Origin of the sequence: Bradyrhizobium sp. HKCCYLS2038 (assembly GCF_051167655.1) — a bacterium.
In the GTDB taxonomy this organism is placed as follows: domain Bacteria; phylum Pseudomonadota; class Alphaproteobacteria; order Rhizobiales; family Xanthobacteraceae; genus Bradyrhizobium.
The window spans coordinates 343,437-566,379 of sequence record NZ_JBNPTM010000002.1 but is presented as its reverse complement, the minus strand read 5'-3'; the positions used below and the strand labels follow the sequence as shown (position 1 = coordinate 566,379).

Genomic DNA, 222,943 nt, shown 5'->3' with positions numbered 1-222,943 from the left:
ACTTTCTTCGAGACAGGGATGTCGTAGACCACGCCCCAAACGAAATGGGCTTCTTCACCCGTATAGGCGATGTCACACTTCGATGACTGATCCTTACTTCTTTTGCGGAAACGGAGTTGGTAACCTGCCAACTTTGCAATGCTGACGAATTCGCAGGGCACGCGATCGCGCAGTCTTCCGCTGCACATGTTCGAGCCGTAGGCGAAGTATTTGAATCTCAATGTTTCACCTCACTGCTCTAGTCGGCATCAGGATCAAAGTTGTGCTTTCTCAACTGCAAATCCGATTCTGCTCGCCGTTGCTCAGCTGCGATTGACCGATCAAGGCTTCGAATATACCGCTCTGCGAACTTGCGAACGCGAGGGCGCTTATCCTTTAGCCAAGGCTCCATCAATAAGCGCTTTCCCTGATAGGCCTCTACAAAGCCAAACTCTCCGCTCACCACTCCTGTAGATTCCAAAGCCCTTTCGATGCCGAGCAATTGTTCATCCTTCTCTGGGAGCAGATTAACAATGACCTTAAAGGTCTCGTGAAGCGCAGGTTCACCTTCGTAGTTCTGAAGAACTGACATTATGAAATCTATGGCAGCGGGGTCGCGTTTGACCAAAGTTTGAAGGGATTTCCCAAAAGCCTCTGAAAACGAAGGAAATATTAGAGCCAGCAGCCGTCCGCCCTTGTACTCGAACAACTTACTATCTGCCGCGTACCAAGCCTGAATCGTGTGAATTATAACCTTGGGATCCGTCCCGGCTAAAGCGGTGGGTAGCTCATGCAAAGAAAACGGAATCGCGTCATACGATGTTTCTCCCTCATCTTTATGTTCGCTTCTCTTCCTGAACATGTTGAGTAAGGCTAAGGGGTAGGTTTTGGCGATTGGCGTGAGGAAGGCCTCTTCATGGTAATCAATGCGCCGTACGCCGACAAAATCCTCAAGGAGTCGCTCCGCCTGTTCCAGTGTGAGGCCTTCAAGGAATTTCTGCTCTTCCCCGTGATAGATTTGCATGAGCCAATACCAGCGTCTGCTTTTTGCAAGTAGGTGAACCGCGGGTAGAAAGAACGTATCTGTGAGCGCAGCATCCAACCCCGCTGCCCGCCTCATAAAGCTAGGTATAAGCTCTTCAACAGCATCCAAATCTGCAGCCGCAAGTGCGGTGAGGAACAGCGAGGGGAGCCATTCGTCCGGAGAATCGCTTCCGTAGTGCACCACTCGCGCCAGAGGCGCCAAGTAGATGCCCTTGGCAATCCATGCCTCTCCGATTCTAATCGTGGCATCGCGTTCGCTGCTTTTGAGGGCTCCGAATAAAAGGGAGGCACGCAAATGGGTCGGCAAGGCCGCCTCCTGTAACCACTCCATTGCAATTGCAGCATGAACAGCGCCTATCTTATCCAAAAACGCGCCGAGGTGTTGGCTGGAGTCCGGTTCCTTGGAGAGTTCAAGGACCAACCTGAGCCAGTCCGCGGATGTCGCTTGAGTAACCTCTGTTAGATAGTGCGCCATGCGCGCCTCACGGAGATCATTCCTGCGGCGCCAATTGTGTTCCTCGTCTTCCAGGTCTTCTGCGAATACAGCGTCGAAGCCCACAAAGGTCTTATACTTATTGTAGATCTCGTGTTTGTTTATGGTTCTTCGAAACTCAGCAATCACGGGAAGAAGGTTGTCGTATGCGGATACGATTTTCTCATTCACAGGTTTGATATTCTTGGCTCCCTGCGCGTTCTGAAAGGCACGAAAGCAATGCTTTTCCATGTCTTGTAAGATGTCGTAGGGAGGCACTGGGCCCTGCTTCGTGAAGAATTCAAGAATCCGTTTGGTGTCTCGGATGACTAGTAGCCAGAGAGCGTCACCGTACTGCGCCGCGTTTGGCAGGTCCATCGCAGCTGACGCTGCATGATAATCCTGTCTCTTTTCCTTGAGGTTAGATGAATTGGCGTAGAGGCTTAAGAGAATGTCGAGCGACTTCTGCCTGATTTCCGCCAGCAACTCACTGCCGTTAATCGCCCCTGTGTGCAACGATACGGTATCGTAGGTTTCTGAAGAAACGCCTCGAACCTCTGACTTCAGCACATTTTCGCAAACACACCGGACGAGTGGCTCATACTGTTTACGCTCGGCCTCTGCCATCTTGACTATGTCAGCAATCAGGCCGGACTGAATTGCCGGACCGATCTGGCGTAATGCACCCAAGTGATACTCGGTCAGCTTTCTTACAGCTTCGAGAATGTGCTCGCGTTCGACATCGGAAATCGCGCCGCGAAAAAGAGCCTTAAGTACTGAGAATGTCGCAGGCACGTCGACAAAGCGGAGATCTGTAATGATCTTTAGCGCGGATTCGACGACATCCTCTGCAGATTTTCCAGGGAAATAACCGAAGCCAGAACCATACTCGATTGGCTTAGTTTCCGTCGTTCTAGAAAGCTCTACTACTTCGAGCAGAGCGTTTCGCAGGTCGCTCGCGATTGAAATCACGTCGTCGCATTGGGGAAGAACGTCCTTCCGAATACTTTCAATGACTTCACAACGCTCGATATTATCGGCGGCGCCTTGGATGACCTGAACTACCCCTCGATCAAAAAGGGACTTCCCTGACATAAGCCGCTGGAAATCGTGATGTACCTTTTCAAATTCATGTCCCGCAGGCACCAGGTGCTTCTGCATGATTTCCGCCATCCGTTTGTGGATGCGGTTGTACTGTCGGGTCCCGAAACCAGCTGCGCCATCAGGGCGATGGTAGAGGATATCGTGTGCAGTCTCCGACCATGCATGGTTCAGAATTGTTTGAATCTGAATTTCACAACGAAGTCCTGCAAACCGAGAATACTCTGGTAGCTTCAAGCGGTCGTCTTTGAGTGAGATGACGTAGTGAAGGCCGCGGTACTGCTCGTTTACATCCGCCGGCGTACCAACAGGGTGGTGAACCTTTGAAGCATCGTAGTCGACGTGAAAGTTGTCCTGTATAATCCGGGAGTTGAGGAAGCTGCGCTCATCCGAATTTGTGTAGAAGATCAAACGTGCTCCTGCGAGGTCCTTCAGTTCCTTCTCGATCGATCGACTTCGTTCTAAGGCACGCTCCTTGAGTTTACGTGCCAACGATGTGATGGACTTGGCTCTTGTTTGAATTTGTTGAGGTCTGACGACAGAAGGGTTGCTGTCAAGGACCACCTCAATGATCGTCTTGATTGTCGCAGCAAAAGCTTCGTATAGGCTGCGCTTTTCCTCGACGTATTGCTTGAAATTCATGTCGTGAGCTTCTTTAGAATGTGGTGCCGTCGCCCGGACTCGAACCGGGACAGACAATTGTCCTGTTTTTTCGGCTTTCGAGTCTCGTTGCGGTCTATCCTTTTCCCTAGTGGATCGAGCTAGGGGGGGGCGACCGCAGGCCTGCACGCACAAGATGCAAGACGGGCAGAGTCGTGCCAACGGTTTTGTCGCCAAGTTTCAGCGGTTGATGTGGAATTCTGCGCTTTTCAGGAGCACTCCACCTTAGAGGGAGTGCCTGAGGTGGAGGCATGCGTCCCCGCTAGATCATTGTTTTATCTAGTATTCGCCGCCACCAGGAGGGTGTCTGGAACTGCTTGAGCGATATAGCATAAAATGCTATAATGTGCTAAAGGAGTCGCCCCAATGGCCAGCAGCTACACCGTCGGCAAACACTACGAGGATTTCATCAAGGACTTAGTGGACAGCGGCCGCTATTCGACCGCCAGCGAGGTGATGCGCGAGGGCCTGCGGCTGATCGAAGAGAAGGAAGAGCGCCGCAAGGCCAAGCTCGAAGCCCTCCGGGCCTCCATCCAGGAAGGACTCGGCAGCGGCACCGCCGAAGCCTGGGATGTGGAAGAGCTGATCGCCGAGGCGAAGCGCCGGAAGGCGTCGCATGCAAAGTAGCCGCCTGCTTCGCCCGCAGGCACGGGAAGACGCGCTGGAGATCTGGCAATACATCGCAGCCGACAACGAGACGGCAGCCAACGCACTTCTCCACCGCTTCGACCGCGCAATCCGCACCCTTGCCGACAACCCGCTCGCCGGACGTGAACGCCCCGAACTCGGCCGCGACATCCGCAGCTTTCCGGTCGGCAACTACATCCTCTTCTACATTCCCACCACCAACGCCATCGAAGTCGTCCGCATCCTCCACGCGGCACGCGACATCACGACCGAAGAACTGGAGTAGGGCGCTTCCCCGAGGCGAAGCCTCCGGCGCCAATGCCGAGACCTCGGCATTGGCAATGGCCAGCCCCCTGCGCCGGGACCGACCCGCGTCAAGGGCGGCTCTGCCGCTCGTCTCGACCCTTGACGCGGGGCGGGCGCGGTGCACCCCTTCACCTCTAGGAAAAACGCACCCGCAGGAGCGCCAGCATAGCGGCGGCATAGCCGGGCGCGGGACCGAGTGCAGCCCTGAGGCCGATCTTATAGGGCGCCCGCAGGAGTCTCAGCATAGCGCCGCCGCCAGGCGGGAGACGGGACCGAGCGCCCCGGCCGAAGGGCTCCTTATGCCTACCGCGAGGGATTGTCACCAAATGGCCAAGACGCGCAGCGGCTTGGGAAGCACCGCGAGTAGAGCCCGTTAGCGCAACGTGTCATCATCTAGAAAAGAGGCTTCAGGCTCCTGTCGCTGACTGCTTCTTCGCTCCCCAAGTGAAACGCCACACCCTGTGCTATTGTGGTAGCGATCGGATGCAGAGAAAGTCCCATGTTCAAGAACAAGAAATTCGACGTCGAACACGCCCTCAACCTCTATGCGGACAGCTTTTCCTTGCTGCCCGCCCACGCAATCTATGACGAAGAAGCGCTCAAGCCGTTTATGCCGGTTATCGAGCGGTGCCACATCTACTTCGTCGGCCTGGTTCCAAAAGTACACCTGCTGGACGCCAAACAGACCGGTAGGACCTTGATCATTTCGATGGGGATGGCTGGCAAGACGTACGATCTTGACTGGGAACTGCCGGACGGTTTCGATCTGAAGACAGAAGGTGACATCTGGTATGTGCTGGGAGAGAACGGCACGCGAAGCTTCCCCGCCGACGAGGAGGTGTCACGGAGGCTCGCCCTCACGGACGCACCCATGCATTTTGATGTCCAGTACATCGGACAGGCTTACGGCTCCGAAGGTTCGCGCAACGCATTGGATCGTCTCCGCAAGCACGAGACTCTGCAAAAGATTTCGTTGCAGGGCGTGCCAGACGGTTATCGCCTTGAACTGCTCCTCTTCGAGGTGGTACCGGCGCACGCGCGTCATAACTTTCTTCAACCCGAGGGCTGAAGATAAAAGCCAAGGAGCCAAGCGCATCGAGGCTGGCCTTGATAAGCTGTTCGGTACGGATGAGAAAGAGCGCGTGAGCCTCTTCGAGGCGGCTTTCATCCGGTATTTCAGGCCGCCGTTTAATGACAGGTTCAAGGATAGCTTCCCTTCGACAAACATGAAGGTTTTGAAGGAAAGCTACGCTAAGGACTTCTCAGCTGTGATCGCCGAGATCAACTTCGATGAGTTGCCCTATCAACTGTTCTCGGACCACATTCCGGTCGCGCACAGCCACATTGCAAACCACAGCCTGCACACGGAAGAGGAGCGCAACGTCTTCTTTTCAGAAAGTAAGGGGGACGTACCGAAGAAGTAATTTAGCCGAACAGGCAAACCTGCATGTGGCCGCGAGTTGGATTACGTTGGTTTTTGCCAACTAGCCGCTACTTTCCGACCCAGTACTGCCGAATTGCACCGAGTCGCTTACTTCAGCGCCTGCTGCGATCTCCCGAATAGACTCGATCCCCATCGCGTACTTGCGGTACATGACAGAAAGCTGCAGCCAGAGCGGATGTTTGCGGGCTGCATAGATATCTTGGAACATAGCGGCGTTTTGCCGATAGCGGAGCAGAGTAGGCTCGAACGAAGCGGCCGTGGCCCGGATCCCATCAAGAGTAGTAGCGCGATGTTCTAAATTAGCACCACTTGCGCGAAGTCTCTCGACCGCCGATCGCATTTCTAGATGCGCGCCGACGGCCTGAGCAGTGCCCAAGTCGAAGTAGTCGTGCTCCTTGAGGACCGCCAATATCGTGTCCTCAATCCCGAAAGTTTCCTTCTGGTGAGCGAGCACCGCAAAAAGTCCGTAAAGGTCACCAGGCGGAAAAGGAATGTCGGGATTCTTGGGGTCTGTGAGTTTTCCGAGTTCACTGCTGACCGCTTCAAAGGCCGCCTGGGATGCGTGCATCTCCTGCTGCATCATGGTTGTTTTGTAGCCCTTATCGCGGTCCAGAGGCGCCGCGTTCTCCGGGTCCACCTCCTGCAGGGGCAAGTCAATAATCTTCAGTTTAGTGGAGTGTTCCAAAGCCGCCGGGGTTACCTGCTGAGCACTGAGCCCATCTACGATTGATATCCCGGCCTGCGCATAGGCTGCCGCGACAAGCTGAGAGCAGAACAGCTTCGTGGGATCGGGTGTTCGCCTCCCTCCGGCTTTGGTCTGGAGAGCACCCTTCAGGTCGTACTTCCTGTGAGACATATTCCGGGCGAAAGCAGCTGCCTTAGCGGCCGCATCGGGATCTTCGACTAGCCGCAGGAGCCGCCATCGATTAGGCTTGCGGATGACGACGCGTGCAAAGCTGATCACCCGGACACCATCGCCCACGGCCTCAATGAAATCCGTGTTTCCGAGCCAGAGCAGTGCATGGCTGTAATTCCCCCAATCTGCCCAGGCGATACCCTTACTGCGCCAGCCGCTTCCGCGTTCGAGTACGATGTCGCCAGGCAGCAGCCGACTCGGGTCAAAAGTCCACGCCTTCTTCCGCATGGCGTTCACACTCCAGATTCATATGTTTGCATTGCAAAATGCTAAGCCTTCCCGTCGCTTCTGACCAGGATGTCGGGAGAGCGAGGTAGATAGACTGACCAATCGAACACGGCACTTAGACCACGCACTCGGGTAGCAGTGCTTTAACGCACTACTAGGCGGCGTCGCTTAAGCCTTGGACCTCCGACCGATCGCCGTATTCTCCGGCTCTTTCCATTCGATCTGTCCGACCACGAGAAGTGTATCCGAGGACTCGCTGGCGGCTTTTTCAGCAGCTGTGATCGAGCGGTGAATCCGCCCATGGACGTATCGCTCGCCGTTCCCGTGGACGAAGACATTGCAAAAGCCGACATGTGTGATGAGTCTTCCCATAAGTGAACGTCCTCCAAAATCTCTTTAAATTATCAATCCGATATAATCGGCCCTGATGAGATTCGCCACGCTTAACCGTGGCAGTATCGACACAGGGGTGTCCGACAATCGGCTACTGCCAAGCTTGGCCAAACTGTACTGGCGGCTCACCCTCGCACGCATGAGGATGCTGTGGGGGCTCGTCAGATTGTTGTGGTTCGCAACGCGTCTTGCGGTGCGCGTTCTCGTATTCATCCTCGTCCTGCTGTACCGCGCAGTCAGATTACTGAGACGCTGGGGCGGCCTCAACCCCGGCGGTGCGCTCGGCTCCGCCCGGTTTGCCAACTGCTGGGAGATGTTCTGGTCGGGCGTACGACGCGGACAGGGACCAATCGTCGGCCGTATCGGCCGTTCTTTTTTGCGCTTCAACAGGGACGGGATGATCACCGTGTTCGCTCCTATGGGCGCGGGCAAGGGCGTCGGAGTGGTCATTCCCAACCTCCTCGATTATCGGGGTTCGGTGGTCTGCACCGACATTAAGGGGGAGAACAGCGCGATCACGCGACGGCGCCGCCTGTCGTTCGGCGCAGTCCGCATACTCAACACCAGCGACCCGTACGCCTCGGACCATTTCAACCCGCTCGACATGATCCGTGTTGGTGGGTTCGACGAGAAGGATGATGCCGAAGCACTTGCGCGGCTGATGGTCATCCCGGACGGCAAGGAGTCGCACTGGGACAGCAAGGCCGAAGGCCTGCTCGCCTGCCTCATCATGTACGTGGTGCGCCTGGAGCCTGAACTGCGGACCATGGCGCAACTCCGCACACTCTCAACCCTCCAGCCCGAGTCGCTCAAGGCGCTGTTGCACACCATTGCGGTGGAGGGCACCTCCGCCGCCTGCGAGCTGGCAGGCAGCTTCCTGGCGATGGAAGGCAGCGAGGAGTACCGCAGCGTCCTCTCGAACGTCGAGAAGGCGACCAGGGTCTGGTCAGCGGCCAGCCCGGCCGGAGAGATCAGCCGCACCTCCACGTTCCAGCTCTCGGAGTTGATCACCCAAGTGACCACCCTCTATCTCGTGGTCGACGAGGAAAAGCTCTCGGTCTATGCGAGCTTCCTGCGGGTCATGGTCGGCTGCGTCATCAATGCGCTGACCCGCGCCAAGAACCTGCCCAGACCCAAACGCAAGGTCCTGCTGCTCCTCGATGAAGCCGCCGCACTCGGCAGCCTCGAGCCGCTGGAACGCGGGGTAGGGTACCTGCGGGCCTACTGCACCCCCCTTCTCGTCTTCCAGGACATGAGCCAGCTGCGCGAACTCTACCGCCGCTGGGGCTCGTTCCTGGCCAATGCCACCTGCAAGGTGTTCTTCAACGTCGCCGACCTGGAGGCCGCAAGGTTTGTCTCCGAGCTGATCGGACAGGCGACCCTGTTCGCCCGCAACCAGGGCACCTCGCGCTCCAGCACCGACCCGCAGGAGCGTTACTCGATGGGTATGTCGGAGACCAGCCGCTGGCTGCTCGACCCGGCCGAGGTCCTGCGCCTGCCGGGCCGCTGTTCGTTGGTGATCTTTCGCAGCGATATCCTTAGGTTCCCGGTGCTGGCCTGCAAGGTCAACTACCGCGCCTGGCGTCACGTCCGCTGGTGGAATGCCTACGACACTTGGCCCGCAATGGCGTGACCGCTCACATGGTCCGCCCCAGCGACAACTCCCGCCGCTGGCGCCAGAAGTAGAGACGGTTGGCCCATAGCGTACAGCGTACCAACTGGCTCTCCCGCACACCCATCAACTGATAGAACAGGCGATCGAGCTCCGCGACCATCCGCTGGACCGTGGCCGCTCGCTTGCGGGCGTGCAGGGTACGCTCCCATGCGGATGCAGGGTCCTCGCCCCGATACTCAACCCGCTCGGACTCGCGGATACGCTTCGCGTAATAAATCTTTCGCTCTCTCAGCCGCGCAATCCGCAACTGGACAGCCTTGGCCGTCCGCTCCAGCCTGGCCGCATTCAGGCGCAGGCGTCCCGCGTTGAACTGCGCCCGGCTGCCCTGGTCAAAACGCGTGTAAAGGACGCTACGGCGCGCCTGAGACCCATATTCCTTGGGCCGTGTCGGCCCCACAAACTTGTCCCGACTGGCGGGAACACGCCCTTGAGCATTGCGAACCTTGGGTCCGACGTGCACCTCCGGCAAGCGATCGAGCGCATGGGCCCCGCGCCGGTCACCGCGGGCGAGGGCGGAGGCTTTCTGTCCGGCAAGGCTGCGGTGATCAACCCGCGCATTGTGCCCCCTTTCCCGCAGGGCATCGTTCTGCATGCGAGCCCAGGCCTCGCGCCACTTCAACAACATGGCGTCGCTGTTCCACTCCCGCGTCTTGACGCGCCGCAGCCCAAGCGCCGTCGCTTGGCGCAAGGTCAGGAGCAGGTGGGCATGAAAGTTACGGGGATCATCCCCCTTCTCCGGCACGGGTGCGTGGATGGCGAAATCCACGACCATTCCCAAGGACACAAACTGCTTCCGCGCGAACGACCGCACCAGCTCCAGGCGCTCCTCAGGCGCCAGCTCATGCGGCAACGCCACGTTGATCTCACGTGCCAACTGCGCGTCGTGGCGCTTCTCGATCGCTTCGACATGATTCCAGAGGGTCTCGCGATCCTTCAGCCACTCGGCAGCTGCCTCAGGCACGAGGATCTCCTCGTGAACCACGCCGCGTCGCCGACTATAGTCCGCCACGGTCCCACGCCGATGATCGTGCAACACCATCCCCGCACGATAAGCCGCCATTGCCACCACCGAGCGCCCCTCCGAGCGCTTTACCGGTTGAGCGGACAAATGATATGACGCCATGCCTTTCTTCTTCTCTTGGGGTGCAACGCACCCCTTCCGGCCGCTGTGGCGGCCGCGCACCTATGTTGCGCAGCAATGTATAAGTGCGCCATTCCAAGCATTCATAGTTCTATAAAAAGCCTGTTCTGAATTTGGTGCTATTCTTGCTACAGCGCAAAGGCCGATGAGCGGGCCCCGCGGATCATTCAGGCATGGCCGAACTATCGCCTTAGCTTCTTTTTTATTTTTGGCTTTTCGGGCTTCTGAGCGAGGGTGTCGTCCTCTGGGTTAAGGCTTACCGCTTGACGCAATTGTTGTCCTAAGTCGTTAGCGATGGCTTCGAGGCGCGCCAGCTTGATGGAGTCAGTGAGAATACTCTCGTCGGCATCCTTTTCCTTTAGCCGGAGGTACTCGTCCTCCTTAGGATCGACCCCGCGCTCTCTTATGAGCTGAAACCCTTCTTTCTGACGCTGGTAGAAATGAATTCGGTCGCGCAGGTCGTCTATTTCCAGTTGGACCTCTTCGAGCTTAATGTCGTATTCGGCGGCGTCGTCCACAACAGGACTCCTGTTCTAGTCAGCAAGCTTATTGATCTGCTTGAGTATCTCTTCCTTCTCGTCTCTGTGATTCAAGACACTCAGGCAAACTTCGATAGCTTCCTGTACCACGGCTTTGCCGCGCCTCGCGATGTCAAGGACCTGTGTTGCCTGAGGGTGCTTATTCGTTTCGCCGGGGTCGCTCAGTATTGCTTCCCATTCCTCAATTGCGGTTTCGAACTCTGTAAGCTGATCGCGTAGACGCCGCAACTTGGTCAGATCTACCCTGCGTTCGTACTGAAGGAGTTCAATACCATCCACTCAGGCAATCGTACGATGAACATGAGGGACAGCCAAGATTATTTCAACTTGCGCTTGCGCCCCAAGCCTTCATCACCGAAGGCTGGCCTTATCTACATTTTGGGCTTCTTAGGCTTTAGCCACGGCCGCAAATCCTGTTCAGATTCGATGTTCTTGAATTCGCTTTCGCCCCGCCGCATCAGGTAATCTTTTCGTCTCTGCGCAATATCCATCTTCAGATCGCACTGGCCGACGAGGTAACGGAGGCGTTCTATTTCAGCAGGTGGAGCTGTTGCGTCAATTTGGCGTAGCCGCGTGAGAAAACCTTTCTTCCTTTGCTCCGCATCCTTTAGCTCGAAACATACGTCTCGCAACTCACGATCGGTTTGGCTCAAATGGTCAACGGCTTCCTGCTTATCCATCGAAGTCTCCGTAATTAGTCTTCTAGAGCGGCGAGCTGTCTTTCTAGTTCTTTCCTGTCGTCGTGAAGTCCCAAGATCTCCATCTCAACGGCCACCAACTGCTGAAATGTTTCGAGGGCCTTGCGTGCGAGGCCCAATCGCCTTTGCGCATGATGATGGTGTTCTGCGAAGTCGGGGTCTTCCAACACTTGCTCCATGTCAGAAATCTCAACTTCTATGTGACGAAGTTTATCGAGATGACCGCGCAAGCGTAGCAGGTCTTGCTTACGCGTAAATTGAAAGCGGTCTTCGGCGTCTTGCACACCTGAATCGTACGACGATGCTCTTCAACAGCCAAGCTCATTCGATCTTGCGCTTGAACCCGCGCGCTTTGCCATCATCCAGGTCGGGCCGATGAATCCCCCGCAGAACCTCGATCTCTCGCGCTTGCCGGTCCGCGTCGATGGCAGCCCAGCGCGCCTCTTCGGTCTCATGCGCCAATTGAAGCCGCCGATTGTAGGCGGTCCGGCTCATACCCTTGTCGAGCTTGCGGTAGTCCACGACGCGGCTCTTGCTGCGCGACCTCGGCCGGTTGCGGTAGGACCGTCGCCGCGAATGCGGCGTTCGGCCCTCGCGGCTCATGCGCCGGGCCCGCACCCCCTCATGAATGGTCGGCTTGCGCTTGATACCCTGGGCTTCGAGCGTCCGCCTATCAACCCGCGCATCAAACCCTGCAGCTTCCAGCGCCAAGTTGGCGTGCTTCTCCCAAGCCTTTCGGAGCCGCTCAGTCGAGCCCACCTCGCTCATGCCAATGACCCGCTTATTGGTCTTCGGGCACCGATCTCGGATGACGAGATGGCAGTGGGGGTTCTTTGCGTCCTTCCCCTTGTCATGGAAGGCAGCCAGCCAGGGAGCCCGTCCCTCGGTCATGTCCTCGGCGAATGAGCGGACCAACGCCACCCGCTGCTCGGCATTCAACTCCTTTGGCAACGCCAACATCACCTTGTCGATGACGCGGGCGTTCTTACGGCTGGTGTCCTCGGCTTTACGCAGATACCCTATGGCCTCATCGGCCTGAGTCGGCATCCGTGCACCGTCGATGCGGCCCAAGGCGCGGGTCCGGGTAATGTAGCGGATGTGAGCAGCGGCGGTGTATGGCTCGTCCTGCGTGGACTTGCCTATCGAGCTGTGATGCAGGCTGTATATCGCCACGTGCACCTCAGTGAGTGCGCCGGGTTTCCAACGGAAACCCATAAGTGCGCACTACCGAAATTTTAGCCTCGGTGATTCGGATGGCAAGCGCCCCGAAGCTCCACGGACCGCGACATTTTCGCCGATGCCCCGGCCACACCATGGCCTGCCCAGACCGCCACACGGCGCTGCCACGCTCCTCGCCGGGGACACGATCGCGCGATGGCGTCACGTACAGAGGCCGGATAGGGTGCAAACATTGGGAAGCTGGCCGCTCGGGGTCTTGGGGGACCGGGTAAGCCATGCTGGCAGTGCATATTCAGGGGCTGATAAAATGGTGGGCAAGGCGCCTTTGACACTCGGCGTGTTCAAGGAGACTGGTCAGGAATACATCTTCGACGGTGCTGAGAGCCTCATCACCATTGCACGGCCGGGGCGCGGAAAGACCCAAGCCCATGTGGTCCGCAATCTCCTGTACCTGGAAGCGCCCGCCATCGTCCTGGACGTGAAGCCGGAGATAGCTGACCTTACCAGGGAGTGGCGCGACCAGAACGTCGGTCCGGTACAGGTCTTCATGCCCGGTGACGCAGCCAATACCGCGAATTTCAATCCACTCGATGCCGTACCGAATGACCCCATAGCCGCGTACACGGCTATCGGGCGCCTTTTGCCGCTACTCATGGTGCCGACTGACTCCCAGTCGGCAAAAGGCTTTTGGGAGGGGCGGGCGGCCCAGCTCCTCCAGGGCGCACTCTATGACATCTGTCTGCATGGGTATGGGGATCAGGGCCGCCGAGATATGTCGGCCGTCGTGGATTGGTTCTCGCCATCTCCGACGCAACTCAAGCTCCAAATTAAATTTCTTCAGAGTTGTGGGGTAAGAAGCCTGGTGCGCATTGGCAACCAACTTGAAAGTGCGGACGAGGAGACCCGGTCCAACCTCTACGAGACTGTGCTTCGGCACGTCGATGTGTGGGGATCCCCGCAATTGGAGCCGGTCGTAGCGGAGACGACCATCAACTTCGAAGACCTGCGGCGCAAGAATGGCACTCTCTATCTTTGTGTCACCCCCGAAGAATTGTTGATGTACCGGCCGCTGATCCGCACGCTCCTCGGTCAGATCTTCTATGCGATCCGCGATGCGCGGGATCAGTGGGATCTCGCACCCGTTACGTTCTTCCTCGATGAATTCCCGCAGCTCGGCTACATGCAAGAGATTGAGCAGATGCTTGCGCTCGGGCGGCAATCCGGATTGCGCCTGTGGCTCTTTGCGCAGGGGACATCACAATTGCAGAAGGCCTACGGGGATGCGGAGCGGATTCTGGAGTTGATGGCTGCGCGTTGTTACATGGAGCCAACCGCTACGACTGCGCAGGAACTGTCAAAGGAGCTCGGAAGCAGACGCGACCTGCTTAGCGGCACAATGAAGCCGCTGGCTACGGCACAACAACTCATGGGGCCGGAATACGTGGACAGAGTCATTGTCCTGGAAGGCGGGCGTCGTCCGGCGCGCCTGCAGGCCGTGAAGGCCTATGAAGATCCGCAACTTAAAGGGCGCCTCAAGGAAGAGCGCCAAAGCTCGGACACCGAATCCGAAAGTTAACGTGACGTCGCCCAGCCATTCTCGTCGTCTCGGTCTTCGACGAACCATCTCGCCAGTTCGCCGAGAAAGCTCTCTTCATCAATGTACGTTTGGAGGAAGTCGAGCTTGTCCAACCAGTACCTCTCCAGTTTCGTGTCCAAACCCGCGGTAGCCAACGGGAAGAGAGTGAAAGAGGTCTCGTCGGCGAACTCCTTACCGGCGTCACAGTTCAATAGCGCGAACATACAATTTTCCGGATACGATGAATGAGAGTATTTCGCATAATCACCCGAACGGCTTCTCCATAACTCCATCTTTATGCAAGCAAGTTGCTTTGCGCTCATGGATGCGATGGATCTTTCTCCACGAAAACCATCCTTGACCTGATCATGGTGCATGCGAACGCTTCGAGCCTCGGCAAATGCAGCCTGCATGCTTGCGAGTAAACGTTTGAACCCGTCCAGGTCTTCCATGGGCTCAAAGGGGCTAGGGCCTATGTAAAGACATCCGTCTTTAACGTGAAACTTGCATTGCTCTGTAGCTAGCTGATGCTGGATCTCTGCTCGTCGTGCCTCCTCGGCCGCGGCGACGCGTTCCTTCTCTGCCGCCTCCGCGGCCTGCTGTGCAACCTGATCTTTAGTTTTCTGCTGCGCCGCTAGCGCATTCTTCTTCCAGACCGGACGGTGGAGGATGTCAACGTAGTGGCAAACCGAAGGGGGATGCCTGCAATTTACAATGCGCCCCATGTTTTCGGACGCCTGCGCAAGACTGGCATCTGAAAGCCCGGAACAGTAATCGACAAGGGTCTTTAGCAGTTTTTCCCGAAATCCATCGTCGCCGAGATCCACCGGGTCGTATGTCGCCAAGTGGCGCCCCAGTGCTAACAGGAAGAGCCTGCAAAATTTTGCCAGCCAAAGACGTGTTGTGTCGTCGTCCACGCCTGGCAGAAGTTCGATCCGCAGCGCGTTGCCTTCCTTCGTATCGTCGACAAATCCCGTCCTTGACCATTGCTCCCGATCACTATCGATCGCAGCGACAACCTTTCTGAACGTCAGGCTTTCGTCCGCACTGAATTTCGTACGGAAGTAATGCATGGTTCTAAGGCGAGCATACCTCCGTCCCTCGGTAATCAGATAGGCCTGGAACGCTCGGTTGTTGAGTGCCGCTCGCTGTCGCGCGGGGTTCGTCGATTCCAAGTCGGCTATGAGCCCCTGGGGAATTCCAGCAATGTCAGAAAGCAGTCGCCCCTGAGGCTCTCCGGGAAACGGCTTCCTGGTCACCCAGCCTTCCAGCGCGTTCCGCCTGGCCACTTCGAGGGCCCGCTCCTCGTGTTTGGACAAACCCCCGGATAGATACGATAGGAAAGTACTCATTGCGGTGCCCCCCACCAGCTCTCGCCCCAGTTTCCAAGGCACCGAGACTACCGTCAAGCGCTGCAATGGGCAAAAAAGCGGCCTACCGCCTGCGGCGGTAGGCCGGGGACTCGCGGCAATAGCCCGCGAATAATCAAGCTTCTGCAAGCGGCATATTCAGTCGCAGGTCGGCGGTTTGGCAGTGTCTAATGTCTACCTCGATGCCGAGCGCCCCGCGCCCGGCAGAACGGGCTGCGACAAGGGTCGACCCGGACCCGCAGAACGGGTCAAGTACAGTCCCGCCATGAGGACAGAACGCTTCAATGAGCGGACGCAAGACATCGATAGATTTCTGCGTCGGATGCAGACGATTGCCGGTATAGGCCCAATTCCGAACGTCTGCGATGGGGGGCATCGGTCTCGCCGGGTGGCCCTTGGCAAGCAAATAGGCCTGCTCATGCTTGCTCAGCATGAACCGGGACGACGACGCATATTGCTTGGGAAAGACCAGGTGGCCCACCACTCGGAAGCCCGCCGCCTTCCAGGCGGCCATGAACGCGTCGACCGCGTGCCAGCCGTAGAAGCTTACGCAGAACGTGCCGGGCTTCATCAGCCGGTACATCTCGGCAAACGCGGGCGCCAGCCAATCATCCCGATCATCGTTGACGATGGTCTGCCCATCGCGGGACCGGTAACGGCACAGGTAGGGCGGGTCGGTGAGGATGAAATCCACCGAAGCGGACTCCATCCCGGCCATCACGTCGATACAGTCGCCGTGGACGACCGTATTGGTGAGGAGGGCGCTCATGACGGCACCTCCTCGTCAAGGCATCGTGCACGCCAGAGTGCGTCGCCGCGTTCAACCGTCGAGAACTCAGCCAATCCATTGAGGCTGTAAATGGCTTTGGCCTTCGCGATGGCCTCAGTTGCCGTGCTGGCGAACACCGTCGCTTCGTAAACCGTCCAGTCCTCGAACTGGACGGTGTACCGCCGCGTGGCGGCGGGGCTCATCGCCCCGCCTCCGCGTCGGCCTTGGGCTCGCGAATGACGAGGCGGCCATTCAGGGGCAGGCTGCTCAGCTGGATGTTGAAGCCTTTGCCGTCCTGGTGCGCCCAGGCTGCTCCGATCTTGGTCCAGAAGGCGTTGTCGCCTTCGCCTTCGACCACATAAACTCCGTGTGGCGTCTGGTTCTTCTGATTGCGTTTCATCTTGGATACTCCCGTTTGGTTTAACCGGCTGCGCCAATCGCGGCCGGACGGGAAATCTCAAGGGCACGAGGAGATAGCTGGCGGGCAACGGAGGGTCCGGCCGAGGGCTCCCTTCAGGGATACGGTTGGATGCCTTGCGCGACTGCGCCTCGGGTCCAGTTTCCCCGTCCTACTGGCCGTGCATTGGAGATAGACGCACCACGGGAGTATGCCGTGAGACCCAATAGGACCGCGCCAAATGCTTTTTTTGAAAGAGAAACGAAGGGGGGCAAGCACTCCGACTCAAAACGGGCCCGGACAGAGCCCGCAGCGATGCGGCGCCTACATCACGTGATGCAGACGACGGGCCTTGACGGACTGGCTCGGCTCGATGACGATCTGCGAACGAATGGCTGAGGGTGTGAAACTGGTACTGCTCAAGGATGCTCATACGAAAACCGCCACTCGACCCCCGATGTCGCCGATACGGCTCCCACCGACCCGGTTAACGCGGTTAGGCACCTCTGAAACAAGCCTGTTGCATTTCTACACCGCAACGCCATGATGAAGTATTCGTGCTGAAAGCGTTTTTACTTAACTTGATGGATACTGTTCTCAATGCAGCAGCCATTCAACAAACTGACATCTTTCCGTCTTCGCGAGTTGATGACTTTTGTGGTTGTCCTCTCATGGATAATTAGCGCTGCTACTGCAATGGCGCAGGGATCTGCGGCCGTCCCCCAATTCAAGCAATACCTGACGAACGAAGTATTCCGCGGCAAGGCAGTGACTGTGGTCCTCAACACACCGGAGAAGGTTGCCTTTCGCACGCGGCTGCGTGAAGCGGGACGGCAACAGGCTAATTTCGCCGGGCACTATGTTCTGACGACTTGGGGATGCGGTGATACGTGCCTCATGGGCGCCGCCGTCGACCGGCTTTCCGGTCAGGTTACATTCCTGCCAGCGACCACCTGCTGTTGGGGAGAACTGGACCCGAGATACAAGCCAGTGGAATTCCGCTTGGGAAGTCGGTTGCTGGTGTTGTCGGGCCAGCTCAACGAAAAAGGCGTTAAAGGCGATCACTTCTTCGAATTCAAGAACGGTGAATTCACACCCATATCGACCATACCAGATGCTCCGACCGCTCTCCCATCAGGAAACCCCAAAACGGTGGAAGTGCCTTTGAATGCTTTTCAGGTGCGTGACCTGGATGGAGCAACCGCGACCTATGTCCACACGCTCGCACTAAGCGATCAGGACGGTGAAGGCTTCTTGGGAAAATTCAGGAACCTTGTGGCGAACTCCTCATTCAGGGAAACAGACGCCCTCCCGAACGAAATCCTGCTAAGCGGACTAAAGGCGCTTGTGGCCTTGTCGGCCGTTGAGTTCATATCAGCAAGAGAGCATTTGCTGTACAATCCGCAGGCCCAGCTGTTCTTGCACGTCGAGATTTCGCCGGAAGGTCAAATGGCGGTGGACGTCTACTCGCTGGACCGTATCGTGAAGCTTCTAGGCCCCCTGAAGCCCGAATTTAAGTTCGACGACAATCCCCTGAAGAATTCAATCGGATTCGGCGGCCGATACCTCCTCCTGCTCTCGGAAGAATTCCGAAGCAACAGCGGGCGCGTACAAGAACTGCGTAAAGATAATCACACCGAAAACGGCCAGATTTCCGCGAACTTCGCTATTTTCTTGCACAGCCTCCTGTCTACGATTCAAAGATCAAAAGATAACTGTAGTTCAAATGTAAACGCCTTTCTCGCGGACCAACAGAAACTCTGGCGCGGCAAGGAAATACTAAGCGAACAGACGATTAGCTCGCTCAGTCTGACACAGATATTGGATGGCGATAGTGGCTACAGGATTTACACCTTCCTCGACGAAGCCGCTGCCCGCGTTTACGTGCAGATTGCGGTCCAGCTCACGGATACCGGCTCCTGTAAACTCTATGGTCACCCGATAGCATTTGCCGTTCCCGCAATAATAAAGAAATAGTCGTAGAGGCGAGCATGACGAAAAGAAAGATCATACGGCTGGTTGCATCTTTGGCTTTTCTATCTAATGGCACAGCGCAATCGCAGGAAAGTAGACTTGCCGGTGGCGTGCTCGCTCTGGCAGGAAAAGTGCTTAATAATCCTGCCGCGTCTGTAATGGGCGCAGTTACAAAGACGATGTACGATGCGCGCAAGTTCACGAAGGATGTGTCGCATCCTTACGAGTCTGGTCCTCTCACCCTCGGATCGGACGCATACAAGCTATATGGCGACCTAACCGCTCCAACGAAGGTTGGATTCACACAAGGTTTAGGAATGACGTACGAAGCGTTAAAGCTCGCTGGTACTGGATTCAGGCCCGATCCGCCACGACCGGCCGGTGGGGTACACAACGATTGTGTGTCGGCCACGCAACCTGATGGCTCTCGTCGCATTGGCGGCGGCGACAGCGTCACGTATATACCCTGCCCGACGGCGTCCTATCAACGTCCGCCCGAAGGGCTAAATTCTCGACCTGGCCGGCCCTGTCTGGATGAGAACGGAGCACAGGCCAGCTGTTCGGATGGAACGTATACTGCAAATGCAGATCGCGCTCCGGAGACATCATCGGTGCCAGATTTTTCCGGCTTCTTCCGCGGAGCTGGACAGGGACCGGCTTGGATGTCCATAGGCAACAACTAACTACGGATCCTTGGAAGTATAGTTGAGCGTCGTGGATGCAACGTTGACGAAGATTTCGTAGAAGCCACGATTTGCCTCGCCGACGAGACATTGCTCTCCTTCGTGCACCTTGCGCCAAGTTGCACGGTGAGAAACGCACAGGCGGCGGGCTTTACCGTCCCACACGCGTTTACGTCCTTCCTGCTCGGTGTAGATATAGAAATAACCCCTCGGGTAGTCACCGAACTCTTTGCAGCTGTTTGGCTCGACGGTGTACCAGCCGTCCAGAATCCAATTCTTCGACTGTGGGTCCTGAAGATGGAAGAACATGCTTTGGGTTTTTACCGACGTCTTGTTGCAAATAGTTATCTTGAAAACACTTTCTGGGGTCTGCGCAAAAGTGGGGAAACAAGGGCAAGAGCTCGCAAATAACATAGCCAGGAGCGTACCAAGCGGTCTTACGGAGAGCTGCACGATTAGCCCTTTCATCAGCTTCAATAAGGAGATTGCGGATTTCTTGGAGAAACGCGTGTGCTTGAATGGCCACCAGTTTCTATCACATAATCTCACAAGTCTAGGTTTTAGCCGTGGATGACGCAAATTCCTGTGCCTTAGAGGCGATTTCGCGCACGTACTGAATGGAAGACTGACATCATTGGTCCGACAAATCGGCCTGGGGCCAATGCCCGGACCCCGACCGCTGGTGGGACCGCTCATGAACGGACTATCTGCACCAGCGGCTGAGCGCTACAGCCGAAGTCGCTGCGGACAAGTTCGCCTGGTGCAGCCAGGCTGCGCCGATCCTGGTCCAGAAGGCGTTGTCGCCTTCGCCTTCGACCACATAAACTCCGTGTGGCGTCTGGTTCTTCTGATTGCGTTTCATCTTGGATACTCCCGTTTGGTTTAACCGGCTGCGCCATTCGCTGCCGGACGGGAATTCCTGAAGACACGAAGGATGAGCGGCGGGGCAAGGAGGCTCCGACCGAGGGACCCTCCGGGATACGGTTGGATGCCTTGCGCTGACGCGCTTCGGGTCCAGATTCCCAGTCCTGTAGGCAGCGGAGTGGATACAGCCTCCACACGGGAGCAGGCGTGAGACGTAATTGAACCCCGTCAGAATCAGTTTTGTGGTTAGGTTGGGAATGTATTGCTGACTAAGTATCGAGAGGCTCGCAAACCAGGACGGCCAAGTGCGTATATTTCCGCCGCTACCGACCAATAGAATCTACGAAAGCCATTGTGAACCGCGCACCGATAGGCGCCAGAAGCAGCGCGATGCACCTGGATAGCTGGGAGCACACATTCGGGCGTTTGGATTGCGGAGAGGACCGGCACCATCTTATACTTCTTCAGCATCGGTACGCCTGGCTCGACTTCTGTGATGGGCACCACTTCGATGTCGTTGCCAGAATTAAGGGTAGCTACCCCGGTTTTTGATTCTTTTGGAACACTGGATCTACGCTTCCTCCAGCTCAATTTCGTCATCGTCCTTACCTTCATCGGTCGGGCGCTTAGCTCGTGCGAGCAATTCCTTGTAGGACCTCTCAATATGCGTCAAATCGTCCTGGGAGAGGCCATACGCCTCCGCGACTGTCTTTTCGATCTGCGCCTTGCTGTTTCCTAGGGAGCGACTGTGTACCTCGCTTACGTGTTCGTCCAGAGATAGCCTCGCCTTGGTGGCTGCGTCGGCGACGTTGTGAGCTTCGCGAGCGAGTGATTTCCAAGCCGCCCTCCAATTGCTCGGCAAAGGAATGGTTTGAACCTTGAAGCCGCCGACCTCCATGAGAGGACCATACCTTTTGACAAACCACCAATTTGCAATATCCGAATTGAAGAGTGCGAGAACAGCCCACAACACCTCGGAATCCTGTCCCGGAAGGAGAACTAGGTTTGAGAGTGCATGGCGATTAACTAGGCCGGTTTCGTCGATTGCTCCAACGAGCTGACGTGGCAGCTTTTTTCTAAGTCTGTGGAACAAAATCTTCGGCTGTTCGAAAAATCTAGATTCACGCGCTCGGTTAAGCCACCGTCCATAGTGGATGTATGAGGTGGTTGGCGCAACGAAGTATGGTGCCACCTGCGACGCGGACTCGATGAGGGGCTTCCAGTCTAGAGTCTTTTTTGATGGCCCGATGTAGAGGTTCTTTTCCCCATCCGCCTTGGTCAGATAGGGGATCACTCCTTGCGAAAACTCCAGCACCTGTTCAAGCCGTTGCTTTGAGCTTTCCATCGCAAGCATGATGGTTAAGTCTCGCTCATCAGCGTACACGTTATAAATGCGCTCTGGATCAGCCAGCCAAGCACTTTGACTCAACGAAAATTCGTGCGAAATGACGCGGTCATAGCTGACTCGGCTGATATCAGTCTTGCTATCCCGCTTGGGGGCAACATTTTGGACGATCACGATGCAGGTATCGACAGTGGCTTTCTTGAAGACTTTTACAGGCTCTAAGTCCGATATCTCGCGTATTGAAGCGGTCTCAAGTAATTTAGTCCTCATTTGAAGGCCATAGAAGTTGGTCAGCCAAGCATTCGGAACAATGTAGCCAAGAACCCCGCCAGCCTTTAGTAGACTCAAGCCCTGCTCGATAAAGAATAGATACGTTTCAGGTTTGCCCTTCCTGTAAGCAAATTTGCCTTGAAAATACTCCTTCTCTGCATCTGAATAGTCGGCCCCGTAAGGAGGATTTCCGACGACAGCATCAAACTTGAAAGGCAGTTCTCGCTTCCAGTCGAATGCGTTGGTCTTAACCGGGTCAACTTCAGCGAATAACGTGGTTTGAGCCACTGTGAAAAAGTCGTGCTCGACAAGGCTGTTTCCGCATTTGATGTTGCCGCCCAGATCCGGCAAGGCGCGCAAATGGAAGAAGTTCATTTGCGCGGCAATGACGTCTGCCTTCTCGTTCTCAAGAACCTTCAGCAGCAAGGAGAGTTTCGTAACCTCAACCGCTTGAGGGTCAATGTCTACACCATAAATGTGCGCCAGAAGAATCCGTCGCTTTTCGGCTATCGTAAGGCGCCATTCGCCGTTGTCAGCCTTGTATAAAGTCGCGTTTTTCCCCTTGCCATGCTTTTCCGCTCCGTTCGCCACGTACCAATCGCGGTGCCAGTCGAGCAGATGCTGGTACACTTCAATGAGAAACGACCCAGAGCCACAAGCCGGGTCAAGTATTCTTAGCTGGCGATCGCTTTTGCCTGTTTTGCCGCCCGCCATCAGCATTGACGGGCTCTTTCCTTGCAGGAGAGGTGCGAGAACTTTGTCGATGATATGCCTGACGACGAAGGTCGGCGTGTAGAATACGCCACCCGCTTTCTTTACCTCAGGCTTCTCCTCGACAACGGCAGAGCGTCCGCGCAGCCGTATGACCTTACCGAGAAACTGTTCGTATACCTGCCCGAGGATGTCAGCTGGTAAAACGGAAAACTCATACGGACTTTCTGGATAATAGAGGCTGGCAAACACTTGCCGCAGCGGCTTATCTTCAATCTTCAGACCCAGCGTGAATTTGTCGAGCGGTTCCGTGGCTCCTGGCTCAGCTTTGAAGTGGAACAGGCCGGAGTTGTATCGGTCGTCAGCTTGGCGAAAGAGCTGGGTAAGTCGCTTATAGGCATCTGCCCCCTTGATGAGTTCACGCAACCTACCGTAGGGCTCGATCCCCCGATCCTCGGCTATACGCAGAAAGATGATGCGGTCAATCGTGCGTTGAACGGCTGTATTAAGATCGCGGACACTTAGGCCTGGATTGCGCAGCGCTATGTTTTTCGCGAGGATAGAGCGCCATTCCTCAATCTCTTGCAGAAAGGCCGTATCCACCTCAGCCGTGCCACGCTTTCGCGTCGTGTCGTCTGCATAGCGGTCAAACGATCCCTTAAGGACGGCCTCGCGGCCGAAAATGCCTTCAATCTCGGACCATCTGTCTTCATATTCGTCGAAGCGGATGAGATTTGTTCGAGCTACGCTCGCCTTGTCCGAAGGTGTCGGTCTAACTCGGCAATCGTAGACCGCAAATTCCTCAAAATCGGTCAGTACGGAAAGCGGGAGTTTTGCGCTCCATCCGTACCTTCGCAGCTGATAGGGCGGTTCGACATTCTGTTTTAGGTTTAATCCAGGTGCCTTTGTCTCCACGAAGAATTTGCGTGTGCCTCCGATCCGGAAAGCGTAGTCGGGCGCCTTGCTCGCCGTGCCGATTTTTATAGTGTCCTCGTGGATGACATCTTTATAGGCCTCGGCGTAGCCCGCCCTGTTGGATACGTCCCAGCCCAAAGCTTCAAATAGAGGATCTATGAACTCTCGGCGAAGCCTGAATTCTTTGTAGTTGTCGGAAATGTAATCAGACCGATTGTCCTTGTAGCGTTGAACGAGCTCGGAGACTATCGATGGGGCTGGCATGTTCTCGCGCTTCTCTAGTCCTGAATCTTCAGCGTTTGTCGGCTAAGTAGCAAGGTCCTTGCCTCCGAACTGGACAGCGTTAGCATGGCTGTCCTCTTCGCGCTAGTTTAGCGCTTCGACTAGGAATCACCGGCATAGTCGTTGCAGCCCAGCGAGATGTGTAGGGTCTACGGTCTCCATCATCGCGATCAAGGCCGCCGTGGCGGCCTTACTCTCCTCCAGCGTCATTGAGGAAAACCCGATTAGGTCATCAATGTTATCGGAGTGCGATTCGAGCTGCACGAGGCGCTCTAGCGCGGCTACGCGCTCGCCGTCGAGTGTGGCATGATCTTTTCGCAACTGGATCATCTTCGAGGCGAAGCCGGCACTTCCCGGGCACCGGAACGCTAAGAAAACGTCTAGCACTCGCCTAAGCACGTTCGGCATCATGTAGGCGTATTCGTAGTCCGGATCTGCGCTGGCATTGAACTTCAGCACGTGATCCACCAGGTAGTGGTATTCGGAATCATACTCACGGAGCAACTTCGACATCTCAACAATAGCTGTTGAGCGTCCGTCTAGCCCCTTCGGAATCTTAACATCTAAGAACAGAAGGCTTGCGGTAGGCGGAGTCGCTTCGTTGCGCGGTTTGTGGAAACCCTTCCAGGCTTTCTTGAACTCGTTCATGCAGTTTTGGTTGTGCGTCAAAACGAAGACCTGAGCTGCATTCGCAAGCCGACTCAAAAGAAGCGAACAAGCATAGTTCAAGGCTCTGCTGTCAAGGCTCGAAATCGGATCATCCACGACGACTATACGGTCCTTGATCGAACGCCCGTCAGCCTCAAGCGTGGAAAGGAAATAGCAGAGCGCGATCGCTGTTTTCTCTCCTTCGCTGGGGGTGCTGTCTATCGGCCTCCCGCGACGGTGAATTTCATAGCCGTTTTCTACGCTAGCAATAGAAAGTTCTTTGTGGCCAAGGTAGCTCTCGATCAAGCGATTGATTTTCTCCGCAGCCTGACCGTGCTCCTTGATTCGAGATCGCAAGTCGGTGGCTTGCTCTTGAAGTTGATTATAAATAAGCGTCTTTGCGTCAACGTCCGTTTTCGCTTCGCTCACCGCGTCGGACGCGTTCTCAAACTCTTTGGATTTGTCCGCCAAATGGTGGCGCCTCAGAGCAAGACGGGCTTCATCCTGCCGCTGGGTGAATTGTGCGAAGGTCTCGTTGTGTTGTTTGATAGCCCCATTGAGCATGCCCACCCACGCGTTTACCAAGCCTAACGCCGCGGGGATTATCTCGTCGTTGTTCCACGCCAGTTCCTCCCGTAGCGCAATTGTCGGTCGGGCCAACTTTGCATCGATGGCGGCAACCGCCGGGCTGAGAACTGTCTCGACCGCTTCTGTTAAGCTCTGCTTCAGCTTGGTCAAGGCATCGTCATACTTGTGGCGCAGGTCTGCGGAGACGTCCTTTGATGGGGCAAGGTCAAGTACGGTCTTTACGTAGCGCTCGCGCTCTGTGACTAGCGTCTCTCGCACCTCTTCCAGTTGAACGACAAACTGCTGGAAGCCCTCATCTAGAGCGCGTTCCAGCAGCCCCTTGCGTTCATTCGATAGCTCTCCACCGCAGAGGAGACACGTTTCTAGGCCGTGCTCTTGATGGTAGGAACTTCCTTCCTTCACCCAGAGCAGCATCTCCGGGTACTTTTGGAGCTCAGTGATGATGGTTAGGCTCGGTGTTTGCCGGAGCAGGGTCGCCGCGCTTTGCAGAGCGTCGGCCGCAGCACTAGTCTCGAACTTAAGCTCTTCCAATGACGGCATCGCCTCTTCAAGTCGGCACACCTCCCGTTCGGCAGCCAAAGCGTTATCATCTAGCCTCGCGCCAGGGCCAAGGTCGAGAGTGGCGTAATCCGATGTGAGCTGTGGCGCCTCATACTTGCGGTTTCCCTGCCGCAGCTCTGCCGAGACTGTACGAGCATGCGTACGCTTGAAGTTTGCTAGCTGTTGCTCCTTTGCGCGAAAGAGCGCTTCTGCGGCGATCTTGCGTTCGTTGGCAACCGGTAGCGCTGCCTCCTTCTTTGCAAGCTCGGCGGCCAACTCGGCCTGTTCTCGGCCAATGTAGAAGACGGGTTTGGCCCGACCAGCCGACCATTGCAGATTCAGGTCAATGAAATCTTCATTGAAGACTGCAAGGCGATTGCTCAAGCTATTGCCCGCACCCGCCTTCACCGTCGCTCCTTCGCTTGTAACAAACTCGAATTCGCAACCAGCGGGTAGGCGCGCCCGTGGCGGATCACTCTGCATGGCAGCGAGGCAACGTGAAAGCGTGCTCTTACCAGATCCGTTGAACCCGTAGATCAGATTGAACCGCTTGAAATCGATGCTGGGAGATTTTGCGTTTCGGTCCGCCAAAACACCGGCATTTCTCAGCTTGGAAATATTGGCAATAAGCATAGCAATCTAGAATCCCGATCAATGGGAGAAGCAATCATGGGAAGCGTGGGAACACAAGGAGTAATTGCATATTCTACGTGCGCAACCGTAGTCGGATCGGAGAATCAATTATTGGTGCGGGCGGCCGGACTCGAACCGGCACGGGCCTAAGGCCCTACGGATTTTCGTACCACTTCGGCTTTCGCCGCCGCCTCTCGGCGTTTGTGGTCTGGACTATCCCTTCACCCTGGCGATTCGCTTTAGGTGCTGCCCGTCTAGTCTCTACACCTTCCCCCTGGCGGGGGCTTGGCTCGGGATCGCCAGTTAAGGGTTCCCCGACTTTGAGCAGTTCTGCTCCCGGGGTTTCCCCCGGGGCACTCAATGGCTTAAGTCCGATGCGTCTACCAGTTTCGCCACGCCCGCATAGGCCCATCTATACGGCGCAAAACGCATAAGGCCAAGAGAATACAGCCGTTTTCGCACATGCTTTGGGCAGCTCAGCGAAGCGTAGCGAGCTCTCCACGGCGGATTTCCGCCACTTCCTTCTTCGGCGGCTTCTTCTTGCGGACGTTGATGGCGCTGGCGTCCAGCACGTCTTTGAGGTGGGCGGCATAGTACTTTTCGATCATCTCGACGCTGGTCCGACAGTTCTTGGCCAGCATGTAGATGTCGGCCCCCTCCATCAGGCGGAAGCAGATATAGGTGTGCCGCAGGCTGTAGAGTGTCCTCGGACGGCCCTCGCGGTCGAACTTCAACCCCAGCTCGGTCAGGATCGCGTTGAACATCGCATGGTGCGACTTGGGGAAGATCTTGTCGGTAGGCTGGGGCTTATTGCGCCGCTTCAACCGCTCGAACACCGGCACGGCGTTCTGGGTGCTCTTGCAGGGACCATAGCCGCGCTTTCCGCGCACCTCGATTTCCAGGATGGTCTCCTGGGTGCCTTCATCGAAGGCGACGGTCACGTCCCGATACTCCAGGCGAAGGGCCTCGTCCGGCCGTAGACCGGTGTTGCTCATGAACAGAATCAGATCATGGAGTTGCTCGCCCCACCACCGGTAGCGCTCGTTAAGCGGCTTGCGGGCACGCTTGCCGGTCGCGAGGTAGAGTTTCCGGTACTCCTCGCGGGAGAACCAGGCGCGGTGCGAGATCTTGCCGTTCTTGCGGTAGGGCTCGGACAGGTCGGGTAGGGCGGTGAGCCACTGGTAGCGCAGGGCGAGCTTGAGGATTTGCCGCAGGCAGACGATTTCCTGGTGCATCGTGGTCCGGGCCGGGGGCTTTCCCCACTTGGCCTTGGCCAGTTCGATCCGGTGCATACGGTACTCGTTCACGAGACCGCCGGTGATTTCCGAAAGGCCCTTCTTGCCGAAGAAGGGAATGAGGTACTTGCGGACGCGCCGCTCGTGACCCTTGATGTAGATCTCGTTGCGCTGACCTTCCGTCAGCACAGGAAACTCCTCCAGGAATTTCTCTGCGGCGGCCAGGAACGTCTTCTCTTTCTTTCTGGCGGTGACCTTTTCCAGGTCACCGCTCACCACCATCCCGCGTAACTTGAGATACCACTCCTCGGCCACGTTCTCGGCCTGCCGGAGGTCCTCCTTGTTTGTGGCGGCCCTGTATTGCTTCCCTTCAATCGTTGCGGAGCAATGATACTTGCCGCGCTTCCCGCGGCGGTACAGATGGACTTTGCCAGCAAGGATGATGTGGTTTGTCTGCTTTTCGCTCCTCTGCAGTGCATCGTCGCCCATGACGCATGTCTTTCGTTGGCCGACGGCTTCGCGGTCGCTGCCGCAGGCAATTGTGCTAAGTCTGTGCTAAAGAATGAACTCCGTCAATTTCACGTAACTTTTTGTTTTATAGCACGTTTTTCATTCTTCGTGTGCTATTTTACGGATTTTAAGTCCCTTGCGTCTACCGATTCCGCCACGTCCGCTTTTCGGATCAGAGACCTAGCCCAGCCTTCGTGCCCATGGAATGAGGCTGTTCGGTGCTCCGAAGCTCATCCCTTTGCTTAAGCCAACGCGGCCGCCTTGGTAAAGCCTCAATCCGGCCGTCTCCAGCTGGTTCAGATGGTACGTGAGCTGGCTCGAGCCGATCTCGACCGTTTCGCGGGATGGACGAGGCGGCTGTCGCAAGGCGCGGAGAGATCACAGGAAAACGTCTCGCTCCGGCTTTGCATAACGTTGCAAGCGGCCGCGGAATGAACGAAACCTGCGGCTGATGTCGCGAGCCGGCGGCTGGTCCGTCGGTGTGTCGCTGCGGATCGGCCCGGACGTCGGGCGAGACGATGTTTTAAGACGGCTGCTTTATCGAGGCTGCATGACGACTGACTGCCATCGCCCGGCTCATCTGCGCCTCGGGCTCGCTGCGGGACTGCTCGCGCTGGGATCGCTGTTGTCCGGCTGCGCCGGCATGAGCGACAACATGTCGACCGCCTTCGCGGACCCCGCCAAATACGAACTCTATGAGTGCAAGCAACTCGAAGACGAGCGCAAGGCGCTTGCGGCAAAATCCGCCGAGCTGCAGGGCCTTATGGCCAAGGCCGAAACCGGAGCCGGAGGCGCGGTCGTGGCCGAGCTCGCCTATCGCAACGATTATATTGCCGTGCGCGGCCAGTCCCAGTTCGCCGAGGAAGCCTGGCGCCGCAACAACTGCAAGGAGACGCCGCCGGCGCCTGCCATGGCCAAGAGCGGCAAGCCGGCCAAGCCGGGGCGCGCCACGCGTCCGATGGCTTCCAGCCGCGCCGGCGCTGCGTCGACCTCGCCGCGCGACGGTTCGGTTTATTGAGGCGCGCGACCGGCGCCTAGTACAAGCTTTTCTTAGAACGTGAGTCGCGAATTTACGTCACCTTCGTCGCTTATGACGACGTGTCACTTGTCTTTGATTCCGGGTACTACAGCCGCCAATCGTAGATCCAGCTCTGCCGCGCCGACAGCCGCTGCGGCCCCATTGCCTTGATGCTGACGTCGCGCGCCAGCGCCAGCGGGCCGGCCATGTGATAGACGCGGCCTTGATTGCGCGCCGTGCGCTGAACCTGGCCGACGCGGGGGCGGCGCAGTTTGGCGTAGCGCTTCAGCGCCCCCTCGATCGCGGCCGGACCGTCGGACCGCGCCTCGCTCAGCGTCTTCGCCAGCACGGCGGCGTCCTCGATCGCCATTCCGGCGCCCTGCGCGGCAAACGGCAGCATCGCATGCGCGGCATCGCCGAGCAGCGCGATGTTGCCCGCGGTCCATTCGATGCCCTCCGGCACGCCGAACAGCGCCCATTTGCGCCAGCTGTCGACGGCATTGAGCAGCAGCCGCGCGGTCGCCGGCCAGTGCGGCGGGGCGAACGCCGCCTTCAACTCGGACGGATCACCCTCGGTGCTCCAGCCGGGACGATTCCAGGTGCCCGGCACCACCGCCACCACGTTGACCTGGCGGCCCGCGGAGATCGGATAGGCCACCAGATGCGCATTGGCTCCCATCCAGAGCTGAACCCGGGCGCTGGTGTATTCGCGCGGCAATTGCCGCGCGTCCAAGGTGCCGCGCCAGGCAATCAGGCCGGAAAATTCGGCGCGCACCTGCGGGAACAGATGATGCCGGACCGCGGACCAGACGCCGTCGGCGCCGATCAGCGCCAGCACCACGTCCTGGCGGCGTTCGTCGCCGCGCCGATGTACCACGGTGAGGCCCTTGGCATGCGCGGCGACGTCCTCGAACTGGCAGCCGAGCCGCAACTCGACATCCGGATGCGCCATCGCTTCGGCCGCCAGCGCCGCCTGCAGGTCGGCGCGATGGATCACCCAATACGGTGCGCCAGCCGCTTCGCTTGCCGCGGCGCCGAGCGGCAGGCGGGCGATCTCGCCGCCGGCCCGCGCGCTCATGATGCTGATGGCCTCCGGCACCACGGCGCGCGCGGTCAGCCGCGGTCCGAGCCCGAGATCGTTGAGAATGCGGCTGGCATTGGGGGAGAGCTGCAGACCGGCGCCGACTTCCTCGAGCCGCTCGGCCTTTTCCAGCACGACGACGCGGAACCCTTTGGTTGCCAGCGCCAGTGCTGCCGTCAGCCCTCCGATCCCGGCCCCCGCGACGGTGATGGTACGCGACGCCACGACACGCCGATCAGGCGACGTCCTTCAGGACGCATTCCGGCGGCCGCGCTTCGCCTGCGGCGAGATCCGGCGCATGGCGGTACAGCGTCGAGCAGTACGGGCAGATGATTTCCTTGTCGTTGCCGAGATCGAGGAACACATGCGGATGATCGAACGGCGGGTTCGCGCCCACGCACATGAACTCATGCGAGCCGATCTCGATCACCGGGACACCGGCATCGTTGTGGAAATGCGGGACGACGTTATCGGCCATCGGTTTCACCTTGGGTCTCAAGAAGAGCAGAACGAATCAGCGCGGGAAACACGGCCGACAGGACAGGATCGCAGCGCCGACGTCGCGGAACGGCGGCGCACCATACTGAGCCAGTAGGCCAATTCCTAGGGGTTGGGAACCTGCGTTGGGTGTGACGCACGCCGTTATTTTCGCGCTTGTGGATTCGACACAAACCTGCCGCCTGCGAGAAGCCCTTCTTTCGTCGGGGCCGTTGTGTCGGCGGCCGGACATCCTATGTTTGACGTGCATTCCCGCGCGAAAACGTGATGGCAGCGTGATCTCGAAGCGAATCGGTCTGAGGTTCAGCCTGGCTCTGGCCGGCCTTGCAGTCAGCGCTGGCGTCGGCGCTGCGCTGTGGCCGCATGCCACTCGGGCAGGTGCCGTCATCGCTGCGCAGGACGATCCGGCGCGGCTGTCGGAGCTGCAGCTCGCGCCGTTGCTGCAGAACGAACCGGCGCGCATCGCACGCAGCATCGACGATGCGCTGGCCGCCGGTGATCCCGATCTCGCCGAGAGCTTCGTCGCCTTGGCCGGCGATCATCATATCGTGCTGGATCCGGCCTTGGTGCAGCGCGTGAGCGACGCCGTCGCGGCCGAGAAGGCGCCGACGAGTGTCGCCAAGCGATTTGCGACCGGTCTCGTCACCGGACAGGCCGACGATGTCGCGAGCCTGTCTGGCACGGTGGCCGGTGACCTGTTCGTGTTCGGCGACATCCGCGACGCGGTGCGCGAGGGCAAGCATCTGGTGATGGGCGAGGAGACCGACCGGCTGGTGCTCGGTCTCGCCACCGCCGGGCTTGCCGTGACCGCCGCAACATACGTCTCGGCCGGCGGCGCTGCGCCGGTGCGGGCAGGGCTGACCCTGGTGAAGGATGCGCGAAAAGTCGGCCGGCTCGGCGAAGGGCTGGCGGTCTGGGCCGGGCGCTCGGCGCGCGAGGTGGTCGATGCGCCGCTGTTGCAGCAGGCGGTCGCCTCAGGTTCGGTGCTGCGGCCCGGCGAGACGGCGACCGCGATCCGGGCGGCGTTTCGCGCCGAGAAGGCCGGCGCTTTGGTGCGGCTCGGCAAGGATGTCGGCCGCATCACCGAGAAGGCCGGCACCCGCGGCGCGCTGGATTCGCTCAAGCTCGCCGAGGGGCCGAAGGATATCGCGCGTGCCGCCCGCCTGGCCGAAACCAAGGGCGGCCAGACCCGCGCCATCCTTAAGCTGCTCGGCCGCGGCGCGCTGCTGCTGACGGCCGGCGCGTTCAATCTCGTGCTCTGGCTGTTCGGCGCCGCCATGACGCTGCTCGGCTTCGTCGCGTCGCTCAAGTCCATGACCGAGCGCGCCACGCAAGGGCTGATCGATCGCGGCAAGCGGCGGCGTCTGCGCCGGATGCAGGCCGCCACCGTGCGCACCGATCTGGCCGCGGCCGCGCCCTGCGGCTAGAGTTCGCCGAACCATCTCACTCCAGAGTCCCGGGACCTCAGACCGATGCCGAGTTTCTCCAACGGCGCCGTCGACATCGCCTTCATCGACGAGGGGGAGGGCGATCCGATCGTGCTCGTCCACGGCTTCGCCTCGACCAAGAACGTCAACTGGATCTATCCCGGCTGGATCACCGAGCTGCGCAAGGCCGGCCGCCGCGTCATCGCGCTCGACAATCGCGGCCACGGCGACTCCGCCAAACTCTACGATCCGGCGCAGTACGCGATCGCGGCGATGGCGAGCGACGTGACGGCGCTGATGGATCATCTCGACATCGCCAGCGCCGACGTCATGGGCTACTCGCTCGGCGGTCGCATCGCCGGCCACATCGCGCTGACCACGCCGGAGCGCCTGCGCTCGGTGATCTTCGGCGGCATCGGCATGGCGATGATCGACGGCGGCGGTCCCGGCGAGAATGTCGCCGCGGCGCTGGAGGCGCCGTCGCTCGACGACGTCACCGATCCGGTCGGGCGCACCTTCCGCGCCTTCGCCGACCAGACCCGCTCCGATCGCCTGGCGCTCGCCGCCTGCATGCGCGGCTCGCGCGGATTGATGTCGCGCGAGGAGGTCGGGCGGATCGCGGTGCCGGCGCTGGTGGCGGTCGGCACCACCGACGAGGTCTCGGGCTCAGGGCCGGCGCTCGGCGCGCTCATCCCGGGCGCTGAGGTGCTCGACATTCCCAACCGCGACCACATGCGCGCAGTCGGCGACAAGGTCTACAAGGCCGGCGTGGTGGATTTCCTGGCGCGTCGGTGACGTTCGCGTGCGGAACGACCCGTTGCTGTAGGGTGGGCAAAGGCGCGGCCGCGCTCTGTCCGCGCATGCGCTTTCGGTAGCGCCGTGCCCACCATCTCACAACACGATGCGCCGCCCGACGGTGGGCACGCTGCCGCCTGCGGCGGCCGCTTTGCCCACCCTACTGCTGAGCGGGCCGCTCGCTGCCGCTGAACCACCTCGCCGCCGCAATCAGCACCGTGAAGGTCGCTATCCAGACGATACGCGCGCCATAGCGATCGTGCGGTCCGGAGATGACGCCGCAGATCACCGCGTTGCCGAGCAGGGCCAGCGACACGGTCACCGCGAGTAGCGCAACGTCGTCGCGCCGCCGGCGCCACACCGCATGGACGGCGATCGCCGCGGCGATGAGCATCGACAGCAGGGCGACCGGCACGTGCAGCCAGTTCACGACTGCGAAGTTGATCTCCCAATGCTGCTGGTGTGCGGCGCGCATCTGCTTGATCTGAGAGGGGATGTAGCGCTCGATGATGCCATAGGTGTGCGGCACCCAGCCGCTGGTGCCTTCCCCGGTGGCGACATGCGTCAGCTGTTCGGCCGTTGCCACCGCCGCCGCCTTGGCCTGCCACAGCGGATAGGCGGCGAGCGCGCGCTTCACGATGAAGCCCATCTCGTCGTTCATGCCCTCGAAGCGGCCGAGCTTGTTGAACATGCTGTTGCCCCACAGGAAGTCATCGGCCGTGGGCGGCAGCTCGTTGCGGTACGGGCAGAGCTTCAGCTTCTCCTGCGCGCAATGATCCTTCAGATATTGCGTGACGATGCCATCCTGCAGCATGCGGCCGAAGGCGACGCCGGTGCCGCCGGGAGTCCAGGCCAGCTGGCCCGACAGCGCGAAATTGGCGGCGAGCAGCATGGCCGCGCCGGCGACGATCGTCATGCTGGCCTGGATCAGGCCGGATAGCGCGATCTGCCGGCGCATCCACGGATAGGCGATCCAGCCGGCGCAGCACAGGCCGAGCAGCACGCCCAGCGTGGCGCTGTGGGTCGCGGAGGAGAAGGCGACGAAGCCGAACAGCGCGCATTTCTCCAACGCCGAGGTCCGGCGCGTCTGGGTCACCAGGATGAACAGCGCGAGCACCGACAGGCCGGCGAAGATGTCGGTGAGCAGCAGGCTGGCAAGCCAGGGCAGGGCAGTGGTCAGGATCAGCAGCAGGCCGATCCATAACAGGCGCAGCGGCTGGGCCAGGCCGAGCACGCGCAAGGTCAGCTGCAGAATCCATAACGTCGCCAGCGCCTGGAGCCCGAGATTGAGCCAGAAGCTCGATCCCTCGCCCCAGTGCAGATAGAGGCCGAACACCGTCGAGCGGCTGGGCACCAGATAGCCCTCGTACCAGCGCGCGAGATATCCTCCGGTGTCCCATTGCAGCAGTGGGTAACCGTTCCACAACGCCGGCGCGACCAGGAAGAGCGGGAGGACAATGACGGGCAACCAGGCCGTACCGGCCTCGGTCGCGCGTTCGTCCAGGATCTGTGTGTTGCTGATGCCTCGTCCCCCCGTTAGGAGCACCATGGCCAGATATGGTCAGGGGCGATATTCAGCAATAGACGCAGAGGTCTGCACGGTAAAGCCGACCCCGTGATCCAGCGGGGGACGGCCGCCATTCTCGGCCGGACTGGTTCCTTTTTGCCTCACGGCCGGTATCCCGCGGCGCGGGAACTCGCCCTGCTGATGTGAAACAAAGCCCGGGTCGAGGCGGGAGCTCGACTTGAATTCCGGTTCCGGCTGACCAATTTGAGCCGACGCGCAGGGCCGGCCTCGGCCGGTGTCGGCGTCTGTAACGGAATTGTCTCAATCCTTGTGTTCTCTTCAACTTAGATGCGCTGCAAGGAATGAGTCACCTCGACCAGCTCGCGGAGGACACCATTTCATGCTCCGTGCTATAGATCCCGCCTACTGAACGTTGCGAGAAGCAGCCATGGCCATGCATCAGACTCACCACCAGGGCGGAAAGCTTGCTGCGCTTGATCCGATCTGGGACCGGATCCGCCACGAGGCCGAAGAGATCGTGCGGCGCGAGCCGGAACTCGCCACCTTCATCTATTCGACGGTGCTGCATCACAGTCGCCTCGAGGATGCGGTCGTGCATCGCGTGGCCGACCGGCTCGATCATTCAGCGCTGTCCGGCGACCTGATCCGTCAGACCTTCGACGACGCGCTGCGCGACGAGCCGGACCTCGGCCACGCCTTCCGCGCCGATCTCGTCGCCGTCTATGACCGTGATCCCGCGACCGCGCGCTTCATCGATCCCTTGCTCTACTTCAAGGGTTTTCACGCGCTGCAGACGCATCGTCTCGCGCATTGGCTGCATCGCAAGAGCCGCAAGGACTTCTCATTCTATCTGCAGAGCCGCTCGTCCGCGGTGTTTCAGACCGACATCAACCCGGCGGCGCGCATCGGCCGTGGCATCTTCCTCGATCACGCGACCGGCTTCGTGTGCGGCGAGACCGCCATCATCGAGGACAACGTGTCGATCCTGCATGGCGTGACGCTCGGCGGCACCGGCAAGGAGAACGAAGACCGTCATCCCAAGATCCGCCACGGCGTGCTGATCGGCGCCGGCGCCAAGGTGCTCGGCAACATCGAGGTCGGTCATTGCGCGCGCATCGCCGCCGGATCGGTCGTCGTCAAGCCGGTGCCGAACAACGTCACAGTGGCCGGCGTGCCGGCCAAGATCGTCGGCGAAGCCGGTTGCGCCGAGCCGTCGCGCACCATGGACCAGATGATCAACGCGATCGGGATCTGAACCCCGACCGCATGCTCTCAATCTCCGAGTCAAGAGCTTTTCAACCACGGGATTTCGTGCGAACACATCGCTGATCTGTGGATCTGACGATCCGCCATTGAAGCGGCGGACTGAATGTGAGATCCACGGCGTCCCTTTCAGGTCCGTGCGATGATGCTGGCATGAGTGCCGGGACGGACGGACTGAACTAACAAGCTTCGAGGACACGGACGAAACTGCTGTCTCGTTCTCAAGCGACGAACAACCCCGCTGCGATTGGAGATCACCCGTGGACGTACAGGAAGTCAGGAAGCTCGACGCGTATCTGAAGCGCGTGTTCGGCAATCCCAAGATCCGCGTCGTGCCGCGGCCGAAGAAGGAAGACTCCGCCGAGGTCTATATCGGCGAGGAGTTCATCGGCGTGCTGTTCGTGGACGACGAGGACGACGATCGCTCGTTCCAGTTCCAGATGGCCATCCTGGAAGACGATCTGGTGGAGTAAGAAGTAGGGTGGGCAAAGGCGCGTGTGAGCTCTCTCCGCCGTCGAGTTCGCGATGGCGCCGTGCCCACCATCTTGCCGCAGATTTCGATGATTGACGGTGGGCACGCGGCCGCCCTGCGGGCGACCTCTTTGCCCACCCTCCGCGATGACGTCGACGGCCAACGACTTCACCGCGTGCATCTGCCACGAGGCCAGAGTCCGGGCTTCGCCCTTCGAGACGCCCGCTTGCTGCGGGCTCCTCAGGGTGAGGGGTGAAGGTCGTTTCAAGACCTTTGCGAGAACCGCAACACGACGCGAAGCTCTCGACCCTCATGGTGAGGAGCCCGCCTCAAGGCGGGCGTCTCGAACCATGAGGCCGCCGGTTCGGCCCGCTACTTCACCGCGTGCATCTGCGCGGTCAGCCGCTCCATCGCGCTCGCGACGTCCTGCCATTGTGACAGCCAGCTGCGTGGGAATCGAAACACCATGTCGGCGCCGTCGACGCGGCGCTCGCTGAGGCACATGCCGGGCGTGGCGGCGTCGCGGGTGCAGCGCGCGGCGAGCGCGGGCTGCTCGGCCACGAACAGGTCCTCCACGTCATAGGGCGTGCCGGCGCGGAAGCCGCGCATCGTCAATCCGTCCTGCACCGAAACCGCCGCCGGATTGAGATAGCGCGGGTAGATCGTCTTCAACCGCGTCTCGGGAGACATCGCATCGTGATGCGCCGAGATCGACACGAAGATGCGGTCGATCGGATGCGGCGTCTGGTCGATCTGGTCGGCCGAGACGTGGTGCGGCGCCTCGGGCGGCGTCAGCGACGGATAGTCGAAGCCGAGATCGACACGCTCCTGCGGCCCGGTGTGACGCTGGATCTTCACCCGGATGGCCGCGGAAGGCACGTTGAACACGGTGCCGCCGATGCTGACCGGCAGGCGCTCGGGCCCCTTGAACTGACCGGCGCGCCACGTCGGCCACAACAGATAGGCAATGAGCGCGACTGCGGTCACGGCCAGCACGCCGCCGGCCAGGATCGGCACGGCATGGCCGTTCGCTGAGCGGGCACTGCGGACCGAAAACATCGACATGACGGGCAGGGGATCTCTGGATCGAATCACCGTCGACTATGCCACGCCGATGCGCATTTCTGCAGAATCTTACCGGCCGCCGGCCGTGCGCCCGACGCAGCCGGAATTAACCCTTCCTTAAGGATAATGTGGCGCGCGAGCGGGGATTTTGCCAAACCAGCATCGGGCAGTTCTGCAAGTGTGTGGGTGCGTTCGATGTCGGTGGAAGCGTTCAATTCGCTGTTCTCGCTCCTGATCGGTTTCGCCCTGGCCGGGGCCTTGGCCAGCGGCTTTCAGGCCTATGCCGAGCGTCCGCCGGGCTTCGAGCTGCTGCAGGAGGGGCTCACGCCGCGCCGCTTCGCCGCCGTGCCGTTCCTGGTGTTCGCCGCGCCCTTCATCATCATGCGCAACACGCTGCGCGGCGCCCGCATCGAGCGCCGCCGGTTCGAGTTCGTGATGCTGGCGACCGTGATCGCCGGCTTCTGGAGCATGATGTCCGGCACCTTTTTCGTGATGACGCTGCGCGCCGCCGGCGTGCTGACCTGAGTTCCGCAAGCCCGCCGCGTGGCGGTGCGGTTGCTTGAAATCGGCGTCGGGGCTGTGCCAAGGTCATCCGCGAACGGGAGACCTCGATGGCCATCTACGAACTCGACGGGCAGGCGCCCGAGCTGCCTGGAGACGGCAACTACTACATCGCCGAGAACGCGACCGTGATCGGCCGCGTCAAGCTCGCCAAGCAGGTCACCGTCTGGTTCGGCGCCGTCATTCGCGGCGACAATGACTGGATCGAGATCGGCGAAGCCTCCAACATCCAGGACAACGCCACCTGCCACGTTGATCCCGGCTTTCCGTTGCGCGTCGGCCGCAACGTCACGGTCGGCCACAACGTGATCCTGCACGGCTGCACGGTGGAGGACGACGCGCTGATCGGGATGGGCTCGATCGTCATGAATGGCGCCCACATCCGCCGCGGCAGCGTGGTCGGCGCCGGCGCCATCATCACCGAAGGCAAGGACTTTCCGGAATACTCGCTGATCATCGGCGCTCCGGCCCGTGTCGTGCGTACGCTCGAGCCGTCACAGGTCCAGCGGATGGGCATCGCGGCCCAGGCCTACGTCGCCAAGGGCCCGCGCTACACCAAGGGCCTGAAGAAAATCGGCTGAGGCCGGCGCCGAGCGGCGTCCCGGATCATCGCAAATCTCGTCGCTTCAGATTCCTTGGGACTCGCTAGCCTCGCGGGCGCTGGCGACGCGCTCATGGCCGCTCGCCCAGAGCGCATGCTGCTCGCTGCCGTCCTGATAGGGATTGGCCTCGGCCGGAATGTTCTCGCGGGCGGCGCGCTCGCCCTGTTCGAACGGATCGGGGTCGGTGCTCATGCTGCTGTCTTGCTCCTCTTCTTCGCCTTGCGTCCGGGCCGTTCGGCGCGGCCGCCGTCCTCTACCACGCTCCTGCGCAGCGCATCCTTCAGGTCGGCCGGCACGCCGTGCTTCTCGAGCAGATCCATGAAGGCCTCGTCCGCCAGATCCTGCAGGCTGAGCATCTGATCGCGGCCCAGCTGCTTCAGCTTGTCGAACATGTCCTCATCGAAAGCGATCAGCTTGCGCACGGCGCGTTGCTCTCCTCGTCGCATCAATCCCCTCCGATCCACATTCGTTCCGGAACGCGGTCTGCCCCGTCGGGTTGAAGTGTAAAGGGAGAGCGTCCCATGGCCAGGTTTTCATTAGCTACGTTGATCGTGATTGCAGGCCTCACCACGGCCACCGCGGTGTTCGCGCAGAGCAGCGGTGGTGGCGGAGCCGGCGGCTCCGGCGGGGGAGCAAGCGCCGGCGGCGCGGCGAGCGGCACCAGTCCGAGCGCGGCAGGCACGCCCAGTGCCGGAGCCGCCGGCGCCGGCAGCACCGGCGTGAGCGGCGTCCCGGTCGGCCCGGGAAATGCCGCCGGCCTCAACAATTCGCTGAATGATCCGAGCGGGCAGGGCAATGCCTCGCGGCTTTCGCAGCCCAACGCGCCCGGCACGAACAATCTGGGCACCGCGCAATCCTCAGGCTCAGGAGCGAGCGGCGCTGGCTCCGGCGCGGGCAATTCGGGTGTGACGACAGGGACCGGTCGCGGTGCCGTCGGCGGCACGGCGGCAACAGGGCCGAACCGGAGCGGCGATGCGACGGGCGACGCCGAGATCCTGCAGGAGAACAAGAAGGTCGATCAGAAGGTCAAGAGCATCTGCCGCGGCTGCTGATTGTTGCCGCAATCGCGGCTCTGGCGCGAAGTTGCGATGATCGCGCAGATGTGAGTGCGCTGCCCGCACACTGTTCCAAATCAGGTCTTAAGACACCCTCGTGCAATCATGTGATGATTGCATCAGGGGGGTAACGACGCGGTCGTTGCTGCTCAAGTGTGGCTGCCTGGATTGGAGACGGATCGATGCGCAAGACATGGGTGGGATTGCTGGCGTGCGGGGTGATCGCGTTGCTGATGGTCCCAGGCACGGCATCGGCGCGCGGCGGCTTTCATCATGGCGGCTTCTACCACGGCGGCTTTCACCACGGCTTCGGCCCAGGCTTCGCGATCGGATTCGGGTTCGGCTCCCCCTATTACTATGGCTCTCCGTACTACTACCCCTACACCTATGAGGACCTCGGCGGCTGCTATGTCGTCCGCCAGCGCGTACGCACAGCGCACGGCTGGCGCACACGGCCGGTCGAAGTTTGCGAGTGACCCGGTGAACCTTCAGGTGCCGTGACGCGTTGGCCAGTCACTTCGCCTTAACGATATCTCGTCACCATTTGTTGCCGCTGCGATTTACGGAGCGGCAATGGAGAAAGAGCTGGCGCAACGCTTGCATGGGATCCAGGTATGATGAACTCACTCACATCCCCTGAACTCACCTTTGTCTTCATGGGCGTCGTCATCAGTCTCGGAGCGGCGCTGGTCTGGATGGCCTGGGAGATCGAGCAAGGCGCTCGCCAGCCTGCCAAGGTCCGGCGCCGGCGCTGATCGGCAGGTCGCTCTTGTCGTTGAGAATGAGGGGCGCGCCAAACGCGCTCTTCTTCTGCATCTCCGCACGGGAGATTGCGGAACGCCGTGACTACCAAACCACTGATGAGTTCGTGGAGCGATGGTGGGCGCGCTGCCGCCTCGCGGCGGCTGCTTTGCCCCGTCCTACGTCATCGTGCCTTCAGCTCAGCACTCCGTACTTCTTGAACCAGGCCTGCATCTGCGCCCACGCATCCTCGGCGGCATCCTTGCGATAGCTTGGCCGGTAGTCGGCGTGGAAGCCGTGCGGCGCGCCGGGATAGATCTTGAACTCCGCGGTCTTCTTGTTCTCTGCGAGCGCGGCCTTCATGGCATCGACGCTGGCGACGGGAATGCCAGTGTCGGCTTCGCCGTAGAGGCCGAGCACGGGTGCCTTCATTTCGGGCGCGAGCTGCGTCGGACTTTTCGGCCAGACCGGATTGGGCGCATCGGTCAGCGGGCCGTAGAACGCGACGCCGGCCTTAAGTACGGCATTGTGGGCCGCATATTCCCACACCGTGCGGCCGCCCCGGCAGAAGCCGATGATGCCGAGCCGCGAGGTATCGCCGCCCTGTGACTTGGCCCAGGCGACGGTGGCGTCGAGATCCGACACAAGCTCCGCATCGGGCTTCGCATTCACGATCGGCAGCAGCTCCTTGATGTCGGTGATCTTGGTGAGGTCGGTGCCCTTGCGGAAGTAGTAGTCCGGGGCCACGGCGAGCGCGCCGAGCTTGGCGAGACGGCGCGTCACATCCTTGATGTATTCGTGCAGGCCGAAGATCTCCATCGCCACAACAACGACCGGCGGGTTGCTGGCGCTGGCGGGGCGCGCGAAGTAGGCAGGCATCTCGCCGTCGCCGACCTTGATCTTTGCGTCGCCCACATTCAGGCCGCTGGTGTCGGTCGTGATCACCTCCGCCCGGACCGGGCCTGCAGCCAGCGTATAGCCGGCGGTGACCGCCGCGGAGGCCGTCATGAAGCCGCGGCGCGAAAACGGCGCGACTTTGGTCAGTCCGATGACGTCGGGTGTCAGTGCGGTTTCGGCGGACATGGGGAGCTCCTCTGCGTCTTGGGTGCGCATTGAGCCGAGAAGTGCCGGTGAAAAGCAAGTCACCAGCCGGAGAGCCGCGTCCGTGGCGGCCCCTCCGGATTCCGCGCCGCAAAAAGCGAGGTGCTTAAAGAACAAGGCCGTCGGCGCAGTATGACGCCAACGACCTTGCCAGCCCCGGATATTGAAATTGGCCCTGTGCCATCCTGAAATTGGCTCGCCATCCGGTACGATGAAGATGGCCTGAATCGTGGCGGACATCTGTGAAGCACTTCACAAGGGCCCGGGAAATTTCGGCAGGAATTGTACAGCCTCGTGTCAGGACCGGCTGCGGCGATGCCGGTGGCCGCTGCGGCTGGCGTGGGCGCGGGCCCGTATGCTTCGGTTGCGCGGCGGGGCAGAGGCCTGGTCCGATGACTGCGTGCTGGCGAACGATTGGCGCAAGCCGTCGATGGAGTCGCGCAGCGTCGAGACCTGCTCTGACAGCCGCTTGGTGTCGGCCTGCTGCGTGGCGAGCAGCCGCCGCATCGTCTGCAACTCCTCCTGCATGAGCTGCAGCTGATCGATCGATTCCTGCTGCGTGGCTTCGAGACCCCTGGTCTTCTCGACGAGCTGCTCCGACGCCTGCACCGTGCGAGCCTGCAGCTGTCGCGTCACGGCGCCGCGTTCGACCTCCGGAGGCGAGCCGCCATTGGCGCGCCATAACAAAATACCGCCAATGCCGGCGACGAGCACCACGAAGGTGGCCGCCGCGAGCGCGATCGGCTGCGAGCTCCTGAGGGCGACGGGGCTGGACGTGTCGCCATACAGCCTGATGTCGCGGGTCACCGGATTCATCACGAAACCACCCTCAATCGAAAAAAGCTTCTCGATCGCTCCTCCCAAACGGAAGGCGCGGACAAATTCGAGCAAAGAACCTTATCCGCTCGAGGCGCAGGTCGTGCGTCTAGCGGACGAGCACGCCGTCAAGATTTGATTAGGAAATCCGACAAAAGAGAGGCCTGCAAGACTGAAAGGTGGCAGGGCTTTGCCGGGGATGGCGCGGTTCCACATTTCGGAACGCGGCAGACAGGGGCCGGCGCAGGCCGGTCTTTACTGGTTGGGGCCGCAGTTCCGGCAGATCGTGAGCTTCTGCTTCAGGCGGGCCTCGTCGGCAAGATCGGCCGCCTGCTCGTCCTCCCAGCTCATGCGGCCGCGCCCGGTCGATTGCGAGGACATTGCGTCGACCCGGGAATCGCGGCGCTTGCCGCCCTTGCGCGCGCCCCCGACGTCCGGCTCCATCACCATCTCGGTGTCGGTCTCGGAGGAGGCAACCCGGCCATCCCAGTCGGCTTCCGCCGCCACCGGCTGTGCCGTCACCACCTTCGGCGCAGCAGCCATGGCCGGTTCAGCCGCCGGCGCGCTGGCAGACGCCATCGGACCCGAGCAGCCGGTGCCGGACATGCAGCAGTTTGCCAGGGTCAGGGCTGCGGCCAGCAGCGTCGCGCATCGCAGGATGATCATGCCAGCAACCTAAACTGGACAGCCACGGGAAGACAAGCTCGGCCGGACGTGCCTGCCGCTCGGGGACGTACATGGCAAGCAAGGCCAAAACAAGTTTGTCGCGGCGCGCCGCGAGCAATGCCGCCTAGTTCGGCGGCTTTTCCGCGCTCGCCGCATCGTCCGCCGCGAGCAGTCGCGCAAGCACCGGCATGAAGCCGTTCCTGGCGGCGAACTCGGAGGCCCTGGGACGAAGGTGCTCCTTGTCGGAGACCACCAAGCCGGCTTCGAGATCATCGCCCACGAAGACCAGGCAGCCGTCGGCGTTGCAGAACTGGTCCATCATGGAAATGTAGTCGAACGGCTCGTGCGGCCCGATCGACGCGCTGAAGGCACGATCCGTCGCTGCAAACCATTCGGCGGTGAAGCCACGGATACGCTTGGGCACATCGGGCCAGAACCTGCGCATGACGATCTTGTAGAGATCGGCGACGAAGCGGGGCAGTGGCCCGACGACGACGACGTGTTTGACGCCGGATTCGCGCGCCAGCGCCGCCAATTGCCTGGCGACCTCGAGCGGAACCGGCGTCGAGGGGGCAATCAGCAGCACGTCGGGAGGTGTCTGCTTGATGTTCTGCAGGACGAACGAGTTGGTCCGGTCGCAATAGGGCTGCCGCGGACGCTGGGCATCGGGGACATAGACCGAGCAGCCGGATCCGAAGATCAGGAGCGGCGCCACGTCTTTCGGCAGTTCCGCCTGTAGCCCATGCAGATAGGCGGCCGCATGCGAGTCGCCCCACAGCAGAACGGACCGCGTGCCGGGAGGGGGCGTGTAGCAGGACGGCGCGATGCCGGGGCGCGGGACCAGGGTCGGAAAGCCTCCATTGGCGGCCGCGAAATCGTAGAAGTTACATTGGTTCTGGTCGCTTAGTCCGCGGTCCTCGGGAAATTTGGCAGGGTCGGTCGCCAACGCCGTGAAGTAGCTCGCGAAGTGCGAGTCGAACCGCGAGGTGAAGCCGTTGGCGGACAGCACGGTGGTGCCGCCGGTGATGGCGATCAGCACCAGCGCGGAGGCGACCGCGGCGCGATAGGGAATCGCGGAAAACCGGATCGGCGCCTCCACCAGCCGTGTGGTGATCCAGGCCAGCATCAGGCTCGATGCGACGAGCAGCAGCGCGATGCCGAGCGGCGGATGCTGGAAGGTCCAGATCCGGTAGAACGACAGCAGCGGCCAGTGCCAGAGATAAAAGGGGTAGCTCACGGACCCGATCCACCGCATGACGCCGTTGCCGAGAACGTTGCGGCCGATCCAGGTGTCCGGTCCGCTGGCAATGAGGAGGACGGTGCCGACGGTCGGCAGCAGCGGCTGCCAGCCCGGAAAACCGTCACCCGGCCGGGTGTTGACGATCGCGTAGATCAGCAGGATCAGCCCGCCCAGTGCTGCGGCGGGCGTCAGGCGTGCGCTCAGCCGGTGCCCGCGCTGCATGGCGAGGGCGAGCAGAGCGCCCAGCAACAGCTCCCAGGCGCGCGACAGCGGATTGTAGAAGGCGGCCGTCGGGTCGAGTGCGGTCAGATGCAGGCAGTAGGCGAACGAGGCGGCGAGGCAGAGGCCGGTGAACACGAGCGCGCTCAGGCGCAGCCGCCAGGTCGCCCACAGCAGCGCCGGCCACAGCACGTAATATTGCTCCTCGACGCCGAGCGACCAGAGATGCAGCAGCGGCTTGGTTTCCGCGACGACGTCGAAATAGCCGGCCTCGCTCCAGAACATCAGGTTGGCCGCGAAGGCGCCGCCGGCAATCACGTGCTTTCCGACCATCGCGTACTCGCTCGGAAACAGCGCAAACCAGCCGATGGCGAGGCAGAACAGCAGCACGATGCCGAGCGCGGGAAAGATCCGGCGGATGCGGCGCCGGTAGAAGTCCAGGAAGCTGAAGGTCGCGGTCGCGAGGCCTCCGACGATGATGCCGGTGATCAGATAGCCGGAGATGACGAAGAAGATGTCGACGCCCACGAACCCGCCGAGCGGTTTTCGCGGGATCGCGTGGAACAGGACGACGGACACCACCGCGATGGCCCGCAGGCCATCGATGTCCGGGCGATAGCTCTCGGCTTTCACGTCCGGCGTTCCGGCAGGCAAGCGATGACCAGGTCGTCAGCATCCGCCGCTGACCGGCTCCCGACGGATGGAGCGGCCGGATGGCTCGCACGGAGGCTGCGGCGCGAGGTCGGTGGCAGGGGCAGGTGTCCGGCGCGGCGCGCACGGGACGACGGACCTGCTGCGCGAAGCGGATCTCGGGAACGAACAAGGGCCAAGAGGTTCAAACTCTGAACGGGCGAAGCGGTGATCGGGTGCCGACCCAACCTTCGTGCCATTCAGAAGTCAACGCCCGATCTCGGAGCTTGCTTGCCGAATCCGGCAGTCAGCGGTCCTGCGTGGCCATTCAGGCATGTCGCTGTCGTTGCCCTGGCAAGGCGGCGGCCAAGGCCATCGCGCGGATTTCGTGCGCTCCAAAAAGGTGCGGCCAGGCCTTGGGGGAGGCCTGGCCGCGCGCGAACCGGTCTGGGACGGGGAGGGGTGGGGATGTGACCGGGTCGCGTAACTCGAATTCCTGTGTCGCCTCTGTTTCAGCGTTAGCGGGCGCTGGCGGTGGCCACCGCCGGGCGACCGTCGCCGAGCGAGACCCAGACGTTAGGGTCGCTCTGCGACTGCCGCTTGACGAAGCGGTAGCCGGTCTCGGTCCAGGCGACGACGCTCTCGCTCTGATTGTCGAGAACGTATTCGCCCTTGTCGGTCTTCACGGTGAGGATGGCATGTCCCTCACCCTTCTTGTCGCGCACCACCGTGATCAGCAGCGCCTCGCGGGGCCAGCCGGCATCGATCAGCAGCTTGCGCTTCAGCAGCACGTAGTCCTCGCAGTCGCCATAGCCATCGCTCGGCAGCGACCATTTCTCGACCACGCCCCAATGGTCCATGTCGGTGATCGGCTTGACGTTCTCGTTGACCCAACGATTGACCTTTATCAGGTCCCGCCACGCCGTCTGGGACAGCACGATGTCGCGGGGCTGCGACGTGCCGCCGCGGCATTCCTCGGGAGTGTCGGTGCAGAACTCGATCCAGCCGATCGGGGCCCGCGTGACGTCGCCAAGGCTCGCATAGAGCACCCGGTCATCACCGGCATGCGCCATTGCGCCCATCGCCATCAGCATGGCGCCCGCCGCCAGCGCTTTGATCTGTCCCGTCCGCCTGACCATTTTGGCCCCCGTTTTCGTTGGGACCATGTGTCTCACAAAGATTTTTCGCTGCCGCTAAATCGCCACGATGGATTTGACGCAAATCCAAGTAAAACAAAGGGATAATTCGCACTTCTCTTGAATCGAATTCGCTTAAAATTTGAATCAATCGGGTTTGATTCAAAGGCTGTGCATTAAGCCGGGAACCGCTGTGATTGCAGCGTTGGGCGCGCTCTTCAGGTCGATTGTTAACTGCACTGGACGAGCCGTGCGATCGTCGAACGGCACACGGCGCCCGCGGTGGCGGACGCCGTGTGCTCCGTGAAGTTGCGGGATTTGCGCGAGCTGCGGCTTTACCGCGCGGTAACGCTCTCTTCGAGCGTTTCGGCGAGTTGCGCGTGCAGGAACTCGATGGCGAAGCCGCCTTCGAGATTGCGGATCACGCGTGCCTGCACACGGCCGAGCATGACCTGCGATTTCAGCGGCGGCTTGTTCTCCGCCGCGATGGCCGCGCCCGACAGCGACATGTCGATGATGCGGCAGGTCATCTTGGTGCCGTCCTCGAGCGTCATCACCGCGATCGGGTTGCGCGGAATGATACGGTCGTGGCGGCGATCCTCCGGCAGATTGAGGATGTCGCGATTGGCGAGCCAGGTGAGCTGTGCCGCGAGCTTGTCGCGCTTGCGCGCGGTGGCACCGATGGTCATCGCAAAGCCGTTGTCGATGATGCGGGTGATCTTGCCCTCGACGCGGCCGATATGGTCGAGATAGGCGATCACGCGGTCGCCGACATTGCCGATGCCCGGCGCCAGCAACGCCAGCCCGCCCGGCGACATGTTGATCACCTGGCAGGGAAACTCACGCCGGTCCGGCAGCATGTACCGGCCGAGCAGGTGAACCTTGACGCGCTGGAAACGGCGGCGCTCCTCGGCGGCCGGAAGAGACAGTTTTTTGTTCGGCAACGCCATGTTTCGCCACTCAAAGCCGGCTCTTTACAGGACCGGATGATCCGGCAACGAAAGTAAATGCTGCACGGTTAATTCAGCGTTATCGCAGCACCGCCTCGTTGGCCGTGGCAACCACGTGGAGGTTGCCGGCGATGCTGCTACAACGGCTCCCGCGCGAAAGCGCCAATGACAGCTCAGGGAGGGTTCGATGCGGAGCATGGTGGGTGCGGTGCTGGCGATTGCCTGCGCCGCGTTTGGATCGTCGCCGGCGGTTTGCGCCGACCTCAAGGTCACGCTGCTCGGGACCGGGACGCCGACGCCGCGGCTGTCGAGCTTCAGCGCCGCGACGTTGATCGAGGCGGGGCCGGAGCGGCTGCTGTTCGATCTCGGCCGGGGCTCGACCATCCGCCTGTTCCAGAAGGGCATCCCGCTCGGCAGCATCACGGCGCATTTCATCACCCATCTGCACTCCGACCACGTCGTCGGCCTGCCTGACATGTGGCTCAGCGGCTGGATCGGCACGCCGTGGGCGTCGCGCAAGGGACCGATGGTGGTGTTCGGACCGAAGGGGACGGTCGCCATGACCGAGAACCTCACCAAGGCGTTCTCGGAGGACATCCGCATTCGCATCGCGGACGAGAACTATCCGCCGGAGGGCGTCGCCTTCGCCGCGACCGACGTCGGCCCGGGGATCGTCTACGACCGAAATGGCGTGAAGGTCAGTGCAATCGAGGTCAATCACGGCGAGAAGATCAAGCCGGCGCTCGGCTACATCGTCGAGTTCGACGGCAAGCGGGTGGTGTTGTCGGGCGACACCAAGCCGGATCCGCGGGTCGAGAAGGCGGCCGAAGGCGCCGACCTCCTGATCCACGAGGTCGCGGTGATCGAGCCGGATCTGGTCAAGACCTATCCGAGCTACCGGGCGATCGAGGATCACCACACCTCGCCCGAGGAGGCCGGCCAGATCTTCACCCGCGCGAAGCCGAAGCTCGCGGTCTACTCGCACATCGTGTTTGCCACGGCGAAGCCGGTGCAAGACGTGCCCGAGGCCGCGCTCATCGCGCGGACGCGAACGACCTATCAGGGACCGCTGGTGGTCGGACGCGATCTGACGTCCATCGTGGTGTCGGACCGCATCGCCGTGTTCGCGCCGGACGGCAGCCCGGTGACGCCGCTGACCGGCACGCCCTGACGCGTCCGGCTAGCGCAGGCCCTCATAGACCATCAGGCCGCGGGCGAGCGCGAGCTTGCGCAGCGTGCGAGGCACCATCGGCTCGGCCGGCGGATGGATGTAACGCCAGGAGACGATCTCCAGCGGGCCGAGCGCGCCCTGCGGCGTCTCGAACGGCGCGAGCAGGCCGGTCAGGCTGATCGGCTCATGCGCGCGCATGGCGAACGGCAGCAGCAGGAGCTCGAAATGCGCGATGCTGTGGTCCGGCGCTTCGGCTTTGATGCCGGCGATCGCCGGCAACACGTCCTCGGCGACCACCGTGGTGATTTCCTCGATCTCGCGGCGGCTCGAGGCGGTGAAATGCGCCGGGAAGCTCTTGTCCTTGACGTCGCCGCCGAGCAGGGCGCAGAGCCGCGTGCCGGCCATGCGGAACGGGAAGCCCAAGTCGGCGTCGCAGGACAGCACGAAGATGTCGCCGAGCAGCTCGCGCACCGCTGACGGCTCGAAGTCGCAGCGCTCCGGCGCCTTGCCATGGCCGCGCTTCGCGTTCCAATAGGCGAACAGCTCGCGATTGGACGGATGTTTCATGTGGTGACCCCTCGCGTCCTCGACGTCGCCGGGACATCGCTGTCCCGCTTTCGTCCAGGCGCCTCCCTGGTTTGTTTTCGCAGGAGGGGCTGTGCAGCGTCCATGCCGATGGTGCGATCCTGCCAGCCTTGTCAGCAGCTTCCGCGCGTTAAGGTTAAATTAACGATGTGCTTGGCAGCGCCCGGAGGATCGTTAAAGAACCGTTCATCAGGTCGCGGCGGACCATCAAAGCTTCGCCGGGACGCAGGTACACGAAGGCGGCGTCAAACAAGTCCGGTTGTCGCGACGGGGAGGGGTGGGGATCAATCCCGGGCTCCCTGCGGCGGAAAAGACCGGCGGATCTTGCGAGGGAGGGTTTTCTCAGAACCCTCCCTCTTTTTCTTTCTCCTGCGATCCCCGCGACGACCCCGCTCATCAACTCTGCATGTGTGCGCTTGCGCAGGCCGGCTGAAGCCGCCTATCTGACGGGTCTGTTCCTCCGTCGAAAGCGTATGTTCCCTTGGATTCCCCGTCCGACCTCACGCAAGATCCGCCGCTGGTCACGCCGCAGGAACCGATCCTGAACCTTCCTCGCGCGCTGACGGCCTATGTCGTCCTGATCGCGGTGATCCATCTGCGTGTCGTGCTGCCCGACGACTGGGACAATTGGATCGTCAACCTGTTCGCCTTCGTCCCGAAACGGTACGACTCCACCCTCATGGACGGCGCGTTTCCGGGCGGTACGCCGGCCAAGATCTGGACCTTCGTCAGCTACTCGCTGCTGCACGCCAACCTGATGCATATCGGCTTCAACGTGCTGTGGCTGTTGCCGTTCGGCAGCGCGCTGGCGCGCCGCTTCGGAGCTGTCAGGTTCTATCTGTTCATGGCAGTGACGGCGGCGGCCGGCGCGCTGGCGCACCTCGTCACCCATGAGCACGCGCTGGCGCCGATGATCGGCGCCTCGGCGTCGGTGTCGGGCGCGATGGCCGCGGCGATGCGGTTTGCCTTCGTCCGCGGCGGCTTCCTGTCGTTCAACCGCGGTGACGTTGAAGCCGCGGCGCGGGTGCCGGCGTTGTCACTGTCGCGTGCGCTGCGCAATTCGCGGGTGCTCGGCTTCCTCATTGTCTGGTTCGGCATCAACATCCTGTTCGGCGCCTTCGACCTGACGCCCGGCGCCGACGGTGCCAGCGTAGCGTGGCAGGCCCATATCGGCGGCTTCGTTGCCGGCTTGGTCCTGTTCGCGCTGTTCGATCCGATCCCGCATGTGCGTGATGATGTTGCACCTGCGTTGCCTTCCGAGCCGGTCGACAGTTAGTTGCTGCGATCCCGTGCTTGCGAGCGCGGGTGATTTCATTCATCATTTGCGTCCGATGCAACCGGAACACGATTCCGGACAAATAAGGCAGGTGGCCTCGGCCAGTTTCCGGGCGCCTGTCATGAGCACTGCAACCAGAACGTGATGGGTGCATTGCCACCTGATGACGACATCTGATGACGACACCTGATCAAGACTCGCTTGACTGAAGACTGCTGCAAGCATCGGCCGTCACGATGCCTCGATGAGAAGGGCGCACCGGCCTCTCAAGGAGACGAGCAATGACAGTACGTGCGATCCTCGACACCAAGGGCCACAAGGTCGAGAGCGTCGAGCCTCAGACCACACTCGCCGAAGCCGCCAAGCTGCTCGCCGAACGCAAGATCGGCGCGGTGCTGGTGATGTCGGGCTCGCGGATGGAGGGCATCCTCTCCGAGCGCGACATCGTGCGCTCGCTCGGCGAGCGCGGCGCCGGTGTCCTCACCGAGCCGGTGTCGGGCGTGATGACGCGCAGGGTCATCAGCTGCAAGCCGGCGGACACGGTTGCCGCGATCATGGAGATGATGACCAACGGCAAGTTCCGCCATCTGCCGGTGATCGAAGGCGGTCTCGTGGTCGGCCTGATCTCGATCGGCGACGTCGTGAAGTGGCGCGTCAACGAGTACGAGACCGAGCAGGAAGCGCTCCGTCAGTACATCAAGACGGCGTAGCTCCGCCGCCGGTCGGCGCGGCCGCTCCGGTCGTCTGGCCGATCGCTTCGTGGATCGAGTCCAGCGCGCGTTCGGCCGCCCTGGCGCCGAACGCTATGAGATCGGCCGCGCGATGAAAATCGAACCAGCCGATCTGGCCGACGCGCGGCGAGATCAGGAGGTCCGGCGGGTCGCCCGCGAGCCGGGCGCGAGTGATGCGGTCCTGCATGATGTTGAAGGCGTCGACCATCACCGAAGAGATGCCGGGCCGGCCGCCGCCGCCGAAGAACTGCCGCTTCACGGCGCGCTCGGGCGAGAACAGCTTGCCGAAGCGCCGCTTCGGCGGGGTGCTCTCGATCACCGTCTCCGGCACCTCGACGGGCTGGCCATGCGAGTAGATCGTCGTCGAATGCGTGAACACGTCGCTCGACAGATTGGCGGCGATGACGATCTCGGCGCCGAGCGCGCGTGCCGCCGACACCGGCACGGGATTGACCATGGCGCCGTCCACCAGCCAGCGGTCGCCGATCAGGACCGGCGCGAAGATGCCGGGCAGGGCGTAGGAGGCGCGCATCGCATCGACCAGGCTGCCATGGGTCAGCCAGATCTCGTGCCCGGTGCGGATCTCGGTCGCGACGGTCGCGACCTTCATGGGCAGGTCCTCGATGCCGACCCGGCCGAGCGACGCCTCGAGCTGGGCGGCGAGCTTCTCGCCGCCGATCAGGCCGGAACCGTTGAGGCGGATGTCGAGATAGCCGAGCACGTTGCGCATCTGCAGGCTGCGCGCCCATTCTTCCAGCGCATCGAGCTGGCCGGCCGCATAGGCGCCGCCGACCACGGCGCCGATCGAGGTGCCGACCACCACGTCGGGCACGATGCCATGCGCCTGCAGGGTTCTGATCACGCCGATATGGGCAAAGCCGCGCGCCGCGCCGCCGCCGAGCGCAAGTCCGATGACCGGCTTTCGGATTGTGCCGAGACCGACGGCGGAGGCATCGCCTCCGCTCTGGCGGCGTCCCATCAACATGTCCAGCACCGTCATCTCCACGCACTGCAACCAGGCCGGCACGCCGCTTACCGCGGCCGGGCCACCATTCCGCGGCAAGCCTACCAGAAGCATTCTTTATGCCGATTGACGTGGGCAGGCGATGCCGCCGATTTGATCTCTTGCGACCGGCCCGCACCATCGCCGGCCCCGCGGAGAACGCCGCAACGGCGGCCCAGGGCGTTGAATGTTCCCTTCGGACAGGACAGCAGAGGCTTGAATTTGCCCCGTTTTCGGTCAAAAGCAGGATGATGACGACAGGTCGCGGGTTCAGCAGATTCCGGCGCAGCGGGCCACTATGGCTCGTGCTGGCCTTGGCATGCTTGCCGCCCAGCCTCGTCACATCGCCGGCCGCGGCGCAGCTGTTCAGCGATCGTCCGCCGCCGATCCCGCCCGCTCCGGTACCCGATCCCGGGGCCGCCGTCAGCCTGGCACCGCCCTCCGGTCCTGGAGCCGGCCCCGTCGCCCCGCCGCCGGCCGTGCCGCAGGCGCTGCCCGGTCCGCCGATGGCCGCGATTCCGCCGGGGGCGCCGGTCGCGCCTCCAGCGGTCGCCGCGCCTCCCACCGCGGCGCCGAACCAGGGCGTTTTGTCGCTGTCGGCGCGTTACGGCAAGGATCTGCCGGGCATCAATGGCGGTCTGGTCTGGCGCGTCTTCGCCGACCGGCCGGACGAGACCGGCGCCTTCAAGATGCTGCGCGAGGATCGCGGCGCGACGCCGAACATCGTGCTGCCGCCCGGCAACTACGTCGTCCATGTCGCGCTCGGCCTCGTCAGCGCCGTGAGGACGGTGACCTTGAAGGCGGAGACCGACCGCGAATCCTTCCTGCTGCCGGCCGGCGGCCTGCGCCTCGAGGGCCGGGTCGGAACCAGCAAGATCCCGCAGAACCAGATCTCGTTCGCGATCTACAAGGGCAGCCAGTTCGACGGTCGCGAGCGCGCGCCGATCGTTCCCAACGTTGCGGCCGGCGACGTGCTGATGCTGCCGGAGGGGACCTACTACATCGTCTCGAACTATGGCGACGCCAACTCGGTGGTGCGCTCCGACATTCGCGTGCAGGCCAGCAAGCTCACCGACGTCACGGTGACGCATCGCGCCGCCGTCATCACCCTGAAGCTCGTCTCCGACAAGGGCGGCGAGGCGCTCGCCAACACCGCCTGGTCGGTCATCAACCCCGGCGGCGACGTGATCAAGGAATCGATCGGCGCCTTCCCCAAGGTCGTGCTGTCCGAAGGCGACTACCGCGCCATCGCCAAGAACGAAGGCAAGGTGTTCGAGCGCTCCTTCGCCGTCGTCAACGGCGTCGACGGCGAGGTCGAGGTGCTCGCGCGCTGAGCGTGCCGCTGCGCCTGTCGCGCGCGGTGCCGTAGGGTAGGCAAAGCAGCCGCCGCAAAGCGGCGGCTGCGTAGCCTACCGCCGATCAGCAAGCGCATTGGCAGCGGCCCAGTTTAAGCGCCCTTCTAGCTCGCCCGTGCCTATTGACGCGCAAGTCCTTCGTATTGGCTGACGCCGCTTTTCCATCGGCCAGTCTGCATGCATTGGGCGTAAGACGCCGCGCAATGCCCAGGACTTAAGGATTTTTCGCAGGCTATTCGAATGTTCGAGCAAGTGGGACTGTTCGTGAAATCCTTCATCAATTGTGCAGCGGATTTGTTTCGATCTGTTGGAGGCGATGGTCTGGTCGGTTCGGCGGATTTCTGCTCTTGGGGCTTCTGCTCCTTTGAAGCCGTGCGTTCGCACGTATTTTCCGGGGTCAATTGGAAGCCCTTGCTGCAGACGATCTTGGCGCAGCCGTCGGACTCGGCTCTGTAGCCCGGTGCGCAGCTCAACGGACAAGTATGGCGCGGGCGTTCTTTGACGAAATCCTCGGCTTCGACGCTTGCGAGCTTGACGTCCAATTGCGTACCGGCGTGTCGGTTGAACAATCCAAGCGCTTTTTGAGATGCGCTATCCCAATCGCCATTGACTGCGCCGGTATAACAGCCAACTCGTTTTAGTTGAGCTTGTAGAGAACGGGCGAGGTCGGTCGTGCTTCTGCTTGCTTGATCTGTCGCCTTGGCGACTGACGGATCTATGGCCGCACTCTTCATGCGGTCCGGCTCGGAAATTGCGTTGCCATCGACCTTTTGGTCTGCCGTGGAGCCGAGCGGCAATTTCTGGGACTCTGCCCTTTCGGGCAGCTGATTAGGGGCATCTGTCTTCGTGGGCGCGGCAGTGAGGGATGTCTTCTGGTCCGCCTCCTTCGCTCGTCCAGCCGATGCTGCCGTTCCTGACTGTTCAGCTAGTTTGTCGCGACGCTCCTTGGCAAGAACGGCGAAAAAGCCCGAAGGATACGTCTCCAGAAACGCGTCCCATGCTGCCTTGGTATTCACCTGAAGCGCATATTCGTAGAAGCGCTGCACCGCGGCTTCGGGAGGCGATGATGCGCTGCTGGCATCGGCCGGTGTAGCCGGAATCAGCGGCACGTCGTTTCCACCTAGAGATCCATAAACGTACGGCTCTTGTACATTCTTGGTCGCATTCAGGACGTCGTCCCGTACAAAGCCGAATGCCTTTCGCAGATCCAGGCCGGGCTTCGCGATATGCTGCACCAACGCAGCTGTGAATGGGCTGTGACCTGAGTCGCCGTCTGAGGCGGTCGATCCCGCCTTCGACGCAAAAGCGATCAGGGTGTTCGGACTGGCGGGCTCGACTTTGGCCAAGCCACGCCCGACCGCGCGCGACGCAACGGTCCGTTTCATCGACCGCGCAAACGGATTGTCGCGGCAGGCATCCAGGATCACCAGCCGAAGTTGTTTGGCCGGTTCGATCGCAGCCAGCCCGCGGTCCAGCGAAATGGTTTCGTCGTAGACGTCAGAGTCCTGCTCGAGAGTCGCGTCTGTCGGAATGAGATAGTTCGTGCCGTCGACCTCGATGCCGTGGCCGGCGAAGTAGAGGACGGCGACGTGCGCATCCCGTGAGTTGTTCGAGAAGTCCCGAAGCACGCGCCTCATGTCGGAGATGGTCAGATCGCGACGCAAATCGACCGAATCGAATCCAGCACGTTTCAGCGTGTCGGCTACTGCCGTTGCGTCGCTGATGGGGTTTGCAAGCCGTGGTACGTGTTGATAGCTGGAGTTGCCGATGATCAGCGCAATGCGCTTCTCAGCGCGCGCCTCTACGTTGAAGAGGCAGGACAGCAGAATGACGAGACAAAAAAGGGGTGGCAACGGAATATGCATCGGGAAAAGTCCGGATCGGAAAGACCGCAGAATAGCACAGCTGTCGAAAATACGATGGTCCAAACTCATCAACTGTGATGCTGGTCACAAGCTATTCAGCTGTTCACGCGACATCGACCCGGGGGAATATCGCTCGCGGTGGTGATCGGCGGTCCGAGCGCCGGTACGCCAGTGATGGGCGCCCATGCCCGCGGCGTCAAAGGAGGCCATGTGTTCATCGGGAAACCTGATTGCACGTCTCTGACATCATCCGCCGCGCCGTTGAAGTCGGCGGGCGCTAGGGCTGGATCACGTTCGATGAGCGGAACGAGATCTGTCCGGGCACCATGGGGGTCCCGAGGATATCGAGCGGCTCATGAACGCGCTCAGCGATGCCGGAATTCGTGTCGAGGAGGATTTGACGGCGCGGCGATGTCGGACGGACGCCCGACATATGCGGCTAGCCGATCCTTCTCGATCTCGGCTGCGTCGTTCCGCTTTCAATTTCGCCGTGTTGCTGGCAAACCTGCGGGCCATCGCGCTGACACCTGAGATGGCACCATGATGCGTCGACGTCTTCCATGTTGGCTCTGCCTCGTGCTGGCGCTCGGCCTGGTCTCGGCGGGCACGCCGCCCGCTATCGCCGGATGCTACGACCGCGACGACGCCGGCCAGCAGACTCGCTTTCGCGTTTCGGGAGGCGTGGTCGAGGATATCAAGACAGGACTGATCTGGCAGCGCTGCACCTTCGGAACGCAGTGGGACGACAAGGAGGGCTGCGTCGGAGAGGTCGCTACGGTCACCCTGGACCAGGCGCTCGCGGCGGAAGCCGATGGCTGGCGCGTACCGTCGGGCCCGCAACTCGAAACCATCGTGGATATCGATTGCGGCAGCCCTGTCGTCGATCGCGCAGTCTTTGACGACATCAGTCCTGATGAGGAGGGGCACGCGAAGTACTGGACGACCACGCCGATGGGCATGCTCGATCTGTATTGGAATTTCGACTTCACGGACGGGCAGGCGGACGCGAACTCGCGCGGCATCCAGCTGGCCGTGAGGTTCGTTCGCGCGAAACGCTAGAGTGGCATCCCGCGCGGCATTTGCCCGTCGGGTTACTTTGTCGCAGTTATTAGTCCTTGCCTCGTCGGGCAAATCAGATCGATCTTCTCGCACATCCCGTCCTGGGATGAGGGGCGTATCGCGGTCGTCACGGCACGCGGGGCGGGGAGCGGTGGGCGTGGTGGATTGCAGCGCGGGGGTGCTCGCGCCGACGAACAATTCGCTGCGCACGGTCAAGTCGCGCGGTCCTGACATCCCGACGCTGATGTCCCGTGCAGCGCGCGAAAGCGCGTTGTCGCGATATGGTGGCCAGAAAGCACGGCGCACCAGGGAGAACGCGAAGCAGCCGTTAAGCCATCGCGCAGGGAGGGCCGGGTTTCCGGCTGACCTGTGGTACCTGCCGCCTGCATTTTTTTCGCAGGCGGGCCACGGGCCTCAGTCGAGGTCCGGTCCTCCCTGCGCCCTCACGTTGTTCGAGGGCGCCGCATGATGCATCACCCGGGCGATTGTCCGTCGCGGGAACGTAGTTGCGCATCCTTGGCCTCGATCTGCGGAGGACGCGTTGTCGACTTGCGCAGCGATCGAAGGCCTGAATGTGGAGTCGTAGGGTGGGCAAAGGCGCGTGCACCATTGCTTCTTCGTGCAAGATCGCCGTGGCGCCGTGCCCACCATGGCGCAACGAATACGCCGCGCCACGGTGGGCACGCGCCGCCTTCGGCGTCGCTTTGCCCACCCTACTGCAGCGTCGTTGGTGGCGCTCAGAACCTTGTCACGATGTCCGCCAGCGCCGGGCGTGGCCGGTCTTCGCTTGGCTTGGTCGGCTTGCCGATGTGGATCAGCCCCGCAAGCTTCTCGTCGGCCTTCAGGCCGAGCCCGTCCATCACGTCGCGGTCGAACATGAACCAGCCGGACAGCCAGCAACCGCCATAGCCGAGCGCGGTGGCGGCGGTCAGGATGTTCATGGCGCTGGCGCCAGCGGACAGCTCCTGCTCATAGGCGGGCACCTTGGGATGCGGCCTGGTGAAGCTGACGAGGCCGATCACCAGCGGCGCCTCCATGAGGCGGTTCCTCTCGACCTCGAGTTCGGCGGCGCTGGCCTGCGGGTTCTTGCTGGCGAACACGGACGCGATCACCTCGCCGGCGCGGCGGCGGCCGTCGCCCTCGAACACGATGAAGCGCCAGGGCGCGAGCTTGCCGTGATCGGGCACCCGGGCGCCGATGGTCAGGATGGTGTCGAGCTCGGCGGGGGAGGGGCCGGCGCCGCTCATCTCGCGCGGCTTCACGGAGCGGCGGGTCTTCAGGAGTTCAATCGCGTCGGGCACGTGGCGGGATCTCTCAATGGTTATGGCGCGGAGATAGCATGCGCCTCCGCCCGCAACGAGGGTCCGGCACGGCGTTTTGATCGCTTCTATCGCCCGGCGGAGTGCGGGGGAGGGCAACTGCGGCCATCTGTCAGCGGCCGTGTTCTGGGTTGGCAATTGTGGAAATTTGGGCGGATCGGTAAAAAGATGACGATGAGAAGCCTGCCCGGGGGGCCCGGCCCAGACCTGATGGTGCAGGACCCGGTGTTGCAGGACTATGCCGTGGGAATGACAGCGCTGACACCCTCACCCGATGCCGTCGCACGGCTGCGCGGCCAGCCTGGGTTTGACCAGGCGATGCGCGTCTCGACCGCGGCCGCCGTTGCGCTCTATCGGGGCGACCGGATCCTCAATGCGCTGCTGAGCGACCGGGCGCGGGCGCTGTTTCCGCATGTCGCGCTGTACCTGCACTTTGCTCCGCATCGTGAGGGCGAACTCGGGCTCACCGTCGGCGCCATGAAAGAGATGTGCGCGCGGATTGGCCTGTGCAGCGGCGGCCGCTGCGAGGCGATGCTGGTCCTGATGCGCGCCACCGGGCTCGTCGCGTCCGCCTCCAATCTCGACCGGCGCCGGCGTCCGCTGGTGCCGACCGACAAGCTGATCGCGCTGCATCGTGAGCGCTGGGGCGTCCAGTTCGACGCCATGAGTGCGGTGCTTCCGGAAGCCGTGGCCTACCGGGCCGCGCTCAACGACCAAGCCTTTGTGAAGACCTTCGTGCTCGAGCTCGGTCGCCGCTTCATCGCCGGCACGCGCGTGCTCGACGGCGCGCCGGAGCTGGAGCCGTTTGCCGAGCGCACCGCCGGCATGGTGATCCTGTTTAGCCTGGCTCATGGCGGCGCGCCGGATCAGCCGTTCCCGCCCGAAGGGCCGGTGCCGCTCTCCATCAACGGCCTCGCGACGCGGTTCTCGGTGTCGCGCAAGCATGTGCTGACGCTGTTGCGCGATGCCGAGGAGAAGAATCTCCTGGCGCGCGGCGGCGCCGGCAACGACGCCATCACCATCCTGCCGCGCGGACGCGAGGCCATCGAGCAGATGCTCGCGACGATGTTTCTCTACATGGCTGGATGTGCGGAGGTGGCGCTGCAGGCGGCGGGCAGGGAGGGGAGGGGGACGGATGCCGTTGCAAGCTTATCGGCATAGCCGAGTGCGAAGAGTCAGTTCGATACTGGTTGGTGCGGTGGTGCTGCCGCTGTGCAGTCTCAGCCTGACTGACGTCAGACTGGCCGACGCGGCGGGCAGCGGCACGGTGCAGACGGTGGCCGTCCCGGACGCGGCGACAAAGGAGATGGACGTCGGCCGCTACTACTGGAGCAAGCGGGACTACACGGCTGCGATCAACCGGTTCAGGACGGTGGTCACGCAATATCAGGACGCGCCGAGCATTCCGGAAGCGCTGTTCCGCTTGACCGACTCCTATTTGAGCATCGGACTCAAGTTCCAAGCCCAGACGGCCGCCGCCGTTCTGGCCGGGCTCTATCCTGCCGTGCACTGGTCGAGCGACGCGCGCAATCTTTTGCAGGACGCAGGTCTGGAGCCTGTCGAGGATCCCAACTCTTGGCTGTCACGCAGGGTCAAGTAACAGCCGAACTGAAACGGCCCCGGCACGCCTGCCGAGGCCCTCGTCGAGATCGTCTCAGGTCGGCTTGGTCACGCCGCCTCGCGCTGCCTACGCCGCACGTCCGGCGGCGTCGCCTCGTCCACCAGAGCGGCGATCGCCTCCGCGGTCGGCAGCACCGTCTGGCCGTCGCGGCCGAGCCGGCGCACGGAGACCGAATGCGTCTCTGCCTCCTTCTTGCCGACCACGAGCAGCGCCGGGATCTTCTGCAGCGAATGCTCGCGGACCTTGTAGTTGATCTTCTCGTTGCGAAGATCGATCTCGGCCCGCAAGCCGGCCCGGCGCAGCGCCGCCAGCACCTGCTTGGCGTATTCGTCGCCTTCCGAGGTGATGGTGGTCACGACGACCTGGGTCGGCGCCAGCCACAGCGGGAAGCTGCCGGCATAGTGCTCGATCAGGATGCCGATGAAGCGCTCCATCGAGCCGCAGATGGCGCGGTGGACCATCACCGGCGCCTTCTTCGCACCGTCGGCGTCGATGTAGAACGCGCCAAAGCGCTCCGGCAGGTTGAAGTCGACCTGCGTGGTGCCGCACTGCCAGTCACGGCCGATGGCGTCGCGCAGGACGTATTCGAACTTTGGCCCGTAGAACGCGCCTTCGCCCGGATTGATCTCGGTGCGGATGTGGTTGCTCTGCGCCTTGATCTCGTTCAGCACGGTGGCCATCACGCGCTCGGCGTGATCCCACATCTCGTCGGTGCCCACGCGCTTCTCCGGCCGGGTCGACAGCTTGACCGTCAGTTCGCCCTCGAAGCCGAAATCCGAGTAGGTCGACAGGATGAGATCGTTGATCTTCAGGCACTCGTCGGCCAGCTGATCCTCGGTGCAGAACACGTGCGCATCGTCCTGCGTGAAGCCCCGCACGCGCATCAGGCCGTGCATGGCGCCGGAGGCCTCGTAGCGGTGGACGACGCCGAACTCGGCGAGCCGCAGCGGCAGGTCGCGGTAGCTCTTCAGGCCATGCTTGAAGATCTGCACGTGGCCGGGGCAGTTCATCGGCTTGAGCGCGAACCAGCGCTTGTCCTCGGCCTCGTCGCCGGCGGACTGCGCCGCGAACATGTTCTCGCGGTACCAGTTCCAGTGGCCCGAGGTCTCCCACAGCGACTTGTCGAGGATCTGCGGCGCATTGACCTCGTCATAGTCGCCGGTGAGGCGCCGGCGCATATAGGCGATCAGCGCCTGGAATATGCTCCAGCCTTTCGGATGCCAGAACACCACGCCCGGGCCTTCCTCCTGGAAGTGGAACAGGTCGAGCTCGCGGCCGAGCTTGCGGTGGTCGCGCTTTTCAGCCTCCTCGATCTGCTTCAGGTAGGCGTCGAGCTGCTCCTGCTTGGCGAAGGCGGTGCCGTAGATGCGGGTCAGCATCGGGTTGTTGGAATCGCCGCGCCAATATGCGCCCGCCACCTTCATCAGCTTGAAGGCGCTGCCGATCTTGCCGGTCGAGGTCATGTGCGGACCGCGGCACAGGTCGAACCAGTCGCCCTGGTAGTAGATCTTGATCGGCTCGCTGCCCGGAATGGCGTCGACGAGTTCGACCTTGAACGCCTCGCCCTTGTCGCGGAACACCTGCTTGGTCTTCTCGCGCTCCCACACCTCCTTGGTGAAGGGTTTGTCGCGGCCGATGATCTCGCGCATCTTCTTCTCGATTGCGGCGAAGTCCTCGGGCGTGAACGGCTCGTTGCGGAAGAAATCGTAGTAGAAGCCGTTTTCGATCACGGGTCCGATCGTGACCTGAGTGCCCGGCCACAGCGCCTGCACGGCTTCGGCGAGCACGTGCGCGCAATCGTGCCGGATCAGTTCCAGCGCGCGCGGATCATCGCGATCGACGAGCTCGAGTTTGGCGTCGTCATCGATGGGATCGTTGAGGTCGGCGAGGTCGCCATTCAGCGCCATGGCGACGGTTCGCTTGGCGAGCGAGGGCGAGATGCCCTTGGCGATGTCGAAGCCGGTGGTGCCTCTGGGATATTCGCGCTTGGCGCCGTCGGGGAAGCTGATGGTGATCTTCTCGACCGGAGCGGCTGGCTTCAGATTGCTGAGGCTGTACTGGAAGCCGGATTTCTGCTGGTCGGCGGCGGATTTCGAGTCGGGCGATTTGGAGTCGGGCATGGTTTCTCTCCTGGAGCTCACTCCTGCGAACGAGCGCAGGTAAGCGGGAGCAAGGGGTATAGCAGGGGATTTCCAGGCTGCAACCGGGAGAGGCACGGGAAAACTGGCCGTTTCGGATGGCGTGTTGCCATGCGGACATTGCCGGGGCGGGCCGGTATGATACAACTTCAAGTGTTCGGGGCGTGGGGACGCGTTGGCGATGGTGTCTGCAGGGGACACGCCGTTCTCGGTTTTTTTCAAGCGTGGGGCGACGCAGCTTGCGGCCGCGCTGATTGCGCTTGCCGTGACCGGCGCGCCGTCGGCTGCGGCCATTCCGGCTGCGGGCAAACCGGATGCGGCCAAACCGGATGCGGCCAGGCCTGCCGGGCAGCAGAGGCCTGTGCTGCAACCGAGGCCGATGCTGCAACAGAGGCCTGCGGTGCAGGCGAGGCCCGCAACGCCGGTCAAACCTGGGGCGGAGCTGAAGCCTGCGAGGCATCCGGCCAAATCACCGACTCCTGGTGCCGGCATCGCCCCGATCTCGTTCGCGCTCGTCAAGGGCACGCCCGATTCGTGTGGTCCAGGCTGCGACAGCTGGATCGCGGCCGAAGGCAAGATCGACGGCGGCGCCGCGGCGCGGCTGCGCAAGTTCATGAAGCAGATCGGCGACCGCAAGCTGCCGATCTACTTCAATTCTCCGGGCGGCAATCTCGAACAGGCGCTCGCGATGGGCAACTTCCTGCGCGAGAAGAAGGCTGCGGCCCGCGTCGGGCGCACCACTTTGCGCGATTGCGGCTTCGAGCCTCAGGAGGGCGAGGCCTGCACCAGACTGAAATCGTCCGGCCGCGAGCTGCACGGCGAGGTCTGGACCCGCGGCGCGATGTGCAATTCGGCCTGTCCCTACATCATCCTCGGTGCGCCCTCGCGCGAGCTTGCCCCGGACGTGACGCTCGCGGTGCATTCGCCGCGCGTGATCCTGAACTTCACCGGCGGCGTGCCGACCCGCGAAATGCGCGCGCAGGCGATGCAGCGGGCGATGGAGCGCTCCGACAAGATGGTGCTCGACTACATCACCAAGCTTGGCGCCGATCCGGGCCTGCTGACGGCAGCGCGGTCGGTGCCGTTCGAGGGCATGCGCGTGCTGACGCGCGAGGAGATTGCGCGCTTCGCCCTCGACCGCCGCGAGCGGGTCGAGACTCCCTGGATGTTCGAGGCGGCCAGCCGCGGCATCGGCTACAAGACCATCCTGACGCGCAAGGACGGCGAGGCCACGTTCCGCACCACGCGGCTGCAACTCGTCTGCTTCGATCAGGATCGCTTCGAGCTCGATGTCGAGCGCAAGGCCATGCCTTCGATCGGGGCCGCCGCCCTGTCGATTGCGGGCGGCGACGTCAGGCTCAACTTCCTGTCGCCACCGCGCCGCGTGGGCGAGCGCGAAAGCTGGGGCGTCCTGTTGAATGCCGGCCAGATGAAGACGCTGGCTGCGGCGTCGGGCATCGAGCTGAGCGATGCGCTGGCCACCGCCGCGCGTCCCGGCCTCATGGCGTTTCCGGTCGCCAGCGAAGGCCTGCAGAATGTCGTCAAGCGCCTGACGGAGACGTGCCCGCCGTCCAGGGTTGTCGTTCATCCGCCGGGAGCACCGGTTCCCTGGATTCAGATTCCATCGCCGCAGGCCTCGGCCCAGCCGGCCAACTGACGCGCCGACAGGACCGCCGCGACGAACAGAATGTCATGGACGGCATGAGGTATTTTCATGCAAATGCATGAAAAACTCTGCTAATCAGGCCGCATGACATCGGACCAGACTCCCGCTCGCTTCGCCCCGACCGCGCTGATGCTCGGCAACATCGTCACAGGCTGCTCGGTGATGGCCCCGGCCGGCATGCTGCCGGAGCTCGCTGCCGGCCTTGGCGTCGGCGTTCGCACTGCCGGGCTGCTGATCACATTCGGTGCAGTGGTGCTCTGCATCGGCTCGCCGCTGTCGGCGTGGCTGACCAGCCGCTTCGATCGCCGCGCGCTGCTGGCAATCACCTTGCTGGTGCTCACGCTCGGCAACCTCGTTTCCGCGCTGGCGCCGGACTATGCGAGCCTGCTCGCGATCCGGCTCATCATGCTCGCGGTCGGCGCGCTGTACACGCCGCAGGCGGCCGGAACCGCTGCCCTGATCAGTCCGGTGGAGAAGCGCGGCAGCACCATCGCCTACGTCTTCCTCGGCTGGTCGCTCGCCGCCGCGGTCGGACTGCCGCTGATCACCTTCGTCGCCAGCCGTTTTGGCTGGCAGTCGGCCTATGTCACGATCGGCGCCGCCGGGGCGGTCAGCTGCGCGCTGCTGACTTGGCGGCTGCCGTCGGGCTTGAAGGGCGCGGTGGTCGAGCTGCGCACCTGGATCGAACTCGGCCGCAACCGCATGGTGGTGCTGCTGCTCCTGGTGACGACGCTGCAAATGTCCGGGCAGTTCGTGATCTTCACTTTCATGGGGCCGCTGCTGAGGAAGCTGACCGGCGCGGATGCGAACCAGATCGGGCTGGTGTTCGCGCTCTACGGGGCGTGCGGTTTCCTCGGCGTGGTCGTCGCCACCCGGATCGTCGACGGCTGGGGTCCTTATCGCACCTCGCTGCTGTTCACCTGCCTGTTGTTCGCCGGGATCTCGATCTGGACGGTCGGGGCCGGGGTGTATGCCCTGATGGCGGTCGCCGTGGTGATCTGGGGATTGGGGTTTGCATCGACCAACTCGATGCAGCAGGTCCGCCTGGTCGCGGCAGCGCCGCCGCTGGCGTCGGCCTCGGTGTCGCTCAACACCTCCGTGCTCTATATCGGCCAAGCGATCGGTTCCGCGGTCGGCGGCGTGCTGTTCGAGCGCGAGCTGGTCGGCGCCACCGGGTACGTCGCGATGGTCTTCGTCGCCCTGGCACTGCTGGCGATCCTGGCCAGCCGGCCGCGTCTGCCGGTCGCGGCGATGGCCTGAGGTCCACCGCGAACAGCGGCTTGGCGCTTGGCAAAACCGGTCAGACCGGATTAAAGCCGCTGTGGTGGGAGGCTGCAGGGCGGAGATCGCGCCATGTGAGGCGCGTCGTCCCGGCGGGGGCGATCTCGCGCTTGCGGCCTGGATGAAAGAGACATGGCATGAAAAAGACGATACTGAGCCTTGCCGCAGCGCTGTTTTGCACCTCCGCGCTCGCCCAGAGCGCACCGATGGTCGGCGACCGTCCGCTGGTGCAGGTCAAGCCGAAAGCAAGCAAGGGGATGAAGACGGCAGCCGCGGCACCGGCCAAGCCGCAGTCGATGGCCGTCAAGCTGCAGGCCTGCCTGGATATCGACGACGGCACCAAGGAGCGGCTGGACTGCTATGACGCGGTCATCCCGCCGGCCGCCAAGCCGAAGGCCATGAAGGCGAAGGGCGTCGCCGACTGCAAGTACACCAAGGAACAGGACGAGCGGCTCGCCTGCTTCAACGGCTTTGTCGAGAACATGCCGAAGCTGCCGAAGAGCTGAGACCCGGTTGTCTCAGCGCGTCGACGTGCCGCTCGAGGCGGCCTGAGCACCGGCGGCGACCCGGATCGGCGGCTGCGCCGCCGCCATCCTGGCAAGGACGTCGCGGATCGGATGGCGGGTCCACGCCTGGGTGACGTAGTCGCGGTGGGTGATGCCCTCGTCGGTCTCGACGAACACGACGCTGCCGGGACGCAGCGGTCGCTCGATGTCCTCCGAGACCTCGATGCCGCGGTTGCGCAGCATGGTCATCAGCTCCTGGTCATGCCGCGCCGTGTAGCGGGTGTAGGAGCTGATGAAGAAGCCCGAGCGGTTGCGCTCGATCCAGCCGGCAAATTTGTCGAGCTGGCCATAGACAGCATCGAGCAGCACCACGCCGCGCACGCGCTCGCTGATGCCGCCGACGTCGAGGCTCCAGGCGGCGGGCAGGAAGCCGCCGCTGTAGCCGACGATCACGATCGGCATGTCCGCGAAGGTCCTGGCGCTCGCGGGATCGCCGGTCATTCGGGCGAGATTGATCGCTGCCTCGTCCATGAAGCGCTTGAAGCCGCCGGGCTGCCAGAACTTGCCGGCACTGGAATCGGCGGCGTCGACCGCCATCTGCGGCGCGAGCAGCACCGCGTTGACGCCCGATCCCGTGATCTGCTGCGGCACCAATTGGCGGTCGCGCACATCGCGTTCGAGCGTGGCGCCGTTGCCGTGGAAGAACACCACGATTACACCCGGCTTGCGCAGATCGAACTGCTGCGGAACGTGCACCAGAACCCGGCTGTCATTGTAGGTCTGGTCCTGCCAGTACACCCGGCCCGAAAAGCTGCGATGGCCGCGGCGCTCGCCGCTGGAGACGTTGAGAAAAGGAGCGTCGGAGGCCGGATTGTTGCCGAAATAGGGGAACGCCGACGACTTCATGCTGACGAGCGTCGTGAGATCCTCGCGCGGGCGCAGCGTCGGGCTCTGCGGCTCCAAGGACGCGAGCTGAACCGGCGGCGGCTTCGGCGCGAAGTCGGATGGCGCGTGCAGCTGCAGGCTTTCGCTTGCAGTCGGGAACCGGTCGCGAAACTCCGGCGCGGGAAAGCGGTCGTCGAAATTGAGCGCCGGCGCCACGTTGGCTGCCAGGGTTTCTGGCGCAGGCGCCTGATCGCATTGCGCGAGCGACAACGACAAGGCGGCCGCAGCCAGGGCGGAGGCCGTGCGGCGGGGTCTGCGGGATGGTCCGTGCGCCAGCGTCCGCAGCCGCACCCGGCCACGACGACAGCTCCACGATCTCGGACCGGTCCCGATCATAGCTCTCCAACACGGGCCTGAGCCGCCCTGCGGCTCACCACGGCCAACGGTCTTACCTCAAGTTGCGCCGACCATCTTGAGGTCGCGTTAAGGATGGTGGCGGCAGCAGGCGGTCACACCACGCGATCGTGTCGTGAGTGTGAGGCGCTCCGCCGCGCGCGGCAATGCTTCGGTCACCGCAAACGCATATTTCGGTTCTATATTACCGCGAATTCCGGCCATATTTATCCCGCGTTAACTATGATTGAATGCTTTGGCCGGAACATGGGTCTGAAGCAGGGAAGGGGCGTCGTTCGCCCCTGAACGAGATGGCTGCGTCCGAAGCGGATGGCGATCCATTGGCGGCCCGACCGGGCGGCGTCGCCATGCCGTCAGTGTCCTTGCCGGTCGCGATTGCCATCGTGATCGCCGACATGATCGGCGTTGGTGTGTTCACCAGCCTCGGATTTCAGGTCAAGGACCTCCCGTCTGGATTTTCCATCATGGCACTGTGGGCCGTGGGCGGCCTGGTCTCGATCTGCGGTGCGCTCTCCTATGCCGAGCTCGGCGCGATGTTTCCGCGCTCCAGCGGCGAGTACAACTTCCTGACACGGGCGTTTCACCCGGCGATCGGCTTCATGGCCGGCTGGGTCTCGTCCACCGTCGGCTTTGCTGCGCCGGTGGCGCTGGCGGCGATGGCGTTCGGCGAATATGGCCGCCTCGTCCTGCCCGGCGTTCCCCCGCTGCTGCTCGCCGTCGGCGCGGTGTGGCTGGTGACACTGGTGCAACTCGGCGGCATACGGCAATCCAGCCGCTTCCAGTTGCTGTCGACCCTGCTGAAGCTCGGCCTGATCGTCGCGTTCCTGATCGCCGGCGCCACCTTGAAGGTGACACAGCCGGTCTCGTTCCTGCCGGCCGCTGCCGATCTCGGCTACGTCACCAGCGCGGCATTTGCGACCGGTCTCGTGTTCGTGATGTACGCATTCTCCGGCTGGAACGCCGCCACTTACATCATCGGTGAGCTGCACGCGCCGGAGCGGACCTTGCCGCGCGCGTTGTTGGTGGGAACATTGATCGTGCTGGTGCTGTACATGGCGCTGAACGCAGTATTCCTGCTGTCCGCTCCGATGACCGAACTCGCAGGACAGTTGCAGGTCGCGAGCATCGCCGGAGCCCACATCTTTGGTGACGCCGGCGGACGCTTCGTCGCCGCCATGATCTGCGTCGGGCTGGTCCCCTCGATCGCGGCGATGATGTGGATCGGGCCGCGCGTGCTGATGACGATGGGCGAGGACATTCCGGCGTTGTCGCTGTTCGCGCGCCGCTTGCGCAACGGGGCGCCGGCACATGCGGTGCTGTTCCAGCTCACGGTGGCGACGTTGATGCTGTTCACGGAGAGCTTCGAGGCGGTGCTCGATCTCGTCCAGTTCTCCTTGTTGTGCTGCTCGTTTCTGACGGTCCTCGGCCTGTTCAAGCTGCGCATCACCCAGCCCGAGATCAAGCGGCCGTACCGCGCCTGGGGTTACCCGGTCACGCCCTTGATCTTCCTCAGCGTGACCGGCTTCATGATGTACTATCTGCTGACTGCGCGGCCCTGGCAGGCTGGGCTGGGCGCGACGGCGATGCTGTCGGGATTGCTGATCTATTGGTTCGCCCACGGGCGGTCGCGGACCGTCACGGCGGGCGCGACTGGTTCGGAGTGAGAATGCGCCTCCTGTCGAGACTGTCACTGGCGCTTGCCTGTCTCATCGTTGCGATGAGCTGGGGTGCTCGGGCCCAGACCGTCACGCCCGATGACACCGCGCGGGTGCTGGCAGGGATGACGCCGGCAGCCGGTTCGCCGCTGGCGCCACTGGCGCAGGATCCGGCATGGCGGCGGCACGCCGCGTTCCTCGACAATGCATTCAATCAGCTCGAGCAGCGTCAGCTGTCGAAAATCCGGACATGGGGCGACGCCAACCTCGCCGCGCCGCGACCTGCGATGTTCTATTTCTTCTCAGGGCCGGACTTTCTCTATGCCGACGCCTTCTACCCGAAGGCCACGACCTACGTCATGGCCGCTCTCGAGCCGACCGGGTCCATCCCCGACCTCACGAAACTGCCGCGCGGAAGCATCGGTCCCGCTCTGTCCTATGTCGAGCGGTCCTTGCAGTCGATCCTGAGCTTCTCGTTCTTCATCACCAAGGACATGAAGGTCGATCTGCGCGAAGGCGAGATCGAAGGGACATTGCCGATCCTGTATGTGTTCCTTGCGCGCACCGGCAAGACCATTCGCAGCACCAGCCTGATCTGGCTCGACGAGAGCGGCGCGCAGCACGCCGCGAGCGAGCCGCCGACGCGGAACGCGACCAAGGGTGCCCGGATCGTGTTTGCCGGGGCGGACGGCGTCGAAAAGACGCTCTATTATTTCTCGACCGACCTGTCGGATTCGGGCGTGAAGGCGAGCGGCTTCCTCAAATTCTGTGAGCCGCTTGCGCCGGGCAACAGTCTGTTGAAGAGCGCATCCTACCTGATGCATCAACACGGCTTCTCTCAGGTGCGCAGCTGGTTGTTGAAGAACAGCGCGACCATCGTCCAGGACGATTCCGGCATTCCGCTGGCGAGCTTCGATTCCCGCGCGTGGCGGTTCTTTCCGTTCGGACGCTATGCCGGGCCGATCGACAAATTCCCCGACATGTATCAGCCAAGTTACGCGAGGCTGTTCGAGCGCGCGCAGCCGCTGGAGTTCGGGATCGGATATCGCTGGCGTACGCGAGAGTCCAACGTGCTGCTGTCGGTCAGGGCACCCTCGGCGGACACGACAGTCTCGGCCGAGGCGACCGCACCGGCTGAGACGAGCTACCAGCCACAGCGAATCCGCCGCGTGCCGCGACCGCCCGAAGCGATCCCAGTCTATCCGCCGCCACGCCGTGATGACTTCCTGTTCTGGCCGCGCTGGTAGGCGAGGTTCGGCGTCACCAGTGGACGTGCTGGCTCGGCACGATGTAGGAGGTCGTGATCGGGGGCAGGGTGGTGCTGTCGTCCAGATAGCGCCAGGCACCGACGATGATGATCAGCAGCGCGAGAATGCAGAGCAGGTCCACCTGCCGCGGGTCATGACCTGTATCGCCGTGGTCCGATGTGTTGTCGGACCGGTCGGATCTGGGGCTGATTGTCCAGCGCATCGTTGTTCCTCCCAGAAGGAAGCGTCACATCAATGCAAGCTCAATCGGCGGAGTTCCTGTAGGCGCCGCCGTCTCATCTTATCAGCTAATCATAGCTCGGGGGAGCGCCAGAGCTGATTGCGGCAGATCAAGCCGTGAAGTGGGTTGCTGCACCGCAATCAGTTCGGTCCGTTGACGCCGCGCCAGCGCGCGTAGCGCCACGGCAGGTACCAGCGGGCGCGTGGGGGGATTACGCTTGGGACGTTGTCGATCCCCGAGGTGCCGAATGGCTGGCAGCGAAGCAGGCGCGCCAGCGTCATCCAACCGCCGGCCCAGAGCCCGTAGCGTTCGATGGCTTCATCCGCATACACCGAGCAGGTCGGCAGATGCCGGCAATTGTAGCCGACCAGTGGCGATAATGTGTGGCGATAGACCCAGATCAGAGCGTGGGCGCTGCGCCGCGGGATTCGCGACAGTGTGGCTGACCGATCGTGCGCAGAATGGTCGTGATGAGAGCATGAGTGCTTCATGAGCGCGATGCCAAAGCGGTGAGCGAACGTTTGACCGGTTCCCGGGCAAGGAACCGGTGATCGCGGGCATTTGTGGTGACGTGATGCAACAATGGCCGGTTTTCAGCGGCGCCGCAGTACGGCCCGGCTGGACGGTAGGGGGTTGCCCGGATACGTTTCCCGACAAGGATGTGACAGACTAATAACGGATTTGAGGCCAGTTTGTCAGGTCTTGCCGCGAAGGAAACGGGAAACTGCCTACCGAGCTTAACGAGGGGGACAGATTGGGCGTGAAATTGCTGCGGTCGCTTGAATTGCGCTGGATGCTTCTCGGTGTTGCAGCGCTTGGAACGGTGCTCGGTGGCGCCATCCCCACCATGTCCAACACGGCGCGTGCGGGCGCCGCTCTCGAAGAACGCAAGCTGCCGATGCGGTTCGAGTGGGTGGCCTGTGAGCCGAATTGCGGCTGGGTCAGCGCGGTCGGCATCGTCACCGGCGACAGTCCCAAGGACTTCGAGGAGTTCGCCCGGGGGCGCGATCTCAACGGCGCCACCATGGTGCTCGATTCCAGCGGCGGCTCGGTCAATGACGCGATCACGCTGGGACGACGGTTCCGCGGCTTGAAGCTGCGCACCACGGTGGGGACGACGCTGCGCGCCAGCCGCGCCAGCGATCGGCCGCGGGTCGCCTCGGAGGCCTATTGCGAGTCGATGTGCGTGTTCCTGCTGCTCGCCGGCTCGACCCGCTACGTGCCGGACGCAGCTCATGTGCGCGTCCACCAGATCTGGATGGGCGACCGCGCCGACGACGCCAAGGCGGCGAGCTATACCGCGCAGGACCTGATGATCGTGGAGCGCGATATCGGTCGCCTCGCCAAGTACACCTTCGACATGGGTGGGGCCGGCGATCTGCTCTCGCTGGCGCTGAATGTGCCGCCGTGGGAGGACCTCCACGAATTGTCCCGTACGGAGTTGCGGCTGACCAACCTCGTCACCACGGACATGGTCGCCGATGTCCTGCCGCCCGGAAAGGGGGCCGTTGCGGTGGCGATCGCGCCGCGAGGGCAGGACAAGAGCCAGGACCGTTTCTCGGCCGCATCGGCCGACCCCGACAAGGGCTCGCCGTCGCGCTCGACCCGGACGGCCGAGGCGTTGCCGCCGAACACGGTCGCGGCAACGCCGCAGCAGTAAACGCGGCATCTTCCTTCTCCACGGATCGTCCGCGGCGGTCCGTGGGTGTGCCGCCGCGGACTGGCCGATTATCCCTGCGCAGCCGCTGGGGCTTGGCCTGTCCCCGTCTGATCGCCGGCCTTGGGGCCTTGCGCCTTGGCCTCGATCTGGCCGATCGCGTCGACGACGGCGTCGAAGGTCAGCAGGGTCGAGGCGTGCCGGGCTTTGTAATCCCGCACCGGCTCGAGCAGGGCGATATCGGCCCATTTGCCCTCCGGCGGGGCTCCGTTCTCCTTCAGCATCTGCCGGACGGTGTCGCGCAGCTCCCGCAACTCGGAAGCGCTGGAACCGACCACGTGGCGGGCCATGATCGAGGATGAGGCCTGGCCCAGCGCGCAGGCCTTCACGTCATGGGCGAAGTCGGTCACGACCGGGCCGTCCATCTTGAGGTCGACCTTGACCGTCGAGCCGCACAGCTTGGAATGGGCGGTTGCGGTTGCATCCGGGTGATCCAGCCGTCCGAGGCGCGGAATGTTGCCGGCGAGCTCGATGATGCGCTTGTTGTAGATGTCGTTCAGCATGTGGCTTGCGTTCCGGAATTACCGGCGGCTCGGCCTTGGCGGCCGGGTTTCATCGCCCTATATTCAAGATTATATGGAAATGATTGGCAGGAATTCCAGCCACATCCACAGGCATCGGGCGCCGGGAGCGCCAAGCCTGCGGGTCCCACCTCTGCAGGTGACGCCGTCCAAGGTGACGCTCTGCCGGTGACACTCCAGTCGGTTCGCCGACTGGTCGAACGGAGTTGAGATGGACACTTTGATCAAGACGCTGCGCACGAACAAGCCCGAAGGCAAGCCGACCGAGACCAAGCTGGCCGCCGAGCGTTCGGCGGAGCTCGACCCGGCCGAATTCCTTGCTGCCGCGGTGCGCCCTGACCGGCCGCGCCCGTCGCGCGCCGAGGCCGAGGCTGCGGTCTATACGCTGTTGAATTACATCGGTGAGGATCCGACCCGCGAGGGCCTGATCGATACGCCGCGCCGGGTCGTCGAGGCGTATGACGAGCTGTTTCAGGGCTATCACCAGTGCCCGGCCGAGGTGCTCGACCGCACCTTTGGCGAGACCGCGGGCTACGACGATTTCGTGCTGATCCGCGACATCGAATTCACGTCGCAATGCGAGCATCACATGATGCCGTTCTACGGCAAGGCGCACATCGCCTACACGCCGGTCGAGCGGGTCGTGGGCCTCTCCAAGCTGGCTCGCCTGACCGACATCTTCGCCCGCCGGCTGCAGACCCAGGAGCATCTCACCGCCCAGATCGCCGCCGCGATCGACGAGGTGCTGAAGCCGCGCGGCGTGGCCGTGATGATCGAGGCCGAGCACACCTGCATGTCCGTGCGCGGCGTCGCCAAGCACGGCGCCATCACCTTCACCAGCCGCTTCACCGGCATGTTCAGGGACAATCCGGCCGAGCAGTCGCGCTTCCTGTCCATGGTCCGCTCGCCGCTCCGGTAAGCCTGCCCAGGTCCGAGATCCGTGTCGTCATCATCCGTAGAACGCGAGGAAGGCTCGGCCTTCCTGCCCAAATTCGACGCGGCCGGCCTCGTCACCTGCGTGACGACGGACGCCGCGAGCGGCGACGTGCTGATGGTCGCGCACATGAACGACGAGGCGCTGCGCAAGACGCTGGCGACCGGCGAGGCCTGGTATTTCAGCCGCTCGCGCAACGCGTTGTGGCGAAAGGGTGAGAGTTCGGGTCAGACCCAGCGCGTGATCGAGATGCGCACCGATTGCGACCAGGACGCCGTCTGGCTGCGTGTCGAGCAGACCGGAGCCGCCTGCCACACCGGCCGGCATTCCTGCTTCTATCGCAAGGTCGAGACGGCGGAGGATGGCGCCGCGAAGCTGGTGTTCGTCGACGCCGACCGGCTGTTCGATCCCGCCGCGGTCTATCGCAAGTAGGTCAGAGACCAAGTAGGTCAGAGACCCGCCTCCGCAACGATCCGGGGTCGTTCATTGGCCGGGTAGGGGCGGTGAATTAACCGGCCATTAACCATGCCAGCCGCATCTTGCCTGATGTTTCCGGCGCGTTCGTCTGCCAGTGCATCTGCAAACAGCGGGTCTTCTCATGTCGGTCGACGCATCCAACTCCTCGCCCTTGGGGATCCTCGATGGCGTTCGGGCGAAGGTGGCCGGCGCCATCAAGCAGGCGGCTGACAGCGTCGGCACCAGTTTCGAATATCTGCTGTCGACGGCCAAGATGGAGTCGGACTTCAACCCGACCGCCGGCGCGTCGACCTCGTCGGCCCGCGGCCTGTATCAGTTCATCGACCAGACCTGGCTCGGCACCGTGAAGCAGGCCGGCCCCGATCTCGGCTACGGCCAATATGCCGATGCGATCACCCGCAATTCGTCGGGGGACTATACGGTCAGCGATCCCGAGATGCGGCAGGCGATCATGAAGCTGCGCGACGATCCCAAGGCGTCGTCGGCGATGGCTGCGGCGCTGACGCAGTCGAACAGCTTCCAGCTGACCGGCATGATCGGCCGTCGGCCGACCGATGCCGAGCTCTACATGGCGCACTTCATGGGCGTCGGCGGCGCCGCCAAGCTGATCTCCAGCGCCCAGGATACGCCGAGTGCGTCGGCGGCGCGGATCTTTCCCAGCGCAGCGGCCGCCAACCGCTCGATCTTCTACGATCGCGACGGTCAGGCCCGCAGCGTCTCGCAGGTCTATTCGGTGTTGAACACGCGCTATGCCAGCGCAGCGAATTCGTCGGCGACGCGCGGCGCCCTGGCTCTCTATGGTGGATCGTCGCAGCCTGTCGCGGTCGCAAACGCGGCTGGCGGCGGTGCGCTGCCGACGACGGACACCGCGACTTTTCTCTCGATGTTCCCCGATGCGAGGGGCAGCGCGCAGCACACCGCAGCGACCACGGCTGACGCCTCGGCCGCGAGCCGGCCCGCCGATCCGATGTTCCGTTCGCTGTTCCAAGTTGACGGCCAATCGACCCAGGCGGTGTCGCCTGATGTTCGCGCCCTGTGGGGCCGTTCGGTCGCGAGCACCGCGTCCGCTGATCAAGGCGCAGACGATAATGGCCGTGGCCGGACTCAGCCTCGGCTCGACCTGTTCAGCGACCCCAACGGGACATTCTCGGGCTGACGGGGCGGCCACGGCTGGCCCGTTTCGTCCCTGAGTCATTGATAGGACGAAGCTATTTCGAGCGCATGAGGGTGTCTCTCTCGATTGCCGAGAGAGGCGCTTCATCCGTTGGAATACGGAATTTAAGGGTATTTCAATACTCTGTCGAAGATCGCTTAACAAAACATCAACGAAACCAGTCACTTATGGTGAACGCTTTGTTAAGCGTCGTGGTTTATTTTCGGTGCTGTTGAGGCCCTCGTGGCCTTGTTTGCAAGTTGCGTAAGCCGGAAAGACCATGATCGTTCGGCAGTTTCTCAGTTGGGTCAGAACCGCGCCCGCCGGTGAGCGGGCAGAGGCCACCAGGGCACTCGCGCGGGCCTGGTTGTTGTCGGATCTCAGCGACGAGGACCGTGGCGCCGCCGAAGGCGCGCTCCTCATGCTGCTGGACGATTCGTCGCCGCTGGTGCGGCAGGCGATGGCCGAGGTGTTCGCGAGGTCGGAGGAGGCGCCCGCCGCCATCGTCCAGGCGCTCGCCACCGACCAGGCCTCGGTCGCCGTCATCATCCTCGAACATTCGCCGCTGCTGATCGATGCCGATCTCGTCGATATCGTCGCGACCGGCAACTCCGAAACGCAATGCGCCATCGCGCGGCGGATCGGTGTGCCGGCGCCGGTCTGCGCCGCGATCGCCGAGGTCGGCAGCGCCGCAGCGGCGCTCGAACTGATCGAAAACGCCTACGCCGAATTGCCACCCTTCTCCTGGGACCGCATCGTCGAACGCCATGGCCATCTCGCAGCCATTCGCGAAGCCATGCTGGTGCTCGATGATCTGCCGGCAGCGACCCGCGCGGCCCTGGTCGGCAAGCTGTCCGAGACGCTGACGCAGTTCGTCGTTGCCCGGAATTGGCTCAGCGCCGATCGGGCGGAGCGCATCACCAGCGAGGCGCGCGACCGCTCGACCATCACGATCGCGGCCCGCTCGCGCGGCGAGGAGCTGCGGGGCCTGGTCCAGCATCTGCGAATGACGTCGCAACTCACCGCCGGCCTGATCCTGCGCGCGCTGCTCTCCGGCAATGTCGAACTGTTCGAGATCGCGCTCTCCGAACTCGCCGAGATGCCGCGGGCGCGGGTGTCAGCGCTGCTCAACGATCGCGGCCGCGCCAGCCTGCAGGGATTGTTGCGCAAGGCCGGCATTCCGGACACCACTTTCGATGCGTTCGCGATCGCGCTCGAGGTCTGCCGCGAGAACGGCTTTGCCGATACGCTGAGCGGCGCGGCGATCCTGCGCCGCAAGATGGTGGAGCGCGTGCTCACCCATTGCGCGACGGACCGCGATGCCGCCGAGCCGCTGCTGATCCTGTTGCGCCGTTTCGCCACCGAATCCGCCCGCGACGAAGCGCGCGAGTTCTGCGATGAGGTGATGGCGGAGGATTTCGTCGCGGGCTTGGAGTTCGGACTGATCGCGGCATAGGTCGACCTTACAGTCTGTCAGCAACTCCCCTGCGTAAGCTTAGCCATCTCTCTCCACGTCATTCCGGGGCATCGCGCAGCGATGAGCCCGGAATCCATACTCCCGAGCGGTCGGGTGGCGAAGACAAGCGCCGCCGCCATCTCGTGCCTCATTGCTTCCTGTGCGTATGGATTCCGGGCTCGCGCTTCGCGCGCCCCGGAATGACGAACGAGAGAGGCGCGTAAAGCTTCCTGCGCGTGAATTGCTCGAAGGCGCCTTGCCGCCGAGCTCGACCATCAGCAATTACGGCTGATCGCTCGGCACCAGGCTCGGCGCCAGGATCGCTTCGAGATGTTCCGGCCGATTGCGGTTGACCTGGACCAGGTAGTCGTCGGCGACGCGGCGCAGGCGCCGGCTCAGTTCGGCGGCGACCGTCGGGCTGTGGTACTTGGTGTGATCGTGCACGATCGCCTGAATGGCGTTGACGTGATGCTCGAACAGCTCGGCGGGCACCTTGTCGAGATCGGGGGCGTGCTCGATGATTCGGCACAGGCTGTCGGCGACCTCTGCGGCTGCGGGATAACCGAAGGTCGCGGCGTCGCCCTTGATGTCATGCGTGGCGCGGAACAACTCCTCGCAGGCGTCGTCGTCGAAGCCGGTCTTGACCACGGCCGCATAGGCCTTCGTCAGGCGCTCGGCCTCGGTGTCCATCCAGGACTTGAACTCGCCCGAGAGCCCGGCGAGCGCCGCTTCGGCACGCGCGATCGGATCGTCGAGATCCTTCTCGTCGGCGCGGCGCAGCACCTTCTTCAACGGATTGGGCTGGGTAATCACATGGTGCGAGGGGTAGCTCTTGACCTGGATTGCCGGGGCCTTGTCTTTCGCCATCTCGATATCCTCAGGTGATGCCGACCAACGCAACCATGTTGACGTGAAGATTCATAGCCGAGGAACCCGACCTGCTGTGCGGCCATTCCCGGACGGCGTTAACAGAGACTCACTGCTGCGCCGTCAAACTGCGGAGCGCGCTTTATCCAGAAGTGACGGCTGCTGGAAGATCTCAGCCTCGCCACCGATCCGGCGCTCGGGACCGATATAGGCGGTGTTGGTGTTGCGGCGGCGGTCCGGGCCGAAATAGGTCTTGGTCTTGATGAAGGGCCGGGGATTGGCGACCACGTTGAGAATACGCTGGTAGAGGCCCTTCGCCGAAATCGGCTTGGCCAGAAACTCCGTGACCCCGGCATCGCGCGCGACGGTGACGCGGCGCTTCTCCGAATGACCGGTCAGCATGATGATCGGCGCGTAGGGGTTTCCCTTGGCCTCCGGCTGGCGGATCATCTGCGCGAGCTCGAGTCCATCGAAGATCGGCATTGCCCAGTCGGTGATGACGATGTCCGGCGAGAAATGGGTGTACATTTCGAGCGCGGTGGCGCCGTCCTCGGCCTCGTTGACCTCGCGCGCGCCAAACGAGTGCAGCAGCGTCCGCAGGATGCGGCGCATGTGCGGGTTGTCGTCGCAGACGAGAAAACGCAGCTTGTTGAAGTCGATGCGGTACATTTTGGCCGGCCTGAAGGCATCACCAATGAAGGTGGTCAATGCGCATTAACCATACGGAGCACCGGGTTAACAAAGCGTTGCGGGTGGGGTGTTTCAGCGGCGTTTGGGTGGAAGACGCGTCGCTCTTTCGGCTGTCATTCCGGGGCGCGCGGAACGCGCGAGCCCGGAATCCATAGCCACGAAACCCGCTGACGCACACGGGTCGTGGGAATCGTTCAACAACGGCCGCCTGTGGCTATGGATTCCGGGCTCGTCGCTTCGCGCCGCCCCGGAATGACGGGAGGAGAGAGCGGGGGCTACGCTCTGCAGTCGCGTGTCAGTAGCCGAACTGCTCGCTCAGGATCCGCTCTTCGAGGCTGTGGCCGGCGTCGAACAGCATCCGCATCGAGATCGTCTTGTCGGAGAGCACCTCGACACGCTGGACGTTGCGGACCTCGTCATGGTCGGCGACGGCCGCGACCGGCCGCTTGTCGCCTTCGAGCACCTCGACGATCACATAGGCTGTGTTCGGGAGCAGCGCGCCGCGCCAGCGCCGCGGACGAAAGGCGCTGATCGGCGTCAGCGCCAGCAGCGCGGCGTTGATCGGCAGGATTGGGCCCTGCACCGAGAGATTATAGGCCGTCGAGCCAGCCGGCGTCGCCACCAGCACGCCGTCGGCGATCAGCTCGGGCATGCGCTCGCGCTCATCGATCAGGATGCGCAACCGCGCGGTCTGCGCGGTCTGGCGGAACAGATAGACCTCGTTGATGGCGTGATGGATGTGAACCACGCCGTTGGCGTCGGTCGCGCGCATCAGCAGCGGGTGGATCACCGATTCCTGTGCCGCCTCGAGTCGGCCGTGCAGGTCGATGGCCGAGAACTCGTTCATCAGGAAGCCGACCGTGCCGCGATGCATGCCGTAGATCGGCTTGCCGGAGCGCATATGGTCGTGCAGCGTCTGCAGCATCAGGCCGTCGCCGCCGAGCGCCACCACCACGTCGGCGAGGTCCGGATCGGAATTGCCGTACAGCGCCGAGAGCTGCGTCAGTGCGGCCTGGGCCTCGGCACTCGGGCTCGCGACGAAGGCGATCCGCTCATATCGCTTGGGCGTGGTCATGCGTCGCAAGGCTCGCTGGTCGGTTGCCGGATAAGGGCGCCGTGTCGTCTACCCGACCTTGGCCGTGCTTGTCCATCGTCGCCGGTATCATGGTTCAATAGGGCCGGGTTGAGGGCCGATGCCGCCCGGAATCGGGCGCATCGTCGCGCCATCATGTCCGATCATGTCTCTTGCAGACGGGCAGGGGACTTGTCATCGCGACGTCATTTTTCCTGCAGGCTGCGAACGGGGTCCCATGCGGTCGAGTCGTCCTGGAGCGCGGCGGTGGCGCGCTCGGCAAACAGCGCGCTCGGAGCGTCGTTCGCTGCTCGTGGTGCGAAGCAATCGCAGGCCCGTTGCAGCTCGCCTGCGCGCCAGTGCGCAAGCCCGGCCGCATAGCCGTCGAGCAGCGCGCGTTCCGGGGAAGACAGCTCGGCGGCGCGGCCGTGCAACTCGTAGATCTTCAGCGACTGCTCGCGACCCTTGACACGGATCGTGTCGAGCTCGCGCCATGCGAATTCATCGCCGGCGAGCGCCACCGTGCTGTCGGACGCGATGATCGTGGTGCCGTAGAACTTGTTGGCGCCTTCGAGCCGCGAGGCGACGTTCACCGCATCGCTCATGACGGAGTAGTTGAAGCGGCGTTCCGAGCCGAAATTGCCGACCAGCGCAGCACCGCTGTTGATGCCGATGCGCTGCGCCACCTTGATGCCCTGGAAGGCCGTCGAGGTGCGGTTGAGCTCGGCGAGCCGCGCCTTGCAGTCGAGCGCCGCGCGCGCGGCGCTCCTGGCATGATGGGGATCATCGAGCGGGGCGCCGAAGACCGCGACGACGGAGTCGCCGATGTATTTGTCGACGTAACCGTCATGGCTTTCGATGACGTCTGATATCGCCGAGAGATATTCGTTGGTCAGCGCCATCAGCTGCTCCGGCGTCATCTGCTCGGCGATGCGCGAGAAGCCCTCGATGTCGGAGAAGAACACGGTGACCTCGCGGGTCTCGCCACCGAGCTGCGGCAGCCGGTGCGAGGCTAGCATGCGGTCGATTTCGCGCGGCGCGAGATAATAGGCGAAGCTCTTCTGCAGCAGCCGGCGGTCCTTGTCGGTGACCATGAAGCGATAGGCGGTCGTCGCCGTCAGAGCGAGCAGACCGGCAGCGAGCGGCTCTGCGAGGGGCAGCGCATAGGCATGGTTGAAGAGCGTGGCGGCGAGCGCCGTGTAGAGAACGGAGAGTGCGGCGAGCAGCGCGGCCGCAGAGACCGGCCGCAGCAGCCGCGCCAGCAGCGCGCCAAAGAGGGCAAGAACCGCGGCAATGGCGAAGATCGCAGGGCGGCTCAGTTCGATCGTGGCGTCCTGCCGCACCAGATTGTTCACTGCGGTGGCGTGGATATACACGCCGGCGATGGTGCTGCGCGCAAAGGTCTCGGCCACCTTGCGTTCTTCCAGCACGCAACGCGGCCGGCGTGCGCCCTCGGCGCGGGTCGCGAACCGCTTCGACGTCACGCGCCGGTCCTCGATTCCGACGGTGCCGATCAGGACGACCTTGCCGGCGAACTCGCGACGGAAATACTCCTTGTCGCCCTTGAGCGCGCAGGCGCGCAGATCAGCAAAGGAGTAGGTCGGAATGTCCTGGGCGCCGCCGGCGAAATTCAATGTCATGGTGCCGGGCACGCTGCCGGGGACGCGGTAATCCCCGAGTGCCACGCCATCGGCCGATATGGCTGGCGCTGTGCCGATCGCGCGCGCCGCCAGTTCGAGCGCCATGCTCGGCACGGCCTTGCCGTCTGCGCTCAGCGTCAGCGGATGGCGGCGGACCACGTCGTCGCTGTCGGTGTAGGTGTTGAGCGGCCGCAGGTTCTGCTGCTGACGCACCGCAATGCGCTGCCCGGGAGCGGGGAGGATCGGCGGCTCGCCGAAGATCTCGCCCAGCACGACCTTGCTGCCGGCGGCTGCTGACGCGAGCGCGCGCAGAAACTCGCGATCGAAGCCGCGCGTCTTGTCGCCGAGCGTGGAGTCGCCGAGCGGAATCTCCGACTGTTCGATCGAGGTCTGGAACACCATGTCGAAGCCGGCCACCTTGGCGCCGCCCTCGATCACCGCCGACAGAACCCGGCCGATTTCGCCGGTCCAGGTTAGCAGCGGCGCGCCCTTGAACGGCGGCGCCTGATAGCTCTCCTCATCGATCGCGATCACGACCGCCGGGCTCGTCACGGCGTCCCAGCGATTGCCGAACAGCTCGAAGCGCAGCCAGGTCAGCGCATCCAGCGACAGGCCGCGGCCGCGCTCGAACGCCGGCGAGACGAACAGCCCGGCGCAGCTCAGCGCAATGGCGATCACGGCAAGCGCGTCGCGCGTCCGGCGTCCGATCGCCACCTCTCTCGGCTCTCAGTTTCAGTTGAGCCGGATCAGTCGACCGACCGCGGGGCCGGGCCCCGCCTTGGCCTGCGCGTCGACCTTGAACACCAGTCGCGCAGCGCCGAAGCTCGCAACATAGATCCCGCCTGGCGTCAGCGGATGGCTGGTGCCTGCAAAGTCGTAGAACCGGCCCTTGTACTGCCGGCCCGACAGTTCGATCTGCTGGCGCTCGCCAGGCTGATCGAGCCGCTCGACGACCAGGGTGCCGCTCCCCTTGGCCTCGACGATTGGCGAGGCGCCATAGATGACGGCTTGCGCCACCGGCGGGTTGTCCGACCCGAGGCTACGCACGATGGTCGCTGCCACCTCGCTGGTCTCGCGCGTCGTCGCCTGGGCATGGCTGGCGTCGCAATTGACGATGTCGCTCTTGAGCGTCGCGCCGTCGACCTTGCTCTCGGCCGGGCCCACCGTCACGTTGCCGGAGCCGCTGACCGTCTCGCGGCGGCATGATTTCAGGTAGCTCATGACCACAGCGCCGTCGGGCCCGAGCTTGATCACCTGGCCGGGCGCGACATAGTCCATCAGCTCGGCGCCGGCGACCTCGCCCTGGACGTCTTCGACCAGCGCGGCCGGAGGCCCGGCCCAGGCTGCCGTCGGCCCAAGGAGAGCCGGTGCGGCGAGCCCGGTGAGGGCCGCGACGATGAACGTCGGGTACTTCATGATGAACTCCGTGATCGCAACCGGCGGCGCGGCTGTTGTCCCAAGATTGGGACGTCGGACGGGACCGAGAGGTTCGAGCGCATATCACAACTGCAGGGAACAGGCACTCGCCCCGACGTGACCTGGATCACGGAAGAGTTGGTTGAGCTTAATCCGCAGCCGCGGTTCATGCGGCGGGAAAAGAGCGGTAGCTTTCGACCGCTTGTGTCGCACGCGGCCAGAGGAGTGGTTTGGATGAGCGGTTCGAAAGCTTGCTTGATGCGGAATGCCCTGCTGGCCGCGACAATGACTGCGTTTGTCGCCGTCCAGGCCGTGCGCGCCCAGGACGCTCCGCCGGCGGCTCCGGCTCATGCCGAGTCCAGCACCCCGCGCACCGGCTCGGCGGGGGATCGGTCGGCCAACGCGCCCGGGTCGTCAGCTGCCGCCGAGCAGCACAAGCTGCCAGCCGATTCGACCACCACGCACACTCTGGAACTGCGCGGCCGTACGCTGTCGTTTGCTGCCACCGCCGGCTCGATCCGCCTGTTCAACGAGAAGGGCGAGCCGCAGGCGGACATCGCCTACACCTCCTATCAGCTCGACGGCACCGACCGCGCCAGCCGTCCCGTCACCTTCTTTTTCAATGGCGGACCGGGGGCGTCGTCGGCCTATCTGCAGCTCGGCAATGCCGGCCCGTGGCGGATCGGGATCGATGCGGCCAGCGTGACGCCGTCCGCGAAGCCGGATCTCATGCCCAATGCCGAGACCTGGCTCGACTTCACCGATCTCGTTTTCGTCGATCCCGTCGGTACCGGTTACAGCCGCTTTGTGGCATCCGGCGAAGAGGTGCGCAGGCGCTTCTACTCGGTCGATGGTGACGTCCGCTCGCTGTCGCTGGTGGTGCGCCGCTGGCTGGAGAAGCACGACCGGCTGGCGTCGCCGAAGTTCATTGCGGCCGAGAGCTATGGCGGCATTCGCGGTCCGAAGATCGTCTATAACCTGCAACACGATCAGGGCGTCGGCGTGAGCGGTCTGATCCTGCTCTCGCCGCTGATGGACTTCCGCGACTATTCCGGCTCCAGTCTGATGCAATATGTCGCGAGCCTGCCGAGCTATGCGGCCGTCGCCAGGCAGATCAAGGGGCCGGTGAGCCGCGCCGATCTCGCAGATGTCGAGCGGTACGCCAGCGGTGACTTCCTGCTCGATCTCGTGAAGGGCGAGGCCGACGTCGAGGCGACCAACCGGCTCGCGGACAGGGTCGCGAGCCTGACCGGAATCGACCAGGCGGTCAGCCGGCGCCTGGCCGGCCGTTTCGACATCTCGGAGTTTCGCCGCGAGTTCGACCGCAAGAATGGGCGCATCACCGGCCGCTATGATGCCTCGGTGCTGGGCATCGACCCAAATCCGGATTCGAGCCGCTCGCGTAGCGGCGATCCCTCAGGTGACGTGCTCACCGCACCGCTCACCAGCGCTGCGGTCGAGCTGACCACGCACAAGCTCAACTGGCGGCCCGACGGGTCGTATGAGTTGCTGAACGGCGCCGTCAACAGCTCGTGGGATTTCGGCCGCGGCATCAGCCCGCCGGAATCGGCCGGCGACATCCGGCAGATCATGGCGCTCGATTCGAAGCTGAAGCTCCTGATCGGCCACGGCCTGTTCGACCTCGCCACGCCCTATTACGGCTCGAAGATCCTGCTCGACCAGTTGCCGGCCTTCGCCCGCCCGCCGCGGCTCAAGCTCGTGGTCTATCCAGGCGGCCACATGTTCTATTCCCGCGACGACGCGCGCAAGGCGTTCCGCGGCGAAGCCGAGGCGCTGATGAAGTAGGGCAGCGTCAGGCATCCTTCTTCCGGCGGCCCTTCGGGTATGTCCGCTCCATCTCCGCCCTGACCACGCGCTCGGGCCGCACCCGCGCGCCGGCGAGCCAGATCTCACTGACGCCGGTCTTGGTGCGCACGCGCCGGACTGGTTCGCCATGGCTCGCATAGCCGGCGGCCTGCACGATTCGCCCGGTGTCGCGGCCGGTCGGCTCGATTCGCGCGGCGTCGATGAACGGATTGATGAAGTTCGGATTGGCGACCATGACCTGGGTGCCGAAGGGGACAAGGTCGACCGCGCCCCACAGCGTCCACCAGCGCCCCGTCCAGTCCCGCGTCTTGCGCGAAGGCGCGCCATGCTGGGCAAAGGCCTGCAGGATGAACTTGGCGCCATTGGCCCATGCCGGCGCCCAGCCGTCGATGGCATTGGTCAGAACGGTGATCGCAAGTTCGCGGGCGGGGATGACCGACGTGCGCGAGATATAGCCCTGGAAGCCGCCGCCATGGCCGAACCAGTCGAAGCCTGCGGTGGTGCCGCTCATCAATGCAAGACCGTAATAGGCCTCCTCGATGTCCTGCGGGACGCGCCATTGCCGCCGGACCATCTCGCGCCGGCTCGCGACCGAGAGCAGGCTCTTCTTTGCGTTGGGCGCGAGCTGGGCAAAGAAGCGGGCGGTATCGGCTGCGGTCGCGACGACCCCGGCGGCCGCCATGATCGCGTTGGTCGGATTGTCGCCGGAAATCACCGCGCGCCGCCCGAGCGGCTGCTTGCGTGAATGGCCCCGCGCGAATGGCACGGACTTGCCGAGCAGCGCCATGTCCGGCGCGCTGTCGCGCAAGCCCAGTGGGGTCATGATTTCGCGCTGCAGCCAGACGGCGTAGGGCTCGCCGGTGATGGCCTCGATCACCAGCCCGAGCAGGCCGTAGCCATGGTTGGAGTATTTGAAGCGGCTGTTCGGCTCGATCGCCGGTGCGAGTCGCAGCTCGGCGAGCAGTTCGTCCTTGTCGAGATAAGGCCGCCCGTTGGTGAATTGGCTGGAATCCTTGCCGTCCCGGATCAGTCCCGCCGTGTGCGACAGCAGCTGGCTGAGCGTGGCGGTCGCGACGTCGGAATGCAGATCACCGACATGGTCGCCGACCGCATCGTCCAGCTTCAGCCGCTTCTGCTCGCGCAGGCGCATGATCCCGGCGGCGGTGAACGCCTTGGTGTGCGAGGCGATGCGGAAACGATGCCGCGGCGTCAGCTTCTCGCCGCTGTCGAGATTGGCGGACCCATAGGCTGCTTCCATGACGATCTCGCCGCGATGGGCGATCGCGAGGATGCAGCCGGGCTGTTCGGAGACCTCGACCTGAAAGGCCAGCCAGTCCTTGATGTAACCGAGTGCTGCGCCAAGCCAGGGCTCCACGAGGCAATCTCCCGTTCAAAAGGCATGATCAATATTCAAAGATGCAAGCTCTCATCCATAACGGACGAATGGCCGCGGACAAACGAAAATGGCGCAACCCTTTCGGGTTGCGCCACTGTCGTGACCGGGGCTGGAACGATCGCGTCTTAGTAGACGAGGCCGGTGCCCGGCTGCTTCTCGAGCGCGTCGGCCAGCGAGCGATATTCAGCGCTGTTGGTGCCGGCGAGCTGTGCCACCTTGTCGAGGTGATACTTGGCCTGTTCGCGGTTGCCCTGTTCGAGCTGCCACAGGCCGTAATACTGCCAGGTGCGCACGTGGTTCGGATCGTCCGCCAGGGCCTGCTCGTAATACTGCTTCGAAGCCTGGTAGTTGCCGAGCTTGCGGTAGGAGTAGCCGATCAGGTTGGCGACGTCGGCGACGTCCTCACGGTTCATCGCCTTGAGCTGCTGGATCGCGGTGGCGTAGTCGCCACGATCATAGATCGAGGTGTAGGCCGTGCGATAAGCCGCCAGGAACTTCGGATCTTCGATGCTCGAGCTCTTGTCCTTCTTCTTCTTGGACGAATCCGACGCCGGCGGCGGAGACGGGGTGTCGCTGCCAGCGGCATAGGCCTTCGACAGAAGCAGCGGCCCGGAGGCCACGGCCATCGAGAACAGCGCCAGCGTGGCAATCCTGATCGCAGACTTTTTCATTCGTATCTCCCGAGTTGTCGATCCAACAGGTGGTGACTGCATGCGGAGAAGAACTTCCGCAGCTGCGAAATATTCCCGGTCGTTTGCGCGGATTTTGCGCCGCGATCGGTTCATTATACTGGCCACATAATGACAGGCTAGTCATCTCGATGACTATCCCTTCATGTCCATGAACTGAATTCGTCGCTTTACTTCACGGCAGGTTCAGTGCCGGTTCCCTATCGTCGTTTCCATGATCACGAGCCCATCCAGACTGGATGGTGCCTCCAGATCTTCACATCACGGAGACGACCATGCTGAAGACAATGTCCGTTGCGCTGCTCGCCGCTTCGATCCTGGCTGCGCCTGCGTTCGCCGCTGGTCCTGCAAAAACCGATGCATCCGCGAAGTCCACGCAGACCACCGGAGCCGCCACCATCAAGACGGATGCGCCAAAGGCGGGCGCCAAGACTGATGTCAAATCCGATGCCAAGACCGATGCCAAGACCGGCTCCGTCACGCAGGCCGGCGACAAGGTCAACGAGACGAAGCCGACGGTCGACAAGCCCAAGGGCAAGCCGCATGCATCGCTGCTCCGCCACAAGCATCGTCACGTCGCGCATCTCCGCCATCACCACAACGTGAAGGTATCGCACGCTGCGGTGAAGACGTCGGCGGTCGCCAAGGCGGGCATCGACAAGACGGGCATTGAGACGGCCAGCCACAAGAAGGTGAGCTTCAAGCGCGTCACTCCGGCGACCCGCCGCGGCTGATCCCTGCGCATGCCGTGACGTCAATCAGTTTGTCGCCGGAGCGCCGAGAGGTGTTTCCGGCGACAGTCGTTTGACCAGCCGGGACGCGGCGCTGATTTCACTCGCCGCCGGCTTGGGCTAGAAGCTCGGGCGACGGGGATCGTTGAGAGTTGGACGCCGTGGCGATGGGGACGATGAACTGGTGGCCGGCGGCGATGCTGGCGCTGCTGCTGACGGGGTGTGCCAGCGGCGGGCCCGCGGCATTCGTCGCCGAGGACAATCGCGGCATCTCCTATACCGATGATCGCGGCGTCTCGAACCAGCCGTTTCCGGCCAACTACCGCAGCGAGTTGCTGGCGTACCTCAAGACCTACATCAACAATCCGGTGGGCGTGCGGGACGGGGCGCTGGCCGAGCCGGTGCAGCGGACGGTCGGTGGCCGGCTCCGATACGTGACCTGCCTGCGTTTCGCGGCCCGCAACTCCGATGGCAGCTATCCGCCGCCGCGAGAACGCGCAGCGGTCTATGTCGACGGCCGGTTCGATCGCCTGATCGAGGATGCCGCTGAGCTCTGCGGGGGCGCGACTTACACCTCGTTCCCGGAGCTGGCGGCTCTGACGCGGTAGCCGCCCTTTTTGCAGGTCTGGCACGTCGTCGCAGGGGCTTGTCGCAGCGCTGCGCCATCACAAGTACGAGACAGGTTCAAACGCTTTGCCGCCTCACCGCGACCAAATGTCGGGCGAGGCGTGCAGCTTCACGGAATCTTCGGGAAGCCTATGGAACAAAAGGCCTTTGTTGCTCCCTGGTGACACGCGCTGAGCAATCACAGCTGCGTCACCGCCATCGCGCAACCCAAATGCGGCCATGATGTTCGATAGATGTCGCAAACGAATAACGGGGACGTCCCATGAAACGGTTTTTTTTGAGTGCAGTGGCTTTGACTGCTTTGGCCGTGCCGGCCTTCGCCGCCGACATGCCCGCGCGGACCTACACCAAGGCGCCGGTCTACACGCCGCCGCAGGCGATCTATAACTGGACTGGCTTCTATATCGGCGGTCATCTCGGCGGCGCCTTCGCCGGCGCCAACAGCCTCGATGGTAACAACGGCCGCTTCCTTGGTGGTGTCCAAGGCGGTTTTGACTACCAGTTTGCCCCGAACTGGGTGCTGGGTATCGAAGCCCAGTACAGCTGGATGGACCGGAATACGACCAATTTCGGCTTCCCCGGCGCGACGCTCGTGACGGCCACCGGCGCGAACCAGCTCGGCTCCGTGACCGGCCGCCTCGGCTACACCTGGGGTCCGGCGCTGCTCTACGCCAAGGGCGGTTACGCTTGGCGTGACGGCAACGGCCTCGGCGTCAGCGTGGCGGGTGTGCCGGCCGGCTTCACCACCAGCGGTAACAGCAAGGATGGCTACACCGTCGGCGCCGGCCTGGAGTACATGTTTGCGCCCAACTGGTCGGCCAAAGCCGAGTATCAGTACTATAATTTCGGCAACACCACCTTTACGAGTGGTCCGGCCCCTGTCGTGGGCAGCCGGTTCAACAACGATGAGCACACCGTCAAGGTCGGGGTGAACTACCGCTTTGGCTGGGGCGGACCGGTCGCCAGCAAGTACTGATCGCATCGCCGGGACGGCGACCAATACGGCCAGATGAGGCAGCGCCCGCGTTTCGACGCGGGCGTTTGGCTGTCTGGGGGCCGGGAGGGTCGGGTTCTCGAAGGCGTTCACGCAGTGCAAAAAAAATTTCACACCTCCGTGAAACTTTCGTCACCAATTGCTATTATGAGTGCGCCGGTTTGATGGATCATCCCACATGCGTATCTTGGTGTCCCTGCTGTTGCTGTCGGCGGCTACTTTGCCGTGCTCCGCCCAAACCGTCCTGAAGTCCGAACCGTTGATGCTGGCCCCTTACGAGGTGGCGCTGGTGCAAGCCGCGTCGTGCCCGTCGGGGAAGGTGCTGAAGGTGACCGGTGCAATCCGCGGCGTCAGCCGCAAGCGCGCCTGCGTCGCCCTTCCATCCGAAACCGCATCTCTGGCTACGGCGACGCCGTAGAGCCGGATTTCATGGCGACCTCGCAGCGGGCAGCTCTGGCTGCCCGCTGATCGCGGCCTCGTCTGCCGCAAGCTTCCCTGAGACAAGTCTCTCCAAGACAAGCCAGCCCCGTAACGAGAGCGGTCGGCCCGCTCGTCCGGTCCTGCCGACGCCGCCCGGATCAGGACGCGAATGGGATGTTGAATTCCTGCTCCGCCTCGGCGCGGTTCCGCCAGGGATCTTCCTCCGGCTCGGCAGCGCAGGCCCTGATCTCGTAATCATTGTCGAGTTGTAGCTGGGCCGTCGACCGGCCGGCGCTGATCGTCACGTCCACCACAAGCCCGCTCTGCCGCGCCAGCCGCCACACGTCGGCCTCGGTCGGGTACGCCTTGCTCATCTGGGCGTCATTGCAGAACAGGGCATAGGGCATTCCAAGCAACTCCAGGTCGGTGGAGAATGAACCGAGGATGAACAGGGGTTGTAGCGACACCCGGGCATGTTTTGGGCCGGAAAACGGCCTTTTCGGTCCCGGCGAGTCGTAAACGAGTCCTAAATTTTTGGAAAAAGAATCCGTGGGACTCCGGGGCTAGAATCGCCGGATGGTTAAGCCATGGGAACCGATCTCCACATCTTCTGCGGGCGGATCCAGCTCACGCTCACCTTTGGGCTGCTGCTTGCCTGCGTCGCCAATCTGGCGCTTCTGTGCGCGTGGCTGTAGCGCCAGCGCGTCGGTTTCCGGCTTCATTCGAAGGGTTTTTTGCTCAGTGATGATAGGGCGAGGGCTCGCGTGGATCTCGATCCCCGGGGGAGATTCTTGTGGGTCTCAATCCTCAGGGATCACGGTCCCGGCGGCCGAGGCCTTCAGACGCGCCAAGGTTGTGCTGAAATACTCTTGCCGCTCTCGATTGAAGCGCTCCTGGTGGGCTCGAAACCGGGCCACGCGGGCGCGGATTTCCGTTTGCATGTCGCGCTGCAGATCCAGCTGCGAAGCGATGCTGGTGAAGTGCTCCGATGCCGGCTTGGCCGGGCGCATCGGGCTGGCTTGTCGCGCGCCGGCTTCGCCGCCGATGGTCCTGACGGGCTCGGATGGGGTCGCTCCGGACGACAAGGTGTCGGAACGCGCGGCCAAGGCTGCACCGGTGGGAGCCCGCTCTGCCACCGGCGGAGTGGTGCGCGCCAGCGCGGTCTGTTGCGGTGTCACCGGCGTGCCGACCGGCACGGACGGCAGTTCGAACTGCGCGAAATCGGCCGGCTTGCCGGTCACCGACTGCACGAACGCCATCGTCTGCGCGATCAAAGCGTCGCGCTCTTCCTTCCAGCTCATGACGCCCGTTCCCCCGTCGCTGCCACAATTGCAGCAAAGCATCGGTTGCAAATCAAGCTGGAACACCAGCAGCTTCTGGGGACAAGTGAGAGTCGTGCATGAGTTGTGACAACATTGTTGCCACAGTTGAGGCGCGCGATGCCCACGCGCACAGCCCGACAGGCTCAAGTCGGAGCGGACAAGGGTGGTACCTAACGGCGCTTGCCGTGCATTGGTCGCCAGCAAGAGGGCCATCGCCGGCCACGTTGCGTCGGATGGTGCCGGCTGAGGGGATTGAACCCCCGACCTTCGGTTTACAAAACCGCTGCTCTACCGCTGAGCTAAGCCGGCGAATGCGCCCGGAGACGTCGATATCGGGTGCAGTGGAGGTCTCGCAGGCCAAGCCTGACGACGGGCTCCGAAGCGCGGTGTTCGTACCAGAGTTGATGAAGCGAGGCTACTGCCATGGGCATGTCCCGCACTCTCGTCCTGGCACGCAAAAAGGGCGGCCGTTCGGCCGCCCCTGACGCTGCGCCGCTTGCGGCGTTACTGGCAAATGTGCATCGCGCCGTCGCTGCCTTTGAACAGCGTGCCGGGGCGGCAGACGAGGCCGTTGCGGGCGGCGTAGCTGTTCCAGTCGCCGTAATAGCCGTTCTGGCCGCGATCATAGCTCTGCTGACCGAAGCGGTACGGACCTGGATCGTAGGCGTAGGCATCGGCGGTACGGAAGGGCGCCGTGGCGACCGCGCCCGCGGTGCCGATGGCGGCGCCAGCCACGCCGGCGGCTGCGCCCACGGCGCCTGCGGCGACATCCGCCGGCCAGAAGCCGGTGCCGCGGCGATTCCAATCGTTATTCCAGCCATTATTCCAGCCGCCATCCGCGCGCTGCTGCATCATTGCGGCGTCATGGCGGGCCATGTGGCGGTGGTGCATGTCGCGCGCCATCGCCGGGCCGGCCAGCGCGGTCGCGAGAACAGCAGCCCCGAGAATTGCAGATCTGATCATGGAATACTCCGTCGTTGAGCCCCATCTCCTAAGTACGATCCGGCTGCGGTGTTCCGCCGCCGCCCTCAATGTTTTTGCATGAGCTACGCGCTTCTCCTGCCGTGTCGCGCCATGAGAGATCGGGAGGCTCGCTGCTGCGTGCCGCGCGCTCTTCGCCACCACGCTTTAACCCTGCCGAGCAAAGCATCCTGGGCTCATTAACCCGGACGAATGGCCGACGCGTTAGGCTTACCTGCAGATCGAGCCGCGCGCTTAACCCATGGCGGCGCGCGTTGCGGTATTGATAGTGCGGCAACCAGGGCGTGAATTCATGCGTTTTGCACCGGCTCTTGCGATTCTGATCGGCACGGCATCGCCCGTGCTCGCCAGCGAAGGCTTTGAGATCGTGATCCCGCAGCGGCCGGGCGTGCCCGTGGTCATCAACGGCGTCGATGCGTCCTATGCCGTTGTCGAAGGCCAGTTCGGCCTCGGCAAGGGTCATCACATCCAGCCGCGGGTCTATGGCGGCCGGCCGTACGATCCGGAGCCCTATGTCGGCCATTACTATCCGTCGCTCGGCTCGAAGCCGGGCTATGGCCGCATGGAGATCGAACCGCCGGCCGATCGCAAGCTGCCGAAGCCTGCGGAGAGCTATTCCCGCTCATGGGGCGCCGAATCGAGGATGCAGCCGGCCGAGCCGGAGGTGCCGATGTATCCGCCGCCCGTGATCCTGGCGCCGCGCGAGGGCCCGCGCGATGACGGCAATCGACCACCGGCCTATCTCCGCTGAGCCGGTCCGGAACAGTTCGAAGATCAAGAAAACAGATCAAGAGGAGAGAGTCATGCGTCCTACGATTTCTGCACTTGTCGGCTTTGCCGGCCTTGCCCTCGCCGGCAGCGCGCCCGCCATGGCCTGCGGCTATTCGTCATGTGCGCCCTGCGGCTATGCCAGCCCGTGTGCGCCGACCGTCAGCTATCAGCCGACCTACACCTATCATCACGATCACGGCTACGGCTCTTCTGCTTGCGGCAACTGCGGTGGGCAGTACGAGCGCCTGGCGGAGCCGACCCGGCAGTACTACTACGTGAACCAGGGCCCGACCTACAGCGGCCCAGGCGCGTTCGCGCCGTATCCGGCCTACCAGGAGAATGCGATCCCGGTCTACCGCTACCACCATCGCCACCATGCCTATGAGGTCACGCGGGTTGCGCCGGCGATGGTCTACGGCCATCCCCACACCGCCTATCGCTGGGGTGCCTCGTCTTATTATCACGGTCAGCGCGTGCTGCGCCGCTACTACTGACCAACACGATCGGCTCGATCACGCAACGCCCGTGCGCCTCACGCGCGCGGGCGTTTCTCATTTCGGCATCAGGCCGAGCCGGCTCGCGCCGACATAGAGCGCGAGCACCGCGGCATTGGAGACGTTGAGGCTCTTGATGGCGCCGGGCATGTCGAGCCGCGCCACCACGCTGCAGGTCTCGCGCGTCAGCTGGCGCAGGCCCTTGCCTTCGGCGCCGAGCACGAGCGCCAGCGGCTGGCGCAATTCCACCGCGGCGATGTCGATGCCGCCGGCGCTGTCGAGCCCGACCGTCTGGAAGCCGCGCTCGTTGAGCCGGGTCAGCGCGCGGGCGAGATTCTGCACCGTGATGATCGGCACCAGCTCGAGCGCGCCGGATGCGGACTTGGCCAGCACGCCGGTCGCCTCCGGGCTGTGCCGGGCGGTGGTGACGATCGCCCTGACGTCGAACGCCGCCGCCGAGCGGAGAATGGCGCCGACATTGTGCGGATCGGTGATCTGGTCGAGCACCAGGATCATGCCTTCGGGGGACAGCGTGTCGATGTCGGGTGAGGGCAGGGGATCGGCCTCGGCGAGCAGCCCCTGATGCACGGCATCCGGGCCGAGCCGCTGGTCGATCTGGCTCGGCCGCACGATCTCTGGCGTCACCCGCGTCTCGATCCGCTCGTCGGCCAGCCGGCGCGCCGCGTTCTCGGTCAGGTACAGCTTGCGAACCTTCCGCTTCGGATTGCCCAGCGCCAGGGTCACGGTGTGCCAGCCGTACAGGATCACCGGGCCGTCCGGGCCGGATTCGCGCTCCCGCCAGGCTTGCGGCCGCTCGAAACCGCGCGGTTTGCCGGGGAATTTGCCGCCCTGACGGCGGAAAGGGGGCTTTCGATCGCGTTCGCTCATGCCACGAGCTTCTGTCACGGCCCGCGGATTCTGGCAATTTGGCACCGCGCGCTTGGGAAAATTCGTCGTCCCTTGGTTGACTTTACGGCCCCGCTTCGATCATAAGGGCCCCGGCCGCGCAGCGCCCCTCATCCGGGCCCCGCGGTCTTACCGTCTCCATGGCGCTGATGGTCGCTCAACCGCTTGTTCCGCGGTCCGCCGTCAACTGCCGTCGATACGGGGGAGTGTCCCGAGTGGCAAAGGGAGCTGACTGTAAATCAGCCGCCTCATGGCTTCGCAGGTTCGAGTCCTGCCTCCCCCACCATCGGCTACTGATTGCGATGAAATCTTGATCCCTGTCGGTCGTGGTTGCGGCCGTGAATCTGATTCACCTGCTGGTGAAAATACCTCATTTGTCAAAATCCATCTGCGTGGTCAGAGCTAACGGGTTGGAGTCCGCAGCGCGCGCTGACGTCGATGCCTCGCCGCCGCCAACCACATCAAATGACCGAGGCTTGCCATGCTCGAAGACCATCACGATCGGCCGGCTGTCATTGATCTTCCGCCGGATAGCGCTGGCCGGAAGCGAATCTCGATCTATCAGCCGGAGACGGCGGGGCAGATTTTCCCGGAGATCCCGGAATTTGCGAACCATGCGGAAGAGCGGGCCTATCGCAAACAGCATCTCGTCGCGGCATGCCGCGCGTTCGCGATGCACGGCTTCGACTACGGTTTCGCCGGCCATTTGACCGTGCGTGATCCCGAGCGTCCGGAACTCTACTGGACCAACCCGATGTGCGTGCACTTTTCACAGGTGAAGGTGTCCAATCTCATCCTGGCAGATCACAAGGGCAACGTCATCGAAGGGCGTCACGCGATCAATCGCGCGGGCTTTGTCCTGCATGGTGCGGTCCATGAGGAATACCCGGAGGTGATGGCGATGTGCCATGCACACACGGTGTATGGCACCGCGTGGTGCGCGACCGGCCGGCCCTTGGACATGATCAGTCAGGATGCCGCCGCGTTCTATAAGAGCCATGCCGTCATCGGCGCATCTGCAGGCGCCGTTGCGGTCGAACAGAAAAGCGGCGTGTCGGTGGCCAAGGAGATCGGCCGCAATCGCGGCGTCCTGCATCAGAACCATGGGCTCCTGACGACCAGTCACCACAGCATCGACGACGCTGCGTTCTGGTTCATTGCCCTCGAACGCGCCTGCAAGCAGCAATTGCTGATCGAGGCTACCGGCATCAAGCCGAAGCTTCTGTCGGAGAAGACCGCAAAGTACAGCCGCGAGCACGTCGGCAGCGACTACATCGGTTGGCTGCACTTCCAGACCCTCTACGGTCAGATTGCCGAGACCCAGCCGGACATGTTCGAATAACGAATATGTTCGCGACGGGCGCCGGTCGCGCCTGAGGACGATCTTCAACTTCACACGAGATAACGTACGAAGAAAAGTCGAGATCATGGATACACGTGCGTTCGAAGCGTCACTCACGGCGGACGGCTACACGGAGATAGAAACAAAGACCCTTGCTCCCACCCCCGCAAATGGCGAGCATGTCCATCATTTCTCCGTTCGAGGTCTCGTGCTCGACGGAATCTTCACGGTCATTCGTGGTGGGGATGCCGTGTCTTACCGCACCGGGGAGGTCTTCGCCGTACCCGAAGGTTGTCTTCACTGCGAAGAGATCGGTCCCGCCGGCGCGCGTGTCGTTGTTGGCCGCAAGTATTAAGAAGGAAGGCGAGCTTGCCCTTCGTCATGAGCCTGTCCGGTGATTTCGGAGATCGACGTATAGCTCTTCATCTCGCGCCAGGCTGAAGTCCATGCCAGACTTGTTCTCACCGTACACACTCAAGAGTGTGACCGTGCGCAATCGCATCGCCATGTCGCCAATGACGATGTATCGATCCACCAACGGCCAGGTTTCAGACTTTCATCTGATGCTCCTGGGGTCGCGCGCCGCTGGCGGGTTCGGCCTCGTCTTTGCCGAGCAGATCGCAATTCAACCCGATGGCCGCACCAGCATGAGCTGCGCCGGCCTCTGGGACGATGCACAGATGGACGGCTTGTCGAGGATCGTGCGCCTCGTCAAGGACATGGGGGCGGTGCCGGCGATCCAGCTCGGTCATACGGGTCGCCGTGGCAGCGAGACAAAGCCATGGCAAGGCAGGACACAGCTGCCGCCGAGCGATCCGGACGGCTGGCAGGTCCGCGGTCCATCTCCGATACCGCATGGGCGGCGGTATACACTGCCGGTTCAGGAACTGAGCGTCGAAGACATTCGACACATCATGCGCGCCTATGCGGATGCAGCGCGCCGCGCAGCGGAGTGCGGTTTCGAGTGGCTCGAAATGCACTTTGCCCACGGTTATCTCGGCTCGAGCTTCTTTTCGCCACTCGGCAATCAGCGCACGGATCAATATGGCGGCTCGCGCGACAAGCGTCTGCGCTTCCACCGGGAGGCGCTCGACGCGGTACGCGAGGTCTGGCCTTCGCAGCTCCCGCTGACGGTGCGCCTGGGATCCGATGACTTCAACGAGAATGGGATCCGCTTCGATGACGCGATCTGGGCAATTGCGGAATTGAAGAAGCATGGTCTTGATTTCGCAGATATCAGCCTCGGCCTGAACACCGACGACATGAAGGATGTCCCGTTCGATCAGGTTGGCTTCATGGTGGAGCGCGCGGCGCGCGTGCGCCGCGAAGCCGCAGTCCCGGTGGGCGTCAGCTGGAATCTCGGCATTCCCGCTGCGGCCGATCGGGTCATTCGCGAGGAGCTGGCGGATATCGTGTTTCTCGGCCGGCCTGCTCTTGCCAACCCGCATTGGCCTTTTTGGGCGGCCCAAGAGCTTGCTCACAGCGATCCCGTTTCACTCCTGCCGGAGGACTGGAGCTGGTGGCTGCGAAACAGGCCCGGGCCTGAGGGCTCGATCGGCTGGCCGCCCGTCGCTTCGCGAACGGGGCGATGATGACCAGACCGTCGGAATTCCGCGTGCTCGGAGTTGCCGAGCAGGGCGCCGCCATCGCCCGCGGTTTGATTCAATTCGGCCACGCTGCCGCCAGCGCGCGGTCATCGGATGGATCCGATGACGTCATCGATGTTTCCCGCTGTTGCCACGGGTGTCTGCGCATCTCGTTCGCCTCGGACATCAGGCGGGATGAACCACGTTGGAACGCAGTCATCGTGCAGACATCGACGCGCTCAGGGCGGTCGCCGTCGTCATCGTCGTTCTCTTCCATCTGAAAATCGCTGGTTTCGAGGCCGGCTTCGCCGGTGTCGACATCTTCTTCGTCATCTCCGGCTATCTGATCATCGGCCAGATCCTGCGCGACGTCGCGGCGGGGCGTTTCTCGCTGTCGGACTTCTATCTGCGCCGGGCGCGGCGGCTGCTGCCCGCGCTGATTGCGACGATTGCTGCGTGCTTCGCCGTCGGCTGGCTGTTTCTGTCGCCCGATGCGCTGCGGCAGCTCGCCAAGGAGGCGACGCACGGACTGCTGTCGATCTCCAACGTCCAGTATTGGCGCGAGGCGAGCGCCTATTTCGCGCCGAGCGCCGATCAGCTGCCGCTCTTGCATCTGTGGTCGCTATCGCTCGAGGTGCAGTTCTATGCCCTGGCGCCGTTGCTGCTGATCTGGGCCGGCCGCAGCCGTTTTTTTCGCGTCATCGCTGCCATCGGCGCGCTGTCCTTCGTCGCGGCGGTGCTGTGGCTGCCGCAGGACGCGGACGCGGTGTTCTTCCTGACGCCGTTCCGGGTGTTCGAATTCGGGCTCGGCGCGCTCGCCATTCCGCTCGAGGCGCGGCTTTCGTCTTTGCCGCGCGCGCGAACGATCATGGCGGCGTGGGGAGACATCGTCCTGCTCGGCAGTCTCCTCCTGATCGGCCGCGCCCAGGCCTATGCGGGCGTCGCCGCGCTCGTGCCATGCGTCGCCGCCGCGATCATCATCGCCGCCAATGCGCCGACATCGCTGGTGATGGCGCGCCCGGTCCGGGCGGTCGGCGCCGCGTCCTATTCGCTCTATCTCGTGCATTGGCCGGTGATCTTCTTCGTCCGCTTCATCATTGGCGATGCGGCAGAGACGGTGGCCGGACTGGCCGTGCAGCTCGCGCTGATTGCGGCGCTGACGACGCTGCTCTACACGGGCGTCGAGCGCCCGATGCGTCGGCTCGCCTGGCCGCGCTGGGCGCAGGCGGCGAGCTTCGCCAGCGTCGTCGTGGTCTGCGCTGGGCTCGCGCACATGACCTTCCGCGCCAACGGCATCGTCTCGCGGCTGGCCGACGACCAGCTCGCGCTATCGGAGCTTCAAGGCTTCGGCCTCAACAAATGCGGCCGGACTCTCGGCCGCCTCTGTGCGTTCGGCGATCTCGACGGCACCCGCGGCGTCGAAATGCTCGGCGATTCCTATGTCCAGCAATATGTCGCGGTGCTCGATGCGTCCCTGAAGACGCGCGGCATGATCGGTCATGTCTCGACCCTCATGGACTGTCCGACGCTCGCAGGCCTGACCGCGCGAGGGCCGCGCGCACGCGTCTGCGCTGAAAACCGAGACAGCGAATTGCCGCGGATCCAGCAGTCGCAGGCCGATTTCGTCATCATCGGACAGGCGTGGCACAAATATCTCGATCTCAGCGGCGGCCCCGAGGCGGAGGCGCGCAACGCCGACGTGGCCGCGCATCTCGTCGAGACCGTCCGGCTGCTCGATCGTCCGGGCCGGCACTTCCTCGTCATCGGCGGCCAGGTCCGGCCGGTCAATTGCGGCTTCGATCAGTTGCGCATGCTGCCCGGGCCGCTGTGGCACGCTCCGGCAAAGCCGTGCGATGCGGTGCCTCGGAGCGAGGCGATCGCAGCGAACCGCACCATCGATGCGGTCCTGGCGCAGGCGATCGCGCCGCTGCCCAAGGTGGCGCTGTTGAAGCCCTCGGAAGTGTATTGTGACCAACGCTGTCCGGTGGTGCAGGATGGCGTCTGGCTGTTCCAGGATGCCGGCCATTTCACCGTGGCGGGGGCGCTGCGCATGGGCGAGCGTGCCGCTCCGATCTTTGCGGCGTTCCTGGCGGATGATTAGAGCATGATCCGGAAAAGTGGAATCCGGTTTTCCGACAAGATCATGCTCAAACAAAGAGATGAGATCATGTTGTGTTTCCAACGAAACGCAACATGATCTAGGACGGCTGGCGAGGCCGCTCAGTCGCTCCTGCGCGCGGCGGCGGACAAGACCTGAGAGGCCGCGACGATGCGCGCGGCCACGAGCTCGGATCCCTGCGCGGTGAAATGACCCTCGTCCCAGGCCAGCGGCGCGCCGTCTTCGGCCTGCAGCACGCAATGATTGCCGGGGCAGAGCAGCGTCAGAAGCGGAACGTAGTCGGTCTGCGACACGTCTTTTAGTAGCCCCCGCAGGAAGTCGTCGGTCTCGCGCGGTAACTCCACCATGTGTCCGTCCGCCCGAACGCCGAATCGCGCGGTCGCGATCAGCAGGCTCGGCAGCGGACGATCGAATTGCGGGCTCGGGCCAACCACCATCACACGGCTGCCTGCCGCGGTGAGCGCCCCGATCGTGGTGAGCAGGCCTGCCCGCGCGGCCGGTCCCATCACCGTGCGCGACCAATTGGCCGAGAGGATCACGATGTCGGGTGCGAGATCGCGCACCAGGCCGGGGAGGCGGCCGTTGAAGTCGGCGCACGCGGTCGACTGACCCGGTTCGACATAGGGGACGCATCCCGCCATCGTCGCGCGCAGCAGCGTCGATTGCGGCAGTGCCCGCATCAGCCCGTGCGCGAGGTGCGCGGCATGGCTGTCGCCCCACAGCAGGATGTTGCGGCGCGGACCCTTGGCCAGGCAGGCCGGCTGCAGCGCTGCGAATGTCTGGGGCGAACTGAGGAAGCAGGTGCCGTCCTCATAGACACGGCTGTGGTCATAGCGGATGTATTCCGCGATCGCCTGCTGCTGCGGCGACAGGCGCGCCGGAAAGCCGGACCAGACGATCATGACCGCGCTGGCCGCCAGCGCGACGGCGCCGGTCGCGGCCAGCGCCCGCGCCGTCACCGGCCATGCGGCGCGTCGCGCGGGCTGCTCGATGAGATAGAAGCTTGCAAGCGCTAGACTCGTGCAGGCGCCAAGCAGCGCAAGCTTGTCCATCGCCGAGCTTGGCGGCCCCCACACCGCCGTGGTCAGCGACACGACCGGCCAATGCCAGAGATAGAGCGAGTAGGACCACAGCCCGACCGCGATCATCGGCCGCGTCAGCGTCAGCACGGTCCTGTTCACGGCCGGATTGCCCCAGATCACCGCGGCCGTGCCGAGGCAGGGCAGCAAGGCGGCGATGCCGGGGTAGGGCGTGCGCGGCGAGTAGATGTTGGTGGAAATGCCGAGCGCGATCCATCCGAGCGTCGTTGCCGCGATCCGCAGCCGCTGATCCCGCAGCGCGGGCACCGCTTCAACCGCAAGCAGCGCGCCGAGCGCGAGCTGCCAGGCGCGTGCCGGCAGCAAATAGAACGCGGCCGCCGGCTGGGTCCGCGTCTGGATCACGCAGAGCAGGAACGAGACCGCACAGATCGCGCCGAGACTCGCGAGCATCAGCGCACGCCGCTGCCTGAAGACGGCGAGCGCCAGCGCCGGAAATAGCAGGTAATACTGCTCCTCGACGCCGAGCGACCAGGTGTGCAGCAGCGGCTTGGTGATCGCAGCCGCGTCGAAATAGCCCTGTTGCAGCCAGAACAGGATGTTGGAGGCGAAGGCCAGCACCGCCAGCGCCTGCTGCGCGACGGACACCGTCTCAGGCGGCAGCAGAATGATGCTCGCGCCGAGCAGCGTGGCGCACAGCATGGCGAAGGCCGCCGGCAGGATGCGTCTGGCGCGGCGCCGGTAGAAGGCGGCGAACGAGAACGTGCCGTCGCTGACCTCGTCGCGGATGATGCGCGTGATCAGGAAGCCGGAGATGACGAAGAACACATCGACACCGACATAGCCGCTGCGGAACGGCGGGATGTCGTAGTGGAACGCGATCACCGAGAGGACCGCGAAGGCGCGCAGGCAGTCGATGTCGGGACGGTAGTCAGATGAACTCAAGATGGCTGTCCGAAGGCTCGCTTGCGGTTGCCGCCACCTGCGAGGCGGTCAGCGCGCGCGGCGCGACCCTGGCACGCGCCGATTGCAATCGCAACGCAAGGCGCCGCGCTGGAGGTCGGGATCGTGCAGACATGACACAACGCCATCGAATTGACATCCCGCCGCGGCTTTGCGGCTTGCCTTCACAGACTTGCCTCAATGACGTGATGGCCTGCCGGCAGTCTGTGCGTCAAGCGAGCGTGTCATGCGTACATTGGGGCGGAAGACCGGCCATGCCGGTTTGTTGTGTGGAATTATTCTATTTGAGGTTGTTGCAGGCGTCGGTCTTGCGCACAGCGCAGAGCCGGGCGGATCGCCGGCGGGTGAGCAGGCCAAGGAGGTCGGCAAGGACAGCGGGCCGTTCGGTGGCTGCGAGCCGATCGGGCTCACGGCGTCGGGCGAACTGGTGTTCCCGCTCGAATGCAAGAAGATGATCAAGAAGCCGGCCGAATCGCCGGTTGCCGAGGACAAGCCGCCGGCCGATGAGACGACCGCCTCGACGGATGCAAAGCCGCCCGCCCAGGGCCAGGCTGTCGGCGCCGACAAGGCGGCCGCCGCGGCCAAGCCGCCTGCGGCCGACACCGCTACAGCTCCGCCGGTCGCCGCCGCGCCGAAACACGCGGCTGTTACCGGCAAGCCGTCTGCGGGCACCGCGTCCACGACCAAGCTCATGAGCAAGCCGGTCTCCAGCAAGTCGGCGTCCGGCAAGACGGTGGCGGCCAACCCGGCGGCAACCAGCGCCGCACCGGGCAGGACGCTCGCAAGCGCTGGGCCGGGCAAGCCGTCGGGCAGCAGGACCATGGTGGTTGTGGCGAAGGATGCCGGGCAGGCCGACCCGAAGGCGGTCACCAAGGAGGCCAGCAGGCCGAGCCCGATGGCGGCGATCAGATCGATGATCGTGATGGCGAAGCCCTCCGGAGCCGCGACGGCGGTGCCCGCCCGGTCGCAGATCGAGGAGAGGCCGCGGCTGCTGCGCACCGCCAGCATGCCGGCCTGCGTGCAGTTTCGCAGCTACAATCCGGCGACGCGGAGCTATCGCGGCTATGACGGCCACATCTATGCCTGCCGTTGACCGGTGGGCATGAGCCGGTAGACGCCGCGAGGTGCGAAACGACGGCGCCCGGCGCGCCGTCGCCAGATGGTCGGGCGCGGGCGCGCGGGACCTGCTATAGAGCGCGCGCAATCTTGCCCGTCTGGTCCCGTCCGTCCCCTGAAATGACCGAGCCCCAAACCGACCTGTTCGAGATGCGCCGGCTGGAATCGCTGTCCAACACCATCTTCGGTGTGGCGATGACGCTGCTGGCCTACGATCTGCCGAAGCCGAATTTTGCCCACATGCCGGGCTGGCCGGAGCTGCTCCACACCTATGCCGGCCACCTCGCGGGGCTCGTGCTGAGCTTCATCATCGCCGGCGTGTTCTGGATCAGCCATCACCGCCGGTTGGCACGCCAGCCGTTCGGCAGCCGTCCGGTCGTGCTGCTCAACCTGTTTTTCCTGCTGTCGATCGTGCTGCTGCCGGTCACCAACAATCTCTACGGCAGCTATCGCCTGAGCAGCGCCGTCGCCGTGCTCTATGGCGCGCATCTGGCGGTCATCGCCGCGCTGAACGCCGCTTTGTGGTGGCTGGTGTTCGGCGGCGGGCGCCATGCCGAAATCGCGGGCGCGATCTTTCCGGTCGTCGTGTTCGTGCCGGGAATCGCGCTGGCGGCATTGGCGCCGGAGTATGTGCAGTATTTCTGGATGCTCGGCTTCGGCGGCATGGTGGTGCGGCGTTTCGTGCGCGCGAAGCCGGCAAGCGCCACGGACGATCTCGCCTGACACAAAAAACGCGGCGGGCCGTCCGACCCGCCGCGCCTCCGATCTTGAACTCGCTGGTCCAGGGCTGAGAGCGCCCCGTTGCCGAGCCGCGATGGGCACGATCCGCTGACGAATCACGCGCTCATCGAACGTTGCTCACGAAGAGCCGCTCAGCGGGCGATCCCAGCGAGGTGACAGCGCTTGGTGAAAGACACTGGATCACCTCCTTTCGTTGTTGATGGAGATCTCAATATAGGGCTGTCCGAGCCCGAGGGGTAGGGGGGCCGAATACGGAACCTGATCGGCCGCGCCGTCTGCTGCGTTGCAGTCCGCGGCGCGCGGCGGCATCTGATTCGGGGCCTGCCCACCTCCAGCCCGCCCGCATCGGGATCTCGCCCGAAGAGGTTGAGACCGGCTCCGGACCATGTTAGGGAACGCGCGAGATGCGGGTGTAGCTCAATGGTAGAGCAGCAGCCTTCCAAGCTGAATACGAGGGTTCGATTCCCTTCACCCGCTCCATCCGCCTCAATGGCGGTCCGCTGCGTCGCTCCGTTCGCGCGGCGCTAATCGCAGTTGACGCGGTTGCCCAGTCGCCGGCACGTCCGCCCATCGCTGAAATGGGTGGTATTCCCGATCCTCTGCGATGACGTGCCATCGCTGAAATAAGTATGGTTGCCGACCTGCTGCGAGCTGGTGCCGTCGCTGTTGTAGGTGAAGCGGCCGACCTGCTGCGACGAGGAGCCGTCGCTCCAATACACGTTGTTGCCGATGCGCTGACCGGAAACGCCGTCGTGGCAGACGATCTGGCTGCCGATGAGTTGGCAGCTCTCCGCCCGGGCTGCGGTTGCCGCGCCCAGGACCAACGCGATCACGATGATCTTGCGCATGATGGCCTCTCGTCCTTCCTCACCCGGCTTCGAATGCGCGAGCTTAACACGAACGATCCGGCACGATCAGTGCCGTCAGCGGCCGCTGGCGCGCGCTCTGGGTGGGCGTTGCGCCGCTCCCGCCCGGAACGCCCGCATCTGGCCGCTCAGGAAGCGCAGCAGGTGGCCTGCCGCGTGCGGCAGCTCGCGGCCGCGCCGGGTGATCACGCAGGCTTCGCTCGTGGCGAGCAGGCGATTGTCGATCGGCAACGCGGCGAGCGAGCCGTCGGCGAGATCGGCGGTGATCGAGAAGGCCGGCAGCAGCGTCAGGCCGAGGCCGCTCTTGACGAAGTGCCGCAGCACGTTGATCGAGCTCGTCGTCAGCTTCGGCGACAATGGGACGCGCTCGGCCGCTTCGGCCATCGCCACGATCTGGCGCGTGCCGTAGCTCGGGTGCATCAGGCCGAGCGGATGATCGGCAAGCTCGCGCAGGCGCACCGGGCGGCCGAGACGCGCGAGCTCATGATCCGGCGGCACGATCGCGCACAGCGGCTGGCGGCTCGCGGTCGCGACGCGGATGCGCGGGTCGGCTGACGGGTTGAACACCAGGCCGATGTGATAGCGGTCCTCCGCCACGGCGTTGACGACGTCGTTGGTGCCGGCGAGATCGAACGACATGGTCAGGTCGGGGTGGCGCTGCCAGAAGCGGCCGAGCGGGCCCGTCATCAGGTCGCTGACGAAGCCCTCGCCGAGCACGATGTCGACATGGCCGCGCTTGAGGTCGGTGAGCTCGCGCAGCTTGGCGACGGTATCGGCCTGGTCCGCCTGCCAGTGCCGGAAGCGCTCGACCAGGAGCGCGCCGGCCTCGGTGGCGCGGATGCCGCGGCTCAGCCGTTCGACAAGCGTGAGGCCGAGCTCCTTCTCCAACAGCGCGATCTGCCGGCTGATCACCGAGGCGTTGATGTCGAGCGCCTCGGCGGCGGCGCGGACCGAGCCGAGCCGGATCGTCTCCTGCAGGTAGTGCAGGCGGTGGTGGTCGAGCAAGGCGGCCCTCGCGGCGGATTTCGACTGTTGACCAGAGGTCAACAGTAGCGGCAGGAGCCGCTGATGTCTGCCGCGAAATCGGGCGGCTAGGCTGCTTGCCGCAATCTTGGCAGGAGGCGTCGTGACCGCCGTCGGCATCATTGGACTCGGCAACATGGGACGCGGCATGGCGCTGACGCTCAAGGGCGCGGGCTTTGCCGTGACGGGCTACGATGCGCTCGCGGCGACGCGCGAGGCATTGGTGGCCGAGGGCATCGCGATCGCCGACGGCATTGGCACCGTCGTTGCTGCCGCTGATGTCGTCATCCTCTCGCTGCCCACCGCCGAGATCGTCGAGCGGGTCGTGGCCGGTCCCGGCGGCATCGTCGCCCATGCGCGGCCCGGCGTCGTCATCGTTGACACCTCGACGTCGCATCCGGAGACCTCGCGCCATCTGGCCGAACTCGTCAGGTCGCACGGCATGGGCTTCGTCGACGCGCCGGTCAGCGGCGGGCCGAAGGGCGCCGCGACGGGCACCATGACGATGGTCATCGGTGCTGAGGATGCCGATCTCGCCCGCGTGCTGCCGGTGCTGGAGCGCATGAGCGCCAAGCGTGTGCATGTCGGGGGCGTCGGCGCCGGCAACGTCGCCAAGATCGTCAACAATCTGCTCTGCGCCGCGCATCTGCTCACCGCCGCCGAGGCGCTGCGCATCGCTGCTGCTGCCGGCGTCGATGCCGGGCGGCTGCTCGAAGGTCTCAACGCCGGCTCCGGCCGCTCCGGCGTCACGCTGGTCAACGTGCCCACCTGGATCCTCAACGGCGCCTTCGATTCCGGCTTCACCATGCAGCTGATGCGCAAGGACGTGAGGCTCGCGGCGCAGTTCATCGGCGAGCTCGGCCTCGCGCTGCCGATGGCCGCGGACACCGCGCGCATCTGGGCGGACAGCGCCGGCAGCATCGCCGACACCGAGGATTTCAACCGCATCGTCGAGCTGCAGCTCGGCCCGATCGCGAAGGCATGAGAGCGCAGCCATGACCCACTTCATCGATCCGCGCCTGCGCGCGTCCATCAGGCCATTCTGGCCCGCGTTCGAGACCATCGGCTCGCACGTCGGCGGCGAGCAGATCGTCGGCAACGGCGCGACGGTGTCGATCAACGATCCCGCGACCGGCAAATTGCTGTTCAGCTATTCCGATGCCGGCACCGACGTCGCAGCCAAGGCAGCCGCGGCCGCGGTTGCCGGCCAGGCGGAATGGGCGCGAGCCACGGCGGCGGGCCGTGGCCGCGTGATGCAGGCGGTGGCGCGCGCGATCCTCGCCGCCGCCGAGCCGCTGGCGCATCTGGAATCGCTGTCCGCCGGCAAGCCGATCCGTGACACCAGGGGCGAGGTCGCCAAGGTCGCGGAGATGTTCGAGTACTATGCAGGCTGGGCCGACAAATTCCACGGCGACGTCATTCCTGTGCCGTCGAGCCATCTCAACTACACGCGCCGCGAGCCGATGGGCGTGGTGCTGCAGATCACGCCGTGGAATGCGCCGATCTTCACCGCGGGTTGGCAGATTGCGCCTGCGATCAGCATGGGCAATGCCGTGCTTCTCAAGCCGTCCGAGCTGACGCCGCTGACGTCATTGGCGCTCGCTGTCATCGCCGAGCGCGCCGGATTGCCGAAGGGCGTCGTCAACGTGCTCGCCGGCTTCGGCCACACCACCGGGCAGGCCGCGCTCGAACAGCCTGCCGTGAAGAAGGTCGTGTTCGTCGGCTCAGTGCCGACGGGACGGCTGATCGGCGAGGCCGCGGCGCGGCGGCTGCTGCCCGCGGTGCTCGAGCTCGGCGGCAAGTCGGCCAACATCGTATTCGCCGACGCCGATCTCGAACGCGCCGCGATCGGCGCGCAGGCCGCGATCTTCGGCGGCGCGGGGCAGAGCTGCGTCGCTGGCTCGCGGCTCCTGGTGCAGAGCGCGATCTACGACCGCTTCGTCGATCTGGTCGCGCAGGGCGCGGCGAAGATCCGATGCGGCGATCCGTTGTCGGCGGAGACGGAGATCGGGCCGATCAACAACGCCAGGCAATATGATCACGTGCTGTCCTTGATCCGCGCCGGCGCGGACGAGGGGGCCGAGATCGTGGCCGGCAGCAAGGGTGAGCGCGCGCCCAGCGGCTATTTCGTCAGCCCCACCGTGCTCAAGAACGTCACCAACGACATGGCCATTGCGCGCAAGGAGGTGTTCGGTCCCGTCGTCGCCGCGATCCGGTTCGACACCGAGGAGGAGGCGATCGCGATCGCCAATGACAGCGAGTTCGGACTTGCCGGTGCGGTGTGGACGAAGGACGTCGCGCGCGCGCATCGCGTTGCCGCGCAGGTGAAGGCCGGAACGTTCTGGATCAACGCCTACAAGACCATCAACGTCGCCTCGCCGTTCGGCGGCTACAACAACAGCGGCCATGGCCGCTCCTCCGGCGTCGAGGCGCTCTACGAATACACGCAGGTGAAGAGCGTGTGGGTCGAGACCGCGGCCGACCCGACCGTCTCCTTTGGCTACGCGCCGGGCTTGCGCGATTGAACCTGCATGGCATGATGAGTGCAGGAGCAGCGCACCCCGAGAACGAAACAGTTCCGGAATAAGGAACAGCATCATGTCGCGCTTCGTCAATGTCGCCATCGGCCAGCTCGGCCCCATCGCCAGGAGCGAGCAGCGCCCTGCGGTGGTCGCACGGCTGATGGCGCTGATGCGCCAGGCGCACGCCAATGGCTGCGACCTCATCGTCTATCCCGAGCTCGCGCTGACGACGTTCTTCCCGCGCTGGTACATGGCCGATCAGGCCGAGATCGACACGTTCTTCGAGCGCGAGATGCCGGGACCGGAGACGCAGCCGTTGTTTGCACTGGCGAAGGATCTGCGCATCGGCTTCTGCCTGGGGTATGCCGAACTCGCGGTCGAGGACGGCATCGTGCACCGCTACAACACCGCTGTTCTCGTCGACAAGCAGGGCAGCATCGTTTCGAAATACCGCAAGGTGCATCTGCCGGGGCATGCCGAGCACGAGCCGTGGCGCAAATTCCAGCATCTGGAAAAACGCTATTTCGAGCCGGGCAGGAGCTTCGGCGTCACCAACGCGTTCGGCGGCGTGATCGGCATGGCGATCTGCAACGATCGGCGCTGGCCCGAGACCTATCGTGTCATGGGGCTGCAGGGCGTCGAGATGGTGCTGATCGGCTACAACACGCCGGTGCATAATCCGCCCGCGCCCGAGCATGACGACCTCTCGCTGTTCCACAACCGCCTCGTGATGCAGTCCGGTGCCTATCAGAACGGCACCTGGGTGATCGGCGTCGCCAAGGGCGGCATCGAGGAGGGCGTCGACTCCATCGCGGGCAGCTGCATCATCGCACCCTCAGGCGAGATCGTGGCGGCGTGCGCCACCAAGGGCGACGAGATCGCGCTGGCGCGCTGCGACCTCGATCTGTGCAGCTCCTACAAGCAGACGATCTTCAATTTCGACGTCCATCGCCAGCCCGCGGCTTACGGCATGATCGTGGAGCGCAAGGGCGAGCGGCTGATGGCGGATGGTTCGCCGGTGCGGAAGCAATGATTGGCCCGCATCTCTCCTCTCGTCATTCCGGGGCATCGCGCAGCGATGAGCCACGATGCGCAATTGCGCATCGGGGAATCCATAGCCACAGGCGGACGTGCGAGGCACGCTGGTGGTGACATCTCGCTCTTCCGAGGCCCGCCTGTGGCTATGGATTCCGGGCTCGTACCGCTGCGCGGTACGCCCCGGAATGACGAGAGGAGAGAGGCGGGCCCTTGCGTCCCATGCCTCATTTGCGTTCAAATGAATGCACTCGACGTGCATGGCATGGGCCTTGCTTACAAAACTGGCAAATGAACTCAGGCAGATTGCATCAGGAGCAAACATGGATCGCAGAACGGTATTGAAGGGTTTGGCGGGCGCGGGTGGTCTGGCGCTGACGGGTCTTGCGGCGCCGGCGATCGCGCAGGGCGCTGCTGCGCGCACCTTGCGGTTCGTCCCGCAGGCCAATCTCGCCAATTTCGATCCGATCTGGGGCACGCAATACGTCGTGCGCAATGCGGCGGCGATGGTGTGGGACACGCTGTACGGCATCGACGATCAGTTCGTGCCGCAACGTCAGATGGTGGAATCAGAGGAAGTCTCGTCCGACGGCCTGACCTGGACCTTCAAGCTGCGTCCGGGCCTGAAATTCCATGACGGAACGCCGGTGCTCGCCAAGGACGTCGTCGCCAGCCTGACGCGCTGGTCGGCGCGCGACCCGATGGGCCTGATGCTCAAGGCGATCCAGAACGAGCTCACCGCGGTCGACGACAAGACTTTCAAGTGGGTGCTGAAGCAGCCCTATCCGAAGATGCTGTTCGCGCTCGGCAAGGGCAACGCGCCCTGCGCCTTCATCATGCCCGAGCGCATCGCGCAGACCGATCCGTTCAAGCAGATGTCGGAATACATCGGCTCCGGCCCGTTCAAGTTCGCCAAGGGCGAATGGGTGCCGGGCGCCAAGGCGGTGTTCGAGAAGTTCACCGACTACGTGCCGCGCGAGGAGAAGCCGGTGTGGCTCGCCGGCGGCAAGAAGGTGCTCGTCGATCGCGTCGAATGGGTGATCATGCCGGATCCGGCAACGGCCGCCGCGGCGCTGCAGAACGGTGAGGTCGACTGGTGGGAGAACCCGATCACCGATCTCGTGCCGGTCTTGAAAGGCAACAAGAACATCGGCGTCGACATCGGCGACCCGCTCGGCAATGTCGGCTCGTTCCGCATGAACCATCTGCATGCGCCGTTCAATAACGTGAAGGCGCGCCAGGCGATCCTGATGGCGCTGAGCCAGGAAGACTACATGCGCGCGCTGGTCGGCGACGAGAACGCGCTGTGGAAGCCGCTGCCCGGCTTCTTCACGCCGGACACGCCGCTCTACACCGAGGCCGGCGGCGAGATTCTGAAGGGCAAGCGCGACTTCGCGGCCGCCAAGAAGCTGCTCGAGGAAGCCGGCTACAAGGGCGAGCCGATCACCTGCGTGGTGGCGCAGGACCAGCCGATCACCAAGGCGTTCGGCGACGTCACCGCGGATCTTCTGAAGAAGCTCGGCATGACCGTCGACTTCGTCGCCACCGATTGGGGCACCGTCGGCGCCCGTCGCGCGCAGAAGACCCCGCCGTCGCAGGGCGGCTGGCACATGTTCCACACCTGGCACGCGGGCGCTGACTGTATCAACCCGGCCGCCTACACCGCGCTGCGCGCCAATGGCGACAAGGCCTGGTTCGGCTGGCCGACCAGCGAGAAGGTCGAGACGGAGATCACCAACTGGTTCGACGCCAAGTCGCTCGACGAGGAGAAGACGGTGGCGGCCCGCATCAACAAGGCGGCCCTGGATGACGTGGTGTTCGCACCGACCGGCTTCTTCCTCGGCTACACCGCCTGGCGCAAGAACGTCTCCGGCGTGACCAAGGGGCCGATTCCGCTGTTCTGGGGCGTGTCGAAGACCGCATGAGGCGCTGACATCTCATGCTCGCTTATGCGCTCCGACGCGTGCTGTCGACGCTTCCCGTGATGGCGATCGTCGCGCTGTTCGTCTTCAGCCTGCTGTACATCGCGCCGGGCGATCCGGCCGTTGTCATCGCCGGCGACCAGGCGAGCCCGGCGGACGTCGAGCGCATCAGAGCCAATCTCGGACTGGACCAGCCCTTCCTGGTCCAGTTCGGCAGTTGGGTGTGGCGTCTCCTGCACTTCGATCTGGGCACCTCGATCTTCACCAATCTTCCGGTGTCGGCGCTGATCGCCCAGCGCATCGAGCCGACCTTGTCGCTGATGATGGTGACGCTGTTCCTCACCATCCTCATTGCGGTGCCGCTCGGCGTCATCGCGGCGTGGAAGGCGGGCACCTGGATCGACCGCGTGATCATGGCCTTCGCCGTGTTCGGCTTCTCCGTGCCGGTGTTCGTGGTCGGCTACATCCTCGCTTACGTGTTCGCGCTGAAGTTCGATCTCTTGCCGGTGCAGGGCTATACGCCGCTGTCGCAGGGCGTGTGGCCGTGGCTGCAGAACCTCATTCTCCCGTCGGTCGCGCTCGGCTGCGTCTACATCGCGCTGATCGCGCGCATCACCCGCGCCGCGATGCTCGAAGTGCTGCAGCAGGACTACATCCGCACCGCGCGTGCAAAGGGGCTCGGGCAGGGCGGCATCCTGTTCATCCACGCGCTGAAGAACGCCGCGGTGCCGATCGTCACCGTGGTCGGCATCGGCATTGCGCTGCTGATCGGCGGCGCCGTCGTCACCGAGAGCGTGTTCGCGATTCCCGGCCTCGGCCGGCTGACAATCGATGCCATCCTGCGCCGTGACTATCCTGTCATCCAGGGCATCGTACTGTTGTTCAGCTTCGTCTACGTGCTCGTCAATCTCCTGATCGACATCACCTACACCCTGGTCGACCCGAGGATCCGCTATTGACCGCCACGACCACCACGTCTCCTCCCGCCGGGCTCGTCGTCGCGCCGCGTCTGCCCGACCTGATGGCGGCGCCAAAGATCCGGCGCGGCGCCATCGGCTTCCTGCGCAACCATCCGACGGTCGCGTTCGGCGGCGCGCTGCTGCTGCTGCTCGTGATCATCGGCGTGTTCGCGCCGTTCCTTTTCACTGTCGATCCCACTGCGATCGCGCCGGCCAAGCGGACGCGGCTGCCGTCGGCGGATTTCTGGTTCGGCACCGATGCGCTTGGCCGCGACATCTATTCGCGTGTGCTCTACGGCACCCGGGTGTCGCTGACCGTCGGCCTGTCGGTGGCGTTGGCGGCGTCACTGATCGGGCTCACGATCGGCCTCGTCGCCGGCTTCATTCGCTGGGCCGACGGCGTGCTGATGCGCTGCATGGACGGGCTGATGTCGATCCCGCCGATTTTGCTGGCGGTCGCGCTGATGGCGCTGACGCGCGGCAGCGTCGGCAACGTCATCCTCGCCATCACCATCGCCGAGATTCCGCGCGTCGCCCGCCTCATCCGCAGCGTCGTGCTGTCGTTGCGCGAGCAGCCTTACGTCGACGGCGCGGTCGCTTCGGGCACGCGCACGCCGATGGTGATCCTGCGCCACATCCTGCCCAACACCATGGCGCCGATGCTGGTGCAGGCGACCTACATCTGCGCCAGCGCCATGATCACCGAGGCCATCCTGTCCTTCATCGGCGCCGGCACGCCGCCGACCATTCCGTCGTGGGGCAACATCATGGCCGAGGGCCGCGCGCTGTGGCAGGTGAAGCCCTACATCGTGTTCTTCCCGGCGGCGTTCTTGTCGGTCACCGTGCTCGCCGTGAATCTGGTGGGCGACGGTCTCCGCGACGCGCTCGACCCGCGCATGGCGAAGAGCCCATGAGCGGGATGGTGGGAAGAATGTCAGTGCGCGCCATCGCAGAATCCGCGTCGCAACTTCCTATGATGCGCTCCATTCTCTCCGCCCGTCATTCCGGGGCAGCCCGCAGGGCTGAGCCCGGAATCCATAACCACAGGACGATGATGTGGAGCGAGATCCCACAACGGGTGTGCCTCACACACCTCCCTGTGGGTATGGGTTCCGGGCTCGCGCTGACGCGCGCCCCGGAACGACGTGGGGAGAGAGCGGGGCATGCCACTGACTCAACGAGACTGAGCGAGCTCATCTGCGACCACGAGTCCAACGTCCCGGAGCTCACCTGATGCCGCTGCTCGAGGTCGAGAATCTCCAGGTCCATTTCCGCACGCCGACCGGCATCAACCGTGCCGTCGACGGCGTATCGTTCCACGTCAATCCCGGCGAGACGCTGGCGATCGTCGGTGAATCCGGCTGCGGCAAGTCGGTCACCTCGATGTCGATGATGCGCCTGATCCCGGAGCCGCCCGGCAAGATCGCCGGCTCCATCAAGCTCGAGGGCAGGGAGCTGCTGAAGCTGTCCGATCGCGAGATGCGCGCGCTCCGCGGCAACGACATCTCGATGATCTTCCAGGAGCCGATGACGAGCCTCAATCCTGTGCTGACGGTCGGCCGTCAGATCGGCGAGACGCTGCGGCTGCATCAGGGCCTCGACCGCGACGCGGCCGAGAATCGCGCGGTCGAGATGCTCTCCCTCGTCGGCATTCCTGAGCCTGCGCGCCGCGTCCGCGAATATCCGCATCAGCTGTCCGGCGGCATGCGCCAGCGCGTGATGATCGCGATGGCGCTGGCCTGCAATCCAAAGCTCCTGATCGCCGACGAGCCGACCACCGCGCTCGACGTCACCATCCAGGCGCAGATCCTCAAGCTGATGCTCGAACTGAAGCAGCGCGTCGGCGCCGCGATCATCCTGATCACGCACGACCTTGGCGTCGTCGCCGAGGTCGCCGAGCGCGTGATGGTGATGTATGCCGGACGTAAGGTCGAGGAAGCGCCGGTGAAGGAGCTGTTCCGCTCGCCGCGGCATCCCTATACGCAGGGCCTGCTCGGCGCGCTGCCCAAGCTCGGCTCGTCGCTCTCGGGCGAAACCAAGCGCCTCGCCGAAATCCCCGGCCAGGTGCCTGACCTCAAGCAGCGCATTGACGGCTGCGTGTTCGCCGGCCGTTGCGCGCTGGCGACTGACCTCTGCCGGCAGTATGCACCGGGGCTGGAGCAGAAGGCCGCGCATCACATCGCCGCTTGTCATTTCGCCGCCAAGGAGCAGGCCGCCGCATGACCATGCCGCTGCTCCAGGTCAACGACCTCAAGAAGCATTTTCCGATTCGCAGCGGCCTGTTCGGGCGCAGCAAGAGCCGCGTCCACGCAGTCGACGGCGTGTCGTTCGAGATCGCGCGCGGCGAGACGCTGTCGTTGGTCGGCGAATCCGGCTGCGGCAAGTCGACCGTCGGCCGCGCCATTCTCAGGCTGTTCGACGTCACCGCCGGGCAGATCGTGCTCGACGGCCAGCGCATCGACGATCTCCCCCCGGGCTCCCTCCGCGAGATGCGCCGCCGCGTCCAGGTCGTGTTCCAGGACCCGTTCTCCAGCCTCAACCCGCGCATGCGGATCCGCGACATCCTCGCCGAGCCGATCCGAAATTTCGGTCTCGCCAAGGACAACGCCGAGCTCGACGCGCGCATCGGCGAGCTGATGGAGATCGTCCGCCTGCCGCGCGACGCCGTGAACCGCCGGCCGCACGAATTCTCTGGCGGCCAGCGCCAGCGCATCGGCATCGCGCGGGCGCTCGCCGCCAAGCCCGAGCTGATTGTCTGCGACGAGGCGGTGTCGGCGCTCGACGTTTCCGTCAAGGCGCAGATCGTCAATCTGCTGCAGGATTTGCAGCGCGAGTTCGGCCTCGCGCTACTGTTCATCAGCCACGACCTCGCCATCGTCGAGCACATGACGCACCGCGTCGCCGTGATGTATCTCGGCCGCATCGTCGAGATCGCCCCACGCCGCCAGATCTTCGCATCACCGGGGCACCCCTACACCAAGGCGCTACTCTCGGCCGTCCCGATCCCCGAGCCCGGCGCCGAACGCTCGCCGATCATTTTGAAGGGCGACGTGCCGAGCCCGGTGAACCCGCCGAAGGGCTGCCGCTTCCACACGCGATGCCCGCTCGCTTTCGATCGCTGCCGCAGCGAGGTGCCCGAGCTCAGGCTCAAGGGCGAGGAGCAGTGGGTGGCGTGTCATTTGGAGAATGCGTGAACTCCACGATGGAGCGCACCTAGATCATCCGCAACAATCCTCACATTCCAACGAGAGGATGCACGTATTGAACAATGAACGCTGCGCAAACATAACACACAGCAAACACGCAAACTGAGATCAACACTCGCATTCGAGCTCGGTTGCCCTCTTCGCTCCACAGCGACGGCAAAAACAAAATGAGTGGCCCGAGCATTGGCAACTGTCTTTTCGTCTCGGGCCGGGCACACCCCAGCATGAAGATAAAGCTGTAGACCATCACCAACGTCGATGCCACGCCGCCCAGGATGCAGATCAATCCTGAAATCTGAGTGAGCAGTTTCACTATTCGCTCCGATTGCCGAGGATCATTTGGCGAAGAAATTTCCGGTATGACCTACCGAAACGACTGTCGCCTGTCTCCTGGCTGGTCCTTCGAATTCTGCCGATCAGCCATGTATAGCGATGGGCATACCATCGCCCGGCCTACTCCGAGCGCCGTCATGTACACGCTATGAAGCGTCGCCGTGGTGCCGTTCCCATGGGCCATCTTCAGAGCCGCGTATAGACCTGAACCACCGGACAACCCAGCAGCTCCTCGAACTGCGCGAGTTCATCGCACGTCAACAGGCGCGCGAATGCTGTCCTGATCCGGCATCGGCCGAACCCGACGCTGCGTGCGGGACGCCACTCGGATTTCGGCTTCGCCTCGTCTCCGGCCAATGGAAAGCAGATCAGATCGAGGCTCGTTCGCCGCCCGCAGCAGGGGAGTACGATCGTCAGATCCGTAAAGCAGGACGTCTCAGCATCCCACAGTTCATCCAGCCGGCTGAAGACCCATTGCGTTTTGAAAGCATGCGTGCAGGACGGGCAGATCGCGGTTTGCACCGAGGACGCGCCGATTTCGAGCTGCGGCCCATCGAACACATTGATGGCAATCTCGGCATCACCGTAGTCGGGCAGCTGCTGCCAGTGTCGACGCGCCGCTTCGCAGCCATCGGCGTGGGGAACGTGCCAGGGGTCGATCGGCAAGAGCGCGATCTGGCTGGTGGACATGCTGGTTTCCCTGCGGCCTCGGCGATCAATCGGGCATGCGTGCCGTGAAAATGCGGACCTAAGTTGATCGATGACCGTGTTTCATTGGAGGTAGCAACCCTTGCGCTCTGTCAAGCAACGGCAGCGTCATTTTGAAGGCGAGATGGTCACCCCCGGCGTCATTGCGAGCGCAGCGAAGCAATCCAGGGCCAGGGATGCCGCCCTGGATTGCTTCGTCGCTTCGCTCCTCGCAATGACGGGGGAGAGAGCGGGCATGGTCTCGAAGAGCCTGACTGAGGATGCACGTGCGGAGCACTGAGGATGCATGTGCGGAGAGTGGTCGGCTGGACCTCAGTGCGCCCGCTACCCTCCGCCGTCTTCCCGGGCAAGCCGCGACGGCGCGAAGCAGCGGCGGGGCGCCGACCCGGGACCTATAATCCGTGACGGCCGTTGGCTTGCGCAAGTCCGGCGATCTCGCGTCACGACATCGTCCTGTGGTTATGGATCCCGGCGTTCGCCGGGATGACGGCGGGGGGGTGGAGGCAGCGAGTTTCTGCTGAGAAAGCTGCGTTCATGCCATGCGTCCTGCGACCCATCCGCCACACCGTCCCGGCCAATCGCCGGCGGCAGCCCGCCGTCCCCAGGGGGGTGCATTGTCAGCGCTCAACCCGGCGACTAGAAATTGATCTGGTTGAGGAATCTCCAATTCGCCGTGCTGGGACCCGTGCTCCGGCGCGGCCCCGTCCCGCGTTCGATGAGGCCGCCATGCATCTTGCCCATGATCCCACGGCACCCCCGGCGGACCCGATCAGCTTCGACCAGTTTCTCGCGGTCGACATCCGCGTCGGCACCATCGTCGCCGCCGAGCCGTATCCGGAGGCGCGCAAGCCGTCGCTGAAGCTGACGATTGATTTCGGCGAGGGGATCGGCACCCGGCGTTCCAGCGCGCAGATCGCCTCGCTGTATGACCCGGCCACCCTGGTCGGCCGCCAGGTCGCGGGTGTCGTCAACTTCCCGCCGCGCCAGATCGGCAAGTTCATGTCGGAGGTGCTGACGCTCGGCTTTCCCGATGAACAGGGCAATGTCGTGCTGTTCCAGCCCGACAAGCGCGTGCCGAACGGCGCGCGGCTGTTCTGAGCGGGGGGCGATACCGTGGATATGCTGCTGGAACCTGTTACGCTGCCGCCATTCCCCGAAGGATTGAGGATTTCGCTGCGGCAGATGCATCTTCTCCAGGCTCCCATGGGCGGCACCCTGGTGACCGGCGGCGCCACGTTCCGCGTGTTCGCGCCGCATGCCAAGGCGGTCTACGTCTCCGGTCCGTTCAACGACTGGGCGCAGGATGCGAGCTGCCGCCTGGCGCCGATCGGCAACGGCCATTGGGCGGTGTTCATCCCCGGCCTGAAGGACGGCGATGCCTACATGTATTTCGTCGAGGGCGAGGGCACCTCGGGCTACAAGCGCGATCCGCATGCGCGGCTGCTCACCGTCGACCCGCCGTTTCCCCAGGCGCACTCGGTGCTGCGCAATCCCGCTGCGTTTCCCTGGCATGATGCGGACTACACGCCGCCGCCCAACAACGAGCTGGTGATCTACCAGCTCCACGTCGGGACCTTCGACATGAAGGCGGGCAATCCCGACGGCTGCTTTTTCGATGTGATCGAACGCGTGCCGCATCTGGCAAAGCTCGGCATCAACGCCATCGAGCTGCTGCCGGTGCAGGAATTCCCGTCCATGTTCAGCATGGGCTACAACGGTACCGACCTGTTCAGCCCGGAGACCGACTACGGCGAGGCCGAAGCTGCACATCTTTCGGCCTACTTCGCGCGCACCAACGAGATCCTCGCGGCTGCTGGCGCCATGCCTTACGCCGATGTCGGCGTGGTCAGGCACTGCGACGACCAGCTGCGCGCGCTGATCGATGTCTGCCATGTCCATGGCATCGCCGTGCTGTTCGACGTCGTCTACAACCACGCCGGCGGCGGTTTCGACGAGAACAGCATCTGGTTCTTCGACCGCCAGGCCTATGGCGATCCCAACCGCAGCCTGTATTTCACCGACCAGGGCTGGGCCGGCGGCCAGGTGTTCGCCTATTGGAACGCCGACGTGCGGCAGTACCTCGTCGACAACGCCATCATGCTCTATCGCGAGTATCATGCCGACGGCCTGCGCTTCGACGAGGTCAGCGTGATGGACCGCTTCGGCGGCTGGGCGACCTGCCAGCAGCTCACCGAGGCGCTGCGCGCCGAGAAGCCGGACGCGATCCAGATCGCGGAATTCTGGCCGGTCAACCCATGGGTCGTTAAGGACATCGCCACGGGCGGCGCCGGCTTCGATGCCACCTGGAGCGACGGTCTGCGGCTCGCCGTGCGCGGCGCGATCGCCAGTGCGGCCGGCGGGGCGGGAGCGCTTGTGGCGATGCAGCCGATCGCCGCGGCGCTCGCCGATCTCAGCCTCAGCAATCGCTGGCGCGCGGTCAACTCGATCGAGAACCACGATATCGTCTATGCCGGTCGCGAGCCCCGCATCTCGCGTCTCGCCGATCCCATCGACAGCCGCTGCTGGTACGCGCGCAGCCGCTGCCGGGTCGCCACCGGCCTTCTGCTCACCGCGCCGGGCATCCCGATGCTGTTCATGGGCCAGGAGCTGTTCGAGGACCGGCCATGGAGCGACACGCCGAGTCTGGACACCACGATCCAATGGGCGCTGCTCGACGGCGACGACAAGATCACCGCCGATGCGATGCGCTTCACGTCGGAACTGATCGCGATTCGCCGCACCCATCCGGCGCTGACCGCCGAGGGCTGCGCCATCGTCCACGTCCATGACGCCAATCGCGTGCTCGCCTTCCACCGCTGGGACGGCCAGGGCGACGACGTCATGGTGATCGTCAGCCTGAACGAAACGCCCTGGCACGACTACGCGATCGGCTTTCCGGCCGGCGGCACGTGGCACGAGGTGTTCAACAGCGACGTCTACGACAATTGGGTCAATCCGGGCGTGGTGGGCAACAACGGCGCGGTGACCGCCGGCGGGCCGCCGCTGCACGGCCAGCCCAGCTCGGCGGCGGTGACGATCCCGGCGAATGGCGTGCTGGTGTTTGCGAGGAAATAATGGGTGCGCTGCGCTCTCTCGGCCCGTCATTCCGGGGCGCCCGAAGGGCGAGCCCGGAATCCATAGCCACGAAACGACATGTGGCGCGAGATGGTCGTGGCGTCTGTTATCGACAAACGACCGGTCGTGGTTATGGATTCCGGGCTCATCCGCGCTGCTTCAAAATGGCTTCGCCATTTTGCGCGCGAATGCCCCGGAATGACCGCTTGAAAAAACAGCCGTAGGGTGGGCAAAGGCGCAGCCGTGCCCACCATCTCGCCGACGCGCTCGCAGATCCACGGTGGGCACGCTGCCGCCTTCGGCGGCCGCTTTGCCCACCCTACGGCAGCGTCGTTGCGGGGCGAACGGCGCCCGGTCCGATGGCGAGGGTCTTCACAGGCTTACGATCGCTGGAGGTGTCACCGAACAAGCCATGGGCTGCCGTCCAGGACAGATCGGAAGCATCCGATCGACCCCCAGAATTTGAGGGGACGACGGTCAAGAGGCGTATGGTTGGCACCGGCTCGCCTTCGTGCTTCCAGGCCTTCGTCGGCCTGTCCACCGCAGGCCATATCAAGACGCCCCAAAGCGAAGCCAGCGCGAGCCCCGCCACCGCGAGAATGCCTCTGTGAGAAAGTGATGTCACGGCCGCGACTCCGCACTGAAATACTCGTGCTTCCTTCGAGCCTAGCAGACCAGGCTCGACAAGTCCCGCGCTGCGGGGTGGCGACCGTCTCTCCACCGTCATTGCGAGCGCAGCGAAGCAATCCAGGGTGGTGGGCGGGACTCTGGATTGCTTCGCTGCGCTCGCAATGACGCTGTGAGAGCATGGTGCGCCATGGGGGAAGCACCTGCAGGGAGGGACTATACGATCAATCGCCCCTGACGCTCCGCAATCCCAATCACGGCCTCCGTCCCCGCATTGAAATCGAGATTGTCCGCCTCGATGCCATCCGAGAAGATCAAACCGTTCTCGGGCATCAGCGAACGCAGCCGCAGCGTCTCGGCGCCGGCGAGGCCGCCGCAGACCAGCGAGACCTGCGACGTCCGGCTCGGGAACGGTTCGCGCACGGCGAAGCGCAAGGCGCGGGCGTCCCAGGGCAGGGCGGTGTAGTCGGCATCGCCATGGCTGCCATAGCTGCCGGCGATGGCGAGCGCGCCGGTGACGATGCTCTTGAACCAGGCGGTCGAGCCGAGGCCGGTTGCCACGATCAGTCCGCTGGAGGATTGCCGCTCATGGACGTCGCGCGTCGCGATCTCGTAGCGCGCCGACACATGCGTGCGCGCGCCGATGAAGAGGTCGTTGACGGCATGCAGCACCTGGCCGTCGGCGAGGCTCGCGCGCGCCATGGTCACCGCCTTCGCCGCGCGCTTGTCGGCGGCGACCTCGGGCAGGAGCGACGCAAGATCGGCCGGCGCGAACGGCAGCAGCACGCCGTCATGGCGCTGGGCATCCGGGTTGAGCCCGAGCAGCGGCTGACCGTCGAGATATTTCATGGTGTTGGCGACGAGGCCGTCGGGGCCGAGCGCGGCGACGATGTCGGCCGGGCCGAAGATGAAGTTCGGCAGGAAGCCGCGGTCGACGATCTGGTAGCGGCCCAAGCGCTCCAGCGTCTGCGTCGCCGTTGCGCGCGCGGCCCGGTAGGCCGCGTGCTCGCGTTCGTAGTCGGAGAAGTCGGCGCCGAGATGCTCGACATAGAAGCGGGCCTGGTCCGCGGTGAGGAATTTTGCGATCAACTCTTCCAGCCGCGTTCTCCTGACGACCAGCACCACCTTGCGGTCATTGCCGGACACGGGCGGCCTCCGCGGGCTTCTGCATCAGGCTGTTCAGCAGCTCCGGCGAGACGTTGAGCTGCCCGATCTTCTCGGCCTTTTCGGCGAGGCCGGAGAACGCCTGCGCGATCAACTGGCCCGGCTGCATGCCGGTCGCGGCCAGCGCCTGGATGACGCGGGTGTCGACGCCCTCGAAGATCTTCATCAGCGCGCCGACGCGATAGGCTTCCGCATCGGCGAGTGTGCGGGTGTTGGCTGCATTCAGCGCCACGAAATCCTTGCGCTTGGCCTCCAGCCCGATGTCGGCGACCATGCCGGCCTCGCGCAGCTCATTCTTTTTCGCCGCGACGCTGGCCTCCGCATCCATCTGCGTCTCGCGGATCGAACGCTTCTTCTGCTCGACCGCGATCTCGGTATCCAGTTCGCTCTCGCGGATGGCGCGCTCGCGCTCGACCGCAAAATTGCGCCGCGCGAAGATGGCCTCGTCAGCCGTCTTCAGGATCGCCTCGCGCGCTTCGGCCTCCAGCGCCTTGGCGGTCTCCGGCGTCGGCTTCACCGCGCGCACGGCGACGCCCAGGATCTCCAGGCCCAGCGCATCGATGTCGGCGCGGCGCTGCATTCCGGTCGCGATCGCCTCAGCAATGCGGTCGGAGGCGCGCAGCGCTTCCTTCAGCGTCATGTCCTTGACCGCCTGCTGCGCCAGCACCTCGACGGCGCCGAGCACGCGCTGCGGCAGCTCCTCCGGGTCATCGGATTCGTAGGTCTTGCCGTCTCGCTTGAGCGTGAAGTTCAGCATCGCCGCCGCCTTCTTCGGCTCGCCGATGCGGTAGGTGACCTGGCCCTGGATCGTCAGCGTCTGAAAGTCGCGGGCGATCTGCTGGAAGATGAAGCTGGCGTCGCGGCTGCCGATGGGGATCGCGACCAGCGAGGTGGCCGGCCCATAATAGAAGGTCGAGAGACCAGCGCCTTCCTCGACCACGCTGCCGGCGCGGTACTTCAACAGATAGGTGGTGGGCTGAGCCTTGATGAAGCGAATGCCGAACATGGCGGCCTCCTGTCGTTCTGGTCTATAAGTGTGTCACGCCAACTAAGTAAGTTGGACAGTACAACTAAGTGTGCTAGTGTCAAGGGGCAAAATCGGCAGGGACGGGGCAGAGGGCGGACGGTATGGCAGGACGGCAGGGACAGGGCGTCGGCGCGGGGGGCAGGGCCGCGTTGAAGCGGAGCGGGCTGGATTTCCCGCGGCCCCTGACAACGGTCGACATCGTCATCTTCACGATCCGGCAGGAGGCGTTGCACGTGCTGCTGGTGCGCCGGGGTCACGGCGAAGGCGAGCCGTTCCCGGACGCGTTCGCGCTCCCGGGCGGCTTCGTCGACGTCGACAAGGATGCCGATCTCGCAGCCTGCGCCCGCCGCAAGCTCGCCGAGAAGACCGGCGTGGTCAGTCCCTATCTCGAGCAGCTCGGCAGCTGGGGCAGTGCCACGCGCGATCCGCGTGGCTGGTCGGCGACGCATGCTTATTTCGCGCTGGTGTCAGCGTCAGGCGCTGACGCGTCGCTCGCGGCCGATGCGCAATGGTTTCCACTCGAAGGCCCCAGTGTGAAGCCGAAGCTTGCCTTCGACCATCAGGAGATCCTGCAGGCGGCCGTGCAGCGGCTGCGCAACAAGGTCGAGTACACCTCGCTGCCGGCCTATCTCATGCCCGCGGAGTTCACCTTGCCCGAGCTGCAGCGGACCTATGAGATCGTGCTCGATCGTCCGCTGGAGAAGAGCGCCTTCCGTACCCGCATGCTGTCGGCCGACCTGATCGAGCCAACCGACAGGATGCGCAAGGGCCCGAACCGGCCGGCGCAGCTCTATCGTCTCAAGCCGGCGGCGGCACCGGTGTATTTCGCCCGGACGTTCAACGCGCCGGAGTGAGAATGAGCGCCCGGCCGGGGGCTGGGAAGCATGCCGGCCGGACGCTTCGGTGCCGCGGCAGGGGACCACGGCACCAATTCAAGGACGTCAGGATCAGGCCGAGAAATCCACCACCAGCGACTTGCTGCTCGAGCTCGATGAGCTGCTGCCGCTGGCGCTGTAGGACGACGTCGTGCTGTTCGAGCTCTGCAGCGCCTCGAGCAGCTTCTTCAGCAACTCCTCCACTTGCGACGCGGAGGACGACGATGATGACGACGACGAGGTGCTCGAGGTGGTGTCGCTGCTCGAGTCGTCGCTCGGCGGCGGACCGGGCGGTGGACCGCCGGCGCCACCCGCGCCACCGGGGCCGCCGGAGAAGGCGTTGGCGAATACGTTCTTCAGCTCGCTCGCTTGGTCGGAGGTGAGCTTGCCGCTGTCGACCTCGCTCTGGATCAGATCGTCGATCTTCGACTGCATCTCCTTGGGCGAGGGCGGCGTGCTGGCGCTCGACGAAGACGACGAGCTGCTGCCGCCGCCCTTCAATGCTGAGTCGATGTCGTCGAGCGCCGATGACAGCGCGGTCTGGTCGGTCGCGCTGACCTTGCCGGCCGAGACTTCCTTGGTCAGTTCCTGCTTGAGCAGGTCGAGCGGCGAAAAGCCGCTCATGGAGGAGGCAGAGATCGACGTCATGGCATGCTCCGGTGTTGCGACATCAAACCTGCCTCCAGGTGCGATCGTGATGCTTAACGGCTGCTTGTTCCCTGTTTCCGGATGTGTCTGGAGTCCGGCCGCACACAAAACGAAGCAAGAAAGTCGGCGCTCATGCCGGCGGAACTGGCGGCCATCGCCGCCCGCCCCACCACCGCTGTCATTCCGGGGCGCGCGTAAGCGCGAGCCCGGAATCCATTGCTCCGCGCGTTCTGTCGCCCGATGGATTCCGGGCTCGTGCTGCGCACGCCCCGGAATGACGCCGTCATTTGGAGCGGCAGCCGCGTGCTCCGGCCTCCCGGGCCGCTACGGCAAGGCGGCATGCCGCCAGCGCAGTGCTCGAAGCCGCGAAATGGTGTACGCGGGTGACAGGCGGCGCCCTCGTTAGGCACAATCCGCCACAAGGAATAAGCCCCCGGAGGAACTCCATGTCGGCCCTGCCGCTGTCTGGCATCAAGATTCTCGACCTCACCCGCGTGCTGGCCGGACCGTTGTCCGCCCAGATGCTGGCCGATCTCGGCGCCGAGGTGATCAAGATCGAGCGCCCGGGCACCGGCGACGATGCGCGCGCCTTCGGGCCGCCCTACCTCAAGGACCCAGACGGCAAGGCCAACAACAACAATTCGTTCTACATCTGCGCCAACCGCAATAAGAAGTCGGTCACGGTCAACATCGCGAGCCCCGAAGGGCAGGAGATCATCCGCGCGCTGGCCAAGGACTGCGACGTCTTCATGGAGAACTACAAGGTCGGCGATCTCAAGCGCTATGGCCTGGATTACGAGGCCATCAAGGCGGTCAATCCGGATGTGATCTATTGCTCGGTCACCGGCTTCGGCCAGACCGGCCCGTATTCACCGCGCGCCGGCTATGACGCGATCTTCCAGGCGATGGGCGGCTTGATGAGCGTCACCGGCCACATGGACGGCGAGCCGGGGGCGGGGCCGATGAAGGTCGGCCCGTCGATCGTCGACTACATGACCGGCATGAACACCTCGATCGGCATCCTGTCGGCGCTGTATCACCGCGACGTCAATGGCGGCGGCGGCCAGCACGTCGACGTCTGCCTGTTCGATACCGTGATCGCCTCGCTGTCGCACTACGCCCAGATCTTCCTGGTCAACGGCAAGTCGCCGCCGCGCCGCGGCACCTGGGGCAATGGCGGCATGCCGGCCGGCGTGTTCCGCTGCACCGACGGCGAATTGATGCTGGTGGTCGGCAACGACGCGCAGTTCGCGCGCACCTGCGCCGTTTTAGGGGCGCCGGAGCTCGCCACCGATCCGAAGTTCCTCAAGAACAACGACCGCGTCGTCAACGGCAAGGAGATCATGGCTGTTTTCGCCGGCCTGTTCCTGAAGAACTCGGTCGCGCATTGGCTGGAGGAGCTGGAGAAGGCGGGCGTGCCTTGCGGCCCCGTCAACGATTTCGCCCATGTCTTCGCCGATCCGCACGTCCGCTCGCGCGGCATGGAGGTCAAGGTCGAGCACCCGTTCGAGCCGCAGCTGTCGGTGATCCGCAACGCGCTGACCTTCTCGGGCACGCCGATCACCGACTACCGCGCCCCGCCGCTGCTCGGCGAGCATACGCAGGACGTGCTGTCGGGGCTGGGCTATGACGCGGCGAAGATCGCGGCGCTGAAGCAGCAGGGCGTGGTGTAGCGCACCATCGGTTGCGACACTCTCCAGTGTCGTCCCGGCGAACGCCGGGACCCATAACCACCGGCCGCAGTATTGAGTCTCGATCTCTCCCCGCGTGCCTCAAGACGGATCACGCGGTATGGGTCCAGGCGTTCGCCGGGACGACTCGTGGAGAGAGTGTGCCTCTAGTTGTGGCGGCGATGGTGCCGCTTCGCTTTGGGGCGGTGATGCCGAGGCTCTGCCACCAACGGCGCAGGCGGCGGCGCCCCCAGTTGCTGCCGCGATTCCTGCAGGCGGCGCTGATAGCCGGGCGAGTTCATGATATTGGCGGCGGCGCCGCGCGCCAGCGCAGACTCGCTGGCCGTCAGCAGCGCGAGCGCTGCGGCGGCGAAGGCGAGGGCGAATTGCGGACGCTGCGTCATCTGCCGGCTCCGTCTCCGATGCGAAGGCTAGCGCGCCGCGCGCGCGCCGACCCTGGCCGGTGACTTTGCCGCCTGATCGCGCGTGGTCAAGCCGAGCACGGCCCCGCGCACCACGCGGTCGATCACATCCTCGACATCGTCGAGATCGCATTGGCCATCCGAGAGCTTGGTCAGCCGCTCGCTCTCGCGGATCGTGTGATGCGCCATCGCCAGCGCAAAATGCAGCCCCCAGAACAGGTCGACCTCCGAGCTGTCCGGCAATGCGCGCGCCATCGCCGCGGCGAATTTGCGCAGATGGTCGATCTCCTTGTTCTTGATGCGGCGGATCGGCGGCACCGATTCGATCGAGGCGCGGATCATGAACTGCGCCACCGGCGAGCGCTGGTTCTCCGGCCCGAGGCAGCCGCGCAGGATCGGCGCGACGAGCGCGCGCAGGATGGCGCCGATCTCGGCGCTGCCGCCGCCTTTATCCTCCGCCGCGCGCAGCGCGTGCAGCCGCTCGCGGTTCAGCGCGATCGAGCGCGTCACGAACAATTCGGCGATCAGCTCGTCCTTGGAGCCGAAATGGTAGTTGACCGCGGCGAGGTTGACGTTGGCCTCGGCCACGATGTCGCGCAGCGTGACATCGGAAAAGCCGCGCTCGGCGTAGAGCCGCTCGGCGGCGACGAGGATCGCAGTCCGGGTCTGATCGGTGGCCATGCCGTCCCCAGGGGAGTTGCGTTTCAAACAATTGTATGAAACTATTGTTTGAGACGGCCGGAATGTCAATCGTGGTGCTTCCGCGGGGCGACATTTCGGCGCTGCAGCGACGGGGCCCGCGAAATCGTGCCGCGCAAGATCACTCTTGCGCTGACGCGGCGGGTGGATCGACACTGCGGCCAAAACACGTTCGAGGAAACGCTCAAGGAGAGTCCCATGGACTTCACGATGTCGGCGAAGCAGCAGGAATGGCTGGAGCGCGTTCGCAGCTTCATGACCAAGCATGTCCGCCCGGCGGTGCCGATCTACAAGCAGCAGGACGCCGAGGGCGATCGCTGGAAGGTGATCCCGATCCTCGAGGACCTGAAGGCGAAGGCGAAGGCGGAAGGCCTTTGGAACATGTTCATGCCGCCGTCACCGCACGAGGACGACGAGTTCCGCGGCGCCGGCCTGAGCAATCTCGAATACGCGCTGCTGTCGGAGGAGATGGGCCGCATCTCCTGGGCCTCCGAAGTGTTCAACTGCTCGGCGCCGGATACCGGCAACATGGAGGTGTTCATCCGCTACGGCACCAAGGAGCAGAAGCGCAAATGGCTGCGCCCCTTGATGGACGGCGAGATCCGCTCGGCCTTCCTGATGACCGAGCCGGCTGTGGCCTCCTCCGACGCCACCAACATCGAGACCCGCATCGATCGCGACGGTGATCACTACGTCATCAACGGCCGCAAATGGTGGTCGTCGGGCGTCGGCGATCCCCGCTGCAAGATCGCGATCCTGATGGGCAAGACCGATTTCGCAGCCGCCAAGCATCAGCAGCAGTCGCAGATCCTGGTGCCGCTCGACACCCCCGGCATCAAGGTCGAGAAGATGCTGCCGGTGTTCGGCTTCGACGACGCGCCGCACGGCCACGCCCAGGTGCTGCTCGAGAACGTCCGCGTGCCGAAGGAGAACATCCTGCTCGGCGAGGGCCGCGGCTTCGAGATCGCGCAGGGCCGTCTCGGTCCGGGCCGTATCCATCACTGCATGCGCACCATCGGCAAGGCCGAGGAGTCGCTGGAGAAGATGGTGCGCCGGCTGATGACGCGCTCCGCCTTCGGCAAGAAGATCATCGAGCATTCGGTGTGGGAGCAGCGCATCGGAGAGGCCCGCACCAATATCGAGATGTGCCGGCTGCTGTGCCTCAAGGCCGCCGACATGATGGACAAGGTGGGCAACAAGACCGCGCAGGGCGAGATCGCCATGATCAAGGTCGCAGCGCCGAACATGGCGCTGAAGATCATCGACGACGCCATCCAGGCCTACGGCGGCGCCGGCGTGTCGGATGATGCGGGTCTTGCCAAGGACTACGCCGGCATACGCACGCTCAGGCTTGCCGACGGCCCGGACGAGGTGCACAACCGTGCCATCGCCCGGCTCGAGATGAAGAAATACGCCAACGAGCCGCGCCACTGAGCGTAGGTTCGTAGGGTGGGCAAAGCATCCGGCTGTGCGCGAAGCGCGCAGTCGGTTGCGTGCCCACCATTCTTGATCTCGCAGCAAGACGGTGGGCACGCTGCGCTTTGCCCACCCTACGCATTCAATACGACCAAAGGAGCCTCGTCGTGGCCGACGGCGTGAGAAAAGACGAAGACTTTTCCGGCACCAAGCCGGTCGAGGAGCGGCATCGCCTGGACGAGGCCAAGCTTGCCGCCTGGATGGCCGAGCATGTCGAGGGCTATGCCGGCCCGCTGACGGTGCTGCAGTTCAAGGGCGGCCAGTCCAACCCGACCTACCGGCTAAACACGCCATCGCGCTCCTATGTGCTCAGGCGAAAACCGTTCGGCAAGCTGCTGCCCTCGGCGCATGCGGTCGATCGCGAATTCCGCGTCATCGCCGCGCTCGGCAAGCAGGGCTTTCCGGTCGCCAAGGCTTACGCGCTGTGCACCGACGACGGCGTCATCGGCTCGGCTTTCTACATCATGTCGATGGAGGAGGGCCGGGTGTTCTGGGATCCGACCCTGCCAAATGTCGTAGCCCCCGAGCGCCGCGCCATCTTCACCAGCAAGATCGAGACGCTGGCGAAGCTGCACGCCTACGATCCCGCCGCCATTGGCCTTGCGGATTTCGGCAAGCCCGGCAACTACTTTGCCCGCCAGGTCGACCGCTGGACCAAGCAGTACCGCGCCTCGGAAACCGAGCACCTGCCGGAGATGGAAAAGCTGATCGAATGGCTGCCGCGCACCTTGCCGACGCAGCAGCGCGTCTCGATCGTGCATGGCGACTACCGGCTCGACAACATGATCTTCCATGCATCAGAGCCGCGCGTCATCGCGGTGCTCGACTGGGAGCTGTCGACGCTCGGCGATCCCATGGCCGATTTCACCTATCTCTTGATGCAGTGGATCATGCCCGGCCTCGACGGTGTCGACCTCAAGGCGCTGAACATTCCGACCCTCGACGAGGCCGCGGCGATCTACGGCGGCGTCACCGGCACTGACATGCCCGACCTCAACTGGTACTTCGCCTACAATCTGTTCCGCCTCGCCGGCATTCTCCAGGGCATCATCGGCCGCATCCGCGACGGCACCGCCGCCAACGACAAGGCGATCGAGTCGGTCAAGCGCATGGTGCCGATGACCAAGCAGGCCTGGGCCTACGCGCAGAAGGCGGGCGCGGTGTAGCCGCGCCGTCGCCGGCATGAGCGACTTGTGCGCCGGCGGAAACGACTTGCGGGGGCAGCCGTCCCGCCAGCGAAGAAGCCCGGATGTCGTTTGCGCCCATCCGGGCAAGTCGTGAGGCATTCCGCCACCGTCGTGGCTCAGCGGCCGCCGCCGCCACCACCGCCTCCACCGCCGCCGCCTCCACCCGCCATGGTCATCGCGCTGTTATAGCGCGGATCGCTCTGCTTCATGTAGGTGGGCGAGGTGTCCCGATGGCGACGCGCGACCTGTTGCGGCGTTTCGATCGTTCCGCACGCCCCCCACGACACGACCTCACAACGCCACAACTGCATCTCGCGCGCGCCGGCGCTGGTCACGGCCGCGGCGGTGGCTGCGGCTCCGACCAAGGCGAGCAGGGCCAGTTTCGATAGTCCTGACATGTCTTCCATCCTTCGTTTGGCGAAGCCGGAATGGTCCGCTTGCGAGGTTCGACGAGGCCTCGGAGCAGCTGGTTCGAAGAATGGCAGCCGAAAAATCCCGCTCCGCACGGACCGCACGCTTGAACCGGATCGTCGCCCGCTGCGACGTGCCGCGCCCCGTCGGCCGGCCGGGCACAGATCGGCGGTGGTTGTTGGGTGCGGAGCTCTTGAGCGAGGCGCTCTTCGGCGACGTTCGATGACGGCCGTCGATCAGCCGCCGATATTGCCGCGGGCTGGACCGAGCTGCAGATAAGCGATCGACAGGAAACTGGCCGCGAGCGGGACGATCAGCAGGTGAATGACGTTGGTGGCGCCCTGCAGCAGGAGGAGCGTCTGCATCGACGGCAACACGGGGACGGAGTCCTGGATGAGGATGGCGCGATAGATCATGGTCTGGACGTGGCCGAGCACCGTGTATGGCAGCAGCACGCAGGCTGCGATGCACAGCATGATGCGCAGGAGGGGGCCGCGGGTGGCTCGCCATGATGCCGTCAGGCCGAAGCCGTGGGCATTGATGGCGTTCATTGGCATCGCCAGACATAGGCGGCAGATCAGCGCAACGATCACCAGCCTGACCAGCAGGGCAGGTAGCGCGAACGTGATCCACTCTTCTCCTGTTAAAGAAACCGGGACGCGGGGCTCCGGGAGCAGAGCCGTCAGCAGCATGGGGAGCCACGCCAACAGGCCCATGAGCACGGCCGCCGCCGTGAAGCGCCAGAGATTGCTGCTGAGGACGTTGCCGACGCTCGCGGCCGCTGCCTGGTCCAGGATCAGATGGCGATGCCAGGCAACGGCGATGCTGAATCCCGCAAAAACCACCACGAGGTGCTCTGCGACAGTGACGGCAGTCGTGCCCGCCGGTCCGAACAGCCCGGCCATCCGCAACGCCATGGCCGGTGCCGGCAGCAGCGCGCACACCACGAGCCACGGCCAGGCGATCCGCAGGATCGCGCCGAAGCCGAACACATAGCTCGCATAGCTGCGGCGGATCGTGGGCCACAGCGGCAGGCGGGAAGTGGAATTCTGATCCGATGTCATCGTGTGAGTTCGGGCGGGGCGTCTCGTCACGATACGATGGCGGTGGCACCAGCGCCAGCAACCGCGAGACGTGGCTCAGAATGGGCATCGACGACTTGGCCATCTCTCGCGATGTTGCCCGACGCTGGCCAGGCTGGCGCTTCGCGATGGCCGCTTCGCGAAGTCGATGGCGCCCGTCGGGCAAATCGGTATGTCCTGGTGAATGCGTCGTCGTTGTCGCGTCGAGGGACCGCGATGCCTGAAAACCGTGGTCGCCAGGAAAAATCTTCGCCAGCGTGATCAATGGGATCATCCGATCCACCCCATGCGGACGGAAGATTTGTCTTTCGTTTTTTCGGCATTCATGATTTGCTTGCGCCATCCCGTCTCACCGAAGAGAGGCGTTGCGCGCGATCGTCACGACACGCGAGGCGGGGAGGCGGTGGCCGCGGATTGCCGCAGCATGCCCTTCGGGTGTGCGGACGAACGGCGATGCGTGGACGCGAAGTCGTGTGGTCCTGACCTCCCGGTGCCGAGGTCAAGTTGACGCGAGCGCTCCTGCGCTGTGTCGATGACGGGGGCAATCAAGCCGGTCCCCGGGGAGAGCGCGAAGTAAGCGTTAAGACCATCGCGCAGGGAAGGCCGGGCGTTTCTCGGCTGCACCTGTGGTACCTGCCGCCTGCATTTTCTTCGCAGGCGGGCCGCAGGCGTCAGCCGACGCCTGGCCTTCCCTGCGCTCTCTGATTGGAGAGAGCGGTGAATTCAGCAGCACTCGGACGTAGATGCGCCGCGGGAATGAATACGCATGTTTGGACTCCGTCATTTCGAGCGCTGCAGCTTGTCCACCATGGCCCGAAGGGCGACGGTGGAGGTAATCCAGGAAGAAGGCGACGACTCTGGATCGCGCCGCTGTGCTCGCGATGACGGTCACAACAAACACTGTCATCCCGGCCAAGCATCGACAGCGCGAACGCGCTGGCGGTGCGCAGAGCCGGGATCCATACGCCGCAGCAGATGTGTTGGGCAAAAAGCCAATTGTCAGCCTGCCTCAAACCGCTCCCTGGGGGTATGGATCCCGGCGTTCGCCGGGACGACACCGGAGGGGGTGGCGCGCAGTCGTGGTCAAGGAGCCGGAGTCGCGCGGCAACAACAGCTGTCGTCCCGGCGAACGCCGGGACCCATACCGCGTGATCTCGCGGGGGACGTTGCTGTCAGTTGCCTGCCTCTTTCCGGCCGGTGGTTATGGGTCCCGGCGTTCGCCGGGACGACACCGGTGTTTGGTGCGGCGGTCCGCCTAAATCGGCTTCCCCGCATACGGCATCGACGCCGTCAGGCCACCATCCACTGGAAACGCCTGGCCGTTGACGTAGGAGGCTTCGTCGCTGGCGAGGAACAGGGCCATGGCGGCGATCTCGTGCGGCTGGCCGGCGCGCTTCAGCGGGTTGAGCTGGCCGATCTTGCCTTCGGTGCCGCGCTCCTTGGCGCCGTCGAAGATCGGCTTGGTCATGCCGGTCTCGATCAGGCCGGGACAGACGGCGTTGATGCGCACGCCGGTGCCGGACAGCGAGTAGGCCGTCGTCTGCACCAGGCTGATCACGCCGGCCTTGCTGGCCGCATAGGGATGGCCCGAGGCGCCGGATTTCAGCCCGGCGACAGAGGCCGTGCAGACGATGGCGCCGCGCTGCTGCCGCACCATGTGCGGCATCGCGTGCTTCACCGCGAGGAACGGGCCGATCAGGTTGATGCGCAGGATCTCCTGCCAGTGCTCGACAGTCTGCTCGGCGATCGGCTTCAGCCCGCCGGAGATGCCGGCATTGGCCCAGATCACGTCGAGCTTGCCGTAGGTCGCGACCGCGCGATCGATGAAGCCCGAGACGTCGGCCTCGGAGCCGGCATCGGCGATGACCGCTTCGGCAATGCCGCCCTGCTGCTTCACCATCTCGACCGTCTCCTTGACGGCCTCGCTGCGATCGACTGCAATCAGTCGCGCGCCTTCTTTCGTGAACATCAAGGAAGCGGCGCGGCCGATGCCGCTGCCGGCGCCGGTGATGATGACGGATTTGCCTTCGAGGCGGCCCATGTTTCCTCCTGTTCGATTTGTGATCAGCTGCGTGCCGCGGAACGGAATTCAAACGTCGTTTCAAACGTGCTGAACGTGCGGAGCTGCTTGAGACGGGCTGGCTCCTCACGTACAGCGAGACAGCTGCGGAGGGAAGGGTTACGCGATGTCAGCTGATGCAACGAAGCCTCCGGTCGTCACCACGCGCTGGTGGTGGGTGCGCCATGCGCCGGTCCGCAACGACGGCGGCAACATCTACGGCCAGTCCGACATCGCCTGCGACACTGGGGATCGCGAGGTGTTCGAGGCGGTGGCCAAGATCCTGCCGCGCAGCGCGGTGTGGTATGCGAGCAGCCTGATGCGCACGCACCAGACCGCGGAGGCGATCTGGGAGGCCGGTTTCCCGCGCCCTGCTGACATGATCAAGGAGGCCGCCTTTGCCGAGCAGCATCTCGGGCAATGGCAGGGCATGAACCGTGCCGCGTTCCTGGCGAGCCGTCCCGCCGGCAGCAACTGGTTCGCCGACATCGACGTGCCGGCGCCGGGCGGCGAGAGCTACATGGATCTTTACACCCGCGTCACGGCGGCGATCGCGCGCATCACGATGGCGGAAGCCGGCCGCGACGTGATCGCGGTCGGCCATGGCGGCACCATCAAGGCCGCGGTTGGGCTCGCGCTCGGCGGCCTCGTCGAGAAGGGCCTGGCCTTCGACATCGACAATTGCTCGGTGACCCGGCTCGATCACATCGTGAGCGGAGATGTCAGCTCATGGCGCCTGCCGATGGTCAATCAGCAGCCCTGGATCGCCGACGCCGCCCACCAGGCGATGCATCAGCCGGCCGGGCCGGAGGTGACGACGAGCAAGCTGGCGTGAAAGTGGGGCGGGTTGGTCGATGTTCTCTAGACATGATCTGATGACATCTCGCCACACGGGCGGTGCACCCTCTCCCCTTGTGGGAGAGGGGGGTATGACCGCCCACAGCGCGGTCATACCGGGTGAGGGGTCTCTCTCCGCGAAGATGGTGCCTGTGGAGACATACCCCTCACCCAACCGGGTTTGCGGCGCTGTCCTGCATGCCCTCTCCCACAAGGGGAGAGGGCGCAAATATTGGCACCGTAGAGACGCGTCACCGACCTTGCCGTGCGAATTTCGAGTCAATGACAACTAATAGCTAGGAGGAACTCCCCATGACCCTGTTCGACATGACCGGCAAGGTGGCCGTCATCACCGGATCGACCCGCGGCATCGGGCTGGCCATTGCCGAGCGCATGGCCGAGCACGGCGCCAAGGTGGTGATCTCGTCGCGCAAGGCTGATGTCTGCGAGGCCGTTGCCAAGGAGATCAACGAGCGGTTCGGCAAGGGCACGGCGGCCGCCGTTGCGGCCAACATCTCCAGCAAGGAGAACCTGCAGAACCTCGTCGACGAGGCCAACCGCATCTACGGCCAGATCGACGTTCTCGTCTGCAACGCCGCGTCGAACCCGTATTACGGGCCGCTCGCCGGCATCTCTGACGATCAGTTCCGGAAAATCCTGGACAACAACATCGTCGCCAACAACTGGCTGATCAGCATGGTGGTGCCGCAGATGATCGCGCGCAAGGATGGCTCTGTTATCATCGTCTCGTCGATCGGCGGCCTGAAGGGCTCGACCATCCTCGGCGCCTACGCGATCTCCAAGGCCGCCGACATGCAGCTGGCGCGCAACCTCGCCTGTGAATACGGCCCGCACAATGTGCGCGTGAACTGCATCGCGCCCGGCCTGATCAAGACCGACTTTGCCAAGGCGCTGTGGGACAATCCGGACAACCTGAAAGCCTCGACCGCGCGCTCGCCGCTGCTGCGCATCGGCATCCCCGATGAGATCGCCGGCGCCGCGGTGTTCCTGGGGTCCGCCGCCGGCAACTTCATGACCGGCCAGACCATGGTGATCGACGGCGGCGCGACGATCAGTTGAGGTCGATGCCGTCTCCCAGTTCTCCGTCATGGCCGGGCTTGTCCCGGCCATCCACGTCGAGCGGCATATGCGGAACGACGTGGATGCCCGGGTCAAGCCCGGGCATGACGACGGAGAGAGTATGCGCCCTCACTCCACCGCCGCGTACACCACGTCACGCACCAAAGTGCGGAGGTAGTCGCGTTGCCCCGGGGCCTGGGCCATGAACACGCAGAACAGTTCCTCCTTCGGATCGATCCAGAAGAAGGTGCCGGCGATGCCGCTCCAGAAGAAGGTGCCGGGCGAGCCGGGGAAGGGGGCGATGCCGGCGTCGCGGCGCACGGCGAAGCCGAGGCCGAAGCCGTGGCCGGGCGACAGCAGCGTGCCCTGCGTCTTGACGTGAGGACCGAGATGGTCGGAGGCCATCAGCTCGAGCGTCTTGCGGCCGACCAGCCGGTTGCCATCGAGGCTGCCCTTGTTGAGCAGCATGGCGCAGAACCGGGCGTAATCCATCGTGGTCGCCACCAGGCCGCCGCCGCCGGATTCCATCACCGGCTGCTCGGTCATCTTGAACAGGTTGACCGCCTCGCCGGTCCACGGATCCTTGGCGAACGGCTCGGCGAGCCGACCGGCATTGGCCTCGCTGGTGAAGAAGGCGGTCTCGTTCATGCCGAGCGGCGACAGGATGCGCTCGGCGAGGAAGGCGCCGAGCGCCTGACCCGCGACGACCTCGATGATTCGCCCGAGGATGTCGGTCGAGCGGCTGTAGTTGAATTCGGCGCCGGGCTGGCAGATCAACGGCAGGCCGGCCACGATGGTCGCGTGCTCTGCGTTCGTGATCTTGCGGCTGCGCACCCGCGACTGCTGGTACAACTGGTGCACCGGCCCGGTGCCGGTGTGCTCATACGCAAGGCCCGAGGTGTGGCGCAGCAGGTCCTGCACCGTCATCGGCTGGACGACCGGGACGAGCTCGAGCTTGCCACCGTTGTCGACTCCGACCTTCTGGTCGGCGAATTCCGGGATGAACTTGGCGACCGGATCGGACAGCAGCAGGTCGCCGTCCTCGACCAGCATCATGATCCCGAGCGAGACGATCGGCTTGGTCATCGAGAAGATGCGGAAGATCGAATCGGGCCGCATCGGGGTGTCGGCATCGGGCGCCTGGCGGCCGATGGCGTCGAACCAGCCGATCCGGCCGCGCCGGCCGACCAGCAGGGTGGCGCCCGGGATCGTTCCCTTGTCGGCCTCGCGCTTGAAGGCGTCCGACGCCCGCTGCAGCCGCGACGCGGAAAGGCCGAGCGCTTCCGGCCGGTCGTCTGGCAACGGCGGGCTCAGGGAGCGGAGGGCGGCAAGCGGGGCGCTGGAGGCGGCGGTCGGCGGGGTCATGGGCTCTCCCTGAAGTCCTGTTGTCGGTTTGCATCAAGTCTGGCGCGGAAGTTGTGCCCTGACCAGTCGATTTGCCCCATTGCACCCTTGCAATGGAGGGGAGGTCTATGCTTGAAAGCGCCCGAACCGGCGACGCAGTCCCGGCTCGCTAGGAGTGTAGCTCAATTGGTAGAGCACCGGTCTCCAAAACCGGGGGTTGGGAGTTCGAGCCTCTCCACTCCTGCCAGCGAGATAGCTGCCAGCGAGATCAAGCACTTAAGCCACACATCGACGAAGACTGTTCAGCCGGGGCCCGCGACATGCGAGCCCCGAACGCGTTTTGACGGACCCTTACGGTTTCACCAGCGGACACCCGCCGTCCTTCAGCGGCCGGAACACCTGGTCGCCGGGGACCTCCGCCAGCACCTTGTAATAGTCCCACGCAGCCTTCGATTCCTCCGGCTTCTTGACCTCGAACAGGAACATCGAGTGCACCATGCGGCCGTCCTCGCGCAGCACGCCGTTGTCGGTAAAGGCGTCGCGCACCGGGGTCTCGCGCATCTTGGCGAGTACCGGCTTGGTGTCGCGCGTGCCGGCGGCTTTCACCGCGTTGAGATAGTGCAGGGTGGCGCTGTAGGTCGCCGCCTGGTTCATGGTCGGCATCCGCTTCATCTTGTCAAAGAAGCGCTTGCCGAAGGCGCGGGTGCGGTCGTTGAGGTCCCAGTAGTAGGCCTCGGTGATGATCAGGCCCTGCGCCAGCTTCAAGCCGAGGCTGTGGATGTCGGAGATGAACATCACGATGCCGGCGAGGTTCTGGCCGCCGGCGACGATGCCGAACTCGGCGGCCTGCTTGATGGTGGTGATGGTGTCGCCGCCGCCATTGGCCATGCCGATGATCTTGGCCTTGCTGGCCTGCGCCTGCAGCAGGAAGGACGAGAAGTCCTGGTTGTTGAGCGGATGCCTGGCGCTGCCGATCACCTTGCCGCCGGCCGCGCGCACGACGTCGCCGGTGTCGCGCTCGATCGAATGGCCGAACAGGTAGTCCGCGGTGATGAAGAACCAGGTGTCGCCGCCGTTCTTGACGATCGCCTGGCCGACGGTGTGCGCATTGCCGTAGGTGTCGTAGGTCCAGTGCACGGTGTAGGGCGAGCAGGACTTGCCGGTGATATCGGAGCTCGCGGCATCCGTCACGATCATCAGCTTCTCGAATTGCTTCGACATCTCCATGCCGGCCAGCGCGGTGGCCGAGGTCGGCATGTCGATGACCATGTCGACGGCCTCGTTCTCGTACCATTTGCGCACGATCGAGGCGGCGATGTCGGCCTTGTTCTGCGGATCGGCACTGATGACCTCGATCGGCTTGCCGAACATCGTGCCGCCGAACTCCTCGATCGCGAGCTTGGTCGCCTCGAGATTGCCCTGGCCGCCGATGTCCGAATAGACCGACGAGAAGTCGCTGAGCACGCCGATCTTGAGCGGCGCCTGGGCGCGGGCAGGGGCGGCGGTGAGGGCGGCAAGACTGAGAGCAGCAAGGCTGAGAGCAGCAAGGCTGACCGCGGCAGCGCGTGTCAGTCCCTTGCCCAGGGCAAAGGTCATGGGTTTCCTCCTGATTGTTCTTGTGAAGCCGAGAATGAGCGGCCGCCGCAGGCCCGGCAAGAGCAGGAACTCCCCCGTCACGGGCATTTCGTCGCGGCAAGTGCTCGACCTGCCGTAGTGCGGAAATGGCCTGCCGCGGCACGAAAATCCGGTGTGAGACAGGGCGGGCCCGGCGCTGCCAAGGGAATGACCGGGACACCCCGGCCTGCCCATATCTTGACCTTTGGCCGTTCGGACAGTAGATATCGACGACCTGCAGCCGGCCCGCGACATGCGGATATCCGGCGCGGCTTTTCACTCCCCGAACAAGCGAGGCCGTGGATTCGGCTCATCTCTCCGACAAGAGGATGGGCCAAGGTCGGCTGTTCGGTTTTCCCTGTAAACTCTTCAACCGTCTGATGACGGACGCGGACCCCTGACGATGGCCACAAGCCCGTTCAAATTCCTGCAGGAAGTGCGCTCGGAGACCACGAAGGTCACCTGGCCGACCCGTCGCGAGGTCACCATCACCACGATCATGGTGTTCGTGATGGTGGCGCTGGCCTCGATCTTCTTCTTCGCCGCCGATCAGATCATCCGTTATCTCATCACTCTCGTGCTGGGCATCCACTGATGGCAACCGCAACGCAAAGCTCCGATAAGCGCTGGTACATCGTCCACGCCTACTCGAACTTCGAGAAGAAGGTCGCCGAGTCGATCCGCGAGCAGGCCAAGCAGCGCAATCTCGAGGACCTGTTCGAGCAGGTGCTGGTGCCGATCGAGAAGGTCACCGAGGTGCGCCGCGGCCGCAAGATTGACGCCGAGCGCAAGTTCTTCCCCGGCTATGTGCTGGTGAAGATGAAGCTGACCGACGAGGCGTTTCACCTGATCAAGAACACGCCCAAGGTGACCGGCTTCCTCGGCGCCGAGAACAAGCCGATGCCGATCTCCGAAGGCGAGGCGATGCGCATCCTGAACCAGATGCAGGAGGGCGTGGAGCGGCCGAAATCGTCGGTGTCGTTCGAGATCGGCGAGAACGTCCGCGTCGCCGACGGCCCGTTCGCCTCGTTCTCCGGCGTGGTCGAGGAAATCGACGAGGGCCGTTCGCGCCTCAAGGTCGCGGTCTCGATCTTCGGCCGCGCCACCCCGGTCGAGCTGGAGTTCAACCAGGTCGAGAAGGTGGTCGGTTAAGGTCAAAGGCTCTCGCCGTCATTCCGGGGCAGCCCGCAGGGCTGAGCTCGGAATCCATAACCCCAGGCGCGAATGGGACGGCGAACTGCCAGCTCCAGCGTGCCCCACACGGCATCCTGTGGCTATGGATTCCGGGCTCGCCCTCGCGGGCGCCCCGGAATGACGGGGAGGAGGGAGCTCGGCTCTCAACTCTTTCCTTTTCGTCCGATCTCGTGTATCGGGCGCCCTTCGCTCCCCAATCGGGGGGCGATTTCGTTCGTGGGAGGCGCGACCGGCTTTGCCAGCCGGAGAAAGCGCGCCGGACCACGGTCCCAAACCTCGCCCGACGGGTTTTGTCGCCCAGAGGGCGGTGCGTTCGCATTAGGCAAAAGCGCGAACGCGTTGGAGAATCAGAATGGCAAAGAAAGTAACCGGTTACCTGAAGCTTCAGGTCCCGGCCGGCGCGGCGAACCCGTCGCCTCCGATCGGCCCCGCGCTCGGTCAGCGCGGTCTGAACATCATGGAGTTCTGCAAGGCGTTCAACGCGCAGACCCAGAAGGAAGAGAAGAACACCCCGATCCCGGTGGTCATCACCATTTACGCGGACCGGTCCTTCACCTTCGAGATGAAGACCCCGCCGATGTCCTTCTTCCTCAAGCAGGCCGCCAAGATCCAGTCGGGCTCCAAGGCCCCGGGTCGTGACAAGGCCGGCGCGGTGACCAAGGCGCAGGTGCGCGAGATCGCCGAGAAGAAGATGAAGGACCTGAATTGCGACTCGATCGAGTCGGCCATGAAGATGGTCGAGGGCTCCGCCCGCTCGATGGGTCTGGAAGTTGCGGGGTAAGCTGCCATGGCTATCGGAAAGCGTTTGAAGAAGGCCCGCGAGGGCGTCGACCGCACCAAGCTCTACCCGCTTGCTGATGCGATCAAGATGGTCAAGGAACGCGCCACCTCGAAGTTCGACGAGACCATCGAGGTCGCGATCAACCTCGGCGTCGATCCGCGTCACGCCGACCAGATGGTCCGTGGCGTTGTCATGCTGCCGAACGGCACCGGCCGTACGCTGCGCGTCGGCGTGTTCGCCCGCGGTGCCAAGGCCGACGAGGCCAAGGCCGCCGGAGCCGACGTGGTCGGCGCGGAGGACCTGGTCGAGAAGGTGCAGAACGGCAACATCGATTTCGACCGCTGTATCGCCACCCCCGACATGATGCCGCTGGTCGGCCGTCTCGGTAAGGTGCTCGGTCCGCGCGGCATGATGCCGAACCCGAAGATCGGCACCGTGACCATGGACGTCGCCGGCGCCGTGAAGGGTGCCAAGGGCGGCTCGGTCGAGTTCCGCGTCGAGAAGGCCGGCATCATCCAGGCCGGCGTCGGCAAGGCCTCGTTCGGCGAGGACAAGCTGGTCGAGAACATCAAGGCGCTGGCGGATGCGGTCGTGAAGGCCAAGCCGGCAGGCGCCAAGGGCACCTATGTCCAGCGCGTCGCCGTGTCGTCGACGATGGGCCCGGGCGTCAAGGTCGAGCCGGGCACCGTGCTCGCGTAAGCGGCCAAGCATGCGATAGAATTAGAAGGGCGGGATCGTTCATCGATCCCGCCCTTCGCATTTTGGAGTCCCCGCCGACATGCCCGACAAGGTCCTGATCTACTCCCGCCTGCCAAAATCCCTGACCCAGCGCTTTGCCGACCGCTTCGACCTGCTCGACACCGCCGGTAAGCCGGCGCACGAGGTGTTTCCGGCGGACGAGGTGGCGCAGGTGCGGGCGCTGATCACGGCGGGCGGCACGCCGCTCGGCGCGGCGGAGATGGATCAATTGCCGGCGCTGGGGGCGATCGTCTGCTATGGCACCGGCTATGACGGTGTCGACCTGAAGGCGGCAGCGGCGCGCAACATTGTGGTCGGCAATAGCCCGGGAGCGAACGCGGCTGCGGTCGCCGATGTCGCCGTCATGCTGATGCTGGCGAGCACGCGGCGGCTGATGGTGGCCGACGCTTACGTCCGCGATGGCGGCTGGGCCGGGGCCAAGCCGTCACCGCTGATGAAACCGCCGCCGAGCCTCGCCGGCTGCAAGGTCGGCGTCTACGGCATGGGCGAGATCGGCCGCAAGATCGCCGCGCGCGTCGCCGCGTTCGAGACCGAGGTCGGCTATTTCAACCGCACCCGCTACGACGAACTGCCTTATCAATACTTCCCAAGCCTCGATGCGCTCGCCGAATGGTGCACCGTGCTGATGATCGCCGTCCGCGCCAGCGCCGAGACCACGCATGTCGTCGATGCGGAGCTGCTCAAGAAGCTCGGTTCCGACGGCCATATCGTCAACATCTCGCGTGGCTCCGTGATCGACGAACAGGCGCTGCTGGCTGCGCTGAAGGAAGGCGTCATCGCAGGCGCCGGGCTCGACGTGTTCGAGACCGAACCTCATGTTCCGGATGAACTGACCGCGCTACCCAATGTGGTGGTGACGCCCCATATCGGGGGCAACACGCGGGAATCGCATGTCGCGATGCAGGCCTGCGTGGTGGCCAATCTCACGGCCTTCTTCGCGGGTGAGAAGCTGCCTTATGCGGTATCGGGGTCTCGGCAGACCTCATAAGCTACATTAAGGGCCTGCACCCGAGGCGCGGGCCACCTAATTGGTGCGAAAATTGCTCTCGGGGGTCTTGGCAAGTCGTCATCGACCCGTTAAAGAACCGGCTTCCGGGCGGGCTGGCTGTTGCTGGCGCGTCCGTGCGCGCATTCCGAAAGCCTAGGGAGCCAGCATTCCTTTTGAGGATATCCGTTTGGATTTCTCGGAAGGAAGAAGGATCTTTCTGCTCTCGAAAATGCCGCAGGGGAGGTCGGTCCGCCGATCCCTCGAATCCTGTCCGAGACTGCAGGCGCCGGCGCGGAAGTTCAACTTCCTCAATGGCTTAATCGTATGGCCTGCATAGACGGGTGAAAACCGGATTTCGGCATGTCCACTGCGCTGGCCGCACTGGCATGCAGGTTTGGTTCGAACCTCGACACTCCCCGGGCCGAGAGGCCTTGGGAAGGGCAGGCTATTCATCGTCGCGCTGCCTGACGTGTCCTCATGGGTTCTAGCGTCCAGAGGTCGGGTTTGGTGGGGCGGCGGGTTTAACCCGGCGGTCCCGCTTTCGGGCGAAGGCCGCCAACCGGAGAGAGCTTGCTGTGGAACGAGCGGCAAAGAAAGAGGCGGTCGAGGAACTGCACGAGGTCTTCAAGACCACGGGCGTCGCGGTCGTCGCTCACTATTCCGGCCTTACCGTGGCCCAGATGCAGAAGCTGCGCATGCAGATGAAGCAGGCTGGCGCGTCGGTGAAGGTCTCGAAGAACCGTCTCGCCAAAATTGCTCTTGAAGGCACGGACGTCGTCGGCATCGGCCCCCTGTTGAAGGGGCCGACCGTGATCGCAACTTCAAACGATCCTGTCGCGGCGCCCAAGGTTGCCATGGAATTCGCCAAGGCGAACGAGAAGTTCGTCATCCTCGGCGGCTCCATGGGTAAAACCGTCCTGAATGTCGACAGCGTCAAGGCGCTCGCCTCGCTGCCGTCGTTGGACGAACTGCGCGGCAAGCTCGTCGGCCTGATCCAGGCTCCGGCGACCAAGCTGGCCCAGCTCGCCAACGCACCCGCGGCCAAGGTCGCGCGCGTCATTCAGGCTCATGCCTCAAAGGGCGAAGCGGCCTGACGCCCTTCGCAAACACTCACAACCTGGTTTCGAACCGAACCACACTAAAGGACTACATCAATGGCTGACCTGCAGAAGATCGTCGACGACCTCTCGGCCCTCACCGTTCTCGAGGCCGCTGAGCTCGCCAAGCTCCTGGAAGAGAAGTGGGGCGTGTCCGCCGCTGCCGCCGTCGCGGTTGCTGGCCCTGCCGCTGCCGCTGCCGCTCCGGCGGAAGAGAAGACCGAGTTCACCGTTGTCCTGGCTTCGGCCGGCGACAAGAAGATCGAGGTCATCAAGGAAGTCCGCGCCATCACCGGCCTGGGCCTGAAGGAAGCCAAGGACCTGGTCGAGGGTGCTCCGAAGCCGGTCAAGGAAGGCGTCAACAAGGACGAGGCCGAGAAGATCAAGGCTCAGCTCGAGAAGGCTGGCGCCAAGATCGACCTCAAGTAATCGTTCCGATTACGTGCGGAGCCTCGGTCGGCCACCGGGCCGGCTGGGAGCTTTCGAGAGAGATCGGTGACCGGGCGGTAACATTGCCCGGTCATCATGCCGACAAGGAGTTTTGCAGGGGTAGCGGGCGGGCTCGCGAATGCTGCAAAAGGCGTGCAACAGGATCGCCCGTTGCGGGCCGAACACGGAAAAGTGTGGAGATTGTGGGGCTTGCCCCTCGAATCTCGGTTATCGTCGGCCCATATTGGGCCGGTAGCACGAAAAGCCGGTTATCGGTGGAGCACCATCTCCGTCGTGGACCGTTGGGAGACAGGCAATTTCGGGCTTTTGCAGTCCGTGACGAGATGGTTCTGACGAGCGGGTGCGCCCTCGCGCCTCGCGCGTCGTTTTGCGTTTTGGTGTTCTGAAGAACAGATCTGGGACGTTTCCGTTCCGCGTTCTGTGCCTCAGACCTTCGAAATGGATCGAAATTCAACCCGGGACGGTGGTGGCAGCCGCTGTTTCGGAAGGTTCGCCCCTCCGGCGACGACATGAGAGGCCACGATGGCGCAGCAGACATTCACCGGTCGCAAACGCGTTCGCAAGTTCTTTGGACACATCAAGGAAGTCGCGGAGATGCCGAACCTCATCGAGGTTCAGAAGGCGTCCTACGACCAGTTTTTGATGGTCGACGAGCCCACGGGCGGCCGGCCGGACGAGGGCCTGCAGGCGGTATTCCGCTCGGTGTTCCCGATCTCCGACTTCTCGGGCACCTCGATGCTGGAATTCGTCCGCTACGAGTTCGAGCCGCCGAAGTATGACGTCGACGAGTGCCGCCAGCGCGGCATGACCTTCGCTGCGCCGCTCAAGGTGACGCTCCGCCTCATCGTGTTCGATATCGACGAGGAAACCGGCGCCAAGTCGGTCAAGGACATCAAGGAGCAGGACGTGTACATGGGCGACATCCCGCTCATGACCATGAACGGCACCTTCATCGTCAACGGCACCGAGCGCGTAATCGTCTCGCAGATGCACCGTTCGCCGGGCGTGTTCTTCGACCACGACAAGGGCAAGACTCATTCGTCGGGCAAGCTGTTGTTCGCTGCTCGCGTCATCCCGTATCGCGGCTCCTGGCTCGACATCGAGTTCGACGCCAAGGACATCGTGTTCGCGCGCATCGACCGCCGCCGCAAGTTGCCGGTGACGTCGCTGATGTTCGCGCTCGGCCTCGACGGCGAGACCATCCTGTCGACCTTCTACAAGAAGCTGATCTACAAGCGCATCAAGGAAGGCTGGCGCGTTCCGTTCGACGCCAACCGCTTCCGCGGCTATTCGACCGTCAACGACCTGATCGACGCCGACACCGGCAAGGTCGTGCTCGAGGCCGGCAAGAAGCTCACCGTCCGTGCCGCCCGCCAGCTCCAGGAGAAGGGGCTGAAGGCGCTGCGCATGTCGGATGAGGAGCTGCTCGGCAACTACATCGCCGAGGATCTCGTCAACCCGAAGACCGGCGAGATCTACGCCGAGGCCGGCGAGGAGATCACCGACAAGCTGTTCAAGGTGCTGAACGAGCAGGGCTACAAGGACCTGCCGCTGCTCGACATCGACCACGTCAATGTCGGCCCCTACATCCGCAACACGCTGTCGGCCGACAAGAACATGACGCGTGAGGACGCGCTGTTCGACATCTACCGCGTGATGCGTCCGGGTGAGCCGCCGACGCTCGATTCCGCGCAGGCGATGTTCCAGTCGCTGTTCTTCGACGCCGAGCGTTACGACCTGTCCGCGGTCGGCCGCGTCAAGATGAACATGCGCCTCGAGCTTGATGCGCCGGACACACAGCGCACGCTGCGCAAGGAAGACATCCTGGCGGTCATCAAGACCCTGGTCGACCTGCGCGATGGCAAGGGCGAGATCGACGACATCGACCATCTCGGCAACCGCCGCGTCCGCTCGGTCGGCGAGCTGATGGAGAACCAGTACCGCATCGGTCTGCTCCGCATGGAGCGCGCCATCAAGGAGCGCATGTCGAGCGTCGACATCGACACCGTGATGCCGCAGGACCTGATCAACGCCAAGCCTGCAGCTGCTGCGGTGCGCGAGTTCTTCGGCTCGTCGCAGCTGTCGCAGTTCATGGACCAGACCAACCCGCTGTCGGAGATCACCCACAAGCGCCGCCTGTCGGCGCTTGGACCGGGCGGTCTGACCCGCGAGCGCGCCGGCTTCGAGGTGCGCGACGTGCATCCGACGCATTACGGCCGCATCTGCCCGATCGAGACGCCGGAAGGTCCGAACATCGGCCTGATCAACTCGCTGGCGACGTTCGCCCGCGTCAACAAGTATGGCTTCGTCGAGACGCCGTACCGCAAGGTCAAGGACGGCCGCGTCACCGACGAGGTGGTGTATCTGTCCGCGATGGAGGAAGGGCGCTACCGCGTCGCGCAGGCCAACGTGCCGCTCGATGCCAAGGGCCGCTTCACCGAGGACCTGGTGGTCTGCCGTCACGCCGGCGAAGTCGTGCCGATGACGCCGGACAAGGTCGACTACATGGACGTGTCGCCGAAGCAGCTCGTTTCGGTCGCAGCGGCCCTGATCCCGTTCCTCGAGAACGACGACGCCAACCGCGCGCTGATGGGCTCGAACATGCAGCGCCAGGCGGTGCCGCTGGTTCGCGCCGAGGCGCCGTTCGTCGGTACCGGCATGGAAGGCGTGGTCGCCCGTGACTCGGGCGCTGCGATCGCGGCGCGCCGCTCGGGTGTGATCGACCAGATCGACGCCACCCGCGTCGTCATCCGCGCCACCGAAGATCTCGATCCGACCAAGTCGGGCGTCGACATCTACCGGCTGATGAAGTTCCAGCGCTCCAACCAGTCGACCTGCATCAACCAGCGTCCGCTGGTGAAGGTCGGCGATATCGTCAAGAAGGGCGACATCATCGCCGACGGTCCGTCGACCGATCTCGGCGAGCTCGCGCTCGGCCGCAACGTGCTGGTCGCGTTCATGCCTTGGAATGGCTACAACTTCGAAGACTCGATCCTGCTCTCCGAGCGGATCGTGAAGGAAGATGTCTTCACCTCGATCCACATCGAGGAGTTCGAGGTGATGGCCCGCGATACCAAGCTGGGTCCGGAGGAAATCACGCGCGACATTCCGAACGTGTCGGAAGAGGCGCTGAAGAACCTCGACGAAGCCGGCATCGTCTACATCGGCGCGGAAGTGCGCGCCGGCGACATCCTGGTCGGCAAGATCACGCCGAAGGGCGAGAGCCCGATGACGCCGGAAGAGAAGCTGCTGCGCGCCATCTTCGGCGAGAAGGCCTCGGACGTGCGCGACACCTCGCTGCGGGTGCCGCCGGGCGTGCAGGGCACGATCGTCGAGGTCCGCGTGTTCAACCGCCACGGCGTCGACAAGGACGAGCGTGCGCTGGCGATCGAGCGGGAAGAGATCGAGCGTCTGGCCAAGGACCGCGACGACGAGCAGGCGATCCTGGACCGCAACGTCTACAGCCGTCTCGCCGACATGCTGGATGGCCGCCAGGGCATTTCCGGCCCGAAGGGCTTCAAGAAGGACACCAAGATCACCCGCGCGGTGCTCGACGAGTATCCGAAGTCGCAGTGGTGGCTGTTCGCCTCCGCCAACGACAAGCTGATGGCCGAGATCGAGGCCATGCGGAAGCAGTACGACGAGTCGAAGAAGGGCCTCGAGCAGCGCTTCCTCGACAAGGTCGAGAAGCTGCAGCGTGGCGACGAACTGCCGCCCGGCGTGATGAAGATGGTCAAGGTCTTCGTCGCGGTGAAGCGCAAGATTCAGCCGGGCGACAAGATGGCCGGCCGTCACGGCAACAAGGGCGTCGTCTCCAAGATCGTGCCGATCGAGGACATGCCGTTCCTCGAGGACGGTACCCATGCGGACATCGTGTTGAACCCGCTGGGCGTGCCGTCGCGCATGAACGTCGGTCAGATCCTCGAGACGCATCTCGGCTGGGCTTGCGCCGGCCTCGGCAGGCGCATCGCCCAGACGGTCGATGCCTATCTGTCGAAGCAGGACGTCAAGCCGCTGAAGGAGACCTTGAAGCGGATCTACGGCGAGGACGAGACCATCAAGTCGCTCAACGACAATGAGCTGCTGGAGCTGGGTCACAATCTGAGCCGCGGCGTGCCGATCGCCACCCCGGTGTTCGACGGCGCCAAGGAAGCCGACATCGAGGAGATGCTGAAGCTCGCTGGCATGGACGCGTCGGGCCAGTCGACCGTCTATGACGGCCGCACCGGCGATGCGTTCGACCGCAAGGTCACCGTCGGCTACATCTACATGCTCAAGCTGCACCATCTCGTCGACGACAAGATCCATGCCCGTTCGATCGGCCCGTACTCGCTGGTCACTCAGCAGCCGCTGGGCGGCAAGGCCCAGTTCGGCGGCCAGCGCTTCGGCGAAATGGAGGTGTGGGCGCTCGAGGCTTATGGCGCGGCCTACACGCTGCAGGAGATGCTGACGGTGAAGTCGGACGACGTCGCCGGCCGCACCAAGGTCTACGAGGCGATCGTGCGCGGCGACGACACGTTCGAGGCCGGTATTCCGGAATCGTTCAACGTGCTGGTCAAGGAAATGCGCTCGCTCGGCCTCAACGTCGACCTGCACAACTCCAAGCTCGGACCGGCGCCGACGTCGGAAGCCGCCGAGTAGTTCAAGAGATCCGGCCCGGCCGCTCGCGGCCGGGTGCCGGCGTCTTCCTCCCGCGGGTCGGGGCAGGGCGCCGTCTGCTGAGAGATTTTCGAATTTGCGGCTGACCCCCGATCGGTCCGCGAGGAGAATGCGATGAACCAAGAAATTATGAATCTCTTCAATCCGACGACGCCGGCTCAGGTCTTCGACCAGATCCGCATCTCGATCGCGTCGCCAGAGAAGATTCTGTCCTGGTCCTACGGCGAGATCAAGAAGCCGGAAACGATCAACTACCGCACCTTCAAGCCGGAGCGCGACGGCCTGTTCTGCGCCCGCATCTTCGGGCCGATCAAGGACTACGAGTGCTTGTGCGGCAAGTACAAGCGGATGAAGTACAAGGGCATCATCTGCGAAAAGTGCTCGGTCGAGGTGACCTTGTCGCGCGTCCGGCGCGAGCGCATGGGCCACATCGAGCTCGCCGCTCCCGTCGCGCACATCTGGTTCCTGAAGTCGCTGCCGTCGCGCATCGGCCTGCTGCTCGACATGACGCTGAAGGATCTCGAGCGGATCCTGTACTTCGAATACTACGTCGTCCTCGAGCCGGGTCTGACCGCGCTCAAGGATCGTCAGCTGCTGTCCGAGGACGAGTACCTCAAGGCGCAGGACGAGTACGGCCAGGACAGCTTCACCGCCATGATCGGCGCCGAGGCCATCCGTGAGCTCTTGCGCGGCCTCGAGCTCGAGAAGCTCGAGCAGACGCTGCGTGCCGAGATGCAGGAGACCGACTCCGACATCAAGCACAAGAAGCTCGCCAAGCGCCTGAAGATCGTCGAAGCGTTCCGCCACTCCGGCAACAAGCCGGAATGGATGATCATGACCGTGGTGCCGGTGATCCCGCCGGACCTGCGGCCGCTGGTGCCGCTCGATGGCGGCCGCTTCGCGACCTCCGACCTCAACGACCTCTACCGCCGCGTCATCAACCGCAACAACCGCTTGAAGCGGCTGATGGAGCTGCGCGCGCCCGACATCATCATCCGCAATGAGAAGCGCATGCTTCAGGAAGCGGTGGATGCGCTGTTCGACAACGGCCGCCGCGGCCGCGTCATCACCGGCGCCAACAAGCGTCCGTTGAAGTCGCTCGCCGACATGCTGAAGGGCAAGCAGGGCCGCTTCCGTCAGAACCTGCTCGGCAAGCGCGTTGACTACTCCGGCCGTTCGGTCATCGTCGTCGGTCCGGAGCTGCGCCTGCATCAGTGCGGCCTGCCGAAGAAGATGGCGCTCGAGCTGTTCAAGCCGTTCATCTACTCGCGGCTCGACGCCAAGGGCCTGTCGACGACCGTCAAGCAGGCCAAGAAGCTGGTCGAGAAGGAGCGTCCGGAGGTCTGGGACATCCTGGACGAGGTCATCCGCGAGCATCCGGTGCTGCTGAACCGCGCGCCGACCCTGCATCGTCTCGGCATTCAGGCGTTCGAGCCGGTGCTGATCGAGGGCAAGGCGATCCAGCTGCATCCGCTGGTCTGCTCGGCGTTCAACGCCGACTTCGACGGCGACCAGATGGCCGTGCACGTTCCGCTGTCGCTGGAAGCGCAGCTGGAAGCGCGCGTCCTGATGATGTCGACCAACAACATCCTGCATCCGGCCAATGGTCAGCCGATCATCGTGCCGTCGCAGGACATCGTGCTCGGCCTCTACTACGTCTCGATCATGCGCGAGGGCATGAACGGGCAGGGCATGACGTTCGGCAACATGGCCGAGCTGGAGCACGCGCTGCACGCCAAGGCGATCCATCTCCACACCAAGATCAAGTATCGCTGGGAGGGGATGAACGAGGACGGCAAGATCTCCAAGCGCTGGATCGAGACCACCGCGGGCCGCGTCATGCTCGGCAACCTGCTGCCGAAGCATCCGCGCGTGACCTTCGAGGTCATCAACAAGCTGATGACCAAGCGCGAGATCTCGGGCGTCATCGATCAGGTCTATCGTCACTGCGGCCAGAAGGAGACGGTGATCTTCTGCGACCGCATCATGGCGCTCGGCTTCTACAACGCCTTCAAGGCGGGCATCTCGTTCGGCAAGGACGACATGGTCGTGCCGGCGGGCAAGTGGAAGATCGTCGACACGACGCGTACGCTGGCGAAGGATTTCGAGCAGCAGTACAATGACGGCCTGATCACTCATGGCGAGAAGTACAACAAGGTCGTCGACGCCTGGTCGAAGGCCTCGGAAGAAATCGCCAAGGAGATGATGAAGGAGATCTCCGTCACCAAGAAGACGGCGACGGGCGCGGATGCCGACATCAACTCGATCTATATGATGTCGCACTCCGGTGCGCGTGGTTCGCCGGCCCAGATGCGTCAGCTCGCCGGCATGCGCGGCCTGATGGCCAAGCCGTCGGGTGAGATCATCGAGACGCCGATCATCTCGAACTTCAAGGAAGGTCTTTCGGTTCTCGAGTACTTCAACTCGACCCACGGCGCCCGCAAGGGTCTCGCGGACACCGCGTTGAAGACCGCGAACTCGGGCTACCTGACCCGTCGTCTGGTCGACGTCGCGCAGGACTGCATCATCACGCAGGACGATTGCGGCACCCATCTCGGCATCAAGATGCGCGCCATCGTCGACGCCGGCACGGTCGTGGCCTCGCTCGGCTCGCGCATCCTGGGCCGCGTGCCCTGCGATGACGTGCGTGATCCGGCCACCGGCAACGTGCTGATCAAGGCCGGCACGCTGATGGAGGAGAGCCATATCGACGCCATCCAGCAGGCCGGCGTGCAGGAGGTGAAGATCCGTTCGGCGCTCACCTGCGAGCTCGTCAACGGCATCTGCAAGATGTGCTACGGCCGCGACCTCGCGCGCGGTACGCCGGTCAACCACGGTGAAGCTGTCGGCGTCATCGCCGCTCAGTCGATCGGTGAGCCGGGCACCCAGCTGACGATGCGCACGTTCCACATCGGCGGCGCCGCGCAGCTCAACGAGCAGTCCTTCGTCGAATCGAACTTCGAAGGCAAGGTTGTGATCCGCAACAAGGCGATCGCCCGCAACAGCGAGGGTCACCTGGTCGCGATGGTCCGCAACATGGTCGTTGCGATCGTCGATGCCGACGGCTCGGAGCGTGCGACTCATCGTATCCAGTACGGTGCGCGCATGCACATCGACGAAGGCGACACGATCAAGCGCGGCCAGCGCATCGCCGAGTGGGATCCCTACACCCGCCCGATCCTCACGGAAGCCGAGGGCACGATCGGGTTCGAGGACCTCACCGAAGGCCTCTCGATCTCGGAAACGCTCGACGAGTCCACCGGTATCGCCAAGCGCGTGGTCATCGACTGGCGCGGAACGCGCGGTGGCGCGGACCTGCGTCCGGCCATCGTGATCAAGGGCAAGGACGGCAAGGTCCTCAAGCTCGCTCGTGGCGGTGATGCCCGCTACATGCTGTCGGTCGACGCGATTCTGTCGGTCGACGTCGGTGCGACGGTCAAGCCGGGCGACATCCTGGCGCGTATCTCGACCGAGAGCGCCAAGACGCGCGACATCACCGGCGGTCTGCCGCGGGTGGCGGAGCTGTTCGAAGCGCGCAAGCCGAAGGATGCCGCGATCATCGCCGAGATCGCCGGCACCATCCGGTTCGGGCGCGACTACAAGAACAAGCGTCGCATCTCGATCGAGCCTGTCGACAAGACCGAGGAAGCTCGCGAGTACCTGATCCCGAAGGGCAAGCACATCCATCTGCAGGATGGCGACATCGTCGAGAAGGGTGACTTCATCGTCGAAGGCAACCCGGCGCCGCACGACATCCTGGCGATCAAGGGCATCGAGGAACTCGCGGCCTATCTGGTCAACGAGATCCAGGAGGTCTACCGGCTGCAGGGCGTGCTCATCAACGACAAGCACATCGAGGTGATTGTCCGCCAGATGCTGCAGAAGATCGAGGTCACCGACCAGGGCGACACCGACATGATCTCGGGCGAACAGGTCGACAAGATCGAGTTCGACCTGCTCAACGCGAAGGCGGCGGAGGAGGGCAAGAAGCCCGCCACCGGCAACCCGGTTCTGCTCGGCATCACCAAGGCGAGCCTGCAGACCCGGTCGTTCTTCTCGGCGGCCTCGTTCCAGGAGACCACCCGCGTCCTCACCGAGGCGGCAGTCAACGGCAAGATCGATCCGCTCGAGGGTCTCAAGGAGAACGTCATCGTCGGCCGCCTGATTCCGGCCGGCACCGGCGCCTCCATGGCCCGCATCCGCGAAGTCGCTCTCAAGCGCGACAAGCTGATTCTCGACGAGCGCGAAAAGCAGGCGGCGATCGTGCCGTCGCAGCCCGAGCCGCAGCCGCTGGCGCTGCCGCCGGCCGAGTAACGAACGGCGCGGAAGACCCTGGCGGTGTCAGGGTCTTCCCTCGTTCATCAAGCGTAGAAAAGGCCGGCGTTTGCCGGCCTTTTTTTGACATGATCTTCTCCGGTTGCCATCGTCCGGGCGGGTTGTTCATCTTCCCTTCAGGCGAAAAGGCGCTTCTGAGAACATCTGATCCGCTGACGTGATTTCCGTCGACCGCGATGGCGATGCGCCGATTTGCTCGGGCGCAAATCCTGTGCGGACCGGTTACGCTATGGCTGATCGGGCCCCGAGGGTGGCAGGACCCGTGGTGATCTGGACGACCGGCGACGTCACCGACAGCCGGAGATGGCGGAACTTCGATGCTTGATCTTGCGATTGTGGGTGGCGGTCCGGGTGGCTTGATGAGCGCCTGGTACTTGAGGCGGAAGCTCGGCGATCTCTGCAAGGTGACGATCTTCGAGGCGTCCGACCGGCTCGGCGGCAAGATCGTCACGCGCAAGTTCGACACGGCGCCTGCGATGTACGAGGCGGGCGTCGCCGAGATCTACGATTACTCGATGACCGGCCCCGATCCGCTGCGCGAGCTGATCCAGCATTTCGGCCTGCAGACGATTCCGATGGACGCGATGCAGGTGCAGCTCGACGGCGAGCTGCTCGACGACGTGCCGGGCCTGCGCCGCAAATACGGACCGAAGACCGCCGCCGCCGTCGAGGCGTTTCGCAAGCGTTGTACCGACGTGATTTCGCCGGTCGAGTATTACGAAGGCGTCGGCGCCCACGACAACGAGCACCCGTGGGCCTACAAGACCTGCGAGCAGCTGCTCGACGAGGAGGTCGAGGACGCCACGGCCAAGCGCTTCTTCAAGGTGATGGCGCGCTCCGACCTCGCGACCGAGGCCCACAACACCAACGGCCTCAACGCGCTCAAGAATTTCGTGATGGATATCGACGACTACATCGGTCTGTACTCGATCCAGAACGGCAATGAGCAGCTGATCGAGTGCCTGCGCTCGGAGGTCGATGCCGACATCCAGCTCAACCATCGTGTGCTGCGCATCGGCAAGACCGAGCAGGGCCGCTACCGGCTCAACATGATGAACGGCAAAGGACCTGAGACGCGCGAGTTCGATCTCGTGCTGGTGTGCCTGCCGCACTCCTGGCTGTCGACGGTCGGCTGGGAGGGCGAGAAGCTGCGCCAGTCGATGGTCAAGCACGTCGCCTATTTCGACCGCCCCGCGCATTATCTGCGCGTCTCGATCCTGTTCGACGAGCCGTTCTGGGGCGACAGGATCCCGGGCTCCTGGTTCATGTCGGAGGCGTTCGGCGGCTGCTGCATCTACAACGAGGGCTCGCGCCACGACGTCGGCAAGCACGGCGTGCTCAACTGGCTGATCGCCGGCTCCGATGCGCTGGCCTTCGCCAATCTCTCTGACCAGGAGCTGATCGACGCCGCGTTGAAGTCGCTGCCGGCTGCGCTGGGCGATGCGCGGGCGCATTTCATGGAAGGCAAGATCCATCGCTGGCTGTCGTCGGTGAACGCGCTGCCCGGCGGCCTGCCGGTGCGCGACGTGATGACGAATCACCGCCCCGAGCCGAAGGAGCATCCGGGGATCGTGGTGGTCGGCGACTACCTGTTCGACTCGACCCTCAACGGTCTGCTCGATTCCTCCGATGCCGCGACCGACATCATCCTCACCGAGATGATGCGGCTGCGCCGGGTCAAGTCGCAGGCGGAGACGCCGCTGTCGGACAAGATCGACCGCGACTATTTTGACAATTACCGCGGGCAGGGGCCGTATGGCGAAGCCTGGTCGCACTTCACCGACCCCGACTATCTGCTCAGCCTGATCAAGATCGTCTGGAACAAGAGCAAGGGCAAAGGCTACAAGCTGCTCGTGGCCGGCTCGGCCAGCGGCGAGCTGGTCGGCGCGCTGCGCGATCGCGGCATCGATGCCTGGGGCATCGAGAACAACCGCTACATCCACGGCAAGACGCCGAAGGCGCTGAAGAAGTACAACAAGCTCGGCTCGATCGCGGACATGCCGTTCAAGTCTGGCGAGTTCGACTTCGTGTTCGAGACCAGCCTCTGCCATCTCGGCGACAAGCAGGTCGCGCGCGCGATTCGCGAGCTCAACCGCGTCGTCAAGACCGGGCTGGTGTTCGGCTCGATCACCTCGGACATGGCGCCGGCGCTCGTCGACCGCTACGACCTCCTGCGCGGCGTCAAGAAGCTCGGCACCTGGTGGGAGTGGTCGGAGCTGTTCTTCGGCAACGGCTTCGATCTCGCCATGCACCGCCGCGATTGCACCGACGAGGTGTGGGCCGCGACGCTCGCCGCCAACAAGGGGCCGGGCCAGTGGTATGCGGACGCGGACAGCCTGCGCTATTCGTTCTTCGACAAGGTCGATGACGAGGATTGAGGACGCTGGCCGCGGCGTCGTGCAGATGATAAAGGCCTGACGCGCAGGGCTGGCGCGTCGTCGGCCACGCTGCTTCGGTTGGTTGCATGGCGCCCAAGAAACCAGAGTCCACGTCAGGGTCGAAGCCGGCCTCCAAATCAGGCTCGAAGCGAGGTTCGAAATCCGGTTCGGCCGCGGCTGCGCCCGGTCAGACCGCAGACGATAGAATCGCCGGCAAACGAATTGCGGCAGCCGCCGGTGCCGCTGCCGAGATCGCAAAGCGGCTTTCTGGAGCCACCGCGCCGGGAGCGCCAACAACACCCGAATCGCCGCCGGTAACTCAAGCACCTGTAGCCGCCACCTCGCCGACGACGACCGAAGCGCCGCCGCCCCCCGAGCCGTTGCCGGCCTCCAAGCCGGAGGCAGCAAAGTCCGACCAGCCTCCCAAGCCGGCGCAGCCCTCGAAGCCGGCGCAGCCCTCCAAGCCGGCGCAGCCCGCAAAGCCGCCACAGGCCAGCAAGCCAGCGCCGCCGCCCTCCGACGAGGATGGCGACGAAGACGACGAGGACGAGGACAACGATCTCGACGACGATGATGATGACGAGGATCTCGTCGTCTATAGCGCGCGCGAGGCCGCCGGCGCGCTGGCGACGATCTACGGCTTCGTCAGGCCGCTGCTGTCCCAATACAAGAAGATGCTGGCCTTCGTGACGATCGGCGTTCTCATCGAGACGCTGTTCAACGTCATCATGCCGCTCAGCCTTAAGTTTCTGATCGACGACGCGCTCGGCGAGGAGGATTTCGAGGCGCTGTACCGGATCCTCGGCGTGCTCGCCGCCGCCGGAATCTTCACCTCGATCGTGGCCGTGCTCTACGAGCGCTGGGACGCGCGCCTCGCGGCAGGCATCATTTCCGATGTCCGCACCCGGCTGTTCGACCACGTGCAGAACCTGCCGGCGGCCTATTTCCAGCGCACCAAACGCGGCGAGATCCTGTCGCGTTTCTCGGTCGACATGTCGGCGTTCGAGGGGGTGGTCAAGACCTTCGTCAACAGCGCCGCGCTGCCGCTGCTCGAGCTCATCGCCGGCATCATCCTGATGCTGTTCCTCAACTGGCAGCTCGCCGCGATCGCGCTCCTGGTGTTCCCGATCACCTTGATAGGCCCGCGCATCCTGACGCCCAAGGCGGTGCAGGCCAATTACGAGCAGAAGCTCAACGAGGCGTCGCTGCTCGGCGTCATTCAGGAAAACATCGCGGCGCAGGCGGTGATCAAGGCCTTCAGCCTGCATCGCAAGGTGTTCGGCTGGTTTTCCTTCCGCAACGACGCCGCACGGCGGAAGATCGCGGACGCGATGTTCCTGTCGACGATGGTCGAGCGCACGGTGACCATCGCGGTGCTGCTGCTGCACCTGTTCGTGCTCGCCATCGGCGCCTATCTCGCCACCAAGGGCCAGATCACGATCGGCACCTTCGTCACCTTCGAGAGCGCGTTCTGGGAGGTGTCCTACAACATCGCCCATGTCATGCACTTCATCCCGGTGTCGATCTCCTCGGCGGCCGCGATCCGCCATATGCAGGAGCTCCTCGACGAGCCCACGCGCGGCGCCGACCGGCCGGGGGCGCCGGATCTGCCGCGCATCAGCCATGACATCACTTTCGAGCGCGTCGGCTTCCAGTACGAGGGCAGCCAGACGCCGGTGCTCGACAATCTCAGCCTCAAGCTCGACGTCGGCAAGCGCATCGCCATCGTCGGCCCGTCCGGCTCCGGCAAGAGCACGCTGCTCAACCTCATCCTGCGGCTCTATGTGCCCGATGAAGGCCGGGTCACCATCGACGGCGTCGACATCCGCAAGGTGACGCGCGACTCGCTGCGCGGCAGCATGGCGGTGGTGTTCCAGGAGAACATGCTGTTCAACATGTCGCTGCGCGAGAACATCCGCCTCGGCAAGGAGGGCGCGACCGACGAGGAGGTGGAGGAGGCGGCCAAGAAGGCCGAGATCCACCGCTACATCATGAGTCTGCCGCAGAAGTACGACACCCTGGTCGGCGAGCGCGGCGACACGCTGTCCGGCGGCCAGCGCCAGCGCATCGCCATCGCTCGCGCCATCATCCGCAATCCCTCCGTGCTGCTGCTCGACGAGGCGACCTCGGCGCTCGACCAGACCACTGAAGCCGCGATCAACCGCACCTTGCTCAAGGTTTCCAAGGGCCGCACCATGATCTGGTCGACCCACCGCCTCACCTCAGTGGTCGAGATGGACGAGATCATCGTGATCTCCGGCGGCCGCGCCATCGAGCGCGGCAGCCATGCCGAGCTGCTCGCCAAGAACGGCACCTATCGCAAGCTCTGGGACGACCAGGGCCATCAGCCGAGCCGGCTCGACCAGGCCCCCGACGACGATGATGAGGATGAAGACGACGACCTCGAGGATGACGAGGAATAGCCGAAGCACGCATCCGCGCAGCGAGATGCGGGACCGTACGACGGACCTCTCCTCCGTCATTGCGAGCGCAGCGAAGCAATCCAGAGTGGTGGGCGGGACCCTGGATTGCTTCGCTGCGCTCGCAATGACGCGGAGAGAGGCAGGGCCTAAGTGCAAATCCGACTTGCGGCGGCTTACGAGCTTTCGGTGAGACCCCGGATATCGCCGCGCTCATTCGGGCTAAGCGATCGCGTCGCCAGCAGGGGGCTAGCCAACCGGTGCCGCAGCCCGCGGCCCAGCGACACCGCAAATCTCGCCCAGCGCTGCGCCAGCCAATAGGGGCCGCGGCCGATCGAGACCTCGCGGAACTCCCAGGCCTTCTGCAGCGACCAGGCATCGCAGGCTCTCTTGACCGGATCGTCGTAGAACGCCGCGATCTTGCCGTCGCTCATGCCCTCGGTCGCCAGCCAGCGCGGGATGTGGACGTTGCAGAGACGCTCGACGTCGGTGAACACCTTGTCGGAGCCGGTGCCGGTGACCGGGCAGGTGGTGCAAAAAGCGTCGCCGACCAGGACGACGCCGGGCATGCGGGTGCCGCTGTTGACGATGAGGTCGGCCGGCCGGACCTTGACCTCGCCGCCGACCGTGTAGTCGCCGGTGATCCGCTTGAGGCCGGGCAGGGCGGCCTCCAGGGTCTCGGCCGGATGGTGCCGGACCGACCGCAGCCAGGGATCGTCGACCGCGCGGTAGGCGAACAGGTTGGCGCGCATGCGGTCGCCGATCGGAAACAGCGTGATGTAGGGAACGCGGCTGCTGGCGCGCTCCTGGAAATAGGTCATGGCCGGGAATGGGAAACCGGGGCGGCCGACAGGTACCAGATCGAAGCCGACCGAGATCGAATGCGCGGGGCTGGTGATCGTGCGGGTGATTCCCAGCATGTGCCGCAAGCCGACGTTCAGCCCATTGGCGAGCACGACCAGCCGCGCCGAGATCGTGTCGCCATTGGAGAGCACGACGGACTGGCGATCCTCGCTGGGGGTGATCGCCACCGCCTTGGCCAGGATCCGCTGCACGGAACCGGGAATCTCTTCCCGCACCGCCGCCACCAGCGCGTCGTACAGGATGCCGTATTGATGTACCGGCGCGTGATCGAGGACGTAACCGAATCGGGCGATCCAGTTCTCGGAGGCCAGGGTCGCGCGGCGCAGCGCCAGGTCTGCGACCCCCGTGCGCCGGAAACGCCCGATCTGCTCGGCGCCGGAAATTTTTTCGATTCGGAAGTCCGGCGGGTAGACCGCGTGCGGGTCGACCAGAATCGCAGCAACGCCGGCGCGTCCGAGCATGGCAGCCGCGGTCGCTCCGGCCAGCCCGCCGCCAATGATCGCGATGTCGGTATAGTGGGTCACCGGGCGCCTCGTCGAAGCGCCATCCTTGCCCGCCAAAGCCGAACAAAGCCTTAGCCGCGATGTTTCAGATTGTTGCGGAGGGTGAAGGGAATCGCGGCCGGCGGTGTGTAGGGTGGGCAAAGGCGCGGCCGTGCTGCATCTACGCAGGAGCTGGCAGTGGCGCCGTGCCCACCGTCGGACGGCATACTCCGCGGTGAGACGGTGGGCACGCTGCCGCCCCTTCGGGCCGGCTGCTTTGCCCACCCTACGGCACCCAATTTCGTAGCGGCATCAAGGACTTGAAGGCGCAGCCTGAATGAATAGGTAAGCTCCTCCGGTATCCGCTGACCGGCGCTGGCCCAGCGCGCCAGGCATCGACACGGAAACGACTGCTTTGCGCATCCTGCGGCGTCGTTTTGCTTGACTTGGGTATTTACCGCTTATAAAAGGCCGGCACTCAACGACAGGCGGTGAGCTTCGCCAGCGTCGGTACGGATCACCCGGACCGCCCCTAACAGGGCACGATGGGCACCAACCTCGACGAATGCCGCTCAAACGCTGTCGATCATAGCTAGGCAATGCCAGAACGATTTTAGATCTCTCGAGCTCGTTCTCTTGAGACCAATTTCGGATGCATGACCTCGGTAGGCCGCCGCCAGCGCAAGCGGGTAGGTGGTTATCGCGGTCCTCTGTGGCGTCAAGCGCTTTCCGTTCAGCGATGAACGGTTGGCGCGATTTCGTTTTGCGCGGATTTCGTCGCGCGAAGCGGCCGGGTGAGGCGGGGAACCTCAAACAGAATTTGCGGAAATCCATCGTGGTTTCCGTGCGAACGTTGAGAAGGGTGAAGGCCAAGATGCCGACGATCAACCAGCTGATCGCAAATCCGCGCGAAGTGCAGAAGTCGCGCAAGAAGGTGCCGGCGCTGCAGCAGTCGCCGCAGAAGCGTGGCGTTTGCACGCGCGTCTACACCACGACCCCGAAGAAGCCGAACTCGGCGCTTCGTAAGGTCGCCAAGGTGCGCCTGACCAACGGCTTCGAGGTGATCGGCTACATCCCGGGTGAGGGCCATAACCTGCAGGAGCACTCGGTGGTCATGATCCGCGGCGGCCGCGTCAAGGACTTGCCGGGCGTGCGCTACCACATCCTCCGCGGCGTGCTGGATACCCAGGGCGTCAAGAACCGTAAGCAGCGCCGGTCGAAGTACGGCGCGAAGCGTCCGAAGTAAGACGTTCGAGAAAAGCGGGAACAGATCAGATGTCGCGTCGCCATTCAGCCGAAAAGCGTGAAGTGCTTCCGGATCCGAAGTTCGGGAACATCATCGTCACCAAGTTCATGAATTCGGTGATGTACGCCGGCAAGAAGTCGGTTGCCGAAGGGATCGTCTATGGGGCGTTCGGCCTCATCGAATCCAAGACCAAGCAGAGCCCGCTGACGGTGTTCGAGCAGGCGCTCGAGAACGTCATGCCGACGATCGAAGTGCGCTCGCGCCGCGTCGGTGGTGCGACCTACCAGGTGCCGGTCGAGGTGCGCTCCACCCGCCGTCAGGCGCTGGGCATTCGCTGGCTGATCTCGGCTGCGCGTGACCGCAACGAGAAGACCATGACCGAGCGGCTTTCGGCGGAGCTGCTCGACGCCTCGAACAACCGGGGGAACGCCGTGAAGAAGCGTGAAGACGTGCACCGGATGGCGGAAGCCAACCGCGCCTTCTCGCACTATCGCTGGTAACGGCGACCCGAACGGAAATTAGGGAACACACCCATGCCCCGCCAACACGCCATCGAAGACTATCGTAACTTCGGTATCATGGCGCACATAGACGCCGGTAAGACCACGACCACCGAGCGCATCCTGTACTACACGGGCAAGAGCCACAAGATCGGCGAAGTGCACGAAGGTGCCGCGACGATGGACTGGATGGAGCAGGAGCAGGAGCGTGGCATCACGATTACCTCGGCTGCCACCACCGCGTTCTGGAACGGCAAGCGCCTGAACATCATCGACACCCCTGGCCACGTCGACTTCACCATCGAAGTCGAGCGCAGCTTGCGCGTGCTCGACGGCGCCGTGTGCGTGCTCGATTCCAACCAGGGCGTCGAGCCGCAGACCGAGACCGTCTGGCGCCAAGGCGACAAGTACAAGGTGCCGCGGATCGTCTTCGCCAACAAGATGGACAAGACCGGCGCCGACTTCTTCAAGTGCCTGGCCGACATCGTCGATCGCCTGGGCGCGAAGCCGGTTGCGATTCAGCTGCCGATCGGCTCTGAGAACAACTTCAAGGGCTGTATCGACCTCGTGACCATGAAGGCGATCGTCTGGAACGATGAATCGCTCGGCGCGAAGTTCGACTACGTCGAGATCCCGGACGATCTGGCCGACCAGGCTGCCGAATATCGTGAGAAGCTGGTCGAAGCCGCCGTCGAGCTCGACGATGACGCTCTCGCAGCCTTCTTGGACGGCAAGGAGCCGGACGAGGCGACCCTGAAGCGCCTGATCCGCAAGGCGGTGCTGACCGGTGCATTCTATCCGGTGCTGTGCGGCTCGGCCTTCAAGAACAAGGGCGTGCAGCCCTTGCTCGACGCCGTCGTCGACTATCTGCCGTCGCCGCTCGACGTGCCCGCGATCAAGGGCACCGACGACAAGGGCAACGAGGTTCTGCGCAAGGCGGACGACAAGGAGCCGCTGTCGCTGCTGGCGTTCAAGATCATGGACGACCCGTTCGTCGGCACGATCACGTTCTGCCGCATCTATTCGGGCATCCTGACCTCGGGCACCGGCGTCGTGAACTCGACCCGCGAGAAGAAGGAGCGCATCGGCCGCATGCTGCTGATGCACGCCAACAACCGCGAGGACATCAAGGAAGCCTATGCGGGCGACATCGTCGCTCTCGCCGGCCTCAAGGAAGCGCGCACCGGTGACACGCTGTGCGATTCGAACAACCAGGTGATCCTGGAAAAGATGGAATTCCCGGAGCCGGTCATCGAGATCGCGATCGAGCCGAAGTCGAAGGCCGACCAGGAGAAGCTGGGCATCGCGCTCGCGAAGCTCGCTGCCGAGGATCCGTCCTTCCGCGTGTCGACCGATCACGAGTCGGGCCAGACCATCCTCAAGGGCATGGGCGAGCTCCATCTCGACATCAAGGTCGACATCCTGAAGCGTACTTACAAGGTCGATGCGAATATTGGCGCGCCGCAGGTGGCGTTCCGTGAGCGCATCACCAAGCCGGCCAATGTGGACTACACCCACAAGAAGCAGACCGGTGGTACCGGCCAGTTCGCGGCCGTGAGCATCGTGGTCGAGCCGAACGAGCCGGGCGGCGGCTACGTGTTCGAGTCCAAGATCGTCGGTGGTGCGGTTCCGAAGGAATACATCCCCGGCGTCGAAAAGGGCATCGAAAGTGTGCTCGGCGCGGGCGTGGTCGCCGGCTTCCCGGTGGTCGACGTCAAGGTGTCGCTGGTCGACGGCAAGTATCACGACGTCGACTCGTCGGCCCTGGCCTTCGAAATCGCGTCGCGCGCGGCCTTCCGTGAGGCGCTGCAGAAGGGCAAGTCCGTTCTGCTCGAGCCGATCATGAAGGTCGAGGTCGTGACCCCGGAAGACTACACCGGTTCGGTCATCGGCGACCTGAACTCCCGTCGTGGCCAGATCCAGGGCCAGGACATGCGCGGCAACGCCAACGTCATCAACGCGATGGTGCCGCTCATGAACATGTTCGGTTACGTGAATAACCTGCGCTCGATGAGCCAGGGGCGCGCGACCTTCACGATGCAGTTCTCGCACTACGCTGAAGCGCCGGCCAACGTGTCGGCTGAAGTCCAGAAGAAGTTTGCCTGATTGTCGTTAGCTCAAGTTAGCGACTGAACGGAGAGTCAAATGGCCAAAGCTAAGTTTGAACGTAACAAGCCCCACTGCAACATCGGCACCATCGGTCACGTCGACCACGGCAAGACCTCGCTGACCGCTGCAATCACCAAGATCCTGGCCGAGACGGGCGGTGCGACGTTCACTGCCTACGACCAGATCGACAAGGCGCCGGAAGAGAAGGCCCGCGGCATCACCATCTCGACCGCGCACGTCGAGTACGAGACCAAGAACCGCCACTACGCGCACGTCGACTGCCCCGGCCACGCCGACTACGTGAAGAACATGATCACCGGCGCCGCCCAGATGGACGGTGCGATCCTGGTCGTGTCGGCTGCTGACGGCCCGATGCCGCAGACCCGCGAGCACATCCTGCTCGCCCGCCAGGTCGGCGTTCCCGCGCTGGTCGTGTTCCTCAACAAGTGCGACATGGTCGACGATCCGGAGCTGCTCGAACTGGTCGAGCTCGAGGTTCGTGAGCTGCTCTCGAAGTACGAATTCCCGGGCGACAAGATCCCGATCATTAAGGGCTCGGCGCTGGCCGCTCTCGAAGATTCGGACAAGAAGCTCGGCCACGACGCCATCCTCGAGCTGATGCGCAATGTCGACGAGTACATTCCGCAGCCGGAGCGTCCGATCGACCAGCCCTTCCTGATGCCGGTCGAAGACGTGTTCTCGATCTCGGGCCGCGGCACCGTCGTGACCGGCCGTGTCGAGCGCGGCATCATCAAGGTCGGTGAGGAAATCGAGATCGTCGGCATCCGTCCGACCCAGAAGACCACCGTCACCGGCGTCGAAATGTTCCGCAAGCTGCTCGATCAGGGCCAGGCCGGCGACAACATCGGTGCGCTGCTCCGCGGCACCAAGCGCGAAGACGTCGAGCGCGGCCAGGTTCTCTGCAAGCCGGGTTCGGTCAAGCCGCACACCAAGTTCAAGGCTGAGGCGTACATCCTCACCAAGGAAGAGGGCGGTCGTCACACTCCGTTCTTCACCAACTATCGTCCGCAGTTCTACTTCCGCACGACCGACGTGACCGGCGTCGTTCACCTGCCGGAAGGCACCGAGATGGTGATGCCGGGCGACAACATCGCGATGGAAGTGCACCTGATCGTGCCGATCGCGATGGAAGAGAAGCTGCGCTTCGCCATCCGTGAAGGCGGCCGCACCGTCGGCGCCGGCGTCGTCGCCTCGATCATCGAGTAACAACACGAATAGGGAATGGCGGGTGGCGAATGGAGATCCATTCGCCGTTCGCTACTCGCCACTCACTACTCAAAGAAAGATACGGCAATGAACGGCCAAAATATCCGCATCCGTCTCAAGGCGTTTGACCATCGTATCCTCGATACGTCGACGCGCGAGATCGTCAACACGGCGAAACGGACCGGCGCGCAGGTTCGCGGACCCATTCCGCTGCCGACCCGCATCGAGAAGTTCACCGTCAACCGTTCGCCGCACGTCGACAAGAAGAGCCGCGAGCAGTTCGAGATGCGCACCCACAAGCGCCTCCTCGACATCGTCGATCCGACCCCCCAGACCGTCGATGCTCTCATGAAGCTCGACCTGGCTGCCGGCGTCGACGTCGAGATCAAGCTCTAAGTTTTTGGATTCACGTTCGCCCCATCGCGGACATAGAGAAGAACAGGAAGCACGCCGATGCGCTCCGGAGTGATCGCACAAAAGGTCGGGATGACGCGGGTCTTCACGGAGACCGGCGAACATATCCCCGTGACCGTGCTGAAGCTCGGCAATTGCCAGGTGGTCGGTCACCGCACCACCGAGAAGAACGGCTACGTCGCGCTGCAGCTCGGCAGCGGCAGCCGCAAGACGGTCTACATGCCGAAGGCGGAGCGCGGCCAGTTCGCGGTCGCCAAGGTCGAGCCGAAGCGCAAGCTCGCCGAATTCCGTGTCAGCGAGGACTCGCTGATTCCGGTCGGCGCCGAGATCCAGGCCGACCATTTCGTCGTCGGCCAGTTCGTCGACGTCACCGGCACCTCGGTCGGTAAGGGCTTCGCGGGCGGCATGAAGCGCTGGAACTTCGGCGGTCTGCGCGCCACGCACGGTGTGTCGGTCTCGCACCGTTCGATCGGTTCGACCGGTGGCCGTCAGGACCCCGGCAAGACCTGGAAGAACAAGAAGATGCCCGGTCACATGGGTGTCGATCGCATCACCACGCTGAACCTGCGTGTGGTGCAGACGGATGTCGAGCGCGGCCTGATCCTGGTGGAAGGCGCGGTGCCCGGCTCCAAGGGGGGCTGGATCTCGGTGCGCGACGCCGTCAAGAAGCCGCTGCCGAAGGAAGCGCCGAAGCCCGGCAAGTTCAAGGTCGCGGGTGAGCAGGCTGCCGAAGCGCCGGCCGTGCAGGAGGGCGCATAAATGGAACTGAAAGTCACCACGCTCGAGGGCAAGGAAGCCGGCTCCGTCCAGCTGTCCGACGCCATCTTCGGCCTGGAGCCGCGCGCCGACATCATTCAGCGTTGCGTCCAGTGGCAGCTGAACAAGCGCCAGGCCGGCACTCACAAGGCCAAGGGCCGCGCCGAGATCTGGCGCACCGGCAAGAAGATGTACAAGCAGAAGGGCACCGGCGGTGCTCGTCACGGCTCGGCCCGCGTGCCGCAGTTCCGTGGCGGTGGCCGCGCCTTCGGTCCGGTCGTTCGCTCGCATGCGACCGACTTGCCGAAGAAGGTCCGCGCGATGGCGCTGAAGCATGCGCTGTCGGCCAAGGCCAAGGACGGTGATCTGGTCGTGTTGGAGAACGCCACCCTCGAGGCGGCGAAGACCAAGGCGCTGATCGGACACTTCTCCGGTCTCGGCCTGACCAATGCGCTGATCATCGACGGCGCCGAGCTGCACACCGGCTTCGCCAACGCCGCCCGCAACATCCCGAACATGGACGTGCTGCCGATCCAGGGCATCAACGTCTATGACATCCTGCGCCGTCAGAAGCTCGTGCTGACCAAGGCGGCGATCGATGCGCTGGAGGCGCGCTTCAAATGAAGACCATCGATCCGCGCCACTACGACATCATCATCGCGCCGGTCGTGACCGAGAAGGCGACGTTTGCCTCCGAGCAGAACAAGGTTCTGTTCAAGGTGGCCGCCAAGGCGACCAAGCCGCAGATCAAGGAAGCGATCGAGAAGCTGTTCGACGTCAAGGTCAAGAGCGTGAACACGCTCGTCCGCAAGGGCAAGACCAAGGTGTTCCGCGGCAATTTCGGTTCGCAATCGGACAGCAAGCGCGCGATCGTGACCCTCGAAGAGGGCCACCGTATCGACGTGACCACCGGACTGTAAGGCTGAGCTGCCATGGCACTGAAGACATTCAATCCCACGACGCCGGGCCAGCGCCAGCTGGTGATGGTCGATCGTTCGGCCCTGTACAAGGGCAAGCCGGTCAAGGCTCTGACCGAGGGCAAGCAGTCGAGCGGCGGCCGCAACAACACCGGCCGCATCACGGTTCGCTTCCTCGGCGGTGGCCACAAGCAGTCGTACCGCACGGTCGACTTCAAGCGTGACAAGGTCGACGTTCCCGCGACCGTCGAGCGCCTGGAGTACGATCCGAACCGCACGGCCTTCATCGCCCTGATCAAGTATCAGGACGGCGAGCTCGCCTACATCCTGGCGCCGCAGCGCCTGGCGGTTGGCGACACCATCGTCGCCGGCAACTATGTCGACGTGAAGCCGGGCAACGTCATGCCGCTCGGCAACATGCCGGTCGGCACGATCGTGCACAACATCGAGGTCAAGATCGGGAAGGGCGGCCAGCTCGCGCGTTCGGCCGGCACCTACGCCCAGATCGTCGGCCGCGACCAGGACTACGTGATCGTCCGCCTGAACTCGGGCGAGCAGCGCCTGGTGCATGGCCGTTGCCGCGGCACCATCGGTGCGGTGTCGAACCCGGACCACATGAACACCTCGATCGGCAAGGCCGGCCGCAAGCGTTGGATGGGCCGCCGCCCGCACAACCGCGGTGTCGCGATGAACCCGATCGACCATCCGCACGGCGGCGGCGAAGGCCGTACCTCGGGCGGTCGTCACCCGGTCACTCCATGGGGCAAGCCCACCAAGGGCAAGAAGACCCGCACCAACAAGTCGACCGACAAATTCATTCTCTTGAGCCGCCACAAGCGGAAGAAGTAAGGAACGACGGACATGGTTCGTTCAGTCTGGAAAGGCCCGTTCGTCGAGGCGTCGCTGCTCAAGAAGGCAGATGCGGCGCGCGCGTCCGGCCGGCACGACGTCATCAAGATCTGGAGCCGCCGCTCGACCATCCTGCCGCAGTTCGTCGGCCTGACGTTCGGCGTCTACAACGGCCAGAAGCACGTGCCGGTGGCCATCAACGAAGAGATGGTCGGCCACAAGTTCGGCGAGTTCTCGCCGACCCGCACCTTCCACGGCCATTCGGGCGATAAGAAAGCCAAGAAGGCTTGAGGATTAAGCGATGAGCAAACCAAAGCGCGAACGGAGCCTCCCCGACAACGAGGCCAAGGCTGTGGCCCGGATGCTTCGGGTGAGCCCGCAGAAGCTGAACCTGGTGGCGCAGATGATCCGCGGCCGCAAGGCGTCGGCAGCCCTCGCCGACCTGCAGTTCTCGCGCAAGCGGATTGCGGTCGACGTAAAGAAGTGCCTGGAATCGGCGATCGCCAATGCCGAGAACAATCACGAGCTCGAAGTCGACGATCTCGTCGTCTCGCAGGCTTTCGTCGGCAAGGGAATCGTGATGAAGCGTTTCTCTCCGCGCGGCCGTGGCCGTTCGGGCCGAGTTTTCAAACCTTTTTCGCAGCTGACGATCATTGTTCGTCAGGTCGAGGCGAGCGCTTAAAGCAGGCGCTGGGAGAATACGATGGGTCAAAAGATCAATCCGATCGGTCTGCGTCTCGGCATCAACCGGACCTGGGATTCGCGCTGGTTCGCCGGCAAGGCCGAGTACGGCAAGCTGCTGCATGAAGACGTCAAGATCCGCGAGATCCTGCACAAGGAGCTCAAGCAGGCGGCCGTCGCCCGCATCGTGATCGAGCGTCCGCACAAGAAGTGCCGCGTCACGATCCACTCGGCCCGTCCGGGCGTCGTGATCGGCAAGAAGGGCGCCGACATCGACAAGCTGCGCAAGCGCGTCGCCGACATCACCTCGTCGGACGTCGTCATCAACATCGTCGAGATCCGCAAGCCGGAGCTCGATGCTACGCTGGTCGCCGAATCGATCGCGCAGCAGCTCGAGCGCCGCGTTGCTTTCCGCCGCGCCATGAAGCGCGCCGTTCAGTCGGCGATGCGTCTGGGCGCCGAGGGCATCCGCATCAACTGCTCGGGTCGTCTGGGCGGTGCGGAAATCGCCCGCATGGAGTGGTATCGTGAGGGCCGGGTGCCGCTGCACACGCTGCGCGCCGACATCGACTACGGTGTGGCCACCGCGTTCACCACCTTCGGCACCTGCGGCGTGAAGGTCTGGATCTTCAAGGGCGAGATCCTCGAGCACGATCCGATGGCACAGGACAAGCGGATGAACGAAGGCGGCGGCGAGAGCTCGCAGCCGCGCTCGCGCCGCGACGCGGCCTGATCGATCAGCCGCGACAAGACAGGTTTGAGGGCTCAAAGCCATGATGCAACCAAAGAAGACCAAGTTCCGAAAGGCGCATAAGGGCCGTATCCACGGCGTTGCGTCCTCGGGCGCGACTCTGGCCTTCGGCCAGTTCGGGCTGAAGGCGATGGAGCCGGATCGTATCACGGCACGCCAGATCGAGGCCGCTCGTCGTGCACTGACCCGTCACATGAAGCGCGCCGGCCGCGTCTGGATCCGCGTGTTCCCGGACCTGCCGGTGTCGAAGAAGCCGGCCGAAGTCCGCATGGGCTCCGGCAAGGGCTCGCCGGAATTGTGGGTGGCCCGCGTCAAGCCGGGCCGGGTGATGTTCGAGATCGACGGCGTGAGCAACCAGATCGCGCGCGAGGCGCTGCTGCTGGCGGCCGCCAAGCTGCCGATCAAGACGCGCTTCGTCGAACGCATTGCGGAGTAATGGTCATGGCCGAGATGAAGATTGCCGACATTCGCGCGATGAGCCCCGACCAGATGGACGATGCGATCGTCAATCTGAAGAAGGAGCGCTTCAACCTGCGCTTCCAGCGTGCCACCGGGCAGCTGGAGAACACCGCCCGCCTGCGTGAGGCGCGCCGCGACATCGCCCGTATCAAGACCATCGCCGCGCAGCAGCGCGCCAAGACGAAGTAAGAGGCTCGACATGCCGAAACGGACCCTCCAGGGCGTTGTCGTCAGCGACAAGCAGGCCAAGACGGTGGTCGTGCGCGTCGACCGGCGCTTCACCCACCCGATCTACAAGAAGACGATCCGCCGCTCGAAGAACTACCACGCCCACGACGAGAACAACGAGTTCAAGCCGGGCGACATGGTGTGGATCGAGGAGAGCAAGCCGATCTCGAAGCTGAAGCGCTGGACCGTGGTCCGGGGCGAGCACAAGAAAACCGCCTGAGGCGCGTGACGCGGCCCTGATCGAAGGGGCCGGTTTCGCTTTCGGGATCAAACAAGGCGCAGCTTTCCTGCGCAGCAGATGAAGAGGACGAGGTGCATCAATGATTCAGATGCAGACCAACCTCGACGTGGCCGATAATTCCGGCGCACGCCGTGTTATGTGTATCAAGGTGCTGGGCGGCTCGAAGCGTCGCTATGCCACCGTCGGCGACATCATCGTGGTGTCGATCAAGGAAGCCATTCCGCGTGGCAAGGTGAAGAAGGGCGACGTCATGAAGGCCGTCGTGGTGCGCGTCCGCAAGGACATCCGCCGCGCCGACGGTTCGGTGATCCGCTTCGACCGCAACGCCGCCGTCCTGATCAACAACCAGTCGGAGCCGGTCGGCACCCGTATCTTCGGGCCGGTGCCGCGCGAGCTGCGCGCCAAGAACCACATGAAGATCATTTCGCTCGCGCCGGAGGTGCTGTGATGGCTGCCAAGATCCGCAAGGGCGACAAGGTGATCGTCCTGACCGGTCGCGACAAGGGGCGCACCGGCGAGGTATTCGAGGTGCGTCCGGACGCCGGCACGGCGCTGGTGCGCGGCATCAACCTGGTGAAGCGTCACCAGAAGCAGACGCAGAACCAGGAGGGCGGCATCATCACCAAGGAAGCCCCCATCAACCTGTCGAACGTCGCTTACGTCGGCAAGGACGGCAAGCCGACGCGCATCGGATTCAAGATTCAGGCGGACGGCAAGAAGGTCCGCGTTGCCAAGAGCTCGGGAGTTGAGATCGATGGCTGAGACCGCTTACACCCCGCGCCTCCGCACGGAATACGACAGCAAGATCAAGAGCGCGCTGACCGAGAAGTTCGGCTACGCCAACGTCATGCAGGTGCCGCGGCTCGACAAGGTCGTGCTGAACATGGGCATCGGCGAGGCGGTCAACGACCGCAAGAAAGCGGAGACGGCTGCGGCCGACCTGTCGCTGATCGCCGGTCAGAAGGCCGTCGTGACGTATTCGCGCGTCGCCATCGCGACCTTCAAGCTGCGCGAAAACCAGCCGATCGGCTGCAAGGTCACGCTGCGCAAGACGAAGATGTACGAGTTCATCGACCGCCTGATCAACGTCGCGCTGCCGCGCGTCCGCGACTTCCGCGGCCTGAACCCGAAGAGCTTCGACGGCCGCGGCAACTACTCGCTCGGCATCAAGGAGCACATCATTTTCCCGGAGATCGATTTCGACAAGGCCGGGGAGAGCTGGGGCATGGACATCACGGTGTGCACCACCGCGACGACCGACGACGAGGCCCGTGCGCTTTTGACCGCATTCAATTTCCCGTTCCGGCAGTGAGCAGCTGAGTTCAAGCTTCTCAAACGCGGATACCCAGGAGCCAAGCATGGCAAAGAAGAGTTCAGTCGAGAAGAACAACCGGCGCAAGCGGATGGCGAAGAACGCCGCCCCGAAGCGTGCCCGGTTGAAGGCGATCATCGCCGACAAGGAAAAGCCGATGGAGGAGCGCTTCGCCGCGACCCTGAAGCTTGCCGAAATGCCGCGCAACTCGTCGACCACCCGCATCCGCAACCGGTGCGAGCTGACGGGCCGTCCGCGGTCGAACTACCGCAAGAACAAGCTGAGCCGCATCGCGCTGCGCGAGCTCGGATCCAAGGGCCTGGTTCCGGGCCTGGTGAAGTCGAGCTGGTAAGGAGGGTCGAACATGTCAACGCACGATCCCATCAGCGATCTGATCACCCGCATCCGCAACGCGCAGATGCGCTCGAAGTCGAAGGTCTCGACCCCCGGCTCGAAGATGCGCGCCAGTGTGCTCGAGGTGCTGAAGTCCGAGGGCTACATCCGCGGCTATGCCACGGTGGAGCATCCCTCCGGCCGCAGCGAGCTCGAGATCGAGCTGAAGTATTTCGACGGCGAGCCCGTGATCCGCGAGATCGAGCGCGTCTCCAAGCCCGGCCGGCGCGTCTACACCTCGGTGAAGAACCTGCCGCGCGTGAACAACGGGCTCGGAATTTCTGTTTTGTCGACGCCGAAGGGAATCATGGCCGACCATAGCGCGCGTGACGCGAATGTCGGCGGTGAAGTTCTCTTCACGGTGTTCTAAGAAGGATTGAGCCATGTCACGTATTGGCAAGAAGCCTGTGACGGTCCCGTCCGGTGTGACCGCCACCGTCGACGGTCAGACCGTCAAGATGAAGGGCCCGAAGGGCCAGCTTCAGTTCCTCGTCCATGATGACGTCGAGGTGAAGTTCGAGAACGGCCAGGTCAAGGTTGCCCCGCGCAGCGAGACCAAGCGCGCCCGCTCGCTCTACGGCACCGCTCGCGCCCAGATCGCCAATCTGGTCGAAGGCGTCACCAAGGGCTTCGAGAAGAAGCTCGAGATCACCGGCGTCGGCTACCGCGCCGCGATGCAGGGTAAGAACCTGCAGCTCGCGCTCGGCTACAGCCATGACGTCGTCTACCAGATCCCGGAAGGCATCACGATCGCGGTGCCGAAGCCGACCGAGATCACGGTCACGGGCATCGACCCGCAGCGCGTCGGCCAGGTGGCCGCCGAAATCCGCGCCTACCGGCCGCCGGAGCCCTACAAGGGCAAGGGTGTGAAGTACGCGGGTGAATTCATCTTCCGCAAGGAAGGCAAGAAGAAGTAACGGAGCCGGACATGTCGAGAGCAAAGGTTACGAATGCCCGGCGCAAGCAGCGCGTGAGGCTGTCGCTGCGCCGCTCCGCCGGCGGCCGGCCGCGTCTGTCGGTGTTCCGTTCGTCGAAGCACATCTACGCCCAGGTCATCGACGATCAGAAGGGCGAGACGCTCGCCTCTGCGTCGTCGATGGAGAAGGAGATGCGTTCGGCCGGCAACACCGGCGCCGACATCGACGCGGCCAAGGCGGTGGGCAAGCTGCTCGCCGAGCGCGCGGTGAAGGCAGGCATCAAGGAAGTCGTGTTCGATCGCGGCGGCTATCTCTATCACGGGCGCGTCAAGGCGCTGGCCGACGCGGCGCGCGAGAGCGGGCTGAGCTTCTAACATCAATGGATATGGGCGCGAGAGCCCCTCAGAAGATTGGATAGCACCATGGCAGGTGAACGGGAACGAGGCGGTCGCGATCGCAAGGAGCGCGAGGAGCGCGACAGCGAGTTCGTCGACAAGCTCGTCCACATCAACCGAGTCGCGAAGGTCGTGAAGGGCGGTAAGCGCTTCGGCTTTGCGGCGCTCGTCGTGATCGGCGATCAGAAGGGCCGGGTCGGTTTCGGCCACGGCAAGGCGCGCGAAGTGCCGGAGGCGATCCGCAAGGCGACCGACTCCGCCAAGCGCAACCTGACCCGCGTCGCGCTGCGCGAGGGCCGCACCCTGCACCACGACATCTTCGGTCGTCACGGTGCGGGCCGCGTCTATCTGCGTGCCGCTCCGGCCGGTACCGGCATCATCGCCGGCGGCCCGATGCGCGCCGTGTTCGAGACGCTGGGCATCCAGGACGTGGTGGCGAAGTCGATCGGCTCGTCCAACCCGTACAACATGGTGCGCGCGACCTTCAACGCGCTGAAGCACCAGGATAGCCCGCGCTCGGTTGCCGCGCGCCGCAACATCAAGGTGTCGACCCTGCAGGCCCGCCGCGTCGGTGGCGATGCCGAGGCAGCCGCCGACTAACGAACGCGCGCCGCCTTTCGGCCGGCGCATCTCGGAGTGAGGACAATGGCTAGCGCCAAGACGATCAAGATCGAGCAGATCGGCAGCCCGATCCGCCGGCATCACTCGCAGCGCGAGACGCTGATCGGGTTGAAGCTGAACAAGATCGGCCGCGTGACCGAGCTGCCGGATACCCCGGCGGTCCGCGGCATGATCACCAAGGTTCATCATCTCGTCCGCATCGTCGACGAGAAGTAAGGAGAAGGGCGATGAAGCTCAGCGATATCGCCGACAACGCCGGCGCGCGCAAGAAGCGCATGCGCGTCGGCCGCGGCATCGGCTCCGGCAAGGGCAAGACATCCGGCCGTGGCGGCAAGGGCCAGACCGCGCGCTCCGGCGTGCGCATCAAGGGCTTCGAAGGCGGTCAGATGCCGATGCATCGCCGTCTGCCGAAGCGCGGCTTCAACAACATCTTCGCGCTCGATTTCGTCGAGATCAATCTCGACCGGATCCAGCAGGCGATCGATGCCAAGAAGCTCGACGCTGGCAGCGTCATCAACGCCGAGGCGCTGGTGAAGTCGGGCGCGCTGCGCCGCTCCAAGGACGGCGTGCGTCTGCTCGGCCGCGGCGAGCTCAAGGCCAAGATCAACATCGAGGTGTATGGCGCCTCGAAGTCGGCCGTCGCGGCGGTCGAGAAGGCCGGCGGCACGGTCAAGATCCTGGCGCCCGCCAAGGACGAAGGCGAAGCGGCGTAACTTCTGCGTCATCGCCCCGCCACAGGCTCAGGCTTGGTGGGGCAGGGCGATGGACAGAATGCGTCTGCGCACCAGATAATATCCGACGTCTGCCCAAGCCCCGCGAGCCCTCGCGGGGCTGATGCGGTCAAGAACGGGCGGCGGGAGAAAGCTAGATATGGCCTCAGCAGCGGAACAACTTGCGGCAAACCTCAATTTCGGCGCGCTTGCAAAAGCCGATGAGCTGAAGAAGCGCATCTGGTTCACCCTTGGCGCGCTGCTGGTCTACCGCCTCGGCACCTACATCCCGCTGCCGGGCATCGATCCCAACATCTGGGAGCAGGTGTTCCGCACCCAGGCCGGGGGCATCCTCGGCATGTTCAACATGTTCGCCGGCGGCGGCATCCACCGCATGGCGATCTTCGCGTTGAACATCATGCCGTACATCTCGGCATCGATCATCATTCAGCTCCTGACCACCGTCTCGCCGCAGCTCGAGGCCCTCAAGAAAGAGGGCGAGTCCGGCCGCAAGATGCTGAACCAGTACACCCGCTATCTGACGGTGATCCTGGCCGCCGTACAGTCCTACGGCATCGCCGTCGGCCTCGAGGGCGCCGGCAACGTCGTGGCGGAGCCCGGCCTGTTCTTCCGCCTGTCGACCGCGATCACGCTGACCGGCGGCACCATGTTCCTGATGTGGCTGGGCGAGCAGATCACCTCGCGCGGCATCGGCAACGGCATCTCGCTGATCATCCTGTCCGGTATCGTCGCGGAGCTGCCGTCGGCGCTCGCCAACATGCTTGAACTGGGCCGTCAGGGCGCGCTGTCGACCGGCCTGATCCTGATCGTCATCGTGATGGCGGTCGCCGTGATCGCCTTCATCGTGTTCATGGAGCGCGCCCAGCGCCGGCTGCTGATCCAGTATCCGAAGCGCCAGGTCGGCAACAAGATGTTCGAGGGCCAGTCCTCGCATCTGCCGCTGAAGCTGAACACCTCGGGCGTCATCCCGCCGATCTTCGCCTCGTCGCTGCTGCTGTTGCCGACCACGGTCGCGAACTTCAACGCGGGCAAGGGCCCGGAGTGGTTCCAGTGGATCACAACCCAGCTCGGCCACGGCCGGCCCCTGTTCCTGGTGATGTATCTGGCGCTGATCCTGTTCTTCGCCTTCTTCTACACCGCGATCGTGTTCAACCCGACCGAGACCGCCGACAACCTGAAGAAGCATGGCGGCTTCATCCCGGGCATCCGGCCGGGCGAGCGCACCGCGGAATATATCGATTACGTGCTGTCGCGCATCACCGTGCTCGGCGCCATCTACCTGGCGATCGTGTGTCTGATCCCGGAAATTCTGATTTCCTACGCTTCCGTCCCATTCTACTTTGGTGGCACTTCGCTTCTGATCGTGGTCAGCGTTACGATGGATACCGTGGCGCAGGTTCAGGGTTATCTGCTCGCCCATCAGTATGAGGGGCTGATCAGGAAGTCGAAGCTGCGGGGTCGCCGCCGCTAATCAGCGGCGGATCGCGGCCCGGGAACCAAAAAGCCAAAAACAAGGTGTGCGGGAGGGTCGCTCACCGTGTGCCGGGGGGCGAAATTCGTATGAGACTCATTCTTCTGGGACCGCCCGGCTCGGGCAAGGGAACGCAGGCGCAGCGTCTGGTGCAGCGTCACGGCATCGTCCAGCTCTCGACCGGTGACATGCTGCGCGCCGCCGTTGCGGCGCAAACTCCGATCGGGCTGCGGGCCAAGGACATCATGGCCGCCGGCGGGCTGGTCCCGGACGAGGTCGTGGTGGGCATCATCGCCGACCGGATCGAGCAGCCGGACGCCGCCAACGGCTTCATCCTCGACGGCTTCCCGCGGACTGTGCCGCAGGCCGAGGCGCTGGATGCGCTGCTCAAGCAGAAGCAGATGAAGCTCGATGCCGTCATCGAGCTCCGGGTCAACGAGGGCGTGCTGCTGGAGCGGGTCGAGCGCCGGGCCGCCGAGACGCGGGCGCGCGGCGAGGCCGTGCGGGCTGACGACACTCCCGAGGTGCTGACCAAGCGCCTCGCCAGCTACCGCGACCAGACCGAGCCGCTGATCCACTATTATTCCGACCACCGGATGCTCGCGACCGTCGACGGCATGATGCCGATCGAGGAGGTGACCGAGGAGATCGGCCGGATCCTGGCTGCGGTCGGCAAGAGCGGCGGCAGCCGCGCGGCCAAGACGGCGAGCCCGGCCAAGCGGAGCAAGAAGGCGGCGGTCAAGGCCGCAGCGAAGACCCCCGCCAAGGCGCCGAAAGCGGCCAAGAAGGCCGCGAAGAAGGCCGCCAAGCCGGCTGCACCAGCCAAAAAGGCCGGCAAGACCGCCAAGAAGGCTGCCAAGACGGCCAAAACTGCGAAAAAGCCCGCCAAGGCCGCCAAGAAGGCGCCGAAGAAGGCCTCCAAGGCCGCCGTCAAGGCGGCCAAGGGAACCCGGAAAACCTCTGCAAAATCTGCAAAAAAGCACGCCAAGAGGTGACCGAATCCGCTAGGAGCGGTTGACGACCGCTCCATGAATCCATTAATAAGCCCGCATCCAAGTCGGATAGTTTTCGAAAGATGCCGGGCCCCGTGAATCGAGGGGTTGGCGTCTTGTTCGCGTTTGCGGACACCTGCCCGAGATAGCGACAGAGAAGACCGGTCCGACCTCGGATCGGTGACAGGAGAGAAGTCCGTGGCCCGTATTGCCGGTGTCAACATCCCGACCAACAAGCGCGTCCTGATCGCGCTCCAGTATATCCATGGCATCGGCCCGAAGATCGCGGGCGAGATCGTCGAAAAGGTGAAGATCGCCGAGGATCGCCGCGTCAATCAGCTGAGCGACCAGGAAGTCCTGCAGATCCGCGAAATCATCGACCGCGACTACGTCGTCGAGGGTGACCTTCGCCGTGAGACCGGTATCAACATCAAGCGGCTGATGGACCTCGGCTGCTATCGCGGCCTGCGTCATCGCCGCGGCCTGCCGGTGCGCGGCCAGCGCACCCACACCAATGCGCGCACGCGCAAGGGTCCGGCCAAGGCGATCGCCGGCAAGAAGAAGTAATTGGCGAATTGCAAATGAGCGGGTAGCGGGTAGGGGAAGCCCTTCTCGCTATTCGCCATTTACCATTCGCTTGTTTGGTGTAGCCGCTGGCATTACGGCGGCGTTGAGATCTCGAGAAAGGTACTTATATGGCCAAGGAAGCCGCACGTGTCCGCCGTCGTGAGCGCAAGAACATCGCCTCCGGCGTCGCGCATGTGAATTCGTCGTTCAACAACACCACCATCACCATCACCGACGCGCAGGGCAACACCATTGCCTGGTCGTCGGCCGGCACGATGGGTTTCAAGGGATCGCGCAAGTCGACCCCGTATGCTGCGCAGGTGGCGGCGGAGGACGTGTCCAAGAAGGCCCAGGAACACGGCATGCGCACCCTCGAGGTCGAGGTCGCCGGCCCTGGTTCTGGCCGTGAATCGGCGCTTCGCGCGCTGCAGGCTGCGGGCTTCACCGTCACCTCGATCCGCGACGTGACGACGATCCCGCACAATGGTTGCCGTCCGCGCAAGCGCCGGCGCGTCTGATGTGAAGGAGGCGGACAGCATGTCCGCCTCGTCTTGCTTTTGAACCATTTCGATTGCCGCGATCTGATGCGCGGTTCTCCAACGCCAGTCAGTCGTCCCCCAGACGGACTGGCCCATGGGTGAAACAGTGACGATCCAGAAGAATTGGCAAGAATTGATTCGGCCGAACAAGCTCCAGGTCACGCCGGGCTCCGACGCGACCCGTTTCGCCACCGTGGTCGCCGAGCCGCTGGAGCGCGGCTTCGGCCAGACGCTGGGCAATGCGCTGCGCCGCATCCTGCTGTCGTCGCTGCAGGGCGCCGCCGTGCAGTCGGTGCACATCGACGGCGTGCTGCACGAGTTCTCCTCGATTGCCGGTGTCCGCGAGGACGTCACCGACATCGTGCTGAACATCAAGGACATCGCGATCAAGATGCAGGGCGAAGGCCCGAAGCGCATGGTCGTGAAGAAGCAGGGCCCGGGCGCGGTGGTGGCTGGCGACATCCAGACCGTCGGCGACATCGTCGTGCTCAACCCCGACCTGCCGCTCTGCACCCTGGACGAGGGCGCCGAGATCCGCATGGAGTTCACGGTCGCGACCGGCAAGGGCTACGTCGCCGCCGATCGCAACCGGCCCGAGGACGCGCCGATCGGCCTGATCCCGGTCGACAGCCTGTTCTCCCCGGTCCGCAAGGTCTCCTACAAGGTCGAGAACACCCGCGAGGGCCAGATCCTCGACTACGACAAGCTGACCATGACGATCGAGACCAACGGCGCGATCTCGCCGGAGGACGCGGTGGCCTACGCCGCCCGTATCCTGCAGGATCAGCTCAACGTGTTCGTCAACTTCGAAGAGCCGCGCAAGGAAGTCGCCCAGGAGATCATCCCGGACCTCGCCTTCAACCCGGCCTTCCTCAAGAAGGTGGACGAGCTCGAGCTGTCGGTGCGTTCGGCGAACTGCCTGAAGAACGACAACATCGTCTACATCGGCGACCTCGTGCAGAAGTCGGAAGCGGAGATGCTGCGCACCCCGAACTTCGGCCGCAAGTCGCTGAACGAGATCAAGGAAGTGCTGGCCCAGATGGGTCTGCATCTCGGCATGGAAGTGCCCGGCTGGCCGCCGGAGAACATCGACGAGCTGGCCAAGCGCTTCGAGGATCACTACTGAGCGGATAGGGAGTGGCGAATAGCGAATAGGGGGTGGCGAACTATTCGCTACTCGCCATTCGCTACTCGCTTCTCTGGGCGAACGCAGGCAGCCCACCTGAGCAACATGTCCGACGAACCGTCGCGGCAGATTGAAATGAAGGACTAACACAATGCGTCACGGCAAGGTTCATCGGAAGCTCAACCGCACCGCCGAGCATCGCAAGGCGATGTTCGCCAACATGTGCGCCGCGCTGATCAAGCACGAGCAGATCGTCACCACGCTGCCGAAGGCCAAGGAGCTGCGGCCGATCGTCGAGAAGCTGGTCACCCTCGGCAAGAAGGGCGGCCTCGCCCTGCGCCGCCAGGCCATCTCCGAGATGCGCGACGTCGACCAGGTCAAGAAGCTGTTCGACGTGCTCGCCCCCCGCTACAAGGACCGCAACGGCGGCTACACCCGCATCATCAAGGCCGGCTTCCGCTACGGCGACAACGCCGCGATGGCCGTGATCGAGTTCGTCGATCGCGACGTCGATGCCAAGGGCTTGGATTCCGGCCCGGTGCAGGAGACCTCGGAAGCCGCGTAAGCAGCGATCCGATCTTTGGTTTTGCAAAACGGCGCCTTCGGGCGCCGTTTTCGTTTCGAGTTGCCCGGAGAACCGCCATGACCACGGCCGAGTTGCACATCGCCTACGAGCCGGACGAGGATCGCACCGGCAAGATCATCGCGACCGCCAGGGCTGGCGCGTTTGCCGGGCGCGGCGAGGCGTGGTTCGGCAGCCACCTGGATGACTTCGTGAAGGATCTGGGCTGCTATCCGCTGTCGCGGGACAAGCCGCCGATGATCGAAGGCGGATACTTCGATGGAAAGGGAGCGCTTGAGCAATGCTTCGTCCGGATCGTCGTCAAGCCGCATGATTTTCGCGGGCATCTGTTGGTGCAGGCGGATTTGGCCACGCTCGTTCAGAGCACACAGGATGCCGACGTGCAGAACAGCGCCTCGATCCGCTTCCTGACCGAATACGCGATCCTCGAGCGCTTTGCCGTGGAGCTTGGGGACATGCTGAAAGGGCGGCGCCAGGTCGCAATCCTGATGGGCACCACAGGCTAGGTCGGCCCCGCTCGCCCGCGGAGAAGGATCGGCTCATCATCGTCGAGTTCCCGTCGATGGTGCGGCTGCGCGAATGGTATGCGTCGCCCTAATAGGCCGAAGCCCTCTGCGAGCGCTGGCAGGCGCTGGACCGCCGGCTGATTTTCGTCAAGGATGCTGCACCTGCGTAAAGACCGGACCGGCGACGACCGATGCTTAAGATGACTCCCCGCCGCAAGCGCTGGCTGAAGCTGACCTCGGCACGCTGGCAGCGGCGGGTGCTGTTCGTGGCCGGCGGCCTCGTGGTCGGCGCCGCCGCCGTGGTGCTGGCGGAGCTCGCCGACCGGGCCCAACTCGCCTTCAACTGGCTGCTGGCGCAATCGCGCTATGCTTCGTTGATCGTGACGCCCGCAGGCTTCGCGCTCTCGGTCTATCTGACCCAGCGCTACTTTCCGAATGCGCAGGGCAGCGGCATCCCGCAGGCGATCGCCGCGCGGCACCTGACGGACACGCGGGCGCGCAGCCCGCTGGTGTCGATCCGCATCGCCCTCGGCAAGATCGTGCTGACGCTGCTCGGATTGCTGTGCGGCGGCTCGGTCGGACGTGAGGGACCCACCGTGCAGGTCGGCGCCTCCATCATGTTCGCGTTCGGCCGTCTATCGCCGCGTCGTCAGCCCGGCTTGATCCTTGCCGGCGCCGCAGCTGGGGTCGCCGCCGCGTTCAACACGCCGCTCGCCGGCATCGTGTTCGGCATCGAGGAGATGAGCCGCGCCTTCGAGACGCGCACCTCCAGCCTCGTCATCGCCACCGTGATCGCGGCCGGCCTGACCTCGCTGGCGCTGATGGGCAACTACGCCTATTTCGGCACCACGCCGATCGCGCTGGCGAAGGGCATCGACTGGCTGGCGGTGCCGATCTGCGGCGTCGTGGGCGGCGCGGCCGGCGGCCTGTTCAGCCGCATCCTGATCACCATGGCACGCGGCCTGCCCGGCGCGGTCGGACGGTTCATCAAGGGCCGGCCGCTGCTGTTCGCACTCGGCTGCGGCTTTGCTGTCGCGATCTGCGGGCTGGCCTCGGGCGATACGATCTACGGCACCGGCTACGCGCAGGTGAAGAGCGCGCTGGAGACCGGCACGCCGTTGCCGCACGATTTCGGCGTGTTGAAATTCCTCGCCACGACTTTTGCGGCGATCAGCGGCATGCCCGGCGGCATCTTCGCGCCGTCGCTCGCGGTCGGCGCCGGCATCGGCGCCAACGTCGCGAGCCTGTTCCAGCAGGCGCCGCTGGCGCCGATCATGCTGCTCGGCATGGTGGCCTATTTCGCCGGCGTGGTGCAGGCGCCGATCACCGCCTTCGTCATCGTCACCGAGATGACCGACAACCACGCCATGGTGGTGCCGCTGATGATGGCCTCGCTGATCGCCTACGGCACCTCCAAGCTGGTCTGCGAGGAGGGCCTCTATCACGCGCTTGCGAAGGGTTTTGTGGCGAAGGCGGAGACGAGTTCCGCAGCGTAGCGCTGCGCTCGTCCGGGGCTACGCACCCGTTGGCACCGCGCGCGCGATGATGCCGCGCTCATGGGCAGGCTGATGCCCGATTGAGCGCGTGCGCTGCGTGCGCGGCCGCATCATCACAAATTCCGCTGTCCGTTCAACATCAGACCTTTGGCACACGGTTTGCGTAGTTAGGCTCAGCGCAGAGCTTCGCTCTCTCGGGTTGGCGTGCCCATCGTCGGGATCCCGTGGGATCGGTGGGACGATGCAGGTCGCGCCCACCGTCGGTGGAGCCTTACGGCTCGTCGCCACCATGGGGTCCATCCCGTCGTCTGGATGGAGACTCGCATGTGCGATCGTGACGGAACCTTCTATCGCAGCTTCTCTCGCCGCAACTTCCTCAAGTCCACGGTGGCCGCCACAGCCGCCACCGTCGCCATTCCCGCTCATCTCGCCACGCTGCTGGCGCCGACGCCGGCGATGGCCGCAGGGACTGTCATCAAGGCCACCCATGGCTCCGGCTTCTGCAACATGGGCATCTTCCTCGCCAAGGAGCGTAACCTCACGGTTGCCGACGGCGTCGAGCTCGAATTCGTGGTGACGCCGTCGAACACCGAGATCACCACGATGTTCGGCGCCGGCCTCGTCGACATCTCGATGATCCCGTACTCCAACTTCATGACGCTCTACGACGCCGGCGCGCCGGTGAAGATCGTCGCCGGCGGCGGTGTGCAGGGCTGCATCATCGTCGCCAAGGAGGGCATCAAGTCCGCCGCCGACCTCAAGGGCAAGACCTTCGGCACGTTCCAGGCCGATACGCTGGAAGTGCTGCCCTACGACTACCTCAAGAAGGCGGGGCTGTCGTTCAAGGACGTCGACATCAAATATCTCGACACCTCGCCGGAGCTGGCGCAAGCCTTCATGGCCGGCGCGCTCGACGCGATCTGCCACATCGAGCCCTATGCAACGCAATGCGTGCAGCAGCGCAAGGGCGCGACCGTGCTGTCCGACGGCACCGACCTCTACGGCAAGGGATATTCGGACTGCGTGCTGGCGGCGCGTACGCCCTTGATCGAGAAGAACCCGGCGGCGGTGAAGGCCGTCATCAAGGCCTTGATGGTGGCGCAGAGCCAGGCCGAGGCCGACAAGGCCGCCGCGCTGAAGGACACCGTCGGCAAGTACTACAAGACCTCGATGGAGGCGGCGACCGATGCGTCGTCCAAGCAGCCGATCGTGGTCGATCAGCGCAGCCAGACCCAGTTCATCATCGACCGCGGCGTGTCGATGAAGGAGCTCGGCTACGTCAAGAAGCTGCCCGACCAGGGCGCCTTCGACTGGTCGCTGCTGGAGTCCGTCATCGCCGACAACAAGGCGCTGTATGACGGGCTGAAGCTGAAATCGGCTTAGGTGCTTGTGGCCATCCTTCGAGACGCCGGCCTTCGGGCCGGCTCCTCAGGATGAGGGCTGCCACGCGGCGCAACTGCCGATCCTCATGGTGAGGAGCGTCGCCCTTGCGACGCGTCTCGAACCATGAGGCCCGTCACTCCCCCGACATCGTGGATCACACGCATGCGAACTGAATCCGTCGCCGTTGCCGCGCCTGCCGTGGAGGTGCCGGCTCCCGCCGTTCCCTCGCGCAACTGGCGCAAGGCCCAGCGCCGCATCGCTGCGCTCGCCTGGGCCGCGCTGTCGATCGGCCTGTTCGCCGCGATCTGGGAGGCGCTGTGGTACTTCGAAAAGCTCAATCCGCTGCTGCTGCCGCCGCCGCATCTGTTCCTGCAGGACATCCCGGGCACGCTGAAATTCTTCGACCGCTCCAACCGCGTCGGCTCGGTCGCCTCCGGCGGTGGCGTCGGCGCGCTGGCGATCACGATGGTCTGGACGACGTTCCGCGTCTTCACCGGATTGGCGCTCGGCTTTGTCAGCGGCGTCGCCGTCGGCGCCACGCTGCATTACGTGCGCTGGCTGCGCAATCTCTTGATGCCGACCGTGCTGCTGCTGGCGCCGATCTCGCCGGTGGCGTGGCTGCCGGTGGCGATCTTCGTGTTCGGCATCGGCGACGTGCCGGCGATCTTCCTGGTCTTCATCACCGTGTTCTTCACCATCGTGCTGTCGACGTCGGCGCAGATCGAAAGCGTGCCGGTCAACTACATCCATGTCGCCCGCATCATGGGGGCGACGCAGACGCAATTGTTCTGGCGCGTCATCCTGCCGTCGATCCTGCCGAGCCTGTTCATGACCTTGCGGCTCAACCTGTTCGGCGCCTGGATGGTGGTCCTGATCGCCGAAACCGTCGGCGTCGGCACCGGGCTCGGCCAGATCATCTCGATGGCGCGCGCGACCTTCAATGCCAAGCTGGTGTTCTTCACCATGGCCGTGATCGGCGCGCTCGGCTTCCTCAGCGACTGGGGCCTGCGCCAGATCCAGCGCCGCATGCTGTGGTGGGTGGCGCCTAACCGGGGAGGGGTGTGATGGTGCAACCGGCCGTCTCCATTCGCAACGTCGGCAAGACCTGGGACGTCGAGGGGCGCCCGCCGCTGCGCGCGATCGATGATCTGTCCTTCGATGTCGCGCCCGGCGAATTCGTCGTGCTGCTCGGCCCCTCCGGCTGCGGCAAGTCCTCGCTGCTCTACATGATCGCGGGCCTCGAGAGCGTCAGCAACGGCGTCATCGAGGACGATGGCCTGGCGATATCAGGCACATCCCCGGAGCGTGGCCTGATCTTCCAGGAAGCCTCACTGTTTCCCTGGCTCACGATCCTGGACAACGTCGCCTTCGGCCTCGCCATCCGCGCCGAGCTGCCGGAGCGCCGCAAGGAGAAGGCGCGTGAGATCCTGCGCCGGGTCGGGCTCGGCGATGCGCTCGACAAGAAGCCGGACGAACTGTCCGGCGGCATGCGCCAGCGCGCCGCGTTCGCGCGCGCTTTGGTGATGCAGCCGCGCGTGCTGATGATGGACGAGCCGTTCGCCGCGCTCGATGTCCAGACCCGCGCCAAGCTGCAGGATTTCCTGCTGCAGATCTGGCAGGACAGCGGCGCCTCGGTGCTGCTCGTGACGCATTCGATCGACGAGGCGATCAGCCTCGCCGACCGCGTGATCGTGTTCACGGCGCGGCCGGGCCGGGTGAAGGAGATCGTGCCGATCGACCTGCCACGGCCGCGCCCGACGCGCTCGCCGCGCTACCACGAATACCGTGACTATTTCACCGAGCTGCTCGCCGCCGAGGTCGACAAGGCTTTTGCGGAGCAGTCGGGCCTGTAATCCGAACAACCGGGAGGAAGAACGAGATGGCTGACATATTGGTCGGGGCGAAGTGGGTCGTCTCCGGAATCCAGGATCGGCACACGCCCGTCGTGATCGAGAACGGCGCCGTGCTTGCCCGCGATGGCGTGATCGTTGCGGTGGGACCGCTCGCCGAGCTCGAAAAGCTCGCGCCGCAGGCCACCGTGACGCGCCATCCGAACCACGTGATGCTGCCGGGCTTCGTCAACAGCCATCATCATGTCGGCTTGACGCCGCTGCAGCTCGGCTCGCCGGATCATGCGCTGGAGTTGTGGTTCGCCAGCCGCCTGCCGGCGCGCCGCATCGATCTCTATCTCGACACGCTGTATTCAGCCTTCGAGATGATCGCCTCCGGCGTCACCACCGTGCAGCACATTCATGGCTGGATGGCCGGCGGCTTCGACGCCATCCATGGCGCCGCCACCAAGGTGCTGCAGGCCTATCGCGCCATCGGCATGCGCGCCTCCTATTGCTACGCGGTGCGCGAGCAGAACCGGCTGGTCTATGAGGCCGACGAAGAATTCTGCGCCCGGCTGCCCGCGCCCTGGAACGAGCGGCTGTCCGCGCACCTCAAGGCGCAGCAGGTGCCGTTTGACGATTACATGAAGCTGTTCGACGTGCTCACGGCCGAGAACGCCGGCCAGAGCCTGACCCGCATCCAGCTCGCGCCGGCCAATCTGCACTGGTGCACCGATGATGGCCTCGTCGCGCTGCACGAGAAGTCGCGCGCCGCCAAGGTGCCGATGCACATGCACCTGCTCGAGACCGCCTATCAGAAGGAATATGCGCGGCGGCGCACCGGCAAGACCGCCGTGCGTCATCTGCACGATCTCGGCGTGCTCGGCCCGCACATGACGCTCGGCCACGGCGTCTGGCTGACCGAGGAGGACATCGACATCGTCGCCCACACCGGCACCTGCATCTGCCACAACTGCTCGTCGAACTTCCGGCTGCGCTCGGGGCTCGCGCCGCTCAACGTCTGGGAGAAGAAGGGCATCACCATCGGCATGGGTCTCGACGAAGCCGGGATCAACGAAGACCGCGACATGCTGCAGGAATTGAAGCTGGCGCTGCGCGTCCACCGGACGCCCGGCATGGACGACGAGGTGCCGACGTCGCCGCAGATCGTGCGCATGGCAACCGAGGGCGGCGCCAAGACGACCGCGTTCGGCGAGAGCATCGGCAAACTGGAGCAGGGGCGGCTGTTCGATGCCGTGCTGATCGACTGGAACGCCGCGACCTATCCGTTCCAGGATCCCGACATTCCGATGCTGGATGCCCTGGTGCAACGCGCCAAGTCGCAGCACGTGTCCGCCGTGTATGTCGGCGGCGACATCGTCTACGCCGACGGCCGCTTCACCCGTGTCAACCGCGACGAGGTGCTGGCCGAGATCGCCGACATCCTCGCCAAGCCGCGCAGCGAGGACGAGGTCGCCCGCCGCGAACTCGGCCTCGCGGTGTTCCCGCACGTCAAGCAGTTCTACGACGGCTATTTCGACGGCACCGAACACACGCCGTTCTATCGGACCTCGACGCGGACGTAATGAGTTGATCCGTAGGGTGGGCAAAGCGGCCGCCGAAGGTGGCTGCGTGCCCACCGTCGATCGGCATACTCACGAGCCAGATGGTGGGCACGGCGCCACCCAGATGTCGTTGTGACGAGCTAGTCTAGCGCGACCTCGCCTTTGCCCAGCCCACGATCTCTCTCCACACGTCATTCCGGGGCATCGCGCAGCGATGAGCCCGGAATCCATAACCACAGGCCGATGTGAGGGAGCGAGACGCAACGAGCTGCGTGCCTCACAACGGATTCCGGGAGTATGGATTCCGGGCTCGTGCTGCGCACGCCCCGGAATGACGACGTTGCGGCATGGTGTGCTCACCATGCTGTTCGGCATAGGGTGAGCATGGCACTTCTGCTTCCCTACTTCCGGAACGGATCGGGCCGCATCAGCAGCTTGCCGGAGATCGAGTTTGGCACCTCGTAGGGCGAACCGACCGACAGCACGTGGCTCAGTGCGATCAGCCGGTTCGGCAGCTTCGCCGGCGGCGGGTCCTGGAACGAATAGGACGTCGGGTTGTGGCACAGGAAGCAGTTCAGCACGTTCTTGATCGGCGTGTTGTCGGCCTGCTGCACGAAGGTCTCGGCGGTGGCGTTGGCGAGGTTGACGGAGCCGACCGCGCTGGTCTGGTCGCTTTTCAGATTGTACGAGTTCGGCAGCATCCAGACGGTGCCGTCGAGGCTGTAGCTCGCAAACGTCGATTGCGGGCTCTTCAGCTTGGTCAGGAAGCCTTGCGCCTGCGCCGTGATGGCGAAGATGTTGCCGACGCCGTTCGGCTGGTTCTCGCCGCCGGTCTGGTTCTCCAGCACGACATTGGTCACCGGCGTCAGCTTCTGGGTCGCGGGATCGAGCCGCAACTGCGGACGGTTGGCTCCGGGGACAGCCGCGACGTTGACCTGGGAGAACGGCGTGCCGCCCTTGTAGAGCGTGGAGGTCTTCGGGTCGGAGCGGCTCGCCGACGGCACGAACGTGTTGTCCGGTGTCTGCGGTGAATTGTTCTTCAGCTCGAACGTGCCCCACAGGAATTCCGGATGGTTCTCGGTGTAGCCGACCACGTGCAGGCCGATCAGCGCCACGGTCACGGTGACGAACTTGCCGTCGACCGGCTGGATCGCGATCTGGCCGGGCGTGATCTTGTTCTCCAGCACCGGCACCTGCGCCTGCGTCGTGTAGGCGCCGGCCGGCGGTGATTGTCCCTGATCGAGCCGCAGCCAGGTCGCCTTGAATACGGCGTCGCCCACCGCGAACGACGAGTCCGCCGGCTGGCTCTGGTAGCCGCCCGTCACGATCAGGTTCTTGCGCGCCGTGTTGAAGTAGGTCTGGTTCATGTGCACCGAGGCGTAGACCGGGTAGCCGTTCTGGGCCACCAGCATGTGGCCGTCGGCCTGGACGATCGCGCCTGCGCCTTCGGTGAAGCCGGGCATGCCGTGGAAGACCTGCGCACGCGCCGCGAGCGTCAGCGGGCGCAGTTTTGGCGCGCCGGCATTCTCGGCGTTGCCGAGCAGCTCGTCGGGCGTCGCCAAGGTCATGAAGCGCGGCACGATGGTGCCTGACCCTTGGTCTTTCACCAGCGCGGTCGCCCAGACGAAGGCCTCCCAGGACCATTGATGGAAGGCGCAGTCCGGCGTCGGGATGGTCCTGGTGTCCGAGGTCGGGAAGGCGGCGTCCGGCTTCAGATATTGGCCCAGCCCCTCCGACCACCCGAAGGCCGGGCAGTTCTTCGCAGGCGGCGGCGGTGCTGCGCGGCTGGCGGTGACTGCCCCGGCAACGACGGTGGCGGTGATCGTCGTCGCAACTGTCATCATGAGCCAATGATTTGTCTTCATGGCCAATCTCCACTTTATGTGTGCGCCGGGCGGACTGACCTGCGACCGCGATGCGCAGCAAATGATGTTAAATATGATTCATTCAAAGGTAGTGAGCCGAGAACATGCACCCAAAGGTGAGATTTGCAAGACCGGCATCTCACGGTCGCGGGATTTTTTTCACGAGCTCGACCACGCCATCGATCAGATCAGCGTGAGCTGCGGCACAGTCGGCTCCCGGCAATGTGTGCAGGCTGCGGTCGTTCGCTGGACGAGTGCGGACAATGACGTCTTCACACCAGTGGACATCAGCCACAGGAGAGTGAAATGAAATCCATCATTGCCGGTGCCATCGTGCTGGTCTTCACGTCCGGAGCGAGCTTCGCGGGCACGCCGCTGATCGATGCCCGGCAGAGCGTCCAGTCGCATCGCATCTATAACGGCGTCGCGTCGGGACGGCTGACCTACCCGGAGACGCAGCAGCTCGTACGTGGCCAGATCCACGTGCAGAAGCTGAAGAACCAGGCCAACGCCGACGGCGTGGTGACGCCGTACGAGCGCGCCCGCATCAACGTCGCGCAATCCGTGCAGGGCGCGCGCATCTTCTGGAAGAAGCATAACTAGGCGCGCAAGCGGCAGGGTGGGCACGGCGCTGTCGTCCGGGCCCACCATGTCGCAAGCGACGTGTCCAACCCGCCGGACGCGAGTCCATCCTGCGCCAGCGCGATGAACTGGTTTGTGGTCATCGCCTGCAGCGCGTCATAGCCGGCAAATTCGGGATGAAAACCGAAGAGGAGCCTGTTCAGGAGATCGCTGCTGTCGCCATCATGGACGCTGACCTCGACTGCGCTCCCCCATGAACGGTCGCGTATCATTCATGGGCATGGCAGCGAAGCAAGGGTTCGATCCCTCGCACTTTGGATGCAGCGGCCTGAAAAGCAAAGCGCGCATTGCAGACGGTGTATGGAGCAGGCACTCGCCAATTCCGCGCAATCGATCGATCGCCACGAAGGCATTTGCATTTCCCACATGGTGGGCTACGGTTTCATTCGGATGTCGTGGAGATGCGCTTGTTCCCTGATCCCTCCATCAGATGGAGGCCTTATGCCTCGATGATCGATGGCATCGAGCGACCGCCATGGACCTTGGTTCAGGGTCTTTGGCTCGGCGTGCTCTACCTGATCGTTCTCGCCCCGCCGCCGGGTCGTCGTGCTTACGGCATCGAAATCAGTTGCGAGATTTTCGCCGGGTTCGAAGAGATGATCTACTCGGTCTCGGATCAGGGAAATGCAACGTCAGCATACGATGGCGGTGTTTATGTGAAGGAGGCGGAGGCTTCCGCGTTGTTGACTAACTACGCCGCGAACGATCCCGTTGGACGGATGCCGCGACATTTCCTGTTTGTCGGAAGCGACTACTGCTACGAGGTGCTCGGCTTCTCGGAACCGATCATCCGGAGCTTTGAAAACGCCGGCGAGGCGTACGGCTGGGGGCCGCCGAGAGCGGGCTAGACACCCAGCGCCACGTGTCGCCAATTCCGTGGGCTCGGACATCGTCGGGATCGCCTCGTGCTCATTTGCCTGAACGGTGGTCGTGCGGCACGGCTGCCGCACCGTCTGGCCACCGTGTGTGGCTGATCGGACACGTCGGGCAAATCAGTGCCATGCGTTGCAGCTTGGCGAGTGCAAGCAGAGTGCTCGCGGGCTCGTTGGACGCCGCACGGCCGCTGAATTTTCTCAGTGCTTTCAATCGCCTCTCACATCCTGCTCGTCAGGGTGAATTTTCATGTTTCGTTTTTTCAAAAATCATGCTTCACTCCGCGCATCCCGCCTCATGCAGAGGGGCGTACGCGTCGTCACGATACGTGGAGTGTGGGATGCGGTGGCCGGGGTGGCAGCGTGCGCATTCGTGCGTGGACGAGCGCTGTATCCCGGACGTGAAGTCGCGTGGTCCTGGCGCCCCGAAGCTGGCGTCAAGTTCGCATGTGCTTTTGACGAAGCGCGCGGGCGACGGTGGCTAACAAGCCGGACACCGGGGAGATCGCGAAGTAAGCGTGAAAACCATCGCGCAGGGAAGGCCGGGATGTCTCGGCTGCACCTGTGGTTCCTGCCGCCTGCATTCTTTTCGCAGGCGGGCCATGGGGGCGGCGAGCTCCCGGCCTTCCCTGCGCCCTCTCGTATTCGAGACGGGCGAGACTGCCGCATCACTCGGGCGCATCGCGCCGCGAGGGGAGAGAGGCATGTCTGTAAAAGGCTGTTTGAATACGTGGAACTGACGAGATGAGCCGCAGGCGCGGTGCCCGTGACTGCGCCCTCTCCCCTTGTGGGAGAGGGCATGTAGGAAGGTGCGGCGAACTCGGTTGGGTGAGGGGTATGCTTCCACGAGCGTTGTCTGCGGAGAGATACCCCTCACCCAATCGTCTTTGTGGATGGGCCGGCGATGCCCTCTCCCACAAGGGGAGAGGGCACTGCATCGCGCAGCCGCTGGGCACTACAAATGCTGTAGCTTAGCCCCACCCCTCCAGCACGATCTTGCCGCGCGAGGTGTTGCTCTCGATCAGGGCGTGGGCGCGCTTGAGGTTGGCCGCGTTGATGGTGCCGTAGTTGTCGCCGAGGGTGGTGCGGATGACGCCTTTGTCGATCAGGTCGGAGACGTCGTTGAGCAGATTGTGCTGGGCGATGATATCAGGCGTTGTGAACGAGGAGCGCGTGAACATCGATTCCCAGTGGATCGAGATCGCCTTGCCCTTGAACGCGGCGAGCGAGAACTCGGCGGGATCGTCGATCAGGCCGAACTTGCCCTGCGGCGCGAGGAATTCGGCGATCGACTTGTAGTGCTGCTCGGTATGGGTGAGGCTGGCGACGAGGCCGACCGGCGGCAGCTTCAGCGCATCGATCTGCGCCTGCATCGGCTTGGCGTGATCGATCACGGCATGGGCGCCGAGCGACAGGCACCAGTCGCGCGACTCCGGCCGCGTCGCGGTGGCAAGTACGGTGAGCCCGGTGAGCCGGCGCGCGAGCTGGATCAGGATCGAGCCGACGCCGCCGGCAGCACCTGTGATCAGCAAAGTGCGATCGTCGAGGCTCTTGCCGGGAACGGCGCCGAGCCGGTCGAACAGCAATTCCCAGGCGGTGATCGAGGTCAGGGGCAGGGCGGCGGCCTGTGCGAACGACAGGCTCTTGGGCTTGGCCCCGACGATGCGCTCGTCGACGAGATGGAATTCGGCGTTGGTGCCCTGGCGCAGGATCGAGCCGGCGTAGAACACCTCGTCGCCTGCCTTGAACAGCGTCACATCGGGGCCTACCGCCTCGACCACGCCGGCGGCGTCGTAGCCGAGGATCTTGGTCTCGCCGGCCGGCGGGGCGGCCCGCTTGCGGACCTTGGTGTCGACCGGATTGACCGACACCGCCTTCACCGCGACGCGGATGTCACGTCCCCTGGGCTCGGGCTTGTCCGCCTCGAAATCGAACAGCGCGCGCTCCTCGGTGATGGGGAGCGACTGCTGGTAGCCGACGGCCTTCATGACAACCTCCTGGTTGGCCTTCCAATGGGGCCTGTTTGTCCTGCTGGCGTCATTTCGACAAGTACTGTAAAAATGGGGAACTAGTCCCCGTTTGGATACTATTGGGCGAAGACACGATGAAACGGAAGAATTTCACCCGCCGGCCGGGTTGCGCGGTTGAAGCCACGCTCGATCTGATCGACGGCAAGTGGAAGGGCGTCATTCTCTACCACCTGCAGGGCGGCAGTCAGCGCTTCGGCGAGCTCAGGCGACTGATGCCGGGCATCACCCAGCGCATGCTGACCAAGCAGTTGCGGGCGCTGGAGGACGACGGGCTCGTCGTTCGCAAGGTCTACGCCGAGGTGCCGCCGCGGGTCGATTATACCCTGTCCGAGGTCGGCGAGAGCCTGCGGCCTGTGATCGATGTCCTGAGGAACTGGGGCGAGCGGCACCAGGAACGGCTGTCCTGCGGCCCCGTTGCAGACACCATCAAAACGCCGCATCAGACCGCCTGAGCTTGGCCGCACCGGCCGTTCCGCCTATATCGAAGCCGTCAATTTCCCAGGATTGTTCGCATGACGTTGATTCGCACCACCGTGATCCTGCTGCTGTCCCTGCTGGCCGCCACTCCGCTCGCGGCGCAGGAGCGGCGCGTGCCACAATCCGGGGCCGAGTTGCGGCTGTCCTATGCGCCGATCGTGCAGCGCGTGCAGCCGGCGGTCGTCAACGTCTACGCCGCCAAGATGGTGCAGAACCGCAATCCCTTCCTCGACGATCCGGTGTTCCGCCGCTTCTTCGGCCTGCAGGGCGGCCCGCAGGAGCAGATGCAGCGCTCGCTCGGCTCCGGCGTGATGATCGATGCGTCGGGCCTCGTCGTCACCAACGTGCACGTCATCGAGGGCGCCGACGAGGTGAAGGTGTCGCTGTCCGACAAGCGCGAGTTCGAGGCCGAGATCGTGCTGAAGGACAGCCGCACTGATCTCGCCGTGCTCAAGCTGAAGGGCACGCGCGAGCAGTTTCCGACGCTCGAGCTCGCCAACTCCGACGATCTGCTGGTCGGTGACGTCGTGCTGGCGATCGGCAACCCGTTTGGCGTCGGCCAGACCGTGACCCACGGCATCGTCTCGGCGCTGGCGCGCACCCAGGTCGGCATCACCGACTATCAGTTCTTCATCCAGACCGACGCCGCCATCAACCCCGGCAATTCCGGCGGCGCGCTGGTCGACATGACCGGACGGCTCGCCGGCATCAACACCGCGATCTACTCGAAGTCCGGCGGCTCGCAGGGCATCGGCTTTGCGATCCCCGCCAACATGGTCCGCGTCGTCGTCGCCTCGGCCAAGAGCGGCGGCAAGGCGGTGAAGCGTCCCTGGCTCGGCGCGCGGCTGCAGGCGGTGACGCCGGAGATCGCCGAGAGCCTGGGCCTGCGCTCGCCGACCGGAGCCCTGGTCGCCAGCGTCACGCCGAACAGCCCGGCGGCACGCGCCGGCATCAAGTCATCTGACCTGATCGTCTCGATCGATGGCCAGACCGTCGATGATCCGAACGCCTTCGACTATCGCTTTGCCACGCGGCCGCTCGGCGGCAGCGCGCAGATCGAGGTGCAACGCGGCGGCAAGCCGGTGAAGGTCGCGGTCGCGCTGGAACTGGCGCCGGACACCGGTCGCAACGAGATGGTCATCAACGGCCGCTCGCCGTTCCAGGGCGCCAAGGTCGCCAACATCTCGCCGGCGGTGGCCGACGAGCTGCATCTCGACGCCGACACCGAGGGCGTGGTCGTGCTCGAACCGGGCGACGGCACCACCGCCGCCAATGTCGGCTTCCAGAAGGGCGACATCATCATGGCCGTCAACAACCAGAAGATCGCCAAGACCGCCGATCTCGACAAGGCCGCGCGTGAGACCGCCCGCGTCTGGCGCATCACCGTGCTGCGCGGCGGCCAGCAGATCAACGTTACGCTCGGCGGATGAGTCCGAAACGTCCCCAGCAGGGAGGCCCAAGCCTCTTCGCCGCGGCGGGGATGGAGCACGACGCGCCACGGCCGCTGCCGGAGCGGTTGCGCCCGCACAAGCTGTCGGATGTGGTCGGACAGGATCACATCTTAGGCCCCGACGGTGCGCTGACGCGCATGCTTGAGACGCGCACGCTGGGCTCCTTGATCTTCTGGGGCCCGCCGGGCACCGGCAAGACCACGGTGGCCCGCCTTTTGGCAGACGCCACCGAGCTGCATTTCGAGCAGATCTCGGCGGTGTTCTCCGGCGTCGCCGACCTGAAGAAGGTGTTCGACGCCGCGCGTGCGCGCCGCGAGACCGGGCAGGGCACGCTGCTGTTCGTCGACGAGGTGCACAGGTTCAATCGCGCGCAGCAGGATTCCTTCCTGCCCGTGATGGAGGACGGCACCGTCGTGCTGGTCGGCGCGACCACGGAGAACCCGTCCTTCGAGCTCAACGCCGCTCTGCTGTCACGCTCGCGCGTGCTGGTGTTCCACTCGCTCGATGCCGCCGCAATCGAGAAGCTCTACAGCCACGCCGAGGCGATCGAGGGCCGCAAGCTGCCGCTCGACGAGGACGCGCGCAACGTCCTGATCCGCATGGCCGACGGCGACGGCAGGGCGTCGCTGACGCTGGCTGAGGAAGTCTGGCGCTCGGCGCGCAAGGGCGAGATCTTCAACGCGGTGCAGCTGCAGGAGATCCTGCAGCGTCGCGCGCCGATCTACGACAAGTCGGCCGACGGCCACTACAACCTGATCTCGGCCATGCACAAATCGGTGCGTGGCTCCGATCCCGATGCCGCGCTGTACTACTTCGCCCGCATGCTCGACGCCGGCGAGGACCCGCTGTTCCTCGCCCGCCGCATCGTGCGCATGGCCGTGGAGGACATCGGCCTCGCCGACCCGCAAGCGCTGGTCATCGCCAACGCCGCCAAGGACGCCTATGATTTCCTCGGATCGCCCGAAGGCGAGCTGGCGATCGCACAAGCCGTGATCTACGTTGCGACCGCGCCGAAATCCAACGCCGCCTACAAGGCCTTCGGCGCCGCCAAGCGCGTCGCGAAAGAGGGCGGCTCGCTGCTGCCGCCGAAGCACATCCTCAATGCCCCGACCAAGCTGATGCAGAGCGAAGGCTACGGCTCGGGCTATCAATACGACCACGACGCGCCCGACGCGTTTTCAGGCCAGGACTACTTCCCCGAAGCCCTGGGCCGCCAGCAGTTCTATGATCCCCCAGAACGCGGCTTCGAACGCGAGATCCGGAAGCGCCTGGACTACTGGGCCAAGCTGCGGAAGGAGCGGGGCGGGTAGCCGGCCATGTCACCGGGAGCGGACACCGGAAGGATTGCATCAGGCGTTGAACGTGACGCGGGTCCCGGTGTTGATCCGAATGAGCTTGCCCGGCATGTCCCTTTCGACAAGCCTTCCGAACAGATCACCAGTGCAATGCATCGGCAGGACGAAGTCGGGATTGAGTTCCTTGAGCGCTGCGACGGTGTCTTGAACGTAGCCGTCCTTCTCCGGGGCAAGATGAAAGCCGCCCATGACGGCATGAATCTTGTCGATGCCGCTGACGGCCATGGCTTGTTTCAGCGTGTTCACTATTCCGCGGTGGCCACAGCCGGTAAATACAATGAGGCCATGCCCGCGCAGGTTTGCGCAAGGCGCGATCTCATGGCTGAAGTCGTCCGGAATCGACTGGGCGCTCCGCTTGGCCTCCGGCATCTGCTGCGGAAAGCAACCGTAGCCGTCGGTCACGCCAACGCTCATGCGCGTCGGCGCGGTCACATGCTCGAAGCTGCGTCGGCCGATAGCGCCCGTCGTGATCAGCTGGCCGGCAACCAGTGTTGGCTGATCGGCGAACACGACCTTCACGCCGGCGCTCTCGAGCGAGCTCCGGTCAAGTGCGCCGAAATTGTACGATTGCGGCGGCGATGTTGGCACAACGATCTCTCGGGTACAGAATGCCTCCTCGCCGCCGAGATAGAGCGAAAGACCCGGCTTGAAGCGGCCTTTGCTGGCGCCGAGAAATCCGGCCATCCCTCCAAAATGGTCGTAGTGACCATGCGTCAGAACCATGGCGTCGAGCATGTCCGGTTGAACCCGGAGAAAGGCCATGTTGTTCATCAAGGTCTCGGGCGTGTAGCCGAAATCCACCAGGACAGATCGACGCTCGGTTCCGGACTGCGTCTGCATCAGGGCGGAAACGCCCCACTCGCTCTCCAGGACATGGCGCGGAGGCTTGTCCGTGAGCCCCAGCGAAAACGGCTGCACCTCGACATTCGCCAAGCGCATCGGCGGCGCGAACACCTGCTGGAAACTGTCCGTGATCACTTGAATGGTGAGCGAGTCGACTTCCGGCATCGGTACGGAGAGCTTCTGCGCACGGGCGGGCGCTGCGCTCCCCAGCAATCCGCCGATGGTGGTCCACAGAGCCGCGGCGCCGATGCCGCAGAGCGCATGTCGCCGGTCGACACTGCTGCTGGAGCGGTTCGGGAGGGAAGCGTCATCGGCACGGAACTGTCCGTGTGGAGACAACAATTCAGGGCCAAGACTACAAGTGCAGCTGCGGAAGAGCATGTCACCCTCCTTGCAAGAAGGCTGTCGCTACCCACGTCCGAACTCAGGATATGGCTCAACCTCGACGAGAACTTTGACTTGCATCAAGCGGGCAAGATTTGCCACGATGCGTCACGCAGAATTGGTCTGCGCGACTCCGATCATCTCGCGGTCGTAGAGATCTGCGTCGGCGCGCCAGGTGACTGCGAGCTACTTCCCCGTCTGCACGAACTCCGCGATCTCCCGCGTCAACCGGTCGTCGTCGGTGTTGATCGCATACACCTCCGACATGTGACTGTGTTGCGGCAGCATCACCGCGCGAGCGCAGCCGGAGGGGCGCTTGCAGGCGGCCTGCTTCAGCAGGTCGAACTGCTCGACGAAGCGCGGCGGGTCGAGTTCGGCGGAGGCGATCATGAGCGGAAGGGCAGAGGACTGCAGGCCGGCCAGCGCGGAGCGCTCCTTGAAGCGGGAGGGGTCGGTGCCGAAATAGGCCATCTCCTGGTCGCCGAGCGGCGTTGCCGTGAGGTCGTAGACGCCGGAGGCCATGATCGCGCCGGCAAGCCCGCCGCCGCCGACCTTGTGGAATTCCGGATGCGACACGTAGGTCGCGACGTGCACGGCGCCGGCCGAATGTCCCATCAAGAAGATGCGGGCGGGATCGCCGCCGTTCTCGGCGGCGTGGGCGGCGACCCATTGCACGGCGCTGGCGACATCCTCGACGCCGGCTGGCCAGGGGAATTTCGGTGCCAGGCGGTAGGTGATGTTGACGCCGACGAAGCCGCTCCTAGCCGCCCACAGCATGATGTTGTCGTAGAACGGGCTGTCCGGCGTGGTGCGCTTGTTGCCGCCGATGAAGGCGCCGCCATGCACGAAGATCAGGACCGGGCGTGGGGCAGCCGCGCTGTCCGGCGTGAACACGTCGAGCAGGTTACGCTCGGCCGTGCCATAGCGGACGTCGCGCTGCACCTTGACGCCGGCATAGGGTTCCCTGGCCTGCAACGGCGCGTAGATCGCGGCGGTCTTCGGTGGATCGATCGTCCGGCCGATCTCGACCAGCTTCCAGGCAATGTCGTCGGACATCGGGCTCTGCTGCGCATGCGCGGAGTTCAGCGCCAGCATGGCTGCAAGGATCGTCAAAGCCAGTCTCGTCAGCTTCATCAGGTCAGCTCCGATCACATCCGATTCGCGGGGGCGGGGCCTCGCGCGGCCGATTTATCGCGATTTCGCCGTGACTGGCAGGGCCTTTTACGATAGGCACCTGCGCATGAGCCGCCGCATCAAGCGAACCCAGACCCGATCCGATCGTCCCGCCGACCGCCGCAAGAGCGAGCGGCCGAAGGCCGAGGCTGCGCGCAGCGCAGGCGCGCCCCCCAAGCGCGAAGCAACAAAGCGAGCGGCGGAGCGGGATGGCGAGCGTCCGCGGCGCGAACGTTTTGCCGGTGAGCGCGAGACGGCGCCGCGAAGCGAGTTCGGGCGCGGCAAAGGCGATCGTGGCAAGGCTGATCGCGTTCGTGCCCCGCGCGCCGAGCGCGAGGAGCGCCGCGACACGTTCGAGCCGCGTGAGCGGCCGCCGGCCAAGCGCGCCAGTGCTGGCAAGCCCGTGCGCTTCGGCGCCGAGCGCAAGCCGGCCGCCGAGCCGCCGCCGAAGAAGCCGGAGCCTGAGGCGGTGCTGCTGCCCACCAAGGTGCAGACCGTGGTGGTCACCGCCGACGAGAACAACATGCGCGTCGACCGTTTCCTGGAGGCGCGCTTTCCAGGCCTGTCGTTCTCCCACATCCAGCGCATCGTCCGCAAAGGCGAGCTGCGCGTGAACGGCAAGCGCGCCGACTCCAAGGACCGCCTTGAGGAAGGCCAGACCGTCCGCATTCCGCCGCTCAAGCTCGATGCGCCGAAGGTGTCGGGCGTGCTGTCTGACGCCGAGCAGAAGACGCTCGATAGCCTGAAGGCGATGACGCTGTACGAGGACGACGATGTGCTCGTCCTCAACAAGCCGGCCGGCCTCGCAGTGCAGGGCGGCTCCGGCATGACGCGGCACATCGACCAGATGCTGGAGGTGATGCGCGATGCCAAGGGGCAGAAGCCGCGGCTCGTGCACCGCATCGACCGCGAGACCTCCGGCTGTCTGCTGATCGCCAAGACGCGCTTCGCGGCGACGCATCTGACCGGCGCCTTCCGCAGCCGCTCGGCGCGCAAGATCTACTGGGCGCTGGTGGCCGGCGTGCCGAAGCCGAAGCAGGGCCGCATCTCGACTTATCTCGCGAAGGAGGAGAGCGAGGACGACACCATCATGCGCGTCGCCGCGCACGGCGACGAGGGTGCCAGCCACGCGGTGACCTATTATGCCGTCGTCGAGGCCTCGGCGAACAAGCTCGCCTGGGTGTCGCTGAAGCCGGTGACGGGGCGCACCCATCAGCTGCGCGCGCACATGGCGCATATCGGCCATCCCATCGTCGGCGATCCCAAATATTTCAACATCGAGAACTGGGCGCTGCCCGGCGGTCTGCAGAACCGGCTGCATCTTCTCGCGCGCCGCATCGTCATCCCGCATCCCCGCGGTGGCTTCATCGATGCGACGGCGCCGCTGCCCGCGCATATGCTGCAGTCCTGGAACCTGCTTGGCCTCGAGCACGACCGCTTCGACCCGATCGAGAACGCGCCGGAGGAGTAGCCTCGCTCAGTTGCGAAACTGCTCCAGGAATAGCGTGAGCGAATCGTGCGGCGTCTCGACGTCGAGGATGACCCAGCCGTCCGGGCCCTTGACGACGATGAAGTTGAGAGTCACGCGGCGGCCCTGGTTGTCGAAGCTGGCGGCGACATAGGTCTTGTCGAACTGCTTGCGCAGGATCGAGATCGCCACCGGGCCGAGCTTCCAGCGCGGGCTCTGCACCAGGAAGTCGTAGGGCTCGTGCCGCGGCGCCGTCCAGGCTTTCGCCAGGCTCGGGTCGAAGAACTGCCGCGCCGCCTCCGGCGTCCGCGGCAGCCCGGTGGAGAGCTCCGGCGCGCCCTGGCCGTAATGCGCATAGACGTTGCGCACCAGCGATTCCGGCGAGCCGAACCCGGCGGCCGCCTCGACAGCGCTGCCGAGCAGGATGAGGACGGAGAGCAGGGGACGCATAGGCGGCTCGCATTTCGGTCGATCACGCCTTATCTACCGCGCAAACAACCAATCCAGTGTGATCATCCCGCGAGAGGGCCGGAATTCTGATGCGTGAATTGTTCGACGAGGTGGTCGGCCAGTCGCCGCTCGATCCGCAGGAATCGGCGCGCCAGGCGATGCGCGCGCCGCTGCGCAAGCGCTTCTACAAGGCGGCCGGCACGGCGGAGGCCGAGGGCGGTTTCCAGGTCACGCTCGACGGCCGGCCGATCCGCACGCCGTCCGGGCGCGTCGTCGTCGTTCCGGTCAGGGAGCTTGCCGAGGCGGTCGCTGGAGAGTGGCAGGCCCAGGGCGAGAGCATCGATCCCACCAGGATGCCGCTGACGCGGTTCACCAACAGCGTGGTGCAGTCGGTGGTCGACCGCGTCGATGCTGTCCGCGAGGACATCGCCAAATACCTCCAGTCCGATCTGCTGTTCTACCGCGCCGGCCATCCCGAGGGGCTGGTCGCGGCCGAGGCCGTGCATTGGGACCCGGTGCTGGACTGGGCGCGCGACGGTCTCGGCGCGCATTTCATCCTGTCCGAGGGCATCATGCACGTGGCCCAGCCTGAGGCCGCGGTGCAGGCGGCGCGGGATGCGCTGCCGGCCGGCCCATGGGCGGTCGCGGCTGCGCATGTGGTGACCACCATCACCGGCTCGGCGCTGCTGGCCCTGGCGCTGGTGCACGGCGTGCGCGATGCCGACCAGGTCTGGGCGGCGGCGCATGTCGACGAGGACTGGAACGCCGCGCAATGGGGCGCCGACGAGGAGGCGATGAGCCGCCGCGCCGCCAAGCAGGTCGACTACCAGGCCGCCGTGCGCATCCTGCAGGCGGTCGGGTCCGCCAGCTGAGGCCGGTTAACGCCGGGTTTAGGGCGAACGTCTACGCTGTGCGCGTAACCCGAGTACGCGCATGGTCCAGAGTGTCACCCCGCCATCGTCCGTGAGCGCCACCCGAGCGGTTGGCAGCTCGTCGACTGGAACCACGGCGGCGGCCGCCACGACTCTGCAGGCCGGTGCGCTGCTCAGTGCGAGGGTGCAGCAGGTGCTCGCCGAAAATCTGGTCCAGGTCGCGATCGGAAACCTGTCGATGGAGCTCGCCAGCGAGCTGCCGTTGCAGGCCGGCCAGACCGTGCAGGTCGCGGTGTCGCAGACCTCGCAGGGGCTTCAGCTCGCCATCGTCGGACAGGGCGGCGCCGGAGCGGCCGGTACCGGCGCAACCGCAACTCCCGCCGCGACGGTCGTCGACGTCACCGGCCGGCTGGCGCCGACACTGGCGCCGCAGCCCGATCCGCTGACCGGGCTGGAGCGGCTCGCGATCTCCGTTGCCAGCGAGGAGGCGGTGACCCGGCAGGGCAGCCAGGGGCAGCTGTTCGCCGATCTGCAGGTGGTCGCCGACTCGCCGAACCTGCCGCCTGCCTTGCGTGCCGCCGTCGCCCAGGTGCTGGCGCAGCAGACGCCGCTATCGCCGGCTCTGACCGCCGATGACGTTCAGAGTGCCGCCAAGAGCTCCGGCTTGTTCCTGGAAGCCTCGCTCGCCAATGGCAGCGCTAGTGCAGGCACGCCTGACCTCAAGGCCGCCCTGATCGTGCTGCGCCAGACGCTGGCATCGGTGCTGCAGACCGTCGATTCCGGCACCACCGCGTCAACCCAGCCTCTGTCCGGCGCGTCCTATGCGTCGGTGCTGTCGGAGGCCGGCCGCAGCGCTGCTGCGCAACAGCAAAGTGCCGCACCTCCACTGGTGCCCGACCTCGAGATCGAGCTGCCGCCGCAGCCCTGGGGCATCGGCCCGGCACGGCCGGACGTCGCATCCACCGGCTTCACCGCCTCGGCGCTGATCGAGACCTTGAGCCAGGCCAAGGGCCAGTCGCTAACTCCCGGCGCGGTGCTTGCCGTGCTGCAGGAGGCTCAGCAGCAGATCCCCCGCGCCGCCGGCCTCGTGCCCGGCCGCAACGCCAACGGCCGCGGCGACGTCGTCGTCCGCACCAACACGCCGCCACCACCGTTCCGTGGTGCCGCGCCGATGCCGCAGGCCGTGGCGACGCCGACGCTCCGGCCGGATACGCCGCTGCCGGCAATCGCGCATCGCCTGCTCGACGAGACCGATCAGGCGCTGTCGCGGCAGACCCTGCTGCAGGTTGCCTCGCTGCCCGATCGTCCCGATGCGTCGGGCGTCCGCAACGATCCGACTCAGCCGCGCTGGAATTTCGAGATCCCGTTCGCCACGCCGCAGGGCACCGCGATGGCCCAGTTCGAGATCTCGCGCGACGGCGGCACGCAGGGAGCCGACGCCGCCAAGCGCGTCTGGCGGGCGCGCTTCACACTCGACGTCGAGCCGGCCGGTCCCGTGCACGCGCTGGTGGCCTTCAGCGGCGAGAAAACCTCGGTGCGGATGTGGGCCGAGCGTCCGGTGACGGCCGCCCGGCTGCGCGCCGGCCTCGCCGATCTCAGCCAGGCGCTCAGCCGCGCCGAACTGTCGCCCGGCGATCTCGTGGTGCAGGACGGCGCACCGCCGGCCGCGATGCCGCCCAAGGCCGGCCATTTCCTGGATCGCGCGCTATGAGCATCGACGTGAAGGCCGCCAGCAAGACCCAGCTCGCCGTCGCCCTGCATTACGACAAGGGGCAGGGCGCGCCGCGTGTCGTCGCCAAGGGCAAGGGTACGATCGGCGCCAAGATCATCGAGGTCGCCAAGGCGCACGATATCCCGATCGAGGAGAACGAGGTGCTGGCCGGCGCGCTCTCCAATGTCGAGATCGGCGACGAGATCCCCGAGGAGCTCTACAAGGCCGTCGCCGAGGTTCTGGTGTTCGTGCTCAACCTGTCGCGGCCGGTGCGCTGAGCGCGCCGTTTTGTGATCTCCGTCATGCGCCGGTTGCGATCGCCCTGTGATACGAGGGCGGACATACTGACGGAGAGAGTTGCAATGACGATAATGAGCCGCCGCCACGCGCTGGCCCTGATGGCCGGCGCCAGCCTGTTGCCCGCGCGCGCGCTGGCCCATGTCGCGCCGCCCCGCAACGAGATCCGCAGCGCGCTCGCTCAGCGCTTCACCGACCTCGGCACCAAGGGCACGTTCCTCGCCTACAAGCCCGAGGAGTATCTGATCATTGCGAGCGACAGCGATCGCTCCAATGAGGCGCGGCTGCCGGCGTCGACGTTCAAGATCGCCAATTCACTGATCGCGCTGGACACCGGCGTGGTCGAGGATCCCGACAAGGACGTGTTCAAGTGGGACGGTGTGACCAGGTCGATCGAGGCCTGGAACAAGGATCACACCTTGCGCAGCGCGATCGCGGTCTCGGCCGTGCCGGTCTATCAGGAAATCGCGCGCCGCATCGGGCCTGAGCGCATGCAGAAATATCTCGAGGAGCTCGACTACGGCAATCACGACATCGGCGGCGGGATCGACCAGTTCTGGCTGACCGGCGCGCTTCGCATCGATCCAGTGGAGCAGGTCGATTTCATCGATCGCCTCAGGCGCGGCGCGCTGTCGGTGTCGAAGCGCAGCCAGGATCTGACGCGCGACATCATCCCGGTGACCAAGGTTGGCGATGCCGTCATTCACTTCAAGTCGGGGCTGCTCGGCAAGGAGCAGGGCTCGCTCGGCTGGATGGTCGGCTGGGTCGACAAATCAGATCAGCCGACCGTGTTCGCGCTCAACATGGACTGCCCCGAGCCGCGCCACGTCGAGGCGCGGATGACGCTGACGCAGGCGTGCCTCAAGGAGATCGGTGCGCTGTAAGTGCGTCGCTACGCGAAGCAACCATAGCGTGGCGACATTGCGTGGCTCACCGGCGCGCCAGCTCCAGATCGACGCCCCTGATCTCCGTCCCCGCCGGCCGGATCGAGACCGTCTGCCGCTTCCCGCTGGTCGTCAGCGCCAGGCCGGCAGAGAACGTCTGGCCGCGTGCTTGCGCCTCGATGCGGTTGCCGACGGCGCGGCCCTCGATCGTGCCGGAGGCGTTGTGGCTCGACTCGGTCCACTCGCCGGAGATCTCGCCGCCGCGATAGGCAATGTCGCTGGAGAGATCGATGTTGTAGCTGTCGCTGGCGCAACGGATGTTCAGCCGCAACTGCTCACCGGCGCCGCCGACATCGTAAGCGGCGCGGCAGCGCAACCGCTCCTGGTTGCCGTCGGACATGTTGATCACGCCGCCACCGCTCCAGGAGCCCGCCAGCGCCCGGAAGGGCGAAGCGGGCGCCGCATGGGCCGCGCCGCCCAGCGCGACCGCGGTCAGCAGAACAGGAATCGCAAGGCGAGAGGCGCGCATCATCGGGCTCCGTTTCATCGTCGAAAGCGAGCGACAACGCAGCAGAGCCCGATCCGTTCGATCCGTCACTTCAAAAATTGATCCGGATCGTTCTATTTTTGCTCACGACAACTTGAGCAGCGCGCGCAGGAAGTCCGTGACCGCCTGGCGCGCGGCCTCGGCCGTGGCCGGATTACCGCCGACATGCGGGTCGAGCTCGACGCAGGGATCCTGATAGGTGAAGGGCTGCTGCGTCTCGGCGTTGACCAGCATGCCGCCGTCGGTCTCCTTGATGCGGCAGTTGCGCACGGTCTGCGCCTTGGCCGCCACCGCAACCATGTTGGCGCCGAGCAGGCCGATGTCGAAGCCGTGCGGCGAGTCCGGATATTCGGTCAGCTCGACATCGCGTCCCGCCGTCTTCAGCCGCTCGACGAAGGCCTTGCAGGTGCGCACCGGATTGTAGTCGTCCGGGCCGCCGTGGAAGATCCGGATTGGGCGCGCCACCACGTCGGTGTCGCCGACATAGGTCGTGGCGCAGTCCGGATAGAATGGAATGTAGGCGGCGAACTGCAGCCCGGACGTGTTCCAGCGCTTGTGGAAGCGCTCCAGGCTCGCATACAGCGCCGCCTGTCCGCCGCGCGAGAAGCCCATCAGCACGATGCGGTCGGGATCGACCCGCGGATGCTTCGCCAGCACGTCGAGCGAATGGTAGATGTCCATGATCAGGTTGAGACGGCCGAGCTGCGCCTGATTAGTGCTGGTCGCGGTGATACCGCGCCCCGTGAAACCGTCGATCACGAAGGTCGAGATGCCCATGCCGTTGAAGGTGCGCGTCCAGGCCGGAATGTTGGCGCCGACGCCGCCGGAGCCGTGCATCAAAACCACCACCGGCATCCGGCCGCTGCCCTGCGCCACGCGCAGCTCGCCGACGACCGTCACCGGCTTGCCATTGTCGTCGCCGGCCAGGAACTGCCGGTCGGACAGCGTGAGCGAGGGGATCGGGTACATCTCGATGCGCGCCGGCGCGTCCTTCGGGATGCCTTGCGCCTGCGCGCTGCCGAGGCCGAGCACGGTCAGCAGCATCGTCGCTGCCGCTGCTGCCATCGCACGCCGCGGCCGTCGAGCGGCCCGCGGGGCAGTGATCGGACTGAAACTCTTGTGACTGAAATCAGCGCACGCGGCATCCACCGCCGTCGCGGCATCGATGTGTAGCTCCATGTCACGTCCTCCTGGGTCGCCGCTTGTGGCGCGGCTTTGGAACCGAGTAGAACGGGCAAGCGCGGGGCTGTCAAACTGACATGTGAGCTGCCGCCGGGAGAAGCGGTGGACAGCTCTGAGCCGTGGCCGCAGATGGTGCGCTGCAAGACCGCGGAGCAGACGGACGTTCCGCAGCCGAGGTGATTGTATCGCCGCGCAGGCACCGAGCCGCTCGCTCATGACGTCAAAGGCCGTGCCGCCTCTGGACGTCGCGCTGACCCTGCTGATGAGGTAGCCTTCTCTTGCAGCAAGATCGACCAGTCGCCGATCGAAACAAATTAGTTGCTTGATCCTGCATGGAGTCATGAGCAACTGGCCAGCATCAGGTCGCATCGCTTGTGACTGGTGTGATGACACCGAATGCACGGGGTCGTAAACGAGCGGTGACCGGCTTGACCGAAGTTCGATGCGTTGCGTGTCGGCGGCTGCAAGACCGACACGACATGGCTTCGGCAAATAGCTTTGGTGCCGCTCCCGCGACGACTCCATGCCTGCGACAAAATGGCGAGCTGTGTTGGCGTTGTCACTGATCCGGAAGCGAGGCCCCGTCGTTCAGTCGTTACGATTTCGTGTAAGTACTTACGAGGCGCGACAAAACGCGCAGGGGCGCCCCGACGTTGGCCGAACAACATGGCGTTGTTGTCGCAGGTGTGTCTTTGTTGAGGAAAGTAGCTGGTCGCAAGCTGCAGCGTCACCTATGTAAACGCCGCACGAAAGTTCGTCAGCTCGCGACCGTGGCATACGGCGCGCCAAGTTTGTGAGCGACGACCTGTAAGGTGAGACGACCGGACTCATTCGATTCGGTTGGTCGAGCGGCCGTCAGGAAGTCAAGCGCGCCGGGTGACGTCATCAGATGGGCTTCATGTTGAGAGAGCAGTTGATCCGATCCGTTGGTGCGATGTTCTGCGTTGTCTCCGTCATCACGCTTGCGGCTTGCAGCGACAAGGGCGGCGCGGCGGCGCCGCATGCGTCCAATGCTCCCGAGGTCGGTGTCGTCAGTCTCGTCTCCGCGCCGGTGACGTTGACCAAGGATCTGCCGGGGCGGATCACCTCGATGCGCATCGCCGAGGTGCGGCCGCGCGTCAGCGGCATCGTGATCGAACGCAGCTTTCAGCAGGGCGCCATGGTCGAAGCCGGCGCGGTGCTCTACCGCATCGATCCGGCGTCGTTCGAGGTCGAGCTCGAGAAGGCCCGCGCGGCGCTCGCCAAGGCGGAGGCCGTGCTCTATCAGGCGGACCGCCAGGAGGATCGCCTGAAGAATCTCTTGAAGGGCGAGGCCACTACCCAGGCGCAATACGAGCTCGCCGTTGCTGCGGAGCGCCAGGCTATGGCCGACGTCGCAGCGCAGAAGGCCGCCGTTGCCCAGGCGCAGCTCAATCTCGACTGGGCCACGGTGCGGGCGCCGATCTCGGGCCGCATCGGCCGCGCACTGGTGACGGAAGGCGCGCTGGTCAATCCCAACGAGACGACCCATCTGGCCACCATCCAGCAGCTCGATCCCGTCTATGCCGACTTCACCCAGTCCGTGGACGAGTTGAATCAGTTGCGGCGCGATCTGGCCGAAGGCCGTCTCAAGAGCGTGTCGCGGGAGGCGGCGCGCGTCCGCCTGCTGTTCGATGACGGCTCGATGTACAAGCATCCGGGCCGGCTCTTGTTCTCCGATGTCAGCGTCGACCCGAGCACCGCGAAGGTGACGTTGCGCGGCGAGTTTCCCAATCCGGAGGGTGAGCTGCTTCCGGGCATGTATGTCCGGGTGCAGATCGAGGAGGCGATCGATGCCGCGGGCCTCGTCGTGCCCAGCCAGGCGGTGCAGCGCACGACGGCGGGCGGCAGCGCCGTCTACGTCGTCAACAATGAGGGGCGGGCCAACCTGCAGCCGGTGCGGCTCGGGCGCGCGCTGAATGGCGGCATGCTGGTCGAGGACGGTCTCAAGCCGGGCTGGCGGATCGTGGTCGACGGCTTCCAGAAGTTCGGCCCGGGCAGTGCGGTCACGCCGGTGCCGTGGAAGGCGCCCGGTGCCGACAAGACGTCTGCTTCGAACTGAACGCGGCCCACGGCTCGGAGAGCACGTCCATGTCACGCTTCTTCATCGCACGTCCGATCTTTGCCTGGGTCGTGGCGATCTTCATCTGTCTCGGCGGCATCCTTGCGATTCCGTTCCTGCCCGTCGCGCAATATCCGATCATCGCGCCGCCCTCGATCTCGATCTCCACGTCCTATCCGGGCGCGTCGACCGAGAACCTCTATTACAGCGTCACGCGTCTGATCGAGGAGGAGCTGAACGGCGCCTCCGGCATCCTGAACTACGAATCGACCAGCGACACCACGGGCGAGGTCGAGATCATCGCCCAGTTCAAGCCCGGCACGGACATCGAGCTCGCGGCCGTCGACGTGCAGAACCGCATCAAGCGCATCGAGCCGCGCCTGCCGGAGGCGGTGCGCAAGCAGGGCGTCGTCATTCTCGAGGCCAGTAGCGCAATCCTGCAGTTCGTGACGCTGACCTCGACCGACGGCAGTCTCGACGAGATCGGCCTCGGCGACGTCGCGACGCGCTACGTGCTGCCGGAACTGCGCCGCCTGCCGGGTGTCGGCCGCGCGCGCCTGTTCGCGACCGAGCGCGCGATGCGCATCTGGCTCGATCCCGACAAGCTGCTCGGGCTTGGCCTGACGGCCCAGGACGTCGACGCCGCGATCGCGGCGCAGAATTCGCAGGTCGCCTCCGGCATTCTCGGCGTGCCGCCGTCGCCGTCAACCCAGCGCACCCAGAACATGGTGCTGGTCAAGGGCCAGCTGGAATCGCCGGAGGAGTTCGGCAACATCGTGCTGCGCGCCAATCTCAACGGCTCGACGGTGAAGCTGTCCGACGTGGCGAAGATCGAGGTCGGCGGCTTGACCTACGCGTTCTCGTCCTGGCTCGACGGCAAGCCGGCGGCCGCGGTTGCCGTGCAGCTGGCGCCGACCGGCAATGCGCTCGCCACCGCCAAGGCGGTCAAGACGCGGATGGCCGAGCTCGCGGGCTTCTTCCCGCCGGGCGTCAAATACGAGGTGTCCTATGACATCACCCCGGTCATCGCCGCCTCGGTCGAGAAGGTGCTGATGACCCTGGGCGAGGCGGTGATCCTTGTCTTCCTTGTGATGTTCCTGTTCCTGCAGAACATCCGCTACACGCTGATCCCGACCATCGTGGTGCCGATCGCGCTGCTCGGCACCTGTGCCGTGCTGCTCAGCCTCGGCTTCTCCATCAACGTGCTGACGATGTTCGGCATGGTGCTCGCGATCGGCATCCTGGTCGACGACGCCATCGTCGTGGTCGAGAACGTCGAGCGCATCATGGCGGAGGAGGGTCTGTCGCCGCGCGAGGCCACGGTGAAGGCGATGGAGCAGATCACCGGCGCGGTCATCGGCATCACGCTGGTGCTGATGGCGGTGTTCGTGCCGATGGCCTTCTTCCCCGGCTCGGTCGGCATCATGTATCAGCAGTTCTCCGCCTCGATGGTGGTGTCGATCGGCTTCTCCGCGTTCCTCGCGCTGTCGTTGACTCCGGCCTTGTGCGCGACCCTGCTGAAGCCGATCGAGAAGGGCCATGGCCATGCCAAGGGCGGCTTCTTCGGCTGGTTCAACGGCTGGTTCGGGCGGGTGACGAGCCGCTACAGCGCGGCGACGCGCTGGGTCGTCGCGCGCGGCGGCCGGTTCATGATCATCTACGTGCTGCTGCTGGCGGGGCTCGGCTATTCACTGTGGCGCCTGCCCGGCGGCTTCCTGCCGGTCGACGACCAGGGCTTCGTCATGGTCGACGTGCTGACGCCGCCCGACGCCAGCACCAACCGCACGCTCGACGTGATCAAGACGGTCGAGAAGAAGCTCGCCGAGACGCCCGGCATCGATACGGTGTCGTTCATCGCCGGCTTCAGCTTCTATGGACAGGGATCGAACACGGCTCAGGCCTTCGTCACCCTGAAGGACTGGTCGGAGCGCGGCCGCAACGAGAGTGCGGATGCCTTGATCGCGCGTCTCAATCCGGAACTGGCCAAGATCAGGGATGCCGAGGTGTCGGTGCTGGCGCCGCCGCCGATCGACAATCTCGGCAACACCTCGGGCTTCAGCTTCCGCCTGCAGGACCGCTCGCAGCGCGGCTATGACGCGCTGATGGCCGCCAAGGACCAGCTGTTCGCGGCCGCTGCGGCGTCGTCGGTGCTCGGCAAGCTCAGCGTCGAGGGGCTGCCGCCGGCGCCGTTGGTGCGGCTCGAGATCGACCGCGCCAAGGCCGCCGCGCTCGGCGTGACCTTCGCAGCGATCAATGGCGCGCTGTCGACCAGCCTCGGCTCGAACTACATCAACGACTTCCTGAACCTCGGCCGCATGCAGCGCGTCGTCGTGCAAGCCAACGACGACAAGCGGACCAAGCCGGAGCATCTCTTGACCTACAGCGTGCGCAACAATGCGGGAGAGATGGTGCCGTTCTCGTCGTTCGCGCGCATCGCCTGGTCGGTCGGGCCGACCCAGGTGGTCGGCTTCGACGGCTACCCTTCGGTGCGCATCACCGGCAACCCGAAGCCCGGCTACACCTCGGGCGACGCGATCGCCGAGATGGAGCGGCTGATGGGCACCCTGCCGAAGGGGTTCGGCTATGCCTGGACGGGGCAGTCGCTGCAGGAGAAGCTGGCGGGATCGCAGGCGGCCTTCCTGCTCGGCCTGTCGATCCTGTTCGTCTTCCTGTGCCTCGCCGCGCTGTATGAAAGCTGGGCGATTCCGTTCGCCGTCATGCTTGCGGTGCCGCTCGGCCTGATCGGCTCGGTCGCTGCGGCCTGGCTGCGCGGCCTGCCGAACGACGTCTATTTCACGGTGGGCGTCATCACCATCATCGGCCTGTCGGCGAAGAACGCCATCCTGATCATCGAGTTCGCCAAGGACCTGCGGGCCCGCGGCACGCCGCTGATCGAGGCGACGGTGATGGCCTGCGAGCTCCGCTTCCGGCCGATCATCATGACCTCGCTGGCCTTCATCCTCGGCGTCGTGCCGCTGGTGATCGCGACCGGCGCGAGCGGCGCGAGCCAGCAGGCGCTCGGCACCGGCGTGCTCGGCGGCATGATCACCGCGACCTTTCTCGCCGTGTTCTGGGTGCCGGTGTTCTTCGTGATGGTGATCCGCTTCTTCACCCGCGACAAGGCCGCGGTCGCCCTCGCCGCGAAGGAGCAGCTGCCGTCAGCGGCGCATTGAGGCGTGAGCCTCCAGACCGCTGAGACGCGCAACTCCTGCGCGTCTCAGATCGCAATGCCGCGGCGGTGAAGCGAGAAGCGCAGGCGTGCGGGCAGTCGTCAGCCGTCGTATTCTGATGTCGTCCCGGCGAACGCCGGGACCCATAGGCCGTGCCGCCTGTTGTTGAAGTCCAGCTGAGCTTCAGCTCGCTTCATTTCCGGCTTCGGTGGTTATAGGTCCCGGCTCAAGGCCGGGACGACAGCAGAGTGTTTGGCCCGGCTCTCACGACATCATCAGTGGCCGGAAGCCATAACCACAAATCGTGGTGTGTTGCAGACAAGCCGCCAGGGATTTCGCTACATTGTCCGGGGATCGGCGCTCCGCCGCGCGTCTGCGCTGGTCCAGGACGACAGCAGCGTAGGCAAAGCATGGCCGACATCTACGATCCGGACTTCGTCAAGGGCGTGTTCGACCGCTGCTCCGATCGCTACATCACCTTCAGCCTGATCTGCTCGTTCGGCTTCACCGAGCGCTGACGCCGGCAATGCGTCGAGGCGCTGCCGGCGCAGTTGGCTGACGGCGCGCGCGGCTATGATCTGATGGCCGGCACCGGCGAGGTCTGGCCGCATCTGTTGAAGCGCTTCGGCGGCATCAAGGCGATCACTGCCGTCGACATCTCCTCCGGCATGCACCGCCGCGCCATGGCGCGGCTGCACGCTCACCGCGCCCATCGTATCGAGTTCATCGAGGACGATCTGCTGGCGAGCGACCTGCCGCCGGACAGCGCTGATTTCGTCATTTCGACCTTCGGCCTGAAGACCTTCAATTCCGCGCAGCATGCGCGTCTGGCGGCCTTGATCGCCCGCGTGCTCAAGCCCGGCGGCGTGTTCTCCATGATCGAGGCCTCCGACCCGAAAGGCTGGTGGCTGCGGCCGCTCTATCTGCTTCACCTCAAGACCATCCTGCCGCTGATCGAGCGGACGTTCCTGCGCGGCGCCCAGGACTTTGCGATGATCGGGACCTACAGCACCAATTTCGGCGACGCTTCGGCGCTGGCGGCCATGTTGCGGGAGCAGGGGCTGGAGGTAACGTTCTCCAAGTACTTTTTCGGCTGCGCCACGGGCGTTGCCGGGCGAAAGATCTGACCGATCCGAGCCTGGCGGCGCCGCGAACGGCCACCCCGATCCACCCCCATCGGCTTGACATGCAGCCGCGCCCGCGGCCAGCCGCAGCCCTTCCTGCCGAAGCAGCAGGCCAGGGCCGCCTTGGATCGCGCCGGATGCGGCGCCGGCAAGCGCCGCGTCCGCCCGGCATCGACCTCCATAGCCATGATCCTGCTTCCAATTCCGAACTGTGGGAGGATGTCCGGCGGGCGCCGAAAGCGGCTTTCCGGGGCCGAAACAGCCGTGATAGAAGGCCGCCAACACTCACGAGATCGGCAACGGGCGGGACGCGCATGAAGGACATCCTGGACACCCTCGAAAAGCGGCGCGCCGGCGCGCGGCTCGGCGGCGGCGAGAAGCGCATCGAGGCGCAGCATGCGCGCGGCAAGCTGACCGCGCGCGAGCGCATCGAGCTCTTGCTCGACAAGGGCTCGTTCGAGGAGTTCGACATGTTCGTCGAGCACCGCTCGACCGAGTTCGGGATGGAGAAGTCCAAGGTCCCCGGCGACGGCGTCGTCACCGGCTGGGGCACCGTCAACGGCCGCAAGACCTTCGTCTTCGCCAAGGATTTCACCGTGTTCGGCGGCTCGCTGTCCGAGACCCACGCGCTGAAGATCACCAAGCTGCAGGACATGGCGATGAAGGCGCGTAGCCCCATCATCGGCCTCTATGATGCCGGTGGCGCCCGCATCCAGGAGGGCGTCGCGGCGCTCGCGGGCTATTCCTACGTCTTCCGCCGCAACGTGCTGGCGTCAGGCGTGATCCCGCAGATCTCGGTCATCATGGGCCCGTGCGCGGGCGGCGACGTGTATTCGCCGGCCATGACCGACTTCATCTTCATGGTGAAGAACACCAGCTACATGTTCGTGACCGGACCTGACGTCGTGAAGACCGTCACCAACGAGGTCGTGACGGCGGAAGAGCTCGGCGGCGCCTCCGTGCACGCGACGCGCTCCTCGATCGCCGACGGCGCGTTCGACAACGACGTCGAGACCTTGCTGCAGATGCGCCGCCTGATCGACTTCCTGCCGTCGAACAATTCAGACGGCGTGCCGGAATGGCCGAGCTTCGACGACATCGAGCGCGTCGACATGTCGCTCGACACCTTGATCCCGGACAATCCGAACAAGCCCTACGACATGAAGGAGCTGATCCTGAAGGTCGTCGACGAAGGCGACTTCTTCGAGATCGCCGACCTCTTTGCCAAGAACATCGTGACGGGCTTCGGCCGCATTGCCGGGCGCACCGTCGGCTTCGTCGCCAATCAGCCGATGGTGCTGGCCGGCGTGCTCGACAGCGACGCCTCCCGGAAAGCCGCGCGCTTCGTGCGGTTCTGCGACGCTTTCAACATCCCGATCGTCACCTTCGTCGACGTGCCGGGTTTCCTGCCGGGCACCGCGCAGGAATATGGCGGCCTGATCAAGCACGGCGCCAAGCTGCTGTTCGCGTACTCGCAGTGCACCGTGCCGCTGGTCACGGTCATCACCCGCAAGGCCTATGGCGGCGCCTTCGACGTCATGGCCTCCAAGGAGATCGGCGCCGACATGAACTACGCCTGGCCGACAGCGCAGATCGCGGTGATGGGCGCCAAGGGCGCGGTCGAGATCATCTTCCGTGCCGACATGGCCGATCCTGAGAAGATCGCCGCGCGCACCAAGGAATACGAGGATCGCTTCCTGTCGCCGTTCATCGCCGCCGAGCGCGGCTATATCGACGACGTCATCATGCCGCACTCCACCCGCCGCCGCATCGCCCGGGCGCTGGCCATGCTGCGCGACAAGAAGATGGAAATGCCGGCGAAGAAGCACGACAATCTGCCGCTGTGAGCGGTGACGCACAGGGCGGGATGACGGCACCGTCGTCCCGCCATTCAAGACCTGAACCTTAGCGGCAGCAGAAGCTGCCGCCTCTCCGATGTCCAAACTCCCCGACGACCATCCGTTGAAGCTGGCGCATCGCCATTCGATGCGGCATCGCGCCGAGATCGAAGCCAGTCGTCATTGTGGCTGCTTCTACTGCCAGCGGATCTTCAATCCCGACCGCATCGCTGACTGGATCGACCGGGAGCAGACCGCGCGCTGCCCGTCGTGCGGGATCGATAGCGTGCTCGGCGACGCCTCGGGGCTTTCACTCACCCCGGATTTCCTCGAGGAGATGCGGAAAGTCTGGTTCGGGTGAGCCGCGGCAATCTGCGCCGTTTTCCGCCCTGGCGTTAAGCCTCTGTCTTAACTAATCTTTAACGATGGGTTTGCGGGAACCAAGCTGCGGGCCTAGCCTTTGTCGGATTGCTGGTCGGTCGGAAGAGTAGGGGTTGCGTATCATGGCTGATAGAAGATCGGCGTTTCGGAATTCCACAGCTTTGCTGGCCTGCGCGGCCTCTGCCGCGCTGATGTTTTCCGCCGGGGCCGCCTCGGCCGGGTCCGGGGCCGCGGTGGCCGCGCCCGTCGCTGCAAGCTCTGGACAGGTTGCGTCCTCGTCGTCGGGCGTGCGGCCGTTCGCTCATCACCACGTCCGCGGCCCTCGCGCGTATCTGCCTGCCACGGGCGCGTTCGCCTATGGCGGCACCGGTGAGGCGGTACCGCAGCAGATCCCCGAGCACACCTCGGCCGACGTGCGCTACACCTATACCTATGATGTGCCCTGGGACTGGGCACATCGCTATCCGCCGAACGTCGTGCCGTCCGATCGGCCCTATGTGACCACATGCCCGATGCAGACCGTGACGGTGCCGGGACGCCGCGGCGGCGATCACACCGTCACGATCACGCGTTGCTACTGACGGCTTGAGCCATCTCAATGCCATCAATCCGGGGCGAGTTATAAAATATGACGAATACCGACCGGCTTCGCTCGCGCGAGGTCGCGAGGTGACGAGGCCCGGACTCCTAGGCACTCCGGGCCTCGTAGATTTCTGGTAGTCTTCCCGCATCGCGCGAGTCGGCGCGGGGGAGGCTGCGATGATCGGACTGGCGACGTGGTCGTGTCGTGTGATCGTGCGTGTTGGCGTGGCGATGATGCTGTCGGCTGCCGCAGCCGGCGCGGCCAGCGCCGATGAGACCGTCTCGGTGGGCGGCTCGCGCGTGGCGCTTATCAAACCGGCCTCGGCGCGCGCCAGCGTGATTCTGCTGCCCGGCGGCGACGGCGCCATCAATGTCGGCGAACAGGGCGACATTCGCGGCTTGCAGGGTAATCAGCTGGTGCGCACCCGCAAGGCCTATGCTGCGCGCGGGCTCGCCGTGATGGTGGCGGACTACAACACCGACCTGAAGGCCGCGGTCGATTACATGGCGGCGATCAAGCGGCCGGTGACGGTGGTCGCGACGAGCCGCGGTACCGTGCGCGCCGCAGAGGGCATTGCACGCGGCGCCCGGCCGGATGCGCTGGTGCTGACGTCGGGCCTGCTGAGCCCGGAGTCCGGCAGCTCGTCGAACGTGATGTCGATCGTGGGCTCACCGTCGGCCTTGCCACGCACGCTGGTCATTCATCACACCAACGACGGCTGCAGGGTCACGCTGCCCGCCGGCGTCGAGCCGTTCATCAAATGGGCCGGCGGCCGCGCCCGCGTAAAATGGCTGTCGGGCGGCGCGGACGAGGGCGATGCGTGCCAGGCCCGCGCGCATCATGGCTTCAACGGGCTCGACGGGCAGGTCGTGTCGCTCGCGGCGGGCTTCCGCTGAACGGCTGATTGCAGCTAGGCTTCCGCGACAAGACGATCAACGTCCGGAGGATCCAGCCATGCCCGCAGCCATCTTCGTCGTCCGCGCCACCGTGCCCGACCCCGCGAGGCGCGAGGAGTTCGACCGCTGGTATCGCGATGTCCATCTTCCCGACGCGCTGAAGAGCTTCGGCGTGCGCAAAGCATGGCGGGTCTGGAGCCTCGTCGATCCCGCGGTGCATCAGGCGATGTATCAGTTCGACGATGTCGCCGCGATGGAACGCGCCGTCGGAGGCGATGAGATGAAGCGGCTGGTTGCGGATTTCAATCGCGACTGGCCGGATGTCACGCGCACGCGGGAGAGCCTCGTGCTCGCGCAGAATGTCGACGGATAGAGTTTCATGCCGGCGCTGACGATGAACACGTCGTGCATGATCGCGCCTCCGGGTTAGTTCAGCTCACGTTCAGGCGGTCCGCCAAATACTCGCTTCGTGATTTGGCTCGTGGATCATGGAGGCGTGTGATGGAACGACGCACTTTCCTGAAGCTGGCATTCGGCCTCGGCTGTGTCGCCGCCACCGGTGCGGTGCTCAGTGGAACCGAGGCGCGTGCCGCGCCGCTCTCGCCGGTGCCGCTGAACGATGCGGTTCCTTCGGCCTCTGATCAGAAGGTCGAGCGCGCGCTCAGTTCCCAGGACGAGGCCGAGCGGCTCGCGCCGGAGCGGGTGCATTGGCGGCGCGGTCACCATTGGGGCTGGCGCCGCCGGCACTGGGGCTGGCGTCGCCGCCATTGGGGCTGGCGCCACCATCACCGCCATCACCACCGTCATTGGCATCGACGCTGGCACCGCCGGCACTATTGGTAGGCGAGGTGTAACCGCCAGCTCCGCGTCAGTCGCCGTCCGCGCCGAACAGCGCCGCGAAATGCTTCTCGCCGGTGCGGCTGAAATTCACGACGCGGCTGCCCGGTGTCGGATCGCGCGCCGCCCATTTCAGCTCGGTGAAGCGCTTCATCAGCTGCGCGCCCAGCGTGCCGGCGAGATGGTGCCGGCGCGCGCTCCAGTCGAGGCAGGCCTTGCAGACCGGCCGCCGCGGGTGAGCCAGCATCTCCGTCGAGATCCGCAGGTGCTTCGCCAGGAAGCGCTCGCCGTCATCGGTGAGCACGATCTCCTGCTTGCGCCGCCGCACCAGTTTCTGCCGGGTCATGCTGTCGAGCATCTGCACGCCGAGATCGCCGGCCAGATGGTCGTAGCAGATGCGGGCGCGCCGTAGCTCCGGCTCCTTCGGCCCGGTGCGCACGCGCATGTGGCCGGTGCGGGCCGCAAGGCCCGCGAGCTTCTCGAGAACGTCGGCGACGTCGGGATCGGCGAGCCGGTAGTAGCGGTGGCGGCCCTGCTTCTCCGGATCGATCAGGCCGCCGCCCTCGAGCTTGGCGAGATGCGAGCTCGCGGTCTGCGGCGTCACCCCGGCTTCCTGCGCGAGCTCGGTCGCGGTCAACGCGCGGCCCGAGAGCAGCGCGGTCAGCATGTTGGCACGGGCGGGATCGCCGACCAGCGCGGCGACCATGGCGATGTCTGGACCTGATTTCATACTTCGATGGTAACCGAAGCATTCTCTCCGGGCAAGCGGATAGTGTCGACGGTGTGTATCATACTTGAGGTTGTCATGCCCATCACCGTGTTCATCCGCTATCGCATCGATCCGTTCAAGCGTGAGTTGTACGAGGCCTATGCGCGGCGCTGGCTGTCGATCATCCCCCGCTGCGGCGGCGACCTGATCGGCTATTTCATGCCGCATGAGGGGACCAACGACATCGCCTATGGGCTGATCTCGTTCGAGAGCCTCGCCGCCTACGAGCGCTACCGGGCGACGTTGCGCAGCGACGCCGAGGGCGCGGCGAACTTCGCGCTGGCGGAGGAGCACAAATTCATCCTGGGCGAAGAACGAACATTTTTGCGCAACGTCGTGGCGGGGCCATGAGAGCGGTACTATGATGGCGTGGCGAGAAATGCATGGGAGGATGACATGACGGTGACCACGGCGGACAAGCGCGCCGCATTCCGCAGGCTGCATGACGCCGGCTGCTTCGTGCTGCCGAACCCGTTCGACGCCGGCACCGCGAAGATGCTGCAGCATCTCGGCTTCAAGGCGATCGCCTCGACCAGCGCCGGCTTCGCATGGTCGATCGGCAAGGCGGACACCTGCACGATGCTGGACGAGATGCTCGCGCATTTCGCGGCGCTGTCGGCCGCCGTCGACATTCCCGTCAATGCCGATTTCGAGGGCGGCTTCGCCGAGGCGCCGGAGGGCGTGGCGGCCAACGTCACGCGGGCGGTCGCGACCGGCTTGGCCGGTCTCTCGATCGAGGATTCCACGGGGGATAAGGACCATCCGCTGTTCGATCGCGATCTGGCGGTGGCACGCATCCGCGCCGCGCGGCAGGCGATCGACGCCAGCGGTGGCGACGTGCTGCTGACCGGCCGCTGCGAGGCGTTTCTCTGGGGCAAGCCCGACCTCGGACTGGTGACCGACCGCCTTGTGGCCTATGCCGAGGCCGGTGCCGATTGTTTGTATGCGCCGGGCATCAAGACGGTCGAGGAGATCTCGGCTGTCGTCAAAGCGGTGGCGCCGAAGCCCGTGAACCTGCTGATCGGGGCGTCAGGTCTGTCGCTGAAACAGGCCGAAGATCTCGGCGTGCGCCGCATCAGCGTCGGTGGCTCGCTGGCAAGGATGGCCTGGGCCGGCTTCATGCGGGCCGCCAAGGAGATGGCCGAGCAGGGGACCTTCACCGAGCTGGCAGGCGGCTATCCCGGCGGTGAGTTGAACAAGATCTTCGGTTGAGATCGGTGTGCGCACGAGGAAAAGCCGCGGCATGGGCCGCGGCTTTTCGATGATCAGCCATCGTTGCGCTTAGTCGTGGTCCACGCCGATGCCGACGCTGACGCCCGGCGCGCGGATGCCGATGCCGCCGCGGTCTTCATAGTGGCGGCGCTCGACATAGCGCTCGCGCGGCGCATAGGCGTACGAATCGCGGTCCCGGTCCTCGATGATGACGCGGCGTTCGCGGTGCTCGCGCCAGCAACGGCCGTCCTCGTTGCAGACCATCCGGACCTGCCGGATGTCGCGCTGCGGAAGCGCCGACACATCGGGCGACAGAAGCGGGGCAGCCGAAGCTGACGTCACGACGAGCGTGCCCGCTGCGGCGGCGAGAGCAAGGGTGAGAGCCTTCATTGTGTGGTCTCCTCTGATAGGACCGGGTCAAAGTGCCGCAGACCCAATCGAGAAGTGAGGACATTGTTCCATGGTCTTGTCGCTCGTCCACGCATTAGCAAGGCGCATCGCGCGATCAACAACAAGATCAACAAACAAAAAGAGCGGCAGATGATCGCTCACCTGCCGCCCAGGAGTGGACGGCTGCTGCCGTCCCGCGAGATCGCGGTGAACTACTTGGCGTGACTACTTGGTGTTGTTGTTGCTCTGTCCGGCCGGGGCCGGGGCCGGGGCCGGGGCCGGTGGCGGGGTCGTCCGGTCACCCGCGGCGCCGGTGGTCACGCCCGGTGCGGTGTTGGCCTTGCCGCTGGTGGTCGAGGTCGATTGCGAGGCCGGCGTGGTGCTGGCCTGATCATTACGCGTCGACATGTTGTTCAGGCCGTAGAACACGGCGCCGAGCAGAATGGCGATGCCGAGTGCATAGGCCGCGACGCGGCCGGTCGACGACCGTCCCTCGGTGAGTTCGGGATCCGGCTGCAGCTGGCTGTCCATTCGCGCCGCACGTTCATACTCGGAGCCGGTCATGCCCGCACCGGTCATGTCGCTGCCGGCCATGCCCGGGCGCGTGGTCATGTCGGGGCGGGGCGGCATGTCGGGGCGGTTCATTCCATCAGGGTAGCGCTCGTTCGGAAGCCGTTCGTTGGCCATGTCATCCTCCTTGCGATTGTCACCCGACAACCAGCGCAGGCCCGGCTCTGTTCCGCGAAACCTTGCGAATTCCCCAGCGGATTGGTTGCCCGCCGCGCTAAGGTTCCTCGCGTGCACTGCGATTCTGGTCCTGCTGTTGGAGCTCTCGATGTGGAACCTGCCGCCGGGTGACGGCGTGCTGCATCTGTTGTCCTGGGTGGCGCTGGCGGCGCAGGCGATGACGGCCGCGCTGGCCGCAGGACGCCGCAGCATGGACTGGATGGGCGTCTGCCTGCTGGGGGCGATCACCGCGCTCGGCGGCGGCACCTTGCGCGACGTGCTGCTCGGCCACTATCCGCTCGCCTGGGTCGAGCAACCGTCCCTGCTGCTGCTCACCGTGCTGGCGCCGTTCGTGACGATCGCGATGGCGCGGCTGGTGCATCGGCTGACGACGGCCTTCCTCGTGCTCGATGCCGTCGGCCTCGTCGTGTTCACGATGACGGGCTGCGACATCGCCTGGCAGATGAACGTGCCGATCGGCATCGTCATCGTCGCCGGGATGATCACGGGCTGCGCCGGCGGCGTGCTGCGCGACATCCTCTGCAACGACGTGCCGCTGCTGTTCCGCGCCGAGCTCTATGCCAGCGTGTCGCTGCTGACCGGCCTCATCTATGCGAGCGGCTTGTCGCTCGGGATCGGCAGCGGGTTGTGGACGGCCTTGACGTTCGCCGCCGGGCTGTCCTTCCGCCTGCTCGCCATCCGCTACCAGTGGAATATGCCGCGCTTCGTCTTCAACAGCGAGGAGCGGGGCTGACGCCGGCTCGCCTGTCGCATTGCACAATACGCGGCGCGCCGGAATCGCGAGCCCCGCGAACTCGCCAACTCTCGGCCGTCCGCCACGCCGAGCCATGGCGCGCATCATCCCATTGCGCGCCGGGCTCCGTTTTCGACACAAACGGCAAAAGCCTGAGCCGGCTGCCGCCACGAAATTGCGATTTCGGGTGGCTGCCCTGCGCAGGCGAGATTTGTGATGCGCAATCTTCAAAACCAGACATAAATTATTGGCAGAACGCGTGTGCTTCCGCCATCGGGCGAGGCACGCACACCCCGATAAGAGCACGGCAAGAGGGCGGAATGGGCATCAACGAGAGCGAGATCAATCTCGACCAGAAATACACCGCAAGCTCCGGCCACATCTTCCTGACCGGCATCCAGGCGCTGGTGCGGCTGCCGATGGCCCAGATCCGGCGCGACCGCGCCGCCGGCCTCAACACCGCCGGTTTCATCTCCGGCTATCGCGGTTCGCCGCTCGGCGGCTACGATCAGCAACTGTTTTCCGCGCGAAAACATCTCGAGCAGTACAACATCAAGTTCCAGCCCGGCGTGAACGAGGACCTCGCGGCCACCGCGATCTGGGGCTCGCAGCAGCTGCATCTGTCGCCCGGCGGCAAGTATGACGGCGTCGTCGGCATCTGGTACGGCAAGGGCCCCGGCGTCGACCGCTGCGGCGACGTGTTCCGGCACGGCAATGCCGCGGGCTCCGCCAAGAACGGCGGCGTGCTGTGCCTCGCCGGCGACGACCACGGTGCCAAATCCTCTACCGTGCCGCATCAGTCCGACCACGCTTTCATGTCGGCGCTGATGCCCTACCTCTATCCGTCGTCGATCCACGAGATGATTGAGATGGGCCTGCTCGGGATCGCGATGTCGCGCTATTCCGGCTGCTGGGTCGGCATGAAGGTCATCACTGAAACAGTAGAGACCACCGCCGAGATCAACCTCAACGACGAGATGACGCCGTTCGTCATCCCCACTGATTTCGAGATGCCGCCGGGCGGCCTCAACCTGCGCTGGCCCGACGACCGCTTCGAGCAGGACCGCCGGCTGCAGGACTACAAGGGCTTCGCCGCGATTGCCTTCGCCCGCGCCAACAAGGTCAACCGCATCACGATGGATTCGCCGAACGCCCGCTACGGCATCATGGCGTCCGGCAAGAGCTACGAGGACATCCGCCAGGCGCTGCGCGAATTGGGGATCACCGAGGAGGTCGCCGCCAAGATCGGGCTTCGCCTCTACAAGATCGGCATGCCCTGGCCGCTGGAGCCGGAAGGCGTGCGGCAGTTCGCCGTCGGGCTCGAGGAGATCTTCATCATCGAGGAACGCCGCGAGATCGTCGAGAACCAGGTCAAGCAGGAGCTGTTCAACTGGCGCGACGACGTCCGCCCGCGCATCGTCGGCAAGATGGACGAGCACGACAAGCGCTTCCTGCCGTTCGCCACCGAACTCTCGGTTGCCTCGCTCGCGACGTCGCTCACGGAACGACTTCTTCGCCTCGACCTCAATCCCGAGATCAAGGCGATGCTGCGTGCCAAGGCCGACTGGTTCAACGGCCGCGACGCCTCGCAGATGCAGCTGGTGTCGCCGGTGGCGCGCACGCCGTATTTCTGCTCGGGCTGTCCGCACAACACCTCGACCAAGGTGCCCGAGGGCAGCCGCGCGCTGGCCGGCATCGGCTGCCACTTCATGTCGCTGTGGATGAACCGCAACACCGAGACGTTCACGCATATGGGTGGCGAGGGCGTGTCGTGGGTCGGCATCGCGCCGTTCACCAATGAGAACCACATCTTCGCCAATCTCGGCGACGGCACCTATTTCCACTCCGGCAGCCTCGCGATCCGCCAGGCGGTCGCCTCCAAGGCCAACATCACCTACAAGATCCTCTACAACGACGCCGTCGCGATGACCGGCGGCCAGCGCCATGACGGCGATTTGTCGCCGCAGCAGATCACCTTCCAGCTGCATTCGGAGGGCATCCGCGAGATCTATCTGGTCTCGGAGAATCCCGACGCCTATCCGGCCGACAGCATCGCACCCGGCGTCAAGCTGGCGCATCGCGACGAGCTCGACAACGTCATGAAGACGCTGCGCCAGATCAAGGGCGCCTCGGCCATCGTGTTCGTGCAGACCTGCGCCGCCGAGAAGCGCCGCCGCCGCAAGCGCGGCACGATGGAGGATCCGCAGCGCCGCGTCTTCATCAACCCGGCCGTCTGCGAGGGCTGCGGCGACTGCTCGGTGCAGTCGAACTGCATCTCGGTCGAACCCTTGGAGACCGAGCTCGGCCGCAAGCGCGTCATCAACCAGTCGTCCTGCAACAAGGACTATTCCTGCGTGAAGGGTTTTTGCCCGTCCTTCGTCACCATCGACGGCGGTAAGCCGCGCTCGCGCGCGCCGGCCGAGCTCGGCGACATCGGTGAGATGCCGGAGCCGCTGACCAAGCCGACGCTCGAGCGGCCCTACAACGTCGCCGTCGGCGGCGTCGGCGGCACCGGCGTGCTGACGATCGGCGCGCTGCTCGGCATGGCCGCGCATATCGAGGGCAAGGCCTCGATGATCCTCGACATGTCCGGCCTCGCGCAGAAGGGCGGCGCGGTGCTCAGCCATGTCCGGCTGTCGGAGAATACGGCGGATGTGACCTGCTCGCGCATCGTCACCGGCACCGCCGATCTCGTCATCGCCGCCGACGAGGTGGTCGCCGGCGCCAAGGAGACGATCACGCTGTGCGACAGCGAGCGCACCCATGGCGTCATCAACAGCCATCTGATCCCGACCGCCGATTTCGTGCTCAACCGCGACTTCAACTTCCAGAACCGCAAGGTCACGAGCCTCTTGGAAACCGCGCTGCGTAAGGACGCGACGTTCTTCGACTTCACCAAGCCGGCCGAGGCGCTGCTCGGCGACTCGATCGCCACCAACATGATGATGATGGGCTACGCCTATCAGAAGGGGCTGCTGCCGCTGTCCGCCGAGGCGATCGAGAAGGCGATCGCGATCAACGGCGTCGCGGTCAAGATGAACACCGAGGCGTTCAGGCTCGGCCGTCTCATCGTCGTCAATCCCGAGCGCGTCGCCGGCATGATGACCGGCCAGGACGAGACGGTGCCGCCGAAATCGCTCGACGCGATGACGCTCGACGAGATCATCGCCCATCGCACGGCGCATCTCACCGCGTATCAGAATGCCCGGCTCGCCAAGCGCTACCGCAAGCTGGTCGACCAGGTCCGCGAGGCCGCCGACAAGGGCGGCTATGGCGAAGCGCTGCCGCGCGCGGTCGCCACCAACTACGCAAAACTGCTCGCCTACAAGGATGAGTACGAGGTCGCCCGGCTGTTCTCCGACGGCACCTTCGAGAAGCAGCTGCATGACGCCTTCGAGGGCGACTACAAGATCTCCTTCAACCTGGCGCCGCCGATCTTCAACAGCGGTGTCGACCCGCAGGGCCGGCCGAAGAAGAAGAGCTATGGCGCGAGCATGATGAAGACGTTCCGGCTGTTGGCGAAGCTGAAGGGTCTGCGCGGCACGCCGCTCGACATCTTCGGCTACTCCGCCGAGCGCAAGATGGAGCGCAACCTGATCGCCGGCTACGAGAAGGACGTCGCCACGGTGCTGGGCCTGCTGTCGCCGGCCAATGCCGAGATCGCCACCGAGTTCTTGTCGCTGCCCGACAAGATCCGCGGCTACGGCCCGGTCAAGGACAAGGCCATCCAGGACGCCAAGGCGCGCTACGCGCAGTTGGCCGCCGACCTCGCCAACCCGCCGTCCGCGCCAAGGCAGATGGCGGCGGAGTAGGGGCGTGGGATCAGCTGTGAAATGCCAGTCGCAAGATGTTCGTGACTGCGCCCTCTCCCCTTGTGGGAGAGGGCATGTAGGACAGCGCGGCAAGCTAGGTCGGGTGAGGGGTATGTTTCCACGAGCGTCGTGCGCGGAGAGAAACCCCTCACCCAACCGCATGCGCGGATAGGCCGGAGCTGCCCTCTCCCACAAGGGGAGAGGGCGCTGTATCGCGCAGCGGCGGAGTGGGCCAACTGCGGCGCATGCCCACCATTGAACCGTCGGCCTTGAGCCATCGCGAACAGTTTAGGTATCGATTTGGGGGGTAGGGCAGATGCGCACGGCGCTCGACGCTGATCCGGATATGCTCGATGAAAAAGAGCGCAAGTTCGTCGCGAAAATCCGCGAGCATGGCTGGTTCGCGATCCATGTCGGCGCAGATGAACAAGGGCCGGGCTTTGCCTATACGACCGGCTTCTGTCTGAAATTCGGCCACCCCGAACTGATCGTGTTCTCGCTGCCACTTCAGATCGTCAACGATACGTTCTGGCATTTGTACCGCGAGCTTGAAGCCGGACGACGTATTCCCGTCGGCGTTCCCTCACCCGATATATTCACGAACGCTCCGGCCATGCTGCTCCCGGTTTCGTCACGGCACTATGCCGACCATCTGGGATGGAGCCGCTGGTTCTATGGCGGTGACGACTTCGAATGCCTGCAACTGATCTATACGGATCGTGACGGTAATTTTCCGTGGTCGCCTGAAGCTTCGGTGATACGGACCGCCCAGCCGGACCTTACCGAGGGTCATTGGTCCGGCATGGCTCACTAGCGCGGGGATTTGGTTCGGGGGGAGACGCTCGATGTGGCGCGTGGGACTATTCGTGGCGTTGTTGGCTATTACTTCTCTGTCGGCGAGTGCCCACGAGTTCTCATGGCAGGGCGTTGGGCCGGTCCGGCTGGGGATGACCGTCGCTCAGGCCGAGCGCGCGCTGAAGGCAAAGCTAGGGCCGGTCTCGCCGCCATTCGCTAGGGATTGCTACGTTACTGGTCGGACGGACGGGAGAGACAAGGCGCTGTCCTACGTCATCGTCAATGGACGGATTGTGGTCGTGACCGTGTTTCTCCGCGACTATGCGAAGCCGGATCCGGCCATCGTCGATGCGAACGGCGTCGGCGTGGGCGCGACGGAGGCGGACGTTCGCCGCGGATATCCGCACGTCAGGAAGGAGCTGTCGCCCGACTTCCGCGGCATCAGTCCGGAGGAGGCCGAGGAGTTCGCACGCGACCGCGCCAGCCACGGGTTCACCGAGCCGGAGCCGCCGCCGCATTATTGGATGATCGCAGAGGGACGCGATCGCAAGCGCGCCATCGTCTTCGAGACGCAGGACGGCAAGGTCCTTTCCTTCAGCGTTGGGCTCAAGCCTGAGGTTCTGCTCAACGAGAATTGCATTTGACCGTACCCGTCGGGCAGATTTTCTACGAAAAACGCAGTTTGAGCCGAGCCGCACCTCAAATCTGCGCGCTGCGCCATCGTGCGACATAAGGCCGGGCAAACATGTAGAGCCCCGTGCCGAGGAGCACGATCAGCGGGACGAGCGCCAACAGGCCGATCCAGAAGGCCGGCTGCGTCTGCGACATCGCCGCGATGTTGACGATCACGCCGAGCGTGAAGGCGATGGACACCCAGCGATGCATTTGTCTGATCGCGTTGCTCCAGTTCATCCGTTCCTCCCATGATGATGTTTGCAGTCGATGCGGCTCAGCCGAGCCGGGCCAGCGTCTGTTCGAGGCCGTCGAAGAATTTCGGCCAGCCGTAGCGCGCGCCCTGATAGGCGCGGGTCTGATCGGCGGCGAAGCCGGTCTGCTCCATGCGCAGATGCGTGCCGGCAGCGGTCGGCGTCAGCGTCCAGGTGACCACGCTGTCGAGTCCGAGCGCGGCCCAGCTGTAGGACAGCGTCCTGTTGGGCTCGATCGCCATGACCTGGCAGTTCACCACACCCCAATCGGCGTCGAGCTTGAAGCGGTGATCGAGCTCCGGCACGAAGTCGTTCTTCATCAGCCACTCCGCGATCAGATGCGGCTGCGTCAGTGCGCGCCAGAGCTTTTCGGGCGGATGCGCGAACTCGCGCTCGACGATGACGGTGCGGGTTTCGGGCGCGGAGGTCATTGATCCATCCTGTTGAGCAGGGTTTCCAAGTCGTCGAACCGGCTCTCCCAGAACGCCGCCATGCGGCTGGTCCAGTCGAGCAGGGGCGCGAGCGCCTTCGGCTGCGCGCGATAATGCGTCAGGCGGCCTTCGTGGCGCTCGCGCACCAGCCCGGCCTGCTTCAGCAGGCCGAGATGTTTCGAGACCGCCGGCTGTGACACGCCGGCCTTGGCGGTGAGCGCGCCGACGGTCTGCTCGCCGTGGCGGCACAGCCCCTCGAAGATCGCCCGCCGGGTCGGATCGGCAAGCGTGCGGAACAGCAGATCGGGCGAGCGCGGCATTTGATCCATAACTCAGTGGTTATGGATTAATGCATAACCGCTTGGTTATCGATCAGTCAAGCCCCGGAGTCCGGCCGGCGCACGCCGTCACGCACCGACTGTCGGGACGGTTGACAGCACGCGACGGGCGGCTCGGCTCGGCGCAGTTACGACGATCCTTCCTGATCCGCGATTTCGATCACTGTCCCCATGCCCACCAGCTTGGCGCCTTCCTGAATACGCCACTCGCGGCCGGGATAGATCTGCCCGTCGAGCCCGGGCCACATCAAGAACTTGATGGTTGTTTCGATGCTCTCGCCCGGATGCAATTCGAAACCGTCGGGCAGGTCGATGAGTCCCAAGGTCATGTCGTTGTTGTCAGGGCCAAAGAAATTGTGGTTCGGACGATAGCCAGCGCGAACCGGCTGCGTCCGGCCGCTTTCCTCGCTCGTCAGCAGCCTGATTCTTGCTCGCACATGGAGGATGGCATTGGACATCAGTCGGAACTCCCGCAACTATCGTAAAAGTATGTTGCGGCGAGCTGGGGAAGCAGATCGGAACGATCCTCGATGATTGCGCAGAACGCCAGGAACCAATAGCTCGTCTCCGACAGATCGAACCGCGGAGGCTCGCTGGTCAAACAGATCAGAACGGCGCGAAGAGCGCAGTTCGTCTTGTTCTGAAAGTCATAGCGGCTATCAGTGGCATCGATCGCTTGCCAGCAGTGGAGGCGCGTCTCATCAAGCTCGGCGGAGTTCGTCAGCTCATCTCGATATGCCAAAGCGATCGAGAACAGCGGTTGCGCGGCTGGAGGCAGCGCGGTGAGCATGGAATGCAGGAAGTCGACCGCGAAGCGCTTGAACTGCCGGACTGCCGCATCATGGCCTTGCGCCCGTTCGAACTGCTGGAGGCTCTCAATAAAGAGATCCTGACAGTCTTCGCTGTCCTCGGCGGTGTTCAAGGCTTGTCTCCCTGAATGGTCGTGCGATGGATCAAAACGGAAACCACCGCCGTCCACCCGCAGCCTGCGATAATCGATCACACCGATGACGGCACTCGCTGTTGTCGTCAATCCCTCTGCCCGTCGGGCAGATTTTACTTTACGAAATTCGGAAATCGTGCTCTATTGTCGCCATCCCGCCTCACTCGGAGGGGCGTTGCGCGCGATCGTCACGACACGCGAGGCGGGGAGCGATGGCCGCGATGGAGCCGCAGCGTGTCTCTTGATGCGCGGACGAACGGCTCGGCGCGGACGTGAAGTCGCAGCGTGCTGGCACCCCGACGCTGGTGTCACGTTCGTGACGGCGCTTGCGCGCCGCGCGGGCAATGGTGGCCAACAAGCCCGGCGCACCAGGCAGACTGCGTATAAACGTTAAGACTGTCGCGCAGGGAATGCCGGTTGATCGGCTTTGCCTGTGGTACCTGCCGCCTGCATTTTTTCAGCAGGCGGGCCATGGGTGAGGCCTTCACCCGGCATTCCCTGCGCCCTCCGATCTCGTGAGGGTGAAACGTTCAGCTGAGCCTCGGGCATTCGTGCCGCGGGAACGAGAACCTGCGTCAGTTGATCCCGTGCTGCCGCGTCAAACTCCGCCGTCGTCCCGGGCAAGCCGCGACGGCGCGACGCGGCGGCGGGGCGCCGACCCGGGACCCATACTCCGCGGCCGCAATTGGCTGGCGCAAGTCGTGCCATCTCGTGTCACAGCGGCCGCCGGTGGTTATGGATCCCCGGCGTT

General features: G+C 64.2%; 221 protein-coding genes and 4 tRNA genes (1 of these 225 running past the window's edge). 143 read left to right on the top strand and 82 right to left on the bottom strand.

Features of this window, described 5'->3' with window-relative positions:
- Positions 1 to 221: the 5' portion of a gamma-glutamylcyclotransferase family protein gene (locus ACQR1I_RS11765; RefSeq protein ID WP_434864753.1), read on the bottom strand. It extends 307 nt beyond the left edge of the window; only the first 221 of its 528 coding nucleotides appear in the window; it begins with the start codon at positions 219 to 221; the stop codon falls past the left edge of the window.
- Positions 222 to 238: 17 nt separating this feature from the next.
- Positions 239 to 3,238, bottom strand: coding sequence for a hypothetical protein (locus ACQR1I_RS11760; protein ID WP_434864752.1), 3,000 nt, complete (start codon positions 3,236 to 3,238; stop codon positions 239 to 241).
- Positions 3,239 to 3,622: 384 nt separating this feature from the next.
- Between ACQR1I_RS11760 and ACQR1I_RS11755 the strand changes: the two genes are divergently transcribed.
- The 4 genes from ACQR1I_RS11755 (at position 3,623) to ACQR1I_RS11740 (ending at position 5,613) form a co-directional block, all read left to right on the top strand.
- Positions 3,623 to 3,883, top strand: a complete 261-nt coding sequence (locus ACQR1I_RS11755; RefSeq protein ID WP_434864751.1) for a type II toxin-antitoxin system ParD family antitoxin — start codon at positions 3,623 to 3,625, stop codon at positions 3,881 to 3,883.
- Positions 3,873 to 4,169 (top strand): type II toxin-antitoxin system RelE/ParE family toxin, encoded by a 297-nt coding sequence (locus ACQR1I_RS11750; RefSeq protein WP_434864750.1) that lies wholly within the window; start codon positions 3,873 to 3,875, stop codon positions 4,167 to 4,169. Before ACQR1I_RS11755 ends, ACQR1I_RS11750 begins: the two co-directional genes overlap by 11 nt.
- A gap of 519 nt (positions 4,170 to 4,688) precedes the next feature.
- A complete protein-coding gene (locus ACQR1I_RS11745) occupies positions 4,689 to 5,258 on the top strand; it encodes a hypothetical protein (RefSeq protein ID WP_434864749.1) in 570 nt (189 codons plus the stop codon).
- A gap of 73 nt (positions 5,259 to 5,331) precedes the next feature.
- A complete protein-coding gene (locus ACQR1I_RS11740; protein ID WP_434864748.1) occupies positions 5,332 to 5,613 on the top strand; it encodes a hypothetical protein in 282 nt (93 codons plus the stop codon).
- A gap of 60 nt (positions 5,614 to 5,673) precedes the next feature.
- On the opposite strand, the gene ACQR1I_RS11735 is transcribed toward ACQR1I_RS11740, so the two are convergent.
- Positions 5,674 to 6,777: a hypothetical protein gene (locus ACQR1I_RS11735; protein ID WP_434864747.1), complete on the bottom strand. Its 1,104-nt coding sequence runs from the start codon at positions 6,775 to 6,777 to the stop codon at positions 5,674 to 5,676.
- Positions 6,778 to 7,273: 496 nt separating this feature from the next.
- On the opposite strand from ACQR1I_RS11735, the gene ACQR1I_RS11730 reads away from it, so the two are divergent.
- Entirely contained in the window at positions 7,274 to 8,803 is a 1,530-nt protein-coding gene (locus ACQR1I_RS11730) for a type IV secretory system conjugative DNA transfer family protein (RefSeq protein WP_434864746.1), read from the top strand.
- A 4-nt stretch (positions 8,804 to 8,807) separates the two neighbouring features.
- Here the strand turns inward: ACQR1I_RS11730 and mobQ are convergent, their stop codons facing one another.
- From mobQ to ACQR1I_RS11700, 6 genes are all read right to left on the bottom strand, one after another.
- A complete protein-coding gene (mobQ, locus tag ACQR1I_RS11725; protein WP_434864745.1) occupies positions 8,808 to 9,968 on the bottom strand; it encodes a MobQ family relaxase in 1,161 nt (386 codons plus the stop codon).
- Positions 9,969 to 10,168: 200 nt separating this feature from the next.
- Entirely contained in the window at positions 10,169 to 10,504 is a 336-nt protein-coding gene (locus tag ACQR1I_RS11720; protein ID WP_434864744.1) for a hypothetical protein, read from the bottom strand.
- A gap of 15 nt (positions 10,505 to 10,519) precedes the next feature.
- Positions 10,520 to 10,804, bottom strand: coding sequence for a hypothetical protein (locus tag ACQR1I_RS11715; RefSeq protein ID WP_434864743.1), 285 nt, complete (start codon positions 10,802 to 10,804; stop codon positions 10,520 to 10,522).
- 92 nt (positions 10,805 to 10,896) lie between these two features.
- A complete protein-coding gene (locus ACQR1I_RS11710; RefSeq protein WP_434864742.1) occupies positions 10,897 to 11,205 on the bottom strand; it encodes a hypothetical protein in 309 nt (102 codons plus the stop codon).
- Positions 11,206 to 11,219: 14 nt separating this feature from the next.
- Positions 11,220 to 11,507 (bottom strand): hypothetical protein, encoded by a 288-nt coding sequence (locus tag ACQR1I_RS11705; protein WP_434864741.1) that lies wholly within the window; start codon positions 11,505 to 11,507, stop codon positions 11,220 to 11,222.
- 37 nt (positions 11,508 to 11,544) lie between these two features.
- A complete protein-coding gene (locus ACQR1I_RS11700) occupies positions 11,545 to 12,396 on the bottom strand; it encodes a MobA/MobL family protein (RefSeq protein WP_434864740.1) in 852 nt (283 codons plus the stop codon).
- A gap of 313 nt (positions 12,397 to 12,709) precedes the next feature.
- On the opposite strand from ACQR1I_RS11700, the gene ACQR1I_RS11695 reads away from it, so the two are divergent.
- Entirely contained in the window at positions 12,710 to 13,978 is a 1,269-nt protein-coding gene (locus tag ACQR1I_RS11695) for a type IV secretory system conjugative DNA transfer family protein (protein ID WP_434864739.1), read from the top strand.
- On the opposite strand, the gene ACQR1I_RS11690 is transcribed toward ACQR1I_RS11695, so the two are convergent.
- From ACQR1I_RS11690 to ACQR1I_RS11675, 4 genes are all read right to left on the bottom strand, one after another.
- Entirely contained in the window at positions 13,975 to 15,237 is a 1,263-nt protein-coding gene (locus ACQR1I_RS11690; RefSeq protein ID WP_434864738.1) for a hypothetical protein, read from the bottom strand. The two genes, ACQR1I_RS11695 and ACQR1I_RS11690, sit on opposite strands and share 4 nt — an antisense overlap.
- Before the next feature lie 226 nt (positions 15,238 to 15,463).
- The gene (locus ACQR1I_RS11685; protein ID WP_434864737.1) at positions 15,464 to 16,117 is read right to left on the bottom strand and encodes a DNA methyltransferase; all 654 of its coding nucleotides are present in this window, start codon (positions 16,115 to 16,117) and stop codon (positions 15,464 to 15,466) included.
- Positions 16,114 to 16,320 (bottom strand): hypothetical protein, encoded by a 207-nt coding sequence (locus tag ACQR1I_RS11680; protein ID WP_434864736.1) that lies wholly within the window; start codon positions 16,318 to 16,320, stop codon positions 16,114 to 16,116. The genes ACQR1I_RS11685 and ACQR1I_RS11680 overlap by 4 nt, the downstream gene beginning before the upstream one ends.
- Positions 16,317 to 16,517 carry a hypothetical protein gene (locus ACQR1I_RS11675; protein WP_434864735.1) on the bottom strand — a complete coding sequence of 67 codons (201 nt, stop codon included), beginning with the start codon at positions 16,515 to 16,517 and terminating at the stop codon, positions 16,317 to 16,319. Before ACQR1I_RS11675 ends, ACQR1I_RS11680 begins: the two co-directional genes overlap by 4 nt.
- A 597-nt stretch (positions 16,518 to 17,114) precedes the next feature.
- Here ACQR1I_RS11675 and ACQR1I_RS11670 point away from each other — a divergent pair.
- The gene (locus tag ACQR1I_RS11670) at positions 17,115 to 18,491 is read left to right on the top strand and encodes a hypothetical protein (RefSeq protein ID WP_434864734.1); all 1,377 of its coding nucleotides are present in this window, start codon (positions 17,115 to 17,117) and stop codon (positions 18,489 to 18,491) included.
- 680 nt (positions 18,492 to 19,171) lie between these two features.
- On the opposite strand, the gene ACQR1I_RS11665 is transcribed toward ACQR1I_RS11670, so the two are convergent.
- The 5 genes from ACQR1I_RS11665 to ACQR1I_RS11645 all read right to left on the bottom strand — a co-directional run bounded on the left by ACQR1I_RS11665 (position 19,172) and on the right by ACQR1I_RS11645 (position 27,691).
- On the bottom strand, positions 19,172 to 19,585 hold the full coding sequence (locus tag ACQR1I_RS11665; protein WP_434865126.1) for a DUF1036 domain-containing protein: 414 nt from the start codon (positions 19,583 to 19,585) through the stop codon (positions 19,172 to 19,174).
- 289 nt (positions 19,586 to 19,874) lie between these two features.
- Entirely contained in the window at positions 19,875 to 20,033 is a 159-nt protein-coding gene (locus ACQR1I_RS11660; protein WP_434864733.1) for a hypothetical protein, read from the bottom strand.
- A 573-nt stretch (positions 20,034 to 20,606) separates the two neighbouring features.
- The gene (locus tag ACQR1I_RS11655; protein WP_434864732.1) at positions 20,607 to 23,540 is read right to left on the bottom strand and encodes an Eco57I restriction-modification methylase domain-containing protein; all 2,934 of its coding nucleotides are present in this window, start codon (positions 23,538 to 23,540) and stop codon (positions 20,607 to 20,609) included.
- A gap of 126 nt (positions 23,541 to 23,666) precedes the next feature.
- The gene (locus ACQR1I_RS11650; RefSeq protein WP_434864731.1) at positions 23,667 to 25,967 is read right to left on the bottom strand and encodes an AAA family ATPase; all 2,301 of its coding nucleotides are present in this window, start codon (positions 25,965 to 25,967) and stop codon (positions 23,667 to 23,669) included.
- A gap of 476 nt (positions 25,968 to 26,443) precedes the next feature.
- Positions 26,444 to 27,691 carry a tyrosine-type recombinase/integrase gene (locus ACQR1I_RS11645; RefSeq protein WP_434864730.1) on the bottom strand — a complete coding sequence of 416 codons (1,248 nt, stop codon included), beginning with the start codon at positions 27,689 to 27,691 and terminating at the stop codon, positions 26,444 to 26,446.
- A 571-nt stretch (positions 27,692 to 28,262) separates the two neighbouring features.
- Between ACQR1I_RS11645 and ACQR1I_RS11640 the strand changes: the two genes are divergently transcribed.
- A complete protein-coding gene (locus ACQR1I_RS11640) occupies positions 28,263 to 28,730 on the top strand; it encodes a hypothetical protein (protein ID WP_434864729.1) in 468 nt (155 codons plus the stop codon).
- Between the two features lie 106 nt (positions 28,731 to 28,836).
- Here ACQR1I_RS11640 and ACQR1I_RS11635 read toward each other — a convergent pair whose 3' ends face one another.
- The gene (locus ACQR1I_RS11635; RefSeq protein ID WP_434864728.1) at positions 28,837 to 30,036 is read right to left on the bottom strand and encodes an FAD-dependent monooxygenase; all 1,200 of its coding nucleotides are present in this window, start codon (positions 30,034 to 30,036) and stop codon (positions 28,837 to 28,839) included.
- A 10-nt stretch (positions 30,037 to 30,046) separates the two neighbouring features.
- Entirely contained in the window at positions 30,047 to 30,289 is a 243-nt protein-coding gene (locus ACQR1I_RS11630; protein WP_434864727.1) for a zinc-finger domain-containing protein, read from the bottom strand.
- 295 nt (positions 30,290 to 30,584) lie between these two features.
- On the opposite strand from ACQR1I_RS11630, the gene ACQR1I_RS11625 reads away from it, so the two are divergent.
- Positions 30,585 to 31,736 (top strand): hypothetical protein, encoded by a 1,152-nt coding sequence (locus ACQR1I_RS11625; protein ID WP_434864726.1) that lies wholly within the window; start codon positions 30,585 to 30,587, stop codon positions 31,734 to 31,736.
- A 45-nt stretch (positions 31,737 to 31,781) separates the two neighbouring features.
- Positions 31,782 to 32,531, top strand: a complete 750-nt coding sequence (locus tag ACQR1I_RS11620) for an alpha/beta fold hydrolase (protein ID WP_434864725.1) — start codon at positions 31,782 to 31,784, stop codon at positions 32,529 to 32,531.
- Between the two features lie 160 nt (positions 32,532 to 32,691).
- Here ACQR1I_RS11620 and ACQR1I_RS11615 read toward each other — a convergent pair whose 3' ends face one another.
- Positions 32,692 to 34,080, bottom strand: a complete 1,389-nt coding sequence (locus ACQR1I_RS11615; protein ID WP_434864724.1) for a hypothetical protein — start codon at positions 34,078 to 34,080, stop codon at positions 32,692 to 32,694.
- A 406-nt stretch (positions 34,081 to 34,486) separates the two neighbouring features.
- Between ACQR1I_RS11615 and cysE the strand changes: the two genes are divergently transcribed.
- Both cysE and ACQR1I_RS11605 read left to right on the top strand, forming a co-directional pair.
- On the top strand, positions 34,487 to 35,314 hold the full coding sequence (cysE, locus tag ACQR1I_RS11610; protein WP_434864723.1) for a serine O-acetyltransferase: 828 nt from the start codon (positions 34,487 to 34,489) through the stop codon (positions 35,312 to 35,314).
- A 268-nt stretch (positions 35,315 to 35,582) separates the two neighbouring features.
- A complete protein-coding gene (locus tag ACQR1I_RS11605) occupies positions 35,583 to 35,795 on the top strand; it encodes a DUF3126 family protein (protein ID WP_006611186.1) in 213 nt (70 codons plus the stop codon).
- A 371-nt stretch (positions 35,796 to 36,166) separates the two neighbouring features.
- Here ACQR1I_RS11605 and ACQR1I_RS11600 read toward each other — a convergent pair whose 3' ends face one another.
- On the bottom strand, positions 36,167 to 36,859 hold the full coding sequence (locus tag ACQR1I_RS11600; RefSeq protein ID WP_434864722.1) for a hypothetical protein: 693 nt from the start codon (positions 36,857 to 36,859) through the stop codon (positions 36,167 to 36,169).
- Positions 36,860 to 37,054: 195 nt separating this feature from the next.
- Between ACQR1I_RS11600 and ACQR1I_RS11595 the strand changes: the two genes are divergently transcribed.
- Both ACQR1I_RS11595 and ACQR1I_RS11590 read left to right on the top strand, forming a co-directional pair.
- A complete protein-coding gene (locus ACQR1I_RS11595) occupies positions 37,055 to 37,384 on the top strand; it encodes a DUF6949 family protein (protein WP_434864721.1) in 330 nt (109 codons plus the stop codon).
- A gap of 86 nt (positions 37,385 to 37,470) precedes the next feature.
- Positions 37,471 to 38,001, top strand: a complete 531-nt coding sequence (locus ACQR1I_RS11590) for a gamma carbonic anhydrase family protein (RefSeq protein ID WP_434864720.1) — start codon at positions 37,471 to 37,473, stop codon at positions 37,999 to 38,001.
- Between the two features lie 45 nt (positions 38,002 to 38,046).
- On the opposite strand, the gene ACQR1I_RS11585 is transcribed toward ACQR1I_RS11590, so the two are convergent.
- Positions 38,047 to 38,214: a hypothetical protein gene (locus tag ACQR1I_RS11585; protein ID WP_434864719.1), complete on the bottom strand. Its 168-nt coding sequence runs from the start codon at positions 38,212 to 38,214 to the stop codon at positions 38,047 to 38,049.
- Entirely contained in the window at positions 38,211 to 38,468 is a 258-nt protein-coding gene (locus tag ACQR1I_RS11580) for a hypothetical protein (protein WP_434864718.1), read from the bottom strand. The genes ACQR1I_RS11585 and ACQR1I_RS11580 overlap by 4 nt, the downstream gene beginning before the upstream one ends.
- Before the next feature lie 75 nt (positions 38,469 to 38,543).
- Between ACQR1I_RS11580 and ACQR1I_RS11575 the strand changes: the two genes are divergently transcribed.
- The 3 genes from ACQR1I_RS11575 (at position 38,544) to ACQR1I_RS11565 (ending at position 39,832) form a co-directional block, all read left to right on the top strand.
- Positions 38,544 to 39,074 (top strand): hypothetical protein, encoded by a 531-nt coding sequence (locus tag ACQR1I_RS11575; protein WP_434864717.1) that lies wholly within the window; start codon positions 38,544 to 38,546, stop codon positions 39,072 to 39,074.
- A 185-nt stretch (positions 39,075 to 39,259) separates the two neighbouring features.
- Positions 39,260 to 39,553, top strand: coding sequence for a hypothetical protein (locus ACQR1I_RS11570; RefSeq protein WP_434864716.1), 294 nt, complete (start codon positions 39,260 to 39,262; stop codon positions 39,551 to 39,553).
- A gap of 138 nt (positions 39,554 to 39,691) precedes the next feature.
- Positions 39,692 to 39,832, top strand: a complete 141-nt coding sequence (locus tag ACQR1I_RS11565; protein WP_434865144.1) for a hypothetical protein — start codon at positions 39,692 to 39,694, stop codon at positions 39,830 to 39,832.
- A gap of 181 nt (positions 39,833 to 40,013) precedes the next feature.
- Here ACQR1I_RS11565 and ACQR1I_RS11560 read toward each other — a convergent pair whose 3' ends face one another.
- From ACQR1I_RS11560 to ACQR1I_RS11535, 6 genes are all read right to left on the bottom strand, one after another.
- Positions 40,014 to 40,901: a dienelactone hydrolase family protein gene (locus ACQR1I_RS11560; protein ID WP_434864715.1), complete on the bottom strand. Its 888-nt coding sequence runs from the start codon at positions 40,899 to 40,901 to the stop codon at positions 40,014 to 40,016.
- Positions 40,902 to 41,216: 315 nt separating this feature from the next.
- Positions 41,217 to 41,735: a hypothetical protein gene (locus tag ACQR1I_RS11555; RefSeq protein ID WP_434864714.1), complete on the bottom strand. Its 519-nt coding sequence runs from the start codon at positions 41,733 to 41,735 to the stop codon at positions 41,217 to 41,219.
- A gap of 255 nt (positions 41,736 to 41,990) precedes the next feature.
- Positions 41,991 to 42,401 carry a hypothetical protein gene (locus ACQR1I_RS11550; RefSeq protein ID WP_434864713.1) on the bottom strand — a complete coding sequence of 137 codons (411 nt, stop codon included), beginning with the start codon at positions 42,399 to 42,401 and terminating at the stop codon, positions 41,991 to 41,993.
- Between the two features lie 124 nt (positions 42,402 to 42,525).
- The gene (locus tag ACQR1I_RS11545; RefSeq protein WP_434864712.1) at positions 42,526 to 44,493 is read right to left on the bottom strand and encodes an acyltransferase family protein; all 1,968 of its coding nucleotides are present in this window, start codon (positions 44,491 to 44,493) and stop codon (positions 42,526 to 42,528) included.
- 515 nt (positions 44,494 to 45,008) lie between these two features.
- A complete protein-coding gene (locus tag ACQR1I_RS11540; protein WP_434864711.1) occupies positions 45,009 to 45,629 on the bottom strand; it encodes a transglutaminase-like cysteine peptidase in 621 nt (206 codons plus the stop codon).
- A 332-nt stretch (positions 45,630 to 45,961) separates the two neighbouring features.
- Positions 45,962 to 46,576 carry a PilZ domain-containing protein gene (locus tag ACQR1I_RS11535; protein WP_434864710.1) on the bottom strand — a complete coding sequence of 205 codons (615 nt, stop codon included), beginning with the start codon at positions 46,574 to 46,576 and terminating at the stop codon, positions 45,962 to 45,964.
- 187 nt (positions 46,577 to 46,763) lie between these two features.
- On the opposite strand from ACQR1I_RS11535, the gene ACQR1I_RS11530 reads away from it, so the two are divergent.
- The gene (locus tag ACQR1I_RS11530; RefSeq protein WP_434864709.1) at positions 46,764 to 47,747 is read left to right on the top strand and encodes an MBL fold metallo-hydrolase; all 984 of its coding nucleotides are present in this window, start codon (positions 46,764 to 46,766) and stop codon (positions 47,745 to 47,747) included.
- A 9-nt stretch (positions 47,748 to 47,756) separates the two neighbouring features.
- Here the strand turns inward: ACQR1I_RS11530 and ACQR1I_RS11525 are convergent, their stop codons facing one another.
- On the bottom strand, positions 47,757 to 48,314 hold the full coding sequence (locus tag ACQR1I_RS11525; protein ID WP_434864708.1) for a PAS domain-containing protein: 558 nt from the start codon (positions 48,312 to 48,314) through the stop codon (positions 47,757 to 47,759).
- Positions 48,315 to 48,813: 499 nt separating this feature from the next.
- On the opposite strand from ACQR1I_RS11525, the gene ACQR1I_RS11520 reads away from it, so the two are divergent.
- Positions 48,814 to 49,608 (top strand): rhomboid family intramembrane serine protease, encoded by a 795-nt coding sequence (locus tag ACQR1I_RS11520; RefSeq protein WP_434864707.1) that lies wholly within the window; start codon positions 48,814 to 48,816, stop codon positions 49,606 to 49,608.
- A gap of 281 nt (positions 49,609 to 49,889) precedes the next feature.
- The gene (locus ACQR1I_RS11515) at positions 49,890 to 50,318 is read left to right on the top strand and encodes a CBS domain-containing protein (RefSeq protein ID WP_434864706.1); all 429 of its coding nucleotides are present in this window, start codon (positions 49,890 to 49,892) and stop codon (positions 50,316 to 50,318) included.
- On the opposite strand, the gene ACQR1I_RS11510 is transcribed toward ACQR1I_RS11515, so the two are convergent.
- A complete protein-coding gene (locus ACQR1I_RS11510) occupies positions 50,305 to 51,333 on the bottom strand; it encodes a patatin-like phospholipase family protein (RefSeq protein WP_434864705.1) in 1,029 nt (342 codons plus the stop codon). The genes ACQR1I_RS11515 and ACQR1I_RS11510 overlap by 14 nt on opposite strands.
- A gap of 257 nt (positions 51,334 to 51,590) precedes the next feature.
- On the opposite strand from ACQR1I_RS11510, the gene ACQR1I_RS11505 reads away from it, so the two are divergent.
- Positions 51,591 to 52,676 carry a hypothetical protein gene (locus ACQR1I_RS11505; RefSeq protein ID WP_434864704.1) on the top strand — a complete coding sequence of 362 codons (1,086 nt, stop codon included), beginning with the start codon at positions 51,591 to 51,593 and terminating at the stop codon, positions 52,674 to 52,676.
- Between the two features lie 140 nt (positions 52,677 to 52,816).
- On the opposite strand, the gene ACQR1I_RS11500 is transcribed toward ACQR1I_RS11505, so the two are convergent.
- A complete protein-coding gene (locus ACQR1I_RS11500) occupies positions 52,817 to 54,562 on the bottom strand; it encodes a caspase family protein (protein WP_434864703.1) in 1,746 nt (581 codons plus the stop codon).
- Positions 54,563 to 54,917: 355 nt separating this feature from the next.
- Between ACQR1I_RS11500 and ACQR1I_RS11495 the strand changes: the two genes are divergently transcribed.
- Complete coding sequence (locus ACQR1I_RS11495) at positions 54,918 to 55,106, top strand: hypothetical protein (protein ID WP_434888729.1); 189 nt, start codon at positions 54,918 to 54,920, stop codon at positions 55,104 to 55,106.
- Positions 55,103 to 55,621: a DUF1566 domain-containing protein gene (locus ACQR1I_RS11490; RefSeq protein WP_434864702.1), complete on the top strand. Its 519-nt coding sequence runs from the start codon at positions 55,103 to 55,105 to the stop codon at positions 55,619 to 55,621. Before ACQR1I_RS11495 ends, ACQR1I_RS11490 begins: the two co-directional genes overlap by 4 nt.
- A 737-nt stretch (positions 55,622 to 56,358) precedes the next feature.
- Here ACQR1I_RS11490 and ACQR1I_RS11485 read toward each other — a convergent pair.
- Positions 56,359 to 56,922 (bottom strand): nitroreductase family protein, encoded by a 564-nt coding sequence (locus tag ACQR1I_RS11485; protein ID WP_434864701.1) that lies wholly within the window; start codon positions 56,920 to 56,922, stop codon positions 56,359 to 56,361.
- A 267-nt stretch (positions 56,923 to 57,189) separates the two neighbouring features.
- Between ACQR1I_RS11485 and ACQR1I_RS11480 the strand changes: the two genes are divergently transcribed.
- Together ACQR1I_RS11480 and ACQR1I_RS11475 are read left to right on the top strand one after the other, a co-directional pair.
- Entirely contained in the window at positions 57,190 to 58,101 is a 912-nt protein-coding gene (locus tag ACQR1I_RS11480) for a hypothetical protein (protein ID WP_434865125.1), read from the top strand.
- Positions 58,102 to 58,138: 37 nt separating this feature from the next.
- Positions 58,139 to 58,540, top strand: coding sequence for an outer membrane protein assembly factor BamD (locus tag ACQR1I_RS11475; RefSeq protein WP_434864700.1), 402 nt, complete (start codon positions 58,139 to 58,141; stop codon positions 58,538 to 58,540).
- Positions 58,541 to 58,608: 68 nt separating this feature from the next.
- On the opposite strand, the gene thrS is transcribed toward ACQR1I_RS11475, so the two are convergent.
- Positions 58,609 to 60,681, bottom strand: coding sequence for a threonine--tRNA ligase (gene thrS / locus ACQR1I_RS11470; RefSeq protein ID WP_434864699.1), 2,073 nt, complete (start codon positions 60,679 to 60,681; stop codon positions 58,609 to 58,611).
- 397 nt (positions 60,682 to 61,078) lie between these two features.
- Here thrS and ACQR1I_RS11465 point away from each other — a divergent pair, with 397 nt between their 5' ends.
- From ACQR1I_RS11465 to ACQR1I_RS11455, 3 genes are all read left to right on the top strand, one after another.
- Positions 61,079 to 62,356, top strand: a complete 1,278-nt coding sequence (locus tag ACQR1I_RS11465) for a hypothetical protein (RefSeq protein WP_434865124.1) — start codon at positions 61,079 to 61,081, stop codon at positions 62,354 to 62,356.
- A 93-nt stretch (positions 62,357 to 62,449) separates the two neighbouring features.
- On the top strand, positions 62,450 to 63,625 hold the full coding sequence (locus ACQR1I_RS11460) for an MFS transporter (RefSeq protein ID WP_434864698.1): 1,176 nt from the start codon (positions 62,450 to 62,452) through the stop codon (positions 63,623 to 63,625).
- A gap of 158 nt (positions 63,626 to 63,783) precedes the next feature.
- Entirely contained in the window at positions 63,784 to 64,152 is a 369-nt protein-coding gene (locus ACQR1I_RS11455) for a hypothetical protein (RefSeq protein ID WP_434864697.1), read from the top strand.
- A 12-nt stretch (positions 64,153 to 64,164) separates the two neighbouring features.
- Here the strand turns inward: ACQR1I_RS11455 and ACQR1I_RS11450 are convergent, their stop codons facing one another.
- Positions 64,165 to 65,433, bottom strand: a complete 1,269-nt coding sequence (locus ACQR1I_RS11450; RefSeq protein WP_434864696.1) for an alpha/beta hydrolase — start codon at positions 65,431 to 65,433, stop codon at positions 64,165 to 64,167.
- Between the two features lie 308 nt (positions 65,434 to 65,741).
- Between ACQR1I_RS11450 and ACQR1I_RS11445 the strand changes: the two genes are divergently transcribed.
- A complete protein-coding gene (locus ACQR1I_RS11445) occupies positions 65,742 to 67,115 on the top strand; it encodes an APC family permease (RefSeq protein ID WP_434864695.1) in 1,374 nt (457 codons plus the stop codon).
- Positions 67,116 to 67,117: 2 nt separating this feature from the next.
- Complete coding sequence (locus ACQR1I_RS11440) at positions 67,118 to 68,353, top strand: hypothetical protein (protein WP_434864694.1); 1,236 nt, start codon at positions 67,118 to 67,120, stop codon at positions 68,351 to 68,353.
- Positions 68,354 to 68,366: 13 nt separating this feature from the next.
- Here ACQR1I_RS11440 and ACQR1I_RS11435 read toward each other — a convergent pair whose 3' ends face one another.
- Both ACQR1I_RS11435 and yidD read right to left on the bottom strand, forming a co-directional pair.
- Positions 68,367 to 68,576 carry a hypothetical protein gene (locus ACQR1I_RS11435; RefSeq protein ID WP_434864693.1) on the bottom strand — a complete coding sequence of 70 codons (210 nt, stop codon included), beginning with the start codon at positions 68,574 to 68,576 and terminating at the stop codon, positions 68,367 to 68,369.
- Positions 68,577 to 68,734: 158 nt separating this feature from the next.
- A complete protein-coding gene (gene yidD / locus ACQR1I_RS11430) occupies positions 68,735 to 69,085 on the bottom strand; it encodes a membrane protein insertion efficiency factor YidD (RefSeq protein WP_434864692.1) in 351 nt (116 codons plus the stop codon).
- A 263-nt stretch (positions 69,086 to 69,348) separates the two neighbouring features.
- Here yidD and ACQR1I_RS11425 point away from each other — a divergent pair, with 263 nt between their 5' ends.
- Positions 69,349 to 70,254, top strand: a complete 906-nt coding sequence (locus ACQR1I_RS11425) for a hypothetical protein (protein WP_434864691.1) — start codon at positions 69,349 to 69,351, stop codon at positions 70,252 to 70,254.
- Between the two features lie 68 nt (positions 70,255 to 70,322).
- Here the strand turns inward: ACQR1I_RS11425 and ACQR1I_RS11420 are convergent, their stop codons facing one another.
- Complete coding sequence (locus tag ACQR1I_RS11420; protein ID WP_434864690.1) at positions 70,323 to 70,814, bottom strand: iron-sulfur cluster assembly scaffold protein; 492 nt, start codon at positions 70,812 to 70,814, stop codon at positions 70,323 to 70,325.
- Positions 70,815 to 71,043: 229 nt separating this feature from the next.
- Here ACQR1I_RS11420 and folE point away from each other — a divergent pair, with 229 nt between their 5' ends.
- The 4 genes from folE (at position 71,044) to ACQR1I_RS11400 (ending at position 74,852) form a co-directional block, all read left to right on the top strand.
- Positions 71,044 to 71,751, top strand: coding sequence for a GTP cyclohydrolase I FolE (gene folE, locus ACQR1I_RS11415; RefSeq protein ID WP_434864689.1), 708 nt, complete (start codon positions 71,044 to 71,046; stop codon positions 71,749 to 71,751).
- A 21-nt stretch (positions 71,752 to 71,772) separates the two neighbouring features.
- Positions 71,773 to 72,198: a phosphoribosyl-AMP cyclohydrolase gene (gene hisI / locus ACQR1I_RS11410; RefSeq protein ID WP_434864688.1), complete on the top strand. Its 426-nt coding sequence runs from the start codon at positions 71,773 to 71,775 to the stop codon at positions 72,196 to 72,198.
- Between the two features lie 166 nt (positions 72,199 to 72,364).
- On the top strand, positions 72,365 to 73,399 hold the full coding sequence (locus tag ACQR1I_RS11405) for a lytic transglycosylase domain-containing protein (RefSeq protein WP_434864687.1): 1,035 nt from the start codon (positions 72,365 to 72,367) through the stop codon (positions 73,397 to 73,399).
- 277 nt (positions 73,400 to 73,676) lie between these two features.
- Positions 73,677 to 74,852, top strand: a complete 1,176-nt coding sequence (locus ACQR1I_RS11400; RefSeq protein WP_434864686.1) for a DUF2336 domain-containing protein — start codon at positions 73,677 to 73,679, stop codon at positions 74,850 to 74,852.
- Between the two features lie 282 nt (positions 74,853 to 75,134).
- On the opposite strand, the gene ACQR1I_RS11395 is transcribed toward ACQR1I_RS11400, so the two are convergent.
- The 5 genes from ACQR1I_RS11395 to ACQR1I_RS11375 form a co-directional block, all read right to left on the bottom strand.
- Positions 75,135 to 75,719, bottom strand: a complete 585-nt coding sequence (locus ACQR1I_RS11395; RefSeq protein WP_434864685.1) for an Hpt domain-containing protein — start codon at positions 75,717 to 75,719, stop codon at positions 75,135 to 75,137.
- 123 nt (positions 75,720 to 75,842) lie between these two features.
- Positions 75,843 to 76,388, bottom strand: a complete 546-nt coding sequence (locus ACQR1I_RS11390; protein ID WP_172107934.1) for a response regulator — start codon at positions 76,386 to 76,388, stop codon at positions 75,843 to 75,845.
- Between the two features lie 316 nt (positions 76,389 to 76,704).
- Positions 76,705 to 77,484: an NAD kinase gene (locus tag ACQR1I_RS11385; protein ID WP_434864684.1), complete on the bottom strand. Its 780-nt coding sequence runs from the start codon at positions 77,482 to 77,484 to the stop codon at positions 76,705 to 76,707.
- Positions 77,485 to 77,687: 203 nt separating this feature from the next.
- Entirely contained in the window at positions 77,688 to 79,835 is a 2,148-nt protein-coding gene (locus ACQR1I_RS11380; RefSeq protein ID WP_434864683.1) for a CHASE2 domain-containing protein, read from the bottom strand.
- Between the two features lie 18 nt (positions 79,836 to 79,853).
- Positions 79,854 to 80,537: a hypothetical protein gene (locus ACQR1I_RS11375; RefSeq protein WP_434864682.1), complete on the bottom strand. Its 684-nt coding sequence runs from the start codon at positions 80,535 to 80,537 to the stop codon at positions 79,854 to 79,856.
- 234 nt (positions 80,538 to 80,771) lie between these two features.
- Here ACQR1I_RS11375 and ACQR1I_RS11370 point away from each other — a divergent pair, with 234 nt between their 5' ends.
- Positions 80,772 to 82,343, top strand: coding sequence for a S10 family peptidase (locus ACQR1I_RS11370; RefSeq protein WP_434864681.1), 1,572 nt, complete (start codon positions 80,772 to 80,774; stop codon positions 82,341 to 82,343).
- A 7-nt stretch (positions 82,344 to 82,350) separates the two neighbouring features.
- On the opposite strand, the gene ACQR1I_RS11365 is transcribed toward ACQR1I_RS11370, so the two are convergent.
- Together ACQR1I_RS11365 and ACQR1I_RS11360 are read right to left on the bottom strand one after the other, a co-directional pair.
- On the bottom strand, positions 82,351 to 83,739 hold the full coding sequence (locus ACQR1I_RS11365; protein WP_434864680.1) for a serine hydrolase domain-containing protein: 1,389 nt from the start codon (positions 83,737 to 83,739) through the stop codon (positions 82,351 to 82,353).
- 146 nt (positions 83,740 to 83,885) lie between these two features.
- Positions 83,886 to 84,431, bottom strand: coding sequence for a tetratricopeptide repeat protein (locus ACQR1I_RS11360; RefSeq protein ID WP_434864679.1), 546 nt, complete (start codon positions 84,429 to 84,431; stop codon positions 83,886 to 83,888).
- A gap of 293 nt (positions 84,432 to 84,724) precedes the next feature.
- On the opposite strand from ACQR1I_RS11360, the gene ACQR1I_RS11355 reads away from it, so the two are divergent.
- The 4 genes from ACQR1I_RS11355 to ACQR1I_RS11340 all read left to right on the top strand — a co-directional run bounded on the left by ACQR1I_RS11355 (position 84,725) and on the right by ACQR1I_RS11340 (position 87,219).
- Positions 84,725 to 85,183 carry a hypothetical protein gene (locus ACQR1I_RS11355; protein WP_434864678.1) on the top strand — a complete coding sequence of 153 codons (459 nt, stop codon included), beginning with the start codon at positions 84,725 to 84,727 and terminating at the stop codon, positions 85,181 to 85,183.
- A gap of 164 nt (positions 85,184 to 85,347) precedes the next feature.
- Complete coding sequence (locus tag ACQR1I_RS11350) at positions 85,348 to 85,788, top strand: hypothetical protein (protein WP_434865123.1); 441 nt, start codon at positions 85,348 to 85,350, stop codon at positions 85,786 to 85,788.
- Positions 85,789 to 86,069: 281 nt separating this feature from the next.
- The gene (locus ACQR1I_RS11345; protein ID WP_434864677.1) at positions 86,070 to 86,783 is read left to right on the top strand and encodes an outer membrane protein; all 714 of its coding nucleotides are present in this window, start codon (positions 86,070 to 86,072) and stop codon (positions 86,781 to 86,783) included.
- Positions 86,784 to 86,979: 196 nt separating this feature from the next.
- Positions 86,980 to 87,219 (top strand): hypothetical protein, encoded by a 240-nt coding sequence (locus tag ACQR1I_RS11340; protein WP_434864676.1) that lies wholly within the window; start codon positions 86,980 to 86,982, stop codon positions 87,217 to 87,219.
- Between the two features lie 160 nt (positions 87,220 to 87,379).
- Here the strand turns inward: ACQR1I_RS11340 and ACQR1I_RS11335 are convergent, their stop codons facing one another.
- On the bottom strand, positions 87,380 to 87,628 hold the full coding sequence (locus ACQR1I_RS11335; protein WP_434864675.1) for a hypothetical protein: 249 nt from the start codon (positions 87,626 to 87,628) through the stop codon (positions 87,380 to 87,382).
- A gap of 180 nt (positions 87,629 to 87,808) precedes the next feature.
- Between ACQR1I_RS11335 and ACQR1I_RS11330 the strand changes: the two genes are divergently transcribed.
- Positions 87,809 to 87,916 carry a glucose transporter gene (locus ACQR1I_RS11330; RefSeq protein WP_434864674.1) on the top strand — a complete coding sequence of 36 codons (108 nt, stop codon included), beginning with the start codon at positions 87,809 to 87,811 and terminating at the stop codon, positions 87,914 to 87,916.
- A 105-nt stretch (positions 87,917 to 88,021) separates the two neighbouring features.
- On the opposite strand, the gene ACQR1I_RS11325 is transcribed toward ACQR1I_RS11330, so the two are convergent.
- The 3 genes from ACQR1I_RS11325 to ACQR1I_RS11315 form a co-directional block, all read right to left on the bottom strand.
- Positions 88,022 to 88,522 carry a hypothetical protein gene (locus ACQR1I_RS11325; RefSeq protein WP_434865122.1) on the bottom strand — a complete coding sequence of 167 codons (501 nt, stop codon included), beginning with the start codon at positions 88,520 to 88,522 and terminating at the stop codon, positions 88,022 to 88,024.
- A 255-nt stretch (positions 88,523 to 88,777) separates the two neighbouring features.
- Positions 88,778 to 88,852: transfer RNA gene (locus ACQR1I_RS11320), tRNA-Thr, on the bottom strand.
- Positions 88,853 to 89,047: 195 nt separating this feature from the next.
- Entirely contained in the window at positions 89,048 to 89,506 is a 459-nt protein-coding gene (locus ACQR1I_RS11315; RefSeq protein WP_434864673.1) for a hypothetical protein, read from the bottom strand.
- Between the two features lie 310 nt (positions 89,507 to 89,816).
- Between ACQR1I_RS11315 and ACQR1I_RS11310 the strand changes: the two genes are divergently transcribed.
- A complete protein-coding gene (locus tag ACQR1I_RS11310) occupies positions 89,817 to 90,275 on the top strand; it encodes a hypothetical protein (RefSeq protein ID WP_434864672.1) in 459 nt (152 codons plus the stop codon).
- Between the two features lie 52 nt (positions 90,276 to 90,327).
- Positions 90,328 to 90,789, top strand: a complete 462-nt coding sequence (locus ACQR1I_RS11305) for a hypothetical protein (RefSeq protein WP_434864671.1) — start codon at positions 90,328 to 90,330, stop codon at positions 90,787 to 90,789.
- Positions 90,790 to 90,846: 57 nt separating this feature from the next.
- Here ACQR1I_RS11305 and rlmB read toward each other — a convergent pair whose 3' ends face one another.
- Positions 90,847 to 91,677 carry a 23S rRNA (guanosine(2251)-2'-O)-methyltransferase RlmB gene (gene rlmB / locus ACQR1I_RS11300; RefSeq protein WP_434864670.1) on the bottom strand — a complete coding sequence of 277 codons (831 nt, stop codon included), beginning with the start codon at positions 91,675 to 91,677 and terminating at the stop codon, positions 90,847 to 90,849.
- Between the two features lie 218 nt (positions 91,678 to 91,895).
- Between rlmB and ACQR1I_RS11295 the strand changes: the two genes are divergently transcribed.
- The 5 genes from ACQR1I_RS11295 (at position 91,896) to ACQR1I_RS11275 (ending at position 96,724) form a co-directional block, all read left to right on the top strand.
- Positions 91,896 to 91,981, top strand: a tRNA-Tyr gene (locus ACQR1I_RS11295).
- 195 nt (positions 91,982 to 92,176) lie between these two features.
- Positions 92,177 to 93,037 (top strand): class II aldolase/adducin family protein, encoded by an 861-nt coding sequence (locus ACQR1I_RS11290; RefSeq protein ID WP_434864669.1) that lies wholly within the window; start codon positions 92,177 to 92,179, stop codon positions 93,035 to 93,037.
- 85 nt (positions 93,038 to 93,122) lie between these two features.
- Entirely contained in the window at positions 93,123 to 93,392 is a 270-nt protein-coding gene (locus ACQR1I_RS11285) for a hypothetical protein (RefSeq protein WP_434864668.1), read from the top strand.
- A gap of 91 nt (positions 93,393 to 93,483) precedes the next feature.
- Entirely contained in the window at positions 93,484 to 94,629 is a 1,146-nt protein-coding gene (locus ACQR1I_RS11280) for an NADH:flavin oxidoreductase/NADH oxidase (protein ID WP_434864667.1), read from the top strand.
- A gap of 199 nt (positions 94,630 to 94,828) precedes the next feature.
- On the top strand, positions 94,829 to 96,724 hold the full coding sequence (locus tag ACQR1I_RS11275) for an acyltransferase family protein (RefSeq protein WP_434864666.1): 1,896 nt from the start codon (positions 94,829 to 94,831) through the stop codon (positions 96,722 to 96,724).
- A gap of 119 nt (positions 96,725 to 96,843) precedes the next feature.
- Here the strand turns inward: ACQR1I_RS11275 and ACQR1I_RS11270 are convergent, their stop codons facing one another.
- On the bottom strand, positions 96,844 to 98,724 hold the full coding sequence (locus ACQR1I_RS11270; RefSeq protein ID WP_434864665.1) for an acyltransferase family protein: 1,881 nt from the start codon (positions 98,722 to 98,724) through the stop codon (positions 96,844 to 96,846).
- A gap of 244 nt (positions 98,725 to 98,968) precedes the next feature.
- Here ACQR1I_RS11270 and ACQR1I_RS11265 point away from each other — a divergent pair, with 244 nt between their 5' ends.
- The 3 genes from ACQR1I_RS11265 to ACQR1I_RS11255 all read left to right on the top strand — a co-directional run bounded on the left by ACQR1I_RS11265 (position 98,969) and on the right by ACQR1I_RS11255 (position 101,079).
- Entirely contained in the window at positions 98,969 to 99,835 is an 867-nt protein-coding gene (locus ACQR1I_RS11265; RefSeq protein ID WP_434864664.1) for a hypothetical protein, read from the top strand.
- 143 nt (positions 99,836 to 99,978) lie between these two features.
- Positions 99,979 to 100,581 carry a TMEM175 family protein gene (locus ACQR1I_RS11260; protein ID WP_434864663.1) on the top strand — a complete coding sequence of 201 codons (603 nt, stop codon included), beginning with the start codon at positions 99,979 to 99,981 and terminating at the stop codon, positions 100,579 to 100,581.
- Between the two features lie 424 nt (positions 100,582 to 101,005).
- Positions 101,006 to 101,079 (top strand) — tRNA-Gly (locus ACQR1I_RS11255).
- Positions 101,080 to 101,123: 44 nt separating this feature from the next.
- Here the strand turns inward: ACQR1I_RS11255 and ACQR1I_RS11250 are convergent.
- Together ACQR1I_RS11250 and ACQR1I_RS11245 are read right to left on the bottom strand one after the other, a co-directional pair.
- The gene (locus ACQR1I_RS11250; protein WP_434864662.1) at positions 101,124 to 101,447 is read right to left on the bottom strand and encodes a hypothetical protein; all 324 of its coding nucleotides are present in this window, start codon (positions 101,445 to 101,447) and stop codon (positions 101,124 to 101,126) included.
- 75 nt (positions 101,448 to 101,522) lie between these two features.
- Entirely contained in the window at positions 101,523 to 102,470 is a 948-nt protein-coding gene (locus ACQR1I_RS11245) for a LysR family transcriptional regulator (protein WP_434864661.1), read from the bottom strand.
- A gap of 121 nt (positions 102,471 to 102,591) precedes the next feature.
- On the opposite strand from ACQR1I_RS11245, the gene ACQR1I_RS11240 reads away from it, so the two are divergent.
- The 8 genes from ACQR1I_RS11240 (at position 102,592) to ACQR1I_RS11205 (ending at position 112,120) form a co-directional block, all read left to right on the top strand.
- Positions 102,592 to 103,473 (top strand): NAD(P)-dependent oxidoreductase, encoded by an 882-nt coding sequence (locus ACQR1I_RS11240; RefSeq protein ID WP_434864660.1) that lies wholly within the window; start codon positions 102,592 to 102,594, stop codon positions 103,471 to 103,473.
- A gap of 10 nt (positions 103,474 to 103,483) precedes the next feature.
- Entirely contained in the window at positions 103,484 to 105,013 is a 1,530-nt protein-coding gene (locus tag ACQR1I_RS11235; protein WP_434864659.1) for an aldehyde dehydrogenase family protein, read from the top strand.
- A 73-nt stretch (positions 105,014 to 105,086) separates the two neighbouring features.
- Positions 105,087 to 106,043 (top strand): N-carbamoyl-D-amino-acid hydrolase, encoded by a 957-nt coding sequence (locus tag ACQR1I_RS11230; RefSeq protein ID WP_434864658.1) that lies wholly within the window; start codon positions 105,087 to 105,089, stop codon positions 106,041 to 106,043.
- 325 nt (positions 106,044 to 106,368) lie between these two features.
- Positions 106,369 to 107,970 (top strand): ABC transporter substrate-binding protein, encoded by a 1,602-nt coding sequence (locus ACQR1I_RS11225; protein ID WP_434864657.1) that lies wholly within the window; start codon positions 106,369 to 106,371, stop codon positions 107,968 to 107,970.
- A gap of 14 nt (positions 107,971 to 107,984) precedes the next feature.
- Entirely contained in the window at positions 107,985 to 108,926 is a 942-nt protein-coding gene (locus ACQR1I_RS11220; RefSeq protein WP_434864656.1) for an ABC transporter permease, read from the top strand.
- The gene (locus ACQR1I_RS11215) at positions 108,923 to 109,840 is read left to right on the top strand and encodes an ABC transporter permease (protein WP_434864655.1); all 918 of its coding nucleotides are present in this window, start codon (positions 108,923 to 108,925) and stop codon (positions 109,838 to 109,840) included. The genes ACQR1I_RS11220 and ACQR1I_RS11215 overlap by 4 nt, the downstream gene beginning before the upstream one ends.
- A gap of 319 nt (positions 109,841 to 110,159) precedes the next feature.
- Positions 110,160 to 111,149, top strand: coding sequence for an ABC transporter ATP-binding protein (locus ACQR1I_RS11210; RefSeq protein ID WP_434864654.1), 990 nt, complete (start codon positions 110,160 to 110,162; stop codon positions 111,147 to 111,149).
- Entirely contained in the window at positions 111,146 to 112,120 is a 975-nt protein-coding gene (locus tag ACQR1I_RS11205) for an ABC transporter ATP-binding protein (RefSeq protein WP_434864653.1), read from the top strand. The genes ACQR1I_RS11210 and ACQR1I_RS11205 overlap by 4 nt, the downstream gene beginning before the upstream one ends.
- A gap of 40 nt (positions 112,121 to 112,160) precedes the next feature.
- Here ACQR1I_RS11205 and ACQR1I_RS11200 read toward each other — a convergent pair whose 3' ends face one another.
- Together ACQR1I_RS11200 and ACQR1I_RS11195 are read right to left on the bottom strand one after the other, a co-directional pair.
- Entirely contained in the window at positions 112,161 to 112,445 is a 285-nt protein-coding gene (locus tag ACQR1I_RS11200; RefSeq protein ID WP_434864652.1) for a hypothetical protein, read from the bottom strand.
- A gap of 206 nt (positions 112,446 to 112,651) precedes the next feature.
- A complete protein-coding gene (locus tag ACQR1I_RS11195) occupies positions 112,652 to 113,155 on the bottom strand; it encodes a hypothetical protein (protein ID WP_434864651.1) in 504 nt (167 codons plus the stop codon).
- 744 nt (positions 113,156 to 113,899) lie between these two features.
- Here ACQR1I_RS11195 and ACQR1I_RS11190 point away from each other — a divergent pair.
- Positions 113,900 to 114,271, top strand: coding sequence for a tRNA-binding protein (locus ACQR1I_RS11190; protein WP_434864650.1), 372 nt, complete (start codon positions 113,900 to 113,902; stop codon positions 114,269 to 114,271).
- 21 nt (positions 114,272 to 114,292) lie between these two features.
- On the top strand, positions 114,293 to 116,248 hold the full coding sequence (locus tag ACQR1I_RS11185) for an alpha amylase C-terminal domain-containing protein (RefSeq protein ID WP_434864649.1): 1,956 nt from the start codon (positions 114,293 to 114,295) through the stop codon (positions 116,246 to 116,248).
- 843 nt (positions 116,249 to 117,091) lie between these two features.
- Here the strand turns inward: ACQR1I_RS11185 and ACQR1I_RS11180 are convergent.
- Together ACQR1I_RS11180 and ACQR1I_RS11175 are read right to left on the bottom strand one after the other, a co-directional pair.
- Positions 117,092 to 118,021 carry a sugar kinase gene (locus tag ACQR1I_RS11180; RefSeq protein ID WP_434864648.1) on the bottom strand — a complete coding sequence of 310 codons (930 nt, stop codon included), beginning with the start codon at positions 118,019 to 118,021 and terminating at the stop codon, positions 117,092 to 117,094.
- Positions 118,008 to 119,045: an SPFH domain-containing protein gene (locus ACQR1I_RS11175; RefSeq protein ID WP_434864647.1), complete on the bottom strand. Its 1,038-nt coding sequence runs from the start codon at positions 119,043 to 119,045 to the stop codon at positions 118,008 to 118,010. Before ACQR1I_RS11175 ends, ACQR1I_RS11180 begins: the two co-directional genes overlap by 14 nt.
- Before the next feature lie 122 nt (positions 119,046 to 119,167).
- Between ACQR1I_RS11175 and ACQR1I_RS11170 the strand changes: the two genes are divergently transcribed.
- On the top strand, positions 119,168 to 119,920 hold the full coding sequence (locus tag ACQR1I_RS11170; RefSeq protein WP_434864646.1) for an NUDIX hydrolase: 753 nt from the start codon (positions 119,168 to 119,170) through the stop codon (positions 119,918 to 119,920).
- A 93-nt stretch (positions 119,921 to 120,013) separates the two neighbouring features.
- On the opposite strand, the gene ACQR1I_RS11165 is transcribed toward ACQR1I_RS11170, so the two are convergent.
- Positions 120,014 to 120,589, bottom strand: coding sequence for a hypothetical protein (locus tag ACQR1I_RS11165; RefSeq protein ID WP_434864645.1), 576 nt, complete (start codon positions 120,587 to 120,589; stop codon positions 120,014 to 120,016).
- A gap of 446 nt (positions 120,590 to 121,035) precedes the next feature.
- Here ACQR1I_RS11165 and ACQR1I_RS11160 point away from each other — a divergent pair, with 446 nt between their 5' ends.
- Complete coding sequence (locus tag ACQR1I_RS11160) at positions 121,036 to 122,262, top strand: CaiB/BaiF CoA transferase family protein (protein WP_434864644.1); 1,227 nt, start codon at positions 121,036 to 121,038, stop codon at positions 122,260 to 122,262.
- 164 nt (positions 122,263 to 122,426) lie between these two features.
- Here the strand turns inward: ACQR1I_RS11160 and ACQR1I_RS11155 are convergent, their stop codons facing one another.
- Entirely contained in the window at positions 122,427 to 122,663 is a 237-nt protein-coding gene (locus ACQR1I_RS11155; RefSeq protein ID WP_434864643.1) for a hypothetical protein, read from the bottom strand.
- Positions 122,664 to 122,690: 27 nt separating this feature from the next.
- Complete coding sequence (locus tag ACQR1I_RS11150) at positions 122,691 to 123,362, bottom strand: TetR/AcrR family transcriptional regulator (RefSeq protein WP_434864642.1); 672 nt, start codon at positions 123,360 to 123,362, stop codon at positions 122,691 to 122,693.
- A 216-nt stretch (positions 123,363 to 123,578) separates the two neighbouring features.
- Here ACQR1I_RS11150 and ACQR1I_RS11145 point away from each other — a divergent pair, with 216 nt between their 5' ends.
- Complete coding sequence (locus tag ACQR1I_RS11145) at positions 123,579 to 124,814, top strand: acyl-CoA dehydrogenase family protein (RefSeq protein WP_434864641.1); 1,236 nt, start codon at positions 123,579 to 123,581, stop codon at positions 124,812 to 124,814.
- A gap of 149 nt (positions 124,815 to 124,963) precedes the next feature.
- Positions 124,964 to 126,022: a phosphotransferase family protein gene (locus tag ACQR1I_RS11140; RefSeq protein WP_434864640.1), complete on the top strand. Its 1,059-nt coding sequence runs from the start codon at positions 124,964 to 124,966 to the stop codon at positions 126,020 to 126,022.
- Positions 126,023 to 126,159: 137 nt separating this feature from the next.
- On the opposite strand, the gene ACQR1I_RS11135 is transcribed toward ACQR1I_RS11140, so the two are convergent.
- The 3 genes from ACQR1I_RS11135 to ACQR1I_RS11125 all read right to left on the bottom strand — a co-directional run bounded on the left by ACQR1I_RS11135 (position 126,160) and on the right by ACQR1I_RS11125 (position 129,577).
- A complete protein-coding gene (locus ACQR1I_RS11135; protein ID WP_434864639.1) occupies positions 126,160 to 126,441 on the bottom strand; it encodes a hypothetical protein in 282 nt (93 codons plus the stop codon).
- A 249-nt stretch (positions 126,442 to 126,690) separates the two neighbouring features.
- A complete protein-coding gene (locus ACQR1I_RS11130; RefSeq protein ID WP_434864638.1) occupies positions 126,691 to 127,446 on the bottom strand; it encodes a hypothetical protein in 756 nt (251 codons plus the stop codon).
- 1,345 nt (positions 127,447 to 128,791) lie between these two features.
- Positions 128,792 to 129,577: an SDR family NAD(P)-dependent oxidoreductase gene (locus ACQR1I_RS11125; protein ID WP_434864637.1), complete on the bottom strand. Its 786-nt coding sequence runs from the start codon at positions 129,575 to 129,577 to the stop codon at positions 128,792 to 128,794.
- Positions 129,578 to 129,722: 145 nt separating this feature from the next.
- Between ACQR1I_RS11125 and ACQR1I_RS11120 the strand changes: the two genes are divergently transcribed.
- Both ACQR1I_RS11120 and ACQR1I_RS11115 read left to right on the top strand, forming a co-directional pair.
- Positions 129,723 to 130,430, top strand: a complete 708-nt coding sequence (locus tag ACQR1I_RS11120) for a histidine phosphatase family protein (RefSeq protein ID WP_434864636.1) — start codon at positions 129,723 to 129,725, stop codon at positions 130,428 to 130,430.
- A 314-nt stretch (positions 130,431 to 130,744) separates the two neighbouring features.
- Positions 130,745 to 131,512, top strand: a complete 768-nt coding sequence (locus ACQR1I_RS11115) for an SDR family NAD(P)-dependent oxidoreductase (RefSeq protein WP_434864635.1) — start codon at positions 130,745 to 130,747, stop codon at positions 131,510 to 131,512.
- A 129-nt stretch (positions 131,513 to 131,641) separates the two neighbouring features.
- On the opposite strand, the gene ACQR1I_RS11110 is transcribed toward ACQR1I_RS11115, so the two are convergent.
- Complete coding sequence (locus ACQR1I_RS11110; RefSeq protein ID WP_434864634.1) at positions 131,642 to 132,877, bottom strand: serine hydrolase domain-containing protein; 1,236 nt, start codon at positions 132,875 to 132,877, stop codon at positions 131,642 to 131,644.
- Between the two features lie 150 nt (positions 132,878 to 133,027).
- Here ACQR1I_RS11110 and ACQR1I_RS11105 point away from each other — a divergent pair.
- A tRNA-Trp gene (locus tag ACQR1I_RS11105) sits at positions 133,028 to 133,103 on the top strand.
- Positions 133,104 to 133,207: 104 nt separating this feature from the next.
- Here the strand turns inward: ACQR1I_RS11105 and ACQR1I_RS11100 are convergent.
- Entirely contained in the window at positions 133,208 to 134,452 is a 1,245-nt protein-coding gene (locus ACQR1I_RS11100) for an ABC transporter substrate-binding protein (protein WP_434864633.1), read from the bottom strand.
- A 421-nt stretch (positions 134,453 to 134,873) separates the two neighbouring features.
- On the opposite strand from ACQR1I_RS11100, the gene secE reads away from it, so the two are divergent.
- The 11 genes from secE to ACQR1I_RS11045 all read left to right on the top strand — a co-directional run bounded on the left by secE (position 134,874) and on the right by ACQR1I_RS11045 (position 153,534).
- On the top strand, positions 134,874 to 135,065 hold the full coding sequence (gene secE / locus ACQR1I_RS11095; protein WP_015667634.1) for a preprotein translocase subunit SecE: 192 nt from the start codon (positions 134,874 to 134,876) through the stop codon (positions 135,063 to 135,065).
- The gene (gene nusG, locus ACQR1I_RS11090; protein WP_434864632.1) at positions 135,065 to 135,622 is read left to right on the top strand and encodes a transcription termination/antitermination protein NusG; all 558 of its coding nucleotides are present in this window, start codon (positions 135,065 to 135,067) and stop codon (positions 135,620 to 135,622) included. Before secE ends, nusG begins: the two co-directional genes overlap by 1 nt.
- A 394-nt stretch (positions 135,623 to 136,016) precedes the next feature.
- Positions 136,017 to 136,445: a 50S ribosomal protein L11 gene (gene rplK, locus ACQR1I_RS11085; RefSeq protein WP_007602986.1), complete on the top strand. Its 429-nt coding sequence runs from the start codon at positions 136,017 to 136,019 to the stop codon at positions 136,443 to 136,445.
- Positions 136,446 to 136,451: 6 nt separating this feature from the next.
- Entirely contained in the window at positions 136,452 to 137,144 is a 693-nt protein-coding gene (gene rplA / locus ACQR1I_RS11080; protein WP_434864631.1) for a 50S ribosomal protein L1, read from the top strand.
- A 79-nt stretch (positions 137,145 to 137,223) separates the two neighbouring features.
- The gene (locus ACQR1I_RS11075; RefSeq protein ID WP_434864630.1) at positions 137,224 to 138,192 is read left to right on the top strand and encodes a 2-hydroxyacid dehydrogenase; all 969 of its coding nucleotides are present in this window, start codon (positions 137,224 to 137,226) and stop codon (positions 138,190 to 138,192) included.
- A gap of 575 nt (positions 138,193 to 138,767) precedes the next feature.
- Positions 138,768 to 139,286 (top strand): 50S ribosomal protein L10, encoded by a 519-nt coding sequence (gene rplJ / locus ACQR1I_RS11070; RefSeq protein WP_315737590.1) that lies wholly within the window; start codon positions 138,768 to 138,770, stop codon positions 139,284 to 139,286.
- Positions 139,287 to 139,346: 60 nt separating this feature from the next.
- The gene (gene rplL / locus ACQR1I_RS11065; protein WP_434864629.1) at positions 139,347 to 139,718 is read left to right on the top strand and encodes a 50S ribosomal protein L7/L12; all 372 of its coding nucleotides are present in this window, start codon (positions 139,347 to 139,349) and stop codon (positions 139,716 to 139,718) included.
- Positions 139,719 to 140,261: 543 nt separating this feature from the next.
- Positions 140,262 to 144,380 (top strand): DNA-directed RNA polymerase subunit beta, encoded by a 4,119-nt coding sequence (rpoB, locus tag ACQR1I_RS11060; protein ID WP_434864628.1) that lies wholly within the window; start codon positions 140,262 to 140,264, stop codon positions 144,378 to 144,380.
- A gap of 132 nt (positions 144,381 to 144,512) precedes the next feature.
- Complete coding sequence (rpoC, locus tag ACQR1I_RS11055) at positions 144,513 to 148,712, top strand: DNA-directed RNA polymerase subunit beta' (protein ID WP_434864627.1); 4,200 nt, start codon at positions 144,513 to 144,515, stop codon at positions 148,710 to 148,712.
- A 338-nt stretch (positions 148,713 to 149,050) separates the two neighbouring features.
- Positions 149,051 to 151,111, top strand: a complete 2,061-nt coding sequence (locus ACQR1I_RS11050; protein ID WP_434864626.1) for an FAD-dependent oxidoreductase — start codon at positions 149,051 to 149,053, stop codon at positions 151,109 to 151,111.
- An 86-nt stretch (positions 151,112 to 151,197) separates the two neighbouring features.
- Entirely contained in the window at positions 151,198 to 153,534 is a 2,337-nt protein-coding gene (locus ACQR1I_RS11045) for an ABC transporter transmembrane domain-containing protein (protein WP_434864625.1), read from the top strand.
- Between the two features lie 173 nt (positions 153,535 to 153,707).
- On the opposite strand, the gene ACQR1I_RS11040 is transcribed toward ACQR1I_RS11045, so the two are convergent.
- Entirely contained in the window at positions 153,708 to 154,919 is a 1,212-nt protein-coding gene (locus ACQR1I_RS11040; protein ID WP_434864624.1) for an FAD-dependent monooxygenase, read from the bottom strand.
- A gap of 832 nt (positions 154,920 to 155,751) precedes the next feature.
- On the opposite strand from ACQR1I_RS11040, the gene rpsL reads away from it, so the two are divergent.
- From rpsL to ACQR1I_RS10855, 37 genes are all read left to right on the top strand, one after another.
- Positions 155,752 to 156,123: a 30S ribosomal protein S12 gene (rpsL, locus tag ACQR1I_RS11035; RefSeq protein WP_006611834.1), complete on the top strand. Its 372-nt coding sequence runs from the start codon at positions 155,752 to 155,754 to the stop codon at positions 156,121 to 156,123.
- 29 nt (positions 156,124 to 156,152) lie between these two features.
- Positions 156,153 to 156,623, top strand: coding sequence for a 30S ribosomal protein S7 (rpsG, locus tag ACQR1I_RS11030; protein ID WP_434864623.1), 471 nt, complete (start codon positions 156,153 to 156,155; stop codon positions 156,621 to 156,623).
- Positions 156,624 to 156,656: 33 nt separating this feature from the next.
- Positions 156,657 to 158,729, top strand: a complete 2,073-nt coding sequence (fusA, locus tag ACQR1I_RS11025) for an elongation factor G (protein WP_434864622.1) — start codon at positions 156,657 to 156,659, stop codon at positions 158,727 to 158,729.
- A 39-nt stretch (positions 158,730 to 158,768) separates the two neighbouring features.
- The gene (tuf, locus tag ACQR1I_RS11020) at positions 158,769 to 159,959 is read left to right on the top strand and encodes an elongation factor Tu (protein WP_006611837.1); all 1,191 of its coding nucleotides are present in this window, start codon (positions 158,769 to 158,771) and stop codon (positions 159,957 to 159,959) included.
- 87 nt (positions 159,960 to 160,046) lie between these two features.
- On the top strand, positions 160,047 to 160,355 hold the full coding sequence (rpsJ, locus tag ACQR1I_RS11015; RefSeq protein ID WP_002712302.1) for a 30S ribosomal protein S10: 309 nt from the start codon (positions 160,047 to 160,049) through the stop codon (positions 160,353 to 160,355).
- 57 nt (positions 160,356 to 160,412) lie between these two features.
- Positions 160,413 to 161,132 carry a 50S ribosomal protein L3 gene (rplC, locus tag ACQR1I_RS11010; RefSeq protein ID WP_434864621.1) on the top strand — a complete coding sequence of 240 codons (720 nt, stop codon included), beginning with the start codon at positions 160,413 to 160,415 and terminating at the stop codon, positions 161,130 to 161,132.
- Complete coding sequence (gene rplD, locus ACQR1I_RS11005) at positions 161,133 to 161,753, top strand: 50S ribosomal protein L4 (protein ID WP_172108064.1); 621 nt, start codon at positions 161,133 to 161,135, stop codon at positions 161,751 to 161,753.
- A complete protein-coding gene (locus ACQR1I_RS11000; protein ID WP_006611840.1) occupies positions 161,750 to 162,049 on the top strand; it encodes a 50S ribosomal protein L23 in 300 nt (99 codons plus the stop codon). Before rplD ends, ACQR1I_RS11000 begins: the two co-directional genes overlap by 4 nt.
- A 12-nt stretch (positions 162,050 to 162,061) precedes the next feature.
- A complete protein-coding gene (gene rplB / locus ACQR1I_RS10995; protein ID WP_434864620.1) occupies positions 162,062 to 162,895 on the top strand; it encodes a 50S ribosomal protein L2 in 834 nt (277 codons plus the stop codon).
- A 12-nt stretch (positions 162,896 to 162,907) separates the two neighbouring features.
- A complete protein-coding gene (gene rpsS / locus ACQR1I_RS10990; protein ID WP_006611842.1) occupies positions 162,908 to 163,186 on the top strand; it encodes a 30S ribosomal protein S19 in 279 nt (92 codons plus the stop codon).
- Between the two features lie 10 nt (positions 163,187 to 163,196).
- Positions 163,197 to 163,577 (top strand): 50S ribosomal protein L22, encoded by a 381-nt coding sequence (gene rplV / locus ACQR1I_RS10985; protein WP_006611843.1) that lies wholly within the window; start codon positions 163,197 to 163,199, stop codon positions 163,575 to 163,577.
- A 21-nt stretch (positions 163,578 to 163,598) separates the two neighbouring features.
- Complete coding sequence (gene rpsC, locus ACQR1I_RS10980; protein ID WP_012045041.1) at positions 163,599 to 164,309, top strand: 30S ribosomal protein S3; 711 nt, start codon at positions 163,599 to 163,601, stop codon at positions 164,307 to 164,309.
- A gap of 40 nt (positions 164,310 to 164,349) precedes the next feature.
- The gene (rplP, locus tag ACQR1I_RS10975; RefSeq protein ID WP_434864619.1) at positions 164,350 to 164,763 is read left to right on the top strand and encodes a 50S ribosomal protein L16; all 414 of its coding nucleotides are present in this window, start codon (positions 164,350 to 164,352) and stop codon (positions 164,761 to 164,763) included.
- 5 nt (positions 164,764 to 164,768) lie between these two features.
- Positions 164,769 to 164,975, top strand: a complete 207-nt coding sequence (gene rpmC / locus ACQR1I_RS10970) for a 50S ribosomal protein L29 (protein ID WP_006611846.1) — start codon at positions 164,769 to 164,771, stop codon at positions 164,973 to 164,975.
- A gap of 10 nt (positions 164,976 to 164,985) precedes the next feature.
- Entirely contained in the window at positions 164,986 to 165,234 is a 249-nt protein-coding gene (gene rpsQ, locus ACQR1I_RS10965) for a 30S ribosomal protein S17 (RefSeq protein ID WP_008963469.1), read from the top strand.
- A gap of 100 nt (positions 165,235 to 165,334) precedes the next feature.
- Positions 165,335 to 165,703 carry a 50S ribosomal protein L14 gene (gene rplN, locus ACQR1I_RS10960; RefSeq protein WP_006611848.1) on the top strand — a complete coding sequence of 123 codons (369 nt, stop codon included), beginning with the start codon at positions 165,335 to 165,337 and terminating at the stop codon, positions 165,701 to 165,703.
- Complete coding sequence (rplX, locus tag ACQR1I_RS10955; protein ID WP_006611849.1) at positions 165,703 to 166,017, top strand: 50S ribosomal protein L24; 315 nt, start codon at positions 165,703 to 165,705, stop codon at positions 166,015 to 166,017. Before rplN ends, rplX begins: the two co-directional genes overlap by 1 nt.
- The gene (gene rplE, locus ACQR1I_RS10950) at positions 166,010 to 166,567 is read left to right on the top strand and encodes a 50S ribosomal protein L5 (RefSeq protein ID WP_434864618.1); all 558 of its coding nucleotides are present in this window, start codon (positions 166,010 to 166,012) and stop codon (positions 166,565 to 166,567) included. The genes rplX and rplE overlap by 8 nt, the downstream gene beginning before the upstream one ends.
- Before the next feature lie 46 nt (positions 166,568 to 166,613).
- The gene (rpsN, locus tag ACQR1I_RS10945; RefSeq protein ID WP_257166565.1) at positions 166,614 to 166,919 is read left to right on the top strand and encodes a 30S ribosomal protein S14; all 306 of its coding nucleotides are present in this window, start codon (positions 166,614 to 166,616) and stop codon (positions 166,917 to 166,919) included.
- 12 nt (positions 166,920 to 166,931) lie between these two features.
- Positions 166,932 to 167,330 (top strand): 30S ribosomal protein S8, encoded by a 399-nt coding sequence (rpsH, locus tag ACQR1I_RS10940; RefSeq protein ID WP_015667608.1) that lies wholly within the window; start codon positions 166,932 to 166,934, stop codon positions 167,328 to 167,330.
- 13 nt (positions 167,331 to 167,343) lie between these two features.
- Positions 167,344 to 167,877 carry a 50S ribosomal protein L6 gene (gene rplF / locus ACQR1I_RS10935; RefSeq protein ID WP_434864617.1) on the top strand — a complete coding sequence of 178 codons (534 nt, stop codon included), beginning with the start codon at positions 167,344 to 167,346 and terminating at the stop codon, positions 167,875 to 167,877.
- Positions 167,878 to 167,888: 11 nt separating this feature from the next.
- A complete protein-coding gene (gene rplR, locus ACQR1I_RS10930) occupies positions 167,889 to 168,251 on the top strand; it encodes a 50S ribosomal protein L18 (protein WP_006611854.1) in 363 nt (120 codons plus the stop codon).
- Positions 168,252 to 168,299: 48 nt separating this feature from the next.
- Positions 168,300 to 168,872, top strand: a complete 573-nt coding sequence (rpsE, locus tag ACQR1I_RS10925) for a 30S ribosomal protein S5 (RefSeq protein ID WP_006611855.1) — start codon at positions 168,300 to 168,302, stop codon at positions 168,870 to 168,872.
- A 45-nt stretch (positions 168,873 to 168,917) separates the two neighbouring features.
- Complete coding sequence (gene rpmD / locus ACQR1I_RS10920; RefSeq protein ID WP_006611856.1) at positions 168,918 to 169,109, top strand: 50S ribosomal protein L30; 192 nt, start codon at positions 168,918 to 168,920, stop codon at positions 169,107 to 169,109.
- Between the two features lie 11 nt (positions 169,110 to 169,120).
- Positions 169,121 to 169,606, top strand: coding sequence for a 50S ribosomal protein L15 (rplO, locus tag ACQR1I_RS10915; protein WP_434864616.1), 486 nt, complete (start codon positions 169,121 to 169,123; stop codon positions 169,604 to 169,606).
- A gap of 157 nt (positions 169,607 to 169,763) precedes the next feature.
- Positions 169,764 to 171,095, top strand: a complete 1,332-nt coding sequence (secY, locus tag ACQR1I_RS10910) for a preprotein translocase subunit SecY (protein WP_434864615.1) — start codon at positions 169,764 to 169,766, stop codon at positions 171,093 to 171,095.
- Between the two features lie 89 nt (positions 171,096 to 171,184).
- Positions 171,185 to 172,090 carry an adenylate kinase gene (locus ACQR1I_RS10905; RefSeq protein ID WP_434864614.1) on the top strand — a complete coding sequence of 302 codons (906 nt, stop codon included), beginning with the start codon at positions 171,185 to 171,187 and terminating at the stop codon, positions 172,088 to 172,090.
- 195 nt (positions 172,091 to 172,285) lie between these two features.
- A complete protein-coding gene (gene rpsM, locus ACQR1I_RS10900) occupies positions 172,286 to 172,654 on the top strand; it encodes a 30S ribosomal protein S13 (protein WP_006611860.1) in 369 nt (122 codons plus the stop codon).
- A gap of 128 nt (positions 172,655 to 172,782) precedes the next feature.
- The gene (gene rpsK, locus ACQR1I_RS10895) at positions 172,783 to 173,172 is read left to right on the top strand and encodes a 30S ribosomal protein S11 (protein WP_006611861.1); all 390 of its coding nucleotides are present in this window, start codon (positions 172,783 to 172,785) and stop codon (positions 173,170 to 173,172) included.
- 115 nt (positions 173,173 to 173,287) lie between these two features.
- Complete coding sequence (locus ACQR1I_RS10890; RefSeq protein WP_434864613.1) at positions 173,288 to 174,319, top strand: DNA-directed RNA polymerase subunit alpha; 1,032 nt, start codon at positions 173,288 to 173,290, stop codon at positions 174,317 to 174,319.
- 151 nt (positions 174,320 to 174,470) lie between these two features.
- A complete protein-coding gene (rplQ, locus tag ACQR1I_RS10885) occupies positions 174,471 to 174,884 on the top strand; it encodes a 50S ribosomal protein L17 (RefSeq protein ID WP_434864612.1) in 414 nt (137 codons plus the stop codon).
- A gap of 77 nt (positions 174,885 to 174,961) precedes the next feature.
- Positions 174,962 to 175,408 carry a hypothetical protein gene (locus ACQR1I_RS10880; RefSeq protein WP_434864611.1) on the top strand — a complete coding sequence of 149 codons (447 nt, stop codon included), beginning with the start codon at positions 174,962 to 174,964 and terminating at the stop codon, positions 175,406 to 175,408.
- A gap of 191 nt (positions 175,409 to 175,599) precedes the next feature.
- Complete coding sequence (locus ACQR1I_RS10875) at positions 175,600 to 176,904, top strand: chloride channel protein (RefSeq protein WP_434864610.1); 1,305 nt, start codon at positions 175,600 to 175,602, stop codon at positions 176,902 to 176,904.
- 324 nt (positions 176,905 to 177,228) lie between these two features.
- Entirely contained in the window at positions 177,229 to 178,287 is a 1,059-nt protein-coding gene (locus ACQR1I_RS10870) for an ABC transporter substrate-binding protein (RefSeq protein ID WP_434864609.1), read from the top strand.
- Positions 178,288 to 178,449: 162 nt separating this feature from the next.
- Positions 178,450 to 179,352, top strand: coding sequence for an ABC transporter permease (locus ACQR1I_RS10865; protein ID WP_434864608.1), 903 nt, complete (start codon positions 178,450 to 178,452; stop codon positions 179,350 to 179,352).
- Complete coding sequence (locus ACQR1I_RS10860) at positions 179,352 to 180,140, top strand: ABC transporter ATP-binding protein (RefSeq protein WP_434864607.1); 789 nt, start codon at positions 179,352 to 179,354, stop codon at positions 180,138 to 180,140. The genes ACQR1I_RS10865 and ACQR1I_RS10860 overlap by 1 nt, the downstream gene beginning before the upstream one ends.
- Positions 180,141 to 180,166: 26 nt before the next feature.
- A complete protein-coding gene (locus ACQR1I_RS10855) occupies positions 180,167 to 181,705 on the top strand; it encodes an amidohydrolase family protein (RefSeq protein WP_434864606.1) in 1,539 nt (512 codons plus the stop codon).
- A gap of 380 nt (positions 181,706 to 182,085) precedes the next feature.
- On the opposite strand, the gene ACQR1I_RS10850 is transcribed toward ACQR1I_RS10855, so the two are convergent.
- Positions 182,086 to 183,549 (bottom strand): hypothetical protein, encoded by a 1,464-nt coding sequence (locus ACQR1I_RS10850; RefSeq protein ID WP_434864605.1) that lies wholly within the window; start codon positions 183,547 to 183,549, stop codon positions 182,086 to 182,088.
- Between ACQR1I_RS10850 and ACQR1I_RS10845 the strand changes: the two genes are divergently transcribed.
- The 3 genes from ACQR1I_RS10845 (at position 183,548) to ACQR1I_RS10835 (ending at position 185,039) form a co-directional block, all read left to right on the top strand.
- Positions 183,548 to 183,859, top strand: a complete 312-nt coding sequence (locus ACQR1I_RS10845) for a hypothetical protein (RefSeq protein WP_434864604.1) — start codon at positions 183,548 to 183,550, stop codon at positions 183,857 to 183,859. The two genes, ACQR1I_RS10850 and ACQR1I_RS10845, sit on opposite strands and share 2 nt — an antisense overlap.
- The gene (locus tag ACQR1I_RS10840; RefSeq protein ID WP_434864603.1) at positions 183,856 to 184,152 is read left to right on the top strand and encodes a hypothetical protein; all 297 of its coding nucleotides are present in this window, start codon (positions 183,856 to 183,858) and stop codon (positions 184,150 to 184,152) included. The genes ACQR1I_RS10845 and ACQR1I_RS10840 overlap by 4 nt, the downstream gene beginning before the upstream one ends.
- Positions 184,153 to 184,640: 488 nt before the next feature.
- Complete coding sequence (locus ACQR1I_RS10835) at positions 184,641 to 185,039, top strand: hypothetical protein (RefSeq protein ID WP_434864602.1); 399 nt, start codon at positions 184,641 to 184,643, stop codon at positions 185,037 to 185,039.
- A 995-nt stretch (positions 185,040 to 186,034) separates the two neighbouring features.
- On the opposite strand, the gene ACQR1I_RS10830 is transcribed toward ACQR1I_RS10835, so the two are convergent.
- On the bottom strand, positions 186,035 to 187,051 hold the full coding sequence (locus ACQR1I_RS10830) for a zinc-binding alcohol dehydrogenase family protein (protein WP_434864601.1): 1,017 nt from the start codon (positions 187,049 to 187,051) through the stop codon (positions 186,035 to 186,037).
- 116 nt (positions 187,052 to 187,167) lie between these two features.
- Between ACQR1I_RS10830 and ACQR1I_RS10825 the strand changes: the two genes are divergently transcribed.
- The 3 genes from ACQR1I_RS10825 to ACQR1I_RS10815 are packed head-to-tail and all read left to right on the top strand — an operon-like array spanning position 187,168 to position 190,331.
- Complete coding sequence (locus ACQR1I_RS10825; RefSeq protein ID WP_434864600.1) at positions 187,168 to 187,545, top strand: winged helix-turn-helix transcriptional regulator; 378 nt, start codon at positions 187,168 to 187,170, stop codon at positions 187,543 to 187,545.
- Positions 187,546 to 187,605: 60 nt separating this feature from the next.
- Entirely contained in the window at positions 187,606 to 189,000 is a 1,395-nt protein-coding gene (locus ACQR1I_RS10820; protein ID WP_434864599.1) for a DegQ family serine endoprotease, read from the top strand.
- The gene (locus ACQR1I_RS10815) at positions 188,997 to 190,331 is read left to right on the top strand and encodes a replication-associated recombination protein A (protein ID WP_434864598.1); all 1,335 of its coding nucleotides are present in this window, start codon (positions 188,997 to 188,999) and stop codon (positions 190,329 to 190,331) included. Before ACQR1I_RS10820 ends, ACQR1I_RS10815 begins: the two co-directional genes overlap by 4 nt.
- 39 nt (positions 190,332 to 190,370) lie before the next feature.
- Here ACQR1I_RS10815 and ACQR1I_RS10810 read toward each other — a convergent pair whose 3' ends face one another.
- Positions 190,371 to 191,600 (bottom strand): MBL fold metallo-hydrolase, encoded by a 1,230-nt coding sequence (locus ACQR1I_RS10810; RefSeq protein ID WP_434864597.1) that lies wholly within the window; start codon positions 191,598 to 191,600, stop codon positions 190,371 to 190,373.
- Positions 191,601 to 191,789: 189 nt separating this feature from the next.
- Positions 191,790 to 192,737 (bottom strand): alpha/beta hydrolase, encoded by a 948-nt coding sequence (locus ACQR1I_RS10805; protein ID WP_434864596.1) that lies wholly within the window; start codon positions 192,735 to 192,737, stop codon positions 191,790 to 191,792.
- A gap of 106 nt (positions 192,738 to 192,843) precedes the next feature.
- On the opposite strand from ACQR1I_RS10805, the gene ACQR1I_RS10800 reads away from it, so the two are divergent.
- On the top strand, positions 192,844 to 194,247 hold the full coding sequence (locus ACQR1I_RS10800; RefSeq protein WP_434864595.1) for an RluA family pseudouridine synthase: 1,404 nt from the start codon (positions 192,844 to 192,846) through the stop codon (positions 194,245 to 194,247).
- Positions 194,248 to 194,253: 6 nt separating this feature from the next.
- On the opposite strand, the gene ACQR1I_RS10795 is transcribed toward ACQR1I_RS10800, so the two are convergent.
- The gene (locus ACQR1I_RS10795) at positions 194,254 to 194,694 is read right to left on the bottom strand and encodes a hypothetical protein (protein ID WP_434864594.1); all 441 of its coding nucleotides are present in this window, start codon (positions 194,692 to 194,694) and stop codon (positions 194,254 to 194,256) included.
- Between the two features lie 89 nt (positions 194,695 to 194,783).
- Between ACQR1I_RS10795 and ACQR1I_RS10790 the strand changes: the two genes are divergently transcribed.
- The 4 genes from ACQR1I_RS10790 to blaOXA all read left to right on the top strand — a co-directional run bounded on the left by ACQR1I_RS10790 (position 194,784) and on the right by blaOXA (position 198,458).
- On the top strand, positions 194,784 to 195,566 hold the full coding sequence (locus ACQR1I_RS10790) for an ATP12 family chaperone protein (RefSeq protein WP_434864593.1): 783 nt from the start codon (positions 194,784 to 194,786) through the stop codon (positions 195,564 to 195,566).
- Between the two features lie 61 nt (positions 195,567 to 195,627).
- The gene (locus ACQR1I_RS10785) at positions 195,628 to 197,277 is read left to right on the top strand and encodes a flagellar hook-length control protein FliK (RefSeq protein WP_434864592.1); all 1,650 of its coding nucleotides are present in this window, start codon (positions 195,628 to 195,630) and stop codon (positions 197,275 to 197,277) included.
- Positions 197,274 to 197,555 carry an EscU/YscU/HrcU family type III secretion system export apparatus switch protein gene (locus ACQR1I_RS10780; RefSeq protein ID WP_434864591.1) on the top strand — a complete coding sequence of 94 codons (282 nt, stop codon included), beginning with the start codon at positions 197,274 to 197,276 and terminating at the stop codon, positions 197,553 to 197,555. Before ACQR1I_RS10785 ends, ACQR1I_RS10780 begins: the two co-directional genes overlap by 4 nt.
- An 84-nt stretch (positions 197,556 to 197,639) precedes the next feature.
- Positions 197,640 to 198,458: an OXA-1091 family oxacillin-hydrolyzing class D beta-lactamase gene (blaOXA, locus tag ACQR1I_RS10775; RefSeq protein WP_434864590.1), complete on the top strand. Its 819-nt coding sequence runs from the start codon at positions 197,640 to 197,642 to the stop codon at positions 198,456 to 198,458.
- A gap of 46 nt (positions 198,459 to 198,504) precedes the next feature.
- On the opposite strand, the gene ACQR1I_RS10770 is transcribed toward blaOXA, so the two are convergent.
- Positions 198,505 to 198,990, bottom strand: coding sequence for a hypothetical protein (locus ACQR1I_RS10770; RefSeq protein WP_434864589.1), 486 nt, complete (start codon positions 198,988 to 198,990; stop codon positions 198,505 to 198,507).
- Between the two features lie 99 nt (positions 198,991 to 199,089).
- A complete protein-coding gene (locus ACQR1I_RS10765; protein ID WP_434864588.1) occupies positions 199,090 to 200,070 on the bottom strand; it encodes a dienelactone hydrolase family protein in 981 nt (326 codons plus the stop codon).
- A gap of 1,015 nt (positions 200,071 to 201,085) precedes the next feature.
- Here ACQR1I_RS10765 and ACQR1I_RS10760 point away from each other — a divergent pair.
- The 9 genes from ACQR1I_RS10760 to ACQR1I_RS10720 all read left to right on the top strand — a co-directional run bounded on the left by ACQR1I_RS10760 (position 201,086) and on the right by ACQR1I_RS10720 (position 211,102).
- Positions 201,086 to 202,267, top strand: coding sequence for an efflux RND transporter periplasmic adaptor subunit (locus ACQR1I_RS10760; RefSeq protein ID WP_434864587.1), 1,182 nt, complete (start codon positions 201,086 to 201,088; stop codon positions 202,265 to 202,267).
- 29 nt (positions 202,268 to 202,296) lie between these two features.
- Positions 202,297 to 205,440, top strand: a complete 3,144-nt coding sequence (locus tag ACQR1I_RS10755; RefSeq protein WP_434864586.1) for a multidrug efflux RND transporter permease subunit — start codon at positions 202,297 to 202,299, stop codon at positions 205,438 to 205,440.
- A 536-nt stretch (positions 205,441 to 205,976) separates the two neighbouring features.
- Positions 205,977 to 206,564, top strand: coding sequence for a class I SAM-dependent methyltransferase (locus ACQR1I_RS10750; RefSeq protein WP_434865121.1), 588 nt, complete (start codon positions 205,977 to 205,979; stop codon positions 206,562 to 206,564).
- Between the two features lie 311 nt (positions 206,565 to 206,875).
- Positions 206,876 to 208,408, top strand: a complete 1,533-nt coding sequence (locus ACQR1I_RS10745; protein WP_434864585.1) for an acyl-CoA carboxylase subunit beta — start codon at positions 206,876 to 206,878, stop codon at positions 208,406 to 208,408.
- A 115-nt stretch (positions 208,409 to 208,523) separates the two neighbouring features.
- Positions 208,524 to 208,760 (top strand): cytoplasmic protein, encoded by a 237-nt coding sequence (locus tag ACQR1I_RS10740; protein ID WP_434864584.1) that lies wholly within the window; start codon positions 208,524 to 208,526, stop codon positions 208,758 to 208,760.
- A gap of 142 nt (positions 208,761 to 208,902) precedes the next feature.
- Positions 208,903 to 209,361, top strand: a complete 459-nt coding sequence (locus tag ACQR1I_RS10735) for a hypothetical protein (protein WP_434864583.1) — start codon at positions 208,903 to 208,905, stop codon at positions 209,359 to 209,361.
- Between the two features lie 232 nt (positions 209,362 to 209,593).
- On the top strand, positions 209,594 to 210,259 hold the full coding sequence (locus tag ACQR1I_RS10730; RefSeq protein ID WP_434865120.1) for an alpha/beta hydrolase: 666 nt from the start codon (positions 209,594 to 209,596) through the stop codon (positions 210,257 to 210,259).
- Positions 210,260 to 210,317: 58 nt separating this feature from the next.
- Positions 210,318 to 210,632: a hypothetical protein gene (locus ACQR1I_RS10725; RefSeq protein WP_434864582.1), complete on the top strand. Its 315-nt coding sequence runs from the start codon at positions 210,318 to 210,320 to the stop codon at positions 210,630 to 210,632.
- Between the two features lie 128 nt (positions 210,633 to 210,760).
- The gene (locus ACQR1I_RS10720; protein ID WP_434864581.1) at positions 210,761 to 211,102 is read left to right on the top strand and encodes a hypothetical protein; all 342 of its coding nucleotides are present in this window, start codon (positions 210,761 to 210,763) and stop codon (positions 211,100 to 211,102) included.
- A gap of 25 nt (positions 211,103 to 211,127) precedes the next feature.
- Here the strand turns inward: ACQR1I_RS10720 and ACQR1I_RS10715 are convergent, their stop codons facing one another.
- Positions 211,128 to 211,826 (bottom strand): ArsR/SmtB family transcription factor, encoded by a 699-nt coding sequence (locus tag ACQR1I_RS10715; RefSeq protein WP_434864580.1) that lies wholly within the window; start codon positions 211,824 to 211,826, stop codon positions 211,128 to 211,130.
- A 75-nt stretch (positions 211,827 to 211,901) separates the two neighbouring features.
- On the opposite strand from ACQR1I_RS10715, the gene ACQR1I_RS10710 reads away from it, so the two are divergent.
- On the top strand, positions 211,902 to 212,216 hold the full coding sequence (locus tag ACQR1I_RS10710) for an NIPSNAP family protein (RefSeq protein ID WP_434864579.1): 315 nt from the start codon (positions 211,902 to 211,904) through the stop codon (positions 212,214 to 212,216).
- 45 nt (positions 212,217 to 212,261) lie between these two features.
- On the top strand, positions 212,262 to 213,077 hold the full coding sequence (locus ACQR1I_RS10705; RefSeq protein WP_434864578.1) for an isocitrate lyase/PEP mutase family protein: 816 nt from the start codon (positions 212,262 to 212,264) through the stop codon (positions 213,075 to 213,077).
- A 69-nt stretch (positions 213,078 to 213,146) separates the two neighbouring features.
- Here ACQR1I_RS10705 and ACQR1I_RS10700 read toward each other — a convergent pair whose 3' ends face one another.
- Positions 213,147 to 213,467, bottom strand: a complete 321-nt coding sequence (locus tag ACQR1I_RS10700) for a hypothetical protein (RefSeq protein WP_434864577.1) — start codon at positions 213,465 to 213,467, stop codon at positions 213,147 to 213,149.
- A gap of 63 nt (positions 213,468 to 213,530) precedes the next feature.
- On the opposite strand from ACQR1I_RS10700, the gene ACQR1I_RS10695 reads away from it, so the two are divergent.
- Positions 213,531 to 213,692, top strand: a complete 162-nt coding sequence (locus ACQR1I_RS10695; protein ID WP_434864576.1) for a hypothetical protein — start codon at positions 213,531 to 213,533, stop codon at positions 213,690 to 213,692.
- Here ACQR1I_RS10695 and ACQR1I_RS10690 read toward each other — a convergent pair whose 3' ends face one another.
- Complete coding sequence (locus ACQR1I_RS10690; protein ID WP_434864575.1) at positions 213,693 to 214,154, bottom strand: hypothetical protein; 462 nt, start codon at positions 214,152 to 214,154, stop codon at positions 213,693 to 213,695.
- Between the two features lie 148 nt (positions 214,155 to 214,302).
- Here ACQR1I_RS10690 and ACQR1I_RS10685 point away from each other — a divergent pair, with 148 nt between their 5' ends.
- From ACQR1I_RS10685 to ACQR1I_RS10670, 4 genes are all read left to right on the top strand, one after another.
- Positions 214,303 to 214,947, top strand: a complete 645-nt coding sequence (locus ACQR1I_RS10685) for a trimeric intracellular cation channel family protein (protein ID WP_434864574.1) — start codon at positions 214,303 to 214,305, stop codon at positions 214,945 to 214,947.
- A 320-nt stretch (positions 214,948 to 215,267) separates the two neighbouring features.
- On the top strand, positions 215,268 to 218,759 hold the full coding sequence (locus ACQR1I_RS10680) for an indolepyruvate ferredoxin oxidoreductase family protein (RefSeq protein WP_434864573.1): 3,492 nt from the start codon (positions 215,268 to 215,270) through the stop codon (positions 218,757 to 218,759).
- A 316-nt stretch (positions 218,760 to 219,075) separates the two neighbouring features.
- Positions 219,076 to 219,573 (top strand): DUF4262 domain-containing protein, encoded by a 498-nt coding sequence (locus ACQR1I_RS10675; RefSeq protein WP_434864572.1) that lies wholly within the window; start codon positions 219,076 to 219,078, stop codon positions 219,571 to 219,573.
- 280 nt (positions 219,574 to 219,853) lie between these two features.
- A complete protein-coding gene (locus tag ACQR1I_RS10670) occupies positions 219,854 to 220,198 on the top strand; it encodes a hypothetical protein (RefSeq protein WP_434888728.1) in 345 nt (114 codons plus the stop codon).
- A 55-nt stretch (positions 220,199 to 220,253) separates the two neighbouring features.
- Here the strand turns inward: ACQR1I_RS10670 and ACQR1I_RS10665 are convergent, their stop codons facing one another.
- From ACQR1I_RS10665 to ACQR1I_RS10645, 5 genes are all read right to left on the bottom strand, one after another.
- On the bottom strand, positions 220,254 to 220,466 hold the full coding sequence (locus ACQR1I_RS10665; RefSeq protein ID WP_434864570.1) for a hypothetical protein: 213 nt from the start codon (positions 220,464 to 220,466) through the stop codon (positions 220,254 to 220,256).
- 37 nt (positions 220,467 to 220,503) lie between these two features.
- Positions 220,504 to 220,911 (bottom strand): SRPBCC family protein, encoded by a 408-nt coding sequence (locus ACQR1I_RS10660; RefSeq protein ID WP_434864569.1) that lies wholly within the window; start codon positions 220,909 to 220,911, stop codon positions 220,504 to 220,506.
- On the bottom strand, positions 220,908 to 221,231 hold the full coding sequence (locus ACQR1I_RS10655) for an ArsR/SmtB family transcription factor (protein WP_434864568.1): 324 nt from the start codon (positions 221,229 to 221,231) through the stop codon (positions 220,908 to 220,910). Before ACQR1I_RS10655 ends, ACQR1I_RS10660 begins: the two co-directional genes overlap by 4 nt.
- Positions 221,232 to 221,377: 146 nt before the next feature.
- Positions 221,378 to 221,707, bottom strand: coding sequence for a hypothetical protein (locus ACQR1I_RS10650; RefSeq protein WP_434864567.1), 330 nt, complete (start codon positions 221,705 to 221,707; stop codon positions 221,378 to 221,380).
- A complete protein-coding gene (locus ACQR1I_RS10645) occupies positions 221,707 to 222,282 on the bottom strand; it encodes a hypothetical protein (protein ID WP_434864566.1) in 576 nt (191 codons plus the stop codon). Before ACQR1I_RS10645 ends, ACQR1I_RS10650 begins: the two co-directional genes overlap by 1 nt.
- Positions 222,283 to 222,943 lie beyond the last annotated feature (661 nt).

Coding starts and splice junctions, on each gene's coding strand:
- ACQR1I_RS11350 (WP_434865123.1), top strand. CDS start 85,348: ATGGGGACGATGAACTGGTGGCCGGCGGCGATGCTGGCGCTGCTGCTG.
- ACQR1I_RS11170 (WP_434864646.1), top strand. CDS start 119,168: ATGGCAGGACGGCAGGGACAGGGCGTCGGCGCGGGGGGCAGGGCCGCG.
- ACQR1I_RS11260 (WP_434864663.1), top strand. CDS start 99,979: ATGACCGAGCCCCAAACCGACCTGTTCGAGATGCGCCGGCTGGAATCG.
- ACQR1I_RS11220 (WP_434864656.1), top strand. CDS start 107,985: ATGCTCGCTTATGCGCTCCGACGCGTGCTGTCGACGCTTCCCGTGATG.
- rpsE (WP_006611855.1), top strand. CDS start 168,300: ATGGCAGGTGAACGGGAACGAGGCGGTCGCGATCGCAAGGAGCGCGAG.
- fusA (WP_434864622.1), top strand. CDS start 156,657: ATGCCCCGCCAACACGCCATCGAAGACTATCGTAACTTCGGTATCATG.
- ACQR1I_RS10890 (WP_434864613.1), top strand. CDS start 173,288: ATGGGTGAAACAGTGACGATCCAGAAGAATTGGCAAGAATTGATTCGG.
- ACQR1I_RS11550 (WP_434864713.1), bottom strand. CDS start 42,401: ATGATCATCCTGCGATGCGCGACGCTGCTGGCCGCAGCCCTGACCCTG.
- ACQR1I_RS11525 (WP_434864708.1), bottom strand. CDS start 48,314: ATGAAACATCCGTCCAATCGCGAGCTGTTCGCCTATTGGAACGCGAAG.
- ACQR1I_RS10660 (WP_434864569.1), bottom strand. CDS start 220,911: ATGACCTCCGCGCCCGAAACCCGCACCGTCATCGTCGAGCGCGAGTTC.
- ACQR1I_RS11125 (WP_434864637.1), bottom strand. CDS start 129,577: ATGGGCCGCCTCGAAGGCAAATCCGTCATCATCACCGGCGCCGGCAGC.
- ACQR1I_RS10790 (WP_434864593.1), top strand. CDS start 194,784: ATGCGTGAATTGTTCGACGAGGTGGTCGGCCAGTCGCCGCTCGATCCG.
- ACQR1I_RS11075 (WP_434864630.1), top strand. CDS start 137,224: ATGCCCGACAAGGTCCTGATCTACTCCCGCCTGCCAAAATCCCTGACC.
- ACQR1I_RS11400 (WP_434864686.1), top strand. CDS start 73,677: ATGATCGTTCGGCAGTTTCTCAGTTGGGTCAGAACCGCGCCCGCCGGT.
- ACQR1I_RS11100 (WP_434864633.1), bottom strand. CDS start 134,452: ATGACCTTTGCCCTGGGCAAGGGACTGACACGCGCTGCCGCGGTCAGC.
- ACQR1I_RS11185 (WP_434864649.1), top strand. CDS start 114,293: ATGCTGCTGGAACCTGTTACGCTGCCGCCATTCCCCGAAGGATTGAGG.
- ACQR1I_RS11330 (WP_434864674.1), top strand. CDS start 87,809: ATGGGAACCGATCTCCACATCTTCTGCGGGCGGATCCAGCTCACGCTC.
- ACQR1I_RS10835 (WP_434864602.1), top strand. CDS start 184,641: ATGATCGATGGCATCGAGCGACCGCCATGGACCTTGGTTCAGGGTCTT.
- ACQR1I_RS11355 (WP_434864678.1), top strand. CDS start 84,725: ATGCTGAAGACAATGTCCGTTGCGCTGCTCGCCGCTTCGATCCTGGCT.
- ACQR1I_RS11390 (WP_172107934.1), bottom strand. CDS start 76,388: ATGTACCGCATCGACTTCAACAAGCTGCGTTTTCTCGTCTGCGACGAC.
- ACQR1I_RS10820 (WP_434864599.1), top strand. CDS start 187,606: ATGACGTTGATTCGCACCACCGTGATCCTGCTGCTGTCCCTGCTGGCC.
- ACQR1I_RS11135 (WP_434864639.1), bottom strand. CDS start 126,441: ATGTCAGGACTATCGAAACTGGCCCTGCTCGCCTTGGTCGGAGCCGCA.
- ACQR1I_RS11555 (WP_434864714.1), bottom strand. CDS start 41,735: ATGAATCCGGTGACCCGCGACATCAGGCTGTATGGCGACACGTCCAGC.
- ACQR1I_RS11120 (WP_434864636.1), top strand. CDS start 129,723: ATGTCAGCTGATGCAACGAAGCCTCCGGTCGTCACCACGCGCTGGTGG.
- ACQR1I_RS11750 (WP_434864750.1), top strand. CDS start 3,873: ATGCAAAGTAGCCGCCTGCTTCGCCCGCAGGCACGGGAAGACGCGCTG.
- ACQR1I_RS11645 (WP_434864730.1), bottom strand. CDS start 27,691: ATGGGCGACGATGCACTGCAGAGGAGCGAAAAGCAGACAAACCACATC.
- ACQR1I_RS11570 (WP_434864716.1), top strand. CDS start 39,260: ATGCGCAAGACATGGGTGGGATTGCTGGCGTGCGGGGTGATCGCGTTG.
- rplO (WP_434864616.1), top strand. CDS start 169,121: ATGAAGCTCAGCGATATCGCCGACAACGCCGGCGCGCGCAAGAAGCGC.
- ACQR1I_RS11630 (WP_434864727.1), bottom strand. CDS start 30,289: ATGGCCGATAACGTCGTCCCGCATTTCCACAACGATGCCGGTGTCCCG.
- rplR (WP_006611854.1), top strand. CDS start 167,889: ATGTCGAGAGCAAAGGTTACGAATGCCCGGCGCAAGCAGCGCGTGAGG.
- ACQR1I_RS11160 (WP_434864644.1), top strand. CDS start 121,036: ATGTCGGCCCTGCCGCTGTCTGGCATCAAGATTCTCGACCTCACCCGC.
- rplE (WP_434864618.1), top strand. CDS start 166,010: ATGGCTGAGACCGCTTACACCCCGCGCCTCCGCACGGAATACGACAGC.
- ACQR1I_RS10700 (WP_434864577.1), bottom strand. CDS start 213,467: ATGAAGGCTCTCACCCTTGCTCTCGCCGCCGCAGCGGGCACGCTCGTC.
- secE (WP_015667634.1), top strand. CDS start 134,874: ATGGCCACAAGCCCGTTCAAATTCCTGCAGGAAGTGCGCTCGGAGACC.
- ACQR1I_RS11640 (WP_434864729.1), top strand. CDS start 28,263: ATGACGACTGACTGCCATCGCCCGGCTCATCTGCGCCTCGGGCTCGCT.
- ACQR1I_RS11395 (WP_434864685.1), bottom strand. CDS start 75,719: ATGGCGAAAGACAAGGCCCCGGCAATCCAGGTCAAGAGCTACCCCTCG.
- ACQR1I_RS10725 (WP_434864582.1), top strand. CDS start 210,318: ATGCCCGCAGCCATCTTCGTCGTCCGCGCCACCGTGCCCGACCCCGCG.
- rplQ (WP_434864612.1), top strand. CDS start 174,471: ATGCGTCACGGCAAGGTTCATCGGAAGCTCAACCGCACCGCCGAGCAT.
- ACQR1I_RS11115 (WP_434864635.1), top strand. CDS start 130,745: ATGACCCTGTTCGACATGACCGGCAAGGTGGCCGTCATCACCGGATCG.
- ACQR1I_RS10745 (WP_434864585.1), top strand. CDS start 206,876: ATGAAGGACATCCTGGACACCCTCGAAAAGCGGCGCGCCGGCGCGCGG.
- ACQR1I_RS11305 (WP_434864671.1), top strand. CDS start 90,328: ATGCGTCCTACGATTTCTGCACTTGTCGGCTTTGCCGGCCTTGCCCTC.
- ACQR1I_RS11675 (WP_434864735.1), bottom strand. CDS start 16,517: ATGAAACGCAATCAGAAGAACCAGACGCCACACGGAGTTTATGTGGTC.
- ACQR1I_RS11190 (WP_434864650.1), top strand. CDS start 113,900: ATGCATCTTGCCCATGATCCCACGGCACCCCCGGCGGACCCGATCAGC.
- ACQR1I_RS11540 (WP_434864711.1), bottom strand. CDS start 45,629: ATGGTCAGGCGGACGGGACAGATCAAAGCGCTGGCGGCGGGCGCCATG.
- ACQR1I_RS11585 (WP_434864719.1), bottom strand. CDS start 38,214: ATGAGCACCGACCCCGATCCGTTCGAACAGGGCGAGCGCGCCGCCCGC.
- rpsS (WP_006611842.1), top strand. CDS start 162,908: ATGGTTCGTTCAGTCTGGAAAGGCCCGTTCGTCGAGGCGTCGCTGCTC.
- ACQR1I_RS11435 (WP_434864693.1), bottom strand. CDS start 68,576: ATGCGCTGGACAATCAGCCCCAGATCCGACCGGTCCGACAACACATCG.
- ACQR1I_RS10720 (WP_434864581.1), top strand. CDS start 210,761: ATGGAACGACGCACTTTCCTGAAGCTGGCATTCGGCCTCGGCTGTGTC.
- ACQR1I_RS11500 (WP_434864703.1), bottom strand. CDS start 54,562: ATGCATATTCCGTTGCCACCCCTTTTTTGTCTCGTCATTCTGCTGTCC.
- ACQR1I_RS11385 (WP_434864684.1), bottom strand. CDS start 77,484: ATGACCACGCCCAAGCGATATGAGCGGATCGCCTTCGTCGCGAGCCCG.
- ACQR1I_RS11150 (WP_434864642.1), bottom strand. CDS start 123,362: ATGGCCACCGATCAGACCCGGACTGCGATCCTCGTCGCCGCCGAGCGG.
- ACQR1I_RS11760 (WP_434864752.1), bottom strand. CDS start 3,238: ATGAATTTCAAGCAATACGTCGAGGAAAAGCGCAGCCTATACGAAGCT.
- folE (WP_434864689.1), top strand. CDS start 71,044: ATGGACACTTTGATCAAGACGCTGCGCACGAACAAGCCCGAAGGCAAG.
- ACQR1I_RS10780 (WP_434864591.1), top strand. CDS start 197,274: ATGAGCATCGACGTGAAGGCCGCCAGCAAGACCCAGCTCGCCGTCGCC.
- ACQR1I_RS11440 (WP_434864694.1), top strand. CDS start 67,118: ATGCGCCTCCTGTCGAGACTGTCACTGGCGCTTGCCTGTCTCATCGTT.
- ACQR1I_RS11250 (WP_434864662.1), bottom strand. CDS start 101,447: ATGCGCAAGATCATCGTGATCGCGTTGGTCCTGGGCGCGGCAACCGCA.
- rplD (WP_172108064.1), top strand. CDS start 161,133: ATGGAACTGAAAGTCACCACGCTCGAGGGCAAGGAAGCCGGCTCCGTC.
- ACQR1I_RS11680 (WP_434864736.1), bottom strand. CDS start 16,320: ATGAGCCCCGCCGCCACGCGGCGGTACACCGTCCAGTTCGAGGACTGG.
- rlmB (WP_434864670.1), bottom strand. CDS start 91,677: ATGAGCGAACGCGATCGAAAGCCCCCTTTCCGCCGTCAGGGCGGCAAA.
- ACQR1I_RS10840 (WP_434864603.1), top strand. CDS start 183,856: ATGAAATCCATCATTGCCGGTGCCATCGTGCTGGTCTTCACGTCCGGA.
- rpoC (WP_434864627.1), top strand. CDS start 144,513: ATGAACCAAGAAATTATGAATCTCTTCAATCCGACGACGCCGGCTCAG.
- ACQR1I_RS10710 (WP_434864579.1), top strand. CDS start 211,902: ATGCCCATCACCGTGTTCATCCGCTATCGCATCGATCCGTTCAAGCGT.
- ACQR1I_RS11265 (WP_434864664.1), top strand. CDS start 98,969: ATGCGTACATTGGGGCGGAAGACCGGCCATGCCGGTTTGTTGTGTGGA.
- ACQR1I_RS11530 (WP_434864709.1), top strand. CDS start 46,764: ATGCGGAGCATGGTGGGTGCGGTGCTGGCGATTGCCTGCGCCGCGTTT.
- ACQR1I_RS11345 (WP_434864677.1), top strand. CDS start 86,070: ATGAAACGGTTTTTTTTGAGTGCAGTGGCTTTGACTGCTTTGGCCGTG.
- ACQR1I_RS11565 (WP_434865144.1), top strand. CDS start 39,692: ATGATGAACTCACTCACATCCCCTGAACTCACCTTTGTCTTCATGGGC.
- ACQR1I_RS11685 (WP_434864737.1), bottom strand. CDS start 16,117: ATGAGCGCCCTCCTCACCAATACGGTCGTCCACGGCGACTGTATCGAC.
- rplN (WP_006611848.1), top strand. CDS start 165,335: ATGATTCAGATGCAGACCAACCTCGACGTGGCCGATAATTCCGGCGCA.
- ACQR1I_RS11590 (WP_434864720.1), top strand. CDS start 37,471: ATGGCCATCTACGAACTCGACGGGCAGGCGCCCGAGCTGCCTGGAGAC.
- ACQR1I_RS11050 (WP_434864626.1), top strand. CDS start 149,051: ATGCTTGATCTTGCGATTGTGGGTGGCGGTCCGGGTGGCTTGATGAGC.
- ACQR1I_RS10805 (WP_434864596.1), bottom strand. CDS start 192,737: ATGAAGCTGACGAGACTGGCTTTGACGATCCTTGCAGCCATGCTGGCG.
- ACQR1I_RS10815 (WP_434864598.1), top strand. CDS start 188,997: ATGAGTCCGAAACGTCCCCAGCAGGGAGGCCCAAGCCTCTTCGCCGCG.
- rpsN (WP_257166565.1), top strand. CDS start 166,614: ATGGCAAAGAAGAGTTCAGTCGAGAAGAACAACCGGCGCAAGCGGATG.
- ACQR1I_RS10655 (WP_434864568.1), bottom strand. CDS start 221,231: ATGCCGCGCTCGCCCGATCTGCTGTTCCGCACGCTTGCCGATCCGACC.
- rpmD (WP_006611856.1), top strand. CDS start 168,918: ATGGCTAGCGCCAAGACGATCAAGATCGAGCAGATCGGCAGCCCGATC.
- ACQR1I_RS11280 (WP_434864667.1), top strand. CDS start 93,484: ATGCCAGACTTGTTCTCACCGTACACACTCAAGAGTGTGACCGTGCGC.
- ACQR1I_RS11205 (WP_434864653.1), top strand. CDS start 111,146: ATGACCATGCCGCTGCTCCAGGTCAACGACCTCAAGAAGCATTTTCCG.
- ACQR1I_RS11210 (WP_434864654.1), top strand. CDS start 110,160: ATGCCGCTGCTCGAGGTCGAGAATCTCCAGGTCCATTTCCGCACGCCG.
- ACQR1I_RS11235 (WP_434864659.1), top strand. CDS start 103,484: ATGACCCACTTCATCGATCCGCGCCTGCGCGCGTCCATCAGGCCATTC.
- ACQR1I_RS11045 (WP_434864625.1), top strand. CDS start 151,198: ATGGCGCCCAAGAAACCAGAGTCCACGTCAGGGTCGAAGCCGGCCTCC.
- ACQR1I_RS10715 (WP_434864580.1), bottom strand. CDS start 211,826: ATGAAATCAGGTCCAGACATCGCCATGGTCGCCGCGCTGGTCGGCGAT.
- ACQR1I_RS11000 (WP_006611840.1), top strand. CDS start 161,750: ATGAAGACCATCGATCCGCGCCACTACGACATCATCATCGCGCCGGTC.
- rplC (WP_434864621.1), top strand. CDS start 160,413: ATGCGCTCCGGAGTGATCGCACAAAAGGTCGGGATGACGCGGGTCTTC.
- thrS (WP_434864699.1), bottom strand. CDS start 60,681: ATGCCCGACTCCAAATCGCCCGACTCGAAATCCGCCGCCGACCAGCAG.
- secY (WP_434864615.1), top strand. CDS start 169,764: ATGGCCTCAGCAGCGGAACAACTTGCGGCAAACCTCAATTTCGGCGCG.
- ACQR1I_RS11745 (WP_434864749.1), top strand. CDS start 4,689: ATGTTCAAGAACAAGAAATTCGACGTCGAACACGCCCTCAACCTCTAT.
- cysE (WP_434864723.1), top strand. CDS start 34,487: ATGGCCATGCATCAGACTCACCACCAGGGCGGAAAGCTTGCTGCGCTT.
- ACQR1I_RS10650 (WP_434864567.1), bottom strand. CDS start 221,707: ATGTCCAATGCCATCCTCCATGTGCGAGCAAGAATCAGGCTGCTGACG.
- ACQR1I_RS10755 (WP_434864586.1), top strand. CDS start 202,297: ATGTCACGCTTCTTCATCGCACGTCCGATCTTTGCCTGGGTCGTGGCG.
- ACQR1I_RS10735 (WP_434864583.1), top strand. CDS start 208,903: ATGGCTGATAGAAGATCGGCGTTTCGGAATTCCACAGCTTTGCTGGCC.
- ACQR1I_RS10685 (WP_434864574.1), top strand. CDS start 214,303: ATGTGGAACCTGCCGCCGGGTGACGGCGTGCTGCATCTGTTGTCCTGG.
- ACQR1I_RS10845 (WP_434864604.1), top strand. CDS start 183,548: ATGGCCAATCTCCACTTTATGTGTGCGCCGGGCGGACTGACCTGCGAC.
- ACQR1I_RS10850 (WP_434864605.1), bottom strand. CDS start 183,549: ATGAAGACAAATCATTGGCTCATGATGACAGTTGCGACGACGATCACC.
- ACQR1I_RS11375 (WP_434864682.1), bottom strand. CDS start 80,537: ATGAAGTACCCGACGTTCATCGTCGCGGCCCTCACCGGGCTCGCCGCA.
- ACQR1I_RS11735 (WP_434864747.1), bottom strand. CDS start 6,777: ATGCGGAAGAAGGCGTGGACTTTTGACCCGAGTCGGCTGCTGCCTGGC.
- ACQR1I_RS11195 (WP_434864651.1), bottom strand. CDS start 113,155: ATGTCCACCAGCCAGATCGCGCTCTTGCCGATCGACCCCTGGCACGTT.
- ACQR1I_RS10865 (WP_434864608.1), top strand. CDS start 178,450: ATGCGAACTGAATCCGTCGCCGTTGCCGCGCCTGCCGTGGAGGTGCCG.
- ACQR1I_RS11670 (WP_434864734.1), top strand. CDS start 17,115: ATGCAGCAGCCATTCAACAAACTGACATCTTTCCGTCTTCGCGAGTTG.
- ACQR1I_RS11145 (WP_434864641.1), top strand. CDS start 123,579: ATGGACTTCACGATGTCGGCGAAGCAGCAGGAATGGCTGGAGCGCGTT.
- ACQR1I_RS10705 (WP_434864578.1), top strand. CDS start 212,262: ATGACGGTGACCACGGCGGACAAGCGCGCCGCATTCCGCAGGCTGCAT.
- ACQR1I_RS11445 (WP_434864695.1), top strand. CDS start 65,742: ATGGCTGCGTCCGAAGCGGATGGCGATCCATTGGCGGCCCGACCGGGC.
- ACQR1I_RS11655 (WP_434864732.1), bottom strand. CDS start 23,540: ATGCCAGCCCCATCGATAGTCTCCGAGCTCGTTCAACGCTACAAGGAC.
- rpsC (WP_012045041.1), top strand. CDS start 163,599: ATGGGTCAAAAGATCAATCCGATCGGTCTGCGTCTCGGCATCAACCGG.
- ACQR1I_RS11575 (WP_434864717.1), top strand. CDS start 38,544: ATGGCCAGGTTTTCATTAGCTACGTTGATCGTGATTGCAGGCCTCACC.
- ACQR1I_RS11165 (WP_434864645.1), bottom strand. CDS start 120,589: ATGACGTCGATCTCTGCCTCCTCCATGAGCGGCTTTTCGCCGCTCGAC.
- ACQR1I_RS11370 (WP_434864681.1), top strand. CDS start 80,772: ATGAGCGGTTCGAAAGCTTGCTTGATGCGGAATGCCCTGCTGGCCGCG.
- ACQR1I_RS11560 (WP_434864715.1), bottom strand. CDS start 40,901: ATGTCCGCCGAAACCGCACTGACACCCGACGTCATCGGACTGACCAAA.
- ACQR1I_RS11665 (WP_434865126.1), bottom strand. CDS start 19,585: ATGTTATTTGCGAGCTCTTGCCCTTGTTTCCCCACTTTTGCGCAGACC.
- rpmC (WP_006611846.1), top strand. CDS start 164,769: ATGGCCGAGATGAAGATTGCCGACATTCGCGCGATGAGCCCCGACCAG.
- ACQR1I_RS11465 (WP_434865124.1), top strand. CDS start 61,079: ATGCTGCAACAGAGGCCTGCGGTGCAGGCGAGGCCCGCAACGCCGGTC.
- ACQR1I_RS11480 (WP_434865125.1), top strand. CDS start 57,190: ATGACAGCGCTGACACCCTCACCCGATGCCGTCGCACGGCTGCGCGGC.
- ACQR1I_RS10770 (WP_434864589.1), bottom strand. CDS start 198,990: ATGATGCGCGCCTCTCGCCTTGCGATTCCTGTTCTGCTGACCGCGGTC.
- ACQR1I_RS11420 (WP_434864690.1), bottom strand. CDS start 70,814: ATGCTGAACGACATCTACAACAAGCGCATCATCGAGCTCGCCGGCAAC.
- ACQR1I_RS10810 (WP_434864597.1), bottom strand. CDS start 191,600: ATGCTCTTCCGCAGCTGCACTTGTAGTCTTGGCCCTGAATTGTTGTCT.
- yidD (WP_434864692.1), bottom strand. CDS start 69,085: ATGAAGCACTCATGCTCTCATCACGACCATTCTGCGCACGATCGGTCA.
- ACQR1I_RS10730 (WP_434865120.1), top strand. CDS start 209,594: ATGATGCTGTCGGCTGCCGCAGCCGGCGCGGCCAGCGCCGATGAGACC.
- rplP (WP_434864619.1), top strand. CDS start 164,350: ATGATGCAACCAAAGAAGACCAAGTTCCGAAAGGCGCATAAGGGCCGT.
- ACQR1I_RS11315 (WP_434864673.1), bottom strand. CDS start 89,506: ATGATCAGATCTGCAATTCTCGGGGCTGCTGTTCTCGCGACCGCGCTG.
- ACQR1I_RS10680 (WP_434864573.1), top strand. CDS start 215,268: ATGGGCATCAACGAGAGCGAGATCAATCTCGACCAGAAATACACCGCA.
- rpsH (WP_015667608.1), top strand. CDS start 166,932: ATGTCAACGCACGATCCCATCAGCGATCTGATCACCCGCATCCGCAAC.
- rplL (WP_434864629.1), top strand. CDS start 139,347: ATGGCTGACCTGCAGAAGATCGTCGACGACCTCTCGGCCCTCACCGTT.
- ACQR1I_RS11230 (WP_434864658.1), top strand. CDS start 105,087: ATGTCGCGCTTCGTCAATGTCGCCATCGGCCAGCTCGGCCCCATCGCC.
- mobQ (WP_434864745.1), bottom strand. CDS start 9,968: ATGGCGTCATATCATTTGTCCGCTCAACCGGTAAAGCGCTCGGAGGGG.
- nusG (WP_434864632.1), top strand. CDS start 135,065: ATGGCAACCGCAACGCAAAGCTCCGATAAGCGCTGGTACATCGTCCAC.
- ACQR1I_RS11310 (WP_434864672.1), top strand. CDS start 89,817: ATGCGTTTTGCACCGGCTCTTGCGATTCTGATCGGCACGGCATCGCCC.
- ACQR1I_RS10855 (WP_434864606.1), top strand. CDS start 180,167: ATGGCTGACATATTGGTCGGGGCGAAGTGGGTCGTCTCCGGAATCCAG.
- ACQR1I_RS10690 (WP_434864575.1), bottom strand. CDS start 214,154: ATGGCCAACGAACGGCTTCCGAACGAGCGCTACCCTGATGGAATGAAC.
- ACQR1I_RS11285 (WP_434864668.1), top strand. CDS start 93,123: ATGGATACACGTGCGTTCGAAGCGTCACTCACGGCGGACGGCTACACG.
- rpsJ (WP_002712302.1), top strand. CDS start 160,047: ATGAACGGCCAAAATATCCGCATCCGTCTCAAGGCGTTTGACCATCGT.
- ACQR1I_RS11335 (WP_434864675.1), bottom strand. CDS start 87,628: ATGCCCTATGCCCTGTTCTGCAATGACGCCCAGATGAGCAAGGCGTAC.
- rplA (WP_434864631.1), top strand. CDS start 136,452: ATGGCTATCGGAAAGCGTTTGAAGAAGGCCCGCGAGGGCGTCGACCGC.
- ACQR1I_RS11535 (WP_434864710.1), bottom strand. CDS start 46,576: ATGGCGTTGCCGAACAAAAAACTGTCTCTTCCGGCCGCCGAGGAGCGC.
- ACQR1I_RS10880 (WP_434864611.1), top strand. CDS start 174,962: ATGACCACGGCCGAGTTGCACATCGCCTACGAGCCGGACGAGGATCGC.
- ACQR1I_RS11110 (WP_434864634.1), bottom strand. CDS start 132,877: ATGACCCCGCCGACCGCCGCCTCCAGCGCCCCGCTTGCCGCCCTCCGC.
- ACQR1I_RS11660 (WP_434864733.1), bottom strand. CDS start 20,033: ATGAAACGCAATCAGAAGAACCAGACGCCACACGGAGTTTATGTGGTC.
- ACQR1I_RS10830 (WP_434864601.1), bottom strand. CDS start 187,051: ATGAAGGCCGTCGGCTACCAGCAGTCGCTCCCCATCACCGAGGAGCGC.
- ACQR1I_RS11225 (WP_434864657.1), top strand. CDS start 106,369: ATGGATCGCAGAACGGTATTGAAGGGTTTGGCGGGCGCGGGTGGTCTG.
- rplV (WP_006611843.1), top strand. CDS start 163,197: ATGAGCAAACCAAAGCGCGAACGGAGCCTCCCCGACAACGAGGCCAAG.
- ACQR1I_RS11405 (WP_434864687.1), top strand. CDS start 72,365: ATGTCGGTCGACGCATCCAACTCCTCGCCCTTGGGGATCCTCGATGGC.
- ACQR1I_RS10825 (WP_434864600.1), top strand. CDS start 187,168: ATGAAACGGAAGAATTTCACCCGCCGGCCGGGTTGCGCGGTTGAAGCC.
- ACQR1I_RS11290 (WP_434864669.1), top strand. CDS start 92,177: ATGCTCGAAGACCATCACGATCGGCCGGCTGTCATTGATCTTCCGCCG.
- ACQR1I_RS11650 (WP_434864731.1), bottom strand. CDS start 25,967: ATGCTTATTGCCAATATTTCCAAGCTGAGAAATGCCGGTGTTTTGGCG.
- ACQR1I_RS10760 (WP_434864587.1), top strand. CDS start 201,086: ATGTTGAGAGAGCAGTTGATCCGATCCGTTGGTGCGATGTTCTGCGTT.
- ACQR1I_RS11515 (WP_434864706.1), top strand. CDS start 49,890: ATGACAGTACGTGCGATCCTCGACACCAAGGGCCACAAGGTCGAGAGC.
- ACQR1I_RS11450 (WP_434864696.1), bottom strand. CDS start 65,433: ATGATCGGGACCGGTCCGAGATCGTGGAGCTGTCGTCGTGGCCGGGTG.
- rplK (WP_007602986.1), top strand. CDS start 136,017: ATGGCAAAGAAAGTAACCGGTTACCTGAAGCTTCAGGTCCCGGCCGGC.
- ACQR1I_RS11460 (WP_434864698.1), top strand. CDS start 62,450: ATGACATCGGACCAGACTCCCGCTCGCTTCGCCCCGACCGCGCTGATG.
- rplB (WP_434864620.1), top strand. CDS start 162,062: ATGGCACTGAAGACATTCAATCCCACGACGCCGGGCCAGCGCCAGCTG.
- ACQR1I_RS10870 (WP_434864609.1), top strand. CDS start 177,229: ATGTGCGATCGTGACGGAACCTTCTATCGCAGCTTCTCTCGCCGCAAC.
- ACQR1I_RS11600 (WP_434864722.1), bottom strand. CDS start 36,859: ATGTCGATGTTTTCGGTCCGCAGTGCCCGCTCAGCGAACGGCCATGCC.
- ACQR1I_RS10675 (WP_434864572.1), top strand. CDS start 219,076: ATGCGCACGGCGCTCGACGCTGATCCGGATATGCTCGATGAAAAAGAG.
- ACQR1I_RS11360 (WP_434864679.1), bottom strand. CDS start 84,431: ATGAAAAAGTCTGCGATCAGGATTGCCACGCTGGCGCTGTTCTCGATG.
- tuf (WP_006611837.1), top strand. CDS start 158,769: ATGGCCAAAGCTAAGTTTGAACGTAACAAGCCCCACTGCAACATCGGC.
- ACQR1I_RS11155 (WP_434864643.1), bottom strand. CDS start 122,663: ATGACGCAGCGTCCGCAATTCGCCCTCGCCTTCGCCGCCGCAGCGCTC.
- ACQR1I_RS10785 (WP_434864592.1), top strand. CDS start 195,628: ATGGTCCAGAGTGTCACCCCGCCATCGTCCGTGAGCGCCACCCGAGCG.
- ACQR1I_RS10795 (WP_434864594.1), bottom strand. CDS start 194,694: ATGCGTCCCCTGCTCTCCGTCCTCATCCTGCTCGGCAGCGCTGTCGAG.
- ACQR1I_RS11505 (WP_434864704.1), top strand. CDS start 51,591: ATGATGACGACAGGTCGCGGGTTCAGCAGATTCCGGCGCAGCGGGCCA.
- ACQR1I_RS11340 (WP_434864676.1), top strand. CDS start 86,980: ATGCGTATCTTGGTGTCCCTGCTGTTGCTGTCGGCGGCTACTTTGCCG.
- rpsQ (WP_008963469.1), top strand. CDS start 164,986: ATGCCGAAACGGACCCTCCAGGGCGTTGTCGTCAGCGACAAGCAGGCC.
- ACQR1I_RS10905 (WP_434864614.1), top strand. CDS start 171,185: ATGAGACTCATTCTTCTGGGACCGCCCGGCTCGGGCAAGGGAACGCAG.
- ACQR1I_RS11595 (WP_434864721.1), top strand. CDS start 37,055: ATGTCGGTGGAAGCGTTCAATTCGCTGTTCTCGCTCCTGATCGGTTTC.
- ACQR1I_RS11175 (WP_434864647.1), bottom strand. CDS start 119,045: ATGTTCGGCATTCGCTTCATCAAGGCTCAGCCCACCACCTATCTGTTG.
- ACQR1I_RS11615 (WP_434864724.1), bottom strand. CDS start 34,080: ATGGTGCTCCTAACGGGGGGACGAGGCATCAGCAACACACAGATCCTG.
- rpsL (WP_006611834.1), top strand. CDS start 155,752: ATGCCGACGATCAACCAGCTGATCGCAAATCCGCGCGAAGTGCAGAAG.
- rplF (WP_434864617.1), top strand. CDS start 167,344: ATGTCACGTATTGGCAAGAAGCCTGTGACGGTCCCGTCCGGTGTGACC.
- rpoB (WP_434864628.1), top strand. CDS start 140,262: ATGGCGCAGCAGACATTCACCGGTCGCAAACGCGTTCGCAAGTTCTTT.
- rplX (WP_006611849.1), top strand. CDS start 165,703: ATGGCTGCCAAGATCCGCAAGGGCGACAAGGTGATCGTCCTGACCGGT.
- rpsG (WP_434864623.1), top strand. CDS start 156,153: ATGTCGCGTCGCCATTCAGCCGAAAAGCGTGAAGTGCTTCCGGATCCG.
- ACQR1I_RS10800 (WP_434864595.1), top strand. CDS start 192,844: ATGAGCCGCCGCATCAAGCGAACCCAGACCCGATCCGATCGTCCCGCC.
- ACQR1I_RS10765 (WP_434864588.1), bottom strand. CDS start 200,070: ATGGCAGCAGCGGCAGCGACGATGCTGCTGACCGTGCTCGGCCTCGGC.
- blaOXA (WP_434864590.1), top strand. CDS start 197,640: ATGACGATAATGAGCCGCCGCCACGCGCTGGCCCTGATGGCCGGCGCC.
- ACQR1I_RS10860 (WP_434864607.1), top strand. CDS start 179,352: ATGGTGCAACCGGCCGTCTCCATTCGCAACGTCGGCAAGACCTGGGAC.
- ACQR1I_RS11710 (WP_434864742.1), bottom strand. CDS start 11,205: ATGGATAAGCAGGAAGCCGTTGACCATTTGAGCCAAACCGATCGTGAG.
- ACQR1I_RS11325 (WP_434865122.1), bottom strand. CDS start 88,522: ATGAGCTGGAAGGAAGAGCGCGACGCTTTGATCGCGCAGACGATGGCG.
- rpsK (WP_006611861.1), top strand. CDS start 172,783: ATGGCCAAGGAAGCCGCACGTGTCCGCCGTCGTGAGCGCAAGAACATC.
- ACQR1I_RS10665 (WP_434864570.1), bottom strand. CDS start 220,466: ATGAACTGGAGCAACGCGATCAGACAAATGCATCGCTGGGTGTCCATC.
- ACQR1I_RS10875 (WP_434864610.1), top strand. CDS start 175,600: ATGCTTAAGATGACTCCCCGCCGCAAGCGCTGGCTGAAGCTGACCTCG.
- ACQR1I_RS11455 (WP_434864697.1), top strand. CDS start 63,784: ATGAAAAAGACGATACTGAGCCTTGCCGCAGCGCTGTTTTGCACCTCC.
- ACQR1I_RS11580 (WP_434864718.1), bottom strand. CDS start 38,468: ATGCGACGAGGAGAGCAACGCGCCGTGCGCAAGCTGATCGCTTTCGAT.
- ACQR1I_RS11695 (WP_434864739.1), top strand. CDS start 12,710: ATGGTGGGCAAGGCGCCTTTGACACTCGGCGTGTTCAAGGAGACTGGT.
- ACQR1I_RS11495 (WP_434888729.1), top strand. CDS start 54,918: ATGAACGCGCTCAGCGATGCCGGAATTCGTGTCGAGGAGGATTTGACG.
- ACQR1I_RS11490 (WP_434864702.1), top strand. CDS start 55,103: ATGATGCGTCGACGTCTTCCATGTTGGCTCTGCCTCGTGCTGGCGCTC.
- ACQR1I_RS11620 (WP_434864725.1), top strand. CDS start 31,782: ATGCCGAGTTTCTCCAACGGCGCCGTCGACATCGCCTTCATCGACGAG.
- ACQR1I_RS11755 (WP_434864751.1), top strand. CDS start 3,623: ATGGCCAGCAGCTACACCGTCGGCAAACACTACGAGGATTTCATCAAG.